At 71.7% G+C, this 222,375-nt stretch carries 209 protein-coding genes, 1 rRNA gene, 12 pseudogenes and 1 other annotated feature (1 of these 223 only partly in view); of the genes and pseudogenes, 103 read left to right on the top strand and 119 right to left on the bottom strand.

The annotated features are described in order from the left end of the window. The 7 genes and pseudogenes from MMR14E_RS21755 to MMR14E_RS21725 form a co-directional block, all read right to left on the bottom strand. Positions 1–196, bottom strand: partial view of an HWE histidine kinase domain-containing protein gene (locus tag MMR14E_RS21755; RefSeq protein ID WP_331317162.1) — the 5' end (the start) only. 1,292 nt of this gene lie to the left of the window's left edge; only the first 196 of its 1,488 coding nucleotides appear in the window; the start codon lies at positions 194–196; its stop codon lies beyond the left edge, outside the window. Between the two features lie 159 nt (positions 197–355). Then, entirely contained in the window at positions 356–1,696 is a 1,341-nt protein-coding gene (locus tag MMR14E_RS21750; protein ID WP_331318600.1) for an LLM class flavin-dependent oxidoreductase, read from the bottom strand. Positions 1,697–1,855: 159 nt separating this feature from the next. Next, a pseudogene (gene eutB / locus MMR14E_RS21745) lies at positions 1,856–2,092 on the bottom strand (ethanolamine ammonia-lyase subunit EutB); the annotation flags it as partial. A 97-nt stretch (positions 2,093–2,189) separates the two neighbouring features. Further along, positions 2,190–2,894 carry a L,D-transpeptidase gene (locus MMR14E_RS21740; protein WP_331317161.1) on the bottom strand — a complete coding sequence of 235 codons (705 nt, stop codon included), beginning with the start codon at positions 2,892–2,894 and terminating at the stop codon, positions 2,190–2,192. 257 nt (positions 2,895–3,151) lie between these two features. Continuing rightward, positions 3,152–3,820 carry an SDR family NAD(P)-dependent oxidoreductase gene (locus MMR14E_RS21735; RefSeq protein WP_331317159.1) on the bottom strand — a complete coding sequence of 223 codons (669 nt, stop codon included), beginning with the start codon at positions 3,818–3,820 and terminating at the stop codon, positions 3,152–3,154. Positions 3,821–3,843: 23 nt separating this feature from the next. Further along, positions 3,844–4,521: a cell division protein DivIVA gene (locus MMR14E_RS21730; protein WP_331317157.1), complete on the bottom strand. Its 678-nt coding sequence runs from the start codon at positions 4,519–4,521 to the stop codon at positions 3,844–3,846. 255 nt (positions 4,522–4,776) lie between these two features. Continuing rightward, the gene (locus tag MMR14E_RS21725; protein WP_331317155.1) at positions 4,777–6,033 is read right to left on the bottom strand and encodes an NAD(P)/FAD-dependent oxidoreductase; all 1,257 of its coding nucleotides are present in this window, start codon (positions 6,031–6,033) and stop codon (positions 4,777–4,779) included. A gap of 689 nt (positions 6,034–6,722) precedes the next feature. On the opposite strand from MMR14E_RS21725, the gene MMR14E_RS21720 reads away from it, so the two are divergent. The 3 genes from MMR14E_RS21720 (at position 6,723) to MMR14E_RS21710 (ending at position 9,425) form a co-directional block, all read left to right on the top strand. Next, positions 6,723–7,703, top strand: a complete 981-nt coding sequence (locus MMR14E_RS21720; protein WP_331317154.1) for an aliphatic sulfonate ABC transporter substrate-binding protein — start codon at positions 6,723–6,725, stop codon at positions 7,701–7,703. A gap of 8 nt (positions 7,704–7,711) precedes the next feature. Further along, positions 7,712–8,491, top strand: coding sequence for an ABC transporter permease (locus MMR14E_RS21715; RefSeq protein WP_331317152.1), 780 nt, complete (start codon positions 7,712–7,714; stop codon positions 8,489–8,491). Positions 8,492–8,576: 85 nt separating this feature from the next. Further along, entirely contained in the window at positions 8,577–9,425 is an 849-nt protein-coding gene (locus tag MMR14E_RS21710; RefSeq protein WP_331317151.1) for an ABC transporter ATP-binding protein, read from the top strand. 21 nt (positions 9,426–9,446) lie between these two features. Here the strand turns inward: MMR14E_RS21710 and MMR14E_RS21705 are convergent, their stop codons facing one another. The 3 genes from MMR14E_RS21705 to MMR14E_RS21695 all read right to left on the bottom strand — a co-directional run bounded on the left by MMR14E_RS21705 (position 9,447) and on the right by MMR14E_RS21695 (position 14,306). Then, positions 9,447–12,614 (bottom strand): efflux RND transporter permease subunit, encoded by a 3,168-nt coding sequence (locus tag MMR14E_RS21705; RefSeq protein ID WP_331317149.1) that lies wholly within the window; start codon positions 12,612–12,614, stop codon positions 9,447–9,449. Then, positions 12,607–13,716 carry an efflux RND transporter periplasmic adaptor subunit gene (locus tag MMR14E_RS21700; RefSeq protein ID WP_331317147.1) on the bottom strand — a complete coding sequence of 370 codons (1,110 nt, stop codon included), beginning with the start codon at positions 13,714–13,716 and terminating at the stop codon, positions 12,607–12,609. Before MMR14E_RS21700 ends, MMR14E_RS21705 begins: the two co-directional genes overlap by 8 nt. A 191-nt stretch (positions 13,717–13,907) precedes the next feature. Then, a complete protein-coding gene (locus MMR14E_RS21695) occupies positions 13,908–14,306 on the bottom strand; it encodes an exopolysaccharide production protein YjbE (RefSeq protein WP_331317146.1) in 399 nt (132 codons plus the stop codon). 418 nt (positions 14,307–14,724) lie between these two features. Between MMR14E_RS21695 and MMR14E_RS21690 the strand changes: the two genes are divergently transcribed. The 4 genes from MMR14E_RS21690 to MMR14E_RS21675 all read left to right on the top strand — a co-directional run bounded on the left by MMR14E_RS21690 (position 14,725) and on the right by MMR14E_RS21675 (position 19,319). Beyond that, positions 14,725–16,062 (top strand): O-antigen ligase family protein, encoded by a 1,338-nt coding sequence (locus tag MMR14E_RS21690; RefSeq protein WP_331317144.1) that lies wholly within the window; start codon positions 14,725–14,727, stop codon positions 16,060–16,062. Positions 16,063–16,181: 119 nt separating this feature from the next. Continuing rightward, positions 16,182–16,934 (top strand): glycosyltransferase family 25 protein, encoded by a 753-nt coding sequence (locus MMR14E_RS21685; protein ID WP_331317142.1) that lies wholly within the window; start codon positions 16,182–16,184, stop codon positions 16,932–16,934. A 295-nt stretch (positions 16,935–17,229) separates the two neighbouring features. Next, the gene (locus MMR14E_RS21680; RefSeq protein ID WP_331317141.1) at positions 17,230–18,909 is read left to right on the top strand and encodes a hypothetical protein; all 1,680 of its coding nucleotides are present in this window, start codon (positions 17,230–17,232) and stop codon (positions 18,907–18,909) included. Beyond that, on the top strand, positions 18,906–19,319 hold the full coding sequence (locus tag MMR14E_RS21675) for a DCC1-like thiol-disulfide oxidoreductase family protein (protein ID WP_331317140.1): 414 nt from the start codon (positions 18,906–18,908) through the stop codon (positions 19,317–19,319). The genes MMR14E_RS21680 and MMR14E_RS21675 overlap by 4 nt, the downstream gene beginning before the upstream one ends. A gap of 35 nt (positions 19,320–19,354) precedes the next feature. Here MMR14E_RS21675 and MMR14E_RS21670 read toward each other — a convergent pair whose 3' ends face one another. Beyond that, the gene (locus MMR14E_RS21670) at positions 19,355–20,281 is read right to left on the bottom strand and encodes a glycosyltransferase family 2 protein (protein WP_331317138.1); all 927 of its coding nucleotides are present in this window, start codon (positions 20,279–20,281) and stop codon (positions 19,355–19,357) included. Positions 20,282–21,087: 806 nt separating this feature from the next. Here MMR14E_RS21670 and MMR14E_RS21665 point away from each other — a divergent pair. From MMR14E_RS21665 to MMR14E_RS21635, 7 genes are all read left to right on the top strand, one after another. Next, a complete protein-coding gene (locus MMR14E_RS21665) occupies positions 21,088–22,596 on the top strand; it encodes an oligosaccharide flippase family protein (RefSeq protein ID WP_331317137.1) in 1,509 nt (502 codons plus the stop codon). A gap of 159 nt (positions 22,597–22,755) precedes the next feature. After that, positions 22,756–23,649, top strand: coding sequence for a LysR family transcriptional regulator (locus MMR14E_RS21660; RefSeq protein WP_331317135.1), 894 nt, complete (start codon positions 22,756–22,758; stop codon positions 23,647–23,649). A 165-nt stretch (positions 23,650–23,814) separates the two neighbouring features. Then, positions 23,815–24,630, top strand: a complete 816-nt coding sequence (locus MMR14E_RS21655; RefSeq protein ID WP_331317133.1) for a putative hydro-lyase — start codon at positions 23,815–23,817, stop codon at positions 24,628–24,630. A 43-nt stretch (positions 24,631–24,673) separates the two neighbouring features. Continuing rightward, entirely contained in the window at positions 24,674–25,945 is a 1,272-nt protein-coding gene (locus MMR14E_RS21650; protein WP_331317132.1) for an MFS transporter, read from the top strand. 28 nt (positions 25,946–25,973) lie between these two features. Next, a complete protein-coding gene (locus MMR14E_RS21645) occupies positions 25,974–26,735 on the top strand; it encodes a 5-oxoprolinase subunit PxpA (protein ID WP_331317131.1) in 762 nt (253 codons plus the stop codon). Beyond that, positions 26,732–27,466: an allophanate hydrolase subunit 1 gene (locus MMR14E_RS21640; RefSeq protein ID WP_331317129.1), complete on the top strand. Its 735-nt coding sequence runs from the start codon at positions 26,732–26,734 to the stop codon at positions 27,464–27,466. Before MMR14E_RS21645 ends, MMR14E_RS21640 begins: the two co-directional genes overlap by 4 nt. Then, on the top strand, positions 27,466–28,473 hold the full coding sequence (locus tag MMR14E_RS21635) for a biotin-dependent carboxyltransferase family protein (RefSeq protein WP_331317127.1): 1,008 nt from the start codon (positions 27,466–27,468) through the stop codon (positions 28,471–28,473). Before MMR14E_RS21640 ends, MMR14E_RS21635 begins: the two co-directional genes overlap by 1 nt. Here the strand turns inward: MMR14E_RS21635 and MMR14E_RS29350 are convergent. Further along, positions 28,427–28,642: pseudogene (locus tag MMR14E_RS29350) on the bottom strand (ABC transporter substrate-binding protein); the annotation flags it as partial. The gene MMR14E_RS21635 and the pseudogene MMR14E_RS29350 overlap by 47 nt on opposite strands. Positions 28,643–28,646: 4 nt before the next feature. Between MMR14E_RS29350 and MMR14E_RS21630 the strand changes: the two are divergent. Both MMR14E_RS21630 and MMR14E_RS21625 read left to right on the top strand, forming a co-directional pair. Then, a pseudogene (locus MMR14E_RS21630) lies at positions 28,647–29,207 on the top strand (urea amidolyase); the annotation flags it as partial. An 87-nt stretch (positions 29,208–29,294) separates the two neighbouring features. Continuing rightward, positions 29,295–30,083 carry an aldolase gene (locus tag MMR14E_RS21625; protein ID WP_331317125.1) on the top strand — a complete coding sequence of 263 codons (789 nt, stop codon included), beginning with the start codon at positions 29,295–29,297 and terminating at the stop codon, positions 30,081–30,083. A gap of 7 nt (positions 30,084–30,090) precedes the next feature. Here MMR14E_RS21625 and MMR14E_RS21620 read toward each other — a convergent pair whose 3' ends face one another. Next, positions 30,091–31,347: a lytic murein transglycosylase gene (locus MMR14E_RS21620; RefSeq protein ID WP_331317123.1), complete on the bottom strand. Its 1,257-nt coding sequence runs from the start codon at positions 31,345–31,347 to the stop codon at positions 30,091–30,093. On the opposite strand from MMR14E_RS21620, the gene MMR14E_RS21615 reads away from it, so the two are divergent. From MMR14E_RS21615 to MMR14E_RS21600, 4 genes are all read left to right on the top strand, one after another. Next, positions 31,247–31,639, top strand: coding sequence for an ELM1/GtrOC1 family putative glycosyltransferase (locus MMR14E_RS21615; protein WP_331317121.1), 393 nt, complete (start codon positions 31,247–31,249; stop codon positions 31,637–31,639). The genes MMR14E_RS21620 and MMR14E_RS21615 overlap by 101 nt on opposite strands. A gap of 119 nt (positions 31,640–31,758) precedes the next feature. Next, complete coding sequence (locus tag MMR14E_RS21610; protein WP_331317119.1) at positions 31,759–32,253, top strand: SRPBCC family protein; 495 nt, start codon at positions 31,759–31,761, stop codon at positions 32,251–32,253. A gap of 152 nt (positions 32,254–32,405) precedes the next feature. After that, entirely contained in the window at positions 32,406–33,818 is a 1,413-nt protein-coding gene (pyk, locus tag MMR14E_RS21605) for a pyruvate kinase (protein WP_331317117.1), read from the top strand. A gap of 95 nt (positions 33,819–33,913) precedes the next feature. Beyond that, on the top strand, positions 33,914–34,042 hold the full coding sequence (locus MMR14E_RS21600; RefSeq protein WP_012320301.1) for a hypothetical protein: 129 nt from the start codon (positions 33,914–33,916) through the stop codon (positions 34,040–34,042). A gap of 66 nt (positions 34,043–34,108) precedes the next feature. Here the strand turns inward: MMR14E_RS21600 and MMR14E_RS21595 are convergent, their stop codons facing one another. Continuing rightward, the gene (locus MMR14E_RS21595) at positions 34,109–35,296 is read right to left on the bottom strand and encodes a patatin-like phospholipase family protein (RefSeq protein ID WP_331317116.1); all 1,188 of its coding nucleotides are present in this window, start codon (positions 35,294–35,296) and stop codon (positions 34,109–34,111) included. A gap of 455 nt (positions 35,297–35,751) precedes the next feature. Here MMR14E_RS21595 and MMR14E_RS21590 point away from each other — a divergent pair, with 455 nt between their 5' ends. Continuing rightward, positions 35,752–36,288, top strand: a complete 537-nt coding sequence (locus MMR14E_RS21590) for a GcrA family cell cycle regulator (protein ID WP_419539390.1) — start codon at positions 35,752–35,754, stop codon at positions 36,286–36,288. Positions 36,289–36,300: 12 nt separating this feature from the next. Here the strand turns inward: MMR14E_RS21590 and MMR14E_RS21585 are convergent, their stop codons facing one another. After that, the gene (locus MMR14E_RS21585; protein ID WP_331317113.1) at positions 36,301–36,531 is read right to left on the bottom strand and encodes a hypothetical protein; all 231 of its coding nucleotides are present in this window, start codon (positions 36,529–36,531) and stop codon (positions 36,301–36,303) included. 448 nt (positions 36,532–36,979) lie between these two features. On the opposite strand from MMR14E_RS21585, the gene cysK reads away from it, so the two are divergent. The 5 genes from cysK to MMR14E_RS21560 all read left to right on the top strand — a co-directional run bounded on the left by cysK (position 36,980) and on the right by MMR14E_RS21560 (position 39,478). Continuing rightward, positions 36,980–37,954, top strand: coding sequence for a cysteine synthase A (gene cysK / locus MMR14E_RS21580; protein WP_331292668.1), 975 nt, complete (start codon positions 36,980–36,982; stop codon positions 37,952–37,954). Between the two features lie 289 nt (positions 37,955–38,243). After that, positions 38,244–38,747, top strand: coding sequence for a hypothetical protein (locus tag MMR14E_RS21575; protein WP_331317112.1), 504 nt, complete (start codon positions 38,244–38,246; stop codon positions 38,745–38,747). Positions 38,748–38,829: 82 nt separating this feature from the next. Next, a complete protein-coding gene (locus MMR14E_RS21570; protein ID WP_331317111.1) occupies positions 38,830–39,009 on the top strand; it encodes a hypothetical protein in 180 nt (59 codons plus the stop codon). Next, complete coding sequence (locus MMR14E_RS21565) at positions 39,009–39,323, top strand: hypothetical protein (RefSeq protein ID WP_331317109.1); 315 nt, start codon at positions 39,009–39,011, stop codon at positions 39,321–39,323. The genes MMR14E_RS21570 and MMR14E_RS21565 overlap by 1 nt, the downstream gene beginning before the upstream one ends. After that, positions 39,320–39,478, top strand: coding sequence for a hypothetical protein (locus MMR14E_RS21560; RefSeq protein ID WP_331317107.1), 159 nt, complete (start codon positions 39,320–39,322; stop codon positions 39,476–39,478). Before MMR14E_RS21565 ends, MMR14E_RS21560 begins: the two co-directional genes overlap by 4 nt. A 53-nt stretch (positions 39,479–39,531) precedes the next feature. On the opposite strand, the gene MMR14E_RS21555 is transcribed toward MMR14E_RS21560, so the two are convergent. Both MMR14E_RS21555 and typA read right to left on the bottom strand, forming a co-directional pair. After that, the gene (locus MMR14E_RS21555) at positions 39,532–39,753 is read right to left on the bottom strand and encodes an RAG2 PHD domain containing protein (protein ID WP_419539389.1); all 222 of its coding nucleotides are present in this window, start codon (positions 39,751–39,753) and stop codon (positions 39,532–39,534) included. A 178-nt stretch (positions 39,754–39,931) separates the two neighbouring features. Continuing rightward, the gene (gene typA, locus MMR14E_RS21550) at positions 39,932–41,755 is read right to left on the bottom strand and encodes a translational GTPase TypA (protein ID WP_331317104.1); all 1,824 of its coding nucleotides are present in this window, start codon (positions 41,753–41,755) and stop codon (positions 39,932–39,934) included. Positions 41,756–42,171: 416 nt separating this feature from the next. Here typA and MMR14E_RS21545 point away from each other — a divergent pair, with 416 nt between their 5' ends. Both MMR14E_RS21545 and MMR14E_RS21540 read left to right on the top strand, forming a co-directional pair. Further along, positions 42,172–44,820 carry an ABC transporter ATP-binding protein/permease gene (locus tag MMR14E_RS21545; RefSeq protein ID WP_331317102.1) on the top strand — a complete coding sequence of 883 codons (2,649 nt, stop codon included), beginning with the start codon at positions 42,172–42,174 and terminating at the stop codon, positions 44,818–44,820. A gap of 77 nt (positions 44,821–44,897) precedes the next feature. Beyond that, positions 44,898–46,334 carry a cytochrome P450 gene (locus tag MMR14E_RS21540; protein ID WP_331317101.1) on the top strand — a complete coding sequence of 479 codons (1,437 nt, stop codon included), beginning with the start codon at positions 44,898–44,900 and terminating at the stop codon, positions 46,332–46,334. Here MMR14E_RS21540 and MMR14E_RS21535 read toward each other — a convergent pair. The 5 genes from MMR14E_RS21535 to minC (MMR14E_RS21515) all read right to left on the bottom strand — a co-directional run bounded on the left by MMR14E_RS21535 (position 46,324) and on the right by minC (MMR14E_RS21515) (position 50,168). Further along, positions 46,324–47,208: an alpha/beta hydrolase gene (locus MMR14E_RS21535; RefSeq protein WP_331317100.1), complete on the bottom strand. Its 885-nt coding sequence runs from the start codon at positions 47,206–47,208 to the stop codon at positions 46,324–46,326. The genes MMR14E_RS21540 and MMR14E_RS21535 overlap by 11 nt on opposite strands. A 162-nt stretch (positions 47,209–47,370) precedes the next feature. Further along, positions 47,371–47,712 carry a cell division topological specificity factor MinE gene (gene minE, locus MMR14E_RS21530; protein WP_100251864.1) on the bottom strand — a complete coding sequence of 114 codons (342 nt, stop codon included), beginning with the start codon at positions 47,710–47,712 and terminating at the stop codon, positions 47,371–47,373. After that, positions 47,709–48,524 carry a septum site-determining protein MinD gene (gene minD / locus MMR14E_RS21525; RefSeq protein ID WP_331317099.1) on the bottom strand — a complete coding sequence of 272 codons (816 nt, stop codon included), beginning with the start codon at positions 48,522–48,524 and terminating at the stop codon, positions 47,709–47,711. The genes minE and minD overlap by 4 nt, the downstream gene beginning before the upstream one ends. A gap of 13 nt (positions 48,525–48,537) precedes the next feature. Further along, positions 48,538–49,266 carry a septum site-determining protein MinC gene (gene minC, locus MMR14E_RS21520; protein WP_331317097.1) on the bottom strand — a complete coding sequence of 243 codons (729 nt, stop codon included), beginning with the start codon at positions 49,264–49,266 and terminating at the stop codon, positions 48,538–48,540. Between the two features lie 233 nt (positions 49,267–49,499). Further along, positions 49,500–50,168 carry a septum site-determining protein MinC gene (gene minC, locus MMR14E_RS21515; RefSeq protein WP_331318598.1) on the bottom strand — a complete coding sequence of 223 codons (669 nt, stop codon included), beginning with the start codon at positions 50,166–50,168 and terminating at the stop codon, positions 49,500–49,502. A 44-nt stretch (positions 50,169–50,212) separates the two neighbouring features. Between minC (MMR14E_RS21515) and MMR14E_RS29345 the strand changes: the two are divergent. The 3 genes and pseudogenes from MMR14E_RS29345 to trxA form a co-directional block, all read left to right on the top strand. Then, a pseudogene (locus MMR14E_RS29345) lies at positions 50,213–51,730 on the top strand (UvrD-helicase domain-containing protein); the annotation flags it as partial. A gap of 721 nt (positions 51,731–52,451) precedes the next feature. Further along, the gene (locus MMR14E_RS29340) at positions 52,452–52,898 is read left to right on the top strand and encodes a PD-(D/E)XK nuclease family protein (RefSeq protein WP_419539432.1); all 447 of its coding nucleotides are present in this window, start codon (positions 52,452–52,454) and stop codon (positions 52,896–52,898) included. Positions 52,899–53,104: 206 nt separating this feature from the next. Next, positions 53,105–53,428, top strand: a complete 324-nt coding sequence (gene trxA, locus MMR14E_RS21505; protein ID WP_010682902.1) for a thioredoxin — start codon at positions 53,105–53,107, stop codon at positions 53,426–53,428. Between the two features lie 119 nt (positions 53,429–53,547). Here trxA and MMR14E_RS21500 read toward each other — a convergent pair whose 3' ends face one another. The 4 genes from MMR14E_RS21500 to trpA form a co-directional block, all read right to left on the bottom strand. After that, positions 53,548–54,447: a porin family protein gene (locus MMR14E_RS21500; RefSeq protein WP_331317095.1), complete on the bottom strand. Its 900-nt coding sequence runs from the start codon at positions 54,445–54,447 to the stop codon at positions 53,548–53,550. Positions 54,448–54,680: 233 nt separating this feature from the next. Next, positions 54,681–56,006: a folylpolyglutamate synthase/dihydrofolate synthase family protein gene (locus MMR14E_RS21495; protein ID WP_331317093.1), complete on the bottom strand. Its 1,326-nt coding sequence runs from the start codon at positions 56,004–56,006 to the stop codon at positions 54,681–54,683. 8 nt (positions 56,007–56,014) lie between these two features. Beyond that, the gene (gene accD, locus MMR14E_RS21490) at positions 56,015–56,911 is read right to left on the bottom strand and encodes an acetyl-CoA carboxylase, carboxyltransferase subunit beta (RefSeq protein ID WP_331317091.1); all 897 of its coding nucleotides are present in this window, start codon (positions 56,909–56,911) and stop codon (positions 56,015–56,017) included. Positions 56,912–56,991: 80 nt separating this feature from the next. Then, positions 56,992–57,831, bottom strand: coding sequence for a tryptophan synthase subunit alpha (trpA, locus tag MMR14E_RS21485; protein ID WP_331317090.1), 840 nt, complete (start codon positions 57,829–57,831; stop codon positions 56,992–56,994). Positions 57,832–58,044: 213 nt separating this feature from the next. Between trpA and MMR14E_RS21480 the strand changes: the two genes are divergently transcribed. Continuing rightward, positions 58,045–58,722 carry an HAD-IA family hydrolase gene (locus tag MMR14E_RS21480; protein ID WP_331317089.1) on the top strand — a complete coding sequence of 226 codons (678 nt, stop codon included), beginning with the start codon at positions 58,045–58,047 and terminating at the stop codon, positions 58,720–58,722. Positions 58,723–58,879: 157 nt separating this feature from the next. After that, positions 58,880–61,552 (top strand): MGH1-like glycoside hydrolase domain-containing protein, encoded by a 2,673-nt coding sequence (locus MMR14E_RS21475; protein ID WP_331317087.1) that lies wholly within the window; start codon positions 58,880–58,882, stop codon positions 61,550–61,552. A 41-nt stretch (positions 61,553–61,593) separates the two neighbouring features. Here the strand turns inward: MMR14E_RS21475 and MMR14E_RS21470 are convergent, their stop codons facing one another. Beyond that, positions 61,594–62,001 (bottom strand): MucR family transcriptional regulator, encoded by a 408-nt coding sequence (locus MMR14E_RS21470; RefSeq protein ID WP_273559390.1) that lies wholly within the window; start codon positions 61,999–62,001, stop codon positions 61,594–61,596. 303 nt (positions 62,002–62,304) lie between these two features. Between MMR14E_RS21470 and MMR14E_RS21465 the strand changes: the two genes are divergently transcribed. Continuing rightward, positions 62,305–63,402 carry an NAD(P)/FAD-dependent oxidoreductase gene (locus MMR14E_RS21465; RefSeq protein WP_331317084.1) on the top strand — a complete coding sequence of 366 codons (1,098 nt, stop codon included), beginning with the start codon at positions 62,305–62,307 and terminating at the stop codon, positions 63,400–63,402. Between the two features lie 4 nt (positions 63,403–63,406). Here the strand turns inward: MMR14E_RS21465 and MMR14E_RS21460 are convergent, their stop codons facing one another. The 7 genes from MMR14E_RS21460 to MMR14E_RS21430 all read right to left on the bottom strand — a co-directional run bounded on the left by MMR14E_RS21460 (position 63,407) and on the right by MMR14E_RS21430 (position 68,812). After that, positions 63,407–64,123, bottom strand: a complete 717-nt coding sequence (locus MMR14E_RS21460) for an LrgB family protein (protein WP_331317083.1) — start codon at positions 64,121–64,123, stop codon at positions 63,407–63,409. Positions 64,124–64,126: 3 nt separating this feature from the next. Beyond that, positions 64,127–64,531 (bottom strand): CidA/LrgA family protein, encoded by a 405-nt coding sequence (locus MMR14E_RS21455; protein WP_331317082.1) that lies wholly within the window; start codon positions 64,529–64,531, stop codon positions 64,127–64,129. A 15-nt stretch (positions 64,532–64,546) separates the two neighbouring features. Continuing rightward, complete coding sequence (locus MMR14E_RS21450; RefSeq protein ID WP_331317080.1) at positions 64,547–65,008, bottom strand: TerB family tellurite resistance protein; 462 nt, start codon at positions 65,006–65,008, stop codon at positions 64,547–64,549. Between the two features lie 113 nt (positions 65,009–65,121). After that, on the bottom strand, positions 65,122–65,772 hold the full coding sequence (locus tag MMR14E_RS21445) for a DJ-1/PfpI family protein (protein WP_331317079.1): 651 nt from the start codon (positions 65,770–65,772) through the stop codon (positions 65,122–65,124). Between the two features lie 200 nt (positions 65,773–65,972). Beyond that, positions 65,973–66,656, bottom strand: coding sequence for a thiaminase II (gene tenA, locus MMR14E_RS21440; protein ID WP_331317077.1), 684 nt, complete (start codon positions 66,654–66,656; stop codon positions 65,973–65,975). A gap of 3 nt (positions 66,657–66,659) precedes the next feature. Then, on the bottom strand, positions 66,660–67,334 hold the full coding sequence (locus MMR14E_RS21435) for a response regulator (RefSeq protein ID WP_012320334.1): 675 nt from the start codon (positions 67,332–67,334) through the stop codon (positions 66,660–66,662). Then, on the bottom strand, positions 67,331–68,812 hold the full coding sequence (locus MMR14E_RS21430; RefSeq protein ID WP_331317075.1) for an ATP-binding protein: 1,482 nt from the start codon (positions 68,810–68,812) through the stop codon (positions 67,331–67,333). The genes MMR14E_RS21435 and MMR14E_RS21430 overlap by 4 nt, the downstream gene beginning before the upstream one ends. A gap of 289 nt (positions 68,813–69,101) precedes the next feature. Here MMR14E_RS21430 and MMR14E_RS21425 point away from each other — a divergent pair, with 289 nt between their 5' ends. After that, positions 69,102–70,001 (top strand): hypothetical protein, encoded by a 900-nt coding sequence (locus MMR14E_RS21425; RefSeq protein ID WP_331317074.1) that lies wholly within the window; start codon positions 69,102–69,104, stop codon positions 69,999–70,001. Between the two features lie 51 nt (positions 70,002–70,052). Here the strand turns inward: MMR14E_RS21425 and MMR14E_RS21420 are convergent, their stop codons facing one another. Continuing rightward, on the bottom strand, positions 70,053–71,804 hold the full coding sequence (locus tag MMR14E_RS21420) for a DEAD/DEAH box helicase (RefSeq protein ID WP_331317073.1): 1,752 nt from the start codon (positions 71,802–71,804) through the stop codon (positions 70,053–70,055). 320 nt (positions 71,805–72,124) lie between these two features. On the opposite strand from MMR14E_RS21420, the gene MMR14E_RS21415 reads away from it, so the two are divergent. Next, positions 72,125–73,222 carry a calcium:proton antiporter gene (locus tag MMR14E_RS21415; protein ID WP_331317071.1) on the top strand — a complete coding sequence of 366 codons (1,098 nt, stop codon included), beginning with the start codon at positions 72,125–72,127 and terminating at the stop codon, positions 73,220–73,222. A gap of 114 nt (positions 73,223–73,336) precedes the next feature. Here the strand turns inward: MMR14E_RS21415 and MMR14E_RS21410 are convergent, their stop codons facing one another. Continuing rightward, complete coding sequence (locus tag MMR14E_RS21410) at positions 73,337–74,080, bottom strand: FAD-binding oxidoreductase (protein ID WP_419539388.1); 744 nt, start codon at positions 74,078–74,080, stop codon at positions 73,337–73,339. A gap of 28 nt (positions 74,081–74,108) precedes the next feature. Continuing rightward, on the bottom strand, positions 74,109–74,714 hold the full coding sequence (locus MMR14E_RS21405) for a sulfite oxidase-like oxidoreductase (protein WP_091927177.1): 606 nt from the start codon (positions 74,712–74,714) through the stop codon (positions 74,109–74,111). Positions 74,715–75,127: 413 nt separating this feature from the next. Here MMR14E_RS21405 and MMR14E_RS21400 point away from each other — a divergent pair, with 413 nt between their 5' ends. Continuing rightward, positions 75,128–75,322: a hypothetical protein gene (locus tag MMR14E_RS21400; protein WP_419539387.1), complete on the top strand. Its 195-nt coding sequence runs from the start codon at positions 75,128–75,130 to the stop codon at positions 75,320–75,322. Here the strand turns inward: MMR14E_RS21400 and MMR14E_RS21395 are convergent. The 3 genes from MMR14E_RS21395 to MMR14E_RS21385 form a co-directional block, all read right to left on the bottom strand. Further along, positions 75,292–76,260, bottom strand: a complete 969-nt coding sequence (locus MMR14E_RS21395; RefSeq protein ID WP_331317069.1) for a DMT family transporter — start codon at positions 76,258–76,260, stop codon at positions 75,292–75,294. The two genes, MMR14E_RS21400 and MMR14E_RS21395, sit on opposite strands and share 31 nt — an antisense overlap. Next, positions 76,257–76,532, bottom strand: coding sequence for a translation initiation factor IF-1 (gene infA / locus MMR14E_RS21390; RefSeq protein WP_012320343.1), 276 nt, complete (start codon positions 76,530–76,532; stop codon positions 76,257–76,259). The genes MMR14E_RS21395 and infA overlap by 4 nt, the downstream gene beginning before the upstream one ends. Positions 76,533–76,743: 211 nt before the next feature. Further along, positions 76,744–76,980 carry a hypothetical protein gene (locus tag MMR14E_RS21385; RefSeq protein ID WP_331317068.1) on the bottom strand — a complete coding sequence of 79 codons (237 nt, stop codon included), beginning with the start codon at positions 76,978–76,980 and terminating at the stop codon, positions 76,744–76,746. A 479-nt stretch (positions 76,981–77,459) separates the two neighbouring features. Here MMR14E_RS21385 and MMR14E_RS21380 point away from each other — a divergent pair, with 479 nt between their 5' ends. Together MMR14E_RS21380 and MMR14E_RS21375 are read left to right on the top strand one after the other, a co-directional pair. Next, the gene (locus MMR14E_RS21380; protein WP_331317067.1) at positions 77,460–78,665 is read left to right on the top strand and encodes an amino acid aminotransferase; all 1,206 of its coding nucleotides are present in this window, start codon (positions 77,460–77,462) and stop codon (positions 78,663–78,665) included. A gap of 5 nt (positions 78,666–78,670) precedes the next feature. Next, a complete protein-coding gene (locus MMR14E_RS21375; protein ID WP_331317066.1) occupies positions 78,671–79,702 on the top strand; it encodes a hydroxyacid dehydrogenase in 1,032 nt (343 codons plus the stop codon). A gap of 131 nt (positions 79,703–79,833) precedes the next feature. Here MMR14E_RS21375 and MMR14E_RS21370 read toward each other — a convergent pair whose 3' ends face one another. From MMR14E_RS21370 to MMR14E_RS21360, 3 genes are all read right to left on the bottom strand, one after another. Continuing rightward, positions 79,834–80,628 carry a hydroxypyruvate isomerase family protein gene (locus tag MMR14E_RS21370; protein ID WP_331317064.1) on the bottom strand — a complete coding sequence of 265 codons (795 nt, stop codon included), beginning with the start codon at positions 80,626–80,628 and terminating at the stop codon, positions 79,834–79,836. Between the two features lie 2 nt (positions 80,629–80,630). Beyond that, positions 80,631–81,302: an aspartate/glutamate racemase family protein gene (locus tag MMR14E_RS21365; protein WP_331317062.1), complete on the bottom strand. Its 672-nt coding sequence runs from the start codon at positions 81,300–81,302 to the stop codon at positions 80,631–80,633. Positions 81,303–81,386: 84 nt separating this feature from the next. Then, on the bottom strand, positions 81,387–82,436 hold the full coding sequence (locus MMR14E_RS21360; RefSeq protein ID WP_331317061.1) for a LacI family DNA-binding transcriptional regulator: 1,050 nt from the start codon (positions 82,434–82,436) through the stop codon (positions 81,387–81,389). 178 nt (positions 82,437–82,614) lie between these two features. Between MMR14E_RS21360 and MMR14E_RS21355 the strand changes: the two genes are divergently transcribed. From MMR14E_RS21355 to MMR14E_RS21325, 7 genes are all read left to right on the top strand, one after another. Then, a complete protein-coding gene (locus MMR14E_RS21355; protein ID WP_331317059.1) occupies positions 82,615–83,922 on the top strand; it encodes an alpha-hydroxy acid oxidase in 1,308 nt (435 codons plus the stop codon). A gap of 177 nt (positions 83,923–84,099) precedes the next feature. Further along, entirely contained in the window at positions 84,100–85,155 is a 1,056-nt protein-coding gene (locus MMR14E_RS21350) for a lactonase family protein (protein ID WP_331317057.1), read from the top strand. Positions 85,156–85,315: 160 nt separating this feature from the next. Continuing rightward, complete coding sequence (locus MMR14E_RS21345) at positions 85,316–86,611, top strand: MFS transporter (protein ID WP_331317055.1); 1,296 nt, start codon at positions 85,316–85,318, stop codon at positions 86,609–86,611. A gap of 45 nt (positions 86,612–86,656) precedes the next feature. Beyond that, positions 86,657–87,487, top strand: coding sequence for an NAD(P)-dependent oxidoreductase (locus MMR14E_RS21340; protein WP_331317054.1), 831 nt, complete (start codon positions 86,657–86,659; stop codon positions 87,485–87,487). 60 nt (positions 87,488–87,547) lie between these two features. Further along, the gene (locus MMR14E_RS21335) at positions 87,548–88,249 is read left to right on the top strand and encodes a substrate-binding domain-containing protein (RefSeq protein ID WP_331317053.1); all 702 of its coding nucleotides are present in this window, start codon (positions 87,548–87,550) and stop codon (positions 88,247–88,249) included. A 153-nt stretch (positions 88,250–88,402) separates the two neighbouring features. Beyond that, entirely contained in the window at positions 88,403–90,034 is a 1,632-nt protein-coding gene (locus MMR14E_RS21330) for an ABC1 kinase family protein (RefSeq protein WP_331317051.1), read from the top strand. Positions 90,035–90,294: 260 nt separating this feature from the next. Further along, complete coding sequence (locus tag MMR14E_RS21325) at positions 90,295–91,557, top strand: sensor histidine kinase (protein ID WP_331317049.1); 1,263 nt, start codon at positions 90,295–90,297, stop codon at positions 91,555–91,557. A gap of 21 nt (positions 91,558–91,578) precedes the next feature. Here the strand turns inward: MMR14E_RS21325 and MMR14E_RS21320 are convergent, their stop codons facing one another. Then, positions 91,579–91,920 carry an Hpt domain-containing protein gene (locus MMR14E_RS21320; protein ID WP_331317047.1) on the bottom strand — a complete coding sequence of 114 codons (342 nt, stop codon included), beginning with the start codon at positions 91,918–91,920 and terminating at the stop codon, positions 91,579–91,581. Positions 91,921–92,426: 506 nt separating this feature from the next. On the opposite strand from MMR14E_RS21320, the pseudogene MMR14E_RS21315 reads away from it, so the two are divergent. The 8 genes and pseudogenes from MMR14E_RS21315 to MMR14E_RS21280 all read left to right on the top strand — a co-directional run. Further along, positions 92,427–93,482: pseudogene (locus tag MMR14E_RS21315) on the top strand (ABC transporter transmembrane domain-containing protein); the annotation flags it as partial. A gap of 38 nt (positions 93,483–93,520) precedes the next feature. After that, complete coding sequence (locus MMR14E_RS21310; RefSeq protein ID WP_331317046.1) at positions 93,521–93,844, top strand: phosphotyrosine protein phosphatase; 324 nt, start codon at positions 93,521–93,523, stop codon at positions 93,842–93,844. 145 nt (positions 93,845–93,989) lie between these two features. Then, on the top strand, positions 93,990–94,799 hold the full coding sequence (locus MMR14E_RS21305) for a YfdX family protein (protein ID WP_331317044.1): 810 nt from the start codon (positions 93,990–93,992) through the stop codon (positions 94,797–94,799). 72 nt (positions 94,800–94,871) lie between these two features. Then, positions 94,872–95,225 (top strand): hypothetical protein, encoded by a 354-nt coding sequence (locus MMR14E_RS21300; RefSeq protein WP_331317043.1) that lies wholly within the window; start codon positions 94,872–94,874, stop codon positions 95,223–95,225. A 104-nt stretch (positions 95,226–95,329) separates the two neighbouring features. Beyond that, entirely contained in the window at positions 95,330–95,533 is a 204-nt protein-coding gene (locus tag MMR14E_RS21295) for a hypothetical protein (protein ID WP_331317041.1), read from the top strand. A 264-nt stretch (positions 95,534–95,797) separates the two neighbouring features. After that, the gene (locus tag MMR14E_RS21290; RefSeq protein WP_331317039.1) at positions 95,798–97,261 is read left to right on the top strand and encodes a HAMP domain-containing sensor histidine kinase; all 1,464 of its coding nucleotides are present in this window, start codon (positions 95,798–95,800) and stop codon (positions 97,259–97,261) included. After that, positions 97,246–98,646: a sigma-54 dependent transcriptional regulator gene (locus MMR14E_RS21285; RefSeq protein ID WP_331317037.1), complete on the top strand. Its 1,401-nt coding sequence runs from the start codon at positions 97,246–97,248 to the stop codon at positions 98,644–98,646. The genes MMR14E_RS21290 and MMR14E_RS21285 overlap by 16 nt, the downstream gene beginning before the upstream one ends. Positions 98,647–98,793: 147 nt before the next feature. Beyond that, positions 98,794–100,104 carry an MFS transporter gene (locus MMR14E_RS21280; RefSeq protein WP_331317035.1) on the top strand — a complete coding sequence of 437 codons (1,311 nt, stop codon included), beginning with the start codon at positions 98,794–98,796 and terminating at the stop codon, positions 100,102–100,104. 29 nt (positions 100,105–100,133) lie between these two features. Here the strand turns inward: MMR14E_RS21280 and MMR14E_RS21275 are convergent, their stop codons facing one another. Next, positions 100,134–100,391 carry a hypothetical protein gene (locus MMR14E_RS21275; RefSeq protein ID WP_331317033.1) on the bottom strand — a complete coding sequence of 86 codons (258 nt, stop codon included), beginning with the start codon at positions 100,389–100,391 and terminating at the stop codon, positions 100,134–100,136. A 170-nt stretch (positions 100,392–100,561) separates the two neighbouring features. Between MMR14E_RS21275 and MMR14E_RS21270 the strand changes: the two genes are divergently transcribed. From MMR14E_RS21270 to eda, 3 genes are all read left to right on the top strand, one after another. After that, positions 100,562–101,683 (top strand): asparaginase, encoded by a 1,122-nt coding sequence (locus tag MMR14E_RS21270; protein ID WP_331317032.1) that lies wholly within the window; start codon positions 100,562–100,564, stop codon positions 101,681–101,683. A 342-nt stretch (positions 101,684–102,025) separates the two neighbouring features. Next, positions 102,026–103,852: a phosphogluconate dehydratase gene (gene edd, locus MMR14E_RS21265; RefSeq protein WP_331317030.1), complete on the top strand. Its 1,827-nt coding sequence runs from the start codon at positions 102,026–102,028 to the stop codon at positions 103,850–103,852. A 22-nt stretch (positions 103,853–103,874) separates the two neighbouring features. Continuing rightward, a complete protein-coding gene (gene eda / locus MMR14E_RS21260; protein WP_331317028.1) occupies positions 103,875–104,501 on the top strand; it encodes a bifunctional 4-hydroxy-2-oxoglutarate aldolase/2-dehydro-3-deoxy-phosphogluconate aldolase in 627 nt (208 codons plus the stop codon). 157 nt (positions 104,502–104,658) lie between these two features. Here the strand turns inward: eda and MMR14E_RS21255 are convergent, their stop codons facing one another. Both MMR14E_RS21255 and MMR14E_RS21250 read right to left on the bottom strand, forming a co-directional pair. Further along, a complete protein-coding gene (locus MMR14E_RS21255; RefSeq protein WP_331317027.1) occupies positions 104,659–106,770 on the bottom strand; it encodes an ABC transporter ATP-binding protein/permease in 2,112 nt (703 codons plus the stop codon). 148 nt (positions 106,771–106,918) lie between these two features. After that, positions 106,919–107,236 carry a hypothetical protein gene (locus MMR14E_RS21250; protein WP_331317026.1) on the bottom strand — a complete coding sequence of 106 codons (318 nt, stop codon included), beginning with the start codon at positions 107,234–107,236 and terminating at the stop codon, positions 106,919–106,921. A gap of 291 nt (positions 107,237–107,527) precedes the next feature. Here MMR14E_RS21250 and MMR14E_RS21245 point away from each other — a divergent pair, with 291 nt between their 5' ends. Beyond that, the gene (locus MMR14E_RS21245) at positions 107,528–108,160 is read left to right on the top strand and encodes a 2OG-Fe(II) oxygenase (protein WP_331317024.1); all 633 of its coding nucleotides are present in this window, start codon (positions 107,528–107,530) and stop codon (positions 108,158–108,160) included. A gap of 101 nt (positions 108,161–108,261) precedes the next feature. Here the strand turns inward: MMR14E_RS21245 and lpxB are convergent, their stop codons facing one another. From lpxB to MMR14E_RS21205, 8 genes and pseudogenes are all read right to left on the bottom strand, one after another. Next, positions 108,262–109,578, bottom strand: a complete 1,317-nt coding sequence (lpxB, locus tag MMR14E_RS21240; protein ID WP_331317022.1) for a lipid-A-disaccharide synthase — start codon at positions 109,576–109,578, stop codon at positions 108,262–108,264. Then, positions 109,575–110,113 (bottom strand): annotated as a pseudogene (gene lpxI, locus MMR14E_RS21235) (UDP-2,3-diacylglucosamine diphosphatase LpxI domain-containing protein). The gene lpxB and the pseudogene lpxI overlap by 4 nt, the downstream one beginning before the upstream one ends. An 11-nt stretch (positions 110,114–110,124) precedes the next feature. Continuing rightward, positions 110,125–110,943: an acyl-ACP--UDP-N-acetylglucosamine O-acyltransferase gene (gene lpxA, locus MMR14E_RS21230; RefSeq protein ID WP_331317021.1), complete on the bottom strand. Its 819-nt coding sequence runs from the start codon at positions 110,941–110,943 to the stop codon at positions 110,125–110,127. After that, the gene (gene fabZ / locus MMR14E_RS21225; protein ID WP_331317020.1) at positions 110,940–111,416 is read right to left on the bottom strand and encodes a 3-hydroxyacyl-ACP dehydratase FabZ; all 477 of its coding nucleotides are present in this window, start codon (positions 111,414–111,416) and stop codon (positions 110,940–110,942) included. The genes lpxA and fabZ overlap by 4 nt, the downstream gene beginning before the upstream one ends. A 109-nt stretch (positions 111,417–111,525) precedes the next feature. After that, positions 111,526–112,587, bottom strand: coding sequence for a UDP-3-O-(3-hydroxymyristoyl)glucosamine N-acyltransferase (gene lpxD / locus MMR14E_RS21220; RefSeq protein ID WP_331317019.1), 1,062 nt, complete (start codon positions 112,585–112,587; stop codon positions 111,526–111,528). 50 nt (positions 112,588–112,637) lie between these two features. Continuing rightward, positions 112,638–115,208, bottom strand: coding sequence for an outer membrane protein assembly factor BamA (gene bamA / locus MMR14E_RS21215; protein ID WP_331317017.1), 2,571 nt, complete (start codon positions 115,206–115,208; stop codon positions 112,638–112,640). Positions 115,209–115,631: 423 nt separating this feature from the next. After that, entirely contained in the window at positions 115,632–116,786 is a 1,155-nt protein-coding gene (locus MMR14E_RS21210) for an RIP metalloprotease (protein ID WP_331317015.1), read from the bottom strand. 180 nt (positions 116,787–116,966) lie between these two features. After that, positions 116,967–118,481 carry a DHA2 family efflux MFS transporter permease subunit gene (locus tag MMR14E_RS21205; protein WP_331317014.1) on the bottom strand — a complete coding sequence of 505 codons (1,515 nt, stop codon included), beginning with the start codon at positions 118,479–118,481 and terminating at the stop codon, positions 116,967–116,969. Between MMR14E_RS21205 and MMR14E_RS21200 the strand changes: the two genes are divergently transcribed. Beyond that, positions 118,450–118,743, top strand: a complete 294-nt coding sequence (locus tag MMR14E_RS21200; RefSeq protein WP_331317013.1) for a PAS domain-containing protein — start codon at positions 118,450–118,452, stop codon at positions 118,741–118,743. The genes MMR14E_RS21205 and MMR14E_RS21200 overlap by 32 nt on opposite strands. Before the next feature lie 6 nt (positions 118,744–118,749). On the opposite strand, the gene MMR14E_RS21195 is transcribed toward MMR14E_RS21200, so the two are convergent. Further along, a complete protein-coding gene (locus tag MMR14E_RS21195; RefSeq protein ID WP_331317011.1) occupies positions 118,750–120,000 on the bottom strand; it encodes an HlyD family secretion protein in 1,251 nt (416 codons plus the stop codon). 137 nt (positions 120,001–120,137) lie between these two features. On the opposite strand from MMR14E_RS21195, the gene MMR14E_RS21190 reads away from it, so the two are divergent. Next, positions 120,138–120,776, top strand: coding sequence for a TetR/AcrR family transcriptional regulator (locus tag MMR14E_RS21190; protein WP_331318595.1), 639 nt, complete (start codon positions 120,138–120,140; stop codon positions 120,774–120,776). Between the two features lie 115 nt (positions 120,777–120,891). On the opposite strand, the gene dxr is transcribed toward MMR14E_RS21190, so the two are convergent. From dxr to MMR14E_RS21160, 6 genes are all read right to left on the bottom strand, one after another. Continuing rightward, positions 120,892–122,070 (bottom strand): 1-deoxy-D-xylulose-5-phosphate reductoisomerase, encoded by a 1,179-nt coding sequence (dxr, locus tag MMR14E_RS21185; protein ID WP_331317009.1) that lies wholly within the window; start codon positions 122,068–122,070, stop codon positions 120,892–120,894. A 19-nt stretch (positions 122,071–122,089) separates the two neighbouring features. After that, positions 122,090–123,013, bottom strand: a complete 924-nt coding sequence (locus MMR14E_RS21180; RefSeq protein ID WP_331317007.1) for a phosphatidate cytidylyltransferase — start codon at positions 123,011–123,013, stop codon at positions 122,090–122,092. 19 nt (positions 123,014–123,032) lie between these two features. Then, complete coding sequence (gene frr / locus MMR14E_RS21175) at positions 123,033–123,596, bottom strand: ribosome recycling factor (RefSeq protein WP_012320386.1); 564 nt, start codon at positions 123,594–123,596, stop codon at positions 123,033–123,035. A gap of 115 nt (positions 123,597–123,711) precedes the next feature. After that, entirely contained in the window at positions 123,712–124,434 is a 723-nt protein-coding gene (gene pyrH, locus MMR14E_RS21170; protein WP_026604897.1) for a UMP kinase, read from the bottom strand. A gap of 462 nt (positions 124,435–124,896) precedes the next feature. After that, positions 124,897–125,823 carry a translation elongation factor Ts gene (gene tsf, locus MMR14E_RS21165; RefSeq protein WP_331317005.1) on the bottom strand — a complete coding sequence of 309 codons (927 nt, stop codon included), beginning with the start codon at positions 125,821–125,823 and terminating at the stop codon, positions 124,897–124,899. A gap of 118 nt (positions 125,824–125,941) precedes the next feature. After that, the gene (locus tag MMR14E_RS21160) at positions 125,942–127,009 is read right to left on the bottom strand and encodes a 30S ribosomal protein S2 (protein ID WP_331291092.1); all 1,068 of its coding nucleotides are present in this window, start codon (positions 127,007–127,009) and stop codon (positions 125,942–125,944) included. 239 nt (positions 127,010–127,248) lie between these two features. On the opposite strand from MMR14E_RS21160, the gene MMR14E_RS21155 reads away from it, so the two are divergent. Next, positions 127,249–127,506, top strand: coding sequence for a hypothetical protein (locus tag MMR14E_RS21155; protein ID WP_331317003.1), 258 nt, complete (start codon positions 127,249–127,251; stop codon positions 127,504–127,506). A gap of 17 nt (positions 127,507–127,523) precedes the next feature. Here MMR14E_RS21155 and MMR14E_RS21150 read toward each other — a convergent pair whose 3' ends face one another. The 8 genes and pseudogenes from MMR14E_RS21150 to MMR14E_RS21115 form a co-directional block, all read right to left on the bottom strand. After that, on the bottom strand, positions 127,524–128,264 hold the full coding sequence (locus MMR14E_RS21150) for a 16S rRNA pseudouridine(516) synthase (RefSeq protein WP_331317001.1): 741 nt from the start codon (positions 128,262–128,264) through the stop codon (positions 127,524–127,526). A gap of 13 nt (positions 128,265–128,277) precedes the next feature. Continuing rightward, the gene (locus tag MMR14E_RS21145) at positions 128,278–129,183 is read right to left on the bottom strand and encodes a class I SAM-dependent methyltransferase (protein ID WP_331316999.1); all 906 of its coding nucleotides are present in this window, start codon (positions 129,181–129,183) and stop codon (positions 128,278–128,280) included. Between the two features lie 151 nt (positions 129,184–129,334). Further along, positions 129,335–130,333, bottom strand: a complete 999-nt coding sequence (era, locus tag MMR14E_RS21140) for a GTPase Era (RefSeq protein ID WP_331316998.1) — start codon at positions 130,331–130,333, stop codon at positions 129,335–129,337. Next, positions 130,330–131,109, bottom strand: coding sequence for a ribonuclease III (rnc, locus tag MMR14E_RS21135; RefSeq protein ID WP_419539386.1), 780 nt, complete (start codon positions 131,107–131,109; stop codon positions 130,330–130,332). The genes era and rnc overlap by 4 nt, the downstream gene beginning before the upstream one ends. After that, complete coding sequence (gene lepB, locus MMR14E_RS21130) at positions 131,106–131,921, bottom strand: signal peptidase I (RefSeq protein ID WP_331316995.1); 816 nt, start codon at positions 131,919–131,921, stop codon at positions 131,106–131,108. The genes rnc and lepB overlap by 4 nt, the downstream gene beginning before the upstream one ends. Positions 131,922–132,079: 158 nt before the next feature. Continuing rightward, positions 132,080–132,490: a holo-ACP synthase gene (gene acpS / locus MMR14E_RS21125; protein ID WP_331316994.1), complete on the bottom strand. Its 411-nt coding sequence runs from the start codon at positions 132,488–132,490 to the stop codon at positions 132,080–132,082. Next, positions 132,487–133,236 carry a pyridoxine 5'-phosphate synthase gene (locus MMR14E_RS21120; protein WP_331318593.1) on the bottom strand — a complete coding sequence of 250 codons (750 nt, stop codon included), beginning with the start codon at positions 133,234–133,236 and terminating at the stop codon, positions 132,487–132,489. Before MMR14E_RS21120 ends, acpS begins: the two co-directional genes overlap by 4 nt. Before the next feature lie 168 nt (positions 133,237–133,404). Next, a pseudogene (locus MMR14E_RS21115) lies at positions 133,405–133,947 on the bottom strand (1-deoxy-D-xylulose-5-phosphate synthase N-terminal domain-containing protein); the annotation flags it as partial. A 447-nt stretch (positions 133,948–134,394) separates the two neighbouring features. Here MMR14E_RS21115 and MMR14E_RS21110 point away from each other — a divergent pair. The 3 genes from MMR14E_RS21110 (at position 134,395) to ettA (ending at position 137,451) form a co-directional block, all read left to right on the top strand. Further along, entirely contained in the window at positions 134,395–135,285 is an 891-nt protein-coding gene (locus MMR14E_RS21110; protein ID WP_331316992.1) for a DNA/RNA non-specific endonuclease, read from the top strand. Positions 135,286–135,294: 9 nt separating this feature from the next. Next, positions 135,295–135,615 carry a hypothetical protein gene (locus MMR14E_RS21105; protein WP_331316991.1) on the top strand — a complete coding sequence of 107 codons (321 nt, stop codon included), beginning with the start codon at positions 135,295–135,297 and terminating at the stop codon, positions 135,613–135,615. 183 nt (positions 135,616–135,798) lie between these two features. Beyond that, on the top strand, positions 135,799–137,451 hold the full coding sequence (gene ettA / locus MMR14E_RS21100; RefSeq protein WP_331316990.1) for an energy-dependent translational throttle protein EttA: 1,653 nt from the start codon (positions 135,799–135,801) through the stop codon (positions 137,449–137,451). A 123-nt stretch (positions 137,452–137,574) separates the two neighbouring features. Here the strand turns inward: ettA and MMR14E_RS21095 are convergent, their stop codons facing one another. Beyond that, positions 137,575–138,522, bottom strand: a complete 948-nt coding sequence (locus tag MMR14E_RS21095) for an NAD(P)-dependent oxidoreductase (protein WP_331316989.1) — start codon at positions 138,520–138,522, stop codon at positions 137,575–137,577. 286 nt (positions 138,523–138,808) lie between these two features. On the opposite strand from MMR14E_RS21095, the pseudogene MMR14E_RS21090 reads away from it, so the two are divergent. Further along, a pseudogene (locus MMR14E_RS21090) lies at positions 138,809–139,888 on the top strand (OpgC family protein); the annotation flags it as partial. A 64-nt stretch (positions 139,889–139,952) separates the two neighbouring features. Here the strand turns inward: MMR14E_RS21090 and MMR14E_RS21085 are convergent. From MMR14E_RS21085 to MMR14E_RS21070, 4 genes and pseudogenes are all read right to left on the bottom strand, one after another. Beyond that, positions 139,953–140,090: pseudogene (locus tag MMR14E_RS21085) on the bottom strand (NTP transferase domain-containing protein); the annotation flags it as partial. Then, the gene (locus tag MMR14E_RS21080) at positions 140,083–141,135 is read right to left on the bottom strand and encodes a molybdopterin-binding protein (protein ID WP_331316987.1); all 1,053 of its coding nucleotides are present in this window, start codon (positions 141,133–141,135) and stop codon (positions 140,083–140,085) included. The pseudogene MMR14E_RS21085 and the gene MMR14E_RS21080, both read right to left, overlap by 8 nt. Next, positions 141,132–141,833, bottom strand: coding sequence for an XdhC family protein (locus MMR14E_RS21075; protein WP_331316985.1), 702 nt, complete (start codon positions 141,831–141,833; stop codon positions 141,132–141,134). The genes MMR14E_RS21080 and MMR14E_RS21075 overlap by 4 nt, the downstream gene beginning before the upstream one ends. Then, on the bottom strand, positions 141,833–142,156 hold the full coding sequence (locus MMR14E_RS21070; RefSeq protein WP_012320410.1) for an XdhC family protein: 324 nt from the start codon (positions 142,154–142,156) through the stop codon (positions 141,833–141,835). The genes MMR14E_RS21075 and MMR14E_RS21070 overlap by 1 nt, the downstream gene beginning before the upstream one ends. A 285-nt stretch (positions 142,157–142,441) precedes the next feature. On the opposite strand from MMR14E_RS21070, the gene MMR14E_RS21065 reads away from it, so the two are divergent. Continuing rightward, complete coding sequence (locus MMR14E_RS21065; RefSeq protein ID WP_331316982.1) at positions 142,442–143,836, top strand: ATP-binding protein; 1,395 nt, start codon at positions 142,442–142,444, stop codon at positions 143,834–143,836. A gap of 43 nt (positions 143,837–143,879) precedes the next feature. Here the strand turns inward: MMR14E_RS21065 and MMR14E_RS21060 are convergent, their stop codons facing one another. Next, entirely contained in the window at positions 143,880–144,185 is a 306-nt protein-coding gene (locus tag MMR14E_RS21060; protein WP_331316980.1) for a hypothetical protein, read from the bottom strand. A gap of 178 nt (positions 144,186–144,363) precedes the next feature. On the opposite strand from MMR14E_RS21060, the gene MMR14E_RS21055 reads away from it, so the two are divergent. Then, on the top strand, positions 144,364–144,555 hold the full coding sequence (locus MMR14E_RS21055; RefSeq protein WP_026605443.1) for a hypothetical protein: 192 nt from the start codon (positions 144,364–144,366) through the stop codon (positions 144,553–144,555). A gap of 23 nt (positions 144,556–144,578) precedes the next feature. Next, the gene (locus tag MMR14E_RS21050; RefSeq protein WP_331316979.1) at positions 144,579–145,760 is read left to right on the top strand and encodes a pyridoxal phosphate-dependent aminotransferase; all 1,182 of its coding nucleotides are present in this window, start codon (positions 144,579–144,581) and stop codon (positions 145,758–145,760) included. A 189-nt stretch (positions 145,761–145,949) separates the two neighbouring features. On the opposite strand, the gene MMR14E_RS21045 is transcribed toward MMR14E_RS21050, so the two are convergent. The 3 genes from MMR14E_RS21045 to MMR14E_RS21035 form a co-directional block, all read right to left on the bottom strand. Then, positions 145,950–147,014, bottom strand: coding sequence for an esterase (locus MMR14E_RS21045; RefSeq protein WP_331316977.1), 1,065 nt, complete (start codon positions 147,012–147,014; stop codon positions 145,950–145,952). Positions 147,015–147,122: 108 nt separating this feature from the next. Then, complete coding sequence (locus MMR14E_RS21040; RefSeq protein ID WP_331316975.1) at positions 147,123–147,635, bottom strand: DUF533 domain-containing protein; 513 nt, start codon at positions 147,633–147,635, stop codon at positions 147,123–147,125. A gap of 67 nt (positions 147,636–147,702) precedes the next feature. Further along, the gene (locus MMR14E_RS21035; protein ID WP_331316973.1) at positions 147,703–148,038 is read right to left on the bottom strand and encodes a hypothetical protein; all 336 of its coding nucleotides are present in this window, start codon (positions 148,036–148,038) and stop codon (positions 147,703–147,705) included. Positions 148,039–148,287: 249 nt separating this feature from the next. Between MMR14E_RS21035 and MMR14E_RS21030 the strand changes: the two genes are divergently transcribed. After that, positions 148,288–149,172 carry a transglutaminase family protein gene (locus MMR14E_RS21030; RefSeq protein ID WP_331316971.1) on the top strand — a complete coding sequence of 295 codons (885 nt, stop codon included), beginning with the start codon at positions 148,288–148,290 and terminating at the stop codon, positions 149,170–149,172. 10 nt (positions 149,173–149,182) lie between these two features. Here MMR14E_RS21030 and MMR14E_RS21025 read toward each other — a convergent pair whose 3' ends face one another. Next, positions 149,183–150,211: an alpha/beta hydrolase gene (locus tag MMR14E_RS21025; protein ID WP_331316969.1), complete on the bottom strand. Its 1,029-nt coding sequence runs from the start codon at positions 150,209–150,211 to the stop codon at positions 149,183–149,185. 190 nt (positions 150,212–150,401) lie between these two features. Between MMR14E_RS21025 and meaB the strand changes: the two genes are divergently transcribed. Continuing rightward, entirely contained in the window at positions 150,402–151,388 is a 987-nt protein-coding gene (gene meaB / locus MMR14E_RS21020; RefSeq protein ID WP_331316968.1) for a methylmalonyl Co-A mutase-associated GTPase MeaB, read from the top strand. Between the two features lie 144 nt (positions 151,389–151,532). Continuing rightward, the gene (locus tag MMR14E_RS21015) at positions 151,533–151,910 is read left to right on the top strand and encodes a CsbD family protein (protein WP_331316966.1); all 378 of its coding nucleotides are present in this window, start codon (positions 151,533–151,535) and stop codon (positions 151,908–151,910) included. Between the two features lie 74 nt (positions 151,911–151,984). Here the strand turns inward: MMR14E_RS21015 and MMR14E_RS21010 are convergent, their stop codons facing one another. The 5 genes from MMR14E_RS21010 to MMR14E_RS20990 all read right to left on the bottom strand — a co-directional run bounded on the left by MMR14E_RS21010 (position 151,985) and on the right by MMR14E_RS20990 (position 156,933). Next, complete coding sequence (locus tag MMR14E_RS21010; protein ID WP_331316964.1) at positions 151,985–152,770, bottom strand: 3-hydroxybutyrate dehydrogenase; 786 nt, start codon at positions 152,768–152,770, stop codon at positions 151,985–151,987. A 74-nt stretch (positions 152,771–152,844) separates the two neighbouring features. After that, the gene (locus MMR14E_RS21005; protein WP_331316963.1) at positions 152,845–154,353 is read right to left on the bottom strand and encodes a sensor histidine kinase; all 1,509 of its coding nucleotides are present in this window, start codon (positions 154,351–154,353) and stop codon (positions 152,845–152,847) included. Then, positions 154,350–155,045: a response regulator transcription factor gene (locus MMR14E_RS21000; RefSeq protein ID WP_331316961.1), complete on the bottom strand. Its 696-nt coding sequence runs from the start codon at positions 155,043–155,045 to the stop codon at positions 154,350–154,352. Before MMR14E_RS21000 ends, MMR14E_RS21005 begins: the two co-directional genes overlap by 4 nt. A gap of 373 nt (positions 155,046–155,418) precedes the next feature. Continuing rightward, positions 155,419–155,534: ribosomal RNA gene (rrf, locus tag MMR14E_RS20995) — 5S ribosomal RNA — on the bottom strand. Between the two features lie 200 nt (positions 155,535–155,734). Next, positions 155,735–155,819, bottom strand: a sequence feature (23S ribosomal RNA rRNA prediction is too short). A 592-nt stretch (positions 155,820–156,411) separates the two neighbouring features. Next, positions 156,412–156,933 (bottom strand): DUF2244 domain-containing protein, encoded by a 522-nt coding sequence (locus MMR14E_RS20990; RefSeq protein WP_331316959.1) that lies wholly within the window; start codon positions 156,931–156,933, stop codon positions 156,412–156,414. A gap of 20 nt (positions 156,934–156,953) precedes the next feature. Between MMR14E_RS20990 and nth the strand changes: the two genes are divergently transcribed. Together nth and purC are read left to right on the top strand one after the other, a co-directional pair. Continuing rightward, positions 156,954–157,817 carry an endonuclease III gene (nth, locus tag MMR14E_RS20985; RefSeq protein WP_419539385.1) on the top strand — a complete coding sequence of 288 codons (864 nt, stop codon included), beginning with the start codon at positions 156,954–156,956 and terminating at the stop codon, positions 157,815–157,817. 229 nt (positions 157,818–158,046) lie between these two features. Continuing rightward, complete coding sequence (gene purC, locus MMR14E_RS20980; protein ID WP_010684691.1) at positions 158,047–158,841, top strand: phosphoribosylaminoimidazolesuccinocarboxamide synthase; 795 nt, start codon at positions 158,047–158,049, stop codon at positions 158,839–158,841. Positions 158,842–158,847: 6 nt separating this feature from the next. Here the strand turns inward: purC and MMR14E_RS20975 are convergent, their stop codons facing one another. From MMR14E_RS20975 to MMR14E_RS20960, 4 genes are all read right to left on the bottom strand, one after another. Further along, positions 158,848–160,482: a glycosyltransferase family 2 protein gene (locus MMR14E_RS20975; RefSeq protein WP_331316956.1), complete on the bottom strand. Its 1,635-nt coding sequence runs from the start codon at positions 160,480–160,482 to the stop codon at positions 158,848–158,850. Further along, a complete protein-coding gene (locus MMR14E_RS20970) occupies positions 160,479–162,356 on the bottom strand; it encodes a glycosyltransferase family 2 protein (RefSeq protein ID WP_331316954.1) in 1,878 nt (625 codons plus the stop codon). Before MMR14E_RS20970 ends, MMR14E_RS20975 begins: the two co-directional genes overlap by 4 nt. Positions 162,357–162,513: 157 nt before the next feature. Next, positions 162,514–163,191, bottom strand: a complete 678-nt coding sequence (locus MMR14E_RS20965; protein ID WP_331316952.1) for a hypothetical protein — start codon at positions 163,189–163,191, stop codon at positions 162,514–162,516. A 23-nt stretch (positions 163,192–163,214) separates the two neighbouring features. Further along, positions 163,215–163,748 (bottom strand): invasion associated locus B family protein, encoded by a 534-nt coding sequence (locus MMR14E_RS20960; RefSeq protein ID WP_012320430.1) that lies wholly within the window; start codon positions 163,746–163,748, stop codon positions 163,215–163,217. 186 nt (positions 163,749–163,934) lie between these two features. Here MMR14E_RS20960 and MMR14E_RS20955 point away from each other — a divergent pair, with 186 nt between their 5' ends. After that, on the top strand, positions 163,935–164,309 hold the full coding sequence (locus MMR14E_RS20955) for a hypothetical protein (protein ID WP_331316950.1): 375 nt from the start codon (positions 163,935–163,937) through the stop codon (positions 164,307–164,309). Positions 164,310–164,328: 19 nt separating this feature from the next. Here the strand turns inward: MMR14E_RS20955 and MMR14E_RS20950 are convergent, their stop codons facing one another. From MMR14E_RS20950 to MMR14E_RS20940, 3 genes are all read right to left on the bottom strand, one after another. Further along, positions 164,329–165,063, bottom strand: coding sequence for a SprT family zinc-dependent metalloprotease (locus MMR14E_RS20950; protein WP_331316948.1), 735 nt, complete (start codon positions 165,061–165,063; stop codon positions 164,329–164,331). 66 nt (positions 165,064–165,129) lie between these two features. Then, on the bottom strand, positions 165,130–165,723 hold the full coding sequence (locus MMR14E_RS20945; protein ID WP_331318592.1) for an A24 family peptidase: 594 nt from the start codon (positions 165,721–165,723) through the stop codon (positions 165,130–165,132). A 196-nt stretch (positions 165,724–165,919) separates the two neighbouring features. Then, the gene (locus MMR14E_RS20940) at positions 165,920–166,084 is read right to left on the bottom strand and encodes a Flp family type IVb pilin (protein ID WP_012320434.1); all 165 of its coding nucleotides are present in this window, start codon (positions 166,082–166,084) and stop codon (positions 165,920–165,922) included. 298 nt (positions 166,085–166,382) lie between these two features. Here MMR14E_RS20940 and MMR14E_RS20935 point away from each other — a divergent pair, with 298 nt between their 5' ends. Together MMR14E_RS20935 and MMR14E_RS20930 are read left to right on the top strand one after the other, a co-directional pair. Next, positions 166,383–166,874, top strand: coding sequence for a pilus assembly protein N-terminal domain-containing protein (locus MMR14E_RS20935; RefSeq protein ID WP_331316946.1), 492 nt, complete (start codon positions 166,383–166,385; stop codon positions 166,872–166,874). Between the two features lie 112 nt (positions 166,875–166,986). Continuing rightward, positions 166,987–167,634: an RraA family protein gene (locus tag MMR14E_RS20930; RefSeq protein WP_331316944.1), complete on the top strand. Its 648-nt coding sequence runs from the start codon at positions 166,987–166,989 to the stop codon at positions 167,632–167,634. Here the strand turns inward: MMR14E_RS20930 and MMR14E_RS20925 are convergent. Beyond that, the gene (locus tag MMR14E_RS20925) at positions 167,610–168,524 is read right to left on the bottom strand and encodes a LysR family transcriptional regulator (RefSeq protein ID WP_331316942.1); all 915 of its coding nucleotides are present in this window, start codon (positions 168,522–168,524) and stop codon (positions 167,610–167,612) included. The two genes, MMR14E_RS20930 and MMR14E_RS20925, sit on opposite strands and share 25 nt — an antisense overlap. A 119-nt stretch (positions 168,525–168,643) precedes the next feature. Here MMR14E_RS20925 and MMR14E_RS20920 point away from each other — a divergent pair, with 119 nt between their 5' ends. Beyond that, positions 168,644–169,807 carry a mandelate racemase/muconate lactonizing enzyme family protein gene (locus tag MMR14E_RS20920; protein ID WP_331316941.1) on the top strand — a complete coding sequence of 388 codons (1,164 nt, stop codon included), beginning with the start codon at positions 168,644–168,646 and terminating at the stop codon, positions 169,805–169,807. Between the two features lie 54 nt (positions 169,808–169,861). Then, positions 169,862–170,536, top strand: coding sequence for a metallophosphoesterase family protein (locus MMR14E_RS20915; RefSeq protein WP_331316939.1), 675 nt, complete (start codon positions 169,862–169,864; stop codon positions 170,534–170,536). Positions 170,537–170,558: 22 nt separating this feature from the next. On the opposite strand, the gene MMR14E_RS20910 is transcribed toward MMR14E_RS20915, so the two are convergent. The 8 genes from MMR14E_RS20910 to hemA form a co-directional block, all read right to left on the bottom strand. Next, positions 170,559–170,942, bottom strand: a complete 384-nt coding sequence (locus MMR14E_RS20910) for a DUF423 domain-containing protein (RefSeq protein ID WP_331316937.1) — start codon at positions 170,940–170,942, stop codon at positions 170,559–170,561. Continuing rightward, on the bottom strand, positions 170,939–171,592 hold the full coding sequence (yihA, locus tag MMR14E_RS20905; protein ID WP_331316935.1) for a ribosome biogenesis GTP-binding protein YihA/YsxC: 654 nt from the start codon (positions 171,590–171,592) through the stop codon (positions 170,939–170,941). Before yihA ends, MMR14E_RS20910 begins: the two co-directional genes overlap by 4 nt. 13 nt (positions 171,593–171,605) lie before the next feature. Then, positions 171,606–173,456, bottom strand: a complete 1,851-nt coding sequence (gene yidC, locus MMR14E_RS20900; RefSeq protein WP_331316933.1) for a membrane protein insertase YidC — start codon at positions 173,454–173,456, stop codon at positions 171,606–171,608. Continuing rightward, positions 173,446–174,066: a ribonuclease P protein component gene (gene rnpA / locus MMR14E_RS20895; RefSeq protein WP_331316932.1), complete on the bottom strand. Its 621-nt coding sequence runs from the start codon at positions 174,064–174,066 to the stop codon at positions 173,446–173,448. Before rnpA ends, yidC begins: the two co-directional genes overlap by 11 nt. 78 nt (positions 174,067–174,144) lie before the next feature. Next, the gene (rpmH, locus tag MMR14E_RS20890) at positions 174,145–174,279 is read right to left on the bottom strand and encodes a 50S ribosomal protein L34 (RefSeq protein WP_007558110.1); all 135 of its coding nucleotides are present in this window, start codon (positions 174,277–174,279) and stop codon (positions 174,145–174,147) included. A 168-nt stretch (positions 174,280–174,447) separates the two neighbouring features. Then, entirely contained in the window at positions 174,448–174,993 is a 546-nt protein-coding gene (locus tag MMR14E_RS20885) for an adenine phosphoribosyltransferase (RefSeq protein WP_331316930.1), read from the bottom strand. Between the two features lie 70 nt (positions 174,994–175,063). After that, positions 175,064–175,861 carry an inositol monophosphatase family protein gene (locus MMR14E_RS20880; RefSeq protein WP_331316928.1) on the bottom strand — a complete coding sequence of 266 codons (798 nt, stop codon included), beginning with the start codon at positions 175,859–175,861 and terminating at the stop codon, positions 175,064–175,066. 281 nt (positions 175,862–176,142) lie between these two features. Then, a complete protein-coding gene (gene hemA, locus MMR14E_RS20875; RefSeq protein WP_026604818.1) occupies positions 176,143–177,411 on the bottom strand; it encodes a 5-aminolevulinate synthase in 1,269 nt (422 codons plus the stop codon). A 617-nt stretch (positions 177,412–178,028) separates the two neighbouring features. On the opposite strand from hemA, the gene murA reads away from it, so the two are divergent. Continuing rightward, on the top strand, positions 178,029–179,318 hold the full coding sequence (gene murA / locus MMR14E_RS20865; RefSeq protein WP_331293619.1) for a UDP-N-acetylglucosamine 1-carboxyvinyltransferase: 1,290 nt from the start codon (positions 178,029–178,031) through the stop codon (positions 179,316–179,318). A 46-nt stretch (positions 179,319–179,364) separates the two neighbouring features. Here the strand turns inward: murA and MMR14E_RS20860 are convergent, their stop codons facing one another. After that, on the bottom strand, positions 179,365–179,778 hold the full coding sequence (locus MMR14E_RS20860) for a hypothetical protein (protein ID WP_331316925.1): 414 nt from the start codon (positions 179,776–179,778) through the stop codon (positions 179,365–179,367). 188 nt (positions 179,779–179,966) lie between these two features. Here MMR14E_RS20860 and MMR14E_RS20855 point away from each other — a divergent pair, with 188 nt between their 5' ends. Genes MMR14E_RS20855 through MMR14E_RS20840 form a run of 4 tightly spaced genes read left to right on the top strand, consistent with a single transcriptional unit; the run spans position 179,967 to position 182,729 of the window. After that, positions 179,967–180,413, top strand: a complete 447-nt coding sequence (locus tag MMR14E_RS20855) for a DUF2948 family protein (protein WP_331316924.1) — start codon at positions 179,967–179,969, stop codon at positions 180,411–180,413. A gap of 21 nt (positions 180,414–180,434) precedes the next feature. Next, positions 180,435–181,730: a histidinol dehydrogenase gene (gene hisD / locus MMR14E_RS20850; protein ID WP_331316922.1), complete on the top strand. Its 1,296-nt coding sequence runs from the start codon at positions 180,435–180,437 to the stop codon at positions 181,728–181,730. 10 nt (positions 181,731–181,740) lie between these two features. Next, positions 181,741–182,223, top strand: coding sequence for a UPF0262 family protein (locus MMR14E_RS20845; RefSeq protein WP_331316921.1), 483 nt, complete (start codon positions 181,741–181,743; stop codon positions 182,221–182,223). Positions 182,224–182,246: 23 nt separating this feature from the next. Then, complete coding sequence (locus tag MMR14E_RS20840) at positions 182,247–182,729, top strand: low molecular weight phosphatase family protein (RefSeq protein WP_331316920.1); 483 nt, start codon at positions 182,247–182,249, stop codon at positions 182,727–182,729. A gap of 95 nt (positions 182,730–182,824) precedes the next feature. Here MMR14E_RS20840 and MMR14E_RS20835 read toward each other — a convergent pair whose 3' ends face one another. Together MMR14E_RS20835 and MMR14E_RS20830 are read right to left on the bottom strand one after the other, a co-directional pair. Continuing rightward, complete coding sequence (locus tag MMR14E_RS20835; RefSeq protein WP_331316918.1) at positions 182,825–183,151, bottom strand: hypothetical protein; 327 nt, start codon at positions 183,149–183,151, stop codon at positions 182,825–182,827. A 103-nt stretch (positions 183,152–183,254) separates the two neighbouring features. Continuing rightward, a complete protein-coding gene (locus MMR14E_RS20830) occupies positions 183,255–183,935 on the bottom strand; it encodes a transglutaminase-like cysteine peptidase (RefSeq protein WP_419539383.1) in 681 nt (226 codons plus the stop codon). Positions 183,936–184,185: 250 nt separating this feature from the next. On the opposite strand from MMR14E_RS20830, the gene MMR14E_RS20825 reads away from it, so the two are divergent. The 5 genes from MMR14E_RS20825 to MMR14E_RS20805 all read left to right on the top strand — a co-directional run bounded on the left by MMR14E_RS20825 (position 184,186) and on the right by MMR14E_RS20805 (position 189,980). Further along, positions 184,186–184,755: a c-type cytochrome, methanol metabolism-related gene (locus tag MMR14E_RS20825; protein WP_331316917.1), complete on the top strand. Its 570-nt coding sequence runs from the start codon at positions 184,186–184,188 to the stop codon at positions 184,753–184,755. Positions 184,756–184,922: 167 nt separating this feature from the next. After that, the gene (locus tag MMR14E_RS20820; RefSeq protein WP_331316915.1) at positions 184,923–186,125 is read left to right on the top strand and encodes an FIST signal transduction protein; all 1,203 of its coding nucleotides are present in this window, start codon (positions 184,923–184,925) and stop codon (positions 186,123–186,125) included. Further along, entirely contained in the window at positions 186,122–187,468 is a 1,347-nt protein-coding gene (locus tag MMR14E_RS20815; protein WP_331316914.1) for a hybrid sensor histidine kinase/response regulator, read from the top strand. Before MMR14E_RS20820 ends, MMR14E_RS20815 begins: the two co-directional genes overlap by 4 nt. Before the next feature lie 218 nt (positions 187,469–187,686). Beyond that, a complete protein-coding gene (locus MMR14E_RS20810; protein ID WP_331316913.1) occupies positions 187,687–189,114 on the top strand; it encodes an MFS transporter in 1,428 nt (475 codons plus the stop codon). 68 nt (positions 189,115–189,182) lie between these two features. Then, a complete protein-coding gene (locus MMR14E_RS20805; RefSeq protein ID WP_331316911.1) occupies positions 189,183–189,980 on the top strand; it encodes an SDR family oxidoreductase in 798 nt (265 codons plus the stop codon). A gap of 344 nt (positions 189,981–190,324) precedes the next feature. On the opposite strand, the gene MMR14E_RS20800 is transcribed toward MMR14E_RS20805, so the two are convergent. Further along, positions 190,325–190,684: an SWIB/MDM2 domain-containing protein gene (locus MMR14E_RS20800; protein WP_012320460.1), complete on the bottom strand. Its 360-nt coding sequence runs from the start codon at positions 190,682–190,684 to the stop codon at positions 190,325–190,327. A gap of 243 nt (positions 190,685–190,927) precedes the next feature. Here MMR14E_RS20800 and MMR14E_RS20795 point away from each other — a divergent pair, with 243 nt between their 5' ends. The 3 genes from MMR14E_RS20795 to MMR14E_RS20785 all read left to right on the top strand — a co-directional run bounded on the left by MMR14E_RS20795 (position 190,928) and on the right by MMR14E_RS20785 (position 192,067). After that, the gene (locus tag MMR14E_RS20795; protein WP_331316910.1) at positions 190,928–191,050 is read left to right on the top strand and encodes a hypothetical protein; all 123 of its coding nucleotides are present in this window, start codon (positions 190,928–190,930) and stop codon (positions 191,048–191,050) included. Positions 191,051–191,099: 49 nt separating this feature from the next. Further along, complete coding sequence (locus tag MMR14E_RS20790) at positions 191,100–191,585, top strand: DUF2721 domain-containing protein (RefSeq protein WP_331316908.1); 486 nt, start codon at positions 191,100–191,102, stop codon at positions 191,583–191,585. 119 nt (positions 191,586–191,704) lie between these two features. Then, the gene (locus tag MMR14E_RS20785; protein ID WP_331316906.1) at positions 191,705–192,067 is read left to right on the top strand and encodes a PRC-barrel domain-containing protein; all 363 of its coding nucleotides are present in this window, start codon (positions 191,705–191,707) and stop codon (positions 192,065–192,067) included. 110 nt (positions 192,068–192,177) lie between these two features. On the opposite strand, the gene MMR14E_RS20780 is transcribed toward MMR14E_RS20785, so the two are convergent. Beyond that, on the bottom strand, positions 192,178–192,585 hold the full coding sequence (locus tag MMR14E_RS20780; protein ID WP_331318589.1) for a hypothetical protein: 408 nt from the start codon (positions 192,583–192,585) through the stop codon (positions 192,178–192,180). A 351-nt stretch (positions 192,586–192,936) separates the two neighbouring features. On the opposite strand from MMR14E_RS20780, the pseudogene MMR14E_RS29335 reads away from it, so the two are divergent. The 7 genes and pseudogenes from MMR14E_RS29335 to MMR14E_RS20745 all read left to right on the top strand — a co-directional run. After that, positions 192,937–193,320, top strand: a pseudogene (locus tag MMR14E_RS29335) (PRC-barrel domain-containing protein); the annotation flags it as partial. Positions 193,321–193,669: 349 nt separating this feature from the next. After that, positions 193,670–195,046 (top strand): MFS transporter, encoded by a 1,377-nt coding sequence (locus MMR14E_RS20770; RefSeq protein ID WP_331316904.1) that lies wholly within the window; start codon positions 193,670–193,672, stop codon positions 195,044–195,046. A 204-nt stretch (positions 195,047–195,250) separates the two neighbouring features. Further along, positions 195,251–197,020, top strand: a complete 1,770-nt coding sequence (locus MMR14E_RS20765) for an ABC transporter ATP-binding protein (protein ID WP_331316903.1) — start codon at positions 195,251–195,253, stop codon at positions 197,018–197,020. 249 nt (positions 197,021–197,269) lie between these two features. After that, positions 197,270–198,199: a glutaminase gene (locus MMR14E_RS20760; RefSeq protein WP_331316902.1), complete on the top strand. Its 930-nt coding sequence runs from the start codon at positions 197,270–197,272 to the stop codon at positions 198,197–198,199. A 101-nt stretch (positions 198,200–198,300) separates the two neighbouring features. After that, entirely contained in the window at positions 198,301–199,710 is a 1,410-nt protein-coding gene (locus tag MMR14E_RS20755; RefSeq protein WP_331316900.1) for an MFS transporter, read from the top strand. A 76-nt stretch (positions 199,711–199,786) separates the two neighbouring features. After that, positions 199,787–200,338, top strand: coding sequence for a Uma2 family endonuclease (locus MMR14E_RS20750; protein ID WP_331316899.1), 552 nt, complete (start codon positions 199,787–199,789; stop codon positions 200,336–200,338). Positions 200,339–200,390: 52 nt separating this feature from the next. Then, positions 200,391–201,404: an adenosine kinase gene (locus MMR14E_RS20745; RefSeq protein WP_331316898.1), complete on the top strand. Its 1,014-nt coding sequence runs from the start codon at positions 200,391–200,393 to the stop codon at positions 201,402–201,404. A gap of 52 nt (positions 201,405–201,456) precedes the next feature. Here MMR14E_RS20745 and MMR14E_RS20740 read toward each other — a convergent pair whose 3' ends face one another. From MMR14E_RS20740 to MMR14E_RS20695, 10 genes and pseudogenes are all read right to left on the bottom strand, one after another. Next, positions 201,457–203,139 (bottom strand): methyl-accepting chemotaxis protein, encoded by a 1,683-nt coding sequence (locus tag MMR14E_RS20740; protein ID WP_331318588.1) that lies wholly within the window; start codon positions 203,137–203,139, stop codon positions 201,457–201,459. A 188-nt stretch (positions 203,140–203,327) separates the two neighbouring features. Continuing rightward, entirely contained in the window at positions 203,328–204,299 is a 972-nt protein-coding gene (locus MMR14E_RS20735) for an NADPH:quinone oxidoreductase family protein (RefSeq protein ID WP_331316897.1), read from the bottom strand. A gap of 55 nt (positions 204,300–204,354) precedes the next feature. After that, the gene (locus MMR14E_RS20730; protein ID WP_331316895.1) at positions 204,355–206,442 is read right to left on the bottom strand and encodes an ATP-binding protein; all 2,088 of its coding nucleotides are present in this window, start codon (positions 206,440–206,442) and stop codon (positions 204,355–204,357) included. 137 nt (positions 206,443–206,579) lie between these two features. Further along, positions 206,580–209,754, bottom strand: a pseudogene (polA, locus tag MMR14E_RS20725) (DNA polymerase I). A gap of 22 nt (positions 209,755–209,776) precedes the next feature. Next, positions 209,777–209,929, bottom strand: a complete 153-nt coding sequence (locus tag MMR14E_RS20720) for a HepT-like ribonuclease domain-containing protein (RefSeq protein WP_331318587.1) — start codon at positions 209,927–209,929, stop codon at positions 209,777–209,779. A gap of 48 nt (positions 209,930–209,977) precedes the next feature. Further along, positions 209,978–210,148, bottom strand: a complete 171-nt coding sequence (locus tag MMR14E_RS20715; protein ID WP_331316893.1) for a hypothetical protein — start codon at positions 210,146–210,148, stop codon at positions 209,978–209,980. Next, positions 210,117–210,413: a nucleotidyltransferase family protein gene (locus MMR14E_RS20710; protein WP_331316891.1), complete on the bottom strand. Its 297-nt coding sequence runs from the start codon at positions 210,411–210,413 to the stop codon at positions 210,117–210,119. The genes MMR14E_RS20715 and MMR14E_RS20710 overlap by 32 nt, the downstream gene beginning before the upstream one ends. A 61-nt stretch (positions 210,414–210,474) precedes the next feature. Next, positions 210,475–211,956: a UdgX family uracil-DNA binding protein gene (locus MMR14E_RS20705; RefSeq protein ID WP_331316890.1), complete on the bottom strand. Its 1,482-nt coding sequence runs from the start codon at positions 211,954–211,956 to the stop codon at positions 210,475–210,477. Then, on the bottom strand, positions 211,956–213,167 hold the full coding sequence (locus MMR14E_RS20700; protein ID WP_331316889.1) for a putative DNA modification/repair radical SAM protein: 1,212 nt from the start codon (positions 213,165–213,167) through the stop codon (positions 211,956–211,958). Before MMR14E_RS20700 ends, MMR14E_RS20705 begins: the two co-directional genes overlap by 1 nt. Before the next feature lie 76 nt (positions 213,168–213,243). After that, positions 213,244–213,789 (bottom strand): regulatory protein RecX, encoded by a 546-nt coding sequence (locus MMR14E_RS20695; RefSeq protein WP_331316887.1) that lies wholly within the window; start codon positions 213,787–213,789, stop codon positions 213,244–213,246. 224 nt (positions 213,790–214,013) lie between these two features. Here MMR14E_RS20695 and MMR14E_RS20690 point away from each other — a divergent pair, with 224 nt between their 5' ends. The 3 genes from MMR14E_RS20690 (at position 214,014) to grpE (ending at position 218,994) form a co-directional block, all read left to right on the top strand. Then, positions 214,014–215,432 (top strand): TAXI family TRAP transporter solute-binding subunit, encoded by a 1,419-nt coding sequence (locus MMR14E_RS20690; RefSeq protein WP_331318585.1) that lies wholly within the window; start codon positions 214,014–214,016, stop codon positions 215,430–215,432. Positions 215,433–215,483: 51 nt separating this feature from the next. Next, the gene (locus tag MMR14E_RS20685) at positions 215,484–218,276 is read left to right on the top strand and encodes a [protein-PII] uridylyltransferase (RefSeq protein ID WP_331318584.1); all 2,793 of its coding nucleotides are present in this window, start codon (positions 215,484–215,486) and stop codon (positions 218,274–218,276) included. Positions 218,277–218,379: 103 nt separating this feature from the next. After that, positions 218,380–218,994 (top strand): nucleotide exchange factor GrpE, encoded by a 615-nt coding sequence (gene grpE / locus MMR14E_RS20680; RefSeq protein WP_331316886.1) that lies wholly within the window; start codon positions 218,380–218,382, stop codon positions 218,992–218,994. Between the two features lie 18 nt (positions 218,995–219,012). On the opposite strand, the gene MMR14E_RS20675 is transcribed toward grpE, so the two are convergent. The 3 genes from MMR14E_RS20675 to MMR14E_RS20665 form a co-directional block, all read right to left on the bottom strand. Further along, positions 219,013–219,384, bottom strand: a complete 372-nt coding sequence (locus MMR14E_RS20675) for a hypothetical protein (RefSeq protein WP_331318583.1) — start codon at positions 219,382–219,384, stop codon at positions 219,013–219,015. Positions 219,385–219,569: 185 nt separating this feature from the next. Then, positions 219,570–220,307 carry an outer membrane protein gene (locus MMR14E_RS20670; protein ID WP_331316884.1) on the bottom strand — a complete coding sequence of 246 codons (738 nt, stop codon included), beginning with the start codon at positions 220,305–220,307 and terminating at the stop codon, positions 219,570–219,572. A gap of 36 nt (positions 220,308–220,343) precedes the next feature. Then, a complete protein-coding gene (locus MMR14E_RS20665) occupies positions 220,344–220,472 on the bottom strand; it encodes a hypothetical protein (RefSeq protein ID WP_331316882.1) in 129 nt (42 codons plus the stop codon). A gap of 478 nt (positions 220,473–220,950) precedes the next feature. Here MMR14E_RS20665 and MMR14E_RS20660 point away from each other — a divergent pair, with 478 nt between their 5' ends. Further along, the gene (locus MMR14E_RS20660) at positions 220,951–221,796 is read left to right on the top strand and encodes a DUF6502 family protein (protein ID WP_331316880.1); all 846 of its coding nucleotides are present in this window, start codon (positions 220,951–220,953) and stop codon (positions 221,794–221,796) included. Positions 221,797–221,807: 11 nt separating this feature from the next. Continuing rightward, positions 221,808–222,375, top strand: a pseudogene (locus tag MMR14E_RS20655) (hypothetical protein); the annotation flags it as partial.

Below are 222,375 nucleotides of genomic sequence, written 5' to 3'. Positions count from 1 at the left end.
TGATCGCGTCGTGGCCGTACCCGGTCAGCTTGGAGAAGGCGGCGTTGACGAAGACAATGGGGTTGTCCGGCTGATGGGGGTCGGTGATCAGCATCGGCATCCGCGTCGCCCGCACGGCGGAGACGAAGGGGTCGGTACTCGCGTCGGTCCGGGCGAACTCCGCCTCGAAGCGCGTGCGTTCCAGCTGATCCGTCACTGTCCCGTCGCCCCTGCCACGACTCGCCGATTGCGGCCTTCGGCCCTTGTCGCTTGGCTGTACCACAGCAGGGATCGCTTGTGCGCAATCGGGACGCGGGCCGAGACGCCGCAGGGTGCCGCGACGCCTCGCCCGATCGGAACCGGGGGATGCCGGCCGCTACACCGCGGCCCGACCGGGGCCGAACCCGGCCGGCGGGCGCGAGCCGAGATGCTCCCGCAGGGTCCGGCCCTCGTACTCGGTGCGGAACAGGCCGCGCCGCCGCAGCTCCGGGAGGACCAGCGCGATGAAGTCGTCGAGGCCGCCGGGCAGCGTCGGCGGCATGATGTTGAAGCCGTCGGCGCCGCCGGCCCGGAAGCGCGCCTCCATCTCGTCGACGATCTGCGCCGCCGTCCCGACGATCTGCGAGTGACCGCGGGCGCCCGCGATGCGCAGGTAGAGCTGGCGCAGGGTGAGGCCTTCCCGGCGCGCGAGGTCGAACATGAGCTGCTGGCGGGACTTGATGCCCTCGGTCTCGGGCAGTTCGGGGACCGGCCCCTCGGGATCGTAGCCCGACAGATCGTGGCCGCCGATCATGCGACCGAGCAGCGCCAGCCCGACCACCGGGTCGATCAGCTCCTGCAGCGCCTCGAACTTCGCCCGCGCCTCGGCCTCGCTGCGCCCCACGACCGGGAACAGGCCGGGCATGATCTTCAGGTCATCCGACGCACGACCGAAGCCGGGCATGCGCCCCTTGAGATCGCCGTAGAACTCGACCGCCTCGTCCAGCGTCTGGTTCGCGGTGAAGACGATCTCGGCGGTCCGCGCCGCGAGGTCCTTGCCGGGACCGGAGGCGCCGGCCTGCACCAGCACGGGCTGGCCCTGCGGCGTCCGCGAGATGTTGAGCGGCCCGCGGACTTCGAAGTGCTTGCCCCGGTGATCCAGCGGGCGGAAACCGTCCGGCTTCGAGAACTGGCCGCTGGCGCGGTCGATGATCACGGCGCCGTCGTCCCAGGTGTTCCAGAGGCCGAGGACCACGTCCGCGAATTCCTCGGCGCGCTCGTAGCGGTCGGCGTGGCGGCCGATCCTGTCGCCGCCGAAATTCGCCGCCTCCGCGTCGGTCGCGGAGGTCACGAGATTCCAGCCGGCCCGCCCGCCGCTGAGGTGGTCGAGGGAGGCGAACCGGCGCGCGACGTTGTACGGCTCGTTGAAGCTGGTGGAGGTGGTGGCGACGAGACCGATCCGGCTCGTCACCGCCGCGAGGGCCGACAGCAGGGTCAGGGGCTCGAAATGGGTCGAGCGCGCGGTCCGCTCGCTCGATCGCAGATCGAGGTCGCGGATCCCGCTCCCGTCCTCGAGGAAGATGAGGTCGAACTTCGCCGCCTCGGCCCGCTGCGCCCAGCCGACGTAGCGCTCCAGGACGAGGCCGCCGTCGGCCTCGCTGGAAGGATGGCGCCAGCCGGCGACGTGATGGCCGGTCGCGTAGAAGAACGCGCCGAGGCGCACGGTACCCTGTCTCATCGAACCGACCGTCATCGTGCCTGATCCGCTCCGTGCCTCGCGCGTCAGCCGGTGTCTAGCCGACCCGCCCGCGGGGGCGAACCCCGCGTCTCGCCGCGCGCCGTCACGGCGCGGCGAGAGCCCGGCCGGTGCGGCGGGCGGGGCGTCAGCGCGGTCGTGGCGGCGGGCGATGAGGTCGGAGACCTCGTCCTCGTCCGAGGGGATCAGCTCCTCGGCCAGGAAGGTCCTCAGCGGCAGGTCGGCGAGGGCGATCTGCGCGGCCAGGCGCTCGACAGGCCCTTCCGCGCACAGCCCGGCGAGCTGGTCGCCCGAGCGCTCCGGCGTGGCCTTGGCGAGCAGGCTGCGCAGGTCGGGGAAGGTGAAGCGTGTGCCTTCGATCGTCGTCGCGTAGGCCATGCGGGCGCTCCCGGCGCGCTGTCGGATCTCAGGGAACCCGATCCTGCAGGATGTCGGGGCCGCCGGGAAGCGGGGACGGTGCGGGCGCTGGCCGCCCTCAGGCCGGCAGCACGACCACCTTCGTCTTGACCGGCGTGCGCGCGTAGAGGTGGATCATGTCCTGGCTCAGCAGCCCGACGCAGCCGCTGGTGATGCCCGTGCCGATCGATTCCGCGTCGCTGCTCGCGTAGATCGTGTAGAGCGTGTAGGCGCCGTTCTGGTAGAGGTGGAGCGTGCGGGCACCGAGCGGGTTGTCGAGGCCGCCGGGCATGCCGCGGGCGTATTTCGCGGCCTCGGGCTGGCGCCGGATCATCTCCTTGGGCGGGGTCCAGGTCGCCCATTCCGACTTGCGGCCGACATAGGCGTTCCCGTTCCACAGGAAACCCTGGCGGCCGACATTGGCGCCGTAGCGGGTGGCGGTGCCGTCACCCTCGATGCGGTAGACGTAGTAGTTCGCGGGATCGACCACGATCGTGCCGGGGGCCTCCGACGAGGCGTAATGGACCGTCCGCCGGTAGTATTTCGGGTTGACCTTGCTGATGTCGACCGCCGGGATCGGGAACTTCTCGTTCGGCATCGGCCCGTAGGTCTTCGCCGCCTCGGCCATGAGCAGGGTGTCGGTCGTCCCGCACCCGCCGAGCGAGAGCGCGCCGATCCCGAGGGCCGAGCCGGCCAGGAACGACCGGCGGCTGAGTATCCCCGCCTCGCACCCGAGGCGCCCACGCCCGTCCAGCCCGCCGGCCCTGCGATCGTCCGTCATCATCGCCCTGGACTTCCCCGTCCTGCAGCCCGGCGCGACCGCGCGGCGTGCCTCCGTCGCGCGAACGGCCAAGCTCGAGAGTGCCGCGCGCCAGCGCGCGTGGCAAGCTTGTCTTTACAGGGTCGAGAGCGGCCGAAATGCGTCGCAAGTGTGGTGAGTCCTCGCGATCTCCGGAGTTCGTCGCCGAACGACCGCGCTGAACGCGCCGGGTGTGCTTCGGACGTCGCAGGTGGGCCGGCGCGGGGCGTGGCCGTGCGGCGTCAGAACTGCACGCCGCGGGTCAGGCTGCCGTCGACCACGAGGTTGGTACCGGTGATGAAGCTCGCGGCGGGGCTCGCCAGGAAGACGGCGGCGCGGGCCACCTCCTCCGGCCGCGCCATCCGGCCGGTCGGGTTCAGCCGGAGCGCCTCGGCGAACAGCGCCGGGTTGCCGGTCTCGATCTGGTGCCAGACGCCGCCCGCGAAGTAGGTGTTGCCGGGCGAGACCGAGTTCGCGCGGATGTTCCGGGGCGCGAGCTGGAAGGCCAGCCCCTGCGCGTAGTGGATCAGCGCCGCCTTGAAGGCGCCGTAGGGACCGGCCGCGAAGTCGATCTCGCGCCCGGACACGCTGGAGATGACGACGATCGCGCCGGCCTCGGACCGCTCGAGGAACGGCATCGCCGCCTCGACCGCCGAGACGGTGCCCATCATGTCGACCGCGAAGCCGCTGCGCCACGCCGCCGCGTCGCTGCCGACCGCGAGAGCGCTGACGTTCGGCACCACGATGTCGAGGCCGCCGAGCTCCTCCGCGGCCTCGGCGACCCAGCCGCGCAGGGCGGCGGAATCGGCGACGTCGACGGCGCGCCCGGTCGCCGCCACGCCGCCGGCCTCGGGTTCTGGCCGGCGCCCTGGCGCGGCGCTCCGGCGGGGCCGGACGGCCGAAGCCAGCATGGGCCTGCCCCCGGACGCCGGCTTCAGGCACCCGACGGCCCGCGGCCCGTGGGTCTGCCCAGAAGGAGCGCCTTGGCGGCCGCGTCGATCCGCCCGAGCCACTTCTCGGCCGTCTCGGCGCGCAGGTCGGCGACGCGGACCTGCTCCTCGGCGGCGCGAACCCAGGCTTCCGCCTCCGCGCGGATCGTCCGGACCCGGGCCTCGGCCTCAGCGCGGATGTCCTGGACCTGGGCCTCCGCCTCGGCCTGGACGCGCTGCAGCCGGATGTCGGCGCGGGCCTCGACCTCGCGGACGCGCATCTCGGACAGCTGCAAGCGATGCTGGGTCTCGGTCAGCGCGCGCTGCGCGGCGGCCAGGGCGGCCTCGTGCGACAGGCTCTGCTCCTGAAGGCGCTGCTTCTGCGCCTCGGCGCGGCCGGCCATGCCGTTGATGATGTCGAGCGTGCTCATCCAGTCCGACACCCCCTCGGGCTCAGAGGCGGTCGGCGCCGGGCCGGCATCGTTGACCGCGGGTTCCGGCAGGATCGGCGGGTGCGCGGCCGCCTCCATGCGCGGCGCGGACAGCGCGGCCGGCCCCGCGACCGTGTCGAAGGATGGCTTGAGCTTCAGGATCTCGGCGGACGGGCCGTCGACGAAGCGGTCCAGGCTGTCGGCGACCTGCGTGAGGATATGGGACCACGTGGCTGTAGGGGCCGCGACCATGCTGTCTCTACCCTGACGGGATTCTTGCGATAGCTAATACAACCTCCGGTATAGTTAATGGGTGGTTAACTGCCGGTCTGGCGGTCCAGCCTCGGCCCATTCGCGCGGGCTCCTATCAGTCTCGGGAGGCCGTAGCGGGGGCGGCGCGACATTTGTCCGTGCGCCGACGCCACTCTCCAGCGCGCCTCGCCTGCTGCCATCAGTCCATCGAGCGTCGAGGACCCCGACTCCGCGCCGTCCTCGAGCGGTCCGGCATCATCGCGCGGTCTGCGTCGCGGGCGCAGCCTGGATGATCGGTGACGCGGCGGCCAGGATGGAAGCGGCGTCGCCGTCGAGGGGCGGATAGATCCGCGTGCCGTTGATGATCCGCTTCGTCGCCTTCGCGGCGGCGCCCGACGAGACCAGCGTGCCGCGGTCCCAACCGGAGGTGTAGACCGCACCCCAGGCGCCCAGATCCAGCACGGTGACGTAATCGGGCGCGGCGAAGCGCAGCCGCCGCTCCGGCCGGCCGGCGAGATCGCAGACCGCGTTGTACCCCGCGAACCGCCCCATCGGCCGGGCGTGCTGGCACGACATAACCGTGCGGTGACCGGCATCGTCGGCCGCCGCCGAGGCGATGTCGCCGGCCGCGTAGACGTTGGCGAGCCCCTGGACGGCCAGGAATGCATCGACGGGCACGCGCCCGAGCGGGTCGCGGGGGAGGCCGAGCGTCTCGCCCAGCGGGCTCGCCCGCATGCCGGTGGCGCAGACACTCGTCCACGCCGGCAGGCGCGTTCCGTCCGCCAGCGTCACCCCGGCCCGATCGACGGCACCGACCCGCGCACCGCCGATGCAGGTCACGCCGGCCTCGCTCAGGGCTTGGCGGATCGCCGGCAGGGCCGCCGCACCCATGGCGCTTCCGACCTCGCGCGCGCTGTCGATCAGGATGGTCCGCACCGGACCCGTGCCCCCGGCCCGGTCCCTGGCGGCCGCGAGCCGGGCGGGCAACTCGCAGGCGAGTCCCAGTCCCACCAAGCCGCTGCCGATGACGACGGCGGTCCAGCGGCCGGCCTCGTCCGGGCCGCCGGCGTCACCGAGGCGATCGAGATGCGCCGCGAGGGCCTGGGCCCCCGCGAAGGTGTCGACATCGAGGGCACCCTCGATCCCCGGGATCTCGGGGCGCCACAGCAGGCTTCCGGCCGCGAGGATCAGGCGGTCGTACGCCAGCGTCTCGACGCCGCCGGCCGACGCGGCGGACTCGACCGTGACCGTGCGCGCCGCGGGATCGATGTCGATCGCGCGCGCCTCGCGGCGTTCCACGCCGATCGGCCCGAGAACGTCGTCGAGGGGCACGCGCAGGGCGCTGAGATCGGTCTCGTAGCAGCGGACCCGGATGACGTGGAACGGGTCCGGCGTGATCACCGTGACCGCGACGCATTCGCCCAGGCCGAGCTCGGTCCGGGCGCGCGCCGCGGCGGCGGCGGCCCACAGACCGGCGAAGCCGCCGCCGATCACGACGATTCTCGGGACCATGGCAGAGCTCCCCTCGTGCCGGTGTCGTCGAACTCTGCACGTCGCTCGGCGATGCGGCAACGGTTACAGTCCTGGCGCGGGCGAAGATCGCTTCCGACAGTCGAGCGCCGGCGGTTCGGCCGTCGTGGCAGCCGCCACCCTGGCGCGCCATCGGGCGCCGGAAAGACCCGTCAACCCGCAGCCGCGGTCTCGCGAGAGTGCGGGCCGCGCGCTGCCGTCGCGCGGCTCCAGCGTGGCTGCGGCGCGGCCGGGGAGGACAGACGCCGTTCCTCGCGCGCGCGTCCTTGCGCGCGCGGACGCGTAATTTCTTCTCGTCTTGGGTCGACCGACCGAAAATTCTTGCTTCGACACCGCGAAGTAGAGAAAGCCCTTTTGTTGACTCCGCGATCGGCCGACAGGATCTTGTATTCACAGTCACGCCGAGGGCCGCGCAGGTACGATGAAGACGCAGGGGCGGACCGGGCGTGATCCCGGAGCCGGGGGATGTGTCGGCGCGGATCGCGCGATCGGGGCGGTCCTGGGTCTCGGACGCGCCGGATGCGCCCGGCCGATCGTCTCGCCGACGGCGCCGCGCCCCTGAACCTAGCCGGCCGGACGAGACCGCTCGGATCCGCGCCGCGGCGCGGATCCCCTGCCCCGCGCCGGCCCCGCACTCCGCCCTCCGTTTCGCCACGACATCAGGCCCGACCATGCGCTCCACCCGCCGATCCCTCCTGGCCGCCGGCCTCGCCCTGGCCTGCCTCTCCGCGCTCGCGACGCGCGAGGCCCGCGCCGACGATCCGAAGGAGATCCGCCTGGACTGGGCGACCTACAACCCGGTCGGCCTGCTCCTGAAGGAGAAGGGCTTCCTGGAGGAGGCGCTGGCGCCGCGGGGCATCAAGGTCCGGTGGGTCCAGTCGCTCGGCTCCAACAAGGCGCTCGAGTTCCTGAATGCCGGCGCCATCGATTTCGGGTCGGCGGCCGGCGCCGCGGCCCTGGTGGCGCGCATCAACGGCAACCCGATCAAGGCGATCTACGCCTACTCGCGCCCCGAATGGACGGCCCTCGTCACCCGCAAGGACAGCGGCATCGCCAAGCCCGCCGACCTGAAGGGCAAGCGCGTCGCGGTCACCCGCGGCACCGATCCGCACATCTTCCTGATCCGCGCGCTCCAGGGCGCCGGGCTCACCGAGCGCGACGCCAAGCTCGTGCTGCTGCAGCACGCGGACGGCCGGACCGCCCTCGACCGGGGCGACGTCGATGCCTGGGCCGGCCTCGACCCGATGATGGCGGCGGCCGAGATCGAGAACGGCGACGTGCTGGTCTACCGCGACGCCGCGGCGAATACCTGGGGCCTGCTCGACGTCCGGGAGGACTTCGCCACCGCCCACCCCGACCTCGTCCGGACGGTGATCGCCGCCTACGAGCGGGCGCGGGCCTACGCGCTGGCCAACCCCCAGGCGCTCTCGGCCGCCCTCGTCGCGGCCACCAAGCTGCCCGAGCCGGTGATCGCCCGGCAGCTGGAGCGCACCGACCTGTCGCAGCCGGCGATCGGCGCCGCCCAGGCGCAGTCGATCAAGGCGGCCGGCACCGCCCTCCAGCAGGCAGGCATCATCCCGGCGGGCACCGACGTGTCCGCGTCCGTCGACGGCCTGCTCGACACGCGCTTCAATCCCGTCGCCGGGCAGTGAGCGGCCGCGTGCCGCTGCTGCGGCGGGGCGGTCGCGCCGGCCTGGGCCTGCTGCTGCCGGTCATCCTGGCGATCGGCTGGGAGATCGCGGTCGCGAGCGGTGCGGCGTCGGGGCGGCTGCTCCCGCCGCCGAGCCGGATCGGCGCGACCCTCTGGGCGCTGGCCGCCTCGGGCGATCTCTGGATGCATGTCGAGGCGACGCTCGTGCGGGTCGGGCTCGGCTTCCTGTGCGGCGCGGCCGCCGGGATCCTGGCCGGGGCCCTCGTCGCCACGGTCCCGCCGCTGCGCTGGCTCCTCGACCCGAGCCTGCAGGCGCTGCGGGCCGTCCCGTCGCTCGCCTGGGTGCCGCTCTTCATCCTGTGGTTCGGCATCCTGGAGACGCCGAAGGTTCTGCTGATCGCCGTGGGCGTGTTCTTCCCGGTCTATGTCGGCGTCTCGGGCGCGATCGCCTCGGTCGACCGCAAGCTGGTCGAGGTCGGGCGGATCTTCCGGCTGTCGCGCCTCGCCCTCGCCCGCCGGATCCTGCTGCCGGCCGTGCTGCCGGCCACCCTCGTGGGCCTGCGCACGGGGCTCGGCCTCGGCTTCCTGTTCGTCGTGGCGGCGGAGCTGATGGGCGCATCGGAGGGTCTCGGCTACCTGCTGGTGGACGGCCAGCAATTCAGCAAGCCCGATCAGATCGTGGCCGCGATCATCGCCTTCGCCCTCGTCGGCAAGGCGGCCGACATGGCCCTGGTCGCGCTGACAGCGCCCCTGACCCGATGGCAGGATACCGTGCGGGACAGCCTGTGACCGCCGCACCGGGGCGGCCCCGCACCGCGGTACCGGGGCTTGGCCAGCACCGCGATCCTCCTGTCACGTCCGCCGCGAGACGCCCGTGCTGACCGTCGACGACCTCTCCAAGACCTACGCGGACGGCACGCAGGCCCTCGCGGGCATCAACCTGTCGGTGCAGCAGGGCGAGATCCTCGCGCTGATCGGCGGTTCGGGCTGCGGGAAGACGACTCTGCTCCGGCTGATCGCGGGGCTCGACCACGCGAGCGCGGGGGCCGTCGCGGTCGACGGCGAGACGATCCGCGCGCCCCATCCGAGCGTGGGCGTCGTCTTCCAGGAACCGCGCCTGCTGCCCTGGCTCGACGTGGCCGGCAACGTCGGCTTCGGCCTCGCCGACCTGCCGCGGTCCGAGCGCCGCGCCCGCGTCTCCCACGCCCTGGAGCGCGTCGGGCTCGCGGAGCACGGCGGCCGCTGGCCGCGAGCCCGACGCGCTCCAGGGCGTGGNGAGCGCGTCGGGCTCGCGGAGCACGGCGGCCGCTGGCCGCGGGAGCTCTCCGGCGGCCAGCAGCAGCGCGTCGCGATCGCCCGGGCCTTCGTGGCGCGGCCGCGGGTGCTGCTCCTCGACGAGCCGTTCTCCGCCCTCGACGCCTTCACCCGGAAGGATCTGCACGACCAGCTCCTCGGTCTCTGGGCCGAGTCGAGGCCGACGATCCTGATCGTCACGCACGATGTCGGGGAGGCCGTGACCCTGGCCGACCGGGTGGTGGTGATGCGCCCCCGGCCCGGGCGCCTCGACGAGACCGTCCCGGTCGGGCTTGCCCGGCCGCGCGAGCCGGTGGCGGCGACCTACGAGGAGGCCGTGCGCCGCGTGCTGGCCGCCCTCGACCACTCCCTGCGCCCGGCGACGAGCAGCCGGCCGGCCGCCCCCGAGACCCGCGCGAGCTGGTGGTAGGGCCGCCGGCGATCCGCGCCCTCAGGACCCGATCGCGGTCAGCTCCAGATCCGCGGAATCCGCGCGCCGGAACCGGGCATAGCGCAGCGCCATCACCGGCAGGACCAGCAGGTTCAGCACCGTCGAGGTGACGAGGCCGCCGAGGATCACGAGGGCCATCGGGCCCTCGATCTCGCGGCCGGGCTCACCGGCGCCGAGGGCCAGCGGCAGCAGGCCGAGGCCGGTGACCAGGGAGGTCATCAGGATCGGCACCATCCGGTCCGCCGCACCCTCTGCCGCCGTGGCGGCGTCCCAGGGGCGCCCGTCCCGTGTGACCATCTGCTCGTAATGGGCGATCATCATCACGCTGTTGCGCAGCGAGATGCCCGACAGGGTCACGAAGCCGACGATCGAGCCGAGCGACAGCACCCCGCCGGTGAGCGCCGCCGCCGCCACGCCGCCCACGAAGGCGAAGGGCAGGTTGACGAGGACCAGGAGCAGGTTCGCCGCGGAACCGGTGACGATCGCCAGGAGCACCACGATGCCGAAGCCGGCCATCCCGGCATGGACCAGAAGGTCGCGTCGGGCGGCCGCCTGCGCCTCGGCGGCGCCCGCGAAGGTCACGTAGACCCCTTCCGGCAGCCGCACCTCGCGGGCGATCTTGCGCTTGGCCGCCGCGACGAAGCCCGCCACGTCGCGGTCGGCGACGTTGGCGGTCACCGCCTGCACCCGCTGCGCGCCGAGATGCTGGACCTGGTAGCGCCCCGCGCTCTCGTAGACGTCGGCGACCTGCGACAGCCGGACGTAGCGCCCGCCGGGAGTCCGCAGGGGCAGGTCGCCCAACGCGCTGAGGCGGTCCCGCACGCGGGCGTCGAGGATCACCAGCACGTTGAACACGGCGTTGCCGCGATAGGTCTGACCGACCGTGTCGCCCTGGTAGGCGGTGCGCACGGCCTCCAGCACCTCCACGGGGTCGAGCCCCCAGTGCCGCAGGTCCACCGGGCGCAGCGCCACCGTGACCTGCGGCAGCCCGGCCGGCGAGGCCTGCTGCACGTCCCGGGCGCCCTTCACCTCCGAGAGTTCCTGCGACACCGAGCGGGCGGCCGCCTCGATCCGGTCGAGGTCGCTGCCGACCACGTTGACCACGACCGGGGCGGTGAAGCCCGAGACCGTCTCCTCGATGCGCTCGGTGAGGAAGGTCTTGAGCGAGAAGGCGGCCCCCGGGAAGCCGGCGGTCAGCTGCCGGATGGCGACCTCGACCCGGCGCTGGGCGGCGCCGTCGAGCCCGGGCTCCAGATCGATGTGGATCTCGCTGTAATGCGGCCCGGCGGTGTCCTCGGCGGCCTCGGCCCGCCCGATCTGCGCCGCCACGGCGCGCACGCCCGGGATCTCCTTCAGGTCGCCGGTGATCAGCGTCCCGAGCCGCTCCGATTCCTGCAGCGAGGTGCCGGGGATGGCGACCATGTGCAGGATCATGTGCCCCTCCTTGAGGTCGGGGAGGAACACCGCGCCGAGGGTCGGCAGGATGGCGGCCCCCGCGAGGCAGACCAGGAGGGCGCCCGCCATGGCGATCCGCGGGAACCGCCCGATCCCGGCGAGCAGCCGCAGGTAGGCGGCGCGACTCCAGCGCACGACGGGCGGGTCGGGCGGCGCCGTGCCCGGGTCGCGCGCCGTCCGGCCGCCGAGGAGCAGGAGCGCCAGGGCCGGCGTGACCGTGAGCGCCACCAGGAGAGAGGCGACGACGGCCGCGATGTAGGCGAGCGCCAGCGGACCGAACAGGCGGCCGGCGACGCCGGTCAGCGCCAGGACCGGCAGGAACATCAGGATCACCGCGAGGGTCGCGTAGGCGACCGAGGTCCGCACCTCAAGCATCGCGGCCAGCACCGCGCGGGGCACGCCGCGCCGTCCGCCCCGCCACTCCCGCAGGCGGCGCGCGACGTTCTCGACACCGATCACCGCGTCGTCGACCACCTCGCCGATGGCCAGGGCCAGCCCGCCGAGGGTCATCGTGTTGAGGCTCTCGCCCCAGGCCTGGAGGGCGAGGGCGGCGGCGATCAGCGACAGCGGGATCGCCGTCGCGCTGATCAGCGCCGCCCGCCAGTCCGCCAGGAAGATCAGGAGCACGATCACCACCAGCACGCCGCCGAGCGCCAGCGCCTGGATCACGTTGCCGGTGGCGACGTCGACGAAGTTCGCCGGCCGGAACAGGTCGGTCCGCAGGCTCACGCCGTCGCGCTTTAGGACCGGGCGCAACTCGTCGAGGGCCGCCTCAAGGCGGGCGGTCACGGCGCGGGTGTCGACGCCCACCTGCGCGCCGACCATCAGCAGCACGCCGGGCCTGCCGTCCACGAGGGCCGCGCTGATCGCCGGCTCGGGCGCGGCCGTGACGGTCGCCACGTCCGAGAGGACCACGCTCGCCCCGCCGTCGTTGTGGAGCACGATCTGCCCGAGCGCCTCCGGGGTGAGCGACTGCCCCTCGGTCCGGAGCAGGACGCGCTGGTTCGGCGTGTCGACGAAGCCCGCGCCGCGCACGCCGGTCCCCTTCCGAGCGGCCGCCAGGACGTCGTTGAGGCCGATCTGGAACCGGATCAGGTCGTCGGGGCGGACTTGGACCTGCAGGGCGCGCACGCCGCCGCCGTAGATCGAGACCTGGGCGATGCCGGGCACGCCCTGGAGCCGCCGGCGCACGGTCCATTCCGCGACTTGGCGCAGGTCCATGGCGTCGCGGGTTTCGGAGGTGAGCCCGACGAGGAGCACGGTCAGGGTCGACGAGGTCAGCGGGGTCATGGCGGGCGCGGCCACGCCGTCCGGCATGCGACCGGCCAGCGCGGCCAGCCGCTCGTTGACCCGCTGGCGGATCCGGTCGACGTCGCTGCCGGCCCGGAACGCGGCGGTGATCACCGACAGGCCCTGGATCGAGGTGGAGCGCAAAGTCTCCAGGCCCGGCAGGCCGCCGACCGCCACCTCCACGGGCTGCGTGACCAGCACCTCGACCTGCTCCGAATCGAGGCCGGGCGCCTCGGTCTGGATCGTGACGGTCGGGGGCGCGAATTCCGGGAAGACATCGTAGCGGGCGCCCGCGAGGGCGTAGAGGCCGAAGACGAGGACCGCGCAGGCCAGCGCCAGGACCACCCGGGGCAACCGGACGGCGAAGCCGACGAGGGCAGCCTGCGGACCGCCGCGGCCGGCGGCAGCGAGGGGCTCAGTCATCGTCGTCGCCGACGACGCGGATGCGGCTCTTCATCTCCTCCGAGAGCAGGGCCTGCGCGCCCCGGAGCACGATCTCGCTGCGGTCCGGCAGATCCTCGACCACGAAGGCGTCGGCCGACATCGGCGCGTCCGGCCGGACCGGGTGGCGCACGTAGGCGCCGTCGCCGGCCCCGCGATACACCCAGGTGCCGCCCTCGCCGTGGACGACGGCGTCCTCCGGCACGAGGACGCCCTTCACCGCCCGCGGCGCCGGCAGGAAGGCCATCGTGCTGGTTCCGGGCAGGAGATTGCTGTCGCCGGAGACGAGATAGAAGAAGCTCTGCCCCTGGATCCGCGGATCGGTCCGCGTCGCCGGCGAGACCAGCCGCAGGGCGACGCGCTCGCTCTGCGGCGGCACCTCGGCGAAGGCGGCCTGCGGCGCCTCCGGCAGCGTCTCCCCCGGCGGCAAGGTAACCTGCATGAGGAAGTCGGTCCGCTCGATCAGACGCGTCACCAGCGGCGACCGCTCGATGATCGCTCGGCCGAGCACCGGTCCCCATTCCTGACGCGCCGTCGCCGCGAGGGTGCGCACCTGCGACTCCGCCACCGTGACCGACGCCTGATCGGTCAGGAGCGTGCCCTCGGCGGTCTCGATCTGCGCCACCGCCACCACGCCGGCGCCGAGCGCCCGCGCGCGGCGGGCGGCGCTGGCCGACACCTCGACCCGGGCGCGGGCCGTCTGGAGCGCCGCCACGGCGCCCGCGTAGCTGTTGGTCAGCTCGGTGATGCGGGCGAGATCGAGGACACTGCCGTAGGCGGTCAGTTCCTCACGGTGAAGGGTGGCCGGCCTCGCCTCGACGACGAGGCCGATCCGCGCGCGCTCGGCCGGCGTCAGTCGGACGAGAGTCCGGCCGTCCTCGATGGCGGTGCGCGGTGCGGGAAGCGGTGCGGCGGCCGACGACGCGTCCCGCCGTTCGGGTATCAGCGCCGCCACGCGCGCCCGCATCTCCGCGACGACCGGCCCGGCATCGGCCCGCAGTCGCTCGCCCGTCGGGGTGACAGCGAGACCGGCCGCGGACAGCAGGATCCCTCCGATGAGCAGCAGCGCCCGGCGACCACCCACGTCGCGATCCTCCCCCTCTCCGTGATTGCCGAATCTACCCGTTTTCGATGCCAGATACACCCGAAAACGGCCACCTCAAACCGTCACGCTCGGCAACGGTTGGGGTTCGATCCTGCGTGGGGCGAGAATGCGAAAGCCCGCCTCGACAGTGCGAGGCGGGCTTCCCACGTGCTGGGCCGAGGGGATTCAGATCAGCAATCGTTGCCGGAGACCGGGGCGGTCTGCCGATCGGCGGCCGCCTTGTTCATGGCGCCGACCGTGCCGGGCGAAGCCGGCTGATTGCCGCCGGCCAAGTTCGCAGCGGCCGGATCAGTCGCGTTCGACTTGGCGCCGGCATTGGTCTGCGCCTGACGATCCGCCGTCTGCGTCGCGCCGGCGTTGTTCATGGCACCGACCGTGCCGGGCGAGGCGGGCTGATTGCCGCCCGCGAGGTTCTTGCTCGACTTGTCGACGTCGGAGCTCTGGGGATTCGAAGCCTGCTGATCGGGGGTCTTCGGCTTCGTGGTTCCGGTGTTGCACGGCGCCGCGAGGGCGGGACCGGCAACGAGGGCCAGAAGCGCAACCGCGCCGGACAGACGAGAGACCTTCATCAAACGCTCCTCCAGGATTTATCGAACTCCCAAGTGCCTAATCGTCCCATGAGTTCCGACGGATTTCCCTAGTTCTTCGACATGACACGCATCGATCCCGCAGTTTCGGAGCTTTGATCGGGATCGGATCGTATGAAAACAGACAAAATTCGCAGGGCGCTGCGGGACCGACGCCGCGGTGGGGAGGTCCGGGTGCGGCATCTTATCCCGCCACGCCGGTCATGCCCGAGCAGGCCGCGACGCCGCCCGAGAGGCCCGTCCTTCGCGAGCCGCCGCTACCTCGTTTGGTCGAGTTCTGAGTCCGGAATGCCCGGGCTAGCGTCGAGTCGCGAGGGGGCGTGTCCGCTGCAGCCTCGAGCGGTGTCCGTCCGGGGAGCGGACGGGACACGGCCTCACCCCGGGCGTCCGAGATCGAGCGATGGCGTTTCCACGAGACTTGGCGAGCCTTGGACCGGGCCCAGCGAGCGGCCTCGCCTGGTCGCCGCTCGGGCCGTACGGGTCGGAGCAGCGCTGGGCCGGCGCCGGCGGATCGGGCGAGAGCGCTGACGCCATGCCGCGGCTCGGCTTGGCCGCCGCCGCGTGGATCGTCCTGTTCCTCTTCGCCCCGGTGGTCGGCGAGCAGATCAAGCTGCCGGGCATCGACAAGGCGATCTGGATCTGCAGCGACATGATCGCCTTCGCGTTCCTGGTCCTGCGCCGCGACCTCGCCGCCACGCTGTTCGGCAGCCGCCTGCTGCTGCTCAGCTGGCCGATCCTCGCGATCGCGTCCGCCCTCTGGTCCCTGACGCCCGGCCTCTCGGCCTATCACGGGCTGCAACTGCTCGCGACGATCGTGGCCGGCATCACCCTCCGGACGACGATGGGTCTGTCCCGCCTCGTCAGGATCGTCTTCCTCGGTCTCCTGCTGGGGCAGGTCCTGTCGGCCATTCTCACGGTGGCGGCGCCCGGCCTGACGCGCGGGACGGACGGCAACTGGGCCGGGATCTACTCGCACAAGAACGTCCTCGGCTCCCTCGCGAGCCTCCAGATCCTCTGCGCGGCGTGCCTGTTCCTGCAGGGCTGGAACCGTCTCCTGACCGCGTTCGGGTTCTGCCTGGCCCTGGTGCTCCTCGTGGCGACGCACTCGGCCACGGCTCTGGTCGCGGCCGCCGTCGGGCTGATGCCGCTCGCCGCGATCTTCGCGTGGCGCCAGGGGAAGCACGTGACGGGATTCTGCCTCGGCATCGCCATCGCCCTGGCGGGCGTCGCGATCCTCGTCGTCGCCGCGCGGGGTGCCGATATCTCGGCGAGTGTCCTGTCGGATCTCGGCAAGGACACCACGCTGACCGGCCGCACCATCCTCTGGCAGTTCGGGCTCGACCAGTTCTGGCGGGAGCCGCTCATCGGCATCGGCTACAAGGCCTACTGGGAGAGCCCGCTCACCACGGCCGCCTACCTGCACTTCGTCACCAAGCAGAAGCTCTGGTTCTTCCACAACAACTTCATCGACACGGCCGTCGCGTTCGGGATCGTCGGGCTGGTCCTGTTCACGGCCGCGCTGCTCGACACCACGCGCCGGGTGATCGCTCATTTCGCGCGCTCCTCCGGCTACGTCGAGGCTTGGCCGATCCTGTTCATGAGCCAGCTCTTCGTCCTGGTCTGTTTCGAGTGCCCGCTCTTCGTCAATCACGGCCTTCACCAGCTCCTCCTGGCCGCGATCCTTCCGGTGGTTCGGTCGCCGCCCCCCGACGGGAGCGACCCGATCGCCCGCGACTGACCCCACGAGCCTGAGCGGCGGCCAGTCTCCAACAGGAAGGCGGTCGGCCGGCGTCGGACGTCTGGACCGGGGCGGATCGTGACCGGCCGGCCCGACAGGCCCTATCAGAGGTGACTACGATGTACTGCTTCGGGATCTCCCTGCGCCGGTTCCGCGAACGGCACGCCTATCTGTCCCAGCACCTCGCCGCGGTCTGGGGGCCGCAATGCGAGATCACGGGCTTCGAGGGCCCGGTCCCGGATCCGAACGCCCCGTCTCAACCCGACCTGACGGCCGGCCAGATCGGGTGCGCCATGTCCCATATGAGCGCCTACGAGCGCATGATCGCGCTCGACCTGCCTCACGCGCTCATCGTCGAGGACGACGTCGTCCTGCCACCGCAGATCCATCAGATCGTGGCCGACATCGAGGCAACTCTGCGGCCCGGCGACGTCGTTCAGCTGTTCAACTGGACCGAGGCGGCCGGGCCGTTCAGCTCGGTCGACGCAGTGACCATCGGCGGGTACCGGCTGTGCCTGCCCATGGACATGGGCAGCCTCGGAACGACGGCGGCCTACGTCATCACCCGGTCGGCGGCCGAGGGAATCCTGCGCGCGAACCGACCGGTCGCGGTGACGTCGGACAATTGGAGCTACTTCTTCGAGCGCGGCGCGGTAAGGCGCGGTCGCGCGCTCGTGCCGAATGCCGTGTCCCGCAAGCCCTTCGAGTCGACCATCTTCACGTCCCGCTCCAGGGTCGCGGCCTTCCTGAAGGGGAGCGCCCTTCTCAAGCCGCTGTTCGACGCGCGGCGACGCGTCCTGGAGGAGCGGATCGCCGCCAAGATGCTTCTCGTGGACGAGACCTCGCCCCTGGCAGCGCAGGCGCCGCGCTGACCCGTCCGGCCGCGGCGCGGTGGGACGGATCCGGGTGCGCGCCGGCGGGGATAGACGAAAGGCGTAGGGGCGATCGCCCTCTTTGCAGCCTCTCACGGCTCCGTGAAGCGCCAAGCTCCGCGGTGAGGCAGGAGCCCGCAGCGGCAGGACACGTCCGCGGCAGGCTCTCCTCGAGACGCCCGCATGACGGTGGGATCTGTTCGGCCGCAGGCCGCTCCGTCGTCGCGGGCCCTGGAGGAAGAGAGGTCGTCGCTTCGCGCAGCGGCGGTCGCACCAGCGCGGCGGAAGACAGACGATGAGCAGCTCGTTCCCGATCACCGGCCCCGACAAGTCCATCGAGTCGGCGTTGCGACGCCTCGTCCGCCCGGCGGCGGACCGGGCGCGCTTCTACCTGATCCTCCTCGCGCAGATCGGCGGCCTGCTGGTCCTCCTGAAGATCTCGCACGGCGTCACGGCGATCAACGACTACTACGGCGTGGTGCTGCCCGTGGCGCTGGCCCTCGCGATGACGCGGGTGCGCTCCGCCGCCGCCGACCTCGCGTCGGTCCGGCTGCTGCAGATGATCGGCGTGATCGCGGGCGGCTACGCGCTGATCCACTACCCGCTCTTCCCCGTCATTCTGCCCGGGGCGAAGGCGACCGTCGCCGTCACGGCCATCGCGGTGCTGTGGGTCGCGGCCGTGGCCGGCGGCGTGCTCTGCCTGCGCTGGCCATCGCTCGCCCTGATCAGCGCCACCTACCTGGTCTGGAGCAAGCAGGCGGTCATCCGGGTGACCGGTCTCTGGCACGGCCACATCATCGACGTGCTGCCGCTCGCGGAGGTGAGCTTCTGCCTCGTCGCGGGCCTGCTGGTGGCCCACGTGACCGCGCGGATCCGCGACTGGCCCGGCCTGGGCACCGCGGCGCGGGCGGACGTCGCGGCGGCCAGCACGATGTTCGCGAAGGTGCTGATCGCGGCAGCGATCAGCATCCATCTTGGAAACTACTACTCCTCGTTCCTCGCCAAGGTCACGCTCGACGACGGCCCGTTCTCCTGGCTGCTCAACAACGATCCTGGCAAGATCTTCGTCGTCGGCCTCGACAACAACCACGTGTTCTACGCGGGCTGGCCCATGCTCGTGGCGGCGATGCGGACGATCCTGAGCCATTCGAGCGCGCTGACCAACACCCTCATCCTGCTGGGTCAGGGCATCGCTCTCGTGGGGATCCTCATGCCGCGCCGCGGGCTGCTGCTCCTGCTGCTCGGCTTCGACATGATGCACCTGTCGATCATCGTGCTGATGGGCGCCAATTTCGCCCCCTGGATCATGCTGAACCTCGCCATCGCGGCCGTCGTCGTCAGCCGGCACTACGAGCGCCCGCCGGTCTCGATCGGGATCCTGTCGGTGCTGTTCATCCTGACCGGCAACACCTTCATGACCCAGGCCTGGCTCGGCTGGTACGACACCTTGGCCAACAACAAGATGTATTTCGAGGCGATCGACCGGAATGGTCAGCGACACTACGTGCCGACCAACTTCTTCACCTTCTACTCCTACCCGTTCGCCCACATGGCCTACGGCGCGCCCGATGCGGCGCATGCCTTCGCCCTCGACAACCCGAACGGCGGCACGCAAGTCTTTCGAAAGGTCACGGCCTCGACGACTTGCGACGTCCCGGTCCTGACCGCCTCGGACAGCATGGGCCAGGAATACTCGAAGTCGGAGATTAACGGGCCGGCGATCGACGCCTACGTCCGGGGGTACCACCGCCTCGCGCGCACGATCCGCGATAGGACGGGTCTGTTCCCCTACGCGCTCTACCCGCACCACTTCTTCGTGCCGCTCCAGTACGCCGCGGGCTTCGACACGCTCGCCATGGCCGACATCGTCGCCTACGTGTACCGGCGCGAATCCGTCTGCTTCAGCGTACAGGACGGCGTCACCGTCCGCCGCGTGGTGTCCGAAGCCGAGCACAGGATCGACCTGACCCCATGACCAGCCCCTCGACCGAGGCCGCCTTGACGGTGGTCTACGACGGCGAATGCCCGTTCTGCTCCAACTACGTACACCTGATGGCGCTGCGCCGGTCGGTGGGCGTCGTCACCCTGGTGGATGCCCGGAGCGGCGGTCCGCTGGTCGACGAGATCGCCCGGCGCGGGTACGACCTGAACGAGGGCATGGTCGTCCGCCACGGGCCAGACCTGTATTACGGCCCGGACGCCCTCGTCCTGCTGTCACGCCTCAGCGATGACCGGGGCGTGGCCAGCCGGCTCCTCGCGCGGCTGCTGCGCAGCCCCGGCCGCGCGCGGCTTCTCTACCCGGCAATGAAGCTTGGGCGGCGTGTCACGCTCCTGATGCTCGGTCGGAGCCTCCTGGCGCAGCCCGGCGGCGCGCCGACCCGCTGAGCGGGCCGGATTCCGACCTTCGCCGGGGCGGGGGCCTACGCCCGAACGGGCGCGCGCGTGAGCATCGTCCGTGCGCTGTGCCAGGCGAAGGCCAGGACGCCGCTCAGGTTGGCGCTCACGATGGCGCGCCAGGTCAGGCCGAGACTCGCGTCGAAGCACGGCCCCCCGACCAGCTCGCGGGCGGCGTTGCGGGCTGACCAGTAGAGGTGCTTGATCAGCCACGGGCTCCGGCCGATGTGCTTGGCGTAGAGCGCGCCGTTGCCGAACTGATAGTTCCAGTGCAGCCGGTCGATCGTGCGCGGATCCCGGCGCCCGTGGAAATGCTTGACGCTCATGTCGGGCACGTACTCGACCGCCACGCCGGCCGCCCAGCCGCGGTAGATGAAATCCGTGTCCTCGGCCGCGCGGAACGTCGCCCCGGGGCCGAACGCCGCGTCGAAGCCGCCGATCCGCTCGATGACGGCGCGGCTGCAGGTCATGTTGCAACCGTGGACGAAGCCTCCGGGATGGACCGGGTGCGTCAGGCGGCTGGCTCGGACCTCGGTCTTCGTGGTGAAGTCGATATCCTGCGAAGACCCCAGCTCGACACGGCCACCGCGGATGACGCTTTCCGTATCGCCGGCATAATGGGCGGTCAGATCCCGCAGATAATGATCCGACACGACGCAGTCGTCGTCGATGAACGCGATGATATCGCCGGACGAGCGCGCGATCGCGGCGTTCCGTGATCCCGCGACACCCGGGCGCGACTGTGCGAGGAGCAGGACATCGAATCGATCGGTCGAGACCGCGGCGGCCCAACGCGTCAACGCCGTATCCGTGCCGTCGCGCGACCCGTTATCGACGACGATGATCTCGGCCTGGGCTTCGGGCGCGGCCTCGATCGCGCGGACGACCGAGGCGAGCGTTTCCAGCAGGGACGCCACACGGTTCCGGGTACATACGATGAAGCTGATCTTCATTTGGCATTAATCCATCGATACTGCCAGAAATACGGCCTTCTAAAGCAAGCTGAAGACAAGATATAGTAATGTTATCGCAATTCCTCGATCCGTGCGCGGTAGGCAGGCCTACGCCTTTTGGATGGGGAACCAAATGTCTGGCAGATGTCGCGCCGCAAAAATCGACGGGGGCGAGGCATCTGATCCGCCGCCCCGAACATCGGGAAGGCTATAGAAGCAGATCAGATCCGCGCCCACATCGGGCCATGATCGGTCGCATTCGATTTATCACGGGGGCATAAAGGAGAACACACGGCAGATACTTTTTCCCGTAACCCTGGAAAACCGAGACATCGGCGCGCCCAACGGCCCTCGAGATCGCAACAGAGCACGCCGACCCGTCAGTTTCGCAGCATTCGCGGCCGTCATCGGCCATCATGTGACATCGGATCGGCCGAGATCCGCACCGATCGCGAGTTTCATGGCCATGAAATCATACGACAACGCACCAGAGCTTTAAACTTGAGCCCAGCGAGCGTTCGATAGTTTATGAATATATCGGATGCTGTTTTTTATTGGCGGAGCGATCCGATAATAGCCACCGGGACGACGGAGGAGCGCTTCTGCCCCGGCAGAATGTCGAGGGTTTTCGGCGCCTCTGCGGTGCTTGGACTTCGCGGCGGGCCGATCTGCCCTCGGCCATCGGGCGTGGGCCCGGTCCTCCGATTGGCCAGCTGACGCGGCTGCCGCGGCACCGCTAAGCCGTTCCGATCGATCGCGCGCTGTCCGCAGCCGGCGCCGCTCCCCTGTTGCGTCCGAAGGATCCCATGGCAGACCTCCGAGAGGAGCCGGAAGCGACGGCGCCGCCCGCGTTCTCGAAGCGCCGGAGCCTGGCCTGGATGGGATTCTGCCAGGGCGGGCTGTTCCTGGCACAGTTCGGCACCTCGCTGGCCCTGGCGCGCCTGCTCACGCCCCACGAGACCGGCATCTTCAGCCTCGCCGCCGCCATCGCGGGGCTGCTGTCCACGCTGCGCTCCTGCGGCCTGTCGAGCTACATCGTCCGGGCGGAGCGGGTGGACGCGGCCCTGCTGGCGAGCGTCTTCACCGTGAACCTGATCCTGTCGGGCGCGGCGGCGATCCTGATCCTGGCCTTCAGCGTGTTCGGCAGCGTCCTCCTCGGTGAGCCGGAGGTCCAGCGCGCCCTGGCCATCCTGGCCGTCGTGCCGCTGGTCGGCGCGCTGGAGTTCCGCCCGGCGGCCATGATCGAGCGGCACGGCAACTTCCGCGGCGTGGCCCTGGTCAACATGCTCCGCGGTCTCGTCGCCAGCGGCGCGATGCTGGCGCTGGCGCTCCTCGGCTTCAGCTACATGAGCCAGGCCTACGGGCAGGCGGCGGGCGCCGTCGCGGCGGCGCTGGCGGCGAACGGCCTCGGGCTGCGCTACGTGTCGCTGCGCATGGGCCTCGCCGGCTGGCGCGAGATCCTGACCTACGGCGGCCGGCTCTTCGCCATCGCGGGGGTCGCGGGGATCGCCGGCCGGATGGGCGACCTCGTCCTCGGGCGGATGCTCGGGCTCAGCGCCCTCGGCCTGTATTCCCGCGCGGCGAGCCTCAACACCCTGATGTGGGACCACCTGCACGTGGTGATCACCCGCATCACCTTCGTGGACCTCGCGAACCAGCAACGGAACGGTCAGTCCCTGCGCGCCTGCTACCTCCACACGCTGCGGATGATCACCGTGCTGCTCTGGCCGGCCTTCGCGGGCGCGGCCGTCCTGGCCGGGCCGATCGTCCGCGTCCTGCTCGGGCCGGGTTGGGAGGGCGCGGCGCTGCCCTTCTGCCTGCTGTCCCTGGCGGCGGTCGTCCTGACCTCGCTCAGCATGACCTGGGAGGTGTTCCTGATCCGGGATCAGACCGCCCTGCAGGCGCGGTTCGAGTTCCTGCGCCACGGCGCCGGCCTCGTGATGTTCAGCATCGGCTGCCTGTTCGGCCTCGGCGGCGCGGGCGCGGCCCGGATCGGAGAGGCGTTCCTGGCCGTCGGCCTCTATCGGCCGCATCTCGAGCGGATGACCGACACGTTCCGGCGCGACTACGCCCCCATCTACCTTCACGCCGCCACCCTGACGGCGATCGCCGTCGCGCCCGCCATCGTGGCGATGTCGGCCTGGGGCTGGTCGGCCGAGACACCGCTCCCGAGCCTCGCGGCCGCGATCGCCGCGGGCATCGCCGGCTGGGCCTGCGGCCTCTGGTACCTCGACCATCCCCTCGTCGCGGAAGCGCGCCTGCTGCTCGCGCACATGCGCCCGGCCCGCCCGGCCACGACCGTGTCGGATCTCTAGAGCCGTTCCCTGTCATCCCGAGACGGGGGCGATCGCCGGGCGCGTGTGCGCGAGACGCGGGTTCCCTCTCCCGTACTGAGCGGGCAGCCGCACGCTTGCGCTTCCGCGCGCCGGAGCGCGATATGACCGGGCACGGCGGCGAGGCGGGACGATCGCGGGATGGCGGATTTCCGCAGCTTGGAGGTGTTCTACTGGGTCGCGAAACTCTCGAGCTTTCGCCGCGCCAGCGAGAAGGTGAACACTACGCAGCCGGCGGTCTCCCAGCGCATCGCGGCCCTCGAGCACGAGTACGGGACCCTGTTCGAGCGCCGCAGCCGCGACGTGGCGCTGACCGAGCGGGGACGCCTGCTCCTCGGTTTCGCGGAGCGGTTCCTGGCGCTCCAGACCGAGATGAGCGCGGCCCTGCACGAGACCGGCCGGACGCGGGGTACCCTGCGGCTCGGCGTGTCCGAGACCATCGTCCACCTGTGGCTGTCGCGCTTCATCGAGCGCATGCGCGCCACCCATCCCGGCATCGGCGTCGACATCACGGTGGACATCTCGCCGAACATGCAGGCCGCCCTCGTGGCCGACGAGATCGACCTCGCCCTCCTCGTCGGCCCGATCACACTGCCGAGCTTCGCCAACCGGCCCCTGTTCAGCACCCCCGTCGCCTGGATCGCCGCACCGGGCCTGCTGCCGGGCGACGAGCCCCTGAGCCTCGGCGCGCTGCTGCATCACCCGCTCATCACCTACCCGCGCAACACCAGCCCCTACGTCGAGCTGCGCGACCTCGTCCTGCAGGAGAACCTCCTGCCGAGCCAGATCCACACCAGCGCCTCCCTGGCCACCATCGTGAAGATGGGCGTCGAGGGCCTGGGGATCTGCGTGATCCCGCCGGCCGTGGTCGAGGCCGAGCTCCGTACCGGCACCCTGCGCGTCCTGCGGGCCGAGCCGCAGCTCTCGGACCTGACCTTCACGGCGATGCACACGAAGCGGCCGGCCCACCACTTCGTGGCGGACGCGGCCCGTCTGGCCCAGGACGTCGCCGAGACCTGGGCCACCGGCCGATAAGTCCGGTTTATCGCGCCCCATTCGCAATCACGATTGGCGTGACCCGCGGCGCGATGGGATCGTTGCCGCAGGAAATGAATCGCTGAAGCGATCGGGATCTCGCGGAATCCGGGCGGCCGACGCGGCCGTTCCGGCGCGCGACGACCAGCCAGGGAGATCAGAGCGGTGAGCCAGCACGCGGGCGCCGACGGCGCGCCACCTGTCTTCGTCGACGCGGCGGACGCGCGGCGCGCGATCCGCGCGGGTCGGTTCCGGGGCCACACCTCGGGCCTCGTCCCCGCCCACGCGCAGGGCAACCTGATGATCCTGCCGCGGGCGATGGCGGAGGATTTCCACCGCTTCTGCCAGCAGAACCCGAAGCCCTGCCCGATCCTCGGCGTCTCGCGGCCCGGCGACCGCGCCTTGCCGACGCTCGGGACCGATCTCGACCTCGCCACCGACGTCCCCGGCTACCGCGTGTACGAGGGCGGCGAACTCGTGGCGGAGCTGCCCGACCTGGGTAGCGTGTGGCGGGACGACCTCGTCACCTTCGTCCTCGGCTGCTCCTTCTCGTTCGAGGCCGGCCTGATCGAGGCGGGCATCCCGCTCCGGCACGTCGCCCTCGGCCGCAACGTCGCGATGTACCGGACCTCGATCGCCACGCGACCGTCGGGCGCGTTCCACGGCCCCCTGGTGGTATCCATGCGGCCGATGAAGGCGGCGGACGCCATCAAGGCCGTGCAGGTGACGGCCCGGATGCCGGCGGTCCACGGGGCGCCGATCCATCTCGGCGACCCGGGCCTGATCGGCATCCGCGACCTCGCGCGGCCGGATTTCGGCGACCCCGTCCCGATCGAGCCCGACGAGATCCCGGTCTTCTGGGCCTGCGGAGTCACCCCGCAGGCGGTGGCGATGGCGGCGCGGCTGCCGCTCTGCATCACCCACGCGCCCGGTCACATGCTGATCACCGACCTCCTCAACCGCGACCTGCCGTTCCTGTGACCCTCCCGGCCGCGTGACGGCCCGTCCGAAAAGGAGTTGCGCCATGTGGGTGAAAGACACGAGTCCGGCGGAGCGCCGGGTCCTGGGCGCGGCCTTCGCGGGCTACGGCGTCGATGCGTTCGACTACATGGTCTACACCTTCCTGATCCCGACCCTGGTCGTGGTCTGGGGCCTGACCAAGGTCGAGGCCGGTAACATCGCGACCGCCGCGCTGGTGACCTCGGCGATCGGCGGCTGGGCGGCCGGGATCCTGGCCGACCGCTACGGCCGGGTCGTCGTCCTGCAGGGTACCGTCGCGTGGTTCACCCTGTTCACGGTGCTCAGCGGCTTCACCCACTCCTACGAGCAGCTGCTCGTGACCCGCGCGCTGCAGGGCTTCGGCTTCGGCGGCGAGTGGTCGGTGGGCTCGGTGCTGATCGCCGAGACGATCCAGGCCCGCTACCGGGGCAAGGCGGTGGGGCTCGTCCAGTCGAGCTGGGCGGTCGGCTGGGCCTGCGCGGCGATCGCCTTCTGGGCCGTGTTCGCCCTGGCGGAGCCCGCCGTGGCGTGGCGGATCCTGTTCTGGCTCGGCGCCCTCCCCTCGGTGCTGATCTTCTGGATCCGCCGCAACATCGAGGATCCCGAGGTGTACCGGCAGACCCGCGCCGCCATGCGGGACGTCGGCGACACCGGCAGCTTCCTCGACATCTTCTCCCGGCCGCTGATCGGCCGGACCGTGCTGGCGAGCCTCCTCGCGACCGGTATGCAGGGCGGCTACTACGCGGTGACCACGTGGCTCCCGACCTACCTGAAGACCGAGCGCAACCTCTCGGTCCTGAACACCAGCGGCTACCTGCTGATGCTTATCTTCGGGTCGTTCGTCGGGTACCTGACCAGCGCCTGGCTCTCCGACCGCATCGGGCGCCGCCTGGGCTTCGTCCTGTTCGGCTTCTGCGCCGGGATCCTCGTCCTGGCCTACACGCTGATCCCGATCACCGACCCGGTGATGCTGGTCCTCGGCTTCCCGCTGGGCTTCTTCCTCTCCGGCGTCTTCTCCGGGATGGGCGCCTTCCTGAGCGAGCTGTTCCCGAGCCGGATCCGCGGCTCCGCGCAGGGGTTCTGCTACAATTTCGGCCGCGCCACGGGCGCGATCTGCCCCGCCGTGGTGGGCCATCTCAGCGGCTCGCTGACACTCGGCGTCGCCATCGGCGTCGTGGCGGCGGGCGCCTATTGCCTCGTGATCGTCGCGGCGCTTCTCTTGCCGGAGACGGCGGGCCGCGCGCTCGATTCTTGCACCGCGGATCCGGCCGAGCCGGAACCCGTTACGGCCCTGTGAGACCCGATCGGCACGCGGAGCGGCGGCGATGACCAGCGTGGACCTCAATTCCGACCTCGGCGAGGGCTACGGCGCCTACGCCTGCGGCGACGACGCGGCGATCCTCGGGATCGTCACCTCGGCCAACGTCGCCTGCGGCCTCCACGCCGGCGACCCCGAGATCATGGCCCGGACCTTCGCGCTGGCGAAGGCGCGCGGCGTCGCCGTCGGCGCCCATCCGGGCTTCCCGGACCTCTGGGGCTTCGGGCGGCGGCGGATGCCCTACAGCCCCGCCGAGATCGAGCGGCTCGTCGCCTACCAGATCGGCGCCGCGCAGGCGCTCGCGGCCTATGCCGGCCACCGCATCACCTACGTGAAGGCGCACGGCGCCCTGGCCAACGTCGCCGCCGAGGAGCGGCCGGTGGCCGACGCGATCGCCCGCGCGGTCCGCGCGGTGGACCGGGAGCTCGCGCTGCTCGCCATCGCGCTGACCGCCCAGGTGCCGGCAGGCGAGGCCTGCGGCCTCGACGTCCACCAGGAGATCTTCGCCGATCGCGGCTACACGCCGACCGGCCTGCTGATCCCCCGCAGCCAGCCCGGCGCGATGATCACCGATGCCGGCGAGGCGGCCGACCGCGTCCTGCGCATGGTCGAGGCGGGCGCGATCCTCACGGCTGACGGCCGGACGCTGCCGACGCCGATCCGCTCGATCTGCGTCCACGGCGATTCCGACCACGCCGTCGCCACGGCGCGGGCGGTGCGGACCCGGCTGGAGAGCGCGGGCGTGACGCTGGCGCCGTTCCGGCCGTGAGCGCGGTGCTGGACGAGCCCCGGCTCCTCGACGCCGGCGAGGCGGCCCTCGTGGTCGAGTTCGGCAGCACCGTCGACCCAGCGATCAGCGACCGGGTTCTGGCCCTCGACGACGCCCTCGGGGCGGACCCGCCGGAGGGGCTGCGGGAGCGCGTGCCGACCTACCGCTCCCTGATGCTGCACTACGACCCGCTGGTGCTCGATCGCGGGACGCTGGCCGAGCGGGTCCGCACGCTGGTGGCGGGCGCGACCGCGCGCGCGGGCCGGCCGACGCTCTGGACCCTGCCCTGCTGCTACGACGCGCCCCACGGGGAGGACGTCGCGCAGGTCGCCGAGCGGAGCGGCCTGAGCCCGGAGACCGTGGTGTCGACCCACGCGGCCACGACCTTCCGGGTCTACATGTACGGCTTCGCGCCGGGCTTCGCGTATCTCGGCGGCCTTCCGAAGCCCCTGGCGGTGCCCCGGCGGGCGAGCCCGCGACCGCCGCACCCGCGCAACGCGATCATGATCGGCGGCGGCCTCGCCGCGGTGGCGACCGTGCCGATGCCGACCGGCTGGTACGTGATCGGCGCGACGCCGTCCCGCCTCTACGCGCCGGAGCGCGACCCGAGCTTCTTCGTCGGCGCCGGCGACCTGATCCGCTTCGAGCCCGTCGACGCCACGACCTTCGACGCCCTCACGGCCCGCGAGGCGGCGGGCGAGCCGGTGGCCCGCCGCGGGGAGGCGCGCTGATGCCCGCCCTCGTCATCGACTCCGCCGGACCGGGCGTCACCCTGCAGGACGGGGGCCGGCACGGCTACCTGCGCTACGGCATCACCGCCGCGGGCCCGATGGATCCGCTGATGCACGCCGCCGCCAACCGCGCGGCGTCGAACGCCCTCGACGCCACCGCCGTCGAGATCTCCACCGGCGGCGTCACCGTCTCGGCACAGGACGGCGCCGTCGAGATCGCCCTGCTGGCGCCGGGCTTCCGCGTGGCGCTGGACGGCGTGCCGCTTCCCGACACGGTCGCGCTCACCCTCGAGCCCGGCCAGACCCTCGTCGTCCGCGCCGGTGACGCGGGCGCCTGGGGCTACCTCGCGGTCGCCGGGCGGCTCGACGTGGCGCCGGTCCTCGGCTCGGCGGCGACCCACACCCGCTCGGGGCTCGGCGGCCTCGACGGGCGCGGTCTCGCCGCGGGCGACCGTCTCCCCGTCGCCGAGGGCCGGACATCGGACGGAGCGCCGCAGCGGCTCGTCGCGCCCTGGCTCATCCGCGACGGCCGGGAGATCCGGGTCGTGCTGGGCCCGCAGGACGACTACTTCGCCCCCGACCAGATCGAGGCATTCCTGGCCGGTCCCTGGACGGTCTCACCCCGGGGCGACCGGATGGCGTGTTTCGTCGACGGCACGCCGCTGAAACACGCCAAGGGCCACGATATCGTCTCCGACGGCGTCGCCATGGGGGCGATCCAGGTCTCCAGCATGACGTTCTGGTTCTTCCCGATCCCGCGGCTGATCTTCATGTTCGCGCCGCTCCTGCACATCTTCTTCGATCTGAAGATCTTCGTCGNCCCCGACGTCGAGGCGCGGGTCGCGCGGGCGGCGTTGCTGGTGGGGGGCGGCGGCGACGGCGTCGTCGCCCTGGCCGCCGCGCAGGGGAAGCGCTTCGTCTGCTTGCCGGAGGATCGGCCCTACGGCGAGCAGACCGAGAAGGCTCCTTCTTGGCGCGCCGCTGCACCACCGAGCCCCAGTCCATGACCTGGTAGTCGACGTTGAAGCCGGTGCGGGTGAGCATGTCGGCCGCCACGTCGGCGAGCGCCTTCAGGCTCGGGAAGTCCGAGGCGCCCATCAGCACCACCTTCTCGCCCTTGTAGCCGGCCGCCGCCAGCGCCGCCTTGGCGCCCGCGTAGTCGCGCTTGCTCGTCAGGGGTCTCCCCGTCGCCGAGGGCCGGACATCGGACGGAGCGCCGCAGCGGCTCGTCGCGCCCTGGCTCATCCGCGACGGCCGGGAGATCCGGGTCGTGCTGGGCCCGCAGGACGACTACTTCGCCCCCGACCAGATCGAGGCATTCCTGGCCGGTCCCTGGACGGTCTCACCCCGGGGCGACCGGATGGCGTGTTTCGTCGACGGCACGCCGCTGAAACACGCCAAGGGCCACGATATCGTCTCCGACGGCGTCGCCATGGGGGCGATCCAGGTCCCCGGCAACGGCCTGCCGATCATCCTGATGGCCGACCGGCAATCCACCGGCGGCTACCCGAAGATCGCCACGGTCATCGGGCCGGATCTCGGGCGGCTGGCACAGGTCCGGGGCGGGGCGAGCCTGTCGTTCCGGCGCGTCTCGGTAGCGGAGGCGGTCGCGGCGCGCCGCGCCGAGCGCGATCTCCTGCGCGAGGCGGTCCCCCGCGAGCCGGTCATCCGCACGGATTTCGCGTCGGACTTCCTGCTCGGCCTCAACCTCGTCGGCGGCGTCACAGATGGCCGCGCCTGAGCGCTTGGCGGCCGCGCGCGAGCGTCTAGAGTGCGGCCCCGGCCGGGTTACTGGGCCCGATCCCGACACACAGGAAAGCCCGCACGCATGGCGCACGCCGTTACCGCCCCGGGGACCCCGCCGGCCCGCAGCAATGAGCCCCTGAACGCCGACAGCGTGCGCCGTGCCCGGATCGACCTCGCCGCCTGCCTGCGCTGGGCCGCCCGCAACGGCCTGGAAGAGGGTATCTGCAACCACTTCTCGGCGGTGCTGCCGGAGCGGCCCGATCTGTTCCTGGTCAATCCCTACGGCCTCGCGTTCGCGGAGGTCACCGCGTCGAGCCTGCTGCTCTGCGACTTCCACGGCAACGTCCTTGAGGGCGACGGCCAGCCGGAGGCGACCGCCTTCCACATCCACGCCGAGTTGCACCGGCTGAAGCCCCGCGCCCGGGCCGCGTTCCACACCCACATGCCCTACGCGACGGCGCTCGCCATGCTGGAGGGCGAGCCGCTGGTGTGGGCCGGCCAGACGGCCCTGCGCTTCTATGGCCGGATCGCGGTGGACGAGGATTACAACGGTCTCGCGCTCGATTCGTCCGAGGGCCGGCGGATCGCCGAGAGCGCCGGCGAGGCGGACGTGGTGTTCCTGAAGAACCACGGCGTGATGGTGCTGGGCGAGACCATCGCGGAGGCCTGGGACGACCTCTACTACCTGGAGCGCGCCGCCCAGGCGCAGGTCCTGGCGATGAGCACGGGGCGCGCGCTGAAGGCCGTGCCCGAGGCGATCGTGAAGCACGTGGCGGCCCAGGAAGCGGCGGGCCGCGCCGAGAGCGCCCGCCTGCACCTGGAGAGCGTCAAGCGGGTGCTCGCCCGGGACGAGCCCGCCTTCCTGGCGTGAGCACGCGTCAGGGCGCGGCCCGGATCCGGTCGAGCAGCGCGGCGTCGGCGTAGCCGTCCGGCGGCAGGCCGACCGAGCCCTGGAACGCGCGCAGCGCCGCCCGCGTCCGCGGGCCGATCTTGCCGTCGACCCCGCCGGTGGCGAAGCCGCGCTCCGTCAGCCGGGTCTGCAGGTCGCGCCGCTCGTCGGCGGTGAGCGGCCGGTCGCCGCGCGGCCAGTCATGCACCAGGCCCGGGTCGCCGCGCAGGCGATCCGACAGGAGCGCGACGGTCAGCGCGTAGGCCAGGGCCGTGTTGTAGCGGAGGATCACCGCGAAGTTCGGCTGCAGCAGGAAGGCGGGGCCGCGGATCCCGGCCGGCAGGATCAGGGTCGCCTCGGCCGCGTCCGGCAGGGCGCGTTCGCGGGCGGGCCTCACGCCGAGCGCCCGCCACGCCGCGACGGTGCGGACCGTCGTCTCGTCGGCGAGCGCCGCGTCGAAGGTCCCGGGCAGCACCGCCTCGGTGCCCCAGCCCGCGCCGGGCTTCCAGCCGTGGCTGCGCAGGTAGTGCGCCGTCGACGCGAGGGCGTCCGGCACCGAGGTCCAGATGTCGCGCCGGCCGTCGCCGTCGAAATCGACCGCCTCGCGCTGGTAGACGCTGGGCATGAACTGCGTATGCCCCATGGCGCCGGCCCAGGACCCGGTCAGCCCCGCCGGCATCCGGTCGAGGGGCGCCTGGTTCCAGGCCAGGATCTGGAGCGCCGCCGCCAGCTCGTCGCGCCAGTAGGTCGCGCGGGTCGGGTCGCTGCAGCCGAGCGTCGCGAGCGAGCGGAGGACCGGCTTCACCACCGCCGCGTTGTCGAGCACGGCACCGTAGCTCGATTCCACGCCCCAGAACGCCACCAGGATGTGGCGGTCGACCCCGTACTGGGCCTCGATGGCCGCGAGCGTGTCGGCGTGCTCGGCGAGCTTGCGCAGACCGGCCTCGACGCGGGCCGGCGTGACGCTGGCCTCGATGTAGTCCCAGATCGGCCGGACGAACTCGCCCTGGCTCTGGGTCGCGGCGACGACGTCCGGGTCGGGCGTGAGGTGGGCGAGCTGCGCCTCGGCGAGGCCCTGCGGGACGGCGCGGGCCGTGACCCAGGCGATCAGGTCGGCCCGGCAGGCCTCGAAGGGCTGCCGGCTGATGGTGACGATCTCCCGCCGGACGCCGAACCCGCTGCGCGAGGCCGTGAAGGCGCTCGCCGCCGAGACCGGCGGGTTCCTCTGGGACGGGAGCGGCGACAACCCCTACGTGGCCATGCTGGCGCTCGCCGAGGCGATCGTCGTGACTTCCGACTCGGCCAACATGGTCAGCGAGGCGGTGTCGACCGGCGCACCGGTCCTGCTGTTCGATCTGCCGTCGACATCCCAGAAGATCCGCAGAGCCTCGGGGCGCGACGCCGCGATCACGCCCTGGAGCAGCGCGTCGTCCCGGTCGCCAGGGCCGCGCGCGCGGCGCCGCTCCGGGTCGCGGGCCGATTCGGCGCGGCGCGATCGTCCATGGGCATCTCCGGTGATCCAGACGGGGGCGGCGTAGCATAGCGGGCCGGCAGCGACACCTTCGAGACCCGGCCCGTGGCGGCGAGGGGCTCGCCGCGGCCCCGGCGGCGCCCCAAGTCGCCTCGCACCTGCCCGCCTGCCCGGAGACCACCCGTGATGCATCCCGCTTCCCTGACGGCGATCGGCGCGGCCCTCCTGGCCGCCGGACCGGCCAGCGCCCTGGAGGTCACCCGGAGCCGCGACATCCCGGCCCCGCCCGCGGCGGTCTGGGCGCTGGTCGGCGATTTCTGCGCGATCCAGAACTGGCACCCGCAGGTCCAGCGCTGCATCCTGTCGGGCGAGGACGACGATGACGGCATCCGCGCCCAGATCCGCGGCCTCGTGGTGAAGGGCGGCCGGGGCACGATCGCGGAGGTCGAGACCGCGCGCGACGAGACCGGCATGAGCTACAGCTACAGCTTCATCCAGGGCCCGTTGCCGGTGCGCGCCTACAACGCGACGCTGGCGGTCCGTCCCAACGGCGAAGGCTCCACGGTGATCTGGAGCGCGACCTTCGACGCCGAGGGCGTGAGCGACGCCGACGCCGTCGCCGACATCACCGGCGTGTTCGACGCGGGCCTTGCCGGGATCGCCCGGGAGTCGGCCAGATAGCCGCCCGCCGAATCGGCCCGCCGCGCGAAAAATCGCCCGCCGGGCGCCGCGGGCCCTCGCCGCGGGGCCGTCGCGGACCGATGTGAGCGCCGTCGGCGCGACCGAGCGCCCGGCTCGATTCCCAGAGGCAGCCTCAGGAGGCCGAGACCCGCATGCGCCGTCACCGCCACGCCAAGATCGTCGCCACCGTCGGTCCCGCCAGCTCCGCCCCGGACCAGCTCCGCGCCCTGTTCCTCGCCGGCGTCGACACGTTCCGGCTCAATTTCAGCCACGGCCTCCAAGAGGATCACGCCAAGGTCCACGCGGCCATCCGCGCCCTCGAGAAGGAGGTCGGCCGGCCGATCGGCATCCTGCAGGATCTCCAGGGGCCCAAGATCCGGATCGGCACGCTCCAGGGTGGCCGGCTCGATCTCCAGGCCGGCGAGACCGTCCGCTTCGTCCTCGAGGGCGCCGACGGCGACAGGCAGGCGATCCCGCTGCACCACCCGGAGATCTTCGACGCCGTCGTGCCGGGTCAGGAACTCCTCATCGACGACGGCCGGGTGCGGGTGCGGGTCACCGGGCCCGAGCGGACCTCGATCACCGCCGAGGTCGTCACCGGGGGCACGATCTCGAACCGCAAGGGCGTGAACCTGCCGGGCACGCTGCTGGACCTGTCGCCGCTGACCGAGAAGGACCGGGCGGACCTCGCCTTCGGGCTCGACCTCGGCGTCGACTGGGTCGCCCTGTCGTTCGTCCAGAAGCCGTCCGACGTCATCGAGGCGCGGGGGATCATCGGCGACCGTGCCGGCATCATGTCGAAGATCGAGAAGCCGCAGGCGCTGGAGCGGATCGACGACATCATCCGGCTCTCCGACGCCGTGATGGTCGCCCGCGGCGACCTCGGCGTCGAGATCCCGCACGAGGACGTGCCCGGACGGCAGAAGGAGCTGATCCGGGCCTGCCGGCTCGCCGTGAAGCCCGTCGTGGTGGCGACCCAGATGCTCGACTCGATGGTCAACGCCCCGGCGCCCACCCGGGCGGAGGCGTCGGACGTCGCCACCGCCATCTACGACGGCGCCGACGCCGTGATGCTCTCGGCGGAATCCGCGACCGGCCGCTACCCGGTCGAGGCGGTGGCGATGATGGACCGGATCATCCGGAGCGTGGAGGGACACAAGCTCTATCACTCGATCGTCGCGGCCTCGGAGCCGGGCGAGGAGGAGACGCCGCCCCACGCGGTGGCGACCGCCACGGCCGACCTCGCCGAGGCCGTGCACGCCGCGGCGATCGTCGCCTACACGGCGAGCGGGACGACGGCCGCCCGGGTCGCGCGCAAGCGCCCCGCGGCCTCGATCCTGGCCCTGACCCCCAACGTCGCGACGTCGCGGCGGCTCAGCCTGCTCTGGGGGGCGCACAGCGTCCTGACGGAGGACGTCGACAGCTACGAGGAGATGACCTCGAAGGCCTGCCACCACGCCCAGGACGAGGGTTTCGCCCGGCCGAACGACATCATCGTGGTCACCGCCGGCATCCCGTTCCACACGGCCGGCAACACCAACAACATCCGCCTGATGCAGGTCTGAAGTGCCCGATCGGGCGCCGGGCTGGAACGCGGCCCGCGCCTGACCCGTTGATGGGGAAGCTGCGCCATTTGGGCGCGAGACCGGAGGGCCGACCCATGAACCTGATCGGACGCATCGTCACCAAGATCCTCGGCAACGAGAACCGCCCCGTCGACCGGGACGACCGGAACGCCAGCACGGCGACGCCGCTCGGCCGCCTCGTGACGAAGATCCTGGGCAAGTAGGCGCACCGTCCGCCCGCGCCATTCGCCGCGCGCCCGAGCCGGGCGCGCGGCAGGACTGCCAGGCGATCAATTCGCGATGGCGCTGGCGGTCTCCTTCAGCACCGGCGCGGCGGGAATCGCGTGCTGCCAGAAGGTGCCGGTCCGGCCCTTCTCGTAACCGGCCTCGTACAGGGCCCGCATGTAGGCGGTGTCGAAGCCCTTCGCGGCGGACGCCTTGGGCCCGTTCTCGTCGATGTAGGTGAGGTTGAAGCCGATGCCGTTGTTGCGTGCCAGCGCGTAGGTCGCCGTCAGCGTCGCGCGGGAACGGGCACGGCTCGCCGTCGTGAAGGAGCGCTCGACGATCGAGAGCGTGTTGTCCTTCGTGACCTCGAATTCCGGCTCCAGACGGCCGTTGATCACCACGTAGATCTCGGCCTTGCCGCCGGTGCGGATCCGTCCGTCGCGCAGCAGCAGGGTCTGCGGCAGGGTGAAGACCGGGGTCACCACCGACCCGTCGACATGCATCTCCTGGAAGCGCGCGTCGCCGGCCGAGACGTCGATGAACTGGGGCGGGAACACCGCCGGGATGCTGGCCGAGGCCGCCAGGACGTCGCGGAACAGCTGGCGGGCGTTGGGGACCCCGCTCGCCGCGATGGCACCCATGTTCCAGATCACCGCGCGCTGGGAGTCGAGGTTCGTCGTCACGACGAGCAGGCGCCGGCCCTTCGCGTGCTCCTCGGCCACGGCCTTGAGGAGATCGTCCGTGACGTAGCGGTCGATGAGGTTGCGCAGGCGCCCGTCGCCGAACAGGCCGGAGCCGAACAGCACGTTCGCCAGGTTCGGCGAGGCCACCAGCTCGCTGGCGACGCCGCTCGTGTAGAACTCGGTCAGGTAGGGGTCGTAGGACGAGCCCAGGAACGCGAAGGGGGCGATCAGCGCGCCCGTCGAGACGCCGGAGACCAGGGTGAATTCCGGCCGCTTGCCGGACGCCGTCCAGCCGTTCAGCACGCCGGCCCCGTAGGCGCCGTCGCCGCCGCCGCCCGACAGGGCCAGGTAGGTGAAGCCCTTCTGGCGCCGCTCCGGATGCGCGGCGAGCTCCGCGATCGTGTCCACCGACGCGTCGGCGAAGACCCGCGCGCCCGGGATCCCGGGAACGGTGGCGAAGGCCGCCTGCTCGGCGCTGTAGGGCGTCCGCGGAACGCTGCCGCAGGCCGCGACCTGACCCGCCAGCCCGAACGCCACCGCCACGCGCAGGCTGACCAGACGAACGCCCATCGTCACTTCCTCGAACCGCGAAACGCGCCCACTCTGCCACACGGAACGAGCTTGGCCGTATCGCCAGTTCCGCCTGAGCCGGCTTCGAAGCAACGATAAGGCCGCGCTGTTGCGGTGGGGTCACGATCCCACGCGATCGGGGCGCGAGCGTGGCCGTCGGGGCAAGGGGCCGGACCTTGCGGAGCCGGCCCGGACCGGGCCGGACGGAACCATTGCCGGTGGACAGGCGATGCGGCGGCCCGCGCCCGGCGGCCTGCCGCCCTTGCAACGTTCGCGAACGCCGCGCTAGGGTTCCCCCGTGGCCCGGCGAGACAGGGTGTCGCACGTGGTGCGGCAGCCGGCGCGCGGGGGTGCAGTCTGCGCGGCGACACGGTCGGCCGGGAGATCGACTCCTGTCGTCTGGAACACGCGGGCTGGCCTTCGGAGGCGCGGCCGAGCCGCAGGGGGCGGAGGGGATGATGGAAGCGGGTCTCGGCTGGACGGACGATCGCGTGGCGCTGCTGCGCCGCCTGTGGGAAGACGGCCAGAGCGCCAGCAAGATCGCGGCGCAACTCGGCGGCGTCACCCGCAACGCGGTCATCGGGAAGGTCCACCGCCTCGGTCTGGCCGGCCGCGCGCGCGGCGGCGAGGAGGCCGCCACCGCCGTTCCGCCGTCGAAGACGGTCGAGATCGAGACCGCCATCGCGGTGGTCGAGACGCAGGCGCCCGAGCCTGTCGCGATCCTGACCCATCGTCCGGCCCCGGAATTCCCGGCGCCCGCGCCCGCTGCGGCGCCCGCGCCCGTGGCCCTGGCGGTGTCGGAGCGCGTCACCATCATGGATCTCCGGGAATCCATGTGCCGCTGGCCCCTCGGCGACCCGACGACGCCGGAATTCCGCTTCTGCGGCGCCCGGTCGATCACCGGCCTGCCGTACTGCACCCACCACGCCGAGATCGCCTACCAGCCCGCCGCCGAGCGGAAGCGCGATCGCCGCGTCGCCTCGTTCCGCTGAGCCGCCGCGCCGTCAGCGCAGCGTGACGCCGGCCTCGCGGAGGACGCGGGCGGTGCCGGGATTGACCGCGTCCGCCGGGACGAGACCGACGAGGTTCCTCGGCTGCGCTTCGGTGAGCTCCGTCCGCGCCAGCGCCCGGACGACGCGGTAGGCCGAGTCCTCCTCGAGGCCGGGCCGGGCGAGCACGAAGCTCCAGGATCCCACCGTCGCGATCGGATCCGCCTGCCCGGCGTGGCCCGGCAATCCAACACGTTCCTGCCCGGCCCCGGCGTCCGGGACGACCGCTTCACGATCGCGCCCGCCTTCACGTGGCGCCCCACAGCCGACACGACCTTCACGCTGNACCCCCGCCAGCAGGGCGGCCCGACGCGTCGGGCGACCGGCGGGGCCCGGCCCTCCGGCCGCGGAGGAAGGTCCGGCGCCGTCGCCCGCGGCCGGCCGGGGCGGAGAATGAAATTCTATCAGCAACGGATCACTCAATAAAGGCCTTCCACCCCGACCCGACAGTCCGCCGGATTCCGGAAAGAACTTTCGGTAACGGCACTTAGCCCGATTGCTCCGGCCGCGGCAACGCGATATCGGAGCCTCCCGTCCGGGCCGGTCAAGCCTCACGCGCGCGGGCGATCCCTTGGCGGGGCCGCCCCCGGACCCGACATCTGTCCGACCCGTCACCACGACCAGGAGTTCCGCGATGGCCGATACCCTCAACGCACCGGCGAAGGTCGGCCACGGCCGCGTCTACGGCTCGATCACCGAGACGATCGGCAACACCCCTCTCGTGCGCTTGAACCGGCTGCCCAAGGAGCACGGCGTCGACGCCGAGATCCTGCTGAAGCTCGAGTTCTTTAACCCGATCGCCAGCGTGAAGGACCGCATCGGCGTCAACATGATCGACGCCCTGGAGGCCTCCGGGAAGCTGCAGCCCGGCGGCACGCTCGTCGAGCCGACCTCGGGCAACACCGGCATCGCCCTGGCCTTCACGGCGGCGGCCCGCGGCTACCGGCTCATCCTGGTGATGCCCGAGACGATGTCGCTGGAGCGGCGCAAGATGCTCGCCTTCCTGGGCGCGGAACTGGCGCTCACGCCGGGCGCCCAGGGCATGAAGGGCGCGATCGCCAAGGCCGAGGAGCTCCTGAAGGAGATTCCGGGCTCGGTCATGCCGCAGCAGTTCTCGAACCCGGCCAACCCGGAGATCCACCGGAAGACCACCGCCGAGGAGATCTGGACCGACACGGGCGGCCAGCTCGACGCGTTCGTGGCCGGCGTCGGCACCGGCGGCACGGTGACGGGTGTCGGCGAGGTGCTGAAGCCGCGCCTGCCGAACCTGAAGGTCTTCGCCGTGGAGCCCGAGGATTCTCCGGTGATCTCCGGCGGCCAGCCCGGCCCGCACAAGATCCAGGGCATCGGCGCCGGGTTCATCCCCGACAACCTGCACACCAACATCCTCGACGGCGTCCTGAAGGTCACCAACCAGGCGGCGTTCGAGACCTCCCGGGCGCTCGCCCGGCTGGAGGGCATTCCGGGCGGCATCTCCACGGGCGGCAACGTCGCGGCGGCGCTGGAGCTTGCCAAGCGCCCCGAGTTCCAGGGCAAGCGGATCGTGACCGTCGCCTGCTCGTTCGCCGAGCGCTACATCTCGTCCGCCCTGTTCGACGGGATCGGCTGAGCCCGGCACCGGAGCGGCCTTCGGGCCGCTCCCCTCCGGCCCGCTGCGAGGCCTACCGCCCCGCGCGCGACCTCGATCGTGCCGGGACCGGCCGATCGAACAAATTTTTCTACTCAATCCACCACAGCACTGTATCCGTGAAGATAAAATAGAGATCAAACCAGCCTACAGACCGCGGACATATATTATTATCGAGAAGTTATTCTGAAAACAGCAGCGCGAGCGCTTCGCCTGGACGCGTGAACAACCATCCGCTAACGCCGACCCGGCGAACGGACAGGGATCTCTCATGCGCGGCCTTCTGATCCTCGTATTCGGTCTCTGGGCCCAGGCGGCGATCGCCCAGGGCTTCGCGCTCCACGACCTGACCGGGCTGGCCGAAGCCGCCAGGGCGGCGCTCGGGACCGAGGCCACGGCGCGGGCCGAAGCGGAGCATCTCGGCCTGCACTGCTCCGCCTGCACGGGGGCCCCGTCGATCGAGATCCGGATCGGGCGCCTCACCGACGGAACCGAGGCCCGGGTCCGCTCGGGCCGCACGACCCTGGCGGCGCTCGAGGCGATCTGCGTGCGGCGCAATCCGGATTGCCGCCTCTCGACCCTGCCCGCCGGCCCGGCGATCGGCTGGATGAGCGTCTACGCGCTGGGCGGCAGTGCCGGAGCCACCGCGGTCATTCTACGGGACGGCGACCTGCTGACGATCGAGGCGCGGGCGGCGGATCGCGAGGCCGCGGAGGATTCGGCGCGGCGCGTCATGCAGGCCGTCCTGCCCCGGATCGTCGGACCGGAGACCTGACCCGCCCGCCGCCGGTCGGCCGGGTCCGCGCAACCCTCCTCCCCCGCCTCCGTTGTCCCCCGGAGACGCAGAGAGGCGAGCCATGACAGAGCAGACCGGACGACCGTCGCGAGAGGGTTCCGACACCGCGCCGACCACTGACACCCAGACGCCGCGAGAGAAGCTCGGCCAGATGGAGGACGAGGCACGGTCCGGCACCGATCTCGGCGAGGCGATCGACCGCGCCACCGCCGCCGTCGGCCAGGACGACGGGAAGCGCTGATGGTCAGGCCGACGAGCGAATCCGGGACGGTCACCCGCAAGCCCGACGACAAGGTCGGGTCGCGCGGGAGCACGCCCGCCGGCGGCGGCCATCAGACCTCCGATCAGGCGGCGATCACCGACATGGGGTCCGGCGGAACGCCGCGGCCCGAACCGAAGGAGGGCTGGGGCGCGGCGGGCGAACCGGGCCGCGCGCCGCCCGCGATCGGCGGCTCCTCGGGGGGCCATTCCGATCAGAAGGCCTCGCGAGGTCCGGCCGCCGACACGAAGGTGGCGGACGGGCACTACCGGGCGGAGCGGGAGAACCGGGAATGACCGAGCGTCGAGAGACCGGCGCGCAGCCGGACAAGCCGAAGAACGTCGCCCCCGACGCGGTCAAGGACCCGAACGAGAAGACCGAGGGCAAGCCAGGCCACGGGACGCCTTCCGGCGGCACGCAGAACGACGAGACCGATCCCGGAAGCAGCTGACGCGCCGCGCCGGCCAGTGCCGCGGCGGGATTCGCGCCGCGGCGACGCGGGGATCAGGAGAGCCGGAAGGGGATCGGTCCGGAGGCCAGCGGCACGTCGCCGGGACGGCAGCCGGTCTCGACGCAGGCGTAGCGGATCGCGTCCTGGCGGCTGCGGAAGATGCCTCCGGCGCGCCCACCGGTCTCGACCGCGACCCAGTGTCCCTCGCCGTCCTGGCCGACGAGGTATGAGGGCGGCGCGGCGGCGGCCTGCGCGAACGGAGGGAGGGGATTCAACGCGACGGGCATCGGTGTCACGGGGTTCACGCGGGCCTCTCGGGTCCGCCCCACCGAGGTATCGCCCCCGGCATAAGGGTTCGATGGGTCCGAGAGCGACCCGGAATAAGGGCCGCATCAGCAACCGGGCCTGAGCGCCCGGTTGCCTGTCGTTCACGATCGGCGACGGCCGTCCGCCTCAGGCGGCGTTCTCCTTCGACCGCTCGGCCCGCTTGCGGTCGTTCGGATCGAGGATCGCCTTGCGCAGGCGGATCGACTTCGGCGTCACCTCGACGAGCTCGTCGTCCTGGATCCAGGCCAGCGAGCGCTCGAGGGTCATCCGGATCGGCGGGGTGAGGCGCACGGCCTCGTCCTTCGAGGTGGTGCGGATGTTCGTGAGCTTCTTGCCCTTGAGCACGTTCACCTCGAGATCGTTCTCGCGGTTGTGCTCGCCGACGATCATGCCCTGGTACACCTTCCAGCCGGGCTCGATCATCATCGGGCCGCGATCCTCCAGGTTCCACATGGCGTAGGCCACGGCCTCGCCCTGGTCGTTGGAGATCAGCACGCCGTTGCGCCGGCCCGGCATCTCGCCCTTGTAGGGCTCGTAGGCCTTGAACAGCCGGTTCATGATCGCGGTGCCGCGGGTGTCGGTCAGCAGCTCGCCCTGGTAGCCGATCAGGCCGCGGGTCGGAGCGTGGAACACGAGGCGCAGGCGATTGCCGCCGGACGGCCGCATCTCCAGCATCTCGGCCTTCCGCTCGGACATCTTCTGCACGACGACGCCGGAATGCTCCTCGTCGACGTCGATCACGACCTCCTCGATCGGCTCCAGCAGGCCGCCATTCTCGTCGCGCTCGTACACGACGCGGGGCCGCGACACGGCGATCTCGAAGCCCTCGCGGCGCATGGTCTCGATCAGGATCGAGAGCTGCAGCTCGCCGCGGCCCGAGACGTAGAAGCTGTCCTTGTCGGCGGCCTCCTCGATCTTGAGCGTGACGTTGCCCTCGGCCTCCTTGAACAGGCGGTCGCGGATCATGCGGCTCGTGACCTTGTCGCCCTCGGTGCCGGCGAGCGGACTGTCGTTGACGATGAACGACATCGTCACGGTCGGCGGGTCGATCGGCTGGGCCTGGATCGGGGTTTCGACCTGCGGGTCGCAGAAGGTGTCGGCCACGGTGCCCTTCATCAGGCCGGCGATCGACACGATGTCGCCCGCCTCGCCCACCTCGATCGGCGCGCGCTCGAGGCCGCGGAAGGCGAGGATCTTCGACACGCGGCCGGTCTCGACGACCTTGCCGTGACGGTCGAGGACCTTGATCGACTGGTTGGGCTTCACCGAGCCCGCCGCGATGCGGCCCGTGATGATCCGGCCGAGGAACGGGTTGGCCTCGAGCAGGGTGCCGAGCATCCGGAACGGGCCCTCCTCGGTCCGGGCCTGCGGCACGTGCTTCAGCACGAGGTCGAACAGGGGCTCGAGGCCCACCGACGGGTCGGCCTCCGGGCTGTCGGCCATCCAGCCGTTGCGGCCCGACCCGTAGAGGATCGGGAAGTCGAGCTGCTCGTCGGTGGCGTCGAGGGCGGCGAACAGGTCGAACACCTCGTTCACGACCTCGTTGATCCGCGCGTCCGGACGGTCGACCTTGTTGATCGCCACGATCGGGCGCAGGCCGATCTTGAGCGCCTTGCCGACCACGAACTTGGTCTGCGGCATCGGCCCCTCGGCCGCGTCCACAAGCACGATCACGCCGTCGACCATCGACAGGATGCGCTCGACCTCGCCGCCGAAATCGGCGTGGCCGGGGGTGTCGACGATGTTGACGCGGGTGTCCTTCCAGACGACCGAGGTCGCCTTGGCGAGGATCGTGATGCCACGCTCCTTCTCGAGGTCGTTCGAGTCCATCGCCCGCTCCTCGACCCGCTGATTCTCGCGGAAGGTGCCGGACTGGGCCAGCAGCTTGTCGACGAGGGTCGTCTTGCCGTGGTCGACGTGAGCGATGATGGCGATGTTGCGCAGATTCATGGCGGCCCGAAACGGGTTGTGCCGGCTCCCTGGCGGCCGCGCGGCGCGGCCGTCCGCGCCGGTTCAGGTACGGAGTCGTGGTGGTTGCGTCGCAATATAAGGACGCGGGCGCTTGGGCAAGGCCGCTGAGGTCATGGGGGCGTCGCGTTGCCGGGATTGCTGGGGGCAGATCCGGCAGCGGCGCCCCGCGCCCGGCGCGGTTCGGCGATCGAAGCAGGGCTGCTCCGCGCGCGCTCCCCAGCGGCGGCCGCCCTATATGACGGCACGATGACGCCGCGACCGGCGCGAAGCCGTCCGTATCGGGTTGTATTGGATGAAACCGGATCCCTCGGGTAGCGTATCGACCAGGATCAGGTGCTCGGCTGCGGCGATTCGGCCCTCGGGCCGCCAGGGCGGGCTTTCCCCGGAAGGACACGATGCGCGCGCTTGAGCCGCGGCTGTTCCCGTATATCTGGCGCTACTCGAAAGGCGCGCAGCTCCGGATCTGCGCCGTCGTGCTGGCGTCGCTCCCGTTCTATTTCGCCTCGCTCGACCTGCCGAAGCGCATCGTCAACGACGCGATCACCGGGAAGGCCTACGCGCACGGCGAGGCGACCGCGCCGTTCCTCGAGCTCACCGTCGAGTGGCCCGCCTTCCTGGGCGGCGGCAAGACTCACCTGTTCGAGGGGTTCCAGCTCGACCGGTTCGAGCTGCTGCTCAGCCTGTCGACCCTGTTCCTCAGCCTCGTCCTGATCAACGGCGCGTTCAAGTTCTGGATCAACCTGCAGAAGGGCATCCTCGGCGAGCGGATGCTGCGCCGCCTGCGGTTCCAGCTGTTCTCGCTGATGCTGCGCTTCTCCCCGGAGACGCAGCGGGAGGTGAAATCCTCCGAGACCGCGACGATCATCCGGGACGAGGTCGAGCCGATCGGCTCCTTCATCGGCGACGCGATCGTGGTGCCGGTGTTCCTGGGCACGCAGGCCGCGACGGCGCTGGCCTTCATCATGATGCAGAACATCTGGCTCGGCATCGCGGCCGGCGGCATGGTCGCCGTGCAGATGACCGTGATCCCGCGGCTGCGGCGGGAGATCATCCGTCTCAGCCGCCAGCGTCAGATCGCGTCCCGCGCCCTGGCCGGGCGCGTCGCCGAGGTGCTCGACGGCCTGCAGGCGGTGACGCTGAATGACACCGGCCGCTGGGAACGCGCGGAGGTCGGCGGCCGCCTCTACCGGCTCTACGACCTGCGCCTGCGGATCTACCGCCGCAAGTTCGCGGTCAAATACCTCAACAACCTGCTCGCGCAGGTGACGCCGTTCCTGTTCTACGCGATCGGCGGCTACTTCGCCCTGAAGGGCCAGCTCGACATCGGCCAGCTCGTGGCGGTCCTGGCCGCCTACCGGGACCTGCCGCCGCCCCTCAAGGAGCTGATCGACTGGGATCAGCAGCGCCTCGACGTCGAGGTCAAGTACGAGACCGTGGCGGCGCATTTCGGCCCGCAGCGCCTCCTGCCGGCCGAGCACGAATCCGAGCGCGCGGCGCCCCGGCTCGGCGGGCCGCTGCGGCTGGAGGGCCTGCAGCTGCGCGATCCGCAGGGCGGCTCCCTAATCGAGGTCGGCGACGCGGAGGTACCCCTCCCCGGGCAGGTCGCCCTGGTCCCGCCCGGGGCGATCGCGCAGGAATTCGTCCGCGTGCTCGCCGGGCTCCAGGCGCCGCCCGGGGGCACGGTCCGGATCGGCGAGCACGACCTCTCGACGCTGCCGCGCCGCCACCACGCGCGGCGCATCGCCTACGCGGGCGTCCAGCCCGTGCTGTTCCCCGGGACGCTGCGCGACAACGTCCTCTACGGGCTGCGCGTGCACCCGCTGCGCACCAAGAGCCTCGACCTCAGCAAGGCGCGGATCAACGAGGCGGTGAAGACCGGCAACCCCTGCGACAGCGTCGAGGACCCCTGGATTGACTTCAAGCGCCTCGGCGTCCGGGATGCCGACGAGCTCGACGAGCGCCTGCTCGACCTGCTCGGCCGGCTCGACCTCGGCGACGAGCTCTACCGGTTCGGGCTCGGCGCCCTGAGTTCGGTCGCCCACGACACGCCGGTGGGCCAGCGCATGATCGCGGCGCGGGAGCACCTGCGCGAGCATTTCGCCCAGAAGGGTCTCGCCGACCTCGTGATCCCCTTCGCCCGGGGCCACTACAACGAGCAGGCCACCGTCGGGGAGAACCTGCTGTTCGGCGTCCCGCGCGACCCGACGCTGACGGATCCGCGCCGCCTCGCCGGCGTCCCCCTGTTCCGCGACGCGCTGGAGAAGGTGAAGCTCCTCGACGAGCTCGACCGGATGGGCGTCGCCATCGCCAGCAACCTCAAGGACATCTTCGCCGACGTGCCGCCGGGCCACCCGCTGTTCCGGCGGTTCTCGCTGATCACCCCGGACGCGCTGCCCGACTACCTGCGCCGGCTCGCGCGCCTGCCCGAGGACGGGCGGCTGAGCGAGACCGACAGCGTGGCCTTCCTGGCGCTGGCCCTCGCCTATGTCGAGCCGCGGATGCGCTTCGGGCTGCTCGACGAGACCCTCGCCAAGCGCATGGTCGGCGCGCGGGCGGTCGTGCAGGGCTTCATGCACGGCGACGACGGCTGCGACGTCGAATCCTACGACCCGAACCGGATCAACCCGCGCAGCACCGTCCTCGACAACCTGCTGTTCGGCCGCATCGACACGGCGCGGATGCACGGCGAGGCGCTGATCCAGAAGGAGGCCCGCGCGGTGTTCCGGGAGTTCGACCTGGAGCGGCCGATCCAGCGGCGCGGCCTCGAGAAGGAGGTCGGCAACCGCGGGCAGCTGCTGGCCGAGCGCGTCCGGGTCCGGGTCGGCCTCGCCCGGGCGATCCTGCGCGCGCCGGAGATCCTGGTCGCCGACCGGGTGGACGAGCACCTGGAGCGCGGCGTCGACACGCTGCTCGACGTGACCGAGGCCGCCCTACCCCGGGCGAGCCTCGTGGCGAGCCTGTCGCCGGAATCCGATCCGGCCCGGTTCCCCGCGCGCCTCCCGATGCGGAGTGCCGAAGCGCGCCTGCGCACGGCGGCGGAATGACGTAAGCGTGACCGGTCCGCGCGCGGCGCGGCCGGCGGTTTACAGGCCTGCCCGTCTCCGGCACAGGATGGCCCCCCATGCCAACATTCTCGGACGCCACCGCGACCCCGGACCGGGCGAGCCCGAGCCTCGCCGGGATGCCGCGCGTGGTGCCGCCGCACCGCGCCCCGCCGGAGCGCGAGCTGCCCCTGGCCGCCTACCTGCGCTCGATCCGCGACAACGCGCTGGCAGGCTTTCCCCGGCGCGCCTTCGAGGAGCCGGTCACCCGGCGGGGCCTGCTCGGGCGATCGAGCTTCGTGCTGAACGACCCCGAGGCGATCCGCCGGGTCCTCGTCGAGAATCAGGCGAACTACGCCCGCACCACCGGGACGACCCGCATCCTGCGCCCGATCCTCGGCGACGGGCTCCTGATCAGCGAGGGCTCGGCGTGGCGGCACCAGCGGCGCACCCTGGCGCCGGCCTTCACGCCGCGGGCGATCGACGGTCTGGTGCCCCACATCGCCGCCGCCGTGACCGACGGGATGGAGCGGATCGCCGCCGAGGCCGCGGAAGGGCCGGTCGACCTGTTCACGTCCTTCTACAGGCTCGCCCTGGAGATCGCCGGGCGCGCCATGTTCTCGGTGGGCATGGACGAGCACGGCGCCGAGCTGCGCCAGTTCATCGCCGAGTACGCCGAGCGGATGGGGCGGCCGCACCTCCTCGACATCGTGATCCCCCCGGGCTGGCCGGTGCCCCTCGACCTGTCGCGCCGCCGCTTCCGGCACCGGTGGATCCCCTTCCTCGACCGGATCATCGCGGCGCGCCGGGCCGCGGAGCGGGACGGGTCCCGCTCGGGCGACCTCCTCGACCTGCTCGCGGCCGCGCGCAATCCGGACACCGGCGCCGCCTTCACGCCGGACGAGCTGCGCGACCAGGTGGCCACCATGATCCTGGCGGGCCACGAGACCACCGCCGGCACGCTGTTCTGGGCGGCCTACCTGCTGGCCCTCGCCCCGGAGGTGCAGGAGCGGGTCGCCGCCGAGGCGCGCGCCGCCGACCTGACCTATCCCACCGGCTGCCAGAGCGACGGGCGGCTGCCGCTCACCCGCGCGGTGATCGACGAGACGCTGCGCCTGTACCCGGCGGCCTTCGTGGTCGTCCGGCGGGCGCTCGGCCCGGACAGCGTGGCGGGCCACGCGGTCCGGGCGAGCGACATCGTCATGGTGAGCCCCTGGGTGCTCCACCGCCACCGGTCGCTCTGGCCGGACCCGGACGCGTTCGATCCGGGCCGCTTCCTGCCCGGCGCCCCGGCCCCGCGGCGCTTCGCCTACCTGCCCTTCGGGGCCGGTCCGCGCGTGTGCATCGGCGCGCAGTTCGCCCTGAGCGAGGCCGTCCTGTCCCTGGCGCGGGTGCTGCAGCGGTTCCGGCTGGTGCTCGACGAGCGCGAGCCGGTGCTGCCCCAGGCGGTCGTCACGACCCAGCCGGACCGGCCGGCCCGGTTCCGGCTGATCCCCCGCGCGCCGCTCAGCCCCTGATCCCGGTGATCGTCGCCGAGGTCGCGCGGGGATCGCGCATCGGCCAGCGGCCGCTCTCCACCTGCGCCAGGAAGTCGTCCAGCAGGCGGTTGTAGGCGTCGGGCTCCTCGACCGAGAGGGCGTGGCCGGTATTGGGCAGCACGGCGAGGGCGGCGGAGGGGATGACCCGCTTGAGCATCAGGCTCGGGGCGAGGCAGGGCCAGTCCTCGTCGCCGGCGACGATCAGGGTCGGGACCGTCATGCGGCCCAGCTCGTCCCCGAGGTCGTAGAGCGACGGCCGCCCCTTCTGCACGCCGGCCTGGGTGTTGGCCGAGCCGAGGGCCGAGTGCTCGGCGAGCATCCGCTTGAACTCGGCGTGCCCGCGCGGATCCTTGGTCTCGAACTGCACCCGCGTCGGCCCGACGGCGTAGCGCTCCGCGAAGGCCGCCATGCCGTCGCGGAGCAGCATCGCCGCGGTGGCGTCGGCCTCGGCGCGGAACAGGGCCTGCCGCTCGGGCTCCGCGCCGTAGCCGCAGCCGCCGAGGCAGAGCGAGAGCGCGCGGCCGGGATGCCGCAGGCCGAAATGCAGGGTCGCGAAGGCGCCCATCGAGATGCCGGCGACGTGGGCCTGCGGCGCGCCGAGATGGTCGAGGATGGCCAGGATGTCGTCGGCGGCGCGCGCCTGCGAATAGGCCGAGACGGCCTCCGGAACGTCGGAGGGCGGGTAGCCCCGGGCGCTGAACGCGACCGCGCGGTAGCGGCGGCCGAAGTGGCGCAGCTGCGCCTCGTAGCTGCGATGATCGCCGGCGAATTCGTGGACGAAGATCAGCGGCGTGCCCCGGCCGCTCTCCTCGTAGTGGAGCCGTATCCCGTCGTCCGTCGTGGCGCTCGGCATGGCGATCCTCTCATCGGCCTCCCCCGGGTCCCGGAGATGGCGCGACGGGGCGCCCGGTCGAGCGTCGGGACCGGACTTCGTGGCGGCCACGACGAAGCCGCACCCGGCGGACCGGGCGCGGCTCGTGGATCTCCGTGCCGGCGGGGACGCTCCCCGCCCGGCTCAAGCGGCCTTCTTGGAGGAGGCCGGCTTGGCGGCCCCCTTGTTGGCGGCGACCTCGGCGAGCTTCGCGGCCAGCTTGGCGTCGAGCTTGCCCGAGGCACCGAGCGGCAGCTCGATGTCGAGGCCGAGGGTCGAGACACCCTCGCCGCGCTCCAGGGTGACCTTCACCTTGTCGGGCTCCACCGCGACGTGGTTGGCGATCACCGCCAGGATCTCCTCCCGGAGCTGGATCACGAGGTCGGGGCGACCCGACTCCGCGCGCTCGTGGGCGAGGATCAGCTGCAGGCGGTCGCGGGCGACCGCGCCGGAGCTGCGCTTCTGGAACAGTCCCAGGATGCTCACGCCGCCCTCCGCATGAACAGCTTGTCGAGGAAGGACTTGCGCTCGACCGGCAGGCTCATCGGCACGGACTCGCCCTTGAGCCGGCGGGCCGCGTCGGCGTAGGCCCGCGCCGGGGCGCAGAGCGGGTTGTTCAGCGTCACCGGGCAGCCGAGGTTCGAGGCGCGCAGCACCTCCTGGCTCTCCGGGATGATCGCGAGCAGCGGGATCGACAGGATGTCGAGCACGTCCTCGGTCTTGAGCATGTCGCCGCGGTCGGCCCGCAGCGGGTCGTAGCGGGTGAGGATCAGGTGCTTCTCGATGTCCTCGCCCTTCTCCGCCTTGGCGGTCTTGGAATCGAGGAGGCCGATGATCCGGTCGGAGTCGCGCACCGAGGAGACCTCGGGGTTGGTGACGACCACCGCCACGTCGGCGTGGTGCATGGCGAGCTGGGCGCCGCGCTCGATGCCGGCGGGGGAGTCGCAGATCACCCAGTCGAACTTCTCGCGCAGCTCGTCCATCACCCGGGCGACGCCCGCGTCGGTGAGCGCGTCCTTGTCGCGGGTCTGCGAGGCCGGCAGCAGGTGCAGAGTCTCCAGCCGCTTGTCCTTGATCAGCGCCTGCGGGAGCTTGGCGTCCCCGTTGACCACGTTGATGAGGTCGTAGACGACCCGGCGCTCGGCGCCCATGACGAGGTCGAGGTTGCGCAGGCCGACGTCGAAGTCGACGACGCACACGCTCTGACCACCCTGGGCCAGGGCCGCTCCGAGGGCCGCGGTCGTCGTCGTCTTGCCGACGCCGCCCTTGCCCGATGTGACGACGAGAACCTTTGCCACGCGTCGATCTCCCTTAATCCAGGCTTGCCATTCGGATGTTGCCGCCATCGAGCCAGACCTGGGCGGCCTTGCCGCGCAGGGCCGTGCCCATGTCCTCCGCCGTCCGCACGAGGCGGTCGATCCCCAGCAACTCGGGTTCGAATTTGCGGCAGTAGATTCGTGCGCGCGGGTTGCGCGCGGCTCCGGCGATCGCGCGTCCGCGCAGGGCGCCGTAGACGTGGATGGAGCCGCCGGCCAGGATCTCGGCCCCCGAGGAGACCGAGCCCATCACGGTCACGTCCCCGGTCGGGTTGATGACGCTCTGGCCGGAGCGGACCGAGCCCTCGACGGTGATCGAGGTGACCACCTGCGGCTCCGGCTCGGCCGGGACGCTCGGGATCTCGACCTTCACGGACGGGTGCCCCTGGACCAGCAGCGGCGGCAGACCGTCCGCGACCGCGTCGGCGCCCTCGATGCCCAGGACCGCGATGCCACGGGCCTTGAGCTCGTTCATCAGCGTCTCGAGCGCGTCCGGCTCGGGCTTGAGCTGGGCGCAGTCCAGGATGACGGCCCGGCCTTTCAGCAGGGTCGGCGAGCGCTTGAGCGCCGCGTCGAGACCCGCGAGCCACTCGGGAAGCGGCGGCTCGGGGCAGAGGGCCAGGGCCTTGAAGGCCCGTCCGCGCAGGCTGAGCGGCCGGGGCGCGGAAGGAGCCGCCGCTCGGGCGGTCTCCGGTTCGATCGGCTCGGGGAGGGTGTCGCTCATGTCCGCCCGTTAAGAGTCCTTACCGGACCATTGACGGCGGGTATGGTTACCGAAGGGTTAAGTTTCTGATCCGGTCGGCAAATTCTGCCGGGATCCTGGTATCGGGGCAGCGGAGGACGGTCTCGCGCCCCGATCGCGACCGTCGCGGGGGCGCGGCGCACGGTCCCCCGGGCCCGCCGCCGGGCCGGACGCGGCCTTCGGCCGACGGCCCGGACGCCGTCGTCGGCAGCCCCTCAACCCCGCTCGAACAGGTTGAGCTTGATCGCGTCCTCGAGCAGCCGCACCTCCACGGCCTGCCCGCGGAAGGCCGGGTCGAGGTCGTCGGCGGCGCGGTAGAGCCCGTCGATCGCCACCAGCTCCGGCTCGAACCGCCGGCACCAGATCCGGGCCGCCGGGTTCCCGGCGGCGCCGGCGATCGCGCGGCCGCGCAGGGCGCCGTAGACGTGGATCGAGCCCCCCGCGATGACCTCGGCGCCCGACGCAACGGCGCCCAGCACCGTGACGTCGCCCTCGAGATGCAGCACGGTCTGGCCGGAGCGCACGGGCGCGTCGAGGATCAGCGAGCGGGCCGTCTCCCTGGCCTGCGGCTCGGCCGGCGCGGGTGCGTCAGCGGCCGCCTCGTCCGGAGCGGCGACCTCCCCCGCGGGCCGCCCGCCCGACAGGGCGGGCGGGGTTCGGGAATCCAGGAGCGAGGCCGCCGCGCCCTCGATCCCCAGGATCGGGATGTTGCGGGCAGCCAGCTCGGCGAGCAGACCGTCGAGATCCTCGCGGTTGAGCCGCAATCCGGACAGGTCGAGGATCACCGGCCGGCCGGCGAAGAAGTTCGGGGCGCGGCGGTTGAGGGCGTCGAGGTCGCCGAACCAGTCGGCCACCGGGGGGATCGGCGCCAGGACGGTGGCCATGAAGGAGCGGCCGCGGAAGCGGATCGGCGGGCGCGCCGGCTCGGATGTCGGCTGGGTCACGGGCGTGTTCGGTGTGCGCGGAAGGGATGGTCCGCATCCATGGGACGGCGCCGCGCCGGGAGCAATCCCGCAAGGCCCGATGTGACGCCTTGGCGGGCCCGCCGGCGCGTTTCTGTTGTAGAGAGGGCCGGCAGCCGAGCCGGACCGGACCGTTGAGCAGCGCCACCTCGAACGCCCCCGCCCCCTTCGTCGTCGATGACCTGACCCGCGCCAACCAGCGGCGGGCGGCCGACCCGCGCGCCTCGGCCTGGGTCTCGGCCAATGCCGGCGCGGGCAAGACCAAGGTCCTCACCGACCGGGTCGTGCGGCTGCTCCTCGACGAGGCGCCGCCCGGCCGGATCCTGTGCCTGACCTTCACCAAGGCCGCCGCGGCCAACATGGCGATCCGCGTCTTCCGGCTCCTCGGCCGCTGGGTGACGCTGGACGACGAGACCCTCGCCGCCGAACTCGCCGAGCTCACCGGCGAGCGCGCCGGGCCCGAGCGCCTGCGGCTGGCGCGCCGCCTGTTCGCCCGGGCGGTCGAGACGCCGGGCGGCCTCAAGATCGAGACGCTGCACGCCCTGTGCGAGCGGCTGCTCCACATGTTCCCGTTCGAGGCGAACGTGCCGGCCCGCTTCGTGGTGCTCGACGAGGCCAAGGCCCGGGAACTGTTCGACATCGAGATGGCCAACGTCCTGGCCGACGCCGTCGCGAACGGCGACACGCCACTCAGCGCCGCCCTCGCGCGGGTCACGCCGGAAGCGACCGGCGACACCCTGCGGGCCGCGATCCGGGCGGCCATGCGGGCGCGGAGCTTCATCGGGGACGCCGCCGGCCTGGAGCGTGCCTTCGGGCGGCTGCACGGGGCGCTGGGACTGGCGGCCGAGGAATCCGCCGAGCGGATCGAGGCCGCGATCCTCGAGGGCGGTCCCGGGTGCCGCCCGGGGGAGCGCGCCGCGCTCGTGGCCGCGCTGCGCACCGGCAAGGCCAACGACGAGAAGCTCGCCGACGCGCTCGAGGCCGCCGAGGCCGAGCGGCTCCGCTCCGCGGACCTTCCCGACCGGGCCGAGGCGCTCGCGCTCTACCGCGCGGTCTTCTTCACCCAGAAGGACGAGCCCAAGGCCGACAGCAGCCTCGGGACCAAGGCCGTGCCGGCCGGCGCCAAGGCGGCGCTGCTCGCCGAGCGGGACCGGCTGGATCCGCTGTTCGACCGCCTGCGCGCCGCCCGGGCCCATGCCCGCACGCAGGCGCTGTTCCAGATCGCCGCCGAGATCCACCGCCGCGTCGAGGCCCAGAAGGCGCGCCTCGGCGCCCTCGACTTCGACGACCTGATCCACAAGGCGCTGGACCTGCTCGGCCGCGTCGGCGCTGGCTGGGTCCTGTACAAGCTCGACCGCGGGATCGACCACGTCCTCGTCGACGAGGCGCAGGACACGAACCCGGAGCAGTGGGCGATCCTGCGGGCGATCACGCAGGAATTCGCCGCCGGCGAGGGGGCGCGGATCGGCAGCCGCACGCGCTTCGCGGTGGGCGATCCCAAGCAGTCGATCTACGGCTTCCAGGGCGCGGAACCGCGGGAATTCGCCCTGACCCGCGCGTCCTGGATCGCGGAATCGCGCTCGGCCGGCCTGACCTTCGAGGACGTGCCGCTCACCCTGTCGTTCCGCTCGACCGACCTCGTCCTGCGCGCCGTCGACGCTGTCTTCGCCCTCGACGCGCACAACGAGGGCCTGTCGTTCGAGGACACGGTGCGCACGACCGTGCATGCCAGCGCGCGGCCGGGCGCACCCGGCGCGGTGGAATTGTGGCCGATCGCCGAGCCGGAGCCGGCCACGGAGCCCGATGCCTGGACCGCCCCCGTGGACGCGCCGGAGACCAGCGCCCCGGCGATCGTCACCGCCCGGCGGGTGGCGCAGGCGGTGCGCGCCTGGACCACCGCGGGGGACGCCACCGGCCGGATCTGGCGCCCCGGGGACGTCCTGATCCTGGTCCGGAAGCGCGGACCGGCCTTCGAGGAGGTGATCCGCGCCCTGAAGGGGCTCGGCGTCCCGGTCGCCGGGCAGGACCGGCTCGAGGTCTCGGCCCACATCGCGGTGGCCGACCTCGTCGCCGCCGGCCGGGCGGGGCTCCTGCCGGCCGACGACCTGACCCTCGCCACCGCCCTCAAGACGCCGCTCGTCGGCCTCACCGACGAGGATCTCGTGCGGATCGCCGCCCGCCGCGACCTCGCCGAGACCCTGGAGGATGCCCTGCACCGCCACGCCGCGGCGGGCGACGCGGCCGCGCGGCGCGGGCTCGCGGCCCTCGATCGTCCGGTCGGTCCTCCGGATCGTCGACGCCCCGGAGCTGGCGCCGCTCTTCGCCCCCGACGCCCGCGCCGAGGTGGCGCTGTCGGGGCGCGTGCGGGCCGGCGGGACGGACAGGATGGTTCAGGGCCGCGTCGACCGCCTCGCCGTGACGGCGGACGCGGTGCATCTCGCCGACTTCAAGACCGGCCGCCCGCCCGAGCCGGGCGCGCCGCTGCCCGAGGCGGAGGCCGGCCAGATCGCCCTCTACGCGCGCCTCCTCGCGCAGATCTACCCGGGCCGGACGATCCGGCCGGTCCTCGTCTGGACCTCGGGCCCGGTGATCCGCGCCCTGACCCCCGGCGACGTGACCGCGGCCCTGGAGCGGATCGGCATCGAGGCGTGACGCGCCGCGCAGGCCGGGCGCCCGGGGACCGTCCGGCGCGGCGCGCCGATTCACCCGGCGAACCGTGCGTCGCCCGCGCCGCGGCCCACACCCGGAGGCCGGACTTCTTGACCGGGCGCCGGGCCGTCGCCAATTCTGACCGGACCGCGCGGGCCTCTGCCCGTTCGACGCCGCCCGAGGGGCGGCGGATTCCGAAAGGTGACGTTATGGCGACGGTGAAAGTGACCGACGCGAGCTTCGAGCAGGACGTTCTCAAGTCCGCCGAGCCCGTCGTGGTGGATTTCTGGGCGGAGTGGTGCGGCCCGTGCCGTCAGATCGGCCCGGCCCTCGAGGAGATCGCGACCGACCTGCAGGGCAAGGTGAAGATCGCCAAGGTCAACGTCGACGAGAACCCGCAGATCGCCGCCCAGTACGGCATCCGCTCGATCCCGACGCTGCTGCTCTTCAAGAACGGCGAGCGCGTGGACCAGAAGGTCGGCGCCGCCCCGAAGGGCGACCTGTCGCGCTGGATCGGCGCCCAGACCGCCTGAACCGGCCGCACGGCTCCGAACGACAAAAAGAAAGCCCGGCCGCGAGGCCGGGCTTTCTCGGTTTCGAGCCCAAGTTTTTTTGAGGGATCCCGGTTCGTGCCGGGATCCCGTATCCCGTCTTAGTACGAGCCGAACTTGTAGTTCAGGCCGGCGCGGACGACGGCGAAGGCGTTCTCGTTCCGGCTGGCGCCGGCGAGCGTGTACACCGGCACCAGGCCGACGGGGGAGATAGCGGCACCGACCAGCGGGAGCTGGGCGCGGCCGTTGTTGTTGTCGAGGTTCACGTACAGACCTTCCACCTTCAGCGTCACGGCCGAGGAGCGGAAGAAGTTCAGGAACGAGTCGGTGGGCAGGGCGTACTCGACACCGCCGCCGACGGTCCAGCCGGTCTTGAAGTCGTTCCGGCGGCCAGCGAAGTTCTGCAGGCCGACGCGGGCGCCGTCATCCGTGCCGGTGGCGTAGGCGAAACCGCCGGTGGCGTACACCAGGGTGCGGTCGAAGGCGTAACCGAGACGACCGCGGACGGTGCCGAAGAAGTCGATGGTGTTGAGCGTGCCGTTGACCGGGATGAAGCCCGGGTTGATCGCCACGGCGTTGGTGGCGAAGCGGGCGCGACGGCCGAAGTCGAGGTACTGGGCGTCGGCCTCGACGCCGAACACGGCGCCGTTGCCCGGGGTCAGCTGCCAGTTGTAGCCGACCTGGCCACCGCCCGAGAAACCTTCGCGGCTGTCGTTGCTGTAGATCAGCGACGAGCCGTTCGGCGCCAGGGCCTGGTAGGGGACGAGACCGCCCGGCACCAGAGCGACCGGGTTACCGGGGGTCTGGACGAAGCCGCGGGTGGAGTTGCTGCTGGCGTCGAACGCGTAGCCGGCGTTGATACCGAAGTAGGCGCCGGTCCAGGTGAACACCGGAACGGGGGTGAACACCGGCGGCGGCGCGGCGCGGCGCGGCAGGTCGGCGGCCGAAGCGGCGGCCGTGAGCGCGGTGAACGCCGCGAGAGAGGTGAGAAGCTTCTTCATTACTGTGATCCCCAGCATAAGCCCGATCGAGGGGGAAATTATGCGATCGGGCCCCGCGAGGATGTAGCTTAGCTGCCACAGCGGGAGGAAAGCGTGGCCGTGCGCGGGTCTCCATCCGGGCGATTGCGGCGATTCGACGGATTATCGAATGCAAAATCCGGATTTCGCAGGTCTCAGCCGTGCCGGCCACTGGATACAGCGGCCGCCCGCGGGACTTCCCGACTGCGGACGACTCAGACCGGCGGCGTGTCGTTGGCGGCGAGAACCATGCCGGCCAAGTAGAGCGAGCCGCAGATCAGGATTCGCGGGGGACGCTCGAAGGCGATGTCCCTCACCAGGGCGAGGGCCGCCTCGATGCTCGGCGCCGCGTAGGTCGAGAGGCCGACCTCCTCGCCGATCCGGGCGACCTCCTCGGCCGGGCGCGCGGCCATGGTCCCGGTGATCGGGACCGCCACGAGGGCCCGGGCCAGGCCCACGAAGTTGCGCAGGAACCCGTCGGCGTCCTTGGTGCCGAGCAGGCCGACCACGAGGACGAGCGGCACGTCGCTCTTCTCGCCGAGATCCGCCATGGCGGCCGCGAGGATCCGGCCGCCGTCGATGTTGTGGCCGCCGTCGAGCCACAGCTCGGTGCCGGGATCGAGCTGGGCCGCCAGGCGCCCGCGCCCGAGGCGCTGCAGCCGGCCCGGCCACTCGACCTCGGTCAGTCCCCGCTCCAGGGCCGCCGTCCCGATGTCGCCGAACCCGGCGGCGCGCAGCGCGGTGATCGCCGTCCCGGCATTGACCAGCTGGTGGCGCCCGGCGAGGCGCGGCCGCGGGAGGTCGAACAGGTCGGTCTCGTCCTGGTAGACGAGCCGGCCGCGCTCCTCGTGCACGGAGAAGTCTTGGTTGCCCACCAGAACGGGCCCGGCCCCGACGGCTTCCGCGCGCCGGCAGAGGACGGCGTCGGCCTCGGCGTAGTCCTGGGCGGCGATCACCGCCGGGCAGCCGCGCTTGAAGATCCCGGCCTTCTCGGTCGCGACCGATTCGACGGTGTCGCCGAGATACTCGGCGTGGTCGCGGCCGATCGGCGTCACCACCGCGCAGGCCGGCCGGTCGATGACGTTGGTGGCGTCGAGGCGGCCGCCGAGACCGACCTCCAGGAGCAGCACGTCGGCCGGGCTCTCCGCGAAGAGCAGGAACGCCGCGGCCGTGGTGATCTCGAACATCGTGATCGGCTCGCCGGCATTGGCGCTCTCGCAGCGCGCGAAGGCGTCGGCCAGACGGTCCTCGTCCACGAAGTGGCCGCCGCCGATCCCGCCGATGCGCATCCGCTCGTGGAAGCGGACGAGGTGCGGGGAGGTGTAGACGTGGGCGGCCAGCCCTCCGGCCTCCAGGATCGACCGCATGAACGCGATGGTCGAGCCCTTGCCGTTGGTGCCGGCCACGTGGATCACCGGCGGCAGGCGGCGCTCGGGATGGTTGAGCCGCGCGAGCAGACGCTGGATCCGGCCCAGCGACAGGTCGATGGTGCGGGGGTGGAGCGCCAGGAAGCGCGCCATCAGGGCGTCGGACGAGGCCATCGCCGGGCTCAGGCCGCCTCGGTGGCCGCGGCCGGCGCGGCGGCCCGGGACACGTTGGTCAGGAGGCTGCAGAGACGCGTGATCGTCTCCTTGAGCTGGTGCCGGTGGACCACCTGATCGACCATGCCGTGCTCGCGCAGGTACTCCGCCCGCTGGAAGCCGTCCGGCAGCTTCTCGCGGATCGTCTGCTCGATCACCCGCGGTCCCGCGAAGCAGATCAGGGCGCCGGGCTCGGCGAGGTGAACGTCGCCCAGCATCGCGTAGGAGGCGGTGACGCCGCCCGTGGTCGGGTTCGTCAGCACCACGATGTAGGGAAGCCGCGCCGCGTTGAGCCGGCGCACCGCCACGGTGGTCCGCGGCATCTGCATCAGCGACAGGATCCCCTCCTGCATGCGCGCGCCGCCGGAGGCCGCGAACAGCACGTAGGGCGTGCGCTTCTCCAGAGCCGTCTCGGCGCCGCGCACGAAGGCCTCGCCCGCCGCCATGCCCAGCGACCCGGCCATGAAGCCGAATTCCTGCGCGGCCAGCGTCATCGGCAGGCCGCCGACCCGTCCGAAGCCGATCTTGAACGCGTCCTGCAGGCCGGTCTTGGCCCGGGCCTCCTTGAGCCGGTCGACGTAGCGCTTCTCGTCGCGGAACTTCAGCGGGTCGGGGGTGACCTCGGGCAGGGCCACGTCGATCCACGTGCCCTCGTCGAACATCATCTTCAGGCGCGCCTGGGCGCCCATCTTCAGGTGATGCTCGGAGCCGGGAATGACCCAGTGATTGGCCTCCACCTCCTTGTGGAACACCATCTGCCCGGTGTCCGGGCACTTGACCCAGAGGTTCTCGGGCGTCTCGCGCTTGAACAAGGTCTTGATCCGGGGGCGCACCACCTCCGAGATCCAGTTCATCGGTTCGACCATCGACTCGCGTCCGTCCGCTTCAAGCCCGCGCAGATATCAGGTGCGGCGCGCTCCGCCGCCAGGGGTGCCCGATCGGCCGGTCAGGCGGCCTGCCCGACGCCCGATCCCCGCACGCCCGCGGCGAGTTCGCGCACCAGCTCCGTCACCGCCCCGACGCTCCCGGCCTGCGGCCGGCCCTCGCCGTCGAGGGAGCGCACCAGGGCGTCCACGAGCGCGGAGCCGACCACGACGCCGTCGGCGCCCTTGGCGATCGCCGCCGCGTGGGCGCCGGTCTTGACGCCGAAGCCCACGACGACGGGCAGCTCGGTGTGGCGCCGGATGCGGGCGACCGCCTCGGAGACCTTGCCGAAATCCGGCGTCGCCGTCCCGGTGATGCCGGTGATCGACACGTAGTAGACGAAGCCCGCCGTGTTCGCGAGGACGGCCGGCAGGCGCCGCTCGTCGGTGGTCGGCGTGGCGAGTCGGATGAAGGCGAGGCCCTTGCCGAGGGCCGGCAGGCACAGCTCGGAATCCTCCTCGGGCGGCAGATCGACGACGATCAGCCCGTCGACGCCGGCCGCCACCGCGTCGTCGAGGAAGCGGTCGACGCCGTAGGTGTGGATCGGGTTGTAGTAGCCCATCAGCACGACGGGCGTCGTGTCGTTGCCGGCGCGGAAGCGGCGCACGAGGTCGAGGGTGCCCGACACGGTCTGGCCCGCCTTGAGCGCCCGCAGGCCGGCCGCCTGGATCGCCGGGCCGTCCGCCATCGGGTCGGTGAACGGCAGGCCGAATTCCAGGATGTCGGCACCGGCGCCCGGCAGCGCCTCGAGGACCTGCAGCGAGGTCTCGGGATCGGGATCGCCGGACATCACGTAGGTGACGAGGACGGACCGGTTCTCCGCGCGGGCGCGGGCGAAAGTTGCGTCGATGCGGCTCGGCATGGTCGGTCGATATTCGCTTCTGGAGGGCCGCCGACGGCCCGGGGTTGCACCCGCGCTACACCAAAGGCACCGGCCCGTGAAGCGGGTGGCCGTCCCGCGGCCGCGGCCGGAGGCGGCCCCGGGGGCCCGGCCGCCGGGGCCCGGCCGCCGGCGAGACGCGGCCATGCGCGCGCGCCGGTTGCCGGGACGGCGGCGCCGGCCTAGCCCTCGCCCATGCCCGAGTCAGCCCTCCCGCCGCGCCTTCCGTCGCGCCCTATGGCCGCGCTCCTGTTCGACATGGACGGGACGATCATCAGCTCCATCGCCTCCGCGGAGCGGATCTGGTCGCGCTGGGCGGAGGCGCACGGCCTCGACGTGGCGTCCTTCCTGCCGACGATCCACGGCGTGCAATCGGTCGAGACAATCCGGCGGCTGAACCTGCCGGGCGTCGATCCCGCGGCCGAGGCCGCCGCGATCACCGAGGCCGAGATGACCGATGTCGACGACATCGTCGCGATCCCGGGGGCGCGGGCCTTCCTGGAGGCGCTGCCGCGCCACCGCTGGGCGATCGTCACCTCGGCGCCCCGCCGGCTGGCGGAGCGCCGCCTAACGGCGGCCGGCATGCCGACCCCCGACCTGCTGGTGGCCGCCGAGGACGCGGCGCGGGGCAAGCCGGCGCCGGACTGCTTCCTGCTGGCGGCCGAGCGCCTCGGCGTCGCCGCGTCGGACTGCCTCGTATTCGAGGACGCCCCGGCCGGGATCCGGGCGGCCGAGGCCGCGGACGCGGCCGTCGTGGTCGTCACCGCGACCCATCCCGAGCCGGTGAGGACCCGCCACCCGGCGATCGCGGACTATACCGGGCTGCGCGTCGCGGCCGAGCCGGCGGGGATCCGGGTGACGCGGATCGCCTGACGATCCCCCCGCCCCTCTCCCGCCGCCGGCCGGCGCCGGCGATCCGCACGGTCCGGGCCGGCACCGTCCGGATCCGGCCGCGGCGGGGCGTTGACTTTCCCTTCTGGCGGCGCGGCTCTATCCGGTACGGATCCGCGGGGGCAGGAGCAGCGCGCGTATGACCGAGCCCGACGGCGTGCCGCCGCACCTCTTCGAGACCGCCGAGGGCCGCCGGCTCGTGGCGGCCCGCTCCGATCCGGCGTGGCGCCGCTGGGGGCCGTATCTCAGCGACCGGCAATGGGGCACGGTGCGGGAGGATTACAGCCCGAAGGGCGACGCCTGGGATTACCTGCCCCACGACCATGCCCGGTCCCGGGCCTATCGCTGGGGCGAGGACGGGATCGGCGGCTTCGGCGACCGCCACCTGAACTGGTGCCTGTCGCTCGCCCTGTGGAACGGGCGGGACGCGATCCTGAAGGAGCGGCTGTTCGGCCTGACCAACCAGGAGGGCAACCACGGCGAGGACGTCAAGGAACTCTACTATTACCTCGACGGGATCCCGACCCACGCCTACATGCGGATGCTGTACAAGTACCCGCAGGCCGCCTTCCCGTACGCGCGCCTGGTCGAGGAGAACGCGCGGCGCGGCCTCGACGACCCGGAATTCGAGCTCCTCGACACCGGTCTGCTCGACGCGGGGCGCTACTTCGACGTCGAGATCGCCTACGCCAAGGCCGCGCCCGACGACATCCTGATGCGGGTCACCGCGACCAATCGCGGCCCGGACGCCGCCGACCTGACGCTGCTGCCGCAGCTCTGGGCGCGCAACACGTGGTCGTGGAAGCAGGGCACGCCGAAGCCGGAACTGGTGGCCGGCTCGGAGGGCTCGGTCTGGGCGCGCCATCCCGAGATGCCGACCTTCCGCTTCTTCGCCGAGGGCGCGGGCGAGCTGCTGTTCACCGAGAACGAGACCAACACGCACCGGCTGTTCGGCAGCGGCCCGGAAGGGGGCTTCTACAAGGACGGCATCGACCGCCGCGTCGTGGGCGGCGACCCGGCCGCCGTCAACGCCCTGTCGGGCACCAAGTGCGCCGCCCGCTACGATCTCCGTCTCGGCCCGGGCGAGACGCGGAGCCTGCGCCTGCGCCTGCGCGCCGAGACCGCGCCGGGCGCGCCCTTCGCGGATTTCGACGCGGTCTTCGCCGCCCGCGCGGCGGAGGCCGACGACTTCTACGGGGCGCTCCAGGCGCCGATCGCCGACCCCGAGATGCGGCGCGTGCAGCGCCAGGCGCTCGCCGGCATGCTCTGGTCGAAGCAGCTCTACCATTACGACGTGCGCGAGTGGCTCGCCGGCGACCCGGCGCAGCCCGCGCCGGCGCCGGAGCGGCGGCACGGCCGCAACAGCGACTGGGCGCACCTGCGCGCCAACGATATCATCTCGATGCCGGATGCCTGGGAGTACCCCTGGTTCGCCTCCTGGGATCTCGCTCTCCAGGCGATCGTGTTCGGGCTCATCGATCCCGACTTCGCCAAGAACCAGCTCCTGCTCCTGGTCGACGAGGCCTACACCCACCCGAACGCCGCGCTGCCGGCCTACGAATGGGGCTTCGGGGACGCCAATCCCCCGGTCCACGCGCTGGCCGCCTGGCGGGTGTTCGAGCTGGACCGGGCGCTCACCGGCAAGCCGGATCACGCCTACCTCAAGCGGATCTTCAACAAGCTGACCCTCAATTTCACGTGGTGGGTGAACCGCAAGGATTCCGACGACCGCAACCTGTTCCAGGGCGGCTTCCTGGGCCTCGACAACATCGGCATCTTCGACCGGTCGAAGCCGGTGGGCGACGGCGCCACGCTGACCCAGTCCGACGCGACCGCCTGGATGGCGACCTACGCGCTGAACCTGATGCGGATCGCCATCGAATTGGCGCTCGACGACCCGACCTTCGAGGACATGGCGGAGAAGTTCTTCGAGCACTTCCTCCTCATCGCCGGCGCCACCGGCGCGGGCGTGTGGGACGAGCCGGACGGCTTCTTCTACGACGTGATCGAGACCCGCGACGGGCAGCGCCTCCCGATCCGCGCCCGGACCATGGTCGGCCTGATCCCGATCTTCGCGGTGGCGGTGATCAACGAGTGCGACCTCGCGCGGCTGCCCTCCCTGCGCCGCCGGATGGTGTTCTTCCTCAAGAACCGCCCGGACCTCGCGACCCTGGTCTCGCGCTGGAACGAGCCCGGCGAGGGCCAGACGGCGCTGCTGTCGCTGCTGCGCGGGCACCGGCTGAAGGCCCTGCTCCACCGCGCCCTCGACCCGAACGAGTTCCTGTCGGATTACGGGCTGCGCGCCGTGTCCCGCGTCTACGCGGACCGGCCGTTCTGCTTCGCGTGGGACGGGCGTGACCTGGGGCTCGCCTACGAGCCGGCCGAGTCGCGCTCGCGGCTGTTCGGCGGCAACTCGAACTGGCGGGGACCGGTCTGGATGCCGGTCAACTACCTGCTCATCGCAGGGCTGAACCGCTTCCACGACTATTACGGCCCGGATTTCCGGGTCGAGGCGCCGACCGGATCGGGCCGGACCTACGCGCTCCGCGAGATCGCGGCACACCTGTCACAGCGCCTGATCAGCCTCTCGACCCGGGGGCCGGACGGGCGCAGGCCGGTCTACGGCGACAGCCGGATCGAGCAGGACGATCCGCATTTCCGCGACCACGTCCTGTTCTACGAGTACTATCACGGGGACAGCGGCCGCGGGGTCGGCGCGTCGCACCAGACCGGGTGGTCGGGGCTCGTGGCCCTGCTCATCCAGGAAGTGGCGACCGCCGCCGCCGAGGCGAGGGATCCGGGCTGGCCGTGAGGATGGGTCGCCGGCCGCGCGCGCCGGCGACCGCTGTCCCGTTACTCCGCGGCCTGCTGCATCCGCAGGCGCTGCCCTTGGCCGATCTGCCGCGAGATCGTCGAGCGGCGCGCGCTGTAGACCGCCGAGACCAGCGGGTAATCGACGGGCAGGCCCCATTTGGCCTTGTAGGCCTCGGGCGTGAGGCCGCGCATCGTGAGGTGCCGGCGCAGGGCCTTGTAGGGCTTGCCGTCCTCGAAGCTGATCAGCGTGTCGGGCCGGATCGAGGCCCGGATCTGCGCCTCGGTCGGCCGCCGGACCTGCGGCTCCGCCGGCTGGTCCAGGGCGGTGATCGAGCGGTGTACCTCGGAGAGCAGGTCGGGCAGCGTTCCCGCCGGAACACTGTTGCGCGTGACGTAGGCGCTCAGGATCTTTGCGGCGAGTTCGACGCTCGGCGATGTCATCTGCATGGTCGTCACCTCGATTCTACGTGTTTCGGATGTGGCTCTCGTCGGTTTCCGTCGGGCTCTTCGCCGCCGACGGCCGGTACATGTCCCTGAGACGTTCTCGGCCTCGGCCGGAGGCGGCGGATGGCCTCATTATGCGCCAGTCCGCCGTCGCTACAACCGAGCCGCGCATTTATCGCGCCGATATTTCTACTTAGGATTGAGATTTAGGGTCAACGACGAATCAACGGACGCGTCGTTGTTCCGGCTCCAGTGCGGTATTGAGGACTCACCTGCCCATCCGGGCGCGAAGGAGAACGCGAACACATGGAGGCCCTGGTCGTCGGAGCCGGCGTCGTTGGGCTCGCCGTCGGGCGGGCGCTCGCGCTGCGCGGGCACGCCGTCATCGTGGCGGAAGCCGAGGACGCCTTCGGAACGGGTGTCTCGTCCCGCAGCTCGGAAGTGATCCACGCCGGCATGTACTACCCGAGTGGATCAGAGCGCGCGCATCACTGCGTCGAGGGCGCCCGCCGATTATACAACTTTTGCGCGAGTCATGGCGTCCCGCATCGCGCGTGCGGCAAGCTGATCGTCGCGTCCGACGACGCGGAAGCCGAGAAGATCGCGGCGATCCGCCGCCAGGGCGAGGCCAACGGCGTCCCCGGCCTCGAACTCCTCGACGGGAACGCCGCGCGGCGCCTGGAGCCGCATCTCGCCTGCACCGTGGCGCTGCACTCGCCGCGCACCGGCGTCGTGGACAGCCACGCGCTGATGCTCGCCCTGCTCGGCGAGATCGAGGATCGCGGCGGCGCGCTCGCCCTGCGCACCCCGGTCGAGGACCTGACGCGGCGGGCCGGCCAGTGGCAGGCCGCGTTCGGAGGCGCCGAGCCCGGCACGATGGCCTTCGACGCGGTGGTCAACGCCGCGAGTTTCGGCGCGCCGGCCCTGGCCGCCCGCACGGAGGGCTACCCGGCCGAGCGCGTCCCGACGCTGCGCCTCGCCCGCGGCAACTACTTCGGCTGCACCGGCAAGCCGGCCTTCTCGCGGCTGATCTACCCGGCGCCGCGGATCGACGGCGGCCTCGGCATCCACCTCACCATCGACCTCGCCGGCCGCACCCGCTTCGGGCCCGACGTGGAGTGGGTCGACGGGTTCGACTACCGGGTCGATCCCGGGCGCGCCGAGGCCTTCTACGGCGCGATCCGGCGCTACTGGCCCGGCCTGCCCGACGGGGCGCTGTACCCGGACTACGCGGGCCTGCGGCCGAAGCTGACCGGGCCGGGCGAGGCGGCGGCCGATTTCCGGATCGACGGGCCAGCCGAGCACGGTCTCCAGGGGATCGTGCACCTGTTCGGGATCGAGAGCCCGGGCCTGACCTCCAGCCTGTCACTCGCCGAGGCCGTGGCCGACCGGCTGGACGCCTGAGGCCTCAGAACAGCAGGTGCAGCGCCAGGGGCGCGAGGATCGCCGTCAGGAAGGCGTTGAGCCCCATGGCGATGCCCGCGAAGGTGCCGGCAACCTCGCTGACCTGGAAGGCGCGGGCCGTCCCGATGCCGTGGGCCGCGAGCCCGGCCGCGAAGCCGCGGGCGCGCATGTCGCGGATCCGCAGGAGGTTCATCATCGGCGTCACGAGGATCGCCCCGATGATGCCGGTGAGGATCACCAGGATGGCCGTGAGCGTCGGGTCGCCGCCGAGCGCCTCGGCGATGCCCATGGCCACGCCCGAGGTGACGGATTTCGGCGCCAGCGACACGAGGATCGGCTGCGGGATGTCGAGGAGCCGCGCGAGGCCGATCACCACGGCCAGGGTGGTGGCCGAGCCGGCGGCGAGGGCCGCGAGCATCGGCGCGAGGGCGCGCTGGACGGTCGCCCGCCGCTCGTAGAGCGGCATCGCCAGCACCACGGTGGCGGGCCCGAGCAGGAAGTGGACGAACTGCGCGCCCTCGAAATAGGCCCCATAGGGCGTGCCGGTGATGGCAAGGACCGCCCCGACCAGGACGACCGTGATGAGGACGGGGTTGGCGATCGGGTGCCGGCCGGTCGCGGCGGCGACCCGGTCCGCCAGGACGTAGGCGGTCAGCGTCACCGTCAGCCACAGGAGCGGCGTCTTGGCGAGGTAGACCCAGAGCGAGAAGTCGCCGCCCACTCGTCAGGGCTCCCCGTCGGTCCCGCGCCGCTCGACCAGCGCGGCGACGGCGCGGAACACCAGGACGGTGACCAGCAGCGACAGGGCGGTCGAGACGACCAGCACCAGGGCCAGCTTGGCGCCCTGCGCCCGCAGCAGGTCGAGACGGCCGACGACGCCGACGCCCGCGGGGACGAACAGGAGCGACAGGTTCATCAGCAGCCCGCGCGCGGTCGTCTCGAGCGTCCCGTCGGTCAGCGGCTTCGGCAGCACGCGCGGCAGGCCGAGGCGGGCGTTGTCGCGCAGCAACAGGAACGCGAACATCAGGCCCATGCCGATCACAGGGCCTGGGATCGGAACGCCCGCCCCGCGCGCGAGGGCTTCGCCCATGAGCTGGGCGAGCAGGATCAAGGCCAGACTGGCGATCATCGCGGGCGGCCGAGGCTACGCGGCCGCGACGCCCTGCTGTCCGCTGCGCCGGGCCGCCGCGATGGCGGCCTCGTCGAAGCCGAGCAGGCGGCCGAGGCGTTCGACGAGGGCTTCCTCGAACTCGTCGACGTGGCCGTCCGCGGCGGCGACCGACCACGCCATGGTCAGCAGTTCCTCGCGCTCGGACCGGTCGGCCTCATGCGGGATCATCTCGACGAGGCTCGCCACGTCGCGCACCTCCGAATCCATGGCGGCGGCGCGCTCGATCAGCGCCCGCGCCGCGTCAGGGCCGTCGGCGTAGTGTCCCTGCACGAGGCGCGAGAGGCGCTCGCTCTCGGCCGGCGCCAGGATGCCGTCGACGCGCGCGACGTGGACGAGGAGCGCGGTGGCCGCGAGATGCGTCTCGTCCACGGCCTCCTGCGTGCCGACGCCGAGAGCCTCAGCGGCGTAGGCGCGCAGGCGTGCGATCAGGGACATGGCGGCTCCGGGGGATCGTGCACCGCAACAGTTCGGGCCCCGGCGGCGCGCCGTCAAGCACGCCGCCACACGTCGCGCCGGACCGTGGCCCGGTTGCATCGCCGGCGCGGCGCTCAACGGCGCGCTGCTGCCTCCGCCCCCGTCACCAGCGGCGCGAGGATCGCCTCGGCCGCCCGGACCGTCACCGGCCCGGCCCCGGCGGGTGTACCGGCCCGGAAGGGCGGCGCGGGGGCGTACTCGGCGACGAGCTGCGCGGTGCGGGCGTAGGCATCCCCGCGCAGACGCGCCGCGAGCGCCAGCCCGAAATCGAGCCCCGCCGAGACCCCGGCGGCGGTGGCGCGGTTGCGGTCGAAGACGACGCGCTCCGCCACCGGCCGGGCGCCGAGAAGCGGCAGCACCGCGTCGCGCACGCTCCAGTGCGACGTCGCACGGTAGCCCCGCAGGAGGCCCGCCGCCCCGAGGATCAGCGAGCCGGTGCAGACGCTGGCGATCCAGCCGGCCCGGGCAGCGCGGTCGCGCAGGAAGGCCAGCAGCGCCGGGTTACCCATCTGGGCGGGCGTGCCGTCGCCCCCGGGTACGAACAGGACGTCGAGATCCGTCGGGCAGGTCGCGAAGCCGTGTGTCGCCACCAGGACCAGGCCGGTGTCGCTCGTCACCGGCCCGGCCTCCGCGCCGACAAGGTGGAGGCTGCCGGGCGCGAGACCGGCGAGGAAGGTCTGCGGCCCCACGAGATCGAGCGCGGTCAGGCCCGGATAGACCAGCATGGCGATCCGGACGGGGCGTTCCGGAGGGACCGGTGCCGGCGCGCCGGCGGTGGCGGCCACGGCCGGACGGAGCGGCGCGACCAGCGCTGCGGCGAGCGCNCAGCGCTGCGGCGAGCGCGGCGGCGGCGAGATCGCGGCGGCGGACCTCCGGCGCGGTCCCGGGTGAAGGCGCGGGCGCGGTCACGGGCGCGCCGGGTGGATCACAGCGCCCAGGCCGCGTCGCGATAGGCGCTGTCCCAGAACTGCCACTCGAGCCGGGTAGCCTGGGTGAAGGCCCGGTGCATCCGCGCGCGCTCGGCCTCCGAGGCGTCCCGCGCCGCCCGGTCGGTGGCGGCGATCATGGCGGCGACCGCCGCGGCGAAATCGTCGCCCGCGTAGGTGTCGATCCAGGCGCGGTACGGATTATCGGGCGCCGCGCGGGCGAAGATGTCGTCGCCGACCGCCTTGTAGATCCAGAAGCAGGGCAGCAGGGCCGCACAGAGGACCGCGTAGGGCTCGGCGTAGGCGATGGCCGTGAGGTAACTGACGTAGTGGTCGCAGGCCGGCGTCAGGGCCGTGGCCGCGAAGGTGTCCGGCCCGATGCCGTAGTCGCGGAAGAAGCCGCCGTGGAGGGCGCGCTCGACGACGATCGCCTCCTGCGCGGCGGCGGAGAACTGCACGATCGTGTCCGGATCCGGCGCCTTCGCGGCGGCGAGGCTCAGCGCCCGGCCGAAGCCGATCAGGTAGTGCGCGTCCTGCACGATGTAGTGCCGGAACCGGTCCTGCGGCAGCGTGCCGGCGGCGAGCTCGGCGTTGAACGGCATCGACCGGATGGTCTCGTAGGCGGCGGCGTTGCGCGCCCAGGCCTCCCGGGAGAAGGCGTCGTCAGGTCCGGGGGATGCCACGGCCTAGCCCTGCCGCTGCGCGTGGGTGACGGCGACGTGGATCAGCTCGGCGAGGGTGCGCACGCCGAGCTTCTGGCGCATCTGCGAGCAGGCGTTCGTCACGGTCTTGTAGCTGACCGACAGGTCGGCCGCGATGGCCCCGTAGGAGCGGCCCTGCGCGAGGCGCGCCAGGATCTGCTGCTCGCGGGGGGTCAGCTGCGATTCCGGCGCTCGGCGGGCGTCAGCGCGCAGCATCGCCACCTCGGTGGCGAGCCGCCGGTCGAGATAGACCTCGCCGACGCGGACCTTGGCGAAGGCCTCGAACAGCTCGGCCGACGCGTGGTCCTTGAGGACGTAGCCGAGGGCCCCCGCCTCGAGGGCGCGGGCGACGATGACCGGGTCGTTGTGCATGCTGAAGACCAGGATGCGCGTCTCGGGCGCGACCGCCCGGATGCGCCGGATCAGGCCGAGCCCGGCCATGCCGCTGCCCTGGAAGGTCAGGTCGCAGATCACGACCGGCGGGCGGAGCCGGTGGAAGATCCGGTAGCCGCCGACGACCGTCGTCGCCTCCGCGATGGTCTCGACGCCGGAATCCTCCAGCACCCGTCGACAGCCCTGCAGGACGATGGGGTGATCATCGATGACGAGAACCGGCAGGCGCGTGGCGGCGGCGTCGATCTGGGAGGCGATGGCGTTCATGCGCTCGGCGCGGCGTTGTTCTCGTCGCCCCGGTCGGGCGGAACGGGGATCGTGATCCGGACGATCGCCCCGGGGCCGGCATTGTCAAGGGCGAAGGTGCCGTCGAGGGCCTCCACGCGCTCGCGCATCCCCGACAGACCGAGCCCGGTGCCGTGCTCCGGCGGGATTCCGGTACCGTTGTCGCGGATGGTGAGATCGATCCGGCCGACGGTCTCGGCCGCCTCGGCCTCCACCCGGGTCGCGGCGCCGTGCCGCACGGCGTTGGTGGCGCTCTCCTGCACGCAGCGGAACACCGTGAGGTCCACGAGGTCGCCGTAGCCCCGGGCCAGGCCGTCGAAGCGGCCCGCGAAGGTGATCCCGGGATGGCGCTGGGCGAAGCCGCGCAGGAGCAGGTCGAGGCAGGTTGCCAGGGGCGCCTGGCCGAGGCCGTGCGGCCGCAGGCGGTTCAGCAGCTCCCGGTTGACGGTCTGGACCTGCCCGACGATCGCGCTGATCTCGGCGGCCCGGGCGGCGAGCTTCTCGCGGCTCGGCTCGGCCGTGCCGGAGGCGATGCGGCCGATCGAGGCGGCGTTGGCCTCCAGGGCGAACAGGCACGGGCCGAACTCGTCGTGCAGCTCCAAGGCCGTCCGGCGGCGCTCGTCGTCCTGTGCGGTCAGGAGTTGGCGGTTGAGGCGGCCGTTGGCAGCCCGAACCTCGCCCAAGGCCTCGGCGACTTTGTTGAACCGCTCGGCGATCACCGCCAGTTCCCGGGCGCCCGGCGGCTCCAGGCGGGCGGTGTAGTCGTGGTGCTCCAGCTGGGTCAGGCCGGCGCCGAGCCGCCGCAGCGGCGCGAGGATCCGGCCCAGCGCGATGAAGAGGGCGATCAGCATCGCGGCGTTGATCGCCAGGGTGGTGAGCGAGAGCGCCCGGGCATAGCCCCAGATCTCGTCGATCTCGTCCATCGGCTGCGTGGTGATCTGCGCGGTCCCGAGACGCTGCCCGTTTACGACGATCGGCAGAGCATGGCGCTCGATCGGCGGCATGATCAGGTCGGCGAACCAGTGCGGCGCCTCCCGGTCGGCGCGCTGCGGCGGCAGCGGCCGGCCGACCTGATCCCCGTCCGCGTCAAGCACCGCGACGCGGACGTGCCGGAGGACCTTGAAGCGCAGGTCGAGGGTCTGGAGCAGCGTGTCGGGCGCGGCCGTGTCGGACAGGCGGATCGTGTCGGCCACCAGCGACTCGACGGTGGCGAGCGACGCGCGGGTCTCGACGCGCACGGCCGACCGAGCGTTCAGGACGATGACCGCGCAGGAGATCACGGCCGCGAAGGCGTCGATCAGCAGGACCACCGCGACGAGCCGCGCGCGGGTGGACCACGCCGACCAGGGCCAGCGGCGGAGCCGGGGCGCGTCCGGCGGGGCGGTCGTCTCGGAACGCGGGATCAGGTTCGGGCTGGTGTCCACGCGGTGACGCATAGCGACCCCGCGGGCGAAGTCCATGGCGACCGCCACGGGCGTGCCGCGGGCGGGCGATCCTGCGCACGCTCGGGCGACCTCGCGCATACCGGCGCGGCCGGCGCGAACACCGATTCTTAAGCGGCACGGCGTAATCTTGTGGATAGCCGCGCCAGGACTGGCTGGGCAGGCAATTCGGACCGACATCATTGCGCCGTATTGCAGCTCCTCTATCGCCTCCAGAGTCGAACCACCTTCGAATCCTCGGAGTGTGGCGGCCGGTGAAGGGGAGCCCGGTCGCGCGCGGCGTGTATCGTGTCAGAGACCCCGGCCTATGATCGATCTCAACCTCGACCCGTCCGAGACCCGGCCTGACCGGACGCTGTCGGCCAAGCCCGGGCCGTCGCTGAATCTCAGGGTCGTGCTGTTCAGCGTGGCCGGCGCGAGCGCGCTGGTCGGCTTCGGCGTCGCCGCCTCGACGGTGATGGCCGGACTCGCGGCGCCGACGCCCGTCAAGATCGTCACGTCCCGGCAGGCCGCGGACTGGCCGGAACTGAAGGACGGGTTGCCCGCCATCAAGGGCTCGGTCCAGGCGGCGGCCGCGCCGGCGAAGCCCGCCAAGCCGGAGACGCCGGCGCTCAGGATGGTGTCGCTGCCGGAAGCCTTCGCGGCGATCACGCCCGCCCCGACCCCGCCCGCCGCCCCGCGGCCGACGGCCGCGCAGCCCGNGATCGCGCCGACTCAGCGCATCCCGGTTCCGACGCCCGTGACGCCGGTCGCGGCCGCGCGGGAAGTCGCGCCGATGGCGCCGGTCCGCACGGCCGCGCTCCAGACGCCCCGCCCCTCCGAGACGGTCCGGGCCCGCGAGCTCGTCGAGCCGGCCGCGCCGAAGCCGGTGGCGGAGACCACGGAGCGCGCGGAGAAGGCCGAGCGTCCCGAAAAGAAGGAGCGGGCCGAGAGGACGGAGCGCTCCGGGAAATCCGAGAAGACCGAGCGCGCCGAGAAGCCTGCGCCCAAGCCTGCGACCAAGGCGGCGACCCGCCAGGCCCCCGCCCCGACGCGGAGTGCCGAAAAGGCGAAGGGCGGCGCCGCCGCGACCCTTGCCCAGGCGGAGCCCGCCGAGGCGGAGGACACCGAGGTGCTCGGCATCAAGCTCCCGTCCCTGGCGCCAGCTGGGCGGAAGCTCAAGGAGAGCGTCGACGCCCTCGGCGACGCCGTCAAGAACGTCTTCTGATCCGCCGCGCCGGCCCCGATAACGGGGCCGAACGGTTATCGGGGCCGGCGCTCAGGCCCGGCCCGTCTGGCGCCCGGCCTTGTCGCCCTTCGGCCCGGTGCGCTCGGCCTTGCGCTGGTGCTTGCCGGCGCGCGGGCTCGCGAACCCCTTCGGCCCGGCAGGCGGCCCCCTGCGCTCGGCCGGCGCCCCATCGCCCGCGAGCGCCTCGACCTGGATCTCCGGCGAGCCGTTGCGGGCGAAGGATTCGGCGAAGCGCGCCGCCGCGTTGCCCCGGACCTCGAACTTGGTCTCGCGGTCGAAGATGCGGATGGCGCCGATCTCCTGGCGCCCGATGCCGCCCCGACGGGTCAGCATCGGCAGCAGCCGGCGCGGGTCGGCGTTGTCGCGGCGGCCGAGGTTCAGCCGGAACCAGACCGCCGGGCCCATGGCGGCGATCCGCTCCGGGTCCATCGGGTCGTAGGGCGGCCGCTCGCCGCGGGGCGCGCGGCCCTCGCCCGGGTCGCTGACCTCCTCGGGGGCCGGCAGGCGGGTGCGGTACACGCGGGCCAGGAGCGCGGCGAGCTCCTCCGGGCTCTTGCCTGCAAGCAGCGTCTCGGCGAGCGCGACGTCCTCCTCGGCCGGCGGCTCGGCGAAGAGCGGGTCGGAGAGCATGCGCTCGCCGTCGAGGCGGCGGATCTCGTCGGCCGAGGGCGGCCCCGACCATTCGGGGCTGACCTTGGCGATGGCGAACATCTGCTCGGCCCGGCGCCGACGGGAATTGGGAATCAGCAGAACCGAGGTCCCCTTGCGGCCGGCGCGGCCGGTGCGGCCGCTGCGGTGCTGCATCACCTCGGCGTCGTGCGGGAGATCCGCGTGGATGACGAGGCTGAGCGACGGCAGGTCGATGCCGCGGGCGGCGACGTCGGTGGCGACGCAGACGCGGGCGCGGCCGTCGCGCAGGGCCTGGAGCGCGGCGTTGCGCTCACCCTGTCCGAGCTCGCCCGAGAGCGCCACCACGGAGAAGCCCCGCTCGGTCAGGCTGGCCTGGAGGTGCCGGACGGCATTGCGGGTGTTGCAGAAGACGATCGCGGTCTTGGCATCGGCCTCGCGCAGCAGGTTGAGCACCACGTGCTCGGTCTCCCGCGGCATGATCCGCACCGCCCGGTAGGCGATGTCGGCGTGGCCCTTGGTCTCGCCCTTGATCGCGAGCCGGAGGGCCCCGCGCTGGTAGCGCTCGGCCAGCGTCTCGATCGCCTTCGGCAGAGTCGCGGAGAACAGGTACGTGGCCCGCTCCGGCGGCGTCGCCGAGAGGATGAACTCGATGTCCTCGCGAAAGCCGAGATCGAGCATCTCGTCCGCCTCGTCGAGGACCACGGCGCGCAGCGCCGTCGGGTCGAGGTTGCGGCGCTCGAGGTGGTCGCGTAGGCGGCCCGGCGTCCCCACCACGATGTGGGTGCCCTCCGCGAGCATCCGGCTCTCCCGGCGCGGATCCATGCCGCCGACGCAGGCCGCGACCCGGCCGCCGGCCGGGCCGTAGAGCCAGGACAGCTCGCGCTGGACCTGGAGGGCGAGCTCCCGGGTCGGCGCGATGACGAGGGCCAGGGGTGCCGCCGGGGGCGGCAGATGGTCGGCCTCCCCGATCAGCATGCTGGCCATGGCCAGGCCGTAGGCCACGGTCTTGCCCGACCCGGTCTGGGCCGAGACGAGGAGGTCGCGGGAGCCGGCGGCGGCCTCCAGCACGGCGGCCTGGACCGGCGTCGGGTCGGCGTAGCCGCGGTCGCTCAGAGCCCGCGCGAGGGGGGCGGGCAGGGTCGGGAAAGGCAAGCTTCGGAAACTCTCTACGGCCGTGCCGCGCCCGGCAGCGCGCCATCGCGCGGCGGGGGAATCAGGCGCCGGACTTTGTTCGGGTACTGGATAAGGTAACGCCAAGTGCGGCGACTGACCACTCCCGCCGCAACATGGGGCGGTTGCGCCCGCTCGATCCGCGGCGGGCGCGGCTCGCGACGATCTCCTGCCGGACGATTGACCGCCCGCCCGGTCGTCGCGCGGACGAGAGGCCGACACCGGTGCGGCGACCTGCTAAGGCACGGTCGAGGCTCGCACATCGCAGCCTTCACGCGATCCGGCCGGAGTAGACGTTCATCATGATGGCAGCCCTGCGGGTGGCGGTAGCCTGGGCGACGGTTGTTGCCTTCGCGTGGTTCGGCAAGGCTTGGCTCGGAGACCTGTCGCAGCCCCTGTTCGCGGCGGGCCTGTTCGCGTGGCTGCTCGGCGTGATCGTCTGGGCGGCCTTCGGCGTGGTGCACGAGGCCGAGGAGCTCGCGCATCGCCTCGGCGAGCCCCTGGGCACCCTGGTCCTGACTCTGGCCATCGTCATCATCGAGGTGGCGCTGATCTCCGCGGTGATGCTGTCGGCCAAGGACGCGCCGACGCTCGGCCGCGACACGATGTTCGCGGTGCTGATGATCGTGCTGAACGGCGTGGTCGGGCTGGGACTGCTGGTCGGCGGCCTGCGCCACCACCAGCAGCGCTACAACCTCCAGGGTGCCTCGGCCTTCCTGTCGGTGATCATCCCGCTCACCACCATCGCGCTGATCATCCCGAACTTCACCAGCTCCACCAGCGACGGGACCCTGACGACCCTGCAGGCGGTGACGTTCTCGGTGTTCACCCTCGCCCTCTACGGCGTGTTCCTGCTGATCCAGACCGGACGCCACAGCGAGTTCTTCATCGACGCGGAGGTCCTCGAGGCGGCGGAGCCGTCGCACGGCGCGGATCCGGTCTCCGGCGGCAGCGTGGCCAAGCATGTCGGCCTGCTGCTCGCCAACGTCTTGCCGATCGTGATCCTGGCCAAGAGCCTCGCGGTCATCCTCGACCACGGCATCGCGGCGCTCGGCGCGCCGACGGCGCTGGGCGGCGTGCTGATCGCCGCCATCGTGTTCACGCCGGAGGGGATCTCGGCACTCAAAGCGGTGGCCCGCAACGAGCTCCAGCGGGCGATCAACCTGTGCCTGGGTGCGGCCACCTCCACGGTCGGCCTCACCGTGCCGGCAATCCTGACCATCGGGCTGCTCACCGGCCAGACCGTGGTGCTCGGCCTCACGCCCACCGAGATGACCCTGCTCGCCGTGACGCTGATCCTCAGCGCCCAGACCTTCTCGGGCTCGCGCACCACCGTGCTGGAGGGCGCGGTGCACCTCGTGCTGTTCTTCGTCTACCTCGTGCTGATCTTCAGCCCCTGATACGGCCTCCGGCTGAACGCTTCGGTCGGCGCAACCCGCTCTATCATCGTTGCTTCGCTCCACTCGCGACGACGACAGAGCCGAGATCCTCCACCGGAAAGCGCCAGGCCTCGTTCAGGCACCGAAGCGCTCGGTGCGGATCAGGCCCGGGGCGACTCCCTGAGCCAGGATCAGGTCCGAGGCCGCGGCCACGAACCGGTTCGAGCCGCAGAGGAACACCTTCCCGGGCGCCCCGATCCGCGCCAGGGCATCGGCGACGAGGGGCGCGTCGATCCGCTTGCCGCCGGGCTCGCGGGTCGTGGCGAGATGCAGGGAGAAGTTGGGATCCGTCTCGGCGAGCCGCTCCAGCTCGGCGACCGCGATCGCCTCCGCGCGGGTGCGGGCCGAGTAGATCAGCGCCGTCGGGATCGCCCGCCAGTGCTGCGCCCGCCGCCGCAGCATCGCCAGGAGCGGCACCACGCCGGACCCGCCGCCGCCGAGGAGCAGCGGCCCGCCGTCGGTCCCGTCCCAGGAGAACGAGCCGCCGATCGGCCCGCGCAGCTCGACCCGGTCGCCGACCTCGGCGCAGTGCGAGAACCAGCCCGAGACCTCGCCGTCCGGCAGGCCCTCGATCATCAGCTCCAGGGTGCCGCTGCCGTCCTGCGCCGAGGCGATGGAGTAGCTGCGCTGCGCCTGGTAGCCGTCCTCGGCGGTGAGCCGGACGTCGACGTGCTGCCCGGCCCGGTAGGACTCGGCGAGACCGCAGCGCAGCCGGACGCTCTTCACGTGCGGCGTGACCGGTGCGATCGCGGTGATCTCCGCCTCGTGCCAGCGGAAGATCACGGGCTCGAAGGCCGGGTCAGTCACTGTGTCCGTCACCGCGCCAGTCACCACCTCAGCCACCGCCTCAGTCACCGATGTAGCGCTGCTCACGCCAGGGATCCCCGTACATGTGGTAGCCGCGGAGCTCCCAGAAGCCGGCCGTGTCGGTCTGGGTGAACCGGAGGCCCTTCACCCACTTGGCGCTCTTCCAGAAGTAGAGGTGCGGCACGAACAGCCGGGCCGGGCCGCCGTGATCCGGATGGATCGGCTGGCCCTCGTAGCGCGTCGCCACCAGGGCGCGGCCGCCCACGAGGTCGGCCACCGGCACGTTCGTGGTGTAGTCGTCGTGGGATTCCGCCAGGAGGTAGCCGGTCGGCGCCGCGATCCCGGCATCCGCCAGGATGTCGTCGAAGCTGACGCCTTCCCAGGTCGTGTCGAACTTCGACCACTTGGTGACGCAGTGGATGTCGCCGCGCCACGTGGTGCGGGGCAGCGCCTCGAACTCCGCCCAGCTCCACGCCTTAATCGGCCGCGACCCCTCGCGCAGCGTGAACCGCCACGTGGCCATGTCGACGGTCGGGTTGGGGCCGATCTGGAGGATCGGGAAGTCGTCGGTCAGGTACTGACCCGGCGGCAGGCGCGCACCGGTCTCGGGCGGCTGCCTGCGTCCGACGAAGCCCCGTGTCACCATGACGGTCGCCGCTCCTCTCGCTCGCCCCGGCTCGCCCCCGGGTTTGGTGCGGCGGAGCACCTCACGTCAAGCCGGCACGTGCGGCCGAACAAACGCCCCAAAGCTCGGGTGTGGTAGCAGCTCTGTGCCGATCGATCGGCACGAATCGCCTGCTTTCAGGGGGATGTCATGAAGTACCTTCTCGCGACGAGCCTTGTCGTCGGGAGCCTCGCCACGCTCGCGCCGGCCGCCCAGGCCCGCGACGGCATCGGCGCCGGCGGCGCGGCCGCCCTCGGCGTGCTCGGCGGCCTGGCCGTCGGCGGCGCGATCGCGTCGGCCAACAACGGCTACTACCCGGGCCGCCCGGTCTACCGCGCCCCGCCGCCGGTCTACGTCGCGGAGGATTACGGCCCGGTCTGCCNGCCGCCCTCGGCGTGCTCGGCGGCCTGGCCGTCGGCGGCGCGATCGCGTCGGCCAACAACGGCTACTACCCGGGCCGCCCGGTCTACCGCGCCCCGCCGCCGGTCTACGTCGAGGAGGATTACGGCCCGGTCTGCCACTTCGAGCGCCGCCGGACCTACGATGCCTACGGCGACGTCTACATCCGCCGCGTCCGCGTCTGCGAGTAGGCGGCTTCCGGAGTCGCCGCCGCGGCGGGCGCCGGTTTCAGGCGCTCGGCGCAGGCGATCCCGGCCAGGACCAGGGCCAGGGCGGCGGCCTCCGTCGTCCCGAACGGCTCGCCGACCAGCAGGACGGCGAGGATCGCGCCGAAGATCGGCACGAGGTTGACGAACAGCCCGGCGCGGTTCGGGCCGATGATCTCGACGCCGCGCATGAACAAGAGCTGCGCCAGCAGCGACGGCCCGAGGCCGACGAAAACGACCATCAGCCAGCCCTCGCGGTTGGGCCAGACGGCGTGGCCCGTGGCCCACTCGACGGCGAGCGGCGGCAGCGAGGTGACGAGGGCCGCGACCGCCATCGCGGCGAAGAACACCAGGGCCGGCACCTTCGGGCGCGTCGGCAGGAAGATCGTGTAGCCCGCGTAGAGCAGGCAGGCGCCGAAGACGAGCACGTCGCCGCGGTTGAACGCCAGGGTCGTGAGCACGGACAGGTCGCCGTGCGTCGCCGCGAGGCCCGCGCCGACCAGGGTCAGTGCCACGCCCAGCACCTGTCCCGGCGTCACCGGCACCCGGTAGGCGAGCCGGTTCAGGACGATCACCAGCACGGGAATCGCCCCCTGGAACAGGGCGAGATTGATCGCGCCGGTATGCACCCCGGCCGCGTAGAACAGGCAGTTGAAGGCCGTGTAGCCGAGGCCGCCCATCAGCAGGATGCGCAGCCAGTGCGGCCGCAGCAGCGGCCACGCGGCGGCGAGCCGGCGCCCGGCGAAGGGCATCAGCGCCAGGCAGGCGACCGCCCAGCGAAGCGTCGTGATGACCTGGGGCGAGACGTGACCGGGCGCCCAGCGGCTGGTGACGGCGTTGCCGGCCCAGAGGAGCGCCGTGACGGTCAGCAGGAGGTAAGCGGGCGCGGCCGGGGAGATCCGGCTCGCGCGCCCGGTCGTCAACGGCGGCGGAACTGACCGCCGCGCACCGGCGGGCGGGGCCCGGACGAGCGCTCGTCCTTGTGACGGAACACGAGGCGGCCCTTCTCGAGATCGTAGGGCGACATCTCGACCGTCACCCGGTCACCGGCCAGCGTCTTGATGCGGTTCTTCTTCATCTTGCCGGCCGTGTAGGCCACGATCTCGTGGCCCTGGTCGAGCTGCACGCGGTAGCGCGCATCCGGCAGGATCTCGATCACGAGACCATCGAACTGCATCAATTCTTCTTTCGCCATGCACCTTCTCCAGTCGGACCGTCCGGCAGCAGGCGTTCCGGCAATGCGTGTTCGGCTGTCATCGAGCTCGGGAAACGCCGCAGGGCGCGGATCCGATCCGGTGGACCGCCCGCGCCAGCTCAGCAGCACCGCCCGCATGTAGTCCCCGCGGGAACCGGCCGCAAGTCACGGACGCCGAACACGTACCGTCATCGACACGTTCTGCCGGCTTTCAAGGCTCCGCGTCGTTGCCGGCGTAGTCGAGGCTCCCGTCCGGCGTCCGGCGCCAGATCCGAAGGGCGATCGGCGCGCCGGCACGGTCGCCCCGCGCGTCGAAGGCTACCGATCCGAGCAGCGTCCGCGACGGCCCCGTCCGGACGGCCTCGGCGACCTTGCGGCCGTCGGCGATGCGGCCGGTCTTGGGATCGGCGGCACGGGCGCGCTCGGTCGCCTGCGCCAGCAGCTCCACGGCCGCGTAGCCCCCGGCCGCGACGCTCTCCGCCTCGGGGGACGAGGACCCAGCGCGGGCGCCCGCCCGCGGCGCGGTTGAGGTCGGCCACCGCCTGCTCGGCGCCCTGCCGCAGTCCCTGGCCGAAGGCGGCGTCCGGTCCGGTCAGCGGCGCCGACAGACCGATCCGCACCGGTGCCTGAGCGACGGCCGGGGCGGCCGCCAGGAGAAGGGCGAGGAACGGGACGAGGCGACGGATCATGGCGGTACTCTAGGACCGTCGGCGCCCCGACCGGAAGGGCGCCGAATTTCGATCGCCCGGCCCGTCGTCGGGCGCGTCGTTGCGCAGAACGTTGAGCGGATCGGGACGCTGATGCGCGCGGAAGCGCTGGCGGGCGGGCGCGTTGTGCGGAATAAGGGCGTCGGCCCGGCCCGTCGCCGGGTGTGCCGGCGCCCCGCCCCGCGTCGCCGGCCGAGACCCTCTGGGACGATTGACGATCATGACCTCGCTGTTCGCCGGCATCCAGGACGCGCCGCTCGATCCGATCATGCGCCTGTTCGAGGCCTTCAACGCTGATCCGAGCCCCAAGAAGCTCAACCTCGTGGTCGGCGTGTACACGGACGCGGACGGCAAGGTGCCGCGCCTGCGCGTCGTGCAGACCGCCGAGAAGCGCTGGATCGAGAAGGGCCTGCCCAAGACCTACCGGCCGATCGAGGGCACGAAGCCGTTCCGCGACGCGGTCCAGGAACTCCTGTTCGGAAAGGGTTCGCCGATCCTGTCCCAGAACCGGGCCGCGACGCTCCAGAGCATCGGCGGCACGGGCGCCCTGAAGACCGGCGCCGACCTGCTGGCCAAGCTCTACCCGAACGCCACCGTGGCGGTGAGCAACCCGAGCTGGGAGAACCACAAGGCGCTGTTCGGCCAGGCCGGCTTCACGGTGGTCGACTATCCCTACTTCTCGTCCGAGACCGGCGGCGCCGACTACCCGGCCATGAAGGCCTATCTCCAGGATCTGCCGAAGGGCTCGATCGTGGTGCTGCACGCCTGCTGCCACAACCCGACCGGCGCGGATCTCAGCCTCGACGAGTGGCGCGACCTCGTGCCCCTGATGGCCGCGCGCGGCCTGATCCCGTTCCTCGACATCGCCTACCAGGGCTTCGGCAACGGCCTCGACGCCGACGCCGAGCCGGTGCGCCTGTTCGCCGCGTCGGGTCAGGAGTTCCTGGTCGCCTCCTCGTTCTCGAAGTCGTTCTCGCTCTACGGCGAGCGCGTCGGCGCCCTGACCATCGTGGCCGAGAACCCGGCCGCGAAGGCCAAGGTCGAGGCCTTCGCCAAGCGGCTCGTCCGGGCGAGCTACTCCAACCCGCACACCCACGGCGCGGCCATCGTCGAGATCGTGCTCACCGATCCGGAGCTGCGCGCCGACTGGGAGCGGGAGCTCGGCGAGATGCGCGACCGGATCCGCGCCATGCGCGAGCGTATGGCTGACAGCCTGCAGCAGCGCCACCCGGAGCGCGGCTTCGACGCCATCAAGGCGCAGAAGGGCATGTTCTCCTACACGGGCCTGAGCCCCGCCGAGGCCACCCGCCTGCGCGAGGAGCACGAGGTCTACGCCCTGGAGACCGGCCGGATCTGCGTCGCCGCCGTCAACACCCACAACATCGATCACGTCATCGACGCGATCGACGCGGTGGTGAAGGGCTGAACCGGGTGGCGGCCCCCAAGCGCGTCTGCCGATTCAACGTCTGGATCAACCCGGTCTTCGACGCGCGCCTCGGGGCCGAGCCCGACATCGACCTGCAGGTCGGCGACCTGCAGGGACCGGAGGACGTGCTCGCGGCGCTGCTCGCGCGGGCCCACGTCCTCCACGTCTCGCCGGCGCGGGACGAGCTGCCGCGCCGCTGGCACGTGACCGACGCGCTGCTCGCCGAATGCCCGAACCTGATCGCGGTCTCGTCGGCCGGCGCGGGCTTCGACACGGTGGACGCCGCCGCCTGCACCCGGGCCGGCGTCGCGGTGGTGAACCAAGTGGGCGGCAATGCCCGCTCGGTGGCGGAGCTGGCGATCGGCCTGATGCTCGCCGTCTCGCGCAAGATCTGCGTCTCGGACCGCCTGCTCCGGACCGCGCGCGGCTTCACCCGCGAATCGCTGATGGGCCACGAGATCGGCGGCGCGACCCTCGGCCTGATCGGGATCGGCCATACCGGCCGGGAGGTTGCCAAGCTGGCCCGCGGCTTCGACATGCGGGTCCTCGCCCACGATCCCCTGCTCCCGGACGCGGAGATCCGGGCCCGCGGCGCGGAGCCGGTGGACCGGGCGCGACTGCTCGCCGAGGCCGACATCGTCTCCCTGCACTGCCCCCTCGACGACACCACCCGGGGCAGCTTCGACGCCGCGTCCTTCGGGGCGATGAAGCCGGGGTCGCTGTTCATCACCACCGCCCGGGGTGGGGTCCACGACGAGGCGGCACTCGCCGCCGCGCTCACCGCCGGACATCTCGCCGGGGCGGGCCTCGATGTCTGGGCGCCGGAACCGCCGCCCCTCGACGCGGCCCTGCTGAAGCTCGACACCGTGGTGGCGACCTACCACACCGCCGGCGTCACCCACGAGGCGCGGCGCAACGTGGCCGCCTGGGGGGCCGAGCAGATCGTCGGCCTGCTCCGGGGCGAGATGCCGCCGAGGCTCGTCAATCCCGAGGTCTGGCCAACCGTCCTCGAGCGCCGGGCACGGCTACTCGGCTGAGCTTCAGGCGGCGCTCCCCGTCTATGCGCGCGCAGGGAAGCAACCCAGGGCAGTGGAACATCAGGAAGCGTGACGCGGCTGGATTACTTCGCTGCGCTCGCCAAGACGGCGGTGATGTTGAATCGGACCCGCTAAACCGCCGCCCTCATCCAGCCTAAGCCAGCCTCGGTGCCTGAAGCGGGGTGGTACTCACACCCGACGAAGCCGGCATAACCGACCTCCTCCAGCGCCGCGAAGATCGGATCGAACGCGATCGTGCCAGTTCCCGGCTCGTGACGGCCGGGATCATCGGCGATCTGGACGTGGGCGATGAGGGCTGCGTGATCGCGGATCAGCGCCGCCGGGTCGTGACCCAGGCAGACGCAGTGATAGGCGTCGAACAGCAGCTTGACGTTATCGCGTCCGATCGCCCGGATCGCGTCCACCGCCACCAGTGGGTCATCGATCACGTAGTTGGCGATCGAGCCGGGACCGATCGGCTCCACGATGACCGTCATACCGCGGGCCCTGGCGGCGTCGGCCGCGAAGGCGAGGTTCTCGAGGTACGTGTCCCAGAGCTTCGCCTGCTCGGCCCCCGCGGGCCTGACACCCGCCATCGGATGGACCATGCGGCAGCCGAGCTGCGCGACGTAGTCCAGGGTCGGCTCGATGGTCGACCGGTAGTAGTCGATCTTATCGGGCAGGGCCGCAAACCCCTTCTCGCCCTTCGACGCGTCGCCGGCTGGAAAGCCTGTCTGGACCAAAGGCACGCCCGCCCGCTCCAGCCAGCCAGCCACCTCGCGGGCTGGGGTGGCAAATAAATTCGGGTGCTCCACCGCGCGGAATCCGGCCCTGGCGGCGGCCGCGAAGCGCTCCGAGAGCGGCAGCTCCGTGAACAGGAAGCCGCAATGGCCGCTGAGACGATTCCTGAAAGCACCGAGCTTCATGGTCAGGCGCTCCCGCCGGTCTCGATCATCGCCCGCATCCGGTCCACCGCTGCGTGGGGCGCGGTCAGCACAGGGACGTCGACGGCCTTCCGCACGGCCTCGGCCGCCCGCGAGGTGGAGAAATGCGCCAGCATGATCGCGTCGCAGTCGCGCAGGTCCGGCGCGCGCTCGGCGATCAGCCGGTTGTGGGTCTCGGCATCGCCGGCGCGCAGCCGCGCCATCGCGTCGTCCACCAGGACTGTCCGGAGGCTCGCCGGGCGCCCGGACTCCGCGACGAACTCCTCGAACTCGTCCGTCATCGTGCCGACCGAGGGCCCGAAAGTCGCCAGCATGCCGATGCGCGCGCCCTGCGCGATCGCCGCGCGGAACATCGCCTCGTTGGGCTTGAGCACCGGCACCGGCACGGTCTCGATCAGCCGGTCGATGGCCGGCCCGAAGGCCGAGCAGGTGATCAGGATGCCGTCGGCGCCCATGTCGTGGCCGTAGCGGCCGAACCGCACGAAGCGCTCGATCATCCCCTCCGAGATCGCGCCCGGCTCCTTCGCCCGGTCGAGGGACAGGCCGTCGTCGAGCAGGTTGACGGTCTCGGCCTCGGGCCAGCGCTCGGCGAAGGCGGCCTGGATCGGCGCCATGGCGACCGGCGTCGCGTGCAGGAGAACGATGCGGGGTGCCATGCTGTGTTCCGGAGTGGCCGCAGTCCGGCCGGGGCCGGTCCGCACGTTGTAAGCGATTTCAGACGGGTGGCAAGATAGCGCAGGTCAGCCACCGGCGTTCCGGGGCGGGGCCGTGCTGGCGCGCAGGATCAGCTCGGCGTCGATCTCGGTGAGGCGGACCATCGGCCGTCCCCGGATCCGGGCGATCAGGTGATCGCCGGCGGCGTGGCCGATCTCGGCGGAGTGGATGCGGATCGTCGTCAGCGGCGGGTCGAGGAAGGGGGCGAAATCCGAATCGTTGTGGCCGATCACCGACAGGTCACCGGGAATGGAGAGCCCCCTTGCCCGCGCCTCGATCATCGCTCCGAAGGCGATCTGGTCGGTACCGCAGATGATCGCGGTCGGCGGCGGCCCGCCCGCCAGCATCTGGCGGAAGCCGTCGCGGCCGCCGCCGATCCCGTACGAGATCTCGATGTCGTGCTCCGGGGCGAGTTGCAGGCCGCGGGCCGCGAGCGCCGCCGCGATGCCCGTCACCCGGGCGCCGCCGCGGTCGTTGTCCTTGCGCAGGCCCGAGATCACCCCGATCCGGCGATGACCGAGATCCATCAGGTAGTTGGCCGCCCGGGCGGCCGAGGCGGCATTGTCGAAGCCCACGCAGGGGCGCTCGCGGGACAGGCTGAAGGTCTGGACCATCGGGATGCCGGCGCGGGCGATCCGGGCGTGGAGGTCCGGGTGGTGGATGTCACCGACCAGCATCAGCCCGTCGACACCGCGCTCCAGCAGGAAGGTCGCCTCGCGCAGCTCGTCTTCCAGGTCGTAGCCGGCGTTGGCTGCCACCAGCGTGTAGCCCGCCTGCCGCAGCCGGTCCTGGAAGCTCGACAGGACGCGCACGAAGGCCTCGTTCTCGATGTTGGGCACGACGGCGCCGACCGCCATGAACCGGCGCGTCGAGAGCGCCCGCGCCGCGCCGTTCGCGACGAAACCGAGATCCTGCGCGGCCCGCATCACCGCCTCGCGCTTGTCGGCCCGCACCCCGGCGGAACCGTTGAGCACCCGCGAGACGGTCGCGGTCGAGACACCGGCAAGGCGGGCGACGTCCCGGGCAACCGGGCTGCGCGTCGACGGCTCCAGGATCTCCTCCGGCAGGTCCAGCACTGGGATCGATCCTCCTCCCGAGCGGCCCCGAGCGCCTCGCCCCCGGGTACGCGACGCGGCGAGGCCCGGCCAGCAGAGCCGGCGCGAACCGGCAGTATATTGACACTCCACCCGGCCGCTGGCTATCTGAAAGCGCTTTCAAAGAGCCGCTCGATCCGGCGGCCCACAGGAGGACCCGATGGCGACGCTCGACCGGCCGGCCTCCGGACTGGGAGCCCCCGAGCGCGCCGCGCCGACGGTCGGCGGCGCGGACGCTACGGCGGCGGGCATCGCGGCCCCGGAGGCCATCGTCACCAGCCTGAAGCGCAGCGACGCTGTCACGCCCTACCGGTTCCGCGACCTGCTGGCGCTCGACGATTTCGAGCGGCACGCGCGCAAGCTCCTGCCGCCGATGATCTTCCAGTACGTCTCCGGCGGGGTCGAGACCGGCTCGGCCCTGGCGCAGAGCCGCGGCGCCTACGCCGACTACGCCCTCGTCCCCCGCCTGATGCGGGACACCTCGGCGCGGGACACCGCGACCACGCTGTTCGGCCAGACCTACGCGGCGCCCTTCGGGATCGGGCCGCTGGGCGGGGCCGCCTTCATCGCCTACCGGGGCGACCTCGTGCTCGCCGAGGCGGCCCGGCGGATGAACCTGCCGATGTGCCTGAGCGCCTCCTCGCTGATCAGGCTGGAGGACGTCCACGCCCAGAACCCGCAGGCCTGGTTCCAGGGCTACCTGCCGGGCGACCAGAACCGGATCGACCGCCTCCTCGACCGGGTCGAGGCCACCGGCTACCGGACCTTCGTGGTGACCGCCGACACGCCGACTCTGGGCAACCGCGAGCACAACATCCGCAGCGGTTTCTCCATGCCGATCAAGGTCACGCCGAAGGTGGCGTGGCAGAGCGCCACCCACCCGCGCTGGCTGCTCGGAACCGTCGCCCGCACCTTCCTCAAGCACGGGGCCCCGCACTTCGAGAACACCGAGGCCGAGCGCGGGCCGCCGATGATGTCCCAGGGCGCGGTGCGCAACACCATCGCCCGCGATCAGCTCTCGTGGAAGAACCTGGAGGCGATCCGCAAGCGCTGGTCCGGCAACCTGCTGGTGAAGGGCCTGCTGGCGCCGGAGGACGTCGACATCGCGCGGGACTGCGGCGCGGACGGCGTGATCCTGTCGACCCACGGCGGCCGCCAGCTCGATTACGCCGTCGCCCCCCTCGACGTGCTGCCGGAGATCGCCGCCCGGAAGGGCGGGCTGAAGATCATCGTCGACAGCGGCATCCGCCGGGGCACCGACGTGATGAAGGCCCTGGCGCTCGGCGCCGATTTCGTCCTGCTCGGCCGGCCCTTCATGTTCGCCGCCGCGCTCGGCGGCGTCGCGGGCGTCGAGCACGCGATGCGGATCCTCAAGGAGGAGCTCAACCGCGACATGGCGCTGATCGGGGTGAACCGGCTGTCCGAACTCAATCCCGATTTCCTGCGCCGCACCCCGCGGCGGGCCTGAGCCGATGGCGGGAGGATCGACCGTGATCGGCTCCCCGGACACGCGCGGCGCGCCGGAGAGCGGCAGCGGGATCGCCTCCCGGGGCGCAGGGGCCGCCGCGCCCGGGCGACCGGCATCCCCGCACCGTCGATCCCGCCGGCTGCCCCCGCAGACCCATCCCCGATCCGGATGCTCCGCATGACCGACCCCGCCCCCCGCGGCCTCGCCTTCGTGGGCTGCTTCACCACCGAGCGGCGCCGGGCGCGCGGCCGGGGCATCGACATCTACCGGACCGGTCGCGACCTCGGCGACTGGACGCATCTCGGCCGGGTCGAGAACCTGACGAACCCGTCCTTCCTGGTGACCGACCCGGCGCGCGCGATCCTCTACACGGTCCAGGGCGACGGCGAGGCGGCGAGCGCCTTCGCGCTCGAGCCCGACGGCACCCTGCGCGGCCTCGGCAGCGCCGCCACCGGCGGCACCAACAGCGTGCACCAGGCCCTCGACCCCGGCGGTCGGTTCCTGATCGTGGCCAACTACGCCAGCGGATCGGTCGCCCTCATGCCGGTGCGCGCCGATGGCGGCCTGGAGCCCGCGTGTCAGGTCCTGCCGCTGCCGGGCGAGCCGGGCCCGCACCGGACCGAGCAGGCCTGCGCCCACCCGCACCACGTGGTCCTGTCGCCCGACGGTCGCCACGTCATCGTCCCCGACAAGGGCCTCGACCGCGTCTTCGTCCTGAAGCTCGCGGGTGAGCGGCTCGCCATCGTGTCGCAGACCGCGATGCGTCCCGGCGCCGGCCCGCGCCACATCGCGTTCCACCCGCACGAGCCCCTCGCCTTCTTGGTCAACGAACTCGACTCGAGCGTCGCGACCTGCCGGTGGGACGCGGAGGCCGGGACGCTGACGCCCCTGCACCTCGCCTCGACCCTGCCGCCGGACTTCTTCGGCGCGAGCACCGCCGCGGCCATCGCGGTCACGCCCGACGGACGGTTCGTCTACGCGTCGAACCGCGGGCAGGACGGGATCGCGCGGTTCCGGGTGGACCCGACCGGGCGCCTCGTACCTGCGGGCTGGACGCCCTCCGGCGGCCGCGATCCGCGCTTCATGGTCCTGGCACCGGACGGAGGCCACCTGCTCGTCGCCAACGAGCAGGGCGACTGCCTCGTCGCCTTCGCCGTCGATCTGGAGACCGGAGACCTGACCCGGGCGGGTTCGCGCCCGAGCCTCAGTCCCTGCACGGTCGCGTTCCTGTAGGAGGCGCCGACGCGTTCAGGCCCGCGCCGCGAGCGGGCCCGACCGTGCCCCTCGAAGGGCAAGAGAAACGGAACCGGCGGCAATCGAACCGTGACCTCTGACCGCCGGGCCGCACCAATCAAATAAGAAAAGAAAATCATAAATATTTTGGAGGATGCCCATGTTCGCCAAGCGTTACAGGTTCCTGATCGCGTTCCTGCTGTTCATCGCCGGTATCATCAACTACATGGACCGAGCGGCGCTCGGCGTCGCCGCGCCCTTCGTCAAGCAGGACCTGAACCTGTCCCCCTCGGAGCTGGGGGTCATCTTCAGCACGTTCTTCTTCGGCTACGCGCTGTTCGCCTTCGTGGGCGGCCAGCTCGCCGATCGCTACGGGCCGCGCAGCGTCTACACCTGGGCGGCCGCCTCCTGGTCGGTCCTGTGCATGCTCACCGGGGCGGTGACCGGCTTCGCCCAGATGTTCATCGTCCGCGCCCTGTTCGGCTTCGCCGAGGGGCCGATGAACTCCACCACGAACCGCACCATCACCACGTGGTTCCCCCGCGAGGAGACCGCGCGGACCATCGGCTTCACTTTCTCGGGCCAGACGGTGGGCAGCGCCATCGCGGCGCCGGTCGTCGGCCTGCTGGCGATCCAGTACGGCTGGCGAGTGGCGTTCGTGGCCATCGGCGCCGTCGGCCTGCTCTGGGTCGTGGCGTGGCGGATGTTCATGACTGACCGGCCGCAGGACAATCCCCGGGTCGATCCGGAGGAGATCGCCCTCGTGGAGCGCAGCCGGGCGGTCACGCACCTCGCACCCTCCGACCATGCCCGGTCGCTCAGGGAGTACCTGTTCCTGCCGAGCACCCTGTCGCTCGGGCTCGGGATGTTCGCGGTGAACTACACCCTCTACATCTTCCTCTCGTGGCTCCCGAGCTACCTCACGGACGCGCTGCACATGCCGGTGAAGGAGATGGCCCTGGTGGCGTCGATCCCCTGGGCCTGCGGCTTCGTCGGCTATGTCGGCGGGGGCGTGGTGGCCGACTTCGTCTACACGCGCATGGGCGACAAACTCGCCGCGCGGAAGATCACCACGATCGTGCCGCTGGCCGTCGCGGGCGTGGCCCTGCTCGCGGTCAACGCCGCGACGAGCACCGCCATGGCGGTTTCGCTGATCGCGCTGGCCGTGCTGATGCTGACCAGCTCCGTCCAATCCTGCTGGGCGACGATCCACGAGCTGGTGCCCGAGGCGCGGGTCGGCGGCGTCAGCGGCTTCATCCACCTCCTGAGCAACATCTCCGGCATCATCGGGCCGACCGCCACGGGGCTGGCCGTGCAGTATCTCGGGGGCTACGCCAGCGCCTTCGTGATCGCCGCCGTGATCGCGGCGGCCGGCGTCGTCGCGATGGCGATCTTCGTGCGGCGGCCGCGCGACCCCGCGGAAGCCGGCCCCCTCGCGGCGGCCAAGGCCGTCTGATCAACAGCATTCGGCCAAGGCCGCCGGAATCTGGAGCAGCGTCCCATGAGCGCCGACACCGTCCCGCCCAAACCCGTCCTCCTGACCGGAGCCTCCGGTGCCCTCGGGCGCGTCCTGACCCGCGCGCTCGGCGCGCAGGGCTGGGCGCTCCGGCTCACGGACCGCGTCCCCTTTCCCGACCCCTTGCCGGAGGGCGCGCGCTTCCAGGTCGCCGACCTGGAGGACGGGCCGGCGATCCTCCGGTTGGCCGAGGGCTGCGGCACGATCCTCCATTTCGGGGGGATCTCGGTGGAGCACCCGTTCGAGACGGTGATCGGCCCGAACATCCGCGGCCTGTACCACGCCTACGAGGCGGCCCGGCGCGAGGGCGCCCGAATGATCTTCGCCTCCTCGAACCACGCGATCGGCTTCCACGCGCGCTCGGAAGTGCTGGACGACGATTGCGGCCTCGCGCCCGACGGCTATTACGGCCTGTCCAAGGCCTACGGCGAGCTGATGGGCGGCCTCTACCGCGACAAGCACGGGGTCGAGAGCGTCTTTCTGCGGATCGGCTCGTGCTTCCCGGAGCCGACCGACGCGCGGATGCTCGCCACGTGGCTGTCCTACGCCGACCTGACCCGGCTGATCACCCGCGCCACCCTGGCCCCGGACCTCGGCCCGACGGGCTCGGTGGTGATCTGGGGCGCGTCGAACAACAGCCGCATGACCTGGTGGCAGAAAGACGGGCGCGCCGTCATCGGTTGGGCACCGCAGGACAGCGCCGATTCCCACGCGGCGGCGCTGGACGGGAAGACGAGCGGCAACCCGGTGGCGGAGCGCTACCAGGGCGGCGGATTCACGGCGATCGACTATTCCCGCGTCGAGCCCTCGCGGTGACGGTCCAACGCTTCGGCGCTCGGCCGCCCGCACCTCCTGGGACGAGAGACTGGACACACCATGCCGAACGAGCGACCCGAGACACGCCTCAAATGCGCCCTGGTGGTGCGCGGCGCCTTCGACGCGTACGTGGTCCCGGCCTTCGAGGCCGCGGGCGGCCGGACGGCGATCCACTGGGCGCCGACCACCGTCATCATGAAGACCCTCGCCGCGGGTGAGACCGCCGACGCGGTACTCGTCCTGTCGGACGCCATGGACCGGCTCGTCGCCGAGGGCCGCGTCGAGCCCGAGAGCCGCGTCGACGTGGTGCGCTCGCGCTACGGCATCGCCGTCAAGGCCGGGGCTCCGCATCCGGACATCGCGAGCGTCGAGACGCTGAAGCGCACCCTGTTGGCGGCGCGGTCGGTGGCCTACTCGCGGACGGGCGCCAGCGGGATCTACTTCGCCGGCCTGCTGCCGCGGCTCGGCCTCGCCGACGCGGTGAACGCCCGGGCGACGATCATCCCGCAGGGCTTCACGGCCGAGAAGCTCGTCTCCGGGGAGGCCGACATCGCCGTCCAGCAGATCAGCGAGCTGATGGTCGTGCCCGGCATCGAGGTGGTCGGCCCCCTCCCAGAACCGGTGCAGGAGATGACAACCTTCTCGGCAGCGATCCTGCGCGGCGCGGCGGACCGGGACGGCGCGGCCCGGTTCCTCGCTGGGCTGACGACGCCGCAGGCGGCCGAGGCCTACCGGACCAGCGGGCTGGAGCCGGCCTTCTGACGGCGGCCGGCCCTCCCGATCGCGCGCATTCCGGCCCCGCCCTGCGCCGCTTAAGTTGAGGCGCCGGGGCGGGACGGGGTTCGCGACCGCAAAAAAGTCCTTATGCTCGTGCTGTCCGGACGCCCAATCCCGTCCGACCGGATCGCTCCATTCATGCTGAAGACAGCCTTCGTTGCCGCCCGCGACCGCCAGCGGCTGTCGGAGATCGCGACGATCCTCATCGGCTTCGGCGTCACTCGTGTCGTGGACCGGCTCGGCCTGCGCTACCTGCCGCTCCTGCCGCGCCGCCAGCCCCGGGTCGACGTCACGCGCCTATCCGAGCCGGAGCGCCTGCGCCGGGCGATCGAGGCGCTCGGGCCGACCTTCATCAAGTTCGGGCAGGTGCTGGCGAGCCGGCCGGACCTCCTGTCGCCGGCCTGGACCGAGGAGTTGCAGAAGCTCCACAGCCAGGTCGTGCCGGTGACGTGGGAGCAGATCGGCCCGCAGCTCGAGCTCGATCTCGGCGGCTCGCCCATGGAGGTGTTCGCCGAGTTCGACACCAACCCGATCGCCTCGGCGTCCATCGCCCAGGTCTACCGGGCGCGACTGCACTCGGGCGAGGACGTCATCGTCAAGGTGCTGCGGCCGAACCTGCGCAAGATCATCGAGGCGGATCTGCGCCTGATGGCGCACGGCGCCCGCATCGTCGAGAACGAGTGGCCCGACATGGCCCGCTACCAGCCGCGGGAGCAGATGCGCCACCTCGCGGAGGGTCTCAACGGCGAGCTCGACCTGCTCAACGAGGCGCGCAACTGCGAGCTGCTGGCCCAGATCTTCGAGGACCGCGACGACATCGTCTTCCCGAAGATCCACTGGGAGTACTGCTCCGAGCGGGTGCTGGTGCAGGACTTCATCCACGGAATCCCTCCCAACGACGAGGCGGCCCTCCGCGCAGCGGGCATCGACAAGAAGCTGCTCGCCCAGAAGGGCACCGACGCGTTCCTGCAGATGGCGCTGATCGAGGGCGTGTTCCACGCCGACCCGCACCCCGGCAACATGCTGGCGCTGCCCGGCAACAAGATCGGCTTCATCGATTTCGGCATCATCGGCCGGCTGTCGCAGCGGCGGCGCTCGCAGCTGCTCGTGCTGATCGGCGCCATGCTCAAGCAGGACGCCGACGGGCTCATGGCCGTGCTCCTCGACTGGACCGGCACCAGCAACCCGGACCTCACCCGCCTCCAGGTCTCGGCCCAGTCTTTCGTTGAGAGCCACTCGTCGATCCCGCTGAATCTCGGGCTGGTGCTCACCGACTTCATGAACATGGCCCGCGAGAACGACCTCGCCATGCCGACCGACCTCGCCATCCTGTTCAAGGGGCTGGTCACAGCCGACGGCGTGATGCGCCACCTCGACCCGAATTTCGACCTGTTCGCCGCCGCCGGCCCCACGGTCCGGGCGAGCATGCAGACGCAGTTCTCGCTCTCCGCCCTCAAGCAGAAGGCCGAGGCCCTGGGCGTCGGCCTCTACGGCGCCGCCTCGGAGCTGCCGACCCTGATTCACCTGATGCTTGTGCGGCTGAAGCAGGGTCGCGTCACCGTCGAGATCGAGGTGAAGGGCCTCGACAAGGTCACGCGCGGCATCGAGCGCGCGGCCGCGCGAGTCGCTGTCGCCCTGGTCGTGGCGGCCTTCGCCACGCAGCTCGCGCCCCGCCTCATCGACCTCGGGACGCCCGTGTTCGTCTCGATCGGCTTGATTATTTTTATCCTCGGGATCGGCTGGCTCGTGCTGCTGATGCGAAACAAGTAACCGTCTTCGCACCCGCACAGAGGCCCAACACAAGTTCTCAGCCGCAGGCGAATACCGAACTGATTTGATAATCCCGCGCACCATGCTAGCGTGAGACATCCAACGATTCGCTCGGCTGCGGGCGGGGAACCGGCACCAGAAGCGGTCTGAACCGCCGGTGCGGCCCTGCCATCGACATCCGTTGCCGCGCCGCGCGGTCGGGGACCTCCGGCGGCGCGCCGCGCACGGGCGCTCCGTCGGGATGACGAGGGGGGCGGGCGATGGAAGTGGACATCGTACGGCCGCGGATCGACGGGGCGGAGCGCCGCGTCGAGACGCTCGAGGCGGAGAATATCCGCCTGCGCAGCCTGCTGAGCGCGGCGACCGCGCAGGCCGACTGGGAGCGGCAGCGGAGCCGGCGGCTCGGCCGGATCATCGAGGCGGCGAGCCGCGCCGAGGCCGGACGCATGGCGGCCGAGCGGGCCGAGGCGCCGCGCGGGCCGACNGAGGCGCCGCGCGGGCCGACGCCCGGCGAGCCGGCCGGGTTCGGGCCGGAGGCGAAGCCGCGCACCTCCGGCCGCCCACGCCCGATCGGTCTCCCGCAGGCCCCGAACGACTACCTCGAACTGCTGGACCGCGACGGGCGCCTGATCACCGCCAGCGACGATGGCCCGGCCCTGTCAGCCGCCGGGGACGAGGCGGAGGCGATCGGCCGACCCTGGATCGACGCCTGGACGCGGCCTGAGGACCGCGAGGCGGTGGTCGACGCGCTGGATCGGGCGCGGCTCGGCCGCCCGAGCCGGTTCCAGGCCCAGTCGGAGGCCGGCGGAGCGCTCCGCTGGTGGGACGTGGCCGTCACGCCGATCGGCGCGACGCCGGACCGGCCCGAGCGGATCCTGGCGGTGTCGCGCGACATCACCGACCAGAAGCTGACCGAGGCGCGACAGACGCTGCTGATGCAGGAACTCGCCCATCGGATGAAGAACACCATGGCCATGGTTCAGGCCGTCGCGACGCAGACCATGCGCAACGCGCCGTCGCTGGAGGCGGCCGGCGAGGCTCTGGCCGCGCGGCTCCTGGCGCTCGCGAAGGCGCACGACGTGCTGCTGCAGGGATCCTTCACGCAGGCCTCCCTGAGCGGCCTGGTCGAGGGGGCCGTGTCGCTCCACGGGGACGGCGTCGCGGGCCGGTTCCGCATCGCCGGTCCCGACCTGACGCTCGGCCCGCGGCACGGCATGACCCTGGCGCTGATGCTGCACGAGCTCGGAACCAACGCGGCCAAGTACGGGGCGCTGTCGGTGGCCGCCGGCTGGATATGCATCACCTGGAACGTGGCCGAGGCGGCGAACGGCCGGACCCTCCGGTTCCGCTGGGAGGAGAGCGGCGGACCGCCCGTCACGCCGCCGACCCGCACGGGATTCGGCACGCGACTCATCGCCCGCAGCCTCGCCCACAGCTTCGGCGGGACTGCCCAGATGAGCTACCCGCGCGAGGGCGCGGTCCTGACCTTCGAGGCGCCCCTCGACGTGGTTCTGGCGGCCTGACCCGGATGTGGTTGCGCGGCGCTAGGCGCTCAGCCGCGTCTCCGCCTGAAGGTCCCGCAGGGCGGCGACCGTCCGGTCGCGCAGGGTCCTGAGATCGACCAGCGATCGGGTCAGATCGTTGCCCGCGATGGCCGATTCCTCGAGGCCGCGGCAGGCCCGGGACAGTTCGGCGCAGCCGAGCATGCCGGACATCGAGACCAGCGTGTGCGCCTCGCGACCGTAATCGTCGTTGGCGCGATCCGGCCCCTCGAAGGCGGTGGTGAGACTGACGACGAACCGGTCAAGGATGCGGACGAGCTTCTCCGTGCCGATCACGGCCGTGAGTTCCTCGAGCGCGTCCCGGTTCACCAGGGAGTGCGACACCGTCGGTCTCCAAGTACGGATCCGCGACAGCGATCCGAGAGAGGCGCGCAACCAAGGCACCGCTCAACGGCCAAGTTTGCCCCAAAGTGTTTACACCGCGTTGCGTCAGCTTTTCAACAATGCACGGCCGTTCGCGGGGCCGCGCAGGATTGATCCGGGCGCATGGATCGGCCGCCGCGGCGGCAGAACCTCAAGGACGCGGGACCGGCGCGTCCCGGCTAACCGAAGCGTCGCGACGCGCGTTGCGAATCAGTCGGGGCTCTCGTAGCCTCACGATCCTGTCGCGCTCGCACCAGGGAGGGAGCTGCATGATTGCTGTGTACGCTACCTTCCGTACAGGATGTGTCGGCGGCCCCGTGCAGGGCAGCTAGCCGCTCCCCGCCCGCGCCCGGCCCCGCCGCCCGGCGCCTCTGAACCCAGTCCTGCCTGATCTCGCCGGCGCGCATCGTTCGCGATGGGACGCCCGCGTCACCCGGAGCCGACGCCCTCCCGCGTCGGGCACGCGCATGTCTCTGTCGTCTCCCCGGAAAGCGGACGCGGTCCGCCGCGTCCTGGCCTTCGTCGTCCGCAGCTGGCGCAGGCGCTGGCCCCTCGTCACCGGTCTCATCGGCGCGATCACGCTCGCCACCCTGGCGGAAGTCCTGCTGCCGCTCTGCGCGGGACGCCTGGTCGACGCGCTCTCCGGGAGCGACCGCCGCGCGGCGCTGGACGCGGCCTGGCCGGCTTTCCTGGCGATGACCGGGCTCGGCCTCGCCACCGCGCTGCTGCGGCACATCGCCTGGAGCCTCGCGGTGCCGCTCTCCCTGCGCACCATGAGCGACATCGTCGGCAACGGCTTCGCCCGGGTCCAGCGCTTCTCGACCGAGTGGCACGCCAACACCTTCTCGGGCTCCACCGTCCGGAAGATCTCCCGCGGCATGTGGGCGATCGACGGGCTCAACGACACGCTGCTGCTGGCGCTCCTGCCCGCGCTCGTCGTCCTCGCGGGCACGGCCCTGGTGCTCGGCCTGCACTGGCCGGCCCTCGGCGCGACGGTGGCGATCGGCGCGAGCGCCTATGTCGGCGCGACCGTGCTCCTCGCGACGCGCGTCATCGCGCCCGCGGCCGCGCTCTCGAACGCCCTCGACACCCGCCTCGGCGGCGCGCTGAGCGACGCGATCGGCAACAACGCCGTCGTCAAGGCCTTCGCCGCGGAAGCGCGGGAGGAGGCACGGCTCGGCCGGTTGCTGGCGAAGTGGCAGCGGCGGACCCGGCGCACGTGGATGATCGTCACCTGGGGCGGCACCGGCCAGCTCGGGCTGCTGCTCGTCCTGCGCACCGTCATCGTCGCCATCGCCCTGTGGCTTTGGTGGCGGGAGCGGGCGAGCCCGGGCGACGTCGCCTACGTCCTGACCGCGACCTTCGTGGTGCACGGCTACCTCCGCGACATCGGCGGCCACATCAACCACCTGCAGCGGGCCAACAACGAGATGGAGGAGCTGGTCGCCCTGGAGGCCGAACCCGTCGGCGTCGCGGACCGGCCCGGCGCGGTCCCGCTCGCTGTCGCGGGCGGGGCGTACCGCGCCCTGTTCGAGCGGCAATCCGACCTCGCAAAGAGCGCGTGAGGATCCTGTTCGTCTGCGGCCGGGCGCGCGCCCGCAGCCCGACCGCGGAACGGATCTTCGCGCGCCTGCCCGGCATCGAGACGGCCAGCGCGGGCGTGTCACCCGACGCCGACGAGCCGGTGGACGCCGATCATCTCGCCTGGGCGGGGATCGTCGTCGTCATGGAGCGCGCGCACCGGCGCAAGCTGATGCGCCGCTTCGAGGCCGCCCTGCGCAGCACCCGCCTCGTCTGCCTCGACATCCCCGACGTGCACGCCTTCATGGCGCCGGCGCTGGTGGCGCTGCTGGAGGCGCGCGCCGGCCGCTTCCTGCAGCGCTGAGCCCCGCGACGGCGGCCGGCGCATTGCCGTTTTTTAATCCTTCGGTCATGCGACCAAATGATGGCTGCTCTATTATCTGAACACGGAATGAATGAGGCCAATGCAGATGAAGGCCTTATCTCCGGCAGCAGAGGGAGATATTACTATGTCCTATCGCAAATCTATGGCTGCGGCCCTCGTGCTCACCACAATCCTCGGTGGAACTGCCTTCGCGGCGGAGCAGGCCGCCCAGCACAACGGCACGCAGATGAGCGCGAGTCAGGCCGCGGTCGACAAGGATGTCGGCAAGCTCTCGAAGGACGGAGCCCAGGGCTTCAGAGATCTTCAGCTCACCCGCCTCGCGATCTTCGAGGCCAATCCCGGCCAGGCCAAGGACATGATCGCCAAGGCGCAGGCGGCTTTCGCGAAGGCCAAGACCGACGACGCGGTGTTCACCAAGGCCGAGGCCGATCTCAAGTCCCCGGCCGACATGGCCGCCCACAAGGCGACTGCGCCGAGCGACAAGGCCGACGCCAAGGCCGGCGCCAAGGCCGATTCCAAGACGGCCTCCACGGAGCAGGTGGCCTGGGTCCCGGTCGACGCGCAGCTGACCCTCGGCGACGATTTCGTGGCCACGCCCGCCAAGGCCTCCGCGGTCACCGAGGCGAACAAGAACCTCGCCCAGGGGGACCAGAAGGGCGCCCTGGAGAAGCTCAAGCTCGCCCACGTCGACGTCAACTTCACCATGGCGGTCCTGCCCCTGAACAAGACCATCACCGACGTCGATCAGGCGGCGACGCTGATCAACCAGGGCAAGTATTACGAGGCCAACGCCGCCCTGAAGTCCGCGCAGGACAATATGCGCTTCGACGTGATCGACGCGGTCGCGGTGCCCCAGAAGGCGACCGCCGCCACGGCCGACAAGGGGGCGCCGCAGGCCACCGGCTCGACCGCGGGGGCCAAGACCAGCAAGTGACCGACCGCTGAGGACGGCCGCGCCCGACGGATCTCGGGCGCGGCCCGGTCGGCGCGCGGAAGGGAGGGCCGCATGCGGCGATTCTGGATCTCGACCATCCTGGGACTCGAACTGCTCCTCGGCGGGACCCTGGCGGCCTCCGCCCGGACGGCGGGGGTTCCGGACTTCAACATCCGGGCGATCTGCGCGCCGGAGCACCGGGCAGGCTCCGACGCCGTCGATCGGGCGAGCTACCGGGGTTGCCTGTCCGACGAGGCCGCCGCGCGGCGCGCCCTGGCCAAGCGCTGGGCGACGTTCGACGTGGCGGAGCGCCGGACCTGCGCGGCGGAGAGCCAGATCGGCGGTGCCCCGTCCTACGTGGCGATGCTGACCTGCGTGCAGCTCGGAAGCCACGCCCTGCCGATCAACCCCTCGGGTCCGCCCTGAGGCGTGAACCGCCACGCGGCGGATCGCACGTCCGTGATCCCCGCATGAGGAACCGGCGATGTCTTCAAGACGTCTCGCACTACCGATCGAATGGAGGAGGCATCATGTTCAAGACTACGGCGCGCGCTGCTCTTTGCCTGGCCTGTCTCTGGTCAGTCACGCCCGCCCTGGCGGCCCCGAAGGAGATGCCGCAGGGCAAGCGCGACGAGATGTCGATGAAGGACACCAAGCGCGAGATGGCGATGCAGCGGAAGGAGAATAAGGAAGCGAACAAGAACGTCGACAGCCTCATCACGAACCGCAAGTGAGCGCGCGCGCCCGCATCGGCGACTGACTGTCTTCCCGCCACGACGGGGGCACCGGACGCGGTGCCCCCGTCGTGGCGTCCCTCTCCGGACGCGTTCGGGTCTGGTCCGGGGGCCGCACGCGCAGGCCGCGCCGGTCATCGCGGTCCGACGTGCACGGCACGAACCGTCCTCGCGTGGCCAGGGGACCGGTCGATGGCTTAGGAACGGGGTCCGGGCGCGCGACGGCGCCGCAGGAGCCAGCGCCATGCCGGGTCGGACAACGCCGTGACGGCCTACAGCCTGCGCGCCCGGCTGCTCGCGCTCTGGGTCCTGCTGGTCGCCTCCGCGGCCGCGACCGCCTACCTGATGCTCGGCGTCTACGACCAGTCGACGGGCGTCCAGGTGGCGCAGGCCGATCTCGCGGTCGGGCGGGCCTGCCGCGAGATCATCGACCGGTACGCCGCCCTGGTGCACGCCCGCGGCGCGAGCCGCGCAGAGGCCGACCTGGTCGGCACCGTGTCGGTCGCGCTGGCGCGCTTCCCGGGCCTCGAGGGCGGGATCTGGAGCGCCGCGCGCGGATCCGTGGCCTACGCCTATCCGACCTACGAGGGATCCGGGCCGAAGACGGATTTCCCGGCGGCCGAGCGCGACGCCGTCGCGGCGCTGAACGCCCAGGCGCTGCGGGTCGACCACGCGGTCTCGGAGCGGCGGCCGAGCCGGACCCAGGTCCTGATGCTCCAGGCCTGCCCGCTGCACGGGCCGGAGACCGGCCTGACCGCGTGGTCGATGACGCGCGCGCACGTCAACGACGGCCCGACCTACACGCGCTTCCTCGCGGGCCTCGGCTTCCTCGCCGCCACGGTGCTCGGATCGGCCGCGTTCCTGAGCTGGTTCCTGTACGGATTCTCCGGGCGGATCGCCCGGCTCGAGGCCGCGCTCGCCGCGGCGCGCCCGGACGGGCAGGACCTGCCCCATCTCGACCGCACCGGCGAGCGTGAACTCGACCGGCTGGTGGACGCCCTCAACGCCGCCGGCGGGCGGCTGCGAGAGGCTCAGGCGCGCATCGTGGCGACCGAGCGCCTCGCCGCCGTCGGCCGGCTGGCGGCGAGCATCGCCCACGAGATCCGCAATCCCATCGCGGCGATGCGGCTCAAGGCCGAGAACGCCCTCGTCAGCGGCGACGCGCACCGCGCCGCCACCGCCCTCGAGGCGGTGCTCGGCCAGATCGCGCGGGTCGACACGCTGCTGCGCGACCTCCTCAACCTCACGCAGGCGCGGCCGCTCAACCGGATGCCAACGCCGGTGGCACCGCTCCTGACCGAGTGCGCGCAGCTGCACGAGGACCTCGCGAGCGCGCGGTCGGTCCGGATCGCGGTCACCGCCGACGGGCTGCCCGCCGCGGACCATCCGCATCTCGACCGGGCGCAGATCGCCCGGGCCGTCGACAACCTGCTGTTGAACGCCCTGCAGCACGCGCCGGCCGGCGGGCGCGTCCGCCTCGGCGCCGAGCGGGTGACGGTCGACGGCGCGCTGCGGCTGCGCCTCAGCGTCGCCGATACCGGCGCCGGGGTCGATCCGGCGATCCGCGCCAGCCTGTTCGAGCCCTTCGTCACCGGCCGGCCCGACGGGACGGGCCTCGGGCTCGCGATCGTGCGCGAGATCGCCGTGGCGCATCGGGGCGAGGCGAGGCTGGTCGAGGACGTGCCGGAGACCACCTTTGTCCTGGATCTGCCATGGCAACCATCCTGATCGTCGACGACGACAGAGCCCTGCGCGACGGGCTCGCCGAGACGGTGACCGATCTCGGGCACACCGCGCTCCCGGTCGCCTCCGGCGCGGAGGCGCTGGCGCGGCTGGGCGAGGGTCCGGTGGCGGCGGTGCTCCTCGACCTGCGCATGCCCGGCGTCCTCGACGGCATGGCCACGCTGGCGCGGATCCGCGCCCTGCCGGAGCCGCCCCCCGTGACGGTCCTGACGGCCTTCGCGAGCCCGGCCAACACCATCGAGGCGATGCGCCTCGGGGCGCACGATCACCTGACCAAGCCGATCGGCCGCGCCGATCTCGCCGCCGCCCTCGACGCGATGCTGCGCGGCGCCCGCTCCGATCCCGGCAGCGCCGCCCCGCCGCCGGGCGACCCGGTGCTGATCGGATCGAGCGCGGGCATGCGGAAGGTCCAGAAGACCATCGGCCTCGTCGCGGACAGCGCGTCCACGGTCCTGATCCAGGGGGAGACCGGCACCGGCAAGGAGGAGGTCGCCCGGGCCCTGCACGCCTTCTCGCGGCGCCGCGCGCGGCCGTTCATCCCGGTGAACTGCGCGGCGATCCCCGCCGAGGCCCTGGAGAGCGAGCTCTTCGGCCATGTCCGGGGCGCCTTCGCCGGGGCGGTCTCGGACCGCGCGGGCGCCTTTCACGAGGCGGAGGGCGGGACCCTGTTCCTGGACGAGATCGGCGACATGCCGGCGGCGATGCAGGCCAAAATCCTGCGGGTGATCCAGGACTGCGTCGTGACCCCGCTGGGGGGCCGGTCCGCGCGGGTCGATGTCCGGCTCGTGGCGGCGACGCATCGCGACCTGCCGGCCCTCGTCGCCGAGGGTGCGTTCCGCGCCGACCTGTACTACCGGCTGAACGTCGTGCCGATTACCCTGCCGCCCCTGCGCGAGCGCCTGGCCGACATCGTGCCGCTCGCCGAGCACTTCCTGGTCCCCTCCGGCAAGCGCCTGAGCGGCGGCGCCGCCTCGCGCCTGCTCGCCTACGAGTGGCCCGGCAATGTCCGCGAGCTGCGCAACGCGGTGGAGCGGGCCGCCGTGCTGGTGCGCGGCGGCGTGATCGCGGCCGAGGCCGTCGATCTGCCGGCCTCGCGATCCGAGCGACGCGGCGACGACGCGGTGGMCGACTGGCTCGCCGGCGACCTGCCCGGGGCGGTGGCCCGCCTGGAACGGACCATGATCGCCGCCGCGCTCCGCGAGGCCGACGGCAACCGCGCCCGGGCCGCGCGCCGGCTCGGCATCCAGCGGCAGCTCCTCTACGCCAAGATCGAGCGCTACGGCCTCGGCGCGCCGGGGACCGATCTGTCGGAAGAGACGACAGAGACTGTCGGGATTCCCGACGCTTCGGCGGGCACCGACACGGCCTGACGCCCGCTTCGGCCGGAGAATCGTTCACATCCCGCGTGAGGTCCCGGCGACGCGGGAACCGATGGCGCGCGCGGGCGTCGAGCCCCGCGTGCGGCGGTGCGGCCCCGATCGGGGCCTGCCGACGGCCGGTCGGGGGATCGCGGCAGGATGAACAGGATCGAGACGGGTGCCGGCGGCCGGACGCCCTCGGCCAAGGCCCTGCGCGGGCTCGACGCGCTCAACTTCTTCCTGGCCGACGTGCGCGACGGCCTCGGCCCCTACCTCGCCATCTACCTGATCGCCGTCCGCGGTCCGGACCAGGGCTGGAACGAGGCCACGACCGGCCTCGTGATGACCATCGCGGGCATCCTCGGCCTCGTCGCGCAGACGCCGGCCGGGGCGCTGATCGACGCCACCAACCACAAGCGCGCGGTGGTGATCGGCGGCGCCATCGCGGTGACGGCCAGCTGCCTCGTCCTGCCGTTCATCTCGAACTTCTACCTCGTGACCGCGACCCAATCGATCGCCCACGTCGCCGGGACGATCTTCCCGCCGGCGCTCGCCGCGATCACGCTGGGCCTCGTCGGACCGAAGATGTTCGCCAAGCGGATCGGCCGCAACGAGGGCTTCAACCACGCCGGCAACGCGGTCTCCGCCGCCCTGGCGGGCGGACTCGCCTACTTCTTCGGGCCGGTGGTGGTGTTCTGGCTGATGGGCATCCTGGCGGCGCTGTCGATCGGCGCCATGCTGATGGTGCCGGCCGACGCGATCGACAACGACCTCGCCCGGGGCATGACCGAGGACGAGGAGGAGGCGCAGGAGAAGCCCTCGGGCCTCGCCACCCTGCTGCAGAACCGTGCGCTGCTGATCTTCGCGGTGCTCTGCGCGATCTTCCACCTCGCCAACGCGGCGATGCTGACCTCGGTGGGCCAGCTCCTGACGCACATCTCGGGCAAGGACCACGCGACCTCGCTGATCGCGGTCTGCATCGTGGCGGCGCAGTGCGTGATGGTGCCGGTGGCGATCTTCGTGGGCGCGAAGGCCGACGTGATCGGCCGCAAGCCGATCTTCCTCACCGCCTTCGGCATCCTGGCGCTGCGCGGCGTCCTCTACACGCTGTCGGACAACCCGTTCTGGCTGGTGGGCGTCCAGCTCCTCGACGGCATCGGCGCCGGCGTCTACGGCGCGCTGTTCCCGATCGTGGTCGCCGACCTGACCCGCGGCGGCGGCCGGTTCAACGCGGCCCAGGGCGCCGTGGCTACGGCCCAGGGGATCGGCGCCTCCCTGAGCGCGACCCTGGCCGGCGTGATCATCGTGTCGGCGGGCTACTCCACCGCCTTCCTGGCGCTGGCGGCGATCGCGGCGCTCGGCTTCGTCCTCTACTTCGCGCTGATGCCCGAGACCCGCGGCGCGGTGCGCGCGGGCAGCGAGCCCGAGAGCGGCGCCGGCATGCCGCCGGCCGTGCCGGCGAGCGCCTGAGCGCGGCCCGCCGACCCGGGGGGCCAGCCTCAGGACGCGGCGGCCAGCTCCGGCACGACTTCGGCAGGCACGACTTCGGCCGGCACGACTCTACTTGACCCGAGTTGGCCCGGCACGGTCGCCTCCGGCGGGGCCTTCCGCGAGACGTAGTAGATGTCGACGGCGCGCCAGAACGCGCCCTGCTCCTCCGTCGAGCGGCGCGCGAGGGACGTCTCGAGGATCGACATCGCGGCCCGCGCGGGCTCGCTCCGCTCGAGTTCCTCGAGCAGGCCGGCGAGATGCAGCATGGGATCTACCTCCGAGCGGACAGCAACCCCCATAAACGCCCGAGCTTGCGTAACGATCCGTCGCGCCCTGCGCGTCGGCGCTCTGCATGATCCTTGCCTCGGAGCGGGGCGCGGCTACCATCCCCGCGTCGAGTCCCACTCGCTCTCCCGTCAACCATCGAGGATCTCCGATGTTCTCCTGCCGAAGCGGCGCGGCTCTTCCCCTGCGCGGAGCGGTCTTCGCCCTGGCCCTGGCCAGCGGATTCGGGGCGGCGCCCCTCAGCGCCCGCGAGATGCCCGAGGCGGGCACGGCCGCCGCGGCGAAGAAGCCGAACGTCGTGATCCTCGCCACCGGCGGGACGATCGCGGGCGCCGGGGCGGACGCCGCCAACAGCGCCACCTACACGGCCGCCAAGGTGCCGGTCGACAAGCTGATCGCCGCCGTGCCGCAGGTGAACACCATCGCCAATGTCCGCGGCGAGCAGGTCTTCCAGATCGCCTCGGAGAGCTTCACCGACGCGCAGCTGGTCCAGCTCGGCAAGCGCGTGTCCCAGCTCCTGAAGCAGGACGACGTCGACGGGATCGTCGTCACGCACGGGACCGACACGCTGGAGGAGACCGCGTTCTTCCTCGACCTCGTGGTGAAGAGCGACAAGCCGATCGTGGTGGTCGGCTCGATGCGGCCGGGCACGGCGATCTCGGCCGACGGCGCCCTCAACCTGCTCGACGCCGTCACGGTCGCCGCCAGCAAGGAGGCGATCGGCCAGGGCGTCACCGTGACGATGAACGACTACATCCAGTGCGGCCGCGACGTGAACAAGCGGACCAACATCGTGCCCAGCGCCTTCTACAGCCAGTGGGGGCCGCTCGGCATGGTGGTCGAGGGCAAGACCTACTTCTTCCGCTCGCTGACCAAGCGGCACAACATGAGCTCCGAGTTCGACATCGACCAGATCGACAGCCTGCCGCTGGTGGGCATCGTCTACGGCTCGGGCAACATGATCCCGGGCGTCTACGACGCCGAGCTCCAGGCCGGCGCCAAGGCGATCGTCAACGCCGGCACCGGCAACGGCTCGGTGCCCGGCTACCTCGTCGACAAGCTGAAGGACATCCGCTCCAAGGGCGCCATCGTGATCCGCTCGTCGCGGGTGCCGGACGGCTTCGTCCTGCGCAACGCCGAGCAGCCCGACGACAAGTACGACTGGGTGGTCGCCCACGACCTGAACCCCGCCAAGGCCAAGATCCTCGCCGCCGTGGCGCTCACCAAGACCAGCGACACCAAGGAGCTGCAGCGCATCTTCTGGGAGTACTGAGTCCGGGGGCGCGCCGCGTCCCCGGGGCTCGACCCCGTCCTGGGGCGGGCCGGCGTCGGGCGTCCGGGCAGAGGCGCCCGGTGACCGTCCTCGCGCGCGGAGCGAAGCCGTCCGGGGTCGCGCTGCCCTGGGTCACGTCGCTCCGCGGGTGACGGCGCGGCGGGTCACGTCGCTCCGCGGGTGACGGCGCGGCGGGCGGCCCGCGCGGCGTCGCCGGCGCTCGCCCCGGGTTACATCCCGCGGCGCACCCCTTAGATACCGGGCACCGACGCGGCCGCGCGGCCGATCCCGACTCGCGGCATCGGCCCCGCCCCCGTCGGCACCGAGCCTGGAGGAACGAGCATGACCGAGCTTCATCCCGAGGTCGCGGCGGTCACCGAGCGCGTGGTGACGCGCTCCCGCGAGACCCGGCGCGCCTATCTCGACCTGATCGCCCGCGAGCGCGAGGCGGGGGTCCGGCGCGGCAAGCTCGCCTGCGGCAACCTCGCCCACGGCTTCGCGGCCTCCGGCGAGGACAAGGCGGCGATCCGCGACGAGCGGACGGTGATGAACATCGGCATCGTCACCGCCTACAACGACATGCTGTCGGCCCATCAGCCCTACGGGCGCTACCCGGACCAGATCAAGCTGTTCGCCCGGGAGCGCGGCGCCACCGCGCAGGTCGCGGGCGGCACGCCGGCCATGTGCGACGGGGTCACGCAAGGGCAGAGCGGCATGGAGCTGTCGCTGTTCTCCCGGGACACGATCGCGCTCTCGACCGCGGTCGCGCTGAGCCACGGCATGTTCGACGGCGCGGCCCTGCTCGGCATCTGCGACAAGATCGTGCCGGGCCTGCTGATCGGGGCGCTGCGCTTCGGCCACCTGCCGACGATCCTGATCCCCGCCGGGCCCATGCCGTCGGGCCTCGCCAACAAGGAGAAGCAGCGGATCCGCCAGCTCTACGCCGAGGGCAAGGTCGGCCGGGCGGAGCTGCTCGAATCCGAGTCCGCCTCCTACCACGCGGCCGGGACCTGCACGTTCTACGGCACCGCCAACTCCAACCAGATGATGATGGACATGATGGGCCTGCACATGCCGGGCGCGTCCTTCATCAATCCCGGCACCAAGCTGCGCCAGGCCGTGACCCGGGCGGCGATCCACCGCCTCACCGAGATCGGCGGCGCCGGCAACGACTACCGGCCGCTCGGCCTCTCCGTCGACGAGAAGGCGATCGTCAACGCCGCGGTCGGGCTCCTCGCCACGGGCGGATCGACCAACCACGCGATCCACCTGCCGGCGATCGCGCGCGCGGCCGGCATCGTCATCGACTGGGAGGATATCGACCGCCTCTCCAGCGCCGTGCCGCTGATCGCCCGCGTCTACCCGAACGGCGCCGGCGACGTGAACCACTTCCACGCCGCGGGCGGCATGAGCTTCGTGATGGCGGCCCTGCTCGACGCGGGCCTGCTGCACGACGACATCCTGACCGTGGCGGGCCAGTCGCTGCGCGACCACGCCCGCGACCCGAAGCTCGACGGCGAGGAGCTGGTCTTCGAGGACGCGGTGTCGGAGAGCCTGGACGACACGATGATCCGCCGGCCCGGCAACCCGTTCCAGCCCGACGGCGGCATGCGGCTCGTGAAGGGCAATCTCGGCCGGGCGACGTTCAAGACCAGCGCCGTGGAGGAGCACCGCCGCACCATCGAGGCCCCGGCCCGGGTCTTCTCCGACCAGGACGAGGTGCTGAAGGCCTTCAAGGCCGGGGAGCTGGAGCGGGACGTGGTCGTCGTGGTCCGGTTCCAGGGCCCGAAGGCGAACGGCATGCCCGAGCTGCACAAGCTCACGCCGCCGCTCGGCGTGCTGCAGGATCGCGGCCACAAGGTCGCCCTGGTGACGGACGGGCGGATGTCGGGCGCGTCGGGCAAGGTCCCGGCCGCCATCCATCTCAGCCCCGAGGCGCTGGGCGGCGGCCCGATCGGGCGGATCCGCGACGGCGACATCGTCCGGCTCAGCGCCGCCGACGGGCTGCTGCAGGTTCTCGTCGACGACGCGGAATTCGCGGCCCGCCCCGAGGCCGAGGCGCCGGAGCCCGCGACGGGCACCGGGCGGGAGCTGTTCGCGTTCATGCGCCAGGGGGCCGACACGGCGGAGCGGGGCGCCTCGGCGATGCTCGCCGCCGCCGGCCTCTGAAACCAGCAGGGAGTTGCCGACCATGAACGATCTGACCAGCATCGACGCGCTGATGCGCTCCGTGCCCGTCATTCCGGTCCTGGTGATCGACGACGCGGCCCAGGCACGGCCCATCGCCGAGGCCCTGGTGAAGGGGGGCCTGACCGCCCTGGAGGTCACCCTGCGGACCCCGGCCGCCCTGGACGTCATTCGGGAGATGACCCGGGTCGAGGGCGCGGTGGTGGGCGCCGGGACGGTGCTGAACCCGCGCGACCTCGAGAACGCCCTCGCGGCGGGCGCCGAGTTCATCGTGTCACCGGGGCTGACGGCGCCCCTGACCGACGCCGCCAAGGCGAACGGCGTGCCCTACCTCCCCGGCGTCGCGACGGCAGCCGACATCATGCGCGGCCTCGACCACGGGCTCGACCGGTTCAAATTCTTCCCGGCCGAGGCCGCGGGCGGGATCAAGGCGCTGAAGGCGCACGCGGCGGTGTTCGGCGCGGTGCGTTTCTGCCCCACGGGTGGGATCACCGAGGCGACCGCCCCCGACTGGCTGTCGATTCCGTCCGTGCTCTGCGTGGGCGGGAGCTGGGTGGTGAAGCCCGGCACGCCGGATCCGGCGGCGATCGAGCGGGCCGCCCGGGCCGCCGCGGGGCTGCGGACGGCGTGAGCCCCGCAACCGCCGTCCTTGCGAGCGGAGCGAAGCGAGCCAGGGCCGCGCCACATCTCCAGGATGTCGCGCTGCCCTGAGTCACTTCGCTGCGCTCGTGATGACGGAGAGGGCACGGCCCCCACCCGCAGAGAGAGGTGGGAGCTGTTGCAGCCCCTCACTCCGCCGGGAGCGGCTGCCGCTGCACCCGCGGGACGAACACACCGCTCTCCGGCTCGAGCGCGATGCGCCGGTCGTGGAAGGCGTCGAGCGTCGAGCGGTGGCCGATCGACACGATCGTCGTGCCGGGGAGCCGCTCGCGCAGCATCCGGTAGAGGGCCGCCTCGGAAGGCTCGTCGAGGGAGGCCGTGGCCTCGTCGAGGAACAGCCATTCGGGCTTCGCCAGGAGCGCGCGGGCAATGGCCAGTCGCTGCTGCTCGCCGCCCGACAGCCGCCGCTCCCAGGTGTCGCTCTCGTCGAGGTGGTCGACGAGGTGGGCGAGCTGCGCGGCCGTCAGGGCGTCCCGGATCGCCGTGTCCGGGAACTGGTCGGTGGTGTTCGGGTAGACCACGGCGCCGCGCAGGGTGCCCTGCGGGATGTAGGGCCGCTGCGGCAGCAGCAGGGCCGACTGCCCGGCGGGCACGTCGACCCGGCCCTTGCCGAACGGCCAGATCCCCGCGATCGCCCGGAACAGGGTCGATTTGCCGGAGCCGGAGGGACCGGTGACCAGGGTCGCGCCGCCGCGCGGCAGGGTCAGCGCGTCGGCGGTGACGATCGGCTTCCCGTTCGGCAGGGCGAGGACCAGATCGCGCGCGGTGACGTCGCCGGCACTCTCGTTCCCCTGGACGAGACCGTAGCCCGCCGCCTCCAGCGCCTCGGCCTTGGTCATCGCCCGGCGGAAGGAGCCGAGACGGATGGTGTTGGCCTTGTAGGCCGCCAGCGTCGTGTACGAATCCACGAAGAACGACAGCGAACTCTGCACCTGGCTGAAGGCCTGGGAGGTCTGCTGGAGTGCGCCCAGCGTGATCTTCTTGGCGAAGAAGGACGGCGCCGCCAGCACCATCGGGAAGATCACGCTCGCCTGCCGGTAGCTGAACGTGAAGGCGATCAGCTTGATGCGGCGGAAGATGATCCCGACGTAGTTGTCGATCACGCTGTGGAACAGCGTCGACAGCCGCGAGGCCTCCGCACGCTCGCCGCGCAGCAGGGCGATCTGCTCCGAGTAGATGCGGTTCCGGGCCAGCGCGAAGCGGAAATTCGCCTCGACCTGCTCCTGCCGGAAGTCGAGCCCGATGAGCGGCCGGCCGATCAGGTGGGTGAGCCACGTGCCGACCACCGCGTAGGCGATCACCAGCCAGACCAGGAAGCCCGGGATCACCGTGTCGGTGAACGGCACGACGAAGTCGCGCGACAGGGTCCAGAGGATCACGATGAATGAGACGAGCTGCGCGGCCTGGCTGAGCAGGCGGATCGACAGCGTCGTGGTCTGCACGATGAAGCTGTTGACGTCGGCCTGGATACGCTGGTCCGGGTTATCCGCCTCCTCGTCGGTGAACGGGATCCGGTAATGCGTGCCGTTGCCGAGCCAGCGCTCGTACAGGCTGTGCGTCAGCCACGTGCGCCAGCGGATCAGCAGCGAGGAATCCACGAACAGGTCGAACATGCCGATGGCGATGTTCAGCGTGGCCAGCGGCACGAACACCCAGAGCAGCTGGTACCAGAACGCGTTGGCGTCGTATTCCTGGAGCGAGTTGTAGATGTCGCGGTAGAAGAAGTTGAACCGCAGCGTCAGCGCCACGTCGGCGAAGTTGACGAAGATCGACAGCGCCACGAGGTTGCGGCCGATCCGTCCCTCGGTGGTGCCGAACCAGCGGAACAGGCCGATCTCCTTGGTCGGCTTGTCGCGATTGGCGAAATACGGGTCGGCGATGTTGGTGATCGCGCGGATCGGCTCGAGATGCGAGATGCCGAGCACGATGGCGGCGAAGACCACCGCGCCGGTGGCCGCGAAGGCGGGCGGGAGCAGGGCCGCGATCACCGGCGGCAGCAGCCCCATGGCGGCGACCGTCTTCGAGCCGGCGAGCAGCAGGTACCCGACGCCGTAGACCGACACGAAGACCTTCAGGTAGGCCGAGATGCCGTTCGAGGCGATCAGGATGCCCGCCATCGCGAAGCCGGCGAGGGAGACGTAGAGCGGCGGGCTCGGGATTCCGGGAAACGCCAGCAGGATCAGCGCGGCCAGGGCCGTGAGCACGGCCTGGATACCCAGTCCGGTCCTGAGTGCTGCCACCGTCGATCCCCCATCCGTGCGCGCCCGCTCGGGACGCCGCCGGCGGCCTTGGCCCCGGCAGATGGCCAGATAGTGGCACTGTGCCCGCGCTGTCGCGTGAAACTTTGGTCACGTTCCGGCGGTGCGGCGATTTACGCCGGCGGCGCGGCTACCAGTTCCACTCCTCGAAGCCGGGTTCGCGGCAATGGTAGCCGATCGGGCATTGCGGGTTGTCCCGCGTCGGGGCGAAGCGCAGCTCGGCGATCTCAGAGCCGCTGCACTGACCGGGATTGCTGACGAAGCGCTCCGGCGCCGACCCGGCGGCGATGATCACGTCGCCCTCGTTCCTCACGAGGGCCATCGCCTCGGAGCAGGTCATGCGCGCCGTCATCGAGCCGCGGGGCGGGCGGGACTGGGCATGGGCCTCGACCCCGGCCGCGACTGCGGCGAGGTGGGTGAACAGCAGAGCGAGGGCCAACGGCCTCATCGGGCACGGATTCCGGTACGCACCCGGGAAGAAAGCCCGCGGGTCTGGCGCCATCCTGCACAAGCGGGCCGTCCGAGACTGTCACCGGAATGCGCCACCGGGCCGCTTTCGCCGTTGGACCGCCGCAATCGGCGGATTAGGAGATTCCGGGATCGCCGGAAGCAGCTGTAGATCTGTGGTCGTGGACGCCTGCGCGGGCGGCCCCGGCACGACGGCAGGACCGGCCCCCCGGCACGCGTCTCCGGCGCCCCGCGTGCCGGCCGACCGGCGCCGGAGCCAAGGGACCCAGCGATGTCCGCTCTCTCGATCCTCGACATCTCCGCCGTGCGCGCCGCGCCCGTCTCCCGCGAGCCCTACGCCTACACGCTGGGCAGCAACGTCCTGAATCCCGACGCGATCGACGACATCCGGCGCGACTTCCCGGACATCGGCAAGCCCGGCTACCTCACGGTGGACGAGGTCGCGCTGAAGGGCCGGTTCAAGGCGCTGATCGACGAGCTGGAGAGCGACGCCTTCTCGGAGATTCTCGGCGAGAAGTTCGGCATCGACCTCGTCTCCTGCCCGCGGCTGACGACCATCATGCGCCGCAGCCAGCTGAAATACGGCTCGATCCACACCGACGGCCCGTCGAAGGTGCTCACCCTGCTCGTCTACATGAACGATGCCTGGGATGCCCCGGCGGCCGGCCGCCTGCGGGTGCTCTACGACGGACGCAACTACGAGCCCTTCGCGGTGGAGGTTCCGCCGACCATGGGCACGATGTTCGCGTTCCTGCGGGCGGACAATTCCTGGCACGGCCACGAGCCCTTCGAGGGCGAGCGGCGCGTGGTGCAGGTGGCGTGGCTCAAGGACGCCTCGGAGTTGGAGCGCAAGCGCAAGCGCAACCGTACGGCGCAGTTCCTGAAGGGCATCTTCGGCCGCTGATCGGACGAGAGGGGGGCAGGCCATGGGGGCGGTGGTGCTGGCGGATCCGGGCGACGGGGCGCGTTCCGGCTCCTGGCGTCGCTTCGCCCTGCCGACGCTCCTCATCCTCGGCTGGGTGGGCCTCTTCGCCTACAGCGCCGCCTACCTGACCGAGGACCTGCCGTTCCGCCCGTCCAGGCCGGAAGCGAGCCCGTCCGCGGACGGCTCCTCCGGCCCGCGCGCCGCGCGCCGCGTCGTGATGCTCGACGAGCCCGACCAGTTCGCGCCCCCGGCCGAGCCGCCCGGCCAGACCGCCATGGCGGTCTGGCNGTGTCCTCCGCGGCGAGCCGCATCCGCCCGTCGATGCGGCCGAGGGCGGCGAGCTGGGTCTCCCGGTCCTCACCGCCGGCCAGGAGCGGCCGCAGGGCGCCGGCGAGGCGGTCCGGGGTACAGTCGGCCTGGACGAATTCCGGCATCGCGTTCTCGGCGAGGATCAGGTTCGGCAGCACGATGCTGGGGACCTGGATCAGCCGGCGGGCGATGAACTCCTCCGCCCGCGAGACCTTGTAGGCGACGACCATCGGGACACCCGCGAGCGCCAGCTCCAGCGTGACCGTGCCGGAGGCGGCGAGCGCCGCCCGCGCCTCCCGGAAGGCGGCGTACTTCGGTGCCTCGCCGGTGACGATGCGGACCGGCACCGCCCAGTCGGCCGAGAGCCGCTCGATCAGGTCCCTGTGGCGGGTCACGGCGGGCAGCACCGCCTCGACCGCCAGGCCCTCGGCCACGCGGGCCAGCGCCGCCCCGAAGACCGGCATCAGCCGCTCGATCTCGGATCGGCGGGAGCCTGGCAGGACCACGAGGCTGTAGGGAACGGCCTCGCGCCGTCCCCGCTCGGCCGCGCCGGGCCGCAGCTCCGGGAGGCGCTCGATCAGCGGGTGCCCGACATACGTGCAGGGTGGTCCGCCGAGCCGCCGATGCGCGTCGGGCTCGAAGGGGAGCAGGGCCAGGACGTGGTCGATGAACGGCCGCATGCCCTTCGCCCGCCAGGGCCGCCACGCCCAGACGCTCGGCGACACGTAGTCGATGATCGGGAGGCCGGGCGCCGCCCTGCGCACCCGCCGCGCCACCGCGTGGGTGAAGCCCGGACTGTCGATGATCACCAGCACGTCGGGCCGGGCGCGGACCGTCGCCCCGACCGTCTCGCGGATGCGGCGGAGCAGGGTCCGGGCCCGGGCGAGGACCGGCAGGTAGCCCATCACCGCCACGTCATCGAGGGGGAACAGGGACGCGAACCCCGCCTCCGCCATGGCCTCGCCGCCGACGCCGCCGAACACGGTGTCGGGCGCGGCCTCGCGCAGGGCGCGCATCAGCTTGGCGCCGAGCTGGTCGCCGGAATCCTCGCCGGCCACGAGCCAGATCGTCCGGGGCCGGCCGGTCACGGCGCGCCTCCGTACCCGACCACGAACAGGCCGAGGCGGTCGGCCTCCGCGGCCGTCGCCGCCCGGTCGATGACCAGGGTCCCGCCCGCCTCCAGGGCGAGGCCGGCGCAGCCCGCCCGGGCCGCGTTGCGCACGGTCCGCGCGCCGACGGCCGGGAGATCGATGCGGCGGTCCTGGCCGACCTTCGGGGCCTTCACCAGCACGGTCGCGGGCATCGCCCGGCCGAACCCGAAGGGGCGGCGTCCCAGGGCCCGCGCCCGGGCGAGCATGCGGTCCGTGCCCTCCGGTCCCTCCACCGCGAGGWTCCGGTCGCCGGCCAGGACCACCGCCTGCCCCAGNGGGTGGCGGCGAGATCGAGGAGGTCGACCGTGGCGTCGGCGCCGGCACGCAGGGCCGGCCCGGTGAAGCCGCGCAGCGCGATCACCCGGAAGGGCCGGCCCGCCCGGCGGAGCGACTCGGCGACGAGCTCCGGCAGGCGCCCGGCCCCGGCGATCAGGACCAGGGCCCCCTCGGGGGCGGGATCGGCCTCGGTCACGGCCCGGCCGCTCAGGCGGCGCTGATCGGGGTCGGAACCTCGCGCGGCGTGCAGATCGAGCGCTTGCCGCCGAGGCGGATGAAGTCGAGGATCTCGGCGACCGCCGCGTGGGACTCGAAGGTCGCCGCCACGTCCTCGACCCGCTCCATCAGCGTGCCCTCGGGGGCGAAGAGCAGGCGGTAGGCGCGCCGCAGCGCGTGGATGTCCTCGCGGGCGAAGCCGCGGCGCTGGAGCCCGATGATGTTGAGCCCCGACAGGTAGGCCCGGTTGCCGAGCACCATTCCGTAGGGGATGCAGTCGTTCTCCAGGCCCGACAGGCCGCCCACGAAGGCGTGCGCGCCGACCCGCGCGAACTGGATCACGGCGGCGCCGCCGCCCAGGATCGCGTAGTCGCCGACGCTGCAATGGCCCGCCAGCATGACGTTGTTGGAGAAAATCACGTGGGCGCCGACCCGGCAATCGTGGCCGACATGCGAGTTGGCCAGGAAGGTGCAGTGGTCGCCGACCACGGTCTCCAGCCCGCCGCCGCTGGTGCCCGGGTTCATGGTGACGCCCTCGCGGATCAGGCAATCGGCGCCGATCGTCAGGGTCGAGGGCTCGCCGCGGTACTTCAGGTCCTGCGGCTGGTGGCCGATCGACGCGAAGGGGAAGATCCGCGTGCGGGGGCCGATCGCGGTCCGGCCCGCCAGGACCACGTGGCTGATGAGTTCGCAATCCGCGCCGAGCTGGACCTCGGGCCCGACATGGCAGAAGGGGCCGATCCGCGCCCCGTCGCCGATCCGGGCGCCGGCCTCGATCACGGCGCTCGGGTGGATGACGGGCGCGGTCACTCCGTCACCAGCATGGCGCTGATCTCGGCCTCGGCGACCAGCGTGCCGTCGACCCGGGCCTCGCCGCGGAACCACCACATGGTCCGGCGCTGGTTCAGCTTCGTCATGTGGAAGCGCACCTGGTCGCCGGGGGTGACGGGCTTGCGGAACTTGCACTTGTCGATGGTCATGAAGAACACCTGCTTGGTGTTCCGCCCGTCCGCCCGGATGTGGCGGCAGCAGATCGCGCCCGCCGTCTGCGCCATGCCCTCGATCAGGAGCACGCCCGGGAAGACCGGCATGTCGGGGAAATGGCCCATGAACTGCGGCTCGTTGGCCGTGACGTTCTTGATGCCGACGCAGGATTCGTCGCGGTCGATTTCGACGATGCGGTCCACCATCAGGAACGGGTAGCGGTGCGGCAGCAGCTCCAGCAGCGTCTGGATGTCGGCTATGCCCAGCTCGGTGCCGGTCTCGCGCGCCGCCTCACTCATCGAAATCCGCACCTCGACTTGCCGCCTTCGGCGGCCCGCAATCCGGCCGCCTTCGGCGCGCCGACCGCCCTCTTCGGAAGAAATCGCCGGAAGCGCAAGGCCTTCCCGGTCAGGCGTCGTCGCCCGCGGGCTCCTTGCCCGAGCGTTCGGCGAGGCGCGCGAGCGTCGTCAGCTCGCGGAACCACGCCCGCACCGGCTTGGCGGGCGTCCCGCCCCAGCGGCTTCCCGGCGGCACGTCACGGTTGACGTTGGACGAGCCGGCGATCTGGGCGCCGCGGCCGATGCGCAGGTGACCGACGACGCCGACCTGGCCGCCGAGGACGACGTAATCCTCCAGCGTGGTCGAGCCCGAGATGCCGACACCCGACACGATGACGCAGTGGCGCCCGATCACGACGTTGTGGGCGATCTGCACGAGGTTGTCGATCTTGGTGCCCTCCCCGATCACCGTGTCGCGCGAGGCGCCCCGGTCGACCGTGGTGTTGGCGCCGATCTCGACGTCGTCCTGGACGATGACGCGCCCGACCTGCGGCACCTTGAGGTGGGTGGCGCCCATGGCGAAGCCGAACCCGTCCTGCCCGAGCCGGGCCCCGGGATGGAGGATCACCCGGTTGCCGAGGAGGGCGTGGCTCAGGGTCGTGCCGGCGCCGATCGCGCAGTCGCGCCCGATCCGGACGCCCGGTCCGATCACGGCGTTCGGCCCGACCACCGTCCCGGCGCCGATCTCGGCCCCCGGCCCGATCACCGCGCCGGGATCGACCGTGACCCCGTCCTCGAGCCGGGCCTCGGGATGGACGTGGGCGCCGGAAGCGACGCCGCGGACCGCGAACTGGGAACCGGGACGCAGGGCGTCCGGGTGAAGCCGGCCGAGCAGGGCCGCGTAGGCGCGGTAGGGATCGCGGCTGACGAGGGCGACGGTCCCGGCGGGACAGCGCGCCGCGAAGCGGGGGGAGACCAGGCAGACGCCCGCCCGCGTCGCCGCGAGGGCGTCGCCGTAGCGGGCATTGTCCATGTAGGCGAGGTGGTCCGGACCGGCGCTCTCCAGGGAGGCCGCGCCGCTGAACCGGCGATCCGGGTCGGCCCCCTCGGGGAGGCCCGTGCCGGCGGCCGCCGCGATCTCGGCCAGCGTGAGCCCGGCGGCGGCGGCGGTGAAGAAAATGGGATCTGACATGCTGGGCAACGCGCCGGCCGGGACAATCCGGCCGGCGCGCGGGATTTTTATCAGAAGCGCGAGCCGCCGGAGAAGCGGAACGCCTGGACCTGATCCGCGCCGATATGGCCGAACTTGCCGAGGATCGGGACGAACACCTTCTGACCCTCGTCCTTCGACAGAGCGTAGGCGTAGTCGAACCGGATCGGGCCGAGCGGCGAGTTCCACAGGATGGACGCGCCGATCGAGGAGCGGATCGCCGCCGTGTCGCGGACGTTCACGCATTCCGGCTCCACGCCGATCGTGAAGGCGTTGAAGTTGCATTTCCCGGTCGTCGGCGAGATGCCGTTGATGAAGGCGTCGCCGTTCACGTTGAAGTTCCGCTGGCCGTGATAGCCGAACAGCGTGCCGGCATCGGCGAAGAGCGCGCCCTTCAGGCCCAGATCGCGCGGAACGAGGGGCAGCGGGAACTGAACTTCGAGCGTGCCGCCGACGTAGGTGGAGCCGCCGATCGCGTTCGAGCGGGCGTCGGCGATGCCGACGTCGCGCGGACCGATGCCGTTCGGCGCGAAGCCGCGGACCAGCGACGGGCCGAGGAAGAACTGGTCGGTCACCCGCAGCGGGTCGTTGTTGAGCGACGAGATGTGGCCGCCCTGGAAGCGGATGAAGCCGACGACGTCCTCGAAGATCTCCTTGTAGTACCGCGCGTCGGCGGTCACGCGGAAGAACTTCGAGTCGCCGCCCAGGCCGGCGACGTCGGGCTTCAGCTCGGCGTAGAGGCCGTTGCGCGGCGCGCCGATCACGTCGAGGGTCGAGTAGGCGAGCGTCAGGCCGGCCAGCGAGGTCAGCGTGTTGCCCTGCGAGCCCTTGATGGCGATCGAGGCCTCGCCGTCATACGCGCAGTTCGGGTAGATCGACTGGCCGCCGATGTTCCGGCCGGTGTTCGGGTCGATCGTGCCCGCCGCGTAGGTGGCGGTGTAGCCCGGGATCGGGATCGAGCAGTCGTTGTACGGCCGCTTGAGGGTGTTCGGCACCTTCAGCTCGGTGTTGTACAGCGAGTAGCGCAGCGTGATGCCGAACTCCTCGGTGATCGGCAGGCCGAGGCGCAGCTGACCGCCGTACACCGTGGTCTCGTAGCGCGAGTACCGGGTCAGGTCGGAGTACTTGTAGAAGGCATCGAAGCCCGCCGCGAGGCGGTAGCCGAGGAAGTACGGCTCGGTGAAGGAGAAGTCGACGCCGCGCGAGTACTGGCCGCCCGTGCCGGCGAGCCGGACGTACTGGCCGCGACCGAGGAAGTTCGACTCGGAGACCGAGACCTCGCCGATGATGCCGTCCTGGGTGGAGTAGCCGCCCGCCACCGAGAACGAACCCGTGGGCTGATCCTCGACGTCGATGTTGATGATCACGCGGTCCGGAGCCGAGCCCGGCTCGTTGGAGAAGCGGACCTTCTTGAAGAAGCCCAGGCCGTTCAGGCGCCGCTCGGCGCGGTCCGTCAGCACGCGGTTGTAGGCATCGCCCTCGGCGATATCGAGCTCGCGGCGGATGACGTAGTCGCGGGTGCGGGTGTTGCCGCGGATGTTGATGCGCTCAACGTAGACGTGCGGGCCGTCCTCGACCACGAAGCCCAGGGAGACCTGGTGGCTCGCCGGGTCGCGCTGGCCGGTCGGGCGGACCTGCGCGAACGGGTAGCCGGCGCGGTTGACCTGGCGGGTGACGTTGTTGAGCGTCTTCTCGACGTCGTCGGCGTTGTAGATGTCGCCCACCGAGGTCGCGATGTCGCTGTCGAGCTGCGTGGTGTCGAGGCCCGGCAGGCGCGAATCCACCTGGACGGCGCCGACCTTGTACTGCTCGCCCTCGTTCACCGTGATGGTGATGACGTAGCCGGACTTGTCGCCCTCGACGTAGCGCGCGTCGGCGCTGACCACCTGGAAGTCGGCGTAGCCGTTCTTCAGGTAGTAGCGGCGGACCTGGTCGAGGTCGTTGGTGATGCGGTCGGGATCGTAGACGTCGGAGGTCTTGATGAACGACAGGAAGTTCATCTCCGAGGAGCTCATCAGCCCCTTCAGCGTCCGCTCCGAGTAGGCGTTGTTGCCGACGAAGTTGATCGAGAGGATGCCGGTCTTATCGCCCTCGTCGATCTGGTAGATCACGTCGACGCGGCCGTTGGGCAGGTCGACCGTCCGGTAGGTCACCTTGGCGGTGCCGCGACCGAAGCGCTTGTAGACGTCGCGGATGCGCGCGAGGTCGGCGTTGACGATCGCCTCGCTGTACGGCCCGCGGGCCTTGGCCTCGACGATCCCCTCGAGGGTCGCCTTCTCGACCTTCTTGTTGCCCTCGAAGACAACGCGGTTGATCAGGTTGTTCTCGCGGACCGTCACCACCGTGCGGCCGCCCGACTGGGCGACCTTCACGTCGGAGAACATCCCGCTCGCGAGCAGGTTGCGGCGGGCCTCCTCGGCGGAGCCGGACGCCGTCCCGGTCACGTAGGACCGGATCGTGTCGGCATCGACGCGCTGGTTGCCCTGGACGACGATCTGCTGCGCCTGGGCAGCCCCGCTCAGGACGACACCCAGACCGGCAGTGACTAGGACGATGGTTTTCCGCACCGACTTACGTCGGGGCTTCCCCGTCAACGACATCATGCAATCGCCCGTTTCTGTTCTGGTCGCGGGGGGTTAGCCCGTCACAGGCGACCGTTGATCGGCCGTCCCGTCACCTGGTCCAAGCGTGGCTTCGGTCCAAGCGTAGCTCTTAGCGGGATTCCCCTGCCAAGCAAACGCGCGGGAGGCCATCGTCAGGGGATTTTGGGGGGTCGTGGCCTTCGCGCCACTTAACGGTGCGGTCAGGCTGCGGGCAAACCGCGGATCATGGTGAACGCGCCGTAAACGCCTGTGCCATCGCGGCTTTTTCGCTGTGCTCGCGACCGCGTGAACGCGTTCTTAACCCCGTTTCGACGCGCCGGCGGGGCGTCATCCGGGCGGTCTCCGGGCGAGATCACGGCCGGATTGGGGCAGCGTTTCCGGTGGAGATCCGGCAGGGATCCCGGGATCCCCGCCGGCCCCGGATCAGGTGTTCCGCCAGGAGGCGCCGAGGTTGAGGATGTCGTTCCACGCGGCGAACAGCATCAGCATCAGCACCAGGGCGAGGCCGATGCGGAAGCCGATCTCCTGGGCCCGCTCGCTGAGGGGGCGGCCGCGCACCACCTCGAAGGCGTAGAACAGCAGGTGGCCGCCATCGAGCAGCGGCACCGGGAACAGGTTGAGCAGGCCGATCGAGACCGAGAGCAGGGCGATCAGCCCGACCAGGCCGCCGACGCCGCCGGTCTTGGCGACCTCGCCGGAGACGCGGGCGATGCCGATCGGGCCCGAGAGCTGGTCGGCGGATTCCCGGCCGGTCACGAGCTTGCCGAGATACGAGAAGGTGCGCTCGACGACGAAGTAGGTCTCCTTCACGCCGAGATTGAGCGAGTCGAGCGCCCCGTACTGCACGAGCCGCGCCTCGGAGCCGGCGGGCGAGCGGATGCCGAGGCGGCCGATCCGGTGGCGGCCGAACGGCGTCTTCTCCTCGAAGGTCGCCGGCGTCGCCTGGATGGTGATGGGCTGGTCGTTGCGCTCCACCGTGAAGGTCAGCGGCGTCCCGGCGCTGCCGGTCACCGTGCGGTACATGGCGTTGAAGTCGCCGATCTTCTCGCCGTCGATGGCGGTGATCACGTCGCCGGGCTGGAAGCCGGCCTGGGCGGCGACGCTGTTCGGCTCCACCGACGAGACCCGGGCGGGCAGCTCGTAGCGGCCGCCGAGCCAGATGGCGCCCGCGAAGAGCAGGATCGCCAGGATGAAGTTCGCCACAGGGCCGGCGGCGACGATCGCGGCGCGCTTGGCCACGGGCTGGGTCGGGAAGCTGATCGCCCGCTCCTGCGGGCTCATCCGGGCGACCGCCTCGGGATCCGGCATGCTGGCGCCGTTCACGTCGCCGTGGAACTTCACGTAGCCGCCGAGCGGGATCGCGCAGATCTTCCAGCGGGTGCCGCGCCGGTCGTTGAAGCCGAACAGCTCGGGACCGAAGCCGAGCGAGAAGGCGTGCACGCCGACCCCGCACCAGCGCCCGACCAGGAAGTGGCCCATCTCGTGCACGAACACCACGACGGTGAGCACGAACAGGAACGGGATCACGGCGCCGAAGAAACCGCCGGCGGTGCCGCCCATCGCGTTGAGGAAGTCCATAAGCCGTATTCCTGGCCGTCTCGGCGCCGGCTTCTCGGGCCGGCCATGCGCCTGTCTAGCAGATCGGCGGTGCCGACCGCCAACGCAATCCTGCGGGCCGGCCGCGGAAGGTCGCACGCGCCGTCCGATTCCGCACCGGCCGGCCGCGCGCGGCAGGTCCCGCCCGTCAGTGGCCGCCCGTCAGTGGCCGCCGCCTCCGCCCGCGCCGGCATTCGGCCGCCGGATCATGGGGACCGCGCAGGCCATCGCGAGGAACAGGACGGTGAGGGCCAGGAACACGTCCTCGAAGGCCATGACGAGGCCCTGGATGCGCACCGTGTTGGTCATCGCCTTCAGGGCCATGTCGGAGGCGGCGCTGCCGTAGGCGTCGAAGCCGCGCTGCAGCGCGTCGAGGCGCTCCAGCGCGGCCGTGTTGGCCCAGGTGAAGCGCTCGTGGAGCCGGGCGAGGTGCAGGTCCCAGCGGTCGTTGAGGATCGTGTTGATCAGCGCGAGCCCGACCGCGCCGCCGAGGTTGCGGGTCAGGTTGAACAGGCCCGACGCGTTCTTCATCCGCGCCGGCGGCAGCGTGCCCAGCGCGATGTTGTTGATCGGGATCATGCACAGCATCAGCGAGCAGCCGCGCAGGACCTGCGGCAGCAGCAGCTCGTAGAAGTCCCAGTCCTTGGTGAGTCCGGTGACGATCCACGTGCCGCAGGCGAAGCCGACGAAGCCGATCCCCATCATGATGCGGGGATCGACCTTGCCCGAGAGCCGGCCGGCGATGGGGGCGGTGGCGAACATACACAGGCCGGAGACGAACATCGTCTCGCCGATCATCAGCGCCGAGTACCCGCGCACCCGGGCGAGGTAGACCGGGTAGATGTAGGTCAGCCCGTAGAGGCCGATGCCCAGCACGAAGCTGGCCACGCAGCCGCTGGCGAAGTTCCGGTCCGAGAAGGCCCTCAGATCGACGATCGGCTGCTTCGCCGTGAAGACCCGCCAGAAGAACAGCAGGGCCGACGTCGCGCAGACGATCGCGCAGGCGAAGACCGCCTCGTCCTGCAGCCAGTCGTGGTTCGGGCCCTCCTCCAGCACGTATTCGAGGCAGCCGAGGAAGCCGGCCATGAAGGCGAGGCCGGCCCAGTCGAACGATCTGATCAGGCCGTAATTGGGCTCGTCGAAATCGACCAGGATCCAGGTCGAGACCGTCACGAAGATGCCCGGCACGACGTTGATCAGGAACAGCCAGTGCCAGGACATCAGGTCGGTCAGGTAGCCGCCGACGGTCGGCCCGATCGTCGGCGCCAGCGTGGCCACCAGACCGATCATCGGCGAGACGATCGTCCGCTTCGAGGGCGGGAAGATCGTGAAGGCCGCGGCGAAGACGGTCGGGATCATGCCGCCGCCGATGAAGCCCTGGAGCGCCCGCCAGACGATCATCTCGCCGATCGACGAGGAGGTGGCGCACATCAGGCTCATCAGGGTGAAGCCGCCCGCCGAGATGGCGAACATCCAGCGCGTCGAGAGCACCCGCGACAGCGTGCCGGAGAGCGGGATCGAGATGACCTCGGCGATCAGGTAGCTGGTCTGGACCCAGGGGATCTCGTCGCCGGAGGCCGAGAGCCCGGCCTGGATCTCGTTCAGGGAGGCCGAGACGATCTGGATGTCCAGGATCGCCATGAACATGCCGAAGACCATGCAGACGAACGCCACCATGCGGCGGCGGTCGAGGGGCGGCTCGGCGGCGCGGGTCTGGTACAATCAGCGCTGGTACGACTACACCGGCACCTCCCTCGACGAGATGCGGGGCTGGGGCTGGCGCACGGTCCACCACCCGGACCACGTCGCGGCGGTGACCGAGCGCTACCGCGCCGCGATCACGCTGGGCCGGTCCTGGGAGGACACGTTCCCGCTGCGCGGTCGCGACGGGAGCTATCGCTCGGCGCGCCGGGCGCGAGGGCGGCGCTGGCGGCCATGATGGGTCTCAGCGGCTCGSGGTGCTGACCGGCCGCGGCGCGGAGGCGCGGTCCAGGACGGAGCGGTCCGCGCCGGTGCGGGTGTCGACCCGCACCACCGCCGACAGGCCCGGCCGCAGCAGGCCCTCGCGGGCGACCTCTTCGGGCACGCGCACCCGGACGGGCAGGCGCTGGACGATCTTGGTGAAGTTGCCGGTGGCGTTGTCGGGCGGCAGCAGGCTGAACACCGAGCCGGAGGCCGGCGAGAACGATTCCACCACGGCGTGGATCTCGCGGTCCGGATAGGCGTCGACCGTCACGGTCACGGGCTGGCCGGGACGCATGCGCTCGACCTGGGTCTCCTTGAAGTTCGCGTCGATCCGGACGCTCTGAAGCGGGACCAGCGCGGCGATCCGCGTGCCGGGCCCGACATAGGCGCCGGCCTCGACCGCCTTGTTGCCGACCACCCCGTCGAAGGGCGCGCGGATCGCCGTGAAGTCGAGGTCGCGCCGGGCCCGGTCGACGGCGGTGCGGAGCTCCGCCGCGAGGCTCTCCGCCTCGCGCTTCTGCGCCTGGAGCACGTCGACGTTGGCGCGGGCCGCGAGGAGGCCGGCCTCCATGGCCTTCACGGAGGCTTCGGTGCGGTCGCGATCGGCGCGGGTCTGGTCGATGCGCGACTTGGCGACGTAATCCGCCTGCATCTGCGTCGACCGGGCGAAGTCGGCCTGGGCGCGGACGGCGTCGGCACGGGTCGCGTCGAGCTGCGCGGCGGCCTGGGCGACCTGCGCCTGCGCCGCCTCGGCCTGCCGGCCGATCCGCGCGATGGTGCTCTCCTGGGTGGCGAGCTTGTCCTGCGCCGCCTGCAGCGCGAGGCGGTAGTCGCCGTCGTCGAGCTTGGCGATGACGTCGCCCTTCTTCACCGCGAGGCCGTTCACCACCGGGACCGACTGGAGATAGCCCGGGATCTTGGCCGCGAGGACCGAGATGTCGGCCTGGACGTAGGCGTCGTCGGTCGAGACGAAGAACCGCCCGACGGTCCACCACTGCCATCCCTGATAGGCGCCGCCGCCCAGGGCGGCCGTGAGCAGCCCGAGCAGGACGAGCCGCTTCACGGAGCGCTTGCGGGCGGGCGGCGCCTCGGTCGGCATGGGCGTCGGCAGAGCCGCCGCGGCGGGGGCCGGCGCGGGCGGCGCGGAGCGCTCGGCACGCGGCTCGTCCCCGGCCTCGATGCTGGTCTCGAGACCGGAACTCGGCCGATCGGCGTCCTCGCGAAGGGACATTGAAGCGCCTCGACATCGATGACCGAACCGTTCGGTCAATGACGGGGAGCGGCTTGACGCGCCCCCGAAGAAGCCGCAGGTTATTTTGACCGAACGGTTCGGTCAAGCGTGACGGTGTCACGGTGCGGAGCGGGATGATGGCTCACGGTGCGGCGCTGGAGCGGGGTCAGGCCCAGCACGAGGGCGACAAGCGGCAGCAGATCCTCGAGGGCGCGCGGACGGTGTTCCTCGCGGCGGGGTTCGACGGCGCGAGCATGGGCGAGATCGCCCGCGCGGCCGGCGTCTCCAAGGGTACGCTCTACGTCTACTTCGAGAACAAGGAGGACCTGTTCGAGGCGCTGGCGATCCAGGAGAAGGCCAGCCTCGCCGAGGCATTGTTCACCCTGGACGCGGACGATCCCGACGTGCCGGGCGTCCTGACGCGGCTCGGAAGCAGCTTCCTGACCGAGATGTGCCGGCCGGCGCACGTCTCGCTGGTCCGCATGGTCATCGGCGCGAGCGAGAAGTTTCCGCGCTTCGGACAGGTCTACTACCAGGCCGGTCCGGCCCGCGGCGTCGAGCGACTCTCGCGCTACCTCGACGCGCAGGTCCAGGCGGGACGCCTGACGATCGCCGACACCGAGCTCGCGGCCCGGCACTTCCTGCATCTCTGCCAGGCGGGTCTGCTGACCCGCCTGCTGTTCGCGGCGGGCGGCATCGCCGGTGAGGCCGAGATGCGCCATCAGGTCGACGAAGCAGTGCGGGTGTTCCTGGCCGGGTACGGCCCCGCGCGCTGAGGCGCGGCTCAGGCGGGAAACGTCGTCGCGAGCGCGGCGAAGAGATCCAGCGGCGCCACGCTCGCAGAATGTTGCGCCGTCCTGGGTTGCTTCGCCGCGCTCGCAATGACCGGGTTCAGCCGGCGGCGCGCAGTTCCGGCAGGGCCTCGGCGCTCCAGATCCGCACGTGGGCGTCGATGGCGAGCGCCTCGTCGACGTCGGCGGGCGCCGTCCGGTACTGGCCGGCGAAGTGGGTGCAGGCGCGCTCGACCAGATCGCTGATCCCGTAGAAGCCGATCCGGCCGGCGATGAAGGCCGCCACCGCGATCTCGTTGGCGGCGTTCATCACGGTAGGCGCCGCGCCGCCCGCGGCCAGGGCCGCGCGGGCGATCCGCAGGCACGGGAAACGCGCCTCGTCCGCGGCCTCGAAGGTCAGCGAACCGAGCTTCACGAGGTCGAGGGGCCGGCCCCGCTCAATGGTCAGCCGGTCACCGAGGCCCAGGCAGTGCGAGATCGGCACGCGCATGTCGGGCAGCGCCAGCTCGGCGGTCACCGCCCCGTCGAGCCAGTAGACCATGCCGTGGATCACCGATTGCGGGTGCACGACCACGTCGAGGCGCTCGGGCTCGATGCCGAACAGGTGGTGCGCCTCGATCAGCTCGAGCCCCTTGTTCATCAGGCTCGCCGAATCGATGTTGATCTTCATGCCCATCGACCAGGTCGGATGGGCGGCGGCCTCGGCCGCGGAGGCGGCGGCGATTCGCTCGCGGGTCCAGGTCCGGAACGGGCCGCCCGAGGCCGTGATCATCATGGTGCGGACGTCGGCGAGCGGCCGGCCGGCCAGCGCCTGGCTCAGCGCGTCGTGCTCGGAATCCATCGGCAGGATCGTGGCGCCGTAGCGGGCGGCGTCGCGCATGAAGGCGTCGCCGGCGCAGACGAGGCTCTCCTTGTTGGCGAGCGCGACCTTGCGGCCCAGGCGCAGGGCGGCGTGGGTCGATTTCAGGCCCGCCGCGCCGCTCACGGCGGCCACGACGATGTCGGCGTCGCGGGCGGCGGCCTCCATGACGGCCGCCTCCCCCGCCCCGTTCGGGATGCCGGAGCCCGACAGGGCCTCGGCCAGCGCCGGGCCGGCGGCCTCGTCGGCGAGCGCCGCGAAGGAGGCGTCGAGCTCGCGGGCGACCTTGGCCAGGGCGACGGGATCCTTGCCGCCCACCAGGGCGCCGACGCGGAACCGGTCGGCGTGCTGCGCCAGGAGGTCGGCGGTGGAGCGGCCGATCGAGCCGGTGGCGCCGAAGACGGTGACGACCTGGGTCACGGGTTGAACTCCCTCATCGTCACGGGATCAGACCGCCCCCGCGCAGGGCGAGATAGAGGGCCGCGAGCACGGCGACCGCGAAGAATCCGTCGAGCCGGTCCATGACGCCGCCGTGGCCCGGGATGATCTTGCCCGAGTCCTTGACGCCGTAACGGCGCTTCAGGCCGGACTCGATCAGGTCGCCGGCCTGGCTCAGGACCGAGGCGAGCGCGCTCACGCCCGCCACGACCGGGAGCGAGGCGGCACTGGGCAGGGTCATGCCGGCGAGGTCGGCGACGACCGGGACCAGCGTCCCGGCGACGACCGCGCCGACGAGGCCGCCGAGGGCGCCCGACCACGTCTTGTTGGGCGAGACCCGGGGCATCAGCTTGGGGCCGCCGATCTTCCGGCCGGCGAAGTAGGCCGCGATGTCGGTGGACCAGACCACCGCGAACATCCAGGCCGGCCCGACGAGACCGATGGCGGGGTCGTCGCGCAGGGCCACCGGCACGGCCGCGATCGCGGCCGCGCCGAGCACCCCGAGGAAGGCGCGGAGCCGGCCCCGGCCGGTCCGCGCGACCGTGGCGNCGTTCACCGCGTAGGCGGCCAGCAGGACGCCCCGGGCGGCCGGATCGGCGTCGCCGTTCCAGGCGAGCACGCCGGCGGTGGTGGTGAGCGCGAAGATCACCGCCCAGACCGGGCCGAAGGCCCAGTCCGGCGGCTTCCAGGCGCCGAGCGTCGCCGCACCCAGCGCGATCAGCACCTCGCGGGGCTCGGTGCGGCTCATCACCATCCACTCGGCGAAGCCGACGATGCCGGCGGCGAGCCAGATCCCCGCGAAGGGCCAGCCACCATAGACCAGGGCGGCCAGCACGCCGGCCCCGAGGACGAGGCCCGAGGCGACGCGCAGCCACAGCTCGCGCCGTCCCGAGGGACGCGCGGCCGGTGCGGCGGCGGAGGTCACGCGCGTCCCGTCCCGCGCCTCAGACCTGCATGATCTCCTTCTCCTTGGACGCCAGCACGCCGTCGATCTCGGCGATGTACTGGTCGGTCGCCTTCTGAACGTCGGTGGCCTGACGCTTCTCGTCATCCTCCGAGATGGCGCTGTCCTTCAGGAGCTTCTTGAGGTGGTCGAGACCGTCGCGGCGCACGTGGCGCACGGCGACGCGGGCCTCCTCGGTGTACTTGTGGGCGACCTTGACCATCTCCTTGCGGCGCTGCTCGTTCATCTCGGGGATGCGGAGCCGGATGGTCTGCCCCTCGGTCTGCGGGTTGAGGCCGAGGTCGGATTCGCGGATCGCCTTCTCGACGGCCGTGACCATGCTGCGGTCCCAGACCGAGATCGACAGGAGCCGGGGCTCCGGCACGCTAACGGTGGCGACCTGGGCCATCGGCATCATCGAGCCGTAGGCGTCGACCTGGATCGGGTCGAGGAGCGACGGCGTCGCGCGCCCGGTGCGCAGCGAGCCGAGATCCTTCGAGAGCGAGGCGACGGCGCCCTGCATGCGGCGCTTGATGTCGTTGAGATCGAATTCCGGTGTGGCCATGAGGGTCGTCCCGAGACGTCTGACGTGGTCTTGAGCCCGGCGCGGGCAGTCGCGGCCTCAATGGACGAATTTTTTCAGGGCCGCAAACGGTCGCGGCGCCGTTTCTGCTGCCGCGTCAGGGCGCCACGAGGGTCGAGGGCGCGTCGCCCGACAGGATCGCGGCGATCGAGCTCGGCGGGTGGAGCGAGCCGACCACGATCGACAGGCGGCTCTCCCGGGCCAGCGCGAAGGCGGCGGTGTCCATCACCTTCAGGTCGCGCGCGATCGCCTCGTCGTGGGTGATGCGGTCGTAGCGCGTCGCGCTCGGGTCCTTCTTCGGGTCCGCCGAGTAGACCCCGTCCACCTGCGTCGCCTTGAGGACCGCGTCGCAGCGCAGCTCGGCGGCGCGCAGCACAGCGGCGGTGTCGGTGGTGAAGAACGGGTTGCCGGTGCCGCCGGCGAGGACGACGACCTGGCCCTTGTCCAGATGGTGCAGGGCCGGCTGGCGGGCGTAGGTCTCGCAGATGGTCGGCATCGACACCGCCGACATGGTCCGCGCCTGGACGCCCGCGGCGTTGAGCGCCGTCTCGATCGCCAGCGAGTTCATAACCGTGGCCATCATGCCGAGCGAATCCCCGGTCGCCCGGTCGATCCAGCCGGCCGCGGAGATCCGCGCCCCGCGGATCATGTTGCCGCCGCCCACCACGATGGCGATCTCGGCGCCGGACTCGATCGTGCGGGCTATGTCCTCGGCGAGCGCCGCCAGCGTCGGCGGATGCAACCAGTAGCCGTCCGGAGCGGCGAGCGCCTCGCCCGACAGCTTCACGAGGATACGGCGAAACGGCGTCGTCTCCGGCATCTGGGCCCCCGGCTCCATCCCGCATCGCGTGAGCGGGGAGGCTTCTACGTCAACCGCCCGAGCGCCGTCGAGAGCCCCGGCACCGATCCGGCGGGGATCGTGGGCCGAAATGCTACCGGCGCGCGAGCGATGTGTGAGAGACGCGTGCCCGGGGAGGACGTCTGCGCCGCCGGTGCGGTCCGGGTCCGGAGCGGCGCCCGTTCTCAGCTGCCGGCCAGGACGCCGACGGCGCCGAAGACGGTCATGGCGAGGCCGGAGGCGAACACGCCGATCATGAGGTAAGAGAAGGGCTTCAGAGGCATGCCCGGAATCTGGCGCGGCGGCGCACAGCGGACTGTGCGGCGCAGCACGTCCCGGCGCCGATTGACCGGGCGACCCCGGAAACGAGAAGCCCCGCCCGGCTCGCGCCGGACGGGGCTGATCTCACGACGGCCCGGCCGGACGGGCGGACCGCGTAAGGTCTCAGGCGCGGCCGGCCTGCTGGGCGACCTCGGTGGCGAAGTCCGGACCCTCTTCCTTCTCGATGCCGTCGCCCAGCGCGTAGCGGACGAAGCCCGTCAGGGTCACGGGGCCGCCGACCTTGGAGCCGGCCTCCTTGAGGACCTGGCTCACGGTCTTGGAGCCGTCGTGCACGAAGGGCTGCTCGAGGAGGGTGACCTCCTTGTAGTAGCTCTTCAGGCCGCTCTCGACGATCTTGGCCATCACGTGGTCCGGCTTGCCGGCGTTCTTCTCGCGCAGGATGTTCGACTCGCGCTCCACCGTGGCGGCATCGACGCCCGAGGCGTCCAGCGCCACCGGGTTGGTCGCCGCGATGTGCATGGCGATCTGGCGGCCCAGGGCCGAGAGCGCGTCGACGTCGCCCTCAGACTCGAGCGCCACGAGCACGCCGATCTTGCCGAGACCCTCGGAGATCTGGTTGTGCACGTAGGAGGCGATGACGCCCTTCTTGACCTCGAGCTTGGTGACGCGGCGCAGGTTCATGTTCTCGCCGATCGTGGCGATCAGGGCCTGCAGCTTCTCCGAGACGGTCTCGGTGGCACCCGGGAAGTGGGCGTTCTGGAGACCCTCGAGCGTGCCGTCGGTGTTCAGGGCGATCTTGGCGGCCTCGCGGGCGAAGGCCTGGAAGGCGTCGTTGCGGGCGACGAAGTCGGTCTCGGAGTTCACCTCGACCACGGCGGCGTGGTGACCGGCGGACTCGACGGCGACGAGGCCCTCGGCGGCGACGCGGCCGGCCTTCTTGGCGGCCTTGGCGAGCCCCTTCTTGCGCAGCCAGTCGACGGCGGCCTCGATGTCGCCCTGCGTCTCGTTGAGCGCGCCCTTGCAGTCCATCATGCCGGCGCCGGTCTTCTCCCGGAGCTCCTTCACCATCGCGGCGGTGATGTTGGCCATGGCGGTCCCTTTCGTGTGGTCTGGATGCGAGAGGCCCGGCGCGCGGGTGAGCGGCCGGGCCCGGTATGCCTGGATTCGCGACGGCCCGATGACGGTGCCGCCGCGAAGCCCCGTTAGATCAGGCCGCGGCGGCGGCCTCGACGAAGCCGCGGGCCTGCGAGACCCACGAATCGCGGTCGATGCGGCCGTTGAGCTTCAGGTCGGCATCGACCTTGGCGACGTCCTCGGGGGTCATCGCGGCGAGCTGCCAGTAGTGGTAGATGCCGGCGTCGTTGAGCTTCTGCACGATCTGCGGGCCGGCGCCGTTGAGCTTGGTCAGGTCGTCCGGCGCGCCGCGCGGGGCGGCGAGCAGCTCGAAGTGCTCGGTCGACTCCGCGAGCATCGCCACGTCGGCCGGGTCGAGGGCGTCGGACTCGACCGTGACGGCCGCGTCGTCGTTCGCCGGCAGCTCCTCGGCCATCGGCTCCTCGGAGGCGCCGAGGTCCATGCCCGACGAGCCCTGGGCGCGCGAGATGCCGTCGATGGCGGCCTTGGCGATCAGGTCGCAGTACAGCGCGATCGCGCGGCCGGCGTCGTCGTTGGCCGGGACGATGTAGCTGATGCCGTCCGGGTTGCAGTTGGTGTCGACGATGGCGGCGACCGGGATGCCGAGGCGGTTCGCCTCCTTGATCGCCAGCTGCTCCTTGTTGGTGTCGATCACGAACAGCAGGTCCGGGACGCCGCCCATGTCCTTGATGCCGCCGAGGGCCTTCTCGAGCTTCTCCTTCTCACGGGAGAGCATCAGGCGCTCCTTCTTGGTCAGGCCCGGGCCGCCGGTCTCCAGCGTCTCGGTGACCTTGCGCAGGCGCGAGATCGAGCCCGAGATGGTCTTCCAGTTGGTGAGCATGCCGCCCAGCCAGCGGGAGTTGACGTAGTACTGGGCCGAGCGCTTGGCCGCCTCGGCGATCGTGTCGGCCGCCTGGCGCTTGGTGCCGACGAACAGCACGCGGCCGCCCTTGGCGACGGTGTCGCTCACCGCCTGCAGCGCCTGGTGCAGCGCCGGCACGGTCTGGGCGAGGTCGATGATGTGGATGTTGTTGCGGGTGCCGAAGATGTACGGCTGCATCTTCGGGTTCCAGCGGTGGGACTGGTGACCGAAATGGGCGCCCGCCTCGAGGAGCTGACGCATAGAGAAATCGACGGCCATGGCTCTTGTGCTCTCCGGTTATATCCGCCGCGGAGGGATGCGGTCGGCCGAGAGTTCGGACGACCACCGGAAACGCCTCATTCAGGCATGAGGCCGGCTCCGCGTGTGGGATGGGCGGGCGCTTAGCAGAGGGCGGGTCCGAAGGCAAGGTGCGGCGGGGCGGCGCTGGCCATCCCTGAATCACAGCCTGCGTTCAGACCGCTTGCAACACGCGGCCTCGCCTCGCGAGAGTTCGGACCATGGCGGCGGTCGCATGCGACACCCTGAAATTCGCCCGGACCCTCCGGGAGAAGGCCAAGCTCTCCCCGGAGCAGGCGGAGAGCTTGGCCGACGCCATGGCGGAAGCGTTGCAGGGCGATCTCGTCACGAAGGCGGATCTGCGCGCCGAGCTGGCGGATACGCGGTCCGAGATCATGCGCTGGGTGGCGGGCCTGATCGGCTTCCGGACACTCGCTGTCATCGGCGCGGTCGTTGCCCTCGCCCGGGCTCTGCACTGACAGGCGCGCCGCCCGGATCACCCGCCCGCGAACACCGCCGCCACATCGTCGGCCATCATCACCCGGTACGCCCCCGCCGGCAGGTCCGCCGGCAGAGTGAGACCGCCGACCCGATCCCGGTGCAGCGCCGCGACGTGGTTACCGACGGCGGCGAACATCCGGCGGACCTGGTGGTAGCGGCCCTCCGTCAGCGTCACCGCGCAGCGCGTGGCATCCTCGACGTCGAGCCGCACCGGCAGGAGCGGGCGCTCCTCGCCCTCCAGCACGAGCGTGCCCGCGGCGAACACCTCCGCCTCGCGGCCGGTCAGCGGCCGGTCGAGGGTGACGCGGTAGCGCTTCGCCACCTGGGCCTTCGGGCTGATGATCCGGTGCAGGAGTGCCCCGTCGTCGGTCAGCAGCAGCAGGCCCGAGGTCTCCTTGTCGAGGCGCCCGACCGTGGAGAGCGGCGGGTCGCGGCGGCGCCAGCGCTCGGGCAGCAGCCCGTAGACCAGCGGGCCCGCCTCCTTGTGGGAGCAGGTCACGCCCAGCGGCTTGTGCAGCATCAGGCACAGGCCGGGGAGCGGGTCGAGGGCCTCGCCGTCGATCGTGAGGCGCTCCGGCAGGTCCGGCGCGAGTGCGATCCGGTCGCCGGCATCCGCCAGCTCCGCGCCGTCGAGGCGGATCGCGCCGACGCGGGCGAGCGCCTGGATCTCGCGGCGGGAGCCGTAGCCGAGATTGGCGAGGAGCTTGTCCAGGCGGACGGATCGCGCCGCGCTCATGGAAACGGCGCGCTCACCGGCGGGCCTCGTAGACCCGGTAGCCGTTCGCCTGGACGGTCACCGCGACGTGTCGGAACGCCTCGCGCAGGCTCGCCTCGTAGGGCAGGTGCGCGTTGGCCACGAGCCACAGCGCCCCGCCGGGGCGCAGGGCCTCGGCGGCCCGCGCGATGAAGGCCCGGCCGAGCGCCTGATCCTCGCTCCCGCCCTCGTGGAACGGCGGGTTCGTGACGACGAAATCGAGGTGGTCCGGCACGGCGCCGGACGCCCGGATATCCGCCCAGAGAATCGTGGCCCGCGGGTCGGCGACGTTGCGGCGGGCCATCTCGACGGCGCGCCGGTCGATCTCCAGCAGGGTCAGGGCGGTCACGGCCTCGGACCCCAGGACGGCCCGCGACAGGATGCCGAGGCCGCACCCGAAATCGGCGCCGCGACCCTTGAGGGCCGGGAGGTTCGCCAGCAGCAGCGCCGTGCCGGGATCGAGCCGGTCCCACGAGAAGATGCCGGGCTGCGTGCACAGGGCGAGGTTGTCGACGTGGCGCGGGCCGCCCTCGTCGATCGCCTCGGCGAGGCCGGCCGGCGCCGTCGGGCGCTCCGCCGTGCAGATCCGGTGGTGCCGGCGCGGCTGGTCGGCGGCCGTGCAGCCGAAGGTCGTCAGCTCCTTGGCGAGGCGTGTGCCGCCGCGATCCTTCGGCGCCAGGGCGACCATGCGGCCGCCCGGCCCGAGGGCGCGCAGCACCTGGGCCAGCACGTAGCGCCGCTCGACCGTTCCGGGCGGTGCGAGCACGGTGGCCGAGTCGAGGCTGTTCTCGGCGAGATCCTCGAGCCGCGCGGCGCCGGGAATCATGGGGGAAAGCTGGACGGCGTCGCCCGGGACCTCGGCGAGGTCCACCGGCGGCAGGCCGTAGACGGCATGGCGCATAGACAATTCGGGATTTGGAGTGCCGAATCCGGAACGCGAATCCGCGGCGGAGCGGGGTAAACCCGCGCCCGACTCGGTTCATCCGGGGGGAACACCGCGTTTATACCGGAACCGGCCCGGAAGCCCAGCCTCCCGCGCGGGTCCCGCCGCGTCAGCCCCGCGGGAATTCCAGTCCCATCTCGCGGTAGCGGGCCGGGTCGTCGGCCCAGTTCTCCCGCACCTTCACGTGCAGGAACAGGTGGACCTTGGCGTCGGCCGCCTCGGCGATCTCGACGCGGGCCGCCTGGCCGATCGACCGGATGGTCTGGCCGCCCTTGCCGAGCACGATCGAGCGCTGGCTCTCCCGCTCGACGAAGATCGTCTGCTCGATCCGCACCGAGCCGTCGGGCCGGATCTGCCACTGGTCGGTCTCGACCGTGGAGCGGTAGGGCAGCTCCTCGTGCAACCGGTCGTAGATCTTCTCCCGGGTGATCTCGGCGGCGAGCATGCGCAGGGGCGCGTCCGAGACCTGATCCTCCGGGTACAGCCACGGGCCCGCCGGCATGCGGGCGGCCAGCGCCCGGCGCAGGTCGGCCACGCCGTCGCCGTTGAGCGCGGAGATCATGAAGGTCTCGGCGAAGGGCGCGGCGGCGTTGAGCCTGGCGGCGAGATCGAGCAGACGCTCGCGCGGGATGAGGTCGATCTTGTTGAGGATCAGGAGCTTCTCGCGCTTCACCTCGCCGAGCCGGCCGAGCACCGCCTCCACTTCCGCGTCGACACCCTTGCGCGCGTCGACCAGCAGGCAGACGGCGTCGGCGTCGGCCGCGCCGCTCCAGGCCGAGTGGACCATCGCGCGGTCGAGGCGGCGCTTGGGCGCGAAGATGCCGGGCGTGTCGACCAGCACGACCTGGGCCGAGCCCTCGATGAGGATGCCCCGCACGAGGGCCCGGGTCGTCTGGACCTTGCGGGAGACGATCGAGACCTTGGTGCCGACGAGATTGTTGAGCAGGGTCGACTTGCCGGCATTCGGCACGCCGATCAGCGCGACGAAACCGGCCCGGGCGTCGGCGGGCGTGCCGGGAAGGGTGGACGGGTCGCGCGCCGGCTCCCGGGGCGGCGCCGCGTCGGGCCCGTCCTGCGCGTGGTGATCGTCCTGCTCGTGCGCGCTCATGCTGTCTCCGTCGGCTCCGCATCCGCGGAGGCCCCGATCCCCTCCCGCTCCATCAGGGCCCGGGCGGCGGCCTGCTCGGCGATCCGCTTCGACGTGCCGTCACCGAGACCGGGTTCCAGACCCTCGACCTGCACGGCGATCCGGAACCGGGGGGCGTGGTCGGGACCGGTGCGCTCCACCACCGCGTAGGTGGGGATCGGCAGGCTGCGGCCCATGGCCCATTCCTGCAGAGCGGATTTGGCGTCGCGGCCCCGCGCCGCCGCGGTCGGCTCGCCGGGGCGGAAATGCGCCTCGACCACCGCGCGGGCGGCGTCGAACCCGGCATCGAGGTAGATCGCGCCCAGGATCGCCTCGCAGACGTCGGCCAGGATCGTCTGGTTGCGCCGGCCGCCGCCCATGACCTCGCCCTGGCCGAGGATCAGGTGCGGGCCGACCTCCCAGGAGGCGGCCACGGCTGCGCAGGTCTCGCGCCGGACGAGGGCGGCCAGGCGCCGGGAGAGGTCGCCCTCGTCGGCCTCCGGGAAGGCGCCGTAGAGGCGGTCGGCGACCGCGAGCCCGAGCACCCGGTCGCCGAGGAATTCGAGGCGCTGGTAGCTGCCGCCGCGGCCGCTCGCCTTGCTGGTGTGAGTCAGCGCGCGGGTGAGGAGGTCCTGATCGCCGAAGCTGTGCCCGATCCGCTCCTCAAGCGCGGTCAGGGGCGGGCGCGGCTTGTGGGCCCGCCGGGATCGGGCGTTGGCCCGGGGCTGCGCGGCGTCGTCCAAGTCCGGGCCGGTCAATGGATCGTCGTGAACAGGCGCGACCAGCGCACGTGGGCCGGCCAGTTCCAGACCTGCCAGGCCGGCGTACCCTCGTCGATCGAGAAGAAGATCATCTCGGCGCGCCCGACCAGGTTGGCGAACGGCACGTAGCCGACATTGGCGAGATCGCGCGAATCGGTGGAGTTGTCGCGGTTGTCGCCCATCATGAAAAAGTGACCGGGCGGGACCGTGTACAACTCGGTCTTGTCCCAGAAGCCGTTGTCGCCGTCGCGCTCGATCACCCGGTGGACCACGCCGTTGGGCAGGGTCTCCAGGTACTGCGGCACCTTGGTCGGCTGGCCGTAGGGATCGGTGGTCTCGTAATCGGCGATCCGCTCGCGCTTGACCGCCTTGCCGTTGATGTTGAGCACGCCGTCGATCATCTGGATCTTGTCGCCCGGCAGGCCGATCACGCGCTTGATGTAGTCGGTCGAGTTGTCCTTGGGCAGCTTGAACACCGCGATGTCGCCGCGCTTCGGGTCGGCGCCCCAGATCCGGCCGTCGGCCTGGATCGGAATGTATTCCGACAGCGGCAGCGAATACTTGGAGTATCCGTAGGAATATTTCGAAACGAACAGGTAATCGCCGATCAGCAGGGTCGGCACCAGCGAGCCGGACGGGATGTTGAACGGCTGGAACAGCAGCGTCCGCACCACTAGGGCGATCAGCAGCGCCTGGATGCCGACCTTCAGCGTCTCGCGGATGCTGGCCCAGGTGCCGGTCTCGGCAGGTTTCCTGAGCGGCTTGCCGTCGTAATCCACGCGCGCGTTCCGTCTTCGGTTGAGGTTCATCGCCCGCGATCCGCGGGGCGCGGCCCCGCCGCGCGCGGCCTGATGTGCGGTTGTCCTGAGGAATGCGCCGCAATCGTGTCCACCGTGATCGGCGGTCTAGACCATGCGCGAGCCCCCCGCAACGCGCGACCGCCGCTGGCTAATCCGCGACCCCGGCCTCAACCGGCGACGGGGACCGGCAAGGCTTCGATGATCACGAAGGCTTGCGCCATCGGCGGATCGTCCGTGAGGCTCACGTGCAGCCGCGCCGCGTGCCCGGCCGGCAGGAGCCCGGCGAGCCGCTCCGCCGCACCGCCCGCGAGCCGCAGGGTCGGCTGCCCGGAGGGCAGGTTCACGACCTCCATGTCGCGCCAGAACACGCCCGCGCTGAGGCCGGTGCCGAGTGCCTTGGCGCAGGCTTCCTTCGCGGCGAAGCGGCGGGCGTAGCCCTCGGCGCGGGCGGCCCGCCGGTCGCAGCGGGCCCGCTCCCCGTCGGTGAAGACCCTGTGGGTGAAGCGCTCGCCGTGCCGCTCCAGGGTCCGGGCGATCCGGCGGATGTCGCAGAGATCCGAGCCGATCCCGACGATCATGGGTGCCGCGCCCGATCCATGGCGGCCCGCATGTCGCGCACCGCCCGGTCGAGCCCCACGAAGATCGCGTCGGCGATCAGCGAGTGGCCGATGTTCAGTTCCCGGATCTGCGGCAGGGCCGCCACCGGCCCGACGCTGCCGAGGGTGAGCCCGTGGCCCGCGTGGATCTCGAGGCCGAGGCCGGCCCCGTGCTCCGCCGCGCGCCGGATGCGGGCGAGCTCGCGCGCGGTCCGGGCGTCGTCGTCCTCCAGCGCCGCCTCGCAGTAGCTGCCGGTGTGCAGCTCGACCACGGGCGCCCCGAGGGCGCGTGCGGCGTCCATGATCGCGGGCTCGGGCTCGACGAACAGCGAGACGCGGATGCCGGCCTCCGCGAGGGCGCGGATGCGCGGCGCGAGGTGCGCGCGGCCGCCGACGATGTCGAGGCCGCCCTCGGTGGTGCGCTCCTCGCGCTTCTCCGGGACGAGGCAGGCGGCGTGCGGGCGGGTGTCGAGCGCGATCGCCACCATCTCGTCGGTGGCGGCCATCTCGAAATTGAGCGGCACGGACAGGCCGCGCTTCAGCGCCGCGATGTCGGTGTCGCGGATGTGGCGCCGGTCCTCGCGGAGATGCGCGGTGATGCCATCGGCGCCCGCCTCGACGGCGAGCAGGGCCGCCCGCACCGGGTCCGGATAGTCGCCGCCGCGGGCGTTGCGGACGGTCGCGACGTGATCGATGTTGACGCCCAGGCGCAGTTTCTCGGAGGTCATCCGCTCGTTCGTCCCCGTGTCGACGCGGTGCGACAGGCTCACCCGGGGGTTCGGAAGGCGCCGCGCGCCCTCACCCCGTGCCGGCGATATGCGGAGGATCGCGCGCGCCGGCAAGACGGTGTCGAGGATACCGCGGGCAGCGTCACCAATCAGAGCGCGGGTTTCCAGTACCAGAGTGACCAGGGCCTCGTAGGCCATGCCGGCCGACATCGAGCCGTCGCCGATCACCGCGATGGCGTTGCGGCGCTTGAGCGGGCGGTTCTTCGCCTTGGCGGCGGCGTTGTCGAGGTCGCGGGCGACCGCCATGCCCAGCGCGGCCGAGATCGAGGTCGAGGAGTGGGCCGCGCCGAAGGGGTCGTAGACGCTCTCGGAGCGCTTGGTGAAGCCCGACAGGCCGCCGCCCTGGCGCAGCGTGCGGATGCGGTCGCGGCGCTCGGTCAGGATCTTGTGCGGGTAGCACTGGTGGCCGACGTCCCAGACGATGCGGTCGTCGGGCGTGTCGAACACGTGGTGGAGCGCCACCGTCAGCTCGACCACGCCCAGCCCCGAGCCGAGATGGCCGCCGGTGATCGAGACCGCGTCGATCATCTCGGCGCGCACCGCGTCCGCCACCGCCTGAAGCTCCGACTCCGGAAGACGCCGCAGCGCCGACGGGGACGGAACGCGGTCCAGCAACGCCGATTGCTCAGGGGAGAGTGCCAATGCTCGCATCCGTTCGTTCGAGTATGGCGACGGCTCCGTCACGGGCCCTCGGCAACCGCGACGCCAGCAGCCCGGGGACACGCGTTCATGCTAGAACCCGCCCGTCCGTCGCTGTCATGATAGTGCCAGTTACGGACGAACGGCGGCGCGATCAATGTCGGGCCGACGTTTTTTTCAGTCACGTGCCCTTAACGCCACAAGAGGTTCGCCTTTGAATCCGGCTCGTCTGTGCACAATCGTGCTCATGTTCGCGATTACGGGGAGCGGCCAAGCTTACGCCCAGCCGCGGCCGCCGGACGGCAATCTCGACTTCCTCTGCAACTTCCTCGGCGACTGCCCGGCGCGAGTCGCGCCGGGCGGTCCCGATCGCGATGCCCGCCCGTTCGGCAGCAGCCTCGGCCGGCCCTGCGCGTGGCGGGACCGCCCGACCCCGGAGGGCATCCGGCGGGTCCGTGTATGCTGGTGATGCGGGCACCGGCGCTCGCCGCCGCGGTCCTGACCCTCACGCTGGGCGCCCTCCCGGTCCGCGCCCAGGATTCCTGTCCGGCCCTGTTCGCCGACGGGCAGACGCCCGTCCTCACGAATCCGAAGCTCGCCGTCCGCGCGTTCCCGCTGTGCTTCGAGGCCTTCGCGGTCCTGCATTCCGGCGTGACGCGCACGCCGCTCTACGCCGCCGAGCACCTCACCCGCGCCAGCGTCGCGGCGGCCCGGGCGGTCGCCCGCGACGATTCCTTCCACGAGGAGACGCGCCTGCCGGAGGATCAGCGCGGCGCGCTGGAGGATTACGTCCGCAGCGGGTTCGACCGGGGCCATCTCGCGCCGGCCGGGGACATGCCGACACTCGCCGCCCAGGCCGAGTCGTTCAGCCTCGCCAACATCGTGCCGCAGAACCGCGTCCTGAACCGGGGGCTGTGGGCGGATGTCGAGGAGAGCACCCGACGCTTGGCCACCCGCCGGGGCGCGCTGTTCGTCGTCACCGGGGTGATCTTCGCGGGCGACGCGGTGCAGCAGATCAAGGGCGGCGTGCTCGTCCCGACGCAGCTGTTCAAGGCCGTGTACGACCCGGTCCGCGGCGAGGCGGGCGCCTACCTCGCCCGGAACGACGATTCGAAGGACTGGCGCGCCCTGTCGATCGACGATCTCCGCCGGGAATCCGGCATCGACGTCTTTCCCGGCCTGCCGCCCGCGGCCCGGGCGACCGCGATGGGCCTGCCGGATCCCCAGGCCTCCGCCCGCGCGGAGGAGCGCCGCCCCCGGCACGAGCAGACTTGGCAGGACTGGCTCGAGCGCGAACTCACCCGCGCCCTGCGCAAGCTCGTCCGCGACTTCCTGCGCACGTTCTTCTGAGAGGACCCGATGCCCGAGGACAAGCGACGCGCCCGGCCCAAGACGGGGCGCCCGGACAGCGAGAACTCGGACACCGAGGGCTTCGCGCCGTTCGCCGACGATGCCGGGGTGCGCTCCGTCGGCGCCCTGAGCTTCGAGAACGGCACGGACCGGATCGCCCTGCACGGCTCGATCGACCTGACCCGCGACCGGACCGGCCTGGAGCAGGCCAGGCTGCTCCGGGAGACGCTGGACGCGATCGTGAAGGCCCTGGAGGCGTCCGACCTGCCGGACGCCGTGGCGGAGGCGCCGGACGCGCCGCCGCGATCGGTCAAGAACCCCTTCGCGTGAGCGTTCCGGCCCCCGCCCCGGGCCGGCCCGTCCTTGCCGCGTCCCGGCGGGCCTGATACTCGGAGAGGGTCATTCCTATATCGTAGGGACGCGCGTCCAGGACGGGTGCTGAGGCCCGGTGCCTGACCCGTGCCGCTGGCACGATCCGCGCGGTCCCGATCAACGCGCCGAGGACGATCCGCGATGGCTCGCGAATTCATCTACCACATGCGGGGCCTGACCAAGGCCTATACCGGCGGCAAGAAGGTCCTGGATAGCGTCAACCTGTCCTTCTATCCGGACGCCAAGATCGGCGTCCTGGGCATCAACGGCGCCGGCAAGTCGACCCTGCTGAAGATCATGGCGGGGATCGACAAGGAGTTCACCGGCGACGGCTGGGTCGCGCAGGGCGCGCGTGTCGGCTACCTGCCGCAGGAGCCCCAGCTCGACCCGAACAAGACCGTCCGCGAGAACGTGATGGAGGGCGTCGCCGAGAAGCAGGCCATGCTCGACCGCTACAACGAGCTCGCCATGAACTACTCGGAGGAGACCGCCGACGAGATGACCGAGCTCCAGGACCGGATCGAGTCGCTGGGTCTCTGGGAGCTCGATTCGAAGGTCGACCAGGCCATGGAGGCCCTGGGCTGCCCGAGCGACGAGCAGCCGGTCGCCACCCTGTCGGGCGGCGAGCGCCGCCGCATCGCGCTCTGCCGCCTGCTCCTGTGGGAGCCGGAGCTGCTGCTGCTCGACGAGCCGACCAACCACCTCGACGCCGAGACGGTGAACTGGCTGGAGGGCCACCTGCGCCAGTACCCGGGCGCGATCCTGATCGTGACCCACGACCGCTACTTCCTCGACAACGTCACGAGCTGGATCCTGGAGCTCGATCGCGGCAAGGGCATCCCGTACGAGGGCAACTACTCGGCCTGGCTCGTCCAGAAGCAGAAGCGCCTGGAGCAGGAGGGCCGCGAGGACATGGCGCGGCAGCGCTCCATCGCCCGCGAGCAGGAGTGGATCGCCGCCTCCCCGAAGGCGCGCCAGTCCAAGTCGAAGGCCCGCATCACCCGCTACGAGGAGCTGGTCGCGAAGCAGAACAACAAGGTCGACGCCGCCGCGCAGATCGTCATCCCGATCGACGAGCGGCTCGGCAACAACGTCATCGAGTTCGAGCACCTCAGCAAGGCGTTCGGCGACCGGCTGCTGATCGAGGACCTGTCGTTCAAGCTGCCCCCGGGCGGCATCGTCGGGGTGATCGGCCCGAACGGGGCCGGCAAGACCACCCTGTTCAAGATGATCACCGGCCAGGAAAAGCCGGACAGCGGCAAGATCGAGGTCGGCGAGACGGTGAAGCTCGGCTACGTCGACCAGTCGCGCGACGCCCTCGACCCGAACGCCACGGTCTGGCAGGAGGTCTCGGGCGGCAATGACATCATCTATTTCAACAAGCGCGAGATCAACTCGCGCGCCTACTGCGCGGCCTTCGCGTTCAAGGGGCCCGACCAGCAGAAGAAGGTCGGCACCCTCTCGGGCGGTGAGCGCAACCGGGTGCACCTCGCCCGGACCCTGAAGGGCGGCGCCAACGTGCTGCTCCTCGACGAGCCGACCAACGACCTCGACATGGAGACCCTGCGCGCCCTCGAGGACGCGCTGGAGGATTACGCCGGCTGCGCGGTCATCATCAGCCACGATCGCTGGTTCCTGAACCGCATCGCCACGCACATCCTGGCCTTCGAGGGCGACAGCCACGTCGAGTGGTTCGAGGGCAACTTCTCCGACTACGAGGCCGACAAGGTCCGCCGTCTCGGGGCGGATTCGATCATGCCGAAGAAGATCAAGTACAAGCGCTTCTCGCGCTGAGAACGGTCGCCGGCTCCGGGGCGCCGCGGGCGATCCCGGAGCCGGGCGCGTGCGCCTCGCCGTCCGTGCCGGATCGCGGCTGCCGGAACTATCGGTGGCGCGACCGGCCTGCGCGGCCGAAGGTTATCCGAGGCGCGCTCGTGCCTCCGCCAGGATCGTTGACAGGCTCTGCGCGAGCGGGATGGTCGGCGCCCATCCGGTGGCGGCCCCGAAGGCCGCGGGGTCGCAGCCCTCGCTGCGCACCCCCGCCGGGCGGACCCGTCCGGGCGCGACGCTCAGGTCGAACCGCGCGTCCGTCATGCCGCGCAGCGTCTCCAAGATGTCGGACACCGGCGTCACGACACCCGACCCCACGTTGAAGATGCAGCCATCCGCCAGGTCGTCGATCCGCGCGATCACGCGCAGGCACGCCGCGGTGAAGTCGGCCACGTCGAAGAAGTCGCGCCCCGCCGAGAGGTCGCCGACCTCCAGGCTCGGCGGCGCCAGCCCCCGCTCGATGCGGGCGATCTGACCGGCGAAGGAGGCGACCACGAAGGTCTCGCTCTGCCCGGCCCCGATATAGTTCGACGGCCGCAGGACGAGATGCTTGATCCGGGCATTCGCCAGCACGTCGCGAAGGATGTACTCGCAGGCGTTCTTGGTCCGGCCCGAGATCGTGTCGGGGCGCGGCGTGACGCTCTCGTCGGGGCGCGCGCAGGCGCGGAACACCTCGCCGTAGACGACGGTGGAACTGACGAAGACCAGGGCCGCGCGGGTCCGCGCCACCGCCTCGGCGAGGTTGAGGGTGCCGAGCAGGTCCGCCCGCCACGCGTAGGACGGCGTCTCGCTCGCCTGCGCCACCGAGGCCAGGGCCGCGAGGTGGAACACGCAGGTCGGATCGAAGGCCGCGACCGTCTCGGCGAGGTCGCGCGCGTCGAACGGGTCCACGACCTTCAGCGTCGCGCCGTCGAGGGGCGGAAGCGGGTTCCGGTCGAGGCCGAGGATGCGGCTGCCCGGGGGCAGGTCCCGGCGCAGCGCCTCGAGCAGGCGACGGCCGAGGTAGTCTCCCGCTCCGGTGACGAGGACGCGCATGTCCCTTGCTCTCAAACCTGCCTCGAACGCCGCGGTGCGCCCCGTCCCGGCGCGGGCGCCGGAAACCGGGGTCGTCGGCCGCGTCTATACCGGGTCCCGTCCGGACGCGAGGGGTGGTGCGGCCGACGGCCGGCGCGGCGGACGGATCATCGGCGCGACCCCGCCGTTGTGCACATCCGAACAAAGGCACGTGATCGGCGGCGCCCCGGGCGGCCGGCGCGCTATTGTTGCACCGCGGCCCCGGCCGCTCCGCCTCCGGACGGAGAGCGCCACGGTGATGGGCTGAGTGACGCGCCTCGACGATCTCGAAAGGCCCGGCGCCGCGGGACCGCGGTCGCTCCCCGCACCGCCCGCGGAGGCACGGCCCGCGAAGCCCGTCCGCGACGCGCGGGTCGACGTGGTGCGCGGCCTCGCGCTCCTGACGATCTTCATCGACCACATCCCGCGCAACGCGCCGGCCCTGCTGACGCTGCACAATTTCGGGTTCTCGGACGCGGCCGAGATCTTCGTGCTGCTGGCAGGCTACTCGTCGATGATCGCCTACGGCGGGTTGTTCCGGCGCGCCGGGATCCGAACGGCGCTCGCGCGCATCGCCAAGCGCTGCCTGCGCATCTACCTGTTCCAGGCCGGGCTGCTGCTCGCGACCCTGGTCATCGTCCGGATCTGGATGGACCTCACCGGCCTGACGCCGCGGTTCGGCGTCGCGCCCCTGCTGCAGATGGGTCTCCTGCCGGGCCTGCTGCGCGGCCTCGCGCTGAACGCGCTGCCCAACTACCTCGACATCCTCCCGCTCTACATCCTGCTGCTGGCGCTGTTCCCGCTGATTTATGTCGGGATCCGGCGCGGGATCTGGGGCGTGCTGGGCCTCTCGGGCGCCGTCTGGCTCGCCGCCAACGTCGATCACCAGCTGAACCTCCCGAACGCCGCGGCGGTGGATGACGGGTGGTACTTCAACCCGTTCGCGTGGCAGTTCCTGTTCGTGATCGGGGCAGCGCTCGCGGTCACCGTCCGCGCCCATGACGGTATGCTGCCGCGCCGGGGATGGGCCGTTGCGGCGGCCGCGGCCTACCTCGTCTTCGCCTTCCTGCAGGGCGGGTCCTGGGCGGAGTGGGGGCTTCCGGACATCCGGCCCCTGGCGATCGGCCCGCCCGACAAGAGCCATGTCGCGCCCCTGCGCCTGATCAACATGCTGGCGCTGGCCTACCTGCTGTTCAGCGCGCCCGCCGTGGCCCGCGCGAGCCGGTGGCGTCGGCTGCGCCTCATCGACGCCTGCGGGCGGCACTCGCTGGAGATCTTCGCCGCCGGGTGCCTCGCGGCGCTGATCGGCCGCATCCTTTACCGGACCTTCGACCCCACTTGGCCGCTGCAGGTCGCGGTCAACGTCGGGGGGATCGCGGCCATGCTCGGCCTGGCCCACGTCCTGGACGCGCGCCCGCGCCGGGCGGCCGGGCCCGGNCCGCGGCGTGACGGACCAGGGGCCGGCCGTCGAGGGGCGCGAGCAGCTTCGGCGCGGCGCCGAACCGGCTGCCGAGGCCCGCGGCGAGCAGGACCGTGCCGACCTCAGGCACGCCGATCCTCCAACGCCGGATCCGGCTCGTCCTCCGCGGCCGCACCGCCGGCGCGGGGCTGCGGGCGCGACACGATCTCCATCAGCAGGCCGCCCACACCCAGCGCGACGATGTCGGCCCGGGAAACGGTCAGGTCCGCCAGCAGGCGGTGGAGGATCCAGTCGAAGCCGTTCTCCTTGGGCGAGCGGGCGCAGCCCGGCGCGCCGATCACCGGCACGCCGCCGCGGGCGCCGACGAGGAGCAGGTTGCCGGGGTCGACCGGCATGCCGAGATGGTCGACCCGGCCGCCCGCCGCCGCGATCCCGGCCGGGATGACGTCGCGCCGGTCGGCGATCGCCGAGGCGCCGAACACCACCACGAGGTCGGCCCCGGCCCGATCGATCACCTCCGCCAGGGACGCCGCCACGGACGCGGCGGCGTGCGGAACCCGGGTCTCGGCGACGAGCGCGGCGCCGGCGGGCGCCAGGCGGTCGGCCAGGGCCCGGAGGGTCTTGTCGATCGTGGTCTCCTTGAGGCTCGGCAGGCGCGTCGAGACCACCGCCACCCGGCGGCGGCGATACGGAGCCACCGCGAGGACGTCGCCCTCGGCGGCCGCGCAGGCCCGGGCCAGCACGGCGCCCGGCACCGCGTAGGGGATGATCTTCACCGTGGCGACCATCTCCCCCGCGACCACCGGCCGGAAGCGCGGCAGCGTCGCCACCGTCACCGCCTCGTCCACGGCGTTGACCGCGTCGATCCGGSCCGGATCGAGGGTGAGCACGCCCGCCGTCTCGGCGAACAGGTTGCTGCGCCCGGTGAAGGGCGCCTCGACGCGCAGGTTCGGACCGCGCAGGCGCGCCGCGAGCCGCGCCGCGGCGGCGTCCTCGCCGACGTCGCCGGGCTCGAGCGTGGCCACCACGATCTCCGACAGGCCGGCCCGCGCGAGGCCGGCGGCGGCCTCCTCGGCGATGACGGCGCCCTTGCGCAGGGTGATGTCGGCGCCCCGCACCGTGTGCGCGCTGATCAGACCGGCCGCTTCCGCGACCGGGACCGTCCCGAACCTCACGCGACCTCCGGACGGGGCACGCGGCGCAGGGCGGCGACGATCTCGGCGAGCACCGCCAGGGCGATCTCGGCCGGGCTCACCGCACCGATGGGCAGGCCGATCGGCGCGCGGATCCGGCCGATCTGCGCGGGCGTGAAGCCGGCCTCGGTGAGCCGCGCGACGCGCGCCGCGTGGGTCTTCCGCGAGCCGAGGGCGCCCACGTAGAAGCACTCGGCCGTCAGCGCCGCCCTCAGCGCGGGGTCGTCGATCTTGGGATCGTGGGTCAGGGCCGCGAGGGCGCAGTAGCGGTCGAGCACCGGCACGCTGGTCCCGAGGGCGGCGTCCGGCCACGCGGCGACCAGCGCGGTGCCCGGGAAGCGCTCGGGGGTCGCGAAGGCGGTGCGCGGGTCGATCACCGTGAGGGCGAGGTCCAGCCCCGCCGCCATCGGCGCCATGGCCTGCGAGATGTGGACGGCGCCGACGACCACGAGCCGCACCGGCGGCACCTGCACGGTGAGGAACAGGGTCCGCCCGTCCGCCTCCACGAGGCCGCTCTTGCCGGAGGCGAGGTGCTTCGCCAGGACGTCGGCGAGAGGATCGGCGGCGATCGCGTCCTCGCCGACGAGGCGCTGCGCGCCGTCGGCGATGTCGGTGATGAGGATCGCGGCGCGGCGCGCGGCCCGCGCGTCGTTGAGCGCCGCCAGGACGTCGCCGCGCATCAGTCGACCCGCTCGACGAAGACCCGGATCCGGCCGCCGCAGGACAGGCCGGCGCGCCACGCGGTCTCGTCCGCGACGCCGAACTCGAGGACCCGCGGCGCGCCGGCCTCGATCACCTCGATGGCCTCGGTGATCACCGCGCCCTCGACGCAGCCGCCGGAGACGGAGCCCAGGAAATTGCCGTCGCCGTCGACCACGAGGTGGCTGCCCACCGGTCGCGGGGCCGAGCCCCAGGTCTCGATCACGGTGGCCAGCGCCACGGCGCGGCCGTCGCGCCGCCAGGACTGGGCGGCGGAGAGGATGTCTGTGTCGGTGCTGAGCATGGCCTCGTGGACTTTCGGCCGGCGGGCGCCCCCCGCCCCTCACAGGTATGGCCCGCGTGCCGCCGTGCAAGTCGTCCCGTGCCGGCGAGGATCGCGCGGCGCCTTGGGCGATCCCTCGGGCGATCCCCTGGCCGATCCCTTGGCCGATCCCTTGGCCGATCCCGACGCGGATGCGATAACGCGCCGGCTTCCCGCGCCCGCCCGAGCCATGTTTGCCGCCGTTGACCGGAGCACCCGCCGACCGACCCGCCGCCGCTCCCGCGGGCCGGACGGGCGCGCGACCGCATGAACGCCCCTGACCCCGCCCTCGCCCGGGCGCTCCGGAAGGGCTCGCCGCGCCCGGGCCCGCGCCGCCTTTGGAAGCGCGTCAGCCGGGCGATCGGCGACGTCCTGCCGAAAGGCCTCTACGCCCGCTCCCTGATCATCATCATCGCGCCGGTGGTGCTGCTCCAGTCGGTGATCGCCTACACGTTCATGGAGCGGCACTGGCAGCTCGTGACCAAGCGCCTCTCGGCGGCGGTCACGGCGGACGTCGCCGCGCTGATCGACATCTACGAGAGCTACCCGCAGGACAAGGATGCCGAGACCCTCTCGCGCATCGCCGGGGAGCGGCTGAACCTCGACCTCGACATCCTCAAGGGCGCCAAGCTGCCGCCCCCGGGCCCGCGCCCGTTCTTCTCGATCCTCGACGAGGCCCTGTCCGACGAGATCAAGCGCCAGATCCGAAGGCCCTTCTGGATCGACACGGTCGGCCGCTCGAACCTGATCGAGATCCGCGTGGCGATCCCCGACGGGGTGATGCGCATCACCGCCCGGCGCAGCCAGGCCTACGCGTCGAACTCGCACATCTTCCTCGTGTGGATGATCGGCTCGTCGCTGGTGCTGCTCGGCGTCGCGATCCTGTTCCTGCGCAACCAGATCAAGCCGATCCTGCGGCTCGCCGCCGTGGCGGAGGGCTTCGGCAAGGGGCGGGAGATCGAGTTCCGGCCCCGCGGCGCCCGCGAGGTGCGTCAGGCCGGCCACGCCTTCATCGAGATGAAGCGGCGCATCGAGCGGGCCATGGAGCAGCGCACCACGATGCTCAACGGCGTCAGCCACGACCTGCGCACCATCCTGACCCGCTTCCGCCTGTCCCTGGCGCTGATCGAGCAGACCGAGGAGATCGAGGATCTCAGCCGCGACGTCGACGAGATGAGCCGGATGCTGGAGGGCTACCTCGCCTTCGCGCGGGGCGATTCGGCCGAGCCCGCGGCGCCCACCGACATGCGCGCCCTGCTGGAGGACCTGCGGACCGACGTCGAGCGCCTCGGCGCCCACGTCTCTGCGGTCGATCTCGCCGGCGCCCCTGAGGTCACGGTGCGGCCGGGCGCCTTCCGGCGCTGCCTGTTCAACCTCGCGGCCAACGCCGTCCGCTACGGCGAGACGGTGGCGATCTCCGGCCGGCTGGAGGCGCGGACCTTCCTCGTCTCGATCGACGATGACGGGCCCGGCATCCCGGCGGAGAGCCGCGAGGACGTGTTCAAGCCGTTCGTGCGGCTCGACGACGCCCGCCAGGATGCCGGCGGCTCCGGGCTGGGCCTGTCGATCGCCCGGGACATCGCCCGGGCCCACGGCGGGGACATCACCCTGCACGACAGCCCGCTGGGCGGCCTGCGGGCCACCGTGCGGGTCCCCGCCTGAGGCGGATCACGCGGGTCGGATCGGGTCGGATCGGGGATCCGGCTCAGGTATCGGCCGGCCGGCGCAGGCGCAGGAACTCGGCCTGCACGTTGCGGATCAGGTGATCGATGCTCGCCTCGTCGAGGGCGGCGCTCGTCAGCCGGGCGCGCAGGCCGGCCTCGCCGTTCCAGGCGTAGCCGGCCTCGAACGGCAGGTGACGCCGCAGGAGCGGGCTCACGACCGACTCGCGCCGGTAGGCGGGATGTCGCAGCAGCCGCCCGATATGGAGCGCCAGCGTCTCGACGCTGGAGGATCTGGAGCCTGAACTCCCCGCTCCCTTGCCTTTCGAATCGACCGATGCCCAACGCATACGTGTCCGCCCTCCCGGAGACGCCACTGTTGCGCGAAATGATTGCGCATCCATGAGCGTTCGGGCGAGCCGGCGAAAAACTGCAGCTCGCGGGGTCCCAACCTTCGCGGCACGGTGATATGCAGGGGCGCTTTCCCAGGGCCGCGGTCAGCCGCGCGCCGGATCCCGAGTGCCGAACATGAACCCGCTCGTCCCGCTCTTCGCCCTCATCTCGCTGCCGCTCGCGGCCATCGGTCTCGTGCTCTACACCGACGAGGGCATCAACCCGGACCTGTTCTACGCCTCCGTGAAGACCTTCGTGATCCTGGGCGCGATCGCCGCGGCGATGTCGTTCGGCGCGATGAAGCTCTCGGAGCGGTCCAAGCACTGACGTCCCACCGCCCGGAGGGCGCGATGCTGCACGTGGTCCCGGCCTTCTCGCGCATCGGCGAGGAGAACGCCTTCGCGGTGCTGGCGCGGGCCCAGGCCCTCGCCGCGCAGGGGCGGGACGTGATCAACCTCGGCATCGGCCAGCCGGACATGCCGACGCCCGCCCACGTGGTCGAGGCGGGCATCAAGGCGCTGCGCGACGGACACCACGGCTACACGCCGGCTGTCGGTATCCCGCAGCTCCGCGAGTCGGTGGCCCGCGACATCCACCGCCGCCACGGCGTCGAGGTCTCGCCGGATTCCGTGATGATCGTGCCGGGCGGCAAGGTCACCATGTTCATGGCGATCCTGATGTTCGGCGCGCCCGGGACCGAGATCCTGTATCCGGATCCGGGCTTCCCGATCTACCGCTCGATGATCGAGTTCACCGGCGCGACGCCGGTCCCGGTGCCGATCCGCGAGGAGAACGACTTCGCCTTCTCGGCGGCCGAGACCCTGGCGCTGATCACGCCGAAGACGCGGCTGCTGATCGTCAACTCGCCCGCCAACCCCACCGGCGGCGTGACGCCGAAGGCCGAGATCGACGCCCTGGTGAAGGGCCTCGCCGAGCACCCCGACGTCGCGGTGCTGTCGGACGAGATCTACGGCACCATGACGTACGACGGCGAGACCCACCACTCGCTGCTGGCCTATCCCGAGATCCGCGACCGGCTGGTCTACCTCGACGGCGCGTCCAAGACCTACGCGATGACCGGCTGGCGGCTCGGCTGGTCGGTCTGGCCGAAGCCGCTCTACGACGCGGCGCGCAAGCTCGCCGTCAACGCGCATTCCTGCGTCAACGCGGCGACGCAGTGGGCCGGCATCGCGGCGCTCGACGGCCCGCAGGATTGCGTGGCCGAGATGGTCGCCGAATTCGACCGGCGCCGGGCGATCGTGGTCGAAGGGCTGAACGCCCTGCCGGACGTCTCCTGCATCGTGCCCGAGGGCGCGTTCTACGCCTTCCCGAACATCGCCCGGACCGGCTGGAAGGCGAAGGCCCTCGCCTCGACCCTCCTGGAGGAAGCGGGTGTGGCGGTGATCGGCGGTCCGGATTTCGGCGTCCACGGCGAGGGCTATCTCCGCCTGTCCTACGCCAATTCGGCCGAGAACATCCGGCGGGCGCTGGAGCGGATGGGCACGTTCCTCAGCGCGCACAGGCCGGGCTGAGACCGCACGCCGTCGCCGACCCCGGCAGGGACGTCGGCTTCCGCGCCGCCGTCCTCGCGCGCGGCGAAGCGATCCAGTCGGCGCGACGCCGCCGAGGCAGGGCAGCCCTGGGTCACTTCGCGCGCGTGATGACGGTGGCGGGTGTGGCGACCGGGACGTGAGGACGGATACCGGTTCGATCGGCCCGCCTCAGGACTTGCCGGGCGCCCGCTTGTCGATCCAGCCGACCAGCCAGTCGGCGATGTCGAGGCTGTTCTTGTCCTGCATCAGCATGTGCGAATTGCCGTGGATGCCGATCTCCGGCAGCAGGATCAGCTCCGCCTTGCCCCCCGCGGCGTTGGCGGCCGCCACGAAGCTGCGGCACTGCTTGAGCCGCGGCGCCCAGCGGGGCGAGGCGTCGACGTAGTCGCCGAACAGGACGAGGATCGGCAGGTCCTTGTAGGGCGCGAGGTCGTCCTTGGCCGGGTCCGGGCAGGCGGCCGGCTCGATGGCCACGATGGCGCGCAGGCCGGTCCGATCGAGTGCAGCAGTCTGGAACGGGTAGATCCCCGACTGCGAGTGCGAGATCAGCACCGCGCCCTTGAGCCGCTTGGCGAGCTCCGACAGAGCCGGCACGGTCGGGTTCGGCACCGGCAGGGCGGCCGACCAGTCCGGGACCATCTGCTTCCAGAACTCGCCCTGCGCCTCCAGGGGGAACTGCATGCCGGGGAACACCTTCGGGTATTCCGGCCCGAACCGGAAGATCGCCCAGGCCGGCTCGCGCCCGGCCGAGAAGACGGCCGGAAGAGAATTCGGATCGGCCCGTCCCAGCTTCACGGCGTTGATCTGGGCCGGGCTCGCCGCCGAGCGGCCGCGCCAGGCCTGATCGATCACGTAGGTCGGGAAACCGCGCCGGACGAGGTACTCGTCCCAGCCCATGCGCCCGTCGGGCGTCGTCTCCCAGGTCTTGCCCGTGAGGCAGCAGCCGTGGATCAGGACCAGCGGCGGCCGTCCGGCATTCACCGGGATCTGATAGCGGACATAGATCTGGTCGATGCTGATCGTGCCCGACGGTGCGTAGGCCGGCAGCGTCGAGAGCGTGTCGGACTGGACGTCGCGGCCGCCGACGAAGAAGCTGCCCTGCTCGGCGATGGTCAGCGGGCCGGCGGCCGGGTCGGCCGCGCGCGCGGAGCCGCCGGCGATCAGCATGGCCGCGACCAGCGCGTAGGCCCGCCGCCGGGCGCGCGCGAGCGCGGGCACTGACAGTCCTGCCATGAAATGTCCCGTCCTCCCGCGAACGGATCGCCCGGACCCGTCGTCGCGGCGAAGCCTAGCACGAAGCTCGGCCGCCTGGGGAGATCCGCCCATCGGACAGGTTGCCGGTCAGGCCGCGATGTCGCGCTCGACTCGCTCGGTCGCCTCCGCGGGCAGATCGAGGGCCTCGGCCAGCATCTTCAGGAACTGGCGCTCCTGGAGCGTGTCGGGGTCGATCGCGAGCCGCGCCGCCGCGTAGATCCGGGCCGCCGCATCCGGGGTCGCGACCCGCTCGGCGATCGCGTCGACGTCGGCGGGGTCCGCGAGCTCGCGATCGAGCCAGGACCGCCCGTCGGGATCGAGGCCCGCCTCGGCCACGGCGGCGTCGAGGCGCTTGCGCTCCGCGGCGTCGACCAGCCCGTCGGCGATCGTGGCCGCCACCATGGCCCGCAGCATCAGCCGGGCCTCGTCCTCGTCGACCGTGGTGAAGTCGGGGCCTCCGGCCTCGGGCGGCGGCGCCCCGCGCAGCGCCCGGTAGGCGAGACCACCGATCAGCGCCAACCCGCCGAGGGCGGCACCGGCGGCGAGGCCGTTGCGCCTCGAACGCACGAGCGCGTCGACGATCCGTCTGCTGTCAGCCATGCCATCCTCCCGGGACCCGATCCAACGGATCGGAAACCGCCCGGGAGGCGCTGGGGTTCAGCCGCGCTCAGGCGTCAGCTTCGTCCTCGTCCTCGTCGATATCCACCAGGAAGACGATGTCGGCCTCGTCCTCGTCGTCCGAATCGGACCCGGTGTGCCGCGGATCGTCGACGAAATCACCCTCGCCGTCGTCCTCGGCCAGCGCGTCCTCGAAGATCTCGACCTCGTCCTCCGTGGCGGCCCGGACCTTGAGCGCCGACGTGCCGTTCCAGAGCGGCTTCCCGCCGGTCGTCATGGTCCGGATGTCTTCCTTGAAGCCGTCACAGGTGAAGAGGTCCTTGGCGGACGCCTCGTCGCTGTTGATCACCGCAACGGCGGTGCCGTCGATCTCGAGCGTGAACATGGCCGGCATCCCTCTCGTAACCGTCCTCAGGCGCTCCCGCTCAGCGGGCTGGCGCACGGGTGCGACGCGCTGCCCCGGGAAGAAACGCTTCGGTCTCGTCCGGCGGCCGCGAGCGCCGCGCGGGGATGCTGTAGGGGTGAAGCGGACGGCCGCCAAGCCCGTCCCGGCCCGACCCGCACGATTCGGCGCGGCACGGATCCTGCGCCCATCGGGGCGGGCACAGTCTCGAACACGAAGGATCACCCGCGCATGCGGATCAGGCTCGGCTGCGAGATGCGCTACGCCTTCCCCTATCCCGTGCCCATGGTGGTGATGCTCAACGTGCATCCCTCCAGGGCGTCCGACCTGGAGGCGCCCGACGTGCTCCGGACCGATCCGCCCGTTCCGGTGGCGATCTACCGCGACGGTTTCGGCAACCAGTGCGGCCGCCTGACCGCGCCGGCCGGCAACTTCACCGTCGGGACCGACGCCGTGATCCGCGACAGCGGGATGCCCGATCCGGCACACCCGGAAGCGGCGCAGCACGCGGTCGAGGAGCTGCCGGCCGAGACGATCGTGTTCCTGCTGCCCAGCCGGTACTGCGAATCGGATCTTCTGGCGGACGAGGCGTGGCGTCTCTTCGGCCATACCGAGCCCGGCTGGGCCCGGGTGCGGGCGGTCTGCGACTTCGTGCACGCCCACATCGCGTTCGGCTACGAGTTCGCCCATCGCGACCGCACGGCTATGGACGCCTACGCGGGCGGCCGCGGCGTCTGCCGGGACTTCACCCACCTGGCGGTCGCGTTCTGCCGCGCCCTCAACGTCCCGACCCGCTACTGCACCGGCTACATCAGCTTCATCGGCGAGCCCGAGCCGCACCCGGCCGGCGACTTCGCGGCCTGGATGGAGGTCTATCTGGGCGGCGTCTGGCACGTGTTCGACCCGCGCAACAACAGCCCGCGGATCGGGCGGGTCATGGTCGCGTACGGCCGGGACGCCGCGGACGTGCCGCTGACCCACACGTTCGGACCGAATTCCCTGGTGGGCTTCCGGGTCTGGGCCGACCGGATCGACCACCTGGACGCCTCCGGCGACGCGCCGGTCCTGCCGGAAGAACCCCTGCCGCCGCAGAGCATGGCGACCCGGACCGGGTGAGTGGCGCGCGTCAGACGCCGGCGCCGCGGGCGATGGCGCGCTTGACCACGCCCTGGACGTCCGGGTTCGAGAGGAACAGGTCGTGGTTGATCAGGCCGCCGCCGTAATCGGAGGCGTCGGCGACGCGCACCCCGAGTGCCTCGAGCTTGGCGCGATCGGCGGCGCCGGCGCGCACGCCCCCCGCCAGCGCGGCCGAGAGTTCGAGCGCCCGGTCGTTCGTGGAGGAGATCACGGTGATTTTCGAGACGTCGGGTCCCATGCGGGCGACACCGTTGGAGAACAGGTCGAAGTCGATGTCGGGGGCGGCCAGAACCACGGCGCCGATCCGCGACATCGCCGCCTCGCCGGCCTCGGCGCGGAGCATGCGCAGGGTCTCGAGGGTCAGGAGCGTGCCCATGGAGTGCGCGACGATGTTGATGCGGCCGCCGCTCGGCGAGGCGGCGAGCGCCTTCAGCAGGTCCTCGAACGCGTCGCGCGACCAGAGGGCGCTCTCGCGATCGTAATTGTAGTCGAGGGTCGCGGCCGCCGACGGCCACGTGAACAGGCCGGAGACTCCGCGGAACCGGATCCCGTCCGACAGACGAGCGGCGCTGACCGCGGCCGATTCGAACGACTCGCGGTAGCCGTGGACGTAGATCAGCACGTCGCGCCCGAGGGCCGCCTGGGCGAAGGCCTCGGCGGCGCCCGGTCCGGATTCGGATTTCGGAACCGCGCCGATGGTCCAGTCGCCGGTGATGACGGACGAGACCTTGCCGAGCAGCGAGCGGTCGGGCGGCGACAGGCGCACCTCGGCGAAGCTCAGGCCACGGCCGCGGTCGCTGCTGAAATACGGAGGCCGGGGCGGGTTGCCAACGGGCTTGCGCGTCGTGGCGACCAGCAGCACCGGCATGACGTCAAGGGCCGACTGCCTCTCGGGCAGGGCCGCGCCGGTCCCGAGATCGTCGGTGACGCAGGCGCCGAGCGACGGGGCGAGACCCGCGGCGCCCGCGAGCGCTCCGAAGCGAAGAAGGATGCGGCGTGAGACGATCTGGCTCGACATGATCCGGTTACGCTCGGGCTGGACGCCTTCCGTTGCCCAGGATCGTGACCATCGCGGGGCACGACCACCGCAACGCGGCGTGAATAGCGGGCACGGCCGGGCTTGTGGTGGGCGGGACACAGGCCGGCGATCCCCCGACCCCGATGCTCTCCCCCTCGACTGCGGCCGTCGCCGCGGCCATGAAGAGAGCATGACGCCGTCCATCGACATCGAGAGTCTCCGCGAGCGGCTGCTGCGCGGCGACCGCGCCGCTCTGGCCCGGGCCATCACGCTGGCGGAGTCCAAGCGCGCCGATCACCGGGCGCTGGCGGCGAGCCTGATCGACTCGGTCCTGCCCGAGACCGGCCGGGCGATCCGCGTCGGCATCACGGGCGTCCCCGGCGTCGGCAAGTCGACCACCATCGACGCCCTCGGCTCGAACCTGACGGAGGCCGGTCACAGGGTGGCGGTGCTCGCGGTCGACCCGTCCTCCTCCCGGACCGGCGGCTCGATCCTGGGCGACAAGACCCGGATGGCGCGGCTGTCGCACGACCCCAAGGCCTTCATCCGCCCCTCCCCCTCCTCCGGCACGCTCGGCGGCGTCGCGGCCAAGACACGCGAGACCATGCTGCTCTGCGAGGCCGCGGGCTTCGACGTGATCCTCGTCGAGACGGTCGGCGTCGGCCAGTCGGAGACGGCGGTGGCCGACCTGACCGACTTCTTCCTCGTACTGATGCTGCCCGGGGCGGGCGACGAGCTGCAGGGCATCAAGAAGGGCATCCTCGAGCTCGCCGACATGATCGCGGTCAACAAGGCCGATGCGGGAGAGGCCGAGCAGCGCGCCAACGCGGCGGCCTCGGAATACCGGGCGGCGCTGCACATCCTGACCCCGGCCTCCGCCACCTGGACGCCGCCGGTGGTCACGATTTCGGGCTTCCACAACCTGCGCCTCGACGCATTGTGGGCGAAGATCGTCGAGCATCGGGAGAAGCTCACGGCGACCGGCGAGATCCAGGCGAAGCGCCGGACCCAGGACGTGAAGTGGATGTGGGCGCTGGTGGACGAGCGCCTGCACCAGCGCCTCGTCGGCTCCCCGGAGGTCCGTCGCCGCACGGCGGAGGCGGAGGCCGGCGTCGCCCGGGGCGAGACGTCCCCGGCCGCCGGCGCGGCGGCCATCGCGGAGCTGATCGGGCTCTGACCCGCTCCGCCGCCGCGATCGCGGGTCGAGGCGCACAATTTCGTGGCGATCGGGGGCACAAACGCCATCTCGCGCGTTCGGTGGACGACGGCGTAACGAGCGGCGCCCCAGTCGCGGCGCCGCGCTCACGTCCAGGAGAGTGCCATGGTGGATACGGATCGGATCGTCGGCGGCGCCAAGGAGGCCGTCGGCAAGGTTCAGGGCGCGGCCGGCGACTTCGTCGGATCGAACCGGGACTCTGTCGAGGGGCGGTTCCGCGAGGCGCAGGGCCAGGCGCAGAACGTCTACGGCCAGGTCAAGGACAAGGCCCGGGACATCGCCGACCGCGCCGGCGACTACGCGAGCGACGCCTACGAGCGCGCCGGCGACGTGGCGGAGGACGTCTACGAGCGGGGCGGCTCGTACCTGCGCGACGGTCGCACCGCCGTCGGCGCCCGGGTGGAGGAGAATCCCCTGGTCGCGCTCCTGATCGCGGGCGCGGTCGGGTACGGCATCGCGCTGCTGATCCACGGCCGCCGCTGACCGGCAGCGGCCCCGCCCGTGCCCGGGCGGGGCCCTCGCGGCGTCGGCCCACCCCGCCGGCGGGGCCGGTCGCGCTACTGCGCTGTCCAGCCACCGTCCATGCTGATATTGGCGCCGGTGATCTGGCTGGCCGCGTCGGAGCACAGGAACACCGCCAGCGCGGCCACCTGATCGACGGTGACGAACTCCTTCGTCGGCTGCGCCTTCAGCATCACGTCCTCGATCACCTGCTCCTTGGTGAGGCCGCGGGCCTTCATGGTGTCGGGGATCTGCGCCTCCACCAGCGGCGTCCAGACGTAGCCGGGCGAGATGCAGTTCACCGTGATCCTGTGCGGCGCCAGTTCCAGGGCCGCCGTCTTGCTCAGGCCCGCGATCCCGTGCTTGGCCGCCACGTAGGCCGACTTGAACGGCGAGGCCACCAGGGAGTGGGCCGAGGCCGTGTTGATGATCCGCCCCCAGCCCCGCGCCTTCATCCCGGGGATCGCCGCGTGCATCGTGTGGAAGGCCGAGGACAGGTTGATGGCGATGATCTGCTCCCACTTCTCCGCGGGAAATTCCTCGATCGGCGAGACGAACTGGATGCCGGCGTTGTTGACCAGCACGTCGACCGCCCCGAAGGCCTCCTCCGCCTCGCGCACCATGGCGGCGATCGCGTCGGGCCTGCTCATGTCGGCGGCCGAGTAGCGAGCCTTGACCCCGTAGGTGCTCTCGATCCCCGACCGAGCCTCCTCGATGGCCTGCGCGTCCCCGAATCCGTTGAGCACGACGTTGGCCCCTTCGCCCGCGAGGGCGCGCGCGATGGCGAGCCCGATGCCGCTCGTCGAGCCGGTCACGAGGGCTGTCTTGGTCTTGAGGGTCATGGGGCCTCCTGGAACGCGGGCGCGCCGGTGTTCGGATACGATCGCGGCGCGGTCACGGTGGGACAGGTCGCGACCTAAGTAGCGCGGGACAGCGATCCCGGCACAGGGTCGCCCGATGGCGGAGCGGGCAGGATGTCACCGGCGGCCGCCTGCGCCTGCGCCGCGGCCGGAAACTCGATCTCGATCCGGAGCCCGGGACCGTTGTCGGAGAGCCGCAGGGCCCCGTGATGCAGGCGGACCACCGCGTTGACGAGGCTGAGCCCCAGGCCGAAGCCCGGTCGCGACCGGGCATCCTCCAGACGCACGAACCGGCCGAGCACGCGGGCCCGCTCCGCCTCGGGAATGCCAGGGCCGTGGTCGGAGACGGCCAGGCGGACCGTGTCCGCCTCGCGCCACGCCTCCAGAGTCACGATGGCCTCCGCCTCGGCGGAGACCGCGCCGTATTTCAGGGCGTTGTCGATCAAGTTGGCCAGGGCCTGCCCGATCAGTTCCCGGTTGCCGGCGATGATCAGGTCGCCCTGCGCGCGCACCGCCAGGGTCAGACCCTGGTCCTCGGCGAGTGCGTCGTACAGTTCGCCGACACCCCGCACCGTGTGGCCGACATCCAGCGGCGCGAGGATCTCCCGGGCACTCCCGGCCTCGAGCCGCGCGATCATCAGGAGGGCGTTGAACACCCGGATCAGCCCGTCGCCCTCGTCGATTACGGCCTCCAGCGCCGCGCGCAGCTCCTCCTGTGTCGAGGCGCGGCGCAGGGCCTCGTCGGCGCGGTTGCGCAGGCGGGTCAGCGGCGTCTTCAGGTCGTGCGCGATGTTGTCGGAGACCTCCCGCATCCCGCGCATCAGCTCGCCGATCCGCTCCAGCATCTGGTTGAGACTCGACGCGAGGCGATCGAGCTCGTCGCCGTTCCCGGCCACGTGGAGCCGGCCGTCGAGGTCGCCCGCCATGATCGCCCGCGTGGTCTGCGTCATGGCGTCGACCCGGCGCAGCACCCGGCTCGCCGCCAGCCAGCCGCCGATCACCCCGAGGAGCACGACGGCGGCGAGCGACGTGACGAAGGCGCGCCCGATCACCGCCCGCAGGCGGTCGCGCTCCTCGGTATCGCGCCCGACCAGCAGGCGGAACCCGCCCGGCAGCGTGAAGACCCGCACGATCGCCTGATGTGCCTGGGAATCCGAATCGTTGCGGCCGTAGCGCGTCTCGCTCTGGCCGGGCGTCGCCAGCACAGCGGCCGGCACGTAGCCGACATTGCCGACGACGTGGTCGCCGCCGGCCGTGGTCACGAGGTAGAGCGAGGCCCCGGGCTCGCGCGACCGCCGCTCCACCACCGAGATCAGCCGCCGCAGGCCACCGGCATTGTACTGCTCCGACAGGCCGTTGATCTCCGCGTCGATCGTGGAGACGATCTGGTCGTCGAGCACCGCGCGGGCGTTCCACGCGACGTAGCCGAGCGCCAGGAAGGCGCAGAGGGCGAAGATCGCGAGGTAGGCCAGCGACAGCTTGAACGCGGTGGTGCGGAACAGCTTCTGGAAACGCGCCGCCGCGGTCTCGCGGGCGACCGGCGCGTCGGTCCAAACCTCGCTCACCCGGCCGCGCCCTCGTCGATGCGCAGCACGTAGCCCGCTCCCCGGACCGTGTGGATGATCGGCGACGGGAAGCCCTTGTCGAGCTTGCTGCGCAGGCGCGAGACGTGAACGTCGATGACGTTGGTCTGCGGGTCGAAGTGGTAGTCCCACACGTGTTCGAGCAGCATGGTGCGGGTCACGACCTGCCCGGCGTGCCGCATCAGGTACTCGAGGAGGCGGAACTCGCGCGGCTGCAGCGGGATCTCGCGGCCGGCCCGGGTCACCCGATGCGACAGCCGGTCGAGCTCGAGGTCGCCGATCCGGTAGCGGGTCTCCTCCGCGGCGCCGGATCCAGCCTGCCGCCGGGCCAGCGCCTCGGTGCGGGCCAGGAGCTCGGAGAACGCGTAGGGCTTCGGAAGGTAATCGTCGCCGCCGGCGCGCAGGCCCTTCACCCGGTCGTCGACCTGCCCGAGCGCCGACAGGATCAGGGTCGGCGTCGCGACGTTCTGCTCGCGCAATGACCGGATCAGCGACAGTCCGTCGAGCTTCGGCAGCATCCTGTCGACGATCAGCACGTCGTAGTCGCCCTCCCGGGCGAGGGCGTACCCGTCGAGGCCGTCATGCGCGCTGTCGGCGACGTGCCCGGTCTCGCGGAACGCCTTGACGAGATAGGCCGCCGCCTCCCGGTCGTCCTCGATGATGAGCAGTCGCATGGCCCCGTTCCATAGCGCGCCGCGCTGGTCGGGGGAACGTATCTCCATCAACATGGTCAAGCCGCTCCCCTCCCCTCTCGGGATGAACGGGCCGAGGCCGCGGACCTCGACCCGTCCCGAAGCGAGGCGCGGGAGACTCGGAGGGCGCGAGTTCCGTCACCGGCTTCGTCCGCGCGGGCGATGGCCCGCGTGCGGTCGGAGGATGATGGCGCGGGAGCGATTACGGGATGGTCGCGGGAAGATGACTTCGCGGTAAGGCAGCTGCAGAGGAACCGCCAACAGCGAAACGCCGACGGGCCGCTCTCGGAGAGAGCGGCCCGTCGGCGTCGCGGATCGGTGTACGTGGTGAGGGGATGTTGCTTGCGATGTGCGGGTCTGGCGGCGACCGACTCTCCCGTGTCTTGAGACACAGTACCATGGGCGCTGGCGTGTTTAACGGCCGAGTTCGAGATGGGATCGGGTTCTGGGCACGCCGCTCAGGCCACCAGACCGGCACATCGCAAGTCTTTTCGGACGGGCCTTCGCAGGGTGCTGCGACGGCGGGTGTCCGGTTCGGCAAGCATGTGGTGGCGGTCGTCGCGCTTTGGCGAGGACGGCCTCTGGTCTGTTTTGCAACCGCATCGTCTGCTTCGCCAGCCTTGCGGCTGCCGAACCAGTCCGGACACGGATCACGAGAGCGATCAAGCCAATCGGGCGATTAGTACCGGTCGGCTCAACGCGTCGCCGCGCTTGCACCCCCGGCCTATCGACGTGGTCGTCTTCCACGGCCCTCAAGGGAGGTCTCGTTTTAAGGGGGGTTTCCCGCTTACGCCGCTGACCCCGAAGGGCCCGCTCGACTTGCATGTGTTAAGCCTGCCGCCAGCGTTCGCTCTGAGCCAGGATCAAACTCTCACGTTGAAGAGAAAGATCCGGCCGATCACGTGTATTCTCAGACGGAGCCTCACATCGACCAAGCATCCCGACGCTTCACAGCGCCAAAACACCCGTCGGTGAGCTCAGAAAGAAGAACAACAGATCGGCACAAGTCTACTCACGCCAGGCCCTAAGACCCGGCCGCAAGGACAAACGCCGCCCGCGTCTCCCTTCCTCATTCCAACTTGTCAAAGAACGCCCCGGTCACCCGAGGCTCATCAGAGGCAAACAGAAGACCGCCCGGCAATCCCGCCGGCCAATCCCGCCGCTTGTCAGAAGATGGCTCAGCGCCCGGTCCACTTCCGCGGCCGGCGCCGATGAGCCGGGGTATAGAGCCCGCCGATTCCCACGTCAACACCCGGTTCCGCCCGCGCGCTCTTTTTCCACGATCGGTGAGGCCCTCGCCGGGCAGGATCGTTACGGCCGTGGGACGAGGGAGACGTCCGGGGTCCGGTCAGTAACCCTTCTTCACCTGCGCGAGCGCCGCGCTGAGCCCCTGCGCGACACGCGCCCGCTCGTCCGGTCCGGCGTCGCGCGCCACCAGGGCTTGCTGCCGTCGCGAGACCAGAGTCAGGCGCTGGAGGCCGTACTCGTCGTCCTCCACCGTCTCGAGCTTGGTCCACAGCGGATTGAAGCGCCACTCGCGCCGCTCACCGCGGTGGCTGACCCGGGCGAGCAGGATCTCGATCTGCGAGATCATCACCTCTTCGAAGGAGCGACCCCGCCGGAAGCTCACCTTCAGCGCCGCGTAGATCGCCAGCATGTCGAGCCCGAAGAAGCCGGCCACGGGCCAGAAGCCCATGCGCCACGCCCAGATCGACACGGTGAGAGAGACCGCGCAGCACCCGACCATGACGACGCGGAAGCCGCGCCGGCTCAACGACTGATGCGGCCGGATCGTCGCGGTGAAGACGGGTCGGTCGATCGTGTCCGGATCGAGCCCGTACGGGTGGACGGAAGGATTGCCGCTCGCCATGCGATCCATATAACGCGCCGATGGCCGCCAGAAAGACTCCCCCGCCCGTGACGGATCGCGTCGGTCGCGGCGACCCGGGACCGGCCAGAGCCTCGTCCGCGGCCAAGCCCGGGGCGGCCCCGCCGAAGCGCGGCAAGAGCGCGCCACGGAGCGGCTCCGAAGGCACGTCGAGGGGTACCGCCTCGGCGCGGCTAGCGGGTCCGATCGGGCCGGCCGTCACCGCGCAGGTGGACACGGCCCCACAGGCCGTCGACGCCGCGACCCTCGCCGAGATCTTCCGGCGCTTCCAGACGGCGGAGCCGGAGCCGAAGGGCGAACTCCACTACGTCAATCTCTTCACGCTCCTCGTCGCCGTGGTGCTCTCGGCCCAGGCGACCGACCGCGGCGTCAATCTCGCGACGGGCCCGCTCTTCGCGGTCGCCGACACGCCAGAGAAGATGCTGGCCCTCGGCGAGGACAGGGTTCGCGACTTCGTGCGCACGATCGGGCTGTTCAACACCAAGGCGAAGAACGTCGTCGCCCTCTCGCGCATCCTCGTGGAAACGCACGGCGGCACGGTCCCGGCGAGCCTGGAGGCCCTCCAGGTCCTGCCCGGGGTCGGTGCCAAGACCGCGAGCGTGGTACTCAACATCGCCTTCGGGGTTCCGCGGATCGCCGTCGACACCCATATCTTCCGTGTCTCGAACCGGATCCCGCTCTTCGTCGGCGCGACCACCGACAGGGTCCAGGCCGGGCTCGAGGCGATCGTGCCGGAGGCCTACCGGCTCCACGCCCACCACTGGCTGATCCTGCACGGCCGCTACACCTGCAAGGCGCGCAAGCCCGAATGCCCGCGCTGCCTCATCGCCGACCTCTGCCGCTACCCGTCCAAGACGATCGCGTGACGACCGCATGATGGGCGCGGGACGGGTCGCGGAGGTCGTCCCGGGCACGTCCCGACCGGCCTCCGCAATCCCGCCCTGCGGGCTAACGCGTTGTGCTGGAAGCCCGCTTCCGCTAGTTTGGCGGCCGGTCGCCGGGGCCCTCGGGCAGAGGCCGTCCGGCGGCCCGACCTCGCGTCCGGTCGCCGCGCCGCGGATCCTCCCCATCGTCGCGCATCAGGAGCCTCGGCCCATGGACTTCCTCAAACCACGGTACACGCCTATGAATCGCCGCCGTCGCATCTACGAGGGCAAGGCGAAGGTCCTCTACGAGGGGCCGGAGCCCGGCACGCTCATCCAGCACTTCAAGGATGACGCGACGGCCTTCAACGCGAAGAAGCACGAGGTCATCGACGGCAAGGGTGTGCTGAACAACCGGATCTCGGAATTCGTCTTCCAGCACCTCAACGACATCGGCGTGCCGACGCACTTCATCCGCCGGTTGAACATGCGCGAGCAGCTGATCCGCGAAGTCGAGATCATCCCCCTCGAGGTGGTGGTGCGCAACGTCGCGGCCGGGTCGCTGGCCACGCGGCTGGGCCTGGAGGAAGGCACGCAGCTGCCGCGCTCGATCATCGAGTTCTACTACAAGAACGACGCGCTGAACGATCCGATGGTCTCCGAGGAGCACATCACCGCCTTCGGGTGGGCGACGCCCCAGGAGATCGACGACATCATGGCGCTGGCGATCCGCGTCAACGACTTCCTGTCCGGTCTCTTCCTCGGCGTCGGCATCCGGCTGGTCGATTTCAAGATGGAGACGGGCCGGCTCTGGGAAGGCGACATGATGCGCATCGTCGTCGCCGACGAGATCTCCCCGGATTCCTGCCGGCTCTGGGACATCAAGTCCTCCGACAAGCTCGACAAGGACCGGTTCCGCAAGGATCTCGGCGGCCTGATCGAGGCCTACACCGAGGTCGCCAAGCGGCTCGGCATCATGTCGGAGAACGAGAAGGTCCAGGGCGGCGGCCCGCGCCTCGTGCAGTAGGCCCGGTCAGGCGCCCGGCCGGCGCAGGGGCGCTGGCCCGACCTCGGGAAACCCTGCGCGCAGCCGCGCGTGGGTCGAGAGTTCCGGGTCGAAGCCCGGGTGATAATGGGGGTCCTGCACCAGCAGCGACCCCCATCGCGTTCTCAGCGCCGCGATCTCGCGCGCGTGGCGGACGCGGGCCTCTCGGGTCCAGCGGCGGCTCGCGGCCTCGCGGTGATGGAGGACCGCCCCGGGGACCAAGAGCGTGCGGTGGCCGGCCGCGTTCAGGCGCAGGCAGAGATCGACGTCGTTGAAGTCGACCGCGAAGACCGCCTCGTCGAAGCCACCGACCGCGCGGAACTTCGCCGCCTCGACGGCCAGGCACGCCGCGGTCACCGCCGACACCGTGTGGGTGACGCGCAGAGCCCCGAGGTAGCCGGGGGCGTCGCCGGGAAAGTGCCGGTGCCCGTGGGTGACGAGGCCGCCGGTGCCGAGCACGATGCCGCCATGCTGGATCCGGCCGTCGCCGTCGAGGAGCTTGGCACCGACCGCCCCCACGTCCGGGCGGAAGGCCTCCCGGGCCATGCGGGACAGCCAGTCGGGCCGGAAGGCCTCGACGTCGTTGTTGACGAAGACCAGCAGCCTGCCGCGGGCGCGGGCCGCGGCAGCGTTGTTCATGGCGGCGAAGTTGAACGGCCCGGGACAGGGCACGACGTGCCCCCTCCCCTCCCCCTCCAGTGCCCGCAGGTAAGCGAGCGTCTCGGGCTCGCGACTGTCGTTGTCGCAGACGATGATCTCGGTCGACGGCCAGTCGGTGCAGCGGCGCAGGCTCTCGAGGCAGGGGCGCAGGAGATCCAGGCGGTCGCGGGTCGGCACGATGAGGCTGGCCAGGGGCCGCTCGTCCGGCAGGGGATGCTCGACCTGCACCAGACCGTCGGGCCCGACGGCCACGCGAACGCCCTCCCGCCCTGTCCGGTCGAGGTGACCGCGCACCAGCGCGTGATGAGGGACGCGTCCGGTTACGCCGCCCCGCGTCGCGATCGAGGCGCCGCGCCGGATCGACAGGATCTCCGGCAGGTGGCCGATCGCGCCGGGACCGAAGCGCTCCGCGATGCGGAATGCGGCCTCGGCGGGACTTCCGGGCTCGTCGCCGGGATCGAGGGCCCCGCGTCGGCACGCGAGAACGGGTCCGAGATAATCGAAGGCCGCGAGCCGGTCGGCGTCGAAGGCTGGCGGCAGAAGCGGCAGCACCGCGCCGCCGGGTCGCTCCTGCACCAGGGCGTCGCCGTACAGGGCCTGGAGGTCGGGCTCGCGCGCGAACAGGGCGGCGATCCGGGCCGGCGCATCGGCGACGAGGAGGCCGTCGCCGATGAGGCGGATCGCGTCTCCCGGACCGGCCGGGGCCGGGGGGAAGCGATCGAGGATCCCGGGCGGCAGGGTGAGCCGATGATCGATGCCGATCAGAGCCGCGAGCGCCTGCCGGGCGCGCAGGCGCCTCCCCGTCACGCGCGCGCGCAGGATCGCGGCCGCCGCTCGGGGATGCGCGAGGAAGTGGCGCGCCGCGCCCGCGAGCCCGCGCCACGAGCGGCGCGACGACCCGAGATACGGCGCAGCGTCGCGATCCGGTGCGCGGTCAAATCCGCCGTCCGACCGCGGTGTCATTCCAGATCCTCGCCGAAGGTCGTGACCGAGAGGGCGGGGTGGTAGAACGGATCGTGCCGGATCACGGCACGCCAGCGCTCGGAGAAGCGGGCGGCCTCCTGCTCGAACCGGGCGCGCTTGGCCCCGACGGACGGGCCGCGGCTGACGGATTCGAGATGGGCCAGCGTCGCGGCCGGCGTCCAGACCGTCTTCCAGCCGGCGGCGCCGAGGCGCAGGCAGAAATCGACGTCGTTGAAATCAACCGGGAACGCCTCGGCGTCGAAGCCGCCCACCGCCAGGTACTTCTCCCGCGCGACGGCGAGGCAGGCGGCCGTCACCGCCGAGACCTCGTGCGCCACCCGCAGCTGGCCGAGATGGCCGGGCGTGTCACAGGGCCGGCGGCGCAGGATGTGGCCGGCCCGGCCGCCGAGGCCGACGACGACGCCGGCATGCTGCAGCGTGCCGTCGCCGTAGAGAAGCTTCGCCCCGACGGCGCCGACCTCCGGCCGGCACGCCTGCCGGACCATGGCCTCGAGCCAGCCGGGCTCCAGCACGGCGACGTCGTTGTTCAGCAGGACGACGATCGCCCCCGACGCCGCGGCGACGCCGGCGTTGACCATCGCGGCGAAGTTGAAGGGCTGCGGGTCCATGAGGATCCGGACGCGCGGATCGCCGCGCAGGGTCGCGTAATGGTCGAGCACCGCGGGATCGGTGGAGCCGTTGTCGACGATGATCAGCTCGATCGCCGCGTAGGCGGTCTCGTGGAGCACCCCGCGGCAGACGCGGGTGATCAGGTCGAGACGGTCGCGCGAGGGGATCACGATGCTCACCAGAGGCACCGGATCCGGCAGAGGCCATGCGAGGCGAACGGCACCGTCGTGGATCCCGGCGCGGAACCGGGGCTCTCCGGACCGGAGCGCGTCCAGGGCCGCCGACCGGGCCGACGGGTCCAGACCGTCTCCGGCGGTTCGGGCGAGGATCCGCGGCACATGCGCCACCCGCGCGGCGGTGGTCATCGCGGCGATCACGATGGCCGGCCCGAGCGCGACCATCGGGCCGACCGGGCGCGCCATGGCCGCGGCCAGCCACGTCCGCGACAGGAGCAGGGGAAACCCGGGATAGCCGGTCGCCAGGGCGAGGTCCGGGCTCCAGTCCGGCTTCAGCTGCGGGCGACCGTCGGGGCCGACCGCGTCGCCGTAGGCGATGTCCGCTCCCGACAGGGCCTGGGCCAGCAGCGCCAGGGCCTCCGGCTCCGGGACGTCGCCGGGGCGCAGCAGGCACAGGGCGTCCGCCTCGCCGGAAAGCTCGTCGAGGGCGGAAGCCGCATCCCAGGTCCGATGCGACATCGGCCCGTCGACCGATGCGGGCGGCGTCCCCGCGCACGCGACCCGGATCGACTCGGGGCGGTGCGTCTGCGCGTTCAGCGCGTCGCGCGTGGCCGAGACCGCCGCAGCGTCCCCGGACTGTGCGAGCAGGATGCAGCGGATCCGCAGGGCAGACGGCGCGATGCGGGCGGGCCGGGTCCGGACGGCGGCCCAGGCCGGGAACCGGGCCATCGGGGTCACCGCGCAGGCGCCGCGCAGGATGTCGCGGTAGCGCCGCTCCGAACCGCGGGCGCGCTCGTAGAGGGCGGCGACGCAGCGCCAGGGCCGGCGCAGGAGGCACTGCGCCAGCACCGCGACCTCCCTTCGGGCGCCGACCCGCTCCAGGGTGAAGTCGGCACCGGCACAGAGGCGGATCTCCCGCGCATCCGGCGGGATCAGCCCGAGCCAGTGGGCGAGCCCCTGCGCGGCTCCCGGCAGGAGGAAGTCCTGAACGGTCTCGTCTGGCCCCCGCAGGACGCGGAGGATCGGGCGCCGGGGCGGCTTCGTCGGATCACCGGCATAGCTCAGCACGATCCAGCCGGCGGGACGGTCCGGGAGAACGAGGCGGCGATCGAAGGCGGGATCGTCCGTGGCCTCCAGCCGAAACCGGGTCTGCCGGCCGAGCCAGAGCCTGTCGCGGCCGGTCCGGGCAATCAGCGGGGTCGGATCGCCGAGGCGCGCCGCGGCGTCACTGGGCAGCGTCGCCTCCGCCGGGTGGCGCCGCGGCGACAGCCGGTTTGCGGCGGCGCGGTTTCGCGACGGGCTTCCCGCCCGCACCCTTAGCGGTGCCGATACCCACCGTGATGTCGTAATCGGCCGTCATGGCGGCCGGAACCTGCAGCTCGTCGGCCACGACCGTGGCGAAGCCCTGCGCCTCTCCGGGGCCGACGACCACGCCGGCCCGCTCGGTGCGGCTCGAGACGGTCTTGCCGTCGTGGCGGATCTGGAACGTCACCGGCACATCGAACCGGCCCGGCGCACCCGCCGGCCCGAGCAGGACGTTGATCTCGGCGCCCACCTTGACGGTGATCGAGCCGTCCTGACGCCGCGCGCATTCGCGGGCGAGACGGCCGAGGGAGAACTGGGTCCGAACCGTGTCGCCCGCGAGGGTGCGCGAGGCCGCCCCGCCCTCGGCCACCTCGACCGTCGGGCAATAGGCCGGGTCGAGGGCTTCGGGCTGCGACGGCGGGACCGTCGTGCCGCCGTACTTGAACAGGTTGGAGAAGATGTTGCCCTCCTCGGCGCGGCCCGGCGCCGTGGCGGCGAGCGAGGCGGCGAGCACCAGCCCGCTCAGCCGGAGCACGACGGTCCGGCGCCGGGCCGTGTCCGGAGACCGCGTGAGACTCCTGTCCCGATGTCCGATCATCGTGCGGCTCCCGAACGGCACCGTCATTTCAGGCTGTCGAACCCGGCCGCGAAGCCCTTCATCGACAGCGGGATGCCGACGCCCTCCTCGGGCGTCTGGAACACGATGAAGGTCGCCTGCGTACCGTTCTTGAACTGGCGGATCAGCCCGTCATCCATCACGACCTCGGCCACGCACCCGGTGGTCAGGCAGCGGACGAAGCCGGCGCGGCCGATATCCGTCTGGTCGATCTTCAGGCCGAGCCCGGACGGCAGGAGCACGCCCAGCGGCGCCACCACACGAAGCAGGTAACCGCGATTGTCGGCGGTCTTGAGGACGATCACCACGAGGGTCAGGTTCGGCCTGTCCTCGGCGGCGAGGTACTGAACGAGGGCGCATTGCTCGGCCTTCGCGCCGGCCGGCGTCTCGCAGCGCAGCTGCCAGTCGTCGAAGGTCTTGCGCACCATGCCCTGAGCCGCGGCCGGCCCGGCGGGCGCGAGTGCCGCCGCGACGAGGGCGAGGAGAACCGGCAGCGCGGCGCGCCGGAAACGAACGAGCCTCGCGTGAAGCGGCACCACCGATCCCTTCGGAACGCTCCGGCCGAGGACCGGCGGGAGCCGTACAATCGGGCGTGTTCCGACCATGGTCGGCCCCGCGCTGTCAAGCGATGTGGGCGCGGTGTTGCGCGCCGGCGCTACCCGCGCGGGTTTCGACGGCCTAGATTACGGTTGAACACTCCTCCAGCGCCGGATCCTGACGCCGTGATGCGCCCGCTCACTCTCTCGGCCGCCTGCCTGATGGCCACCGTCGCGCAGGCGGGAGCCCAGTCCCTGCCGGTCGGACAGACCACCTACATCGAACGGTCGCTCAACCACTCGGACACGCTGGTGATCGAGCATCCGCCCGTGGCGGCGAACCCGTACGGTCGCCGCAACGGGCAGGCGGCGATCGCCGGTTACTGCCGGGACGGCGGCCTCGTCCGACGCCGGGACGAATTCGGAAACCCGGTGATCATCCGTCAGCGGGAGATCTGCGACAGCGTCGCCCCGCGCACCCTCAATCCCGGCGAGGTCGATCCCCGCCCGAGCTGGCCTGCGGATGCCGTGGCGCGCCAGCGGGTGCTCCGCGCCAAGGGCTGACAGGGATCGTCGCGGCGGCTCAGCCGTAGCGATGCAGGCCGGTGCCGTGGCGCTTGAGCCACGCTTCGGCAGCATCGGTGTTCGGGCAGAGCGCGTGCACCAGCGCCCAGAAACGCGGCGAGTGGTTCATCTCGCGCAGATGCGCCATCTCGTGGGCGACCAGATAGTCGAGCACCATCGGCGGCGCGAGGATCAGACGCCACGAGAAGTTCAGTTCACCGCGGGCCGTGCAGGAGCCCCAGCGGCTGCGGGTGTCGCGCAGCGTGACACGCACCGGCCGCTGCCCGAGCCGCGCCGCGTAGCGATCGATCGCCTCGGTCAGGTCGCGCTTGGCCTCGCGGGCCAGGAAATCCCGGACCCGGCGCGCCACATGGGCGGCGTCGCACGATACCGAGAGCACCGGCTCGCCCTCCACGCGCTCGACGCGAACGGGACCGCTCCGGGTGCCGCGCTGACCGATCCGGTGGGGCTCGCCGCGGAGCGGCAGGCTGGCTCCGAGCTCGAACAGCACGCGGGCCGGCACGCGGGCGAGACGGGCGGCGATCCAGCCCGCGTGGCTCGCCGCGAAGCGCTGCGCCGTGTTGACGGCGGTGCGGCTCGGCAGGGTGATCACCGCCTCGCCGGTAGCGGCCGAGACGCGGAGCGTGATGCGGCGCGCGGTCGGCCGCCGACGGAGGGCGATGCGGAGACTGGCCCCCTCGTGCTGGACCTCAAGATGATCGGGATCGGGGCGACGCAGCAGCGCGAGGGGCATGCGCGACTTTTAGCTGGGCCGAGCCCGGGGCTCCAGATCCCGCTCGTCTGAATCGCCGCAGCGGCCTCAGCTGGCGAGGGCCCGAGTCCAGACGTCGGTCTCGGGCAGGACGAGGAGCGCCGCGGCGGCCAGCGCGATCCCGTACGGAATGCCGGTCTTGGCGTCGTGCAGGTGCAGGGCGAACGGCATGCGGGCGATTCGGCCGGGCAGCGGATGCGTCCGCGCGAACAGGATCGCCAGGGTCAGGGCGCCGCCGAACACCGAGGCTACCAGCAGATAGTCGCCGAGGCCGTCGAAGCCGAGCCACAGGGCTGTGGCGGCCGCGAGCTTCGCGTCGCCGCCACCGATGACGCCGAAAGCGAACAGCGTGAACGTGACGAGCAGGACGACCGCTCCGGCAGCGCAGTGGAAGCCGATCTCGGTCCAGCTCATCGAACTCGTCAGGGCCAGCAGCGCGAACCCCGCCACGAGAGCGAGGGAGATCCGGTTCGGGATCAGCATGGTGAGCAGGTCGCTGGCGGCCGCGTAGGCCATCAGGAAGGGAAACAGGATCAGGAGGCCGAAGCCGGCCGGGCCCAGACCCGCAAGTCCCAGGCTTGCCAGTCCCAGGCTTGCCAGTCCCAGGCCTGCCGTCGCTGAACCGACCATCTCGGCGCCCATCTCGTTCGCAGCCTGTCGCGTCACGGAATTCGATCCGATCCAGTGGTCCAAGTGCCGGCCCGGATCTCGGATGTGCCGGGCGGTCAGCGCCGCCGCGAAGAACGGCGATCCCGGCAGGCCGTGAACCCCCGCCCCTACCCGAATTTCGAGGAGAGGCGGGAAGTCTCGAACCTGCCGCAGATCGGACGTGTCTCGATCAGTTCAGGTTGCCGGAGATCTGGCTGAACTTGCTGGTCAGGCTGGTACCAACGGTCTTCAGCGCGGTGATGATGGCCACGGCGATGAGGGCCGCGATCATGCCGTACTCGATCGCGGTGGCGCCGGACTCGTCCGAAGCAAAACGCGTGAACAGGGTCTTCATGGAGGGTGATCCTTCGATCAACACAGAGCGAGATGAAACTTGCGCGATGCCCGATGAAGAATTTTCAGGTCTCGATCGGCGGCCTGCACAGACTGCCGATTACGCCTTGAAAATCGGTTAAATCGATCCCGCACCGCCCTAAATGGCTGTCTCGCTGCGAATTTGGTGAAGGTTGGGTTTCACCGATACGGCACAGTGCCGCGACTTGGTCTTGCTTAGCGCTTCCTTCACGGGTTCCGCGCTAGCCTCGGGCATCGGGTGGACTCTCGTCGACCGCCCGCCGTCTTGAGGAACCCCGATGCGTCGCACCCTGTCGATCGCGGGCCGTGCCGGCCTCGTCGTCCTGCTGACGGGCGTCGCGGCCGCGGCCGGCCAGCCCGACCTGCTGCCCGTCGTGACCGTGCTCGTGGACAACGCCAAGGTGCTCCGTCTGCCGGAGAAGACGTCGACCGTCATCGTCGGCAACCCGATCATCGCGGAGGTGACGCCACAGAAGAACGGCGTCCTCGTGCTCACCGGCAAGAGCTTCGGCTCGACCAACCTGATCGCCCTCGACAACGGCGGCGCCATGATTGCCGAGACGACCATCCGGGTCGAGGCGTCGCGGGACTCGACGATCACGGTGCAGCGCGGCCTCGATCGGGAATCCCTGTCCTGCACGCCGGGTTGCCAACCTTCGGTGCAGCTGGGCGACTCGGCCAGCTATTTCGGCGCGACGAGCGGTCAGGCCGATGCCCGTCGCAAGCTCGCGACGGGCGGCGGCGGCACAGTGCCCGCGGCCGACCACTGACCGGGCCGGGGTTCCATCGCGACATCGCCCGCGGCCTGGGGCAGGATCCCCCGGCCCTCACCGATTCGCCGCGACGCCGCGGGGGGATGACACCAGGGAGACGTCGACGCCGATGTCCGCCATTACCCGCAATCCGCCGCCGCCCGCCGTCGACCCGGTGGTGCTGGCAGCCTTCCGCGACGTCTCGACGGCGACGATCAGCGACTGCCTGGAGCGAATGCCGGTCCTGACCGGCCTGCGCCCGTTCCATCGCGGCGGGCCGCTCATCGGCACGGCGTTCACGGTCCGGGTTCGGAGTGGCGACAATCTGGCCATCCATCAGGCCCTGGAGGAGGTCCGCCCCGGCGACGTGCTCGTGGTCGACGGCGGCGGCGACACGGGCCGCGCGCTGGTCGGCGACATCATGAAGGCCATCGCCGAGAGCCGGGGGGTGGCCGGTTTCGTGATCGACGGTGCGGTGCGCGATACGGCGGCCTTCGCGGGCGCGGACTTCCCCTGCTACGCCCGTGCCGCGACACCGCGGGGCCCGTTCAAGACCGGCCCCGGCGCGATCAACGTGCCGGTCTGCGTCGGCGGCTGGACGGTGAACCCGGGCGACGTGGTGGTCGGCGACGCCGACGGCGTCGTGTCCTTCCCGTCCGCCGACGCGGCGACCCTGCTCGACGCCGTGCGGGCTCAGGCGGCCCGCGAGGCGGAGGTTCTGGAGCAGATCCGGGCCGGCCGCTACGACGGCCGCTACGCCCGGGTGGCGAAGGGCTGAACGGTCCGGTCATGCTCGGGCGCGCGCACGCGCCGCCACAGGGCATCGGCCGCGCCGCCGCGGCTCTCCCGCGCCCGGTACAGCCGGATCTCCACCGGGACGTCCAGCTCGTCCGGACCTGCCCGGACGAGCTGGCCCCGGGCGATCGCCGCCTCCGCGAGCGTCACCGGGAGCCACGCGACACCGTCGCCTCCCTGAGCCATGGTCATCAGCGTCGCCGCCAGGTGCGACGTGAAGGCCGGCTCGTAGCCGGCCGCCACCCCGCTCGCCGCGAGGATCCGGCCGATCCCCGAGGCCTCGCCGTAGGCGAGGTGACGCACCGCCCCGGTCAGGGGCCAGAGCGGCGCCCCCTCGGGCGTCGGCGCGCAGAGCGGCACCAGGCTGTCCGCTCCGACGCGCACGGATTCGCAGCGGCCATCGTCCAGGCGTGTGGGAAGGTCCGCGCGGTGGTGGCACAGCAGCAGGTGCACCTCGCCGGCCAGCAGGATCGCCTCACAGGCCGCCATGCTGTCCGAGATCAGGCTGAGGGCGCCGAGCGTCTCGAAGGGCGCGTGCTGCCGGATCCAGCCCGGAAAGAACGTGAACGACAGCGCGTGCGTGGCCGCGATCGCGAGGCTCGCATCCGCGCGCGCGCCGGCTTCCCGAGCCTCGCGGCGCGCCCGATCCAGGCTCCGCACCAGGTCGTCGGCGTGCGACTGGAAGCGCGTTCCGGCCGCGGTCAGGCTCGCTCCCTGCGCGCTCCGCAGGAACAGCGGCGTCCCGACCCACTCCTCCAGCGCGCGGATCCGTCGGCTGAAGGCCGGCTGCGTCACGTGCCGAGCCTCGGCGGCCCGCGAGAAAGTCCGGTGCTCGGCGAGCGCGAGGAAATCCCTCACCCAGTCCAGATCCATGGCAGGCCTCTCCGGCGGGACGGCGCCGATGCCGTTCGCGCATCGCGCGCGCTGGAAACGGCATTGGCTGCCCGGATGCGCGCGACGCTATGGCACCGGGGCTCACCGGGGAGACAGCCATGCGCATCGTCGACGTCTGCGAGGTCACCAAGCCGATCGCCTCGCCGATCCGCAACGCCTACATCGACTTCTCGAAGATGACCACGAGCCTCGTCGCGGTGGTCACCGACGTGGTGCGCGACGGCCGGCGGGTCGTCGGCTACGGCTTCAACTCCAACGGCCGCTACGGCCAGGGCGGCCTGATCCGCGAGCGCTTCCGCGACCGGATCCTGGAGGCCGATCCGGCCAGCCTCCTGACCGAGCCGGGCGACAACCTCGATCCGCACCGGATCTGGGCGGCGATGATGCGCAACGAGAAGCCCGGCGGCCACGGCGAGCGCTCGGTGGCGGTGGGCACCCTCGACATGGCGGTCTGGGACGCGGCGGCCAAGATCGCCGGGAAGCCGCTGTTCCGGATGCTGGCCGAGCGGAAGGGCGTCGCCGCCAACCCGCGGGTCTTCGTCTACGCGGCGGGCGGCTACTACTATCCCGGCAAGGACGATTCCGCCCTCCGCGCCGAGATGCGCGGCTATCTCGACCGCGGCTACACCGTCGTGAAGATGAAGATCGGCGGCGCGCCGATCGACGAGGACCGGCGCCGGATCGAGGCGGTGCTCGCCGAGATCGACGGACGGGGCCGCCTCGCGGTGGACGCCAACGGCCGCTTCGATCTCGAGACCGCCATCGCGTATGCCCGGATGCTGCGGGCGTACCCTCTGTTCTGGTACGAGGAGGCGGGCGACCCGCTCGACTACGCGCTTCAGGCGGCGCTCGCGGCCTACTATCCCGGGCCGATGGCCACCGGCGAGAACCTGTTCTCGCACCAGGACGCGCGCAATCTCCTGCGCTACGGCAACATGCGGCCGGATCGCGACTGGCTGCAGTTCGACTGCGCCCTGTCGTACGGACTGGTGGAATACCTGCGCACCCTCGACGTGCTGGCCGAGTTCGGCTGGTCGCCCTCGCGCTGCGTCCCGCATGGCGGGCACCAGATGTCGCTCAACATCGCGGCCGGCCTCGGCCTCGGCGGCAACGAGAGCTACCCGGACCTCTTCCAGCCCTACGGCGGCTTCCCCGACGGGGTGCGGGTCGAGGACGGCCACATCACCATGCCGGACCTGCCGGGCATCGGTTTCGAGGGCAAGTCGGACCTGATCGCGGAGATGCGCGCGCTCGCGGCGTAGCGCGCCGATCCGGGCGCCCTTGCGGAGCGCGGCGCCCGGGTGGACGATGGCGCCATGGATTCCGGCCCCCTCACCTACGCGATCGGCGACGTCCACGGCTGCGCCGCCCTCCTCGACGCGCTGCTGGAGCGGATCGCCGACCATGCGGGCGACCGCGCCCACCGGCTGGTCTTCCTCGGCGACTACATCGACCGCGGTCCCGACAGCGCCGCGGTGCTCCGCACCGTGAGCCGTCTGAACTGGGCCGAACCCGAGCGCGTCGTCTGCCTGATGGGCAATCACGAGCGGATGCTGCTCGACGCACTCCAGACCGAGGGCGCGGCCGCGCACTGGATGTACAACGGTGGCGAGGCGACGCTCGACTCGTTCGGCGCGCGGGATCCCGCCGGCCTGCCCCGGGACACCCTCGACTGGATCGAGGCGCTTCCGACCCTGCACGGTGACGGCGCCCGCTGGTACGTGCATGCCGGCCTGCGGCCCGGCGCGGACGCCCTCGAGTCGGACGCGCACGATCGCCTGTGGATCCGGGAGCCGTTCCTCGAGGGCGACCACGATTTCGGTCGCCACGTGGTCCACGGCCACACGCCGCAGAGGAGCGGGCGTCCCGAGATCCGCCGGTTCCGAACGAACCTCGACACCGCCGCGGTCTACGGCGGGGCGCTCACCGCGGGGGTCTTTTCCGACGCGCAGGGGCCGGCCCTGGAGTTCCTGCAGGTGCGAGCAGCCTGAGGCAAGCCGCCGGTCGGAACCGTCAGACGGCGCGCCGCGCCGGCACCAGCGCGCAGAGGATCCCGGCGAGCCAGCCGCCCATCAGGGCGAAGCCGCCGGTGGGCGCGGCCATGGGGAAGAGCGGGTGCTGGAGCCACGTGCGCACCGCGAGGTCGCCGCAGAACAGCGTCAGGCCGACGACCAGGAGCCCGGCCGCGGCGCGCGCGAGGCCGGCCCGGACGAGGCCCGCGGCCCCGAGGCCGACCAGAGCCAGGATGGCGGGCGCGTGGAACAGCAGGAACTGCGCCGCCGTCTTCAGCGAATCCGCGCCTTGAATGTGCGCCGCGGCGGCGCTCAGCGCGACGCCGAGCAGCCCGGCGAGGCCGGCGAGCGCCGCGAGCGCGCGGTCGACGCCCGTAAGCCTCACGCGCTCCGCTCCGCCAGCAGCTTGGCGATGGCCGCCCGCAGATCCGGCACCCCGGAATCGTCCCGGCTCGAGGTGAGGATCACCTGCGGGTACGCGGCCGGCCGCTTGGCGAGACCCGCCTCGATCCCGGCGATGCGGCTCGCGACCTCGCCCTTCTTCAGGGAGTCGCCCTTGGTCAGCACGACCTGATAGCTCACTGCGGCCTTGTCGAGACCGTCGAGCACGTCGGTGTCGATCGACTTGAAGCCGTGCCGGGCGTCGATCAGCATGAACACCCGGGCGAGGTTCGCGCGGCCCTTGAGGTAGGAATGGATCAGCCGGGTCCAGGCCTCGACCTTGGCCTTCTCGACGGCGGCGTAGCCGTAGCCGGGCATGTCGACCAGCGACAAGCGCTCGCCGATCCGGAAGAAGTTGAGCTGCTGCGTCCGCCCCGGCGTGTGCGAGGTCCGCGCCAGGGTGTTGCGGCCCGTCAGCGCGTTGATCAGGCTGGACTTGCCGACATTCGAGCGGCCCGCAAAGGCGATCTCGACACCCTCCATGGGCGGCAGCCGGTCGAGGACCTGGGCAGCCGCGTAGAAGTCGGCGGGGCCGGCGAAGAGAAGGCGGCCGGCCTCCAAGAGGTCGGCCGCGTCGTCGTGGGTCTCGCTCACGGCGTCTCGCCCGTCAGCTCTTGGTAGCGGCCGCCTTGGTGCCGCCGCGCTTGAACGTGGTGCGGAGATTGTCCCAAAGCTCCACCTTCACGCCGTTGCGGCGCATGATGATGTACTGCTGGATCACCGACAGTGTGTTGTTCCAGGCCCAGTAGATCACGAGGCCGGCGGGGAACGAGCCCAGCATGAAGGTGAACACGATCGGCATGAAGGTGAAGATCTGCGCCTGGACCGGGTCCGGCGGCGCGGGGTTCATCTTCATCTGGACGAACATCGTGATGCCCATGATGATCGGCCAGACACCCAGATGCACGAAGTCGGGCGCCGGGAACGGCAGCAGGCCGAACAGGTTCACGATGCTCGTCGGATCCGGCGCCGCGAGGTCGTGGATCCAGCCGAAGAACGGCGCGTGGCGCATCTCGATGGTGATGAACAGGACCTTGTAGAGCGCGAAGAAGACCGGGATCTGGATCAGAACCGGCCAGCAGCCGGCGACCGGATTGATCTTCTCCTTCTTGTACAGCTCCATCGTGGCCTGCTGCTGCTTCATGCGGTCGTCCTTGTACCGCTCGCGGATGGCGGCCATCTCCGGCTGCACGGCCTTCATCTTGGCCATGGAGACGTAGGACCGGTTCGCGATCGGCAGGAACAGCAGCTTCAGGCAGAAGGTCACCACCAGGATCGACACGCCGAAATTGCCGAACAGGTGGTAGAAGAAGTCCAGCGCCCGGAACATCGGCTTGGTGATGAAGAAGAACCAGCCCCAGTCGATCATCAGATCGAAGTGCTTGATGCCGAGGTCCTTCTCGTAGTTGTTGATGACGTTGACTTCCTTGGCGCCCGCGAACAGCCGCTGCGTCGCGGTGGCCGAGGCGCCGGCGGCGAGGTTCACGGCGTCGCCGCGCACGCTCGCCTGGTAGACGTTGGTGGCACCGTCGGTCCGGTCGGTGAAGGCGCCGGTATAGGGAGTGTCCTGATCGGGGATCGCGGCCGCCGCCCAGTACTTGTCGGTGATGCCGACGAAGCCGCCGGTCACGCCGGTCCAGGCCTTGCCCTTGGTGTTGGCACCGCCGTAGGCGCCCTCCTTGGCGAGCTTGTCGTAGGTGAATTCCTGCAGGCCGTCGTTGCCGAGATAGCCGATCATGCCCTCGTGCAGGACGTAGTAGCCCTGGGTGTGCGGCTTACCCCAGCGCGAGACGAGGCTGTACGGGTAGAGCGTGATCGCGCCCGTGCCCTTGTTCTCGACCTCGTCGCGGATCGTGAACATGTACTTGTCGTCGACCGCGATGATCCGCTTGAAGACGAGGCCGGCACCGTTGTCCCAGGTCAGGGTGACGGGCATGCCCGGCGAGAGCGTCTTGCCGTCGCTGGTCCAGAGCGTGTCGTTGGTGGGCAGGGGACCGGCATTGGCGCCGACCCATCCGAACTCCGCGTAGTAGGGCGTCTCGGTCCCGGCCGGCGAGAACAGCACGATCTCGGGGCTCTTGGGGTCGATGGTCTCGTGGTAGTTCTTGAGCGAGACGTCGTCGACCCGGCCGCCCTTCAGAGCGATCGAGCCCGAGAGCGCCGGGGTCTCGATCCGGACGCGCGGCGAGCGGGCCAGGGCCGCCTCGCGGGAGACCGGGCCGCCCTGGGCGGTCGGCAACGTGCCGGGCGCGGGCGCCGCCGGACCGCCCTCCTTCGGGGAGGGCGAGGGCACGCCGTCCGGGGTCACGCCCGGGGGCTGCTGCTGGGCGGCCTTGTTCTGCGCCTCGATCTGGCGCTGCTGCTCCATGCGCGGGCCGGCCACGAAGTACTGCCACCCGAGCAGCACCAGCAGCGACAGGCCGATGGCCACGAACATGTTCGTCTTGTCATTGCCCATCAGGGACACCGCCGCACGCGTTCGGAGTGGCAACAGGATCGTCGCCGGCCCGGGAGGGCCTGCGCGCGCCTGTGATTCGGGGATCTCTGTCGCACCCCTGCGACGGGCCGATGTCGGCACCGCCGGGTGGGGCCGCCTGCGCGCGGGCGCAGCCGGCTACGTGCGGGAGAGTGGAGGTCTGAGAGGTAATCGTGTCAGGCGACGACTTCGCGCGCCGACCACCGGATCGGCCGGAGGGTCTGTCCCCGCGGGGCACCGCCGGGCGGGTCACCGCGGGAATCGCGCGGCGCAGATCCTCGGCGAGGGTCTCGAACGAGGCCACCAGAGCGGGACGGCGGGCGATCAGCACGATATCGGCCGGAAGGCCGGCGAGGTCGCCCGGCAGATCGGACGCGACCAGATCCAGGGCCGCACGGAGGCGGCGCCGGATGCGGTTCCGCTCCGTCGCGTGGCCGACACGCTTCGTGATCGTGAAACCGAGACGAAGGCCGGGGCAGACGTCCGGAGCCCGAAGACGCCCCTGCGCGGTCATGCGCTCGGTGTGAAAGCGACGCCCCTCGGCCGCCGCCAGGAAGTCGGGTCGTTTCTTGAGCCGCTCGATCGTCGCCATCGATGGTTCGATCCCGGCCGATACCGCTTGCCTCGTGGCGCGGATGCGTGAGGCGTCCGCGCCGGCGAGGATCGGGCCTCAGGCCGACAGGCGCTTGCGGCCGTGGGCGCGGCGGCGCGCGATGACCTTGCGGCCGCCGGCGGTGGCCATGCGCGCACGGAAGCCGTGACGGCGCTTACGGACGAGCTTGCTCGGCTGGTAGGTTCTCTTCATGGCTCAGAGCCTTCAAAGGTCGAGGCGCGCTCGCGGGCAGCTCATGCTGCACCCGACCTTCACGCGTCCTGGTTGTCTGCAAACACGAAGGGCGCCCATGCGGGGCGCCACGTCGCGAGTGGCGGGCTTATGGCGGATGGTCCCCGCGAAGTCAACGTTTCGCGAGCCTCAATGACCCTCGAACTGCATGAGGGTGCGCACCTCGACGCCGAGGTCGCGCAGACGCTGCGCGCCGCCGATCTCGGGCAGGTCGATGACGAAGCAGGCGGCCACGATCTCGGCCCCGATCTTCTGGAGCAGGTTCACGGCCGCGATCGCGGTGCCGCCGGTGGCGATCAGGTCGTCGACCAGCAGCACCTTGTCGCCCGGCCGGACCGCGTCGACGTGGATCTCGATCTCGTCGGTCCCGTACTCGAGGGCGTAGGCCATCGAGACGGTCTTGTGGGGCAGCTTGCCCTTCTTGCGGATCGGCACGAAGCCGCAGGATAGCTGGTGCGCGATGGCCCCGCCCAGGATGAAGCCCCGGGCCTCGATCCCGGCCACTTGGTGAATCTGTCCGCCGGCGAAGGGATGCACCAGAGCGTCCACCGCCCGCCGGAAGGCGCGCGGGTCGCTCAGCAGGGTGGTGATGTCGCGGAAGATGATTCCCGGCTTCGGGTAATCGGGAATCGAGCGGACCGATTCCTTCAGCGCGACGTGGCGGCGGGCTTCCATGCGTTCGGCCTTCCGTGAGGAACCGCGGGCTTAAAGCAGAAGCCCGCCGCGCTGACCAGTTCGCGGCCGCTCAGGCCGCCTGGACCTTCTTGAGGATGGCGACGAGCTCCCGGTGCAGCCCCTCGTTGCCGCAGGCCACCGAGCGGGGCGCCAGCGGCTCGGCCGCGCCGTCCGCCGAGCTCACGAAGCCGCCCGCCTCGCGCACCAGGATCACGCCGGCGGCGAAGTCGTAGGTCTGGAGGTCGCGCTCCCAGTAGGCGTCGAGGCGCCCGCAGGCGACGTAGGCCATGTCGAGGGCCGCCGAACCCATCCGGCGGGTGCCGCCGGCCACCGCCATCACGGCGCCGAGCTCGCGCAGGAGGCGCGGATGGCTGCCGCGACCGAGATACGGCGTGCCGTAGCCGACCAGCGCGTCCGCCATGTCCTGGCGGCCGGAGACGCGCAGGCGCCGGTTGTTGAGGTAGGCGCCCTTGCCGCGCTCGGCGACGAACAGCTCGTCCTTGATCGGGTCGAAGATCACGCCGGCCACGATCTGGCCCTCGCGCTCGAGGCCGACCGAGACCGCGAAATGGGGCACGCCGTGCAGGAAATTCGACGTGCCGTCGAGGGGATCGACGTGCCAGGTGTGGCTCTTGTCGGTTCCCTCGATGATCCCGTTCTCCTCGAGCACGAGGCTGTAGCCGGGACGCGCCTTCATGAGGGCGTCGCGCAGTACCTCCTCGGCCTTGCGATCGGCCGCGGACACGAAGTCACCCGGACCTTTGCGCGAGACCTGCAGGTTCTCGACCTCGCCGTAGTCGCGGCGCAGGCCGCGCGCGGCCTTGCGCACGGCATCGACCATCACGGTCATGAGGGGTGAGGAGATCATGGTCGGACTTTTCACAGGGGAGGATTGGCGCCGTCGTTACAGGTCGGCGCCGGAAAAGACGAGATGGGGACGGGACATGCGGGGAGCGCGGGCGGCTTCCTCAGCGCGCAGCCTGCGCGGTCAGGCCGACCTCAGCACACCGCCGCACCCGTCGCTGCGAGCGGAGCGAAGCAATCCAGGGCATCGGGCCGTCGGCGGATGTGGCATCCCTGGGTTGCTTCGCCCTGCTCGCAGAGACGGGCGCCCGCAGCACAGCCTGTCGCCGGAAGGCGGCGCGGATCCTACTCGGCGGCCTCGACGAAGACGGTACCGGCGCGGGGCAGGTCCAGGGCTTGCCAGGTCTCGCCGAGAGCTGCGGCGAGCCGCTCGATATGCGCCGCGTCGTGAAACGGCGACGGCGTGATCCGCAGCCGCTCGGTCCCGCGCGGCACGGTCGGGTAGTTGATCGGCTGAATGTAGATCGCGTGGTGCTCCAGAAGATGGTCCGCCGCCGCCTTGCACAGCTCGGCATCGCCCACCATCACCGGCACGATGTGCGTCTCGGTCTCCAGGACCGGAAGACCCGCCGCGCTCAGCGCCGCCTTCGTGGCCGCCGCCTGGCGCTGGTGCGCCTCGCGCTCCGCGCTCGAGCGCTTCAGGTAGCGCACCGAGGCCCGCGCCGCCGCCGCCACCGCCGGCGGGAGCGCCGTCGTGAAGATGAAGCCCGGCGCGAAGCTGCGCACCGCGTCGCAGATCGCCGCCGAGGCGGTGATGTAGCCGCCCACGCAGCCGAAGCCCTTGGCCAGGGTCCCCTCGATCACGTCGACCCGGTGCATGACGCCGTCGCGCTCGGCGATGCCGCCGCCGCGCGGGCCGTAGAGGCCGACGGCGTGGACCTCGTCCAGGTAGGTCATCGCGCCGTAGCGCTCGGCCAGATCGCAGATCGCGCCGATCGGCGCGACATCGCCGTCCATCGAGTAGACCGACTCGAACACGATCAGCTTGGGCCGGTCGCCGGCCTGCCGCAGCAGCTCCTCGAGGTGGGCGAGGTCGTTGTGGCGAAAGATCGTCTTGGCGCAGCCGGAATGACGCACGCCCTCGATCATCGAGTTGTGGTTGAAGGCGTCCGACAGGATCAGGCAGTCGGGGATCAGCTTGGCGATGGTCGAGATGCCGGCTTGGTTGGAGACGTAGCCGGAGGTGAAGACGAGGCCGGCCTCCTTGCCGTGCAGATCGGCGAGCTCGCGCTCCAGGTCGACCAGCGGCGAGGTGTTGCCGGCGATGTTGCGGGTGCCGCCGGCGCCGACGCCGCAGCGCGCGGCGGTCTCCGTCATCGCGGCGACCACTTCCTTGTGCTGGCCCATGCCGAGGTAGTCGTTGGAGCACCAGACGGTGATCTCGGTGGTCTTGCCGTCCGGCTGGCGCCACTTGGCGGTCGGGAAACGCCCCGAGATCCGCTCGATGTCGGCGAACACCCGGTACCGACGCTCCCCGTGCAACTGGTCCAGCGCGCCCCGGAAGTAGCGCTCGTAGCCGGATCCGGCGCGCGTCGATCCCGCTTGGGCGAGCATCGTGCTGGGCATCCGGGTGACGGTCATCGAGCGTCCTTCGCGTGTTCGGCCGAGCGGGCGACACCGCGCGATGAGCGGCGTCTCAGGCCCGCGATCGAGGTCCGGCCTCGGTCCAGTCCTTCGCGTGAGGGCCGCAAGATACGCGCGGATCTGGAACTGGTTCAAGGTAAGGTTCCGACATCGCAGCGTTGCATCCGTTGAGAGGCCCGCGTGAACCCGCTAGCGTCCGGCAGGATCTTCCCACCCCGAACTCGGCTCCCGCCCCCTGTAACAGCTCATGTCTCCATCCGCTGACGGCTCATCCGGCGGGGACCGCCCCGCCCCGACCTTGCGGCGACCAAGGGTCGCGCCGTGACGGGCCCGAAGGACGAGCGCGCGGAGCGCCTCAAGGCCGCGCTGCGCCAGAACCTGCGCCGCCGCAAGGCGCAGGGTCGCGGACGGGCCGAGGCGAGCCCGTCCTCGGGCGCGGACCAGTCCTGCACGCGCGAAACCGACGGAAGCAGTCCTGATTCCGACAAATCCGGTCTATAGGGCACGGCCAAGCCTGGGCGCTGCCGCGCCCGCGATCAGCACGGCCGGCCGCGCGCCCTCGCGGGTGCGCCGCCCGAGGACATACGATGGACCGCATCCACATCACCGGCGGCGCGCCGCTCAACGGCGTGATCCCGATCTCGGGCGCCAAGAACGCGGCTCTGCCGCTGATGATCGCGAGCCTGCTCACCGGCGAGACGCTGGAGTTGATCAACGTGCCGCGGCTCGCCGACATCGCCGCACTGACGCGGATCCTCGGCAACCACGGCGTGGACCACATGGTCGTGGGCAAGCGCCCCGGTCAGACCACCGAGACGGGCCAGACGATCCGGCTCACCGCCTCGAACGTCATCGACACCACGGCGCCCTACGAGCTGGTCTCGACCATGCGGGCGAGCTTCTGGGTGGTCGCGCCGCTGCTCGCCCGGTTCGGCGAGGCCAAGGTGTCGCTGCCCGGCGGCTGCGCCATCGGCACCCGGCCGGTCGACCTGCTGATCATGGCCCTGGAGAAGCTCGGGGCCGCGATCGAGATCGACGCCGGCTACGTCGTCGCCAAGACCAAGAACGGCCTGCGCGGCGCCGAGATCGCCTTCCCGAAGGTGACGGTGGGCGGCACGCACGTGGCGCTGATGGCCGCCGCCCTGGCCTACGGGACCACGGTGATCGAGAACGCCGCCCGCGAGCCGGAAGTGGTCGACCTCGCGGAGTGCCTGAACAAGATGGGCGCCAAGATCCGCGGCGCCGGCACGCCGCGGATCGAGATCGAGGGCGTGGCCCGCCTGAACGGCGCCCGCCACGAGGTCCTGCCCGACCGGATCGAGACCGGCACCTACGCGATGGCGGTGGCCATGGCCGGCGGCGACGTCGTGCTCAAGGATACGCGGGCCGACCTCCTGCACTCCGCCCTCGACGTCCTGTCGACCACGGGCGCGGAGATCACCCAGGTCGAGGGCGGGATCCGCGTCCGCCGCAACGGCGCCGGCATCGCGGCGGTCGACGTCACCACCGACCCGTTCCCGGGCTTCCCCACGGATCTCCAGGCGCAGTTCATGGCGCTGATGACGCTGGCCAAGGGCCAGTCGCACATCCGCGAGACCATCTTCGAGAACCGGTTCATGCACGTGCAGGAGCTGGCGCGCCTCGGCGCGAAGATCCGCCTGGAGGGCGACCTCGCCATCGTCGAGGGCGTGGACCGGTTGAAGGGCGCCCCCGTGATGGCGACCGACCTGCGCGCCTCGGTCTCCCTCGTCATCGCCGGCCTCGCCGCCGAGGGCGAGACCCAGATCAACCGGGTCTACCATCTCGACCGCGGCTTCGAGGCGCTGGAGGCCAAGCTCGGCCGCTGCGGCGCGCAGATCGAGCGCGTCCGGGCCTGAGCGGCAGCGCTCGGTCCGAACCGGCCGGCGCGGCGGCACCCGAGGCTCAGTCCTCGATCTGCCCGCGCTCGTAACCGAAGCCGGGAATCTCGCAGCCGCAGGGCGCGTTGGGGGGCGCCGGGCGCACCATGCACGTGCCGCGGGCCGTCACGCAGACACTGTCGTCCCACCGGCGCCCGAACTCGCCGCGCCAGCGCGGGGCGCGCCCGTCGTACGCATCGTCACCCGGCGGCGGGGGCGGACGCCAGCCGTACCCGTCATCCGCGGGCGGAGGCGACNGGATGTCTACGCACCGCCGCCGCCCGCCGGGCGGCGGCGGTGCGTAGACATCCCGGTCCGGCGCCGGGCGGCCGTAGAGGTAGGGCCGCGCGTCCGGGCCGACCTGCGCGACGGCGGATCCGGCCGCCTGCAGCCCGATGGCCAGCAGCGCCATAACCGCGCGCTCGGTGAATGCGGCCATGTGAGACCCTGCCCCGGCTCGTCCGCCGACGCATCTAGACGGCGACGCTGGGCCGAGCCTGTGCCGGCTCGGGATCGCGATCCCCAGACCAGCCGTTGCCCGAACGGGGCTCCGCCGCTACCTACGCCGTGCCGCGGGCCGGCCCTCGCCGCCCGACCCGCGCCCCGTATTCCCCGAGGACCCTCTGCATGGAGCTGCTCAGGCTCGCCGCCCTCGACACCGAGGACCTGACCGTGATCTCGGCCCATCTGCAGGACGCGATCCTGCGGCCGCAGGACCTGACCTACCTCGCCGGCGAGCACCGCTTCCTCATGGCCGCGCGCCGCTTCGACTGGACGCCGAACGCCCCGCCGCGCCGGCGCCTCGCCGGCCTGCATGTCGAGCGCGTGCTGGGCGTGAAGAGCCGTGGCCTCACGCCGGTCGACGCCACGCCCATGAGCCTCCTCGCCCTCACCTTCGAGCCGACGGACGCGCCCTCCGGGCACATCGACCTCGTCTTCTCCGGCGGCGCGGCCCTGCGGCTGGAGGTCGAGTGCATCGAGGTCCGGATGAAGGATCTCGGCCCGGTCTGGGAATCGGCGAACCGTCCCGGGCACGACATCGACACCGATACGGCCGCCGGCTCGGCGGCCTGACGCGAGACAGAAGGCTTCCCGATGGTCCGGCTCGACAGCAGCGATCCGAATTTTGCCGCCGCCTTCGCGCGCCTCCTGACGGTGAAGCGCGAGATCGCCGAGGACGTGGACGAGGCGGTGCGCGGCATCATCGCCGACGTCGTCGCCCGCGGTGACGACGCGCTGGTCGATTTCACCCGGCGCTTCGACAGGCTGGGCGCCGACTTCTCCGCGGCGAACCTGCGGGTCACGGACGGAGAGATCGCATCCGCCGTCGCGGCATGCCCGCCGGATTCGCTGGAGGCCCTGCGCCTCGCCGCCGAGCGGATCGAGAGCTTCCACCGGGCCCAGAGGCCCGCGGATCACCGGGCCACCGACGCCCTCGGCGTCACGGCCGGCTGGCGCTGGACGGCCCTGGAATCGGTCGGGCTCTACGTCCCGGGCGGCACCGCGAGCTACCCCTCCTCGGTGCTGATGAACGCGCTGCCCGCCCGCGTCGCCGGCGTGCCGCGCCTCGTCATGGTGGTGCCCACCCCGGACGGTCAGATGAACCCGCTGGTCCTGGCCGCCGCGCAGCTTTCCGGCGTCCACGAGGTCTACCGGGTGGGCGGTGCCCAGGCGGTCGCGGCCCTCGCCTACGGGACCGCCACGATCGCCCCCGTGGCCAAGGTCGTCGGGCCCGGGAATGCCTGGGTGGCGGCGGCCAAGCGCCGGGTCTTCGGCCAGGTCGGGATCGACATGATCGCCGGCCCCTCCGAGGTGCTGATCCTGGCGGACGGCCACGCCAACCCCGACTGGATCGCCGCCGACCTGCTGGCCCAGGCCGAGCACGACGTGGCCGCCCAGGCCATCCTGATCACCGACAGCGCCGAACTCGCCGGCGCCGTCGAGGAGGCGGTCGAGCGCGCGCTGACCACCCTGCCCCGCCGGGAGATCGCCCGGGCGAGCTGGCGCGACTACGGCGCCGTCATCCGGGTCCGCACCTTCGACGAGGCCGTGCCGCTGGTCGACCGCCTCGCCCCCGAACATCTGGAGATCGAGACGCAGGACGCGGAGGCGCTCGCCGCCAAGGTGCGCAATGCCGGCGCGATCTTCCTCGGCTCGCACACCCCGGAAGCGATCGGCGACTATGTCGGCGGTCCCAACCACGTCCTGCCGACAGCCCGCTCCGCCCGGTTCTCGTCCGGGCTGGGCGTGCTCGACTTCATGAAGCGGACGACGATCCTCGCCTGCACGCCGGAGAGCTTGCGGGCGCTCGGCCCGGCAGCGATAAACCTCGGCCGGTCCGAGGGCCTGGAGGGGCACGCCCGCTCCGTCGCGATCCGGTTGAACCTGTGAGGTTTTGGGGATGGCGGAGAAGCAGCGCGGGCCGAACCGCCTCGCGAAGGTGAGCCTGGACGAGGCGTCCATCGCCCGCGGCAATCCGGATCAGGAGCACGAGCGCGCGATCGCCCTGTTCGACATCCTGGAGGACAACTCCTTCACGATCCCCGGGCGGGAGGGTCCCTACACGCTCACGCTCGGCCTCGTCGAGAACAAGCTGTCCTTCGCCATCACCACGGTGGACGGCGAGCCGGTGATGACGCACCTCCTGTCGCTCACGCCGTTCCGGCGGGTGATCCGCGACTATGAGATGATCTGCGAGAGCTACTACAACGCGATCCGCACGGCCTCCCCGTCGCAGATCGAGGCGATCGACATGGGCCGGCGGGGCCTGCACAACGAGGCCTCAGACACGCTCAAGCAGCGGCTCGAGGGCAAGGTCGACCTCGACCACGACACGGCGCGCCGCCTGTTCACCCTGATCTTCGCGCTGCACTGGAAGGGCTAGGCGCCCTCCGCGCCGACCGGCGAATGGCTGAGCCCGCTCCCGAGCCTCCTCCCGACGCTTCTCCGAAGAAGCGGCGGGTGCAGTCCGTCCTGTTCATGTGCAACTACAACGCCGTGCGCTCCGTGGCGGCGGAGGCGATCGCGCGCGCCTATTTCGGCAAGTCGACCTACGTGCAGTCGGCCGGGGTCCGCTCGGGCGAGCCCACCGACCCGTTCATGGTCGCGGCCCTCGACGAGGTCGGGATCGACGCGAGCCGGCACCGCCCGCGGACCATCGAGGAGTTGGAGGACTGGGAGGGTCTGAACTTCGACCTGATCATCACCCTCGCGCCGGAGGCGCACCACCGCGCGCTGGACCTGACGCACACGCTCGCGGCCGATGTCGAGTACTGGCCGACGCCCGACCCGACGCTGCTGCAGGATGCGTCCCGCGAGCAGCGCCTCGACGCCTACCGCGACGTCCGCGACGGGCTGACCCGGCGGATCAAGGCGCGCCTGAAGCCATAGGCGGAAGCGTCGCGTCCTGACGGTCTCGCGTCACCGAGGGGCTCGCCCCCGCGGCGCTTGGGAATGTCGCTCGCCGCTCCGGGCCGCGGCCGCGATCAGCCGCGATCGCCGATGAGCCAGGCCCGGATCCGGCCGGCCAGGAGCGGCCGCGCGCGAAGGACGTCGTCGCCGTCGAGGAGCGGCGAGGCCGCGAGCGTTGCGAGATAGGCGTCCTCGGCCGTGCGGCAAGCCCGGAAGGCGGCGTCGGCGGCCAGATCCCGGTCGGTCAGCGCGGCCTGGATCCGGAAGTTGCGGCCGACGCAGTCGCGCCATGCGGCGTGGCGGAGTTCGGTCTCGCTCGCGGCCCGCGCGGTGCCGCAGGCAGCGGCCACGAGGACGACCGCGAGAACCGGGACCGGCGTCACGTGGCGGGCTCGCGGCATCGTTGGGGCACTCCGTCGTCCGACAGAGTGGCGCCGCAGGGTTAGCGATCCGTTAAGGAACGGCGCCCGCGGCGCGCGTTCCACGGCCGGCCGCGTGCCGTGCTCACCGGTTGGCGGTGGTGACCGGGGAGGTGACACCGCCGAGGGAGACCCAGGCGACGGCGTCCTGGCTCTCGCGCTTGATGAACACGTAGCCGGTCTTGTGCCAGGGCACGATCGCGTTGGTCTTGTTGTCGAGCACCAGGTCGCCCCGGTCGGTGATCAGGGTCAGCACGGCGTGGCCCTCGCCCTTCTCGTCGATCACCACGGTCATGCGCATCGCCCGCCGCGGCAGACCGGCCTCGACCAGCAGGTGGCGCTTGAGCAGCTGGAAGTCCTCGCAGTCGCCGATGCCGTCCTCGGCCAGATCCCAGCGGTCGGCCACGTGCAGGTGATCCTGGTCGGTCATCGGCTCGATCGCCTTGTTGACCCGCCGGTTCACCGACACGATCGTCGCCCAGGTCGCGGGCGTCAGGCTGATCCGAGCCGGCTCGCCCCGGTCCAGCGCGCACTCCGCCGCGTAGGTCTGGCAGAACGTCACCCACGCCGCGATCGGCTTGGCGTCACCCTGCACCCGGGCGCCGGCCTCGGTGGGCAGGCTCGCCAGCGTCTGCGCCTGGGCCGGGGCGGCGAGACCCGCGACCACGGCCGCGAGGGCGACCAGGGCCGTCCGGCGGCCCCGGGAGAGCCGACGCGAGGCGGGTCCCTGGACCAGTCCCTGCATCATGGAAACCGCGAACCGCATCGCCGGGACCCAACCGTTAAGCTCTCGTTAACGAAAGCTCTCACGCCGGCGGGCCGGCGGCAATCCGCCGATTAACAAAAGGTTAATGCTGTGCGCAACGCGGATAAGCGCACTCCCGGCCGGTCATCGTGACGCTTCCGGGCCGTGCGCGAAAACGTGAAGGCGCACCAAGGTGTTCTCGGCCGGGATCCGCCGTTATCCCGGCGCCGCGCCACCGAGAAGAAGCCTGTGGGCGGCAGGAGGAAGACGGATGCGGTGCGTTGCAGAGAGAGTGGCCAGCCTCGTCCTGGCCGGACTCGCAGCAGGAACCCTGGGAATGCTGCCGGCCTCCGCCGCGGCCCCGACGGCGGTCCCGCCCGCGGCCGACCTGAAGAGCGAGGGACCGACGCAGCCGGCCAAGGTCCAGGACGGCCAGTACACCGACAAGAACGGTGATCCGACCTACCACATCACGGAGAACGGCAAGAAGGTCGACTGGTACACCATGTCCGGCTACGTGCGGTACAGCGCGAATTGCTTGGCCTGCCACGGGCCGGACGGGCTGGGCTCGACCTACGCGCCCTCCCTGGTCGACGCCCTCAAGGGCATGGACTACGCGCACTTCGCCGGCATCGTCGTGGGCGGCAAGCGGGACGTGAACGCCTCGCAGGAGCTGGTCATGCCGGCTTTCGGCGAGAACAAGAACGTCATGTGCTACCTGCCGGACATCTACACCTATCTCCGCGCCCGCTCGGACGGGGCGGTCGGACGCGGCCGGCCGGCGGACCACGAGGCCAAGCCCGCGGCCTTCGAGAAGGCCGAGGACGCCTGCATGAAGTGAGCGCCCATCCCAGGGCCCGGCCTCGCGCTCGGGCCGGCCTCGGGGGGCCAACACGCCCCGTTGCACCGCTCGGTTGCGCACGACATACTCCGCGCGAGACGCTGAAGAGCGGGCGCCAAGCCTGCCGAGGGGGTCGCAGGGGATGGAACGTGGCTCAAGGATCGGGAGTGCGCCGCCATCTGTGCGGCATCTGGACGGCCTGGACGGGCGCGGCCGGGGCCGCCGAGGCGGCCGCGGAGGTCGCGCGAGCGGTCGGTGACACCGCCCTGTCGCAAGTCGTCGCCTTCTTCTCCGCCGATTACGATGCCGAGATCCTGGCCCGCGCGCTGGAGACCCGGTTCCCCGGCGTGCCGGTGGCCGGCTGCTCGATGTCGGGCGGCATCGCCCCGGCCGGCGGCCTCGACCGCGGGCTCGTCGTCATCGCGTTCCCGGCCGAGCGCTTCAGGATCGTCTCGACCGTCCTCGACGCGATCGACCACCTCGACGTGGAGCGGACCGCCTCGGCGGTCCGGGCGCTGCGCCGGACCCTCGACCCGCTGGACCGGTGCCGCGAGGTCGACGCGGCCGGCACGGGCCACCGCTTCGCCCTGTCGCTGATCGACGGGCTTGCCAATGCGGAGGAGACGGTGGTCTCGGCCATCGCCTGGGCGCTCGACGGCATCCCGATCGTCGGCGGTTCGGCCGGCGACGACCTGCGCTTCCGCGACGCCGTCATGCTCCACGGGGGGAAGATCCACCGCAAGGCAGCGGTCCTGGTGCTCGTCGAGACCGACTTCTCGGTGGAGATCTTCAAGAGCGACAATTTCGAGCCGACGCGGACCAAGTTCGTGGTCACCGCCTCGGACGGCGAGCGCCGCACCGTGCACGAGCTCAACGCAGAGCCGGCCGCCCGGGAATACGCGATGGCGATCGGCCTCGACCCCGAGGGCCTGTCGCCGATGAGCTTCGCCGCCTACCCGCTCGCCGTGAAGGTCGGCGGCGAGTATTTCTGCCGCTCGATCCGGCGGATGAACGAGGACGGCTCGCTCAGCTTCTTCTGCGCGGTGGACGAGGGCGTGGTGCTGACCCTCGCCGAGCCGCGCGACATCGTCGCCTCGACCCGGGCGGAGCTGGCGCGCCTCGACGCCGTGCTCGGCGGCGTCGACCTGATCATCGGCTTCGAGTGCGTGCTCCGCCGCCTCGACGCCGAGAGCCGGCAGGTGCGCCACGGGATCGCCGATCTCTACCGCCGCTACAACGTCGTCGGCTTCGAGACCTTCGGCGAGCAGTACCGGGCGATGCACCTGAACCAGACCTTCACGGGCATCGCCATCGGCAAGACCCTGGCTGCGGGCGCGCCGGCCGCGGCCCCCGCCCCGGCCGCGTCGTGACCCTGCACCCGAACGGCCTCGAGACCGACGCGTCCCTGCACCGGCGGATCGAGAAGCTCGAGCGGATCAACGCCGCGCTGATGTCCCATGTCGAGCGCTCCATGGACCAGCGGGGCAGCGCCTACTCGCTGTTCCAGACGGCGATCATGCTCGAGGGCCGGGTCCGCACCCGCACCGAGGAGCTGACCGGGCTGATGCACCGGCTGGAGCGCTCCAACGAGGCGCTGGCCGCCGCGAAGGAGGAGGCCGAGACCGCCAACCGCTCGAAGACGCGGTTCCTGGCGGCGGCGAGCCACGACCTGCTGCAGCCGGTCAACGCCGCCCGCCTGTCGATCTCGGCGCTGGCCGACCTCGACGTGCCGCCGGACGCGCGCGCCATCGCCGGACAGGTGGAGCGGGGTCTGCAGACCATCGAGGACCTGATCAAGACGCTGCTCGACATCTCGAAGCTCGATGCCGGGATCGTCCGGCCGCAGGTCCAGCCCGTCTTCCTGCCCGACCTGCTGGCGGGAATCGCCGAGAGCTTCGAGCCCTTCGCGCAGCGCAAGGGCCTGCGCCTGTCGGTCCACTGCCCGGAGGTTACCGTCACCAGCGACGTGGTGCTCCTGCAGCGGATCCTCCAGAACCTCGTCTCCAACGCCGTCCGCTACACCCGCGCCGGCGGGATCGTCCTCGCGGCCCGGCGCCGCTCCGGCGGCGTCCGGATCGAGGTGACCGACACGGGCTGCGGCATCGCCGCCGAGGAATGCGAGCTCGTCTTCGACGAGTTCTTCCGGGGCGGCGACCGGCCCAGCAGCGGCGAGGAGCCGGGACTCGGCCTCGGCCTGTCGATCGTCCGCCGCATGGCCCTGGCCCTCGATCATCCCCTGCGGCTGCGCTCCCGGGTCGGCCACGGCACCCGGGTGGCGCTGACGCTGCCCCTGAGCGCAATTCCGGCCGCCGCCGCCCCGCCCGCCCCGGTGGCGACCCGGCTCTCGGGGGCCCACGTCCTCGTGGTCGAGAACGACGCCTCGACGGCCGACGCCCTCGCGCGCCTGCTCCAGAACTGGGATGCGCGGGTCTCGACCTTCCGCGACCTCGCGGGCGTGAAGGCCGCCGTCGCTGCGGGCGCCGGGGCGCCGGACATCCTGGTGCTCGACTACCATCTCGACGACGGCGCCTGCGGCCTCGACGTGGCCGCCTATCTCCGGGGGCTGCGATCCGACCCGCTCCCGGTCATCGTCACCACCGCCGACCATTCCGGCGCGGTCGAGGATCGGGTGACGGCCGCCGGCGCGGAACTCGTGCACAAGCCGATCAAGCCGGCTCAGCTCCGCTCCCTGCTCACCTACATGCTGGCCTGACCCCGACCGGGCGCGGCGACGCCCGGGCCTGCGCCTGATCCGCGCCGCGCGCGTCCGCACGAACAAACCTGCCCGCGCGGTGACATAGGACACACGGCGCCCCTCGACGGGCCTCCACGCCTGCGCATAGGGAGCAGCCTCCGCGGCGCGTCCCGTGCGCGGATTGTTCCAGCCATCGACGTCACGGACCCGCCGGGACGCCGCAGGAGCGCGCACCCATGGCGCAGGTCCCGCCCGGTCCGACAGGCAGCGCGCCGGGTCATCCCCAGGGCGCCGCACAGGGGCCCGTCCAGGACGGCCTGCCGCCGCGCGAGCGCGTCCTCGCCATGGCGGCGATCGGGCTCGCCATGACCATGGCGGTCCTCGACGGGGCCATCGTCAACGTGGCGCTGCCCGTGATGGCGAAGGACCTCGCGGTCAGGCCGGCCGACGCGATCTTCGTGGTCAACGCCTATCAGGTCGCCGTCACGGCCAGCCTCCTGCCCTTCGCGGCCCTCGGCGACATCTTCGGCTTCCGGAAGGTCTACCTGCCGGGGCTCGCGGTGTTCGTCGCCGCCTCCCTCGCCTGCGCGGTCGCGCCTAACCTGCCGCTGCTGATCGCGGCCCGGATCGTCCAGGGTCTCGGGGGCGCGGCGATCATGAGCGTCAACATCGGCTTCGTGCGCTTCATCTACCCGCACCGGATGATCGGCCAGGGGGTCGCCAACGTCGCGCTGGTGGTGGCGGTGGCCTCGGCCGCCGGTCCGACCGTGGCGGCCGCGATCCTGTCGGTGGCGACCTGGCCCTGGCTGTTCCTCGTGAACATCCCCGTAGGCCTGCTGGCCCTGGCGGTGGCGTCCCGGACCCTGCCGGTCACACCGGCGAGCGGCCGCCCGTTCGATCTCGTGAGCGCGGTGCTCAACGCGCTGACCTTCGGCCTGCTGATCATCGGGATCGACGGGCTCGGCGATGCGGAGGGCCGGGGCGTCGCCGCCGTCGAGCTCGCGGCCGCCCTGGTGGTCGGGGCGGTGTTCGTGCGGCGCCAGATCCGGCTGCCTGCCCCGCTCCTGCCGGTCGACCTGCTGCGGATCCCCGCCTTCGCCCTGTCGATGGCGACGTCGGTCGCCTCGTTCTGCGCCCAGATGGTCTCCTACGTGGCGCTGCCCTTCTACTTCCAGGACGTTCTCCACCTGTCCAGCACCCAGACCGGCTTCCTGCTCACCCCATGGCCGATCGCGGTCGCCGCGATGGCACCGATCTCCGGCCGCCTCGCGGACCGCTACCCGCCCGGTATCCTCGGCGGTATCGGGCTGGCCATGATGGCAGCCGGGCTCGTCAGCGTGACGCTCCTGCCAGAGGTTCCCGCCACCCTCGACATCGTCTGGCGGCTGACCCTGTGCGGCCTCGGCTTCGGCCTGTTCCAGTCGCCCAACAACAAGGTCATCGTCACCTCGGCGCCGCGCGAGCGGGCCGGCGGGGCGAGCGGCATGCAGTCGACGGCGCGGCTCACAGGGCAGTCCCTCGGCGCGGCCCTGGTGGCGGTGATCTTCGGCCTGACCCACGGGCTCGGGGCCGAGCGGGCCGTGACCATCTCGCTCTCCTGTGCGGTGGCGCTCTCGGTGATCGGCGGCTGCGCCAGCGTCCTGCGGCGGAGTCGGAGCGGCTAGACCGACCCCGTATGCCACCGCGGCCACCGGACCGCGTTGACGCGACGAGTCACGTGCTGGAGCGTCCCATGGATCTCGATCTCACCGGCCGGAAGGCCCTGGTCACCGGCTCGACCGGCGGCATCGGCTACGCCATCGCCAAGGAACTCCTCGATCTCGGCGCCGAGGTCGGCATCAACGGCCGCACGCCCGAGCGCGTCGAGGCCGCGCTGGCGAAGCTGCGGGGGGAGGCGAGCGCCGGCCGCGCCTTCGCGGCGCCGGGCGACGTCGCGACCGCGGACGGCGTGTCCGCGCTGGTCCAGGCGCTTCCGGCCGTGGACGTGCTGGTGAACAACACCGGGATCTTCGAGCCGAAGCCGTTCTTCGAGATCCCGGACGCCGACTGGCAGCGCTTCTTCGACGTCAACGTGATGAGCGGGGTGCGCCTGTCCAGGGCCTACACGCCCGGCATGGCGGAGCGGGGCTGGGGCCGGGTGATCTTCATCTCCAGCGAGTCCGGCATCAACACGCCGACCGAGATGGTCCATTACGGGATGACCAAGACCGCGCAGCTCGCGATCTCCCGCGGGCTCGCCCAGACGGTGGCCGGCACCGGCGTGACGGTCAACAGCGTGCTGCCCGGCCCGACCCTGTCGGAAGGTGTGGCGGAGTTCATGAGGCAGATGGCCGGCGGCGCGGCGGATGCAGACCTCGAGGCCATGGGCCGCAGCTTCGTCGCGGAGCACCGGCCCTCCTCGCTGATCCAGCGCCTCGCGCGGGTGGAGGAGGTCGCGAACCTCGTCGCCTATCTCTGCAGCCCGGCCGCGAGCGCCACCACCGGCGCGGCTCTGCGGGTCGATGGCGGTGTCCTGCAGGGGCTCGCCTAGGATCGCGCGGGACTCGGCATTGGGCCCGGCATAGGGCCCGGCATGGGGCCCGGATCGGCTGGCCGTGCCCGACAGGTCACTGAAGCTGGGCCTTGTCGACGACCCCGCGTGCGCGGGACCGCGGTGGCTCGGCGAGTGCGCGCGGGGAAGCCCGGGTTCCAGACCTTCCGACGCGTCCGGCCCAGCGGACGGCCAAAGCCCTCCGGTCTGACCGGTCGCTCTGGGCACCGGGCTTTCGCCCGCGGCGCGCCAGGTCGGCCGGTCCTCCGGCCCGACTGGAACGTCACGAAGGCACCTAGAGCCGTCGGCCCGGACGAGATGCCGGACTGGGCTCTAGGTCGTGATCAGGCCTTCAGATGCGCGGCGAGGTGCTTGTTCATCTCGAACATGGAGCACTTGTCCTTGCCGAAGACCTTCTTGAGCTTGTCGTCGGCAACGATCTCGCGCTTGTTCTGCGGGTTCTGAAGGTTGTTCTTCTTGATGTAATCCCAAACCTTGCTGACCACCTCGCCGCGGGGCAGCGGGCTGGTGCCGACGATGGCGCCGAGCTCGGCCGACGGCTTCAGCGGCTGCTGCAGAGCGTTGGGCTTGGTGCCGGCCGACTTGGCGGCAGCCGGCTTCGCAGCCTTCGCCGGGGCGGCCTTCTCCGCAGTCTTGGTGGTCTTGGCCGCCTTCGGCGCAGCCTTCTCGGTCTTTGTGGCCATAAACTTCCTCCGGTTCTCGGGCCGCAGGCCGGGGCATGATCGCCCCACGGCCGAGCCAGCATAGCAGCAACTAAGCGGTGCCGCCGCCGTTCCAAGGGGAAATTGCCTTTGCAACGCCCTCATCCACAAGGCACGCACGGGAATCCCCTGTGGGATCGCTCGATGGATGCCGTGGTGAAGATTATTCGGCCAGATGCTGAACGCGAAACCTGCTCTTAACAATCCTGCGCGCGAAATACAGGCATGTTCGCCCCGGCCCTCACGCTCGCGCTCCTGCTCGCCACCGGACTGGTCACCGGTCTCGGGCTCGTGATCCGCGCGGAGACGACCGCCTCCGGCATCGCGCCGGGCCGCGGGCTGATCTGAGCGCGCCGGGATTGCCGCGCCATTCCGCCGGGTGCATCAGCCCGACCGCATGACCGACCCGATCACCCTCGCCAGCCTGGAAAGCACCGCCCACGTCGTCCAGGTGGCGCTCAGCCCCGTCTTCCTGCTGTCGGGCATCGCGACGCTGCTCAACGTCTTCGGGGCCCGTCTCGCGCGCGTGGCGGACCAAGCCGATCACGTGTCCGGATTGCTCGCGGGCGCCGGCGATGCCGAGCGCGTCCGCCTCGGGAAGCGCCTGGACCGCCTTCACCGGCGCTCCCTCGCGCTCGACGCCGCGGTGTTCCTGGCCGCGCTCGGCGGCGTGGCGACCTGCGGCTCGGTGCTGACCCTGTTCGTGGGCGCGCTGCGCGACAGCACGGTCGCGACCCTGCTGTTCGGCCTGTTCGGCGCGGCGATCCTGTGCACGCTGTGCGCCCTGGTGGCCTTCGGCTTCGAGATGCTGCTGGCGAACCGGTCGGTCCGCGACCGGATCAATCAGCGGCGGGCGAGCGCCGGCATGCCGCCCGCCCCCTGAGCGCTCGGTGCGGGTCCGGCCCCCGCTGCCCGCCGGCGGAACCGGTCCCGACCCGCGCGCTTAGTGAGCCGAGGGATGGCCGCGCCGGCACCGCCCCGCGCGCGAACCGTGGAGAGACCATGCCGACGGATTTGCCCAACGAACGTACCCTGAGAGAGCCCGGCACGCTGGAACTGGACCCGACGGGCGAGGGCATGGCGATCGACGAGACGCCGCGGCTGATCGCGTCCAACAAGGTCGAGGGCACGGCCGTCTACGATCGCAGCGGCCGCCACCTCGGCGCCATCCACAATTTCATGGTGGACAAGGTTTCCGGACAGGTCGCCTACGCCGTGCTGGCCTTCGGGGGGTTCCTCGGGCTCGGCGAGACCCATCACCCGCTGCCCTGGAAGAGCCTCAGCTACAGCACGGAACTCGGCGGCTACGTCGTCGACATCGAGCCGGGCGTGACCGCGGAGGCGCCGAGCCAGGGGGTCGGCTAGGCGAGCGTCGGCGCGGCGCGCCGACCCGGGCCGTCGCGCCCGCATCGAGCGTCGTCCCCGCGTGCGGGTGCCCGCGCTCGGGAGGGGCGCGGGTGCCGAGCCGTATCGGCTCAGAACTTCCCGCCGAGACCGACGCTGCCGCCGGGCGACAGCATCGGGCCCATCGAGCCGCTGCCGCCGCTGCCGCCGACGGCCGCGTTGCCGCCGTCGAGATCCTCCCGCCGGATCCGGCGCTCGCCGCTGTCGGCCGTCCGCGTGGCGCTGCCGGCTGTCCTGGGGATCGCGAGTTGCTTCGTCGGCGCCGTCTGCAGCGGCTGGCCGTCCGCGTCGACCGCGGCATTGCGCGGCTCGCGATTGGGCAGGGAGCCGCGCAGCGACGGCGGCAGCCCGACCTCCGTCGCCGGCATCACGCCGCCGCCGCCGCCGAGCGCCTGACAGCCGGCCACGAGACCGGCCAGTGCGGCGGCGAGCGCGAGACCGCGCGCTGCCGCGCGTCGCGACGTGGTGAGGGTCGACATCGTGTAGTCCTCGACAGTGGCCGCGGTGCCATCCGCAGCTCGCATGGGTTTATGCGCGGTTGTCTACGCTGGGGTTGCGGCGAAAACCAGACAGCACCACGGGACGCCGGGGGATGACCTCCGGACGCCCTCCGCCGCCCGGTAGCGCCCGGCCGACATGCGCGGCCCGAGCCTTGCTGACGGGCCGACGGGGTCCATAACTTCGCCCAGGTCCTGCGGCACGACGCCATCCGCAGGCGGGGTCCTGCCGGCGGCGGACCCGGAACCGGCCGAAAGCGGTCGTGGACGCGCCGGAGCGCCGGTGTGGCCCGGCCATTCCTCAGAGGACGAAGCGTGTTCAGAACCAACCGGATGATCGCGGCCGTGACGCTCGCCCTCTGGGCGTCGGGGACCGCGGCGCAGGCCCAGGCGAGCGGCAGCGAGGGGCCTGCCGGTCAGGCCGCGCCGCAGACTCCGGCCACGCCGCAATCCGCACCTCCGGCCCAGACACCGATCCAGACACCGGCCCCACCGCCACCCGCGGCGACACCGGCCGCCCCGCCATCCAGTCCGCCGGCTGCCGCGGGCGCGCCGCCCGCCCCGGCCCAGGCGCAGCAGCAGGGAACGCCGGCCACCGTCCTCGACACCCAGGATTACGAGAGCCTGCTCGGCCGCAGCGTGCGCAGCGCCGGCGGCGACGAGCTGGGACGCGTGATCGACATCATCATCGACAAGGAGGGCCATCCCCGCGCCGCGATCATCGATTTCGGCGGCTTCCTCGGTGTCGGCACCCGCAAGATCGCGGTGGATTGGCGCGCCCTGCGCTTCACGCCGGACGGCGGGAAGGAGCGCAAGCTGTCGGTCGCGCTGACCCGCAACCAAGTCCGCGTGTCACCGGAATACAAGGCCGGCGAGCCGATCGTGGTCCTGGGGCCCGCCAGCCCGGCCGCGCCCCCGCCCGAGGGCGAGCAGGCGGCCGCGCCCGCGGCGACCCGACAGCACCGGCCTCCCCCACGCCGGGCAACGCCGCTCCGACCGCCGCGGCACCGGCCGCCGCCCCGCCGGCGACCGTGCCCGCCCTGCCCCCGGAGAAGGCACCGGATAAGTGACGGTGGCCCGGTTGAAGGTCAGAACCGCCGCCGCCTCCCGCGAGCGCGACGTGCCCCGGCAGGACATCCGCTCCCGTCCGACCCGCCTGAAGGATCAGGCGGCCGAGGCCGCGCGTCCGCCGGCCGCATCGGCGGCCCACGGCGAGCGCGCGATCTCGTCGGCGAGCCGCTACGGCCTCGATGCCTTCGCGTTCTTCGTCGCCAACCTGCAGACCGGGTTCGGGCCGTTCCTGGCGGTCTACTTCTCACAGGCCAAGTGGACCCAGTCCGACATCGGCTTCGCCCTCACGGTCGGCAGCCTCGTGGCGCTCCTCGGCCAGGTGCCGGGCGGCGCCTTCGTCGACGTCGTGCGCTCGAAGCGCTTCGCCGCCGCCGTGGCGGTGATCGGGATCGCCGGCAGCGCCTTCGCGCTGGCGGTCTGGCCGAGCTTCCTGGTCGTGCTGCTGGCGATGGCGCTTCACTCGGCCGCGAGCTGCGTGCTGACGCCGGCCATCGCGGCGATCAGCATCGGCCTGGTCGGGCGCGCCCGGGCCGGCGAGCGCCTCGGCCGCAACGCGAGCTTCGCGGCCCTCGGCAATGCCCTGGGCGCGGCCGGGATGGGCGCGATCGGCTACTACCTGTCCAACGGCGCCGTCTTCTACCTCACCGCGGCACTCGGGATCCCGACGGTGATCGCGCTGGCGCGCATCCGCGCCCAGGACATCGATCCCGGCGTGTTCAAGGAGCCGGCCGCGGCCCAGACGGCGCCAGCCCCGACGGGGCCCGCATCCGGCCAGGACGGCATCCGCGCCCTCCTGACCAACCGCGGCCTGCTCTGCTTCGCGGCCTGCATGGTGCTGTTCTTCCTCGCCAACGCCGCGATGCTGCCCCTCGTCGGCAGCGTCCTGACCCTGCGGGCGAGCGAGACCGCGACCGCGCTGGTCGCCGCCTGCATCATGGTCCCGCAGGCCGTCCTGGCGGTCAGTGCCCCGGCGGTCGGCCGGGCCGCCGAGCGCTTCGGCCGCTACCCGGTCCTGCTGTTCGGCTTCGGCGCGCTGCCGGTCCGCGGCCTGATGCTCGCCTACACGACCAACCCGTACGGCCTCGTCGCCATCCAGGTCCTCGACGGCATCTCGGCCTCGGTGCTCGGCGTGATGGTGCCGCTGATCGTGTCGGACCTCACCCGCGGCACCGGGCGCTTCAACCTCGCCCTCGGCGCGGTCGGGACCGCCATGGGCATCGGCGCCGCCCTCTCGACGTCCCTCGCCGGCATCATGGCCGACCACCTCGGCAGCCACAGCGCCTTCCTGGGCCTCGCGGTCGTCGGCTTCGCGGCCTTCATGCTGGTAGCGCTGATCATGCCGGAGACGCGCCAGACGGAGCGCGCGGCCTGAACGGTCACGGCATCGGATTCGCTTGGGTGTTTCCACGCCGCTCAAGCGGCGTTCAGGTTCTGCGGATAAAAGCGCAACGAAGGTGCGAGCCGGTGAAACATATGGCAACGCTCTCGCGTTGCCGCTGCGGGTCAGACTGCGCCCGCGCTGCACTCCGCCTCAGCCCGTAAGCCAAAGCCGCGCGAATACGGAATGGTCACCGCGATGGAAGAGCTGCACCGATACGCCGACAGGCCCTTCGCCTTCGTCGGGCGGTATCTCCGGCGCCGCTGGCTGCCGCACCTGGTCATCCTGATCTCGGTGCTCGGCGCCGTCGGCTTCTCGGTGTCCACCGACTACGCGCTCAAGGGCGTGGTCGACGCGCTGACGAAGGGCCCCGGCCCGGGCAACACCGTGATCTGGGGGGCGCTGGCGGTCCTGATCGCCTTCATCGCCGCCGACAACATGCTCTGGCGCGTGGCCGCGCTGACCGGCGCCTTCACCTTCGTGGGCATCACGGGCGACATCCGGCGCGACCTGTTCCGGCACCTGACCGGCCACTCCCCGACCTTCTTCTCCGACCGCCAGCCGGGCACCCTGGCGTCGCGGATCACGGCGACCTCGAACGCGATCTTCACGGTCGAGAATATGTTCGTGTTCAACGTGATGCCGCCGACGGTCGCGGCCTTCGGGTCGATCGCCTACATCGCCACCGTCAACCTCACCATGGCGGGCATCCTGGCGGGCGTATTCGCCGCCGTCGTCGTGCTGATGTTCAAGATGGCCGCGGCCGGCAAGCCGTTGCACCACGACTTCGCCGCCAAGGCCGCCACCGTCGACGGCGAGATGGTCGACCTCGTGGGGAACATGTCGCTCGTGCGCGCCTTCTCGGCGTTCAAGCGGGAGGGGAAGCGCTTCGAGGGGACCATCGCCACCGAGATGCGGGCCCGCCGCTCGTCCCTGCTCTATCTCGAGAAGCTGCGCATCGTGCACGCGGTGCTCACCGTGCTGGCCGTGTTCGGCCTGCTCTACTGGGCGATCCAGATGTGGGAGGCCGGCCAGGCGACGAACGGTCAGGTGGTCCTGGTCTGCACGCTCGGCATCCGCATCCTCGCCGCCACCCGCGACCTCGCGGTGGCGCTGGTCGACGCGACCCAGCACACCGCGCGCCTGTCCGAGGCGCTGCACACCCTGCTTCAGCCCCACGACCTCGTGGACCATCCGGAGGCGCAGCCGCTCAGCGGTCAGGGCGCCAAGATCGAGTTCGAGCACGTCGCGTTCAACTATCCGGACGGGCGGCCCGTCTTCACCGACTTCGATCTCGTCATCGAGCCCGGCCAGCGCGTCGGCCTCGTCGGCAAGTCGGGCGGCGGCAAGTCGACCCTGTTCTCGCTGATCCAGCGTTTCTACGACGTGCAGAGCGGCGCGATCCGCATCAACGGGCAGAACATCGAGCGCGTCACGCAGGAATCCCTGCGCGAGGCGATCACGGTCGTGCCGCAGGACGTCTCGATGTTCCACCGCTCGCTGCGCGAGAACATCCGCTACGGCCGGCCCGAGGCGACCGACGACGAGGTCTGGCAGGCAGCCGAGGCGGCGCACTGCACCGACTTCATCAAGGCCCTGCCGGAGGGTTTCGATACGATCGTGGGCGACCGCGGCGTGAAGCTCTCGGGCGGTCAGCGTCAGCGCATCGCCATCGCCCGGGCGATCCTGAAGAACTCGCCGATCCTGCTGCTCGACGAGGCGACCTCCGCACTGGACGCCGAATCCGAGCAGGCGATCCGCCACGCCCTCGCGAACCTGATGAAGGGCCGGACCGTCATCGCGATCGCGCACCGTCTCTCGACGCTGCAGGATTTCGACCGGATCGTCGTGCTCGACGGCGGCCGCATCGCGCAGGACGGCTCGCCCGACAAGCTGACCCATCTCGACGGCTTCTTCCGGGAGCTCATGAAGAAGGAATCGATGGCGATGGCGCTCGCCGCCGCGTGACGCCTCGACCTCTAGCTCGCGCCCTGTCCTCGCAAGCGGAGCGAAGCGACCCAGGGCAGCGCGACACCGCCGAACGCGGCGCCGCTGGATCGCTTCGCTCCGCTCGCGAGGACGGCGGGGTATGGCTCCGTTCGGTTCCCACGCCCGCCCGGCACTGCTAGATCACCGCTCGGCCGGACCGGACCTTGCATCGCCCGAGACGTCGCGAACCGGCCCGGTTCCGACGCAACGCGACGCCCGAGCCCGACCGTGCCCGACCTTGCCCACGTCATCCGGGAGATCTCCGAGGAGATGGCCCAGCGCCCCGACCGGGGCGCGGTCGCGGACTACATCCCGGAGCTCGCCCGGGTCGATCCCGACCAGTTCGGCTTGGCGGTGATCGACGCCGAGGGGCAGGTCTTCGCCGGCGGCGACAGCGAGACGCCGTTCTCGATCCAGAGCGTGTCGAAGGTGTTCACGCTCACCCTCGCCCTCGGCATGGTCGGCGACCGGCTGTGGAAGCGGGTCGGCCGCGAGCCCTCGGGCAACCCGTTCAACTCCATCGTCCAGCTGGAGCGGGAGCGCGGCGTGCCGCGCAATCCGTTCATCAACGCGGGCGCGATCGCGGTCACCGATGTGATCCTCTCGGGTCACGAGCCCCGCGAGGCGCTGGGCGAGATCCTGCGCTTCATGCAGTTCCTGGCCCAGGATCCCAGCATCGCCATCGATGAGAGGGTGGCGGCCTCGGAGAAGCGCACGGGCTTCCGCAACACCGCGCTCGCCAACTACATGAAATCGTTCGGCGTCCTCGACAATCCGGTCGACTACACGCTCGGCGTCTACTTCCACCACTGCGCCATCGCGATGAACTGCCGGCAGCTTGCGCAGGCCGGCCGGTTCCTGGCGCATAACGGCATCAACCCGTCGACAGGCCACTCGGTCGTGTCGGCGGAGCGCGCGCGCCGCATCAACGCGATCATGCTGACCTGCGGCCACTACGACGGGTCGGGCGAGTTCGCCTACCGGGTCGGCCTGCCGGGCAAGAGCGGGGTTGGCGGCAGCATCCTGGCGATCGCGCCGGGCAAGGCCTCGATCGCCGTCTGGTCGCCCGGCCTCGACGCGGCGGGCAATTCTCACCTCGGCCGCATCGCCCTGGAGCGGCTGACGCAGCGCATGGGCTGGTCCGTCTTCGGCGCCTGACGGCACCCCCGCGCGGCCGGCGTCGCGCCCCCTTGCGCGCTGCCCGCTTCCGCGGCACTGCGCCGGCGGGGCGCCGCGGCGCCGAGACGAGGCTCACCGGCATGGCGACGCGTACGGCAGTCCGGGCTTTCGACGCGGGTCTCGATCCCGGCGCCCTCCTGGCCCGTCTCGACCGGCTCCCGGCGACGCCGACGGTCTGGCGCCTCGTGATGCTGCTCGGGCTCGGCTTCTTCTTCGAGCTCTACGACCTGCTGTTCACCGGCTACGTCGCGCCGGGGCTCGTCAAGGCCGGGATCCTGACGCCGACGACTCCGGGCCTGTTCGGTGCCAGCGGCGTCGCGAGCTTCGTGGCCGCCCTCTTCACAGGCCTGTTCATCGGCACCATCGCCTGCGGCTGGCTCGCCGACCGGTTCGGCCGGCGGGCGATCTTCACGTGGTCGCTCCTGTCCTACACCGCCGCCAACGTGGTGATGGCCTGCCAGAGCGACGCCTTCGGCCTCAACCTCTGGCGCCTGATCGCGGGGATCGGCCTCGGCCTGGAGATGGTGACGATCGGCAGCTACCTCTCCGAGCTGGTGCCGAAGGCGATCCGGGGCCGGGCCTTCGCCCTGTGCCAGGGCATCGGCTTCACCGCCGTGCCGGTCGTGGCGTTCCTGTCCTACCTGCTGATCCCGACGGCCCCCCTCGGCATCGACGGGTGGCGCTGGGTGGTTCTGATCGGCGCCTCGGCGGCGATCGTGGTCTGGTGGATGCGGGCGGGCCTGCCGGAGAGCCCGCGCTGGCTCGTCGAGCGCGGCCGTCTGGCGGAGGCCGAGGCGGTCCTGCGGCGGCTGGAAGCGCGGATCGCGGCCGAGCATGGGCGGCCGCTTCCCGCTCCGGCCGCGCCGGAGCCGGTGCAGCCGCGCGGCGCGTTCCGCGACATGTGGGTCCAGCCCTACCGGCGCCGCGCCCTGATGATGGCGGGGTTCAACGTCTTCCAGACGGTGGGCTTCTACGGCTTCGCCAACTGGGTGCCGACACTCCTGGTGGCCCAGGGCATCACGGTGACGTCGAGCCTCGCCTACACGGCGCTGATCGCGCTCGCCGCCCCGGTCGGGCCCCTGATCGGCCTCGCCATCGCCGACCGGTTCGAGCGCAAGCACGTCATCGTGGCCGCCGCCCTCGTCTACATCGGCTGCGGCTTGGCCTTCGCGCAGACGCGGGACGTCACCGTCATCGTGGCGCTCGGCATCGGCCTGACGCTGGCCTCGAACGTGATGTCGTACAGCTTCCACGCCTATCAGGCCGAGCTGTTTCCCACGGGCATCCGGGCACGCGCGGTCGGCTTCGTCTATTCCTGGAGCCGCTTCTCGGCGATCTTCACCGGCTTCGTCATCGCGTTCGTGCTGCGGGAGGCCGGGACGCCGGGCGTGTTCCTGTTCATCTCGGCGGCGATGCTGGCCGCGGGCCTGCTCGTCGGGCTGCTGGGTCCCCGGACGCGGGACGTCGCGCTGGAGAAGATCGCGGGGTGAGGCCCGTGAGGAGCACGGCTCCCGGCAAGCCGAATCCGTGCTAACCTCGGGCATGGTCGCTCAGCCGAGATCCCGGATGACGGTCGACGAGTTTCTCGCCTGGGCCGAGGGGCAGCCGGGGCGCTTCGAGCTGGTCGATGGCGAGGTGTTCGCGATGTCACCGGAGCGGGCCGGACATGCGTTGGTCAAGTTCGCAGCACAGACTGCCCTGAATCGTGCGATCAGAGCCTCCGGTGTCGTCTGTCACATGATGCCCGACGGCATGACGGTCCGCATCGACAGCACGACGACGTTCGAACCGGATGCACTGGTCTATTCTGGGCCCCGGATGGATCTCGATGCCGTCGAAGTGCCGGATCCCGTCATTGTCGTCGAGGTTCAGTCGCCGGGCACACGCGCGGTGGACTCGGGCCTGAAACTGACCCGCTACTTCGGTCTGGAGAGCGTCATCCACTATCTGATCGTGGATCCGGTGAAGCGTCTCGTCATCCATCACCGCCGCGCTCAGGGCGGCCTGATCGAGACCCGCATCGCGACCCGGGAGACGCTGGACCTGACGCCGCCCGGCCTGCGCCTGCCCGTGCCCGAGCTGTTCGCCGACCTCGCGCCCGCCGACGACGGCGCTTGATCCGATCCGAGGCGGATGCCACAGCGGCGCGAACGCGAATCAGGACGCCCGTATGACTGCACCCCTCGATCTCCTCGTGCTCGGCAACGCCATCGTCGACGTGATCGCTCGCACGGACGACGCCTTCCTGTCGGCGCAGGGCGTCACCAAGGGCGCGATGCAACTCATCGACGAGCCGCGGGCCGAGGCGCTGTTCCAGGCGATGGGACCGGCGACGATCGTGTCGGGCGGCTCGGGCGCCAACACCGCGGTCGGCGCGGCGCTCCTCGGGGCAAGGACCGGCTTCGTCGGAAAGGTCCGGAACGACGAGCTCGGCGGCCTGTTCAGCCACGATCTCAAGGCGACCGGCATCGACTTCGCCGTCCCGGCCGCCGCCGAGGGTCCGGCGACCGCCCGGTGCTTCGTGCTCGTGACGCCGGACGGCGAGCGCACGATGAACACCTATCTCGGCGCCTGCCAGGGCCTGTCACCCGACGATGTCGACAAGACGCTCGTGAGCTCGGCCCGCGTCGTCTATCTCGAGGGCTACCTCTGGGATCCGCCGGCCGCCAAGGACGCGTTCCGCAAGGCGGCGCAGCTCGCCCATCAGGCGGGCAACGCCGTCGCCCTCACCCTCTCGGACGCGTTCTGCGTGGGCCGCTACCGCGACGAGTTCCTCGGCCTCGTGCGTGACGGCAGCATCGACATCCTGTTCGCCAACATGGCCGAGCTGCAGAGCCTCTACGAGACCGAGGATCCCGAGGCCGCCGTGGCGGCCCTGCGCGACGAGCGCAACGCCCGCGGCCGCCATCTGCTCGGCCTCGTCACGCGCTCGGCCGACGGCGCCCTGGTGGTTCAGGGCGGCGAGGTCCGGGCCGTCGAGGCGAGCCCGGTCCAGACCGTCGTCGACACGACCGGCGCGGGCGACCTGTTCGCGGCCGGCTTCCTCGCCGGCCACGCCCGCGGCCTCGACAACGTCGCCAGCGCCCGCCTGGGCACGCTCGCGGCGGCCGAGGTCATCCAGCACATCGGCGCCCGCCCGCAGGCGGATCTGGTCGGCCTGGCCAGGGCGCGCGGGCTCCTCTGAGCCGGCGCCGCGGGCGCGGTCGGAGGGTTTCGTCCGCGACCGTCCCGCGCGCTCAGGCGGCGCGGACGGTCGCGAGGAAGCGCGTCACCTCGTCCCTGAGATGCCCGGACCGGAGCGACAGCTCCGAGGCTGCCGTGAGAACCTGATCGGCCGCCGCGCCGGCCCCCTTCGCCGCGTCGGCGACGCCCGCGATGGTGCTGGTGACGTCAGCCGCCCCCTGGGCGGCCTGGGAGACGTTGCGGACGATCTCCTGCGTCGCGGCGCCCTGCTGCTCCACGGCGCTGGCGATCCGCGTCGCCACCGCGCTGAGTTCCTGGACCCGACCGCCGATGCGCCCGATCGCCGAGACGGCGTCGCCGGTGGAAGCCTGGATCCGGGCGACGTGGGCGCCGATCTCGTGGGTTGCCCGCGCGGTCTGGCCGGCCAGCTCCTTCACCTCAGCGGCCACGACGGCGAAGCCGCGGCCGGCGGCGCCCGCCCGGGCCGCTTCGATCGTGGCGTTCAGCGCCAGGAGGTTCGTCTGCTCGGCGATGGTCGAGATCATGCCCACGACGTGCCCGATCTGGACCGCCGCCCCGTTCAGATCCTGAACCAAATGAGCGCTCGCCTCCGCGTCCGCGACCGCCGACTGCGTCAGTGCCGTCGAGCCCGCGACCTGGCGGCTGATCTCTTGGACGGAGGCGCCGAGTTCCTCGGCCGCCGCCGCCGCGACGTTGACGTTGCCGACCGCGAGTTCGGCCGCGCTCGCCACCCGGCCCGAGCGATCGGCGGCGTCGGCGGCCGCTTCGTTCATGGTCGAGGCCGTGTCCTGCAGCGCGGCGACGGCGGTCGAGACCGTGCCGATGATGCCGCCGACCGTGCCCTCGAAGGCGTCGGCGATCTCGTGCATGCCGCTCCGCCGCCGCGCCTCGGCCGTGGCGCGGGCCTGCGCGGCGTCGTGCTCGAGCGCCCGCGCCCGGATCAGGCCGTCCTTGAAGACCTGCACGGAGGCGGCCATGACGCCGATCTCGTCCGTCCGCCCGGAGCCGCTGACGGCCACGTCAAGATCGTCGGCCGCGAGCCGGCCCATGATCTCGGCCAGGGATCGGATCGGACGGGCGACCCGGCGCCAGACCCACCAGACCGCCGCGCCGGTCATGATCAATCCGATGACGGAGAGCGCCACGGTGACGGACCACGCCGTCCGGAACGCATCCTCGGAGCGGCGGACCGAGACGTCCATACCCTCGGCAGTGAGGTGGCCCAGATCCGCCAGAGCCTCGAAGGCGGCGACCAGCGGTGCGCGGGCCGGCGCGATGGCGTCGCGGGCCGCGTTCCGGTCGCCGCGTCTCAGCGGGGCGAGGATCGCCTCCCGCGCCACGCGATAGGCCTTCCACCGACCTTCGAACGCGTCCCAGAGCGCGCGCTCCCGGGGGGTGATCATGCCCGCGCGGTAGCTCTGGAAGGCATCCGGGATGGTCCCATCCATCTCGACGAACTCGGCCTCAAGGTCCCGGTTCTCGCCGGCGTCGGTGGCCACCACCTGGCGGATCGTCGTGGTGTGGTACCGCAGCATCAGGAATCGAATCGTGTGAAGCGCGTTGTCCTTGCGTCCCCAGACGTCGCGGGTGTCCACGGCGGCGCCGTTGATGGCCTGTATCTGCATCAAGCCGACGATCGAGCTTGCCAGGAAAAGCAGAAGACCGATGATCGAAGGGAGTATCAGCTTCGATACGACACTTCTTCGAAGATTCATCTCGGGCACCACGGATGACGACTCGACCGCATCGAGGCGCATGAAGATGAATGTCGGACCGATCCGCAACATCTACTTCGGAAACGACCTGCGCCGGAGATCAGCGCGGAGCGCATGGCTCGCCGCCCGCCGTGGCCGTGTGGCGGTTCAGGCGCGGCTTCCCGGGAAGGCGGGCGGCCGCGGCCCGGTCAAGGTCGCAGCAGCACCTTGCCCACGGCGGCACGGCGGGTCAGGAGGCCGAAGGCCTCGGAAAATTGCGCCAGCGGGTAGACTCCGTGGACCTGCGCGGTGAGCTTGCCCTCGGCGACCCAGCCGAGGAGCCGGCGCTGATCGGCCCGGTGCGCCTCGGGCTCCCGATCCAGGAAGGCGCCCCAGTGGACGCCCTGCACGTCGAGTTCCTTCAGGAGCATCAGGTTCAGCGGCAGCCGCGGGATGGCGCCGGCGGCGAAGCCGATCACGAGGAAGCGCCCGCGCCAGCCGAGCGCCCGCAGGGCCGGCTCCGCGTAGGCGTCGCCGACCGCGTCGTAGACGACGTCGATCCCGCCGCCCGAGATCCGGCGCAGCTCGTCCTTGAGCGTTGCCGGGTCGTAGACCACGCCCGCCTCGGCGCCGTGGGCGCGGGCCGCCGCGAGCTTCTCCTCCGAGGAGGCGCAGGCGATCACCCGCGCGCCCATCAGCCGGCCGAGCTCGACGGCGGCGAGGCCGACGCCCCCGGACGCACCGAGGACCGCCAGCCACTCGCCGGGCCGCAGGCGGGCGCGGTTCGCCAGGGCGTGCAGCGAGGTGCCGTAGGTGATGGTCAGCCCGGCCGCCTGCTCGTCCGGCACGGCGTCCGGCACCGGCGTGAGCCGGGCGGCGTCGAGGGCGATCAGCTCCGCGCAGCAGCCGTGCCCGGCATGGACGATCACCCGGTCGCCCACGACCACGCCCGAGGCCCCCTCACCGAGCGCCTCGACCACGCCCACCCCTTCGCCGCCCGGCGAGAATGGGAGGGTCGGCTTCACCTGGTAGCGCCCGGCGGTGATCAGCGTGTCGAAGAAGTTCAGGGCCGCCAGCCGCATCCGCACCAGCGCCTGCCCGGGACCCGGCACCGGGTCGGGGCGTTCGACGATCTCGAGATGCTCCGGCCCGTCGAGCTTCGTGCACAGCAGCGCCCGCATGGCGTCCCTCCTTCCCGGCGTTTCCCGGCCGATCAGGCCCGAACCGGACGTGCGGTCAAGCCGTTCCGATCATCTCGCGGATCCGGGCTCCCAGCACCTCCACCACGAACGGCTTGGTGATGACCTGCATCCCGGCATCGAGGGGCCCGTTGCCGAAGACCGCGCTCTCCGCGTAGCCGGTGACGAACAGGACCTTCAGGCCGGGACGCGTGATCCGGCCGGCCTCGGCCATCTGGCGCCCGTTCATGCCCCCCGGCAATCCGATGTCGGACACCAGCAGGTCGATCCGCACGTCGGACTGCAGCACCTTCAGGCCGGCCGCGCTGTCGGCAGCCTCGATCGCCGTGTAGCCGAGTTCCTCCAGCACCTCGGTGACCAGCATGCGGACGGTCGGCTCGTCGTCGACCACCAGCACGGTCTCCCCCGGCGCGGCCCGCGGCGGCGCGCCGACAGCGGGGTGCGCGTCCTCCTCGGCCACCGGGCCGCGGTGGCGGGGCAGGTACAGGCACACCGTCGTGCCCTTGCCCAGCTCGGAGTGGATCCGCACCTGACCGGCCGATTGCTGCGCGAAGCCGTAGATCATCGACAGGCCGAGGCCGGTGCCCTGCCCCAGAGGCTTCGTGGTGAAGAACGGCTCGAACACCTTGCCGACGATCTCCGGCGGCATGCCGATGCCGGTGTCGGTGACGCACAGCGACAGGTACTGGCCCGGCGGCATGTCGTGGCGCCGGGCGGCGCGCTCGTCGAGCCAGGCATTGGCGGTCTCGATGGTGATCCGGCCGCCCTCCGGCATCGCGTCCCGGGCGTTGATGCACAGGTTGAGGAGCGCGTTCTCGAGCTGCGGCGGATCGACCAGGGCCGGCCACAGGCCGGGGGGCGCCACGACCTCGACCACCACGGCGGGTCCCACGGTGCGGCGGATCAGGTCCTCCATGCCGGCCACCAGCCGGTTCACGTCGGTGGGCTTCGGGTCGAGGGTCTGGCGACGCGAGAAGGCGAGCAGACGGTGGGTCAGCGCCGCGGCCCGCTTCGATGCCCCCTGCGCAGCGTTGATGTAGCGGTCGACGTCCATGACGCGGCCCTGGCCGAGCCGGGTCTGGATCAGCTCCAGCGACCCGGAGATGCCGGCGAGCAGGTTGTTGAAGTCGTGGGCGATGCCGCCGGTCAGCTGACCGACCGCCTCCATCTTCTGCGACTGGCGCAGGGCCTCCTCGGCGGCGGCCAGGGCGTCGGCGCGCTCGCGCTCCGCGGTGAAATCGCGCCCGACCGCGTTGATGAACCCCTCCCCCGGCCGGGCCGCCCAGCTGATCCAGCGATAGCCGCCGTCCCGGTGGCGGTAGCGGTTGTCGAAGCGCGCGAGACTCGACCCCGCGGAGAGCTGGCGCGCGCCCTCGACGGTGCGGTCGAGATCGTCCGGATGGACGAAGGCGATGAGTTTCGTTCCGATCAACTCGTCCGGGCGCCAGCCCAGCACCTCGGTCCAGGCCGGGTTCACCGCGGTGATCGTCCCGTCGTACAGGCAGCGCAGCATCATGTCGGACGAGAGCGTCCACAGGGCGTTGCGGTCGGCCGTGCGCTCCTCGACCTGCTGCGCCAAGGTGGCGTTCAGGTCGCGCAGCTCCGCGAGCGCCGCCTCGAGCCGGCCCTGGCTCTCCTTGAGGGCGGCGTCTGCCAGGACCCGGCCGGTGGTCTCGTTGGTGAGGATGAACAGGCCGGCGACCCGGCCCTCGGCATCGAGCACCCGCGAGTACGAGAAGGTCCACCACGTCTCGCGCGCGCCCCGATCGGTGTCGAGCTTCCACGGCAGGTCGACGAAGCGTTCCGGACGGCCCGTCATCGCGGCGTCGATGATCGGCTTGGCCTGATCCCAGGCATCCGCCCAGACCACGTCGAACCGCTCGCCCATCGCCCAGGGCAACCGCGGACCCAGGAGCGGAAAATAGGTGTCGTTGAAGAAGAAGTGGAGGTCGGGCCCCCAGGCCAGGATCATCGATTCCGGCGAGTTGAGGACGAGCGACAGGGCCGCGCGGAACTCCGCCGGCCACGTCTCCGGAGACCCGAGAGGATGGCCGGACCAGTCGCGCGCGCGGATCATCCGCGCGGCCTCGCCGCCGCCGGAGAGGAAGGAGAGGGGGTCGGTCACGGGCTCTGAGCAGTGCAGGTCATGGGCGTACGGCGTATGACCGTCTTCGGCGGCATCTCCAAGATGCCCGGACGCGGCTCAACGACGTCGTTTCGGAGCGCCGCCGGCTTCGCCTCGGTCCGACCCGACCCGACCCGTCAATGCGCCTCCTGCCAGTTGCGCGCCGCGTTGGCCTCGACCACGAGCGGCACCTTCAGCGTCAGGGCCGGCGCCGGCGCCTCCTCCATGACGCCGCGGATGATCGGGATCGTCCGCTCCACCTCGTCCTCGGCCGCCTCGAAAACGAGTTCGTCGTGCACCTGCAGCAGCATGCGGGCGTTCAGCTTCTTGGCGGCGAGCGCCGCCTCCATCCGCGTCATGGCCCGGCGGATGATGTCGGCGGCCGAGCCCTGGATCGGCGCGTTGATCGCCTGCCGCTCGACGCTGGCCCGCTCGGAGGGGTTGTTGGAGCGGATCTGCGGGTAGTGGCACACCCGGCCGAACAGGGTGGTGACGTAGCCCTTGTCGCGGCAGCTCTTCTTGGTGGTCTCGATGTAGTCCCGGATACCCGGGAACTGCTCGAAATACTGCTTGATGAACGCCGAGGCCTCCTCGCGGCCGATGCCGAGCCGGTCGGCGAGGCCGAAGGCCGAGATGCCGTAGATGATGCCGAAGTTGATCGTCTTCGCCCGGCGCCGCAGGTCGGGGGTCATCTCCTTGAGCGGCACGCCGAACATCGCCGAGGCGGTCGCCGCGTGGATGTCGATCCCGTCCTCGAACGCCTTCCGGAGTTCCGGAATGTCGGCCATGTGGGCGAGCAGCCGCAGCTCGATCTGCGAGTAGTCGGCCGAGATCAGCCGGTTGCCGGGCGCCGCCACGAAGGCGCGGCGGATGCGCCGCCCCTCCTCGGTGCGGATCGGGATGTTCTGCAGGTTCGGCTCGGAGGAGGACAGCCGCCCCGTGGTGGTGGCCGCCAGCGAGAACGAGGTGTGGACCCGCGCCGTCTCGCGGTCGGCGTGGGCCTGGAGCGCGTCCGTGTAGGTGGATTTCAGCTTCGACAGCTGCCGCCATTCCAGGATCTTCTTGGGGAGTTCGTGGCCCGCCTGGGCGAGTTCCTCCAGCAACGTGGCCGGCGTGGCCCACTGGCCCGACGGCGTCTTCTTGGCCCCCGGCAGACCCATCTTCCCGAACAGGATGTCGCCGATCTGCTTCGGCGAGCCGACCGAGAACTTCTCGCCGGCATCTTCCTGGATCTCCTCCTCCAGGCGGACGAGGATCTGCGAGAAATCCCCCGACAGGCGGCTCAGCATCTCGCGGTCGACGCGGATGCCGCGCTGCTCCATCCGGGCGATCACCGGCAGCAGGGGCCGCTCCAGAGTCTCGTAGACGGCGACGCGGTGCTCGGCCACGAGGCGCGGCTTCATCATCCGCCACAGGCGCAGGGTCACGTCCGCGTCCTCAGCCGCGTAGGCGGTGGCCTTGTCGATCGCGACGCGGTCGAACGTCACCTTGTTGCGGCCGGTGCCGGCCACGTCGGCGAAGGTGATCGGCTGGTGGCCGAGGTGCCGGCGGGCCAGCTCGTCCATGCCGTGGCCGCCCTTGCCGGCGTCGAGCACGTACGAGATCAGCATCGTGTCGTCGAACGGCGCGACCTCGATGCCGTAGCGGGCGAGCACCACCCAGTCGTACTTGAGGTTCTGGCCGACCTTCAGGACCCCCGGGTTCTCGAGGAGCGGCTTCAGCCGGGCGACGGCCTCCTTCAGGGGGATCTGGCCCGGCACCGGCTCGACCACGTCGGACGGCGCGGCGCCCTCGCCGAACAGGTCGGTGGCCTCGGCCTGCACCTTGGCGGCCTGAACGTGGGCCAGCGGGATGTAGCAGGCCCGGCCGGTGGCGACCGCCAGCGAGACGCCGACGAGGCCGGCCCTGTGGGCATCGAGCGAGTCGGTCTCGGTGTCGACCGCGATCACGCCGGCCTCCTGGCCTTCCGCGATCCAGGCGTCGAGCTGCTCCAGGGACGAGACCGTCTCGTAGGCGGCGGTGTCGAACGGCGCCACGGATTCCGCGGCCCGGGCCGCCACCACGTTGCCGGGTGTCGCCTCGACGGGCGCCCGGGGCTTGGCGGGGGCGTCCGGCAGGTCGAGATCGGCGAAGGGATCGATCTCGCCGCCCTCCGGCGGGGCGGCGCCCGGCGGGCGCTCGGCCCCGGCGGCCNTCGGCCCCGGCGGCCGCGGTCTCGGGATCCGGCGGCACGGAATCGCCGAAGAACGGCACCGCGTCGCTGCCGCCGGCGGCGTTGCCGTAGCCGTGCGGCCGGGCGCCCGGCAGGAGCCGCGGGTCGGGCTTCACCGCCTCGGGATCGACGTGCAGCATCTGGGCGATGCGGCGGGTCAGCGTGTTGAACTCCATCGCCTTCAGGAAGCCGACGAGCTTTTCCGGATCGGGCTTCGGCACGCCGAGTTCGTCGAGCGCTACCGGAACCGGCACGTCCTCCATCAGCGCCACGAGCTTGCGCGAGAGCTTGGCCTGGTCGACGTTCGCCAGCAGGGTCTCCCGGCGCTTAGGCTGCTTGATCTCGCCCGCCCGCTCCAGCAGCGCCTCCAGGCTGCCGAACTCCTTGATCAGCGCCGCCGCGGTCTTCAGGCCGATGCCGGGGACGCCGGGCACGTTGTCGGAGGTGTCGCCGATCAGCGCCAGCGCGTCGCCGATCTGGTTGGGCTGCAGCCCCTCCCACTTGGCGATGATTGCCTCGACATCGAGGTTGCGCTCGGGCCGGTAGCCGGGCTTGCCCTTGGCGCCCGACTCGAAATCGTAGAACCGCACCTGCGGCCCGACGAGCTGCATCAGGTCCTTGTCGGACGAGACGATGATGACGCCCGCGCCCCGGGCCTCGGCCTGGCGGGTGTAGGTGGCGATGAGATCGTCGGCCTCGTAGCGCTCCAGCTCCACCGCGTGCAGGCCGAAGGCGCGCACCGCGTCGCGCATCAGCGGCATCTGGCGCTTGAGGTCGTCGGGGGCGTCAGGGCGGTGGCCCTTGTAGTCCGGGAACATCTCCTTGCGGAACGAGCCCTCGGACTTGTCGAAGACGATGCCGAGATGGGTCGGCATCGTGCCGGCGGCGCCGTCCTGCAGGAACTGCGCGATCTTGGTGCAGAACAGCCGCACGGCGCCGGTGGGCATCCCGTCGGAGGGACGGGAGTTGTACTTCTGGTCCTGGTTGATCGACTGGAAATAGGCTCGGAAGATGAAGGACGAGCCGTCGACCAGGATCACCTGATCGCCGGGGCCGACGGGTTTGGTCTCGGGGCTCGAGTCGGGCTTCGCGTCGGTCATGGGCTCAGGCGGCTCGGGGCGATCATGGGTCGGGCGCGCGGTCCAGCTCGGCGCGGCAGGCCGCGACGCGGACGGGCAACTCGTGGTGGACGGTGAGCCAGACGATGTCCAGCGTCACGCGATTGTAGCTGTGGCGGTAGACGTTGCCCGCATCCGAGATCTGTCGCCACGGCACGGCGGGATACCGGGCCTCCGTCTCGGCGCTCAATCGGCGGCTCGCCTCCTAAACGATCTCCAGGCAGCGGACGACCGCGAATTGGGTGCGCTCGTCCGCCTCGAAGGTCTCAAGTGTGAACCCGGCCACGAAGCGAGTGGCGCGCTCCGCGCTGGCGATGATGTCGGCGCAGGCGGTGCGCTCGCGCTCAGAAGGCGAAAACGGCATCGCGCTCTGCATGCGTGCGGACCCGCGCCTTTGGCGTCGCCCGATTCGCCACATCGACCCGGATTGGAAAGAGATCATCGATGAAGTGGCAGAGTCCGACATAGCCATAGACACCGCCGACAACGGGCGCATCGATCTCAATCATCACATCGAGATCGCTGTCGGCCTGCGCTTCGCCCCGGGCGACCGAGCCGAACAGGGCGGCGTGCAGGACCCCGCGGCGGCGCAGCTCCGCCTCGTTGGCGCGCAGGATGTCGAGGGCGGCGAGCTTGGCCATGGTGCTGGAACCGCAGGGAATCGGCGTCCGTCAGCATAGCAGAACCGCGCGACGCGGAGGATCACGCCGCGAGTTCGCGCCCCAGCGCCTCCACCCGGCGCAGGTCGTGCACGAAGGCCGCGTAGGCCTCCTCTTTCGCCTCGTCGGGCAGGCGCAGCAGGTAGGACGGGTGGACCGTGATGAAGCCCTGGAAGCGGTTGTCGTGCCGTTCGAAGCGGAACGGGCCGCGCGCCCGGGTGATCGGCACAGCCTTGCCGGTCAGCGCCAGCACCGCGGTCGCGCCGAGGGCGACGACAAGCTTCGGGGCCACGAATTCCAGTTCCCGATCGAGCCACCAGCGATAGTGGCTGACCTCGCCGGCCGTCGGCTTCTGGTGGATGCGACGCTTGCCGCGCTCCTCGAACTTGAAGTGCTTGACCGCATTCGTGAGGTAGCTCGCCCCCCGGTCGATCCCGGCTTCCGCCATGGCGCGGGAGAGCAGCTGCCCCGCCGGCCCCACGAAGGGCCGGCCCTGGCGGTCCTCCTGGTCGCCGGGCTGCTCGCCGACGAAGGCGACCGTGGCGCCAACCGGCCCCTCACCGAGCACGGCCTGGGTCGCCCCCGGCACCAGCGGCTCGGTCCGGCGGATGATCGCGTTCAGCGCCTCCAGGGACTTGGGGTCCTGGTCGGCCATGGCGGCGACAGCGCGGGCGGGTTCGCGGCGTGTGGGCACGGTCGGCTCCCTCTCGATCATGGCCTCGGTGCGCCCGGCCGCCGCCCGGACCAGGGCGGGGATCGCGGCGGTCTCGGGCATGTTGTGCCAGTACTTCTTGGGCATCTCCGCCCGCATGGCCTTGAGGTTGGTGCGGGCCGGGTTGAACGTGCTCTCGTAGTAGGTCTGCCAGCCGACCTCGAAGCCGTCGCCCTCCGGCAGCTGCGCGCGGTCGCCCGGCGGACCGAAGGTCAGGGTCTCGGTATCCCAATGGGCCGAGCCTTCGGGCGTCAGGATCGACCAGCGCATCCCGCGGAAGCGGTTGACGAAGAACGGCGCCGCCGCCTCGAGGATGTGGTGATCCGGCTCGAACCACGCGACGTAGTGCTCGAGGACCGGCCCCTCCGCCCGCCGGAAGCGCAGGAAGGCGTGCATCTTGTGGAGGTCGCGCCCGATCGCCTTCGCCATCCGGTGGAGTCGGTGGACCAGCGGATCGCTGCCGACCTCCATCAGGTGCCGCTCGCCGCGGCAGACCCGCCAGATCAGGGCGTAGAGCAACCCGTAGCGCTCCGGATCGCGGTGGGGGATCACCTGCGGGATCAGGCCGGCGACGGCCTTGGGCAGGACGAGCGGCGTCCCGGCGGCCTGCTCCGCGTCGCGGCCGAACAGGCCGGGGGCGTCCGTCACCGACCACGACACGGCTTCGGGCGCGACGCCCCGCGCGACGAGGCTCCGGGCGGCTTTCCGGAAACCGTCGAGATCGGCGCCGGGGCGCAGCGCGACGGCGCGCGGCGCGCGCGGATCCCCGCCGTCCTCGGGACATGAGGGACACGGCGCGTGACCGGCGCCCATCAGAACAGGCTCAGCTGCGCCGCGGGCTCGACCAGCCGCGCCCGCAGGTCGAGCCGGTCCGTCAGCCCGACCGGCCGATGGTCGGCGGCGACGAGGAACGGCCGCGCCCGCTTCAGGCCGGAGGTGAGCCGGGCGACGTCGTCGAGGCGCAGGGTCGCGTGGCGGCGCGCCCGGATGATCTTGTCGACCGCCCGCGCCCCGAGTCCCGGAACCCGCAGCAGCCATTCCCGGTCGGCGCGGTTCACGTCCACGGGGAACTTGTCCCGGTGCTTCAGCGCCCAGGCGAGCTTCGGGTCGATGTCGAGGGCGAGCATCCCGCCCTCGGAGGCGTCGGCCACCTCGTCGGGGGTGAACGCGTAGTACCGGAGCAGCCAGTCGGCCTGGTAGAGCCGGTGCTCGCGCTGGAGCGGCGGCGGCTTCGGCGGCAGGATCGCCGACCCGTCGGGGATCGGGCTGTAGGCGGAGTAGTAGACCCGCTTCAGGCCGACGCTGCCGTAGAGGAGCGCGCTCTTGCGGATCAGCGCCTCGTCGGTGGTGGCATCCGCCCCGACGATCACCTGCGTCGAGTGGCCGGCCGGCGAGAAGCGGCGCCTCTCGGCCTTGGCCTGCACGATGCGCTCGCCGATCTGCGCCATGGCGCCCTGGATCGCGGCGCCGTCCTTCTCCGGCGCCAGCCGCTCCAGGCTCGCCTCGGTCGGCAGCTCGACATTGATCGAGAGCCGGTCGGCGTAGAGGCCCGCCTCCTCGATCAGCCAGGGGCTCGCCTCCGGGATCGACTTGAGATGGATGTAGCCGGCGAAGCCGTGGTCGCGCCGGAGCGACTTCGCCACGCGGGTCAGCAGCTCCATCGTGTGGTCGGGCGACTTGATGATGCCCGAGGAGAGGAACAGGCCCTCGATGTAGTTGCGCCGGTAGAAGTTCAGGGTGAGGGTCACGACCTCCTCCACGGTGAACTTCGCCCGCCGCACGTTCGAGGAGCGCCGGTTCACGCAGTAGGCGCAGTCGAACAGGCACCAGTTGGTCAGAAGGATCTTGAGGAGCGAGACGCACCGCCCGTCCGGCGTGTAGGCGTGGCAGATCCCGGCGCCGGTGGTCGACCCCAGCCCGTCCTTGCCGGCCGCCCGCTTCGGCGCCGCCGAGGAGGCGCAGGAGGCGTCGTACTTGGCGGCGTCCGCGAGGATGCGCAGCTTCTTGGCCAGGGTCTCGTCCATCGAACAGACAATGAACAACCCGGCCGAAGGTGCAAGGTCGGCGCGGCGTTCACCCCGGGCCGCGATGCCGCACCCGTCACGCCGGGGCGTCGGGCTCGTCGGATTCGTCGGGCTCCCGGTCGACGACCCGGCGGGCGAGGCCGTAGGCGAAGCCGGCCCGGGCCAGGGCGGCGAGGTCCCGGTCGCGGTGCGCCGCCCGCTGATCCGGGCGGCGATACGGCCCGAGGCGACGCCGCTTGGCGTAGGCCTGCGCGGCCCGCTCCTCGATCGCCTCCGCCTCGCCGTCCGGCAGGGCGTCGCGCTCCGCCAGCATGGCGGCCTCCACGACGTCGCGGGCAACGCCCTTGGCGGCGAGCTTGGCCGAGACGCCGCGGGTCGACGTGCCGCGGCGGCGCAGGGTGGCGAGACGGGTATCGGCGAAGCGCGCGTCGTCCACGAGGCCGGCCGACACCGCCCGCGCGACGGTCGCCGTCACGAGGTCGGCGAAGCGCTCGGGATCCTCGCCCCGGGCCCGAGCCCGCTTCTGGACGCGGCGCGCGAGTGTCCGGCGCAGCATCTCGGTCGAGGCGCTGTAGCGCTCCAGATAGTGGAGCGCCGCCCGCTCCAGCCACGCGGGGCTCACGGGGCCGGGCGGCTTGACCGCCCGGTCGCGACCTTCTGGCGCGGATCCTGCAACGAATGGAGATTTCACCGGTTCTTCACGATCTCGACAGGTTTGCGTTCCATGACTCGGGTATGGAACGCGCGCAACGCGACAGGCTCGGCCATGGCCCGAACCACCGTTCTTCGCCCGGCAACGCGCAGGGCCGATGGCGCCGGCGGCTGCACGGCGCGGCGGCCGTTCTGATGCGGCGCGAGTGGCTCCTGGTCCTCGTGGCCCTGGGCCTCGCCGCGGCCGCGGCCGCGATCGTCTACCTGTCGCGCCCGAACACCCTCACGGTGGCGGTCGGCCCGCAGGACGGGCCCGAGGCCGCGCTGATCGAGGCCTATGCCGGCGCCCTCGACCGGGCGCGCGAGGATGTCCGGCTCAAGGTCGTGCGCTACGGCGACGTGCGCGACAGCGCCCTGGCGCTCCAGCGGAACAAGGCCGACCTCGCGGTGGTGCGGCCGGACGTGTTCCTGCCCGAGAACGGGCTGACCCTGGCGATCCTCCACGACGAGGCCCTGGTCATCGCGGCGCCCGAGGCGGCCGATCTCGACGACGTGCCGGCCCTGGCGCGCAAGCGGCTCGGTATCGTCGTCCGCCACAGCGCCGACCTGTCGTTCCTGACGAATCTGCTCTCCTTCTACGACCTCGTGCCGGACAGCGCGGGCGAGGACGCGGCGGAGGCCGGCCACGTCGCCGAGGCGGAGCCCGGCCACGTGGTCGTGGTGCCCCTGAAGGTCGGCGATGTCACGGCCGCGCTCACCGAGAAGCGCGTCGACGCCGTGGCGGTGATCGCGAGCCCGGCCTCCAAGCCGGCCGCCGCGGTGGTCCGCGCCGTCGAGCTGGGCTCGCCGGACCGCAAGATCGGCTTCGTCTCGATCCCGGACGGCGACGCGATCCTGCAGCGCTTCCCGGAGCTGCAGGCGGTGACGATCCCGGCCGGCACCTTCGGCGGCCGGCCGAAGCGGCCCGACGAGGAGGTCAAGACCGTCGGCGCCTCCTACCGCCTGATGGCCCGCGGCACGGTGAGCCGCGTCGCGGTCGCCTCGGCGACGCAGCACCTGTTCGAGTGGCGCTCGCGCCTCGCCTCGACCGCGCCGGTGGCCAAGCTGATGAAGGCGCCGGACTTCGACACGACGGTGGCGGCGACCTCGGCGCGCCTGCCGAACCACCCCGGCGCCGTCGACTATTTCGAGCGTGAGCAGCAGACCTTCCTCGACCGCTACGAGGACTACATCTACCTGTTCGCCTTCTTCGGCGGCACGATCGGCTCCGGCTTCGCGTGGCTCGGCCAGCGCCTCGCCCGCAAGCGCCGGGAGCGCGTGGATTTCGTCCTCGACCGGCTGCTCGACATCATGCGCGAGGTGCGTGCGGCGACCAGCGCCGCCGAACTCGACGCGATCGCGATCGAGACCGACGGGCTGGTGGCGGACGTCGTCTGCTACGCCCGCGAGCGCAGCATCGACGCGCGGACCGTCAGCGCCCTGATCCTGGCGGTCGACGGCGTGCACGCGGCGATCGCCGACGCGCGTCGGCAGACGAGCGAGACCGCGCCCCGGGCGGCGACCCGCAACCGCACGGCGCGGCTGCTCGCCCTCGACCTGCCGGCCGCGGAATAGCGGCGGGCGCCGCATGGCTGGCGGCTTAGGCATATCATGCTAACGGGAACCATGTTCGATCCCGTCGCCGCCCTCGATACGGTCCTCGAGAACCTCGACCGCGACGCCCGCGAGCCCACCAAGCTCCGGGCCGCGCTGGTGCCGCAGCTGCGCCGGGTGATCGAGGAGGGCCACCGGGCCGCCGAGGCGCAGCTCCTCGAGGATCGCAACGGGCTGCTCTGCGCGCAGACCCTGTCCAATCTCACCGATGCGGTGGTCCGGGCGATCCACGACGCCGTGGTCTGGCGGCTCTACCCCAACGACAACCCGTCGACCGGCGAGCAGCTCGCGGTGGTCGCCACCGGCGGGTACGGCCGGGGCACGATGGCGCCGGGATCGGACATCGATCTGCTGTTCCTGCTGCCCTACAAGCAGACCGCGTGGTCCGAGAGCGTCGTCGAGGGGATGCTCTACGTCCTGTGGGACCTGAAGCTGAAGGTCGGCCACGCCACCCGCTCGGTCGAGGAGTGCCTGCGCGAGGCGCGGGCCGACATGACGATCCGCACCGCCCTGCTGGAGGCGCGGTATCTGTTCGGGACCCGGATCCTCTACGAGGAGCTGGTGACGCGTTTCGACGCCGAGCTCGTGGTCGGCTCCGCCGCCGAGTTCGTGGAGGCGAAGCTGCGCGAGCGCGACATGCGCGTCTCCAAGGCCGGCACCTCGCGCTACCTCGTCGAGCCCAACGTCAAGGACGGCAAGGGCGGCCTGCGCGACCTGAACACCCTGTTCTGGATCGCCAAGTACACCTACCGGGTCCGGGACCAGATCGAGCTCGTCAGCGCCGGGCTGTTCACCCCGGAGGAGTACGCGCTGTTCGAGCGCTGCGACGAGTTCCTGTGGCGGGTGCGCTGCCACATGCACTTCGCCACGAAGCGCGCCGAGGAGCGCCTCTCCTTCGGCCTGCAGCCGCGGATCGCCGAGCGCTTCGGCTACGAGGCCCGGGGCGGCCTCTCCGGCGTCGAGCGCTTCATGAAGGCCTATTTCCGCATCGCCAAGGACGTGGGCGATCTCACCGCCATCGTCTGCGCCGAGCTGGAGGCGCGCCACGCCAAGCGCACGCCGGTGCTCGACCGCTGGATCGGCCGGTTCCGCGACCGCTTCCGGGCGACCGCCATGGAGGCGGAGGATTTCTGGATCGACCACGGCCGGGTGAACCTGCGCGCGGAGGACGCGTTCGAGCGCGACCCGGTCAACCTGATCCGGCTGTTCTGGCTCGCCGACCGGCACAATCTCGCGATCCATCCGGATGCCAAGCGGCTGGCCAACCGGTCCCTGCGCCTCGTGAACCCGACTCTGCGCGTGGACCCCGAGGCGAACCGGCTCTTCGTCGAGATCCTGACCTCGCGCAACGCGCCGGAGGAGGCGCTGCGCGAGATGAACGAGGCGGGCGTGCTCGGCCGCTTCATCCCGGATTTCGGCCGCATCGTCGCGATGATGCAGTTCAACATGTACCACCACTTCACGGTGGACGAGCACCTGCTGCGCACGGTCGGCGTGCTGGCCGACATCGAATCGGGCCGGGTCCAGGAGACCTACCCGCTGGTCTCGCGCCTCGTGCACTCGATCCACAACCGCACCGCGCTCTACGTGGCGATCCTGCTCCACGACATCGCCAAGGGCCGGCCGGAGGACCACTCGATCGCGGGCGCCGCCATCGCCGAGAAGCTGTGCCCGCGCTTCGGCCTGAACCAGGCCGAGACCGAGACGGTGCGCTGGCTCGTCGAGCACCACCTGCTGATGTCGATGACCGCGCAGAGCCGCGACCTCTCGGATGCCAAGACGATCGAGCGCTTCGCCGCGAGCGTGCAGAGCCTGGAGCGGCTGAAGCTCCTGACCATCCTGACGGTGGCCGACATCACCGCCGTCGGGCCGGGCGTCTGGACGGCCTGGAAGGGCACGCTGATCCGCACCCTGTACGACGAGACCGAGGTCTACCTGTCGGGCGGCCATTCCGAGATCGCCCGCACGGACCGGGTGCGCCTCGTCCAGATGGGCCTACGGGAGCAGCTGCCCGGCTGGGGCGCGGAGGAGTTCGACGCCTACGCGGCGCGCCACAGCCAGGCCTACTGGCTCAAGGTCGACGGCACGCGCCAGCTCAAGAACGCGATCTTCCTGCGCGACGTCGTGCGCGACGGGCGGACCAGCGCGACCGACGTGGCCCTCGACCCCGTCCGGGGCGTGACCGAGATCACGGTCTACTCGCCGGACCACCCCCGCCTGCTCGCCATCGTCACCGGCGCCTGCGCGGCCGCCGGCAGCAACATCGTCGACGCGCAGATCTTCACCACCACGGACGGGTTCGCCCTCGACACGATCTTCATCTCCCGCGCCTTCGAGCGGGACGACGACGAGCTGCGGCGCACGAAGCGCATCACGGCGGCGATCGAGCGGGCGCTCAAGGGGGAGATCAAGATCGCCGACCTCGTGGCAGACAAGCACCCGACGACCAGCACCCGCGCCAAGACCTTCCCGGTGCCCCCCGACGTCATCATCGACAACGCCCTGTCGAGCCGGGAGACCGTGGTGGAGATCACCGGCCTCGACCGGCCGGGCCTGCTCTACGAGCTCACCACCGCCTTCAGCCGGCTGTCGCTCAACATCACGTCGGCGCATGTCGCGACCTTCGGCGAGCGCGCCGTGGACGTCTTCTACGTCACCGACCTCACCGGCACGCGGGTGACGCAGCCCGACCGGCAGGCCGCGATCCGGGCCGCCGTGATGGACGTGTTCGCGCACGACGTCGCGACGCTCAAGGCCGAGGGCCTGGAGGCGCTGGTGGCGGCGCCGCCGCCGCGCGAGGCTTGAGCGGACGGGTTGATTTCGCGGCCCCGTGGCCAGATATCAGCGCCGATTCCATCATCGCCCACCGATTCCCGCCCACGACTGAAACGTGATGACGAGCAACGACATGCCCCAGGATGACCAGCGCCAGACCACGGTCGAAGCCGGTGCCGGCGCGGCCCAGGATCCCGCGGCCGCGGGTCAGGGCAGCGAGTCGGCCACCGTCGATCCGGTCGCGGAGGCCCTGGCCCTGCTGACCGCCGAACGCGACGAGCTCAAGGACCGGACGCTGCGCACCCTCGCCGAGATGGAGAATCTGCGCCGCCGGACGGAGCGCGAGGTCGCCGACGCGCGCGCCTACGCGGTGACCAACTTCGCCCGGGACGTGCTCAACGTCGCCGACAACATCCGCCGCGCCCTCGACAGCGTCCCGGCCGACGCGAAGGCCACGGCCGACGGAGCCCTGAAGGGGCTGATCGACGGGATCGAGCTGACCGAGCGCGACCTCGGCAAGACCCTGGAGCGCCACGGCGTGAAGATCGTCGAGCCGCAGGGCCAGAAGTTCGACCCGAACCGCCACCAGGCGATGTTCGAGGTGCCGAACGCGGAGGTCCCGGCCGGCACCGTCGTGCAGGTCGTGCAGGCGGGCTACGTCATCGGCGAGCGCGTGCTGCGCCCGGCCCTGGTCGGCGTCGCCAAGGGCGGCCCGAAGGCGGCCGCCAACCCGGCCGACGCCGCCTGAGCGGACCCGCGGCGCGCCCTACTGGCAGGGCAGCGCCGCGGCGAAATCCGAGATGAACTGCGCGGTCTCGCGGGTCCGGTCCGGCGCGGCCGGATCGCGGGCGACGAGCCCCGCCTCGACGCGGAGGCGGCCGTTGCAGGCGCAGGTCGGCAGCGTGCCCGCGGTCGGATCGGGGGAGCAGGCATCGTGGTGCGCGCAGGCGAGATCCAGCGCGTCGATCGGCTTGTAGGCGGGCCCGCGGCTGCCGGGGCCGCAGAAATTCCCGTAGATCAGGATGGCGCCGCCCCCGTCGGGCCCGGGTGGGACGATCTCCTGCGCCCGGGCCGGAACGGCGCCGGCCGCGAGCGCGGCGGCGAGCAGCATCGTCTTGAGGGAGGTCGGGCTGGGCATGCTCACGGCCGATCCTGTCGGAGAGAACCCGCGATCCCGCGGGGCTGGAGCCGCGCGGCCTCCGGCTTCGCCGACATCCGTCGGCCGTGAACAGGCTCGCGCGGCCGACAGATTCGCGAAGCCGAATGCGCGGCATTGCGGCCCAGCCCGGCCGCCCCGTCAAGCTCTCTCCCTGCGAATACTGCTCAGAATCGGTAATTCACACCGGCGCGAACCAGAGCGAAACCGGAATCCTGTTTGCCGGCACCATAAAACGCCGGAACACTGGCGCTGTAGTACGTGGCGGCGGTCGTTCCGCGGCCGAGATGGAGGTAGAGGGCCTCGACCTTGGCGGAGAGCTTCTCGGTGAAGGCGTACTCGATGCCGCCGCCGGCCGCGTAGCCGGTCCGGTCGGTCGACGGCAGGGTGTAGGGGTAGGAGGCCGCGTAGGTCGAGCGCGCCCCGCCGCCGTACGCGAAGCCGCCGGTGCCGTAGACGAGGACCCGGTCGAACGCGTAGCCGAGCCGGGCGCGGACCGTGCCGAAATAGTCGAGGCTCGGCCGGACGCTGTAGTACGGCGCGGTGCCGAGATAGGCGGCGTCCGCCTTGGCGAAGGCCGTGCCCTGGATGTCGGTCTCGACGCCGACGACGACGCCGGAACCCGGCGTGAACTGATAGTTGTAGCCGACCTGGCCGCCGCCGGCGAAGCCGCCGGACCGGCCGCCGCCCGTGACGGTGCCGTAGGTCGGGTCGGTGAAGCCGCCGCTCCCGGTCGGGAACGCGTACCCGGCGTTCACGCCGGCGTAGAAGCCGGTCCAGGTGAAGACCGGCAGCGAGGGCAGCGGCGGCGGCGGCGCGCGGCGGGGCAGATCCGCCGCCTGGGCGGCGAGGGCCAGGCAGCCGCAGGCGGCGCCCGCGAGGGCTGCGTGAGTTCGAGCGATCATGGGAATCTCGTTCAGGAACGCGGCGGCGCCGCGGGATCAGAGGGCCAGGAGGAGCAGGCCGACGACGGTCACGGACAGGATCATGCAGAGCGCGAGATCGAGGATGGCCGCTCCACCGCAGGTCGGCACAGCTCGGGCGCTCCCGGAGGCGGACAGGGCGATCACGACCGGTCCCACCGGTTCTCGCCGGGGCGGGCCGCGATCCTCACGGTCCGCGCCGCGCGCCTGGGCACTCCGGCACCCGAGGGTGCCGCCGCCCCGCCTGAGGGGAAGACGGGAGCGGCGGCCTGCGGCGCCCTCGATGGACTGGTGCGGTGGACCGTTTCCGCGACAGCGACACCGAGGACGGGCAGCGCGAGCGCGGCGACGACGCAGACGAGGCGCCGGAGCCGCGGAAGGGGGTCGCTTGTGCGCGGTCGGCCCGCCTGGGCCCCGGGCAGCGTGAGCGGCGGCAGGGACTTCGCCACGAGGATGCGCGTTTCAACCGTCATCGGTCGGTGCCTCCGGACCTGCGTGGGAAATTTGACCACGCAATCCGTTTACGTGTGCAAAAATCCCACGTCAACGCGAAAAGCACGGTCCCGTGTGCGCCGCCACACGCGGTGGGATTGTATCCCACGGCACAAGCCGTCACGATGAGCCGATGTCTGAGACTGCCGATACACCGCGGGAAGGCGCCGGCCTGCACGCGCCGCTGGCGCGGCTGCTGCGCCCCCTCGTGCGCCTGCTCGTCGCCCGCGGGATCACCTTCCCGGCGCTCACCGACCTGCTGCGCGAGCTCTACGTGAACGTCGCCGAGTACGACTTCGCCCTCGCCGGCAAGGAGCAGACGGACAGCCGCGTCTCCCTGCTCACCGGCATCCACCGCAAGGAGGTCCGGCGCCTGCGCGGCGCCGGCGCCCCGGTCAGCGCCGTGCCGGCGGTCGTCTCCCGCACCAGCCGGATCATCGCCCGCTGGATCGCCGACCCGGCCTTCACCGACGCGCAGGGCCAGCCCCTGCGGCTTCCGCGCACGGCCGATGGCGGCGCGCCCTCGTTCGAGTCGCTGGTCGCGGGCGTCACCCGGGATCTGCGGCCCCGCGCCGTCCTCGACGAGTGGCTCGACCGCGGGCTGGCCTTCACCGATCCGCAGGACCGGATCGTGCTGGCGGAGGCCGCCTACGTCCCGCGCGGCGACGGCGCCGAGGGGCCGCAGCTCTACTATTTCGGCCGCAACCTGCACGACCACATGGCGGCCGCCGTCGCCAACATCGTCGGCGACGCGCCCCGGTTCCTGGAACGGGCGGTCCACTACGACGGGCTGTCCGAGGCCCTCGCGATCAAGCTCGAGGCGCGCGCCCGCGAGATCGCCATGGAGGCGCTGCAGCAGGCCAACCGGGAAGCGCACGCCGCCTGCCAGACCGATCCCGGCGGCACGCATCGCTGGAACTTCGGCCTCTACGTCTACACCGAAGCGGCGCCGCCGGCGCGGCGAGCGGACGAGCGGTGAGAGGCCGGCCGGTGCGCGCCTCGCTCAACCGCCGGTTCGTCCTGCGCCTGCTCGCGGGCGCCGCGACCCTGCTGCCCGGCGGCGCCCGATCGCAGGAATCACCGCGCGACCAGGGCATCGGCGGCACCGGCATGATGCGGACCGACGAGCCGCGGAACGGGTCCCTCGGCGAGGGCGACCGCGGCATCGGGGGCACCGGGGTGATCGGCACGATCCGCCGCTTCGGCTCGATCGTCGTCAACGACCTGCGCATCGCCTACCCGCCCGAGGTGGAGGTGCGCATCGACGGCGCGGCCGCGCAGGCCGCGGACCTGAAGATCGGGCAGGTCGTCCACGTGGTGGCGCGGCCCGAGGGCGGCGGCCTCGCGACGGGGCGCATCGACGTGACCAGCGAGGTGGTCGGGCCGGTGGAGTCGGTCGCGCCGGGGCGGCTCGTGGTGCTCGGGCAGCGGGTCTCGACCGCGGGACCGAAGGTCTGGCGGTCCTGGGCGGAGGCCGGCCCGGCTGAGGAGAGCGGTCTCAGCACACGGCATGACCGCGGTGCCGTCTCTGCCGAACGGGGCGCGGGTCCCCGCTCCC

The organism is Methylobacterium mesophilicum (genome assembly GCF_036441335.1).
Lineage (GTDB): Bacteria > Pseudomonadota > Alphaproteobacteria > Rhizobiales > Beijerinckiaceae > Methylobacterium > Methylobacterium mesophilicum_B.
The sequence above is the reverse complement of the archived record's forward strand: the minus strand, read 5'-3'. Positions and strand labels throughout refer to the sequence as shown.

Excerpts from the sequence above, each read along its gene's own strand:
- MMR14E_RS21750 (WP_331318600.1), bottom strand. The coding sequence starts at position 1,696 with ATGAGACAGGGTACCGTGCGCCTCGGCGCGTTCTTCTACGCGACCGGC.
- MMR14E_RS21740 (WP_331317161.1), bottom strand. The coding sequence starts at position 2,894 with ATGATGACGGACGATCGCAGGGCCGGCGGGCTGGACGGGCGTGGGCGC.
- MMR14E_RS21735 (WP_331317159.1), bottom strand. The coding sequence starts at position 3,820 with ATGCTGGCTTCGGCCGTCCGGCCCCGCCGGAGCGCCGCGCCAGGGCGC.
- MMR14E_RS21730 (WP_331317157.1), bottom strand. The coding sequence starts at position 4,521 with ATGGTCGCGGCCCCTACAGCCACGTGGTCCCATATCCTCACGCAGGTC.
- MMR14E_RS21725 (WP_331317155.1), bottom strand. The coding sequence starts at position 6,033 with ATGGTCCCGAGAATCGTCGTGATCGGCGGCGGCTTCGCCGGTCTGTGG.
- MMR14E_RS21720 (WP_331317154.1), top strand. The coding sequence starts at position 6,723 with ATGCGCTCCACCCGCCGATCCCTCCTGGCCGCCGGCCTCGCCCTGGCC.
- MMR14E_RS21705 (WP_331317149.1), bottom strand. The coding sequence starts at position 12,614 with ATGACTGAGCCCCTCGCTGCCGCCGGCCGCGGCGGTCCGCAGGCTGCC.
- MMR14E_RS21695 (WP_331317146.1), bottom strand. The coding sequence starts at position 14,306 with ATGAAGGTCTCTCGTCTGTCCGGCGCGGTTGCGCTTCTGGCCCTCGTT.
- MMR14E_RS21690 (WP_331317144.1), top strand. The coding sequence starts at position 14,725 with ATGGCGTTTCCACGAGACTTGGCGAGCCTTGGACCGGGCCCAGCGAGC.
- MMR14E_RS21685 (WP_331317142.1), top strand. The coding sequence starts at position 16,182 with ATGTACTGCTTCGGGATCTCCCTGCGCCGGTTCCGCGAACGGCACGCC.
- MMR14E_RS21680 (WP_331317141.1), top strand. The coding sequence starts at position 17,230 with ATGAGCAGCTCGTTCCCGATCACCGGCCCCGACAAGTCCATCGAGTCG.
- MMR14E_RS21675 (WP_331317140.1), top strand. The coding sequence starts at position 18,906 with ATGACCAGCCCCTCGACCGAGGCCGCCTTGACGGTGGTCTACGACGGC.
- MMR14E_RS21670 (WP_331317138.1), bottom strand. The coding sequence starts at position 20,281 with ATGAAGATCAGCTTCATCGTATGTACCCGGAACCGTGTGGCGTCCCTG.
- MMR14E_RS21665 (WP_331317137.1), top strand. The coding sequence starts at position 21,088 with ATGGCAGACCTCCGAGAGGAGCCGGAAGCGACGGCGCCGCCCGCGTTC.
- MMR14E_RS21660 (WP_331317135.1), top strand. The coding sequence starts at position 22,756 with ATGGCGGATTTCCGCAGCTTGGAGGTGTTCTACTGGGTCGCGAAACTC.
- MMR14E_RS21650 (WP_331317132.1), top strand. The coding sequence starts at position 24,674 with ATGTGGGTGAAAGACACGAGTCCGGCGGAGCGCCGGGTCCTGGGCGCG.
- MMR14E_RS21645 (WP_331317131.1), top strand. The coding sequence starts at position 25,974 with ATGACCAGCGTGGACCTCAATTCCGACCTCGGCGAGGGCTACGGCGCC.
- MMR14E_RS21625 (WP_331317125.1), top strand. The coding sequence starts at position 29,295 with ATGGCGCACGCCGTTACCGCCCCGGGGACCCCGCCGGCCCGCAGCAAT.
- MMR14E_RS21615 (WP_331317121.1), top strand. The coding sequence starts at position 31,247 with ATGGTGACGATCTCCCGCCGGACGCCGAACCCGCTGCGCGAGGCCGTG.
- MMR14E_RS21610 (WP_331317119.1), top strand. The coding sequence starts at position 31,759 with ATGCATCCCGCTTCCCTGACGGCGATCGGCGCGGCCCTCCTGGCCGCC.
- pyk (WP_331317117.1), top strand. The coding sequence starts at position 32,406 with ATGCGCCGTCACCGCCACGCCAAGATCGTCGCCACCGTCGGTCCCGCC.
- MMR14E_RS21600 (WP_012320301.1), top strand. The coding sequence starts at position 33,914 with ATGAACCTGATCGGACGCATCGTCACCAAGATCCTCGGCAACGAGAAC.
- MMR14E_RS21595 (WP_331317116.1), bottom strand. The coding sequence starts at position 35,296 with ATGGGCGTTCGTCTGGTCAGCCTGCGCGTGGCGGTGGCGTTCGGGCTG.
- MMR14E_RS21590 (WP_419539390.1), top strand. The coding sequence starts at position 35,752 with ATGATGGAAGCGGGTCTCGGCTGGACGGACGATCGCGTGGCGCTGCTG.
- cysK (WP_331292668.1), top strand. The coding sequence starts at position 36,980 with ATGGCCGATACCCTCAACGCACCGGCGAAGGTCGGCCACGGCCGCGTC.
- MMR14E_RS21575 (WP_331317112.1), top strand. The coding sequence starts at position 38,244 with ATGCGCGGCCTTCTGATCCTCGTATTCGGTCTCTGGGCCCAGGCGGCG.
- MMR14E_RS21570 (WP_331317111.1), top strand. The coding sequence starts at position 38,830 with ATGACAGAGCAGACCGGACGACCGTCGCGAGAGGGTTCCGACACCGCG.
- MMR14E_RS21565 (WP_331317109.1), top strand. The coding sequence starts at position 39,009 with ATGGTCAGGCCGACGAGCGAATCCGGGACGGTCACCCGCAAGCCCGAC.
- MMR14E_RS21560 (WP_331317107.1), top strand. The coding sequence starts at position 39,320 with ATGACCGAGCGTCGAGAGACCGGCGCGCAGCCGGACAAGCCGAAGAAC.
- typA (WP_331317104.1), bottom strand. The coding sequence starts at position 41,755 with ATGAATCTGCGCAACATCGCCATCATCGCTCACGTCGACCACGGCAAG.
- MMR14E_RS21545 (WP_331317102.1), top strand. The coding sequence starts at position 42,172 with ATGCGCGCGCTTGAGCCGCGGCTGTTCCCGTATATCTGGCGCTACTCG.
- MMR14E_RS21540 (WP_331317101.1), top strand. The coding sequence starts at position 44,898 with ATGCCAACATTCTCGGACGCCACCGCGACCCCGGACCGGGCGAGCCCG.
- MMR14E_RS21535 (WP_331317100.1), bottom strand. The coding sequence starts at position 47,208 with ATGCCGAGCGCCACGACGGACGACGGGATACGGCTCCACTACGAGGAG.
- minC (WP_331317097.1), bottom strand. The coding sequence starts at position 49,266 with ATGAGCGACACCCTCCCCGAGCCGATCGAACCGGAGACCGCCCGAGCG.
- minC (WP_331318598.1), bottom strand. The coding sequence starts at position 50,168 with ATGGCCACCGTCCTGGCGCCGATCCCCCCGGTGGCCGACTGGTTCGGC.
- MMR14E_RS29340 (WP_419539432.1), top strand. The coding sequence starts at position 52,452 with ATGCCCTGCACCGCCACGCCGCGGCGGGCGACGCGGCCGCGCGGCGCG.
- trxA (WP_010682902.1), top strand. The coding sequence starts at position 53,105 with ATGGCGACGGTGAAAGTGACCGACGCGAGCTTCGAGCAGGACGTTCTC.
- MMR14E_RS21500 (WP_331317095.1), bottom strand. The coding sequence starts at position 54,447 with ATGAAGAAGCTTCTCACCTCTCTCGCGGCGTTCACCGCGCTCACGGCC.
- MMR14E_RS21495 (WP_331317093.1), bottom strand. The coding sequence starts at position 56,006 with ATGGCCTCGTCCGACGCCCTGATGGCGCGCTTCCTGGCGCTCCACCCC.
- accD (WP_331317091.1), bottom strand. The coding sequence starts at position 56,911 with ATGGTCGAACCGATGAACTGGATCTCGGAGGTGGTGCGCCCCCGGATC.
- trpA (WP_331317090.1), bottom strand. The coding sequence starts at position 57,831 with ATGCCGAGCCGCATCGACGCAACTTTCGCCCGCGCCCGCGCGGAGAAC.
- MMR14E_RS21480 (WP_331317089.1), top strand. The coding sequence starts at position 58,045 with ATGCCCGAGTCAGCCCTCCCGCCGCGCCTTCCGTCGCGCCCTATGGCC.
- MMR14E_RS21475 (WP_331317087.1), top strand. The coding sequence starts at position 58,880 with ATGACCGAGCCCGACGGCGTGCCGCCGCACCTCTTCGAGACCGCCGAG.
- MMR14E_RS21470 (WP_273559390.1), bottom strand. The coding sequence starts at position 62,001 with ATGCAGATGACATCGCCGAGCGTCGAACTCGCCGCAAAGATCCTGAGC.
- MMR14E_RS21465 (WP_331317084.1), top strand. The coding sequence starts at position 62,305 with ATGGAGGCCCTGGTCGTCGGAGCCGGCGTCGTTGGGCTCGCCGTCGGG.
- MMR14E_RS21455 (WP_331317082.1), bottom strand. The coding sequence starts at position 64,531 with ATGATCGCCAGTCTGGCCTTGATCCTGCTCGCCCAGCTCATGGGCGAA.
- MMR14E_RS21450 (WP_331317080.1), bottom strand. The coding sequence starts at position 65,008 with ATGTCCCTGATCGCACGCCTGCGCGCCTACGCCGCTGAGGCTCTCGGC.
- MMR14E_RS21445 (WP_331317079.1), bottom strand. The coding sequence starts at position 65,772 with ATGCTGGTCTATCCGGGCCTGACCGCGCTCGATCTCGTGGGGCCGCAG.
- MMR14E_RS21435 (WP_012320334.1), bottom strand. The coding sequence starts at position 67,334 with ATGAACGCCATCGCCTCCCAGATCGACGCCGCCGCCACGCGCCTGCCG.
- MMR14E_RS21430 (WP_331317075.1), bottom strand. The coding sequence starts at position 68,812 with ATGGACTTCGCCCGCGGGGTCGCTATGCGTCACCGCGTGGACACCAGC.
- MMR14E_RS21415 (WP_331317071.1), top strand. The coding sequence starts at position 72,125 with ATGATGGCAGCCCTGCGGGTGGCGGTAGCCTGGGCGACGGTTGTTGCC.
- MMR14E_RS21405 (WP_091927177.1), bottom strand. The coding sequence starts at position 74,714 with ATGGTGACACGGGGCTTCGTCGGACGCAGGCAGCCGCCCGAGACCGGT.
- infA (WP_012320343.1), bottom strand. The coding sequence starts at position 76,532 with ATGGCGAAAGAAGAATTGATGCAGTTCGATGGTCTCGTGATCGAGATC.
- MMR14E_RS21380 (WP_331317067.1), top strand. The coding sequence starts at position 77,460 with ATGACCTCGCTGTTCGCCGGCATCCAGGACGCGCCGCTCGATCCGATC.
- MMR14E_RS21370 (WP_331317064.1), bottom strand. The coding sequence starts at position 80,628 with ATGAAGCTCGGTGCTTTCAGGAATCGTCTCAGCGGCCATTGCGGCTTC.
- MMR14E_RS21365 (WP_331317062.1), bottom strand. The coding sequence starts at position 81,302 with ATGGCACCCCGCATCGTTCTCCTGCACGCGACGCCGGTCGCCATGGCG.
- MMR14E_RS21355 (WP_331317059.1), top strand. The coding sequence starts at position 82,615 with ATGGCGACGCTCGACCGGCCGGCCTCCGGACTGGGAGCCCCCGAGCGC.
- MMR14E_RS21350 (WP_331317057.1), top strand. The coding sequence starts at position 84,100 with ATGACCGACCCCGCCCCCCGCGGCCTCGCCTTCGTGGGCTGCTTCACC.
- MMR14E_RS21345 (WP_331317055.1), top strand. The coding sequence starts at position 85,316 with ATGTTCGCCAAGCGTTACAGGTTCCTGATCGCGTTCCTGCTGTTCATC.
- MMR14E_RS21340 (WP_331317054.1), top strand. The coding sequence starts at position 86,657 with ATGAGCGCCGACACCGTCCCGCCCAAACCCGTCCTCCTGACCGGAGCC.
- MMR14E_RS21335 (WP_331317053.1), top strand. The coding sequence starts at position 87,548 with ATGCCGAACGAGCGACCCGAGACACGCCTCAAATGCGCCCTGGTGGTG.
- MMR14E_RS21330 (WP_331317051.1), top strand. The coding sequence starts at position 88,403 with ATGCTGAAGACAGCCTTCGTTGCCGCCCGCGACCGCCAGCGGCTGTCG.
- MMR14E_RS21305 (WP_331317044.1), top strand. The coding sequence starts at position 93,990 with ATGTCCTATCGCAAATCTATGGCTGCGGCCCTCGTGCTCACCACAATC.
- MMR14E_RS21300 (WP_331317043.1), top strand. The coding sequence starts at position 94,872 with ATGCGGCGATTCTGGATCTCGACCATCCTGGGACTCGAACTGCTCCTC.
- MMR14E_RS21295 (WP_331317041.1), top strand. The coding sequence starts at position 95,330 with ATGTTCAAGACTACGGCGCGCGCTGCTCTTTGCCTGGCCTGTCTCTGG.
- MMR14E_RS21280 (WP_331317035.1), top strand. The coding sequence starts at position 98,794 with ATGAACAGGATCGAGACGGGTGCCGGCGGCCGGACGCCCTCGGCCAAG.
- MMR14E_RS21275 (WP_331317033.1), bottom strand. The coding sequence starts at position 100,391 with ATGCTGCATCTCGCCGGCCTGCTCGAGGAACTCGAGCGGAGCGAGCCC.
- MMR14E_RS21270 (WP_331317032.1), top strand. The coding sequence starts at position 100,562 with ATGTTCTCCTGCCGAAGCGGCGCGGCTCTTCCCCTGCGCGGAGCGGTC.
- edd (WP_331317030.1), top strand. The coding sequence starts at position 102,026 with ATGACCGAGCTTCATCCCGAGGTCGCGGCGGTCACCGAGCGCGTGGTG.
- eda (WP_331317028.1), top strand. The coding sequence starts at position 103,875 with ATGAACGATCTGACCAGCATCGACGCGCTGATGCGCTCCGTGCCCGTC.
- MMR14E_RS21250 (WP_331317026.1), bottom strand. The coding sequence starts at position 107,236 with ATGAGGCCGTTGGCCCTCGCTCTGCTGTTCACCCACCTCGCCGCAGTC.
- MMR14E_RS21245 (WP_331317024.1), top strand. The coding sequence starts at position 107,528 with ATGTCCGCTCTCTCGATCCTCGACATCTCCGCCGTGCGCGCCGCGCCC.
- fabZ (WP_331317020.1), bottom strand. The coding sequence starts at position 111,416 with ATGAGTGAGGCGGCGCGCGAGACCGGCACCGAGCTGGGCATAGCCGAC.
- lpxD (WP_331317019.1), bottom strand. The coding sequence starts at position 112,587 with ATGTCAGATCCCATTTTCTTCACCGCCGCCGCCGCCGGGCTCACGCTG.
- bamA (WP_331317017.1), bottom strand. The coding sequence starts at position 115,208 with ATGATGTCGTTGACGGGGAAGCCCCGACGTAAGTCGGTGCGGAAAACC.
- MMR14E_RS21210 (WP_331317015.1), bottom strand. The coding sequence starts at position 116,786 with ATGGACTTCCTCAACGCGATGGGCGGCACCGCCGGCGGTTTCTTCGGC.
- MMR14E_RS21200 (WP_331317013.1), top strand. The coding sequence starts at position 118,450 with ATGCCGAAGACCATGCAGACGAACGCCACCATGCGGCGGCGGTCGAGG.
- MMR14E_RS21205 (WP_331317014.1), bottom strand. The coding sequence starts at position 118,481 with ATGGTGGCGTTCGTCTGCATGGTCTTCGGCATGTTCATGGCGATCCTG.
- MMR14E_RS21190 (WP_331318595.1), top strand. The coding sequence starts at position 120,138 with ATGGCTCACGGTGCGGCGCTGGAGCGGGGTCAGGCCCAGCACGAGGGC.
- frr (WP_012320386.1), bottom strand. The coding sequence starts at position 123,596 with ATGGCCACACCGGAATTCGATCTCAACGACATCAAGCGCCGCATGCAG.
- pyrH (WP_026604897.1), bottom strand. The coding sequence starts at position 124,434 with ATGCCGGAGACGACGCCGTTTCGCCGTATCCTCGTGAAGCTGTCGGGC.
- tsf (WP_331317005.1), bottom strand. The coding sequence starts at position 125,823 with ATGGCCAACATCACCGCCGCGATGGTGAAGGAGCTCCGGGAGAAGACC.
- MMR14E_RS21160 (WP_331291092.1), bottom strand. The coding sequence starts at position 127,009 with ATGGCCGTCGATTTCTCTATGCGTCAGCTCCTCGAGGCGGGCGCCCAT.
- MMR14E_RS21155 (WP_331317003.1), top strand. The coding sequence starts at position 127,249 with ATGGCGGCGGTCGCATGCGACACCCTGAAATTCGCCCGGACCCTCCGG.
- MMR14E_RS21150 (WP_331317001.1), bottom strand. The coding sequence starts at position 128,264 with ATGAGCGCGGCGCGATCCGTCCGCCTGGACAAGCTCCTCGCCAATCTC.
- MMR14E_RS21145 (WP_331316999.1), bottom strand. The coding sequence starts at position 129,183 with ATGCGCCATGCCGTCTACGGCCTGCCGCCGGTGGACCTCGCCGAGGTC.
- era (WP_331316998.1), bottom strand. The coding sequence starts at position 130,333 with ATGAGCGCGCACGAGCAGGACGATCACCACGCGCAGGACGGGCCCGAC.
- lepB (WP_331316995.1), bottom strand. The coding sequence starts at position 131,921 with ATGAACCTCAACCGAAGACGGAACGCGCGCGTGGATTACGACGGCAAG.
- acpS (WP_331316994.1), bottom strand. The coding sequence starts at position 132,490 with ATGATCGTCGGGATCGGCTCGGATCTCTGCGACATCCGCCGGATCGCC.
- MMR14E_RS21120 (WP_331318593.1), bottom strand. The coding sequence starts at position 133,236 with ATGACCTCCGAGAAACTGCGCCTGGGCGTCAACATCGATCACGTCGCG.
- MMR14E_RS21110 (WP_331316992.1), top strand. The coding sequence starts at position 134,395 with ATGCTGGTGATGCGGGCACCGGCGCTCGCCGCCGCGGTCCTGACCCTC.
- MMR14E_RS21105 (WP_331316991.1), top strand. The coding sequence starts at position 135,295 with ATGCCCGAGGACAAGCGACGCGCCCGGCCCAAGACGGGGCGCCCGGAC.
- ettA (WP_331316990.1), top strand. The coding sequence starts at position 135,799 with ATGGCTCGCGAATTCATCTACCACATGCGGGGCCTGACCAAGGCCTAT.
- MMR14E_RS21095 (WP_331316989.1), bottom strand. The coding sequence starts at position 138,522 with ATGCGCGTCCTCGTCACCGGAGCGGGAGACTACCTCGGCCGTCGCCTG.
- MMR14E_RS21075 (WP_331316985.1), bottom strand. The coding sequence starts at position 141,833 with ATGCGCGGCGACGTCCTGGCGGCGCTCAACGACGCGCGGGCCGCGCGC.
- MMR14E_RS21070 (WP_012320410.1), bottom strand. The coding sequence starts at position 142,156 with ATGCTCAGCACCGACACAGACATCCTCTCCGCCGCCCAGTCCTGGCGG.
- MMR14E_RS21065 (WP_331316982.1), top strand. The coding sequence starts at position 142,442 with ATGAACGCCCCTGACCCCGCCCTCGCCCGGGCGCTCCGGAAGGGCTCG.
- MMR14E_RS21060 (WP_331316980.1), bottom strand. The coding sequence starts at position 144,185 with ATGCGTTGGGCATCGGTCGATTCGAAAGGCAAGGGAGCGGGGAGTTCA.
- MMR14E_RS21055 (WP_026605443.1), top strand. The coding sequence starts at position 144,364 with ATGAACCCGCTCGTCCCGCTCTTCGCCCTCATCTCGCTGCCGCTCGCG.
- MMR14E_RS21050 (WP_331316979.1), top strand. The coding sequence starts at position 144,579 with ATGCTGCACGTGGTCCCGGCCTTCTCGCGCATCGGCGAGGAGAACGCC.
- MMR14E_RS21045 (WP_331316977.1), bottom strand. The coding sequence starts at position 147,014 with ATGGCAGGACTGTCAGTGCCCGCGCTCGCGCGCGCCCGGCGGCGGGCC.
- MMR14E_RS21040 (WP_331316975.1), bottom strand. The coding sequence starts at position 147,635 with ATGGCTGACAGCAGACGGATCGTCGACGCGCTCGTGCGTTCGAGGCGC.
- MMR14E_RS21035 (WP_331316973.1), bottom strand. The coding sequence starts at position 148,038 with ATGTTCACGCTCGAGATCGACGGCACCGCCGTTGCGGTGATCAACAGC.
- MMR14E_RS21030 (WP_331316971.1), top strand. The coding sequence starts at position 148,288 with ATGCGGATCAGGCTCGGCTGCGAGATGCGCTACGCCTTCCCCTATCCC.
- MMR14E_RS21025 (WP_331316969.1), bottom strand. The coding sequence starts at position 150,211 with ATGTCGAGCCAGATCGTCTCACGCCGCATCCTTCTTCGCTTCGGAGCG.
- meaB (WP_331316968.1), top strand. The coding sequence starts at position 150,402 with ATGACGCCGTCCATCGACATCGAGAGTCTCCGCGAGCGGCTGCTGCGC.
- MMR14E_RS21015 (WP_331316966.1), top strand. The coding sequence starts at position 151,533 with ATGGTGGATACGGATCGGATCGTCGGCGGCGCCAAGGAGGCCGTCGGC.
- MMR14E_RS21010 (WP_331316964.1), bottom strand. The coding sequence starts at position 152,770 with ATGACCCTCAAGACCAAGACAGCCCTCGTGACCGGCTCGACGAGCGGC.
- MMR14E_RS21000 (WP_331316961.1), bottom strand. The coding sequence starts at position 155,045 with ATGCGACTGCTCATCATCGAGGACGACCGGGAGGCGGCGGCCTATCTC.
- MMR14E_RS20990 (WP_331316959.1), bottom strand. The coding sequence starts at position 156,933 with ATGGCGAGCGGCAATCCTTCCGTCCACCCGTACGGGCTCGATCCGGAC.
- nth (WP_419539385.1), top strand. The coding sequence starts at position 156,954 with ATGGCCGCCAGAAAGACTCCCCCGCCCGTGACGGATCGCGTCGGTCGC.
- purC (WP_010684691.1), top strand. The coding sequence starts at position 158,047 with ATGGACTTCCTCAAACCACGGTACACGCCTATGAATCGCCGCCGTCGC.
- MMR14E_RS20975 (WP_331316956.1), bottom strand. The coding sequence starts at position 160,482 with ATGACACCGCGGTCGGACGGCGGATTTGACCGCGCACCGGATCGCGAC.
- MMR14E_RS20965 (WP_331316952.1), bottom strand. The coding sequence starts at position 163,191 with ATGATCGGACATCGGGACAGGAGTCTCACGCGGTCTCCGGACACGGCC.
- MMR14E_RS20955 (WP_331316950.1), top strand. The coding sequence starts at position 163,935 with ATGCGCCCGCTCACTCTCTCGGCCGCCTGCCTGATGGCCACCGTCGCG.
- MMR14E_RS20950 (WP_331316948.1), bottom strand. The coding sequence starts at position 165,063 with ATGCCCCTCGCGCTGCTGCGTCGCCCCGATCCCGATCATCTTGAGGTC.
- MMR14E_RS20945 (WP_331318592.1), bottom strand. The coding sequence starts at position 165,723 with ATGGGCGCCGAGATGGTCGGTTCAGCGACGGCAGGCCTGGGACTGGCA.
- MMR14E_RS20940 (WP_012320434.1), bottom strand. The coding sequence starts at position 166,084 with ATGAAGACCCTGTTCACGCGTTTTGCTTCGGACGAGTCCGGCGCCACC.
- MMR14E_RS20935 (WP_331316946.1), top strand. The coding sequence starts at position 166,383 with ATGCGTCGCACCCTGTCGATCGCGGGCCGTGCCGGCCTCGTCGTCCTG.
- MMR14E_RS20930 (WP_331316944.1), top strand. The coding sequence starts at position 166,987 with ATGTCCGCCATTACCCGCAATCCGCCGCCGCCCGCCGTCGACCCGGTG.
- MMR14E_RS20925 (WP_331316942.1), bottom strand. The coding sequence starts at position 168,524 with ATGGATCTGGACTGGGTGAGGGATTTCCTCGCGCTCGCCGAGCACCGG.
- MMR14E_RS20920 (WP_331316941.1), top strand. The coding sequence starts at position 168,644 with ATGCGCATCGTCGACGTCTGCGAGGTCACCAAGCCGATCGCCTCGCCG.
- MMR14E_RS20915 (WP_331316939.1), top strand. The coding sequence starts at position 169,862 with ATGGATTCCGGCCCCCTCACCTACGCGATCGGCGACGTCCACGGCTGC.
- yidC (WP_331316933.1), bottom strand. The coding sequence starts at position 173,456 with ATGGGCAATGACAAGACGAACATGTTCGTGGCCATCGGCCTGTCGCTG.
- rnpA (WP_331316932.1), bottom strand. The coding sequence starts at position 174,066 with ATGGCGACGATCGAGCGGCTCAAGAAACGACCCGACTTCCTGGCGGCG.
- rpmH (WP_007558110.1), bottom strand. The coding sequence starts at position 174,279 with ATGAAGAGAACCTACCAGCCGAGCAAGCTCGTCCGTAAGCGCCGTCAC.
- MMR14E_RS20885 (WP_331316930.1), bottom strand. The coding sequence starts at position 174,993 with ATGGAAGCCCGCCGCCACGTCGCGCTGAAGGAATCGGTCCGCTCGATT.
- MMR14E_RS20880 (WP_331316928.1), bottom strand. The coding sequence starts at position 175,861 with ATGATCTCCTCACCCCTCATGACCGTGATGGTCGATGCCGTGCGCAAG.
- hemA (WP_026604818.1), bottom strand. The coding sequence starts at position 177,411 with ATGCTCGCCCAAGCGGGATCGACGCGCGCCGGATCCGGCTACGAGCGC.
- murA (WP_331293619.1), top strand. The coding sequence starts at position 178,029 with ATGGACCGCATCCACATCACCGGCGGCGCGCCGCTCAACGGCGTGATC.
- MMR14E_RS20855 (WP_331316924.1), top strand. The coding sequence starts at position 179,967 with ATGGAGCTGCTCAGGCTCGCCGCCCTCGACACCGAGGACCTGACCGTG.
- hisD (WP_331316922.1), top strand. The coding sequence starts at position 180,435 with ATGGTCCGGCTCGACAGCAGCGATCCGAATTTTGCCGCCGCCTTCGCG.
- MMR14E_RS20845 (WP_331316921.1), top strand. The coding sequence starts at position 181,741 with ATGGCGGAGAAGCAGCGCGGGCCGAACCGCCTCGCGAAGGTGAGCCTG.
- MMR14E_RS20840 (WP_331316920.1), top strand. The coding sequence starts at position 182,247 with ATGGCTGAGCCCGCTCCCGAGCCTCCTCCCGACGCTTCTCCGAAGAAG.
- MMR14E_RS20835 (WP_331316918.1), bottom strand. The coding sequence starts at position 183,151 with ATGCCGCGAGCCCGCCACGTGACGCCGGTCCCGGTTCTCGCGGTCGTC.
- MMR14E_RS20830 (WP_419539383.1), bottom strand. The coding sequence starts at position 183,935 with ATGCGGTTCGCGGTTTCCATGATGCAGGGACTGGTCCAGGGACCCGCC.
- MMR14E_RS20825 (WP_331316917.1), top strand. The coding sequence starts at position 184,186 with ATGCGGTGCGTTGCAGAGAGAGTGGCCAGCCTCGTCCTGGCCGGACTC.
- MMR14E_RS20810 (WP_331316913.1), top strand. The coding sequence starts at position 187,687 with ATGGCGCAGGTCCCGCCCGGTCCGACAGGCAGCGCGCCGGGTCATCCC.
- MMR14E_RS20805 (WP_331316911.1), top strand. The coding sequence starts at position 189,183 with ATGGATCTCGATCTCACCGGCCGGAAGGCCCTGGTCACCGGCTCGACC.
- MMR14E_RS20800 (WP_012320460.1), bottom strand. The coding sequence starts at position 190,684 with ATGGCCACAAAGACCGAGAAGGCTGCGCCGAAGGCGGCCAAGACCACC.
- MMR14E_RS20795 (WP_331316910.1), top strand. The coding sequence starts at position 190,928 with ATGTTCGCCCCGGCCCTCACGCTCGCGCTCCTGCTCGCCACCGGACTG.
- MMR14E_RS20790 (WP_331316908.1), top strand. The coding sequence starts at position 191,100 with ATGACCGACCCGATCACCCTCGCCAGCCTGGAAAGCACCGCCCACGTC.
- MMR14E_RS20785 (WP_331316906.1), top strand. The coding sequence starts at position 191,705 with ATGCCGACGGATTTGCCCAACGAACGTACCCTGAGAGAGCCCGGCACG.
- MMR14E_RS20780 (WP_331318589.1), bottom strand. The coding sequence starts at position 192,585 with ATGTCGACCCTCACCACGTCGCGACGCGCGGCAGCGCGCGGTCTCGCG.
- MMR14E_RS20765 (WP_331316903.1), top strand. The coding sequence starts at position 195,251 with ATGGAAGAGCTGCACCGATACGCCGACAGGCCCTTCGCCTTCGTCGGG.
- MMR14E_RS20755 (WP_331316900.1), top strand. The coding sequence starts at position 198,301 with ATGGCGACGCGTACGGCAGTCCGGGCTTTCGACGCGGGTCTCGATCCC.
- MMR14E_RS20750 (WP_331316899.1), top strand. The coding sequence starts at position 199,787 with ATGACGGTCGACGAGTTTCTCGCCTGGGCCGAGGGGCAGCCGGGGCGC.
- MMR14E_RS20745 (WP_331316898.1), top strand. The coding sequence starts at position 200,391 with ATGACTGCACCCCTCGATCTCCTCGTGCTCGGCAACGCCATCGTCGAC.
- MMR14E_RS20740 (WP_331318588.1), bottom strand. The coding sequence starts at position 203,139 with ATGAATCTTCGAAGAAGTGTCGTATCGAAGCTGATACTCCCTTCGATC.
- MMR14E_RS20735 (WP_331316897.1), bottom strand. The coding sequence starts at position 204,299 with ATGCGGGCGCTGCTGTGCACGAAGCTCGACGGGCCGGAGCATCTCGAG.
- MMR14E_RS20715 (WP_331316893.1), bottom strand. The coding sequence starts at position 210,148 with ATGCAGAGCGCGATGCCGTTTTCGCCTTCTGAGCGCGAGCGCACCGCC.
- MMR14E_RS20710 (WP_331316891.1), bottom strand. The coding sequence starts at position 210,413 with ATGGCCAAGCTCGCCGCCCTCGACATCCTGCGCGCCAACGAGGCGGAG.
- MMR14E_RS20705 (WP_331316890.1), bottom strand. The coding sequence starts at position 211,956 with ATGGGCGCCGGTCACGCGCCGTGTCCCTCATGTCCCGAGGACGGCGGG.
- MMR14E_RS20700 (WP_331316889.1), bottom strand. The coding sequence starts at position 213,167 with ATGGACGAGACCCTGGCCAAGAAGCTGCGCATCCTCGCGGACGCCGCC.
- MMR14E_RS20690 (WP_331318585.1), top strand. The coding sequence starts at position 214,014 with ATGCGGCGCGAGTGGCTCCTGGTCCTCGTGGCCCTGGGCCTCGCCGCG.
- MMR14E_RS20685 (WP_331318584.1), top strand. The coding sequence starts at position 215,484 with ATGTTCGATCCCGTCGCCGCCCTCGATACGGTCCTCGAGAACCTCGAC.
- grpE (WP_331316886.1), top strand. The coding sequence starts at position 218,380 with ATGCCCCAGGATGACCAGCGCCAGACCACGGTCGAAGCCGGTGCCGGC.
- MMR14E_RS20675 (WP_331318583.1), bottom strand. The coding sequence starts at position 219,384 with ATGCCCAGCCCGACCTCCCTCAAGACGATGCTGCTCGCCGCCGCGCTC.
- MMR14E_RS20670 (WP_331316884.1), bottom strand. The coding sequence starts at position 220,307 with ATGATCGCTCGAACTCACGCAGCCCTCGCGGGCGCCGCCTGCGGCTGC.
- MMR14E_RS20660 (WP_331316880.1), top strand. The coding sequence starts at position 220,951 with ATGTCTGAGACTGCCGATACACCGCGGGAAGGCGCCGGCCTGCACGCG.